The sequence below is a fragment of the Microthrixaceae bacterium genome (assembly GCA_016702505.1).
Lineage (GTDB): Bacteria > Actinomycetota > Acidimicrobiia > Acidimicrobiales > Iamiaceae > Aquihabitans.
Genome location: JADJDU010000030.1, coordinates 114054 through 344739 on the forward strand (window position 1 = coordinate 114054; position 230686 = coordinate 344739).

Below are 230686 nucleotides of genomic sequence, written 5' to 3' on the forward strand. Positions count from 1 at the left end.
GAGCCACCTCCCGGCTCAGGTAGGTGGCTCTCGGGTCCAACATCAACAACGGTCCCGTGGAGCGCAGCGGACGGACATCGCGGTCATGCCACAGCCAGGCCGGCGGATGCCCGGCCGACGCATAGCGCATGGTTTCGGCCTCGGTGTCGAACACGACCACGCACAACGAGATCATCTCCTCGCTGCGTCCCTGCGCCGACATGATCGCGTTCAGTTCCTCGAGGGCTTGAGCCGGATCTCGGTACTGCAACAAGAAGACCCTTAGCAGGTACTTCGCCTGGAACGCCGTGATCGACGGTTCGATCCCGTGCCCGGTCACGTCTCCGATCACTGCGGCGATCCGTGTCGGCGCCAACTGGAACACGTCGTAGAAGTCGCCGGCCATAAGACCGGTTCCGGCTTGATAGAGCCGACCGACCTCGAACCCGGCTACGTCGGGAAGCACCTCAGGTGCAAGCCGCTCGGCCCAGCGACGAGGGGCCAGATCCTCTTGGGACAACACTTCTTCGGCCCGGCGTTCGAGGCTGAGTCGGCTCTCAGCCAGCCGCGAGTCTCGGACGAAATCTCTGCTGAACACGATGGAGACCGCCACCGGGACCAAGACCACGGCGAACAACCAGCGAGCGTCCTGCTCCAAGACCGATCCGGCGCCGACAGCGACGGCCAGAACCGCGTACAGGACCGCCGAGTGCACGTCCTTGCGGAATGCGGAGCGGGCAACGGTGGCCGCATCTGAGGTACGGCCGAACTCTCGCTCGGTTCGTCCGGCCACGATCTGGAGACGTCGAGCCGACCTGGCCCACACACCCGCGGCAATGGCGCAGGCCGCCGCAACCAGAAGCAGCAGGGGGTACCGCATGGTTGGGTGAGCCTATCGTCGGTGTGTCGGGCGCAACCGCGGACCCTGGACCGACGGCATCCAAACTCCGCCGGAAGGCTCTGCCTTTCGGTGGATCCAGGCTTATCGGCAGTAGGGACCTAGGCCCCCTCACCCCGCTGTGCTCGCCGGCCTATCAACTCCACCGCACAAGCACCGCCCGCGCCGATGGCGAGGGCCTGAGGAAGCAGGGGCAGCGGAACATCGAGCTCGAAAAGCTCCCGGACCGGTGGAACCGCCACCGCTGCCGCCGCGATGCCCGCCATGGTGGCGACCAGCGCCGCCTTCCACGCCCGAACCGGCCGGGCCAGGACGGCCAGGATCCACAAGGCGACGACCAATGCGGCTATTGCCGCCGCGGTTCGGCGCTCGTCGGTCGTGGCGTTCTCGACGGTGGCTAGCAGGTAGGCCGAGAACACAGACAGTGCCACCACCGCTCCGGAGGGCACGGCGAAGGCCAGAACGCGGCGAAGAAACCCTGGCCGGTAACGGGCCTGATTGGGTCCCAGGGCCAAGAAGAACGCCGGTATCCCGATGCTCACCGAGCTGATCAAGGTCAGGTGGCGAGGGAGGAACGGGTACGGCAGGCCAACAATCGAAACCAGGATCACCAGGAGGAACGAATAGGTGTTCTTGGACACGAAAAGGCTGGCAACTCGCTCGATGTTGCCGATGACACGGCGCCCCTCGGCCAGCACCTTCGGCATCCGGGAGAACTCACCGTCGAGCAAGACCAACTGGGCTGCGGCTTTGGTCGCCGGTGCGGCGTTGCCCATCGCCACACCGATGTCTGCATCCTTGAGGGCCATGGCATCGTTGACGCCGTCACCGGTCATCGCCACTACATGACCCTGTGACTGCAGTGCCCGCACCATCGACCGCTTCTGGTGGGGACTGACCCGACCGAACACGGTGTGGTCGGCAACGGCGTCGGCCAGATCCTCAGGCTCCTCCCCCAGCTTTCGGGCATCCACCGGATCTCCGACGTCGAGGCCCAGTTCGGTGGCGATGGCAGCCACCGTCGAGGGGTTGTCGCCCGATATCACCCGGATCGAGACGCCCTGATCGCGGAAGAACCGCAATGTGTCGGCAGCGTCAGGCCGCACCTTCTCGGCCAAGGTGACCAGGGCCTCACTGGTCCTGTCCGATGGCAGTTCGGGCCCGTCAAGGGGTGAGGGCGACCACTGGACCAGCAGAACCCTTCGGCCTTGGGCAGCTAGGGCGGTCACATCCCTTCGCTCCGGTGCATCGGTGTCCAACATCACGTCGGGGGCACCGAGGTACCACGAGCCTCTTTCGGCGAAGGATGCTGCGCTCCACTTCCGAGCCGACGAGAAGGGCACCGAACCATCCTGGAGCCAGTCATCGGGTGCGGGGCATGCCGCCCGAATGGCGGCCAGGCTGGCGTTGGCGTCAGCCGCACCCGCCATGGCCCCCAACCCGGCGCGCACCATCGCCTCCCCCTGCCCGCTGCGAAGGGGAAGAAGCTGATCGAACTCGATGTCACCCACGGTGAGGGTCCCGGTCTTGTCCAGGCACACCACATCCACTCGGGCCAGACCCTCCACCGCTGGTAGTTCTTGTACGAGCACCCGGCGTCGAGTCAGGTCGAGCGCGGCCAAGAAGAATGAGATGCTGGTCAACAGCACAAGACCTTCGGGCACCATTCCCACCAAGGCGGCCACGGTGCCCGTGACGGGTTCCCGCCAGTCCCCGGTGTCATCGTTGCGGAACTGCGACCAGATCAAAAGCGGTGTCACCGCGGTGATGATCCAGGTGATGTAGCGGAGCAGGGTGTCGATCCCCTCCTGGAGTTCGGATCGGGCTCGGGTGAACACCTTCACCTCGGCTGCCAGCCGGCGGGCGTAGGAGTCGTGACCGACAGCGGTGGCCTGGTAGCGGCCGGTGCCGGCCAGGACCACGGTGCCCGACAACAAGGCGTCGCCGTCTGCCTTCGAGACCGGATCGGACTCACCGGTTAGAGCCGACTCGTCCACTTCCAGACCAGAGACCTCCACCACGATCCCATCCGCGGGCACCTGGTCTCCGCCACGCAACTCGACCAGATCGTCAAGGACCACCCTGGCGATCGGCAACTCGACGAGCTCCCCTTGGCGCACGACCCGAGCCGTAGGGGCGTGCAACACAGCTAGCCGATCCAGCGTGCGTTTGGCCCGGACCTCCTGGATGATCCCGATGAGAGCGTTCAGAACCACGATCACCGCGAACATGGCGTCGCCGAGTCGACCGGTGGCCAATACCGCCACGGCCAGGACAGAGAGAATGGCGTTGAATCGGGTGAAGACGTTGGCTCGAACGATCTCGCCGACCGTCCGCGATGTGGTTTCCTCGACCTCGTTGGTCTGACCGGCTCGTTCGCGGCCGTCGACCTCGTCCGCGTTCAGTCCTGAAGGCCCGGTCCGGACCTTCAGGGGTGGGACATCGGTGGCGGACACGGTTCAGTTGGAACGCTGACGCACACGAAGCTTGATCGGCGTCGCCCCCAGGTCGAAGGCCTCTCGCAACTTGCGCTCGATGTAGCGCAGGTAGGTTGCTGGGAGTTCCTTGTTGGCGAACAACGTGAAGGTGGGCGGGTCGGTCGCGCCTTGGGTGGCGTAGAGGATCCGGGCTCCGTGGGGGGCGGGTTGAGCCGATTGGGCCAAGGACACGACTTCGTTCACCCGACGGGTTGGCACCCGGCGGTGGTAGGCGGTGATGGCCTCGGCCAGGGCGGGCAACAAGCGGTGCACGTTCTTGCCGGTGAGCGCCGAGATGCGGATCACCTCACTCTCGCCCAGGAAGGCCAGCTTCTGGCCGACCTCGTAGGTGACTCCGGCTCGCGAATCGGTGTCGAGTAGTTCCCACTTGTTGAGGAGCACCACGATCGGGCAACCAGCCGCGTCGATCCTCTCGGCCAGGCGTTGATCCTGGTGGGTCACCCCCTCGGTGGCGTCGATCACGAGCAACGCCACATCGGAGGAGTCGACGGCCTTGAGAGCCCGAACGAAGGAGTAGTACTCGGTGCCCTCTTCGATCCTCGCCTTGCGGCGCATTCCGGCGGTGTCGACGAAGCGGATGGGACCATCGGGGGTGTCGACGATGGTGTCCACCGCGTCTCGGGTGGTGCCAGGCATGTCGTGGACCACCGACCGATCCTCTCCGATGAGCCGGTTGAACAGCGTCGACTTACCCACGTTGGGACGACCGACGAGAGCGACCGAGAAAACCCGATCGCCGTCCCCGCCTGGTCCCGTCACCGGGATCGGCTCGGCTGGCTCCGGGGCCGGTTCGGGAAGGGCATCGACCAGGGCTTCCAACAGGTCACCAGTTCCGAGACCGTGTAGCGCCGTCACCGGCCACGGCGATCCCAGCCCCAGCGACAAGAACTCCCACATCAGGGCCTCGTGGGAGGCGTCGTCGACTTTGTTGGCCACGACGAACACCGGAGCTTCCGACACCCGAAGCAGCTCGGCGACCCGAGCATCCTCCTCGGTGACACCGGTGGTCACATCTACCACCATGAGAACGGCGTCGGCCTCGGAGATGGCTCGCTCGCTCTGGCGACTCACCTTCTCGTCGAGCGCGTCGCCACCAGGCATCCACCCGCCGGTGTCGACCAGGCGAAAGGCTCTCCCCTGCCACTCAGCCAGCACCTCCTTGCGATCCCGGGTGACGCCTGGCTTCTCCTCCACGATGGCCTCACGTCGGCCGACGATTCGGTTCAAAAGGGTGGACTTGCCCACGTTGGGGCGCCCGACGATGGCCACCATCGGCAGGTCGAGGTTCTGTTTATCGGTCATGACGAGGTGTGCTCCAAGGCTCGGCGCAAGGCCGCGCCGTCGGTGGGTATGACCTCGACGATGCGAGGCAGCTCGGCTGGGGTGACGCCGTCGAGGAAACGCCCGCCGGAAAGGCAGACATCGGGAAGAAGGTAGCGGTGGGTCTCGGGTTCGGCCGCGAGGACCCGGATCAGGTCGGCTCCGACCATCAATCCCGTCACCGAGGTGGTACCTCCGAAATACTGGTTGGCAACCGGCAGGACACGCACATCAGAACGTCCAAGCTCAGAGATCAGTGGGCCGATGATGGCGGCGCCGGCCTCGCCGGTGAGGATCCCGATCGGGGCGTCACCACGGGGCTGCAACTTCATCGCCGGAGCGACGACCGTGTCCGGCGATCGATCGAAGGCGCCATGTTCGATGCCCGAAGTGTGCTCTGGTGACGGTGACGACGAGACCGACGCCGAGGCGGATGACAGCGATGGCCTCGCTGAGATCTCGACCGTGGTTACCGATGGCGTCGCCAGCGGCGTGACCGAGGCATCCCGATTCGGGCTCTCCCCGATCGAGGGTGCGGTCCTGATGGCGCGGTAGCCCTCTGGGGGTGCGCCGTAGTCGCCAGCGGCTTCATAGCGGTGTCCGGCCGGCGCCGGAGGGACGGACCCGTCGGCCCAAGCGAAGAAGCCTGAGCGGGGACGGACGACGTCGTCGGCCCGACCGGTGAACTCGGCTTCGAAGGTTCGGGCCATGCCTATGCCGTCCTCGTACATGGCGAAGCCCTCGTATGCCTCTGCTGGAGGGAACGGTCGCTCGGCCAGCAGGTAGTACTCGTCGGCTGCGAACACCAGTCGATGGCCCAGAACGTCCAGGAACGTGTCCTGCCACCTTTCGACGCAGTCGACGACCGCGGCGGCCTCCGCTCGGGTGGTGGCGCGCATCCGCTGTTCGCGGTTGTACCGGCTGATCCCGAGAGGGACCACGCAAAGGCTCGCCAGTTCGGGGAACCGGTCGAGCACCCCGGCCATGGTCTGATCCAAAGTGTCTCCGTCGTTGAGGCCAGGACAGCACACGATCTGTCCGTGTACCTCCACGTCGTGGTCGAGCAGGGCCCGCAACCATCGAAGGGATGGTCCGCCGCGCCGATTGCGCAGGAGGTCGTTGCGGGTGGATGCGTCCGTGGCGTGGATGCTGACATTCAGGGGCGAAAGGCCTTCGGTCACGACCCGCTCCAGGTCGGCCTCGGTGAAACGGGTGAGGGTGGTGAAGTTCCCGTACAAGAAGCTGAGGCGGTAGTCGTCATCCTTCAGGTAGAGGCTCTGACGCAGCCCGGGAGGAAGTTGGTAGATGAAGCAGAACTCGCAGTGGTTGTCACAGGTCCGCAACTGATCGAAGAGCGCAGAGTGGACGTCGATTCCCAGCTTCTCTCCCGCCTGCTTTCGGACAGGCACGGTTAGCTCGAGACCGCCACGCCTGATCTCCAGCGTCGGGTCCGCTTCGTCGGTCAACCACGTCCAGCGAATGATGTCCCGGGGCGCTTCGCCATCTATCGACAGCACCTCGTCGCCCACCTCGACCCCTGCCTCTGCGGCTGGCGACCCCGGAGCAATCGAAAGCACTCTCGGGGCAGACATAGTCCTCAGCTTCCTGGCGGATTGGTGCGGTCGTCGTCGTGGTGAGGTTGATCAGACCGAGGCGCTGCCTCGGCTCAAATCAATCCGAGGCGCTGCCTTGGTTCAACCATGCAGTGTTCATGGGTTGGTTCGCCTCTTGGCTCAATACTGCGGATTGTAAGGGGTGGGCGTCGCGTTCTATGGGGTGCGGCGCTGAAGCTCGACTTTGAGAACGTCGAGACCGCGCAGACCTCCGCTCTGAAAGAACTCGCGCTCCACGATCCTCGGGGCATGAAATCTGTGGGTCAGTGCCTTCAGCGCCTCCTGGAGTTGAAGGCGAGCCAGGGAGGCGCCGAGGCAGTAGTGCGCACCGACCCCGAAGGCGAGGTGGCTGGCCCCATTCGCCTCCGGATCCATCTGTTGAGGATGTCGATAGCGGAGAGGATCGTGGTTGGCGTCGTCGATGCTCACGAACACCAACTCATGATCCTTCAGCGACGTTTCGCCAAAATCGAACGACAGCGTCGCTTCCCGGGTGGTGCCCATGTTCGTTCCCTGATGACGCAGAACCTCCTCCAGGACCGGAACCAGGTGCGCCTCGTCGTCGGCGACCGAATCCCACAGGTGGTGGTTCTCGGCGAGGACGTTCACCATCAGGCAGAGCTGGTTGGTAACGGGCTCGTGGCCCGCGCTTAGGAGGGCGGACACCTGGGCGGCAGCTACTGCGAGGGACGTCTCGCCGTTCTCTACCGCGTTGGCGAACTGGCCGATCACGTTGTGGCCGGGATCGGGTCGACGACGGTCGACCACCGACTCGGCAAGGTCCAGTAGCTCGTTGGCCGTTGCCGTGAACTCCTCGAGACTCGACGGCAGGTTCCGCGCGCAGTGGGCGAAACGAAGCACCAGGTCGTGGATGGACTCGGTTTCGGTGGGATCGAACCCGAAGAAGTGACACGCACCGGTAGTGGTGTAGGGGTTGGCGAAATCCGACACGAAGTCGACCGGCCCCCTGTCTCCTAGGGCATCGGCCAGGTTCTCGGCCTCGACGCGGTGGAGCATCCGAACCCGCTCGACCGCTCTGGGGGTGAACAGGGCCGAGACCAGGCTCCGCGCCTGGACGTGGTCGGGCCCGTTGAGGCTGAGCAGCCCGGATCTTGCGGCCTCCCACAACCGCCCTTCGGTAATGCCAGCGCCCTCGATGTAGCGGGCGAAGTTCGATTGCATTCGAGGATCTGTGAGCACGTCGACGGCCTCGGAATAGCCACGACAGACCAGGAACAAGCCGTCTCGTTCAAGACGCGGCCGAGTTCCGTCGACGGGACAGGACTCGCTCATGGTCGCCAACACTAGAGCTCCTCGCCGCTCTGACCGGGGAGGTCGGAGAGGAGGCGCCAACCGAATCTCCTAGGGTGAACCCGATGGCTGTCGACCGTGTCCTACTCGCTGCCCCCAGGGGGTTCTGTGCCGGGGTTGAGATGGCCATCAAGGCCCTGGCTTGGATGGTGAAGGCATTCGAGCCGCCGGTCTACTGCTACCACGAGATCGTCCACAACCAGTCTGTGGTCATGCGATTCGAAGAGCAGGGGTCGTGTTCGTCGATGACATCGAGACGGTCCCTTCAGGGGCACCTCTGATGTTGTCGGCCCACGGCTCGGCCCCCGAGGTGGTAGCCGCAGCCCGAGCCAAGGGTGGCTATGTGGTCGATGCCGTCTGCCCGCTGGTGACCAAAGTTCACCATGAGGTCAAGGTGCGGGCGGGAAAGGGATACCAGATCGTCTACGTCGGCCATGAGGGCCACGAGGAGGCGGTGGGCACCATGGCCGTTGCCCCTGACTCCATTCACCGGGTCGAGAGCGTCGAGGAGGTCACAGCCCTTCCGGATCTGGAGGGCCCGGTGGCCATGCTGGCCCAGACCACCCTCAGCCATCGCGACTGGCGAGGAGTAATGGAGTCAGCCAGGGACCGCTGGCCCGACCTGTGGACACCCGGCCGTTCCGACCTCTGCTTCGCTACCACCAATCGCCAGGGGGCGTTGGCCGAGATCGCACCTCGCTGTGATGCGGTTGTGGTGATCGGGTCGGCCAACTCCTCCAACACGGTCGCATTGGAGAAGCTCGCCCGTCAGGCTGGCACTCCCAGAGTCCTGCGGGTAAACGCCGCCAGTGAGCTTCCCGCCGATCTGAGCGGGGTGGTCGGGGTCACCGCCGGTGCGTCGGCTCCGGATTCTCTCGTCGAAGAGGTTCTGGCCACCTTGGCTCCGGTCAACGGGGTGGAAGAAGTACGCATTACCGACGAGGACGAGTACTTCCCGCCGCCGCGCAATCTGCGGGACCTCCTCAACGCCATCGACGCCGCCGCCACATTCAGCCTCGGTGGTCCCGTCGACAGCAGACCGGCCGTCAACGAACGAGGTGTACGGGCCGCTGAGGTGTTGTCCTCGCTTTGAAGCCTGGCTGGACGGGTCCACACCGTTCGAGATGGGTCATGCGAGCTGGCCTTCCTTTCAGTCCGCCTCCTTGGGTCCTCACAGGTTGGTTGCCGCGCCACCACGCCGCCCGCAGTGGCGTGGTGGGCGCGGTTTGAGGGTGGAACACCGGTTGTGGTGGGCTGCCCGACGTGGTTCCCTTCGACATCCAGCTGATCCGAATCTTTCTGCACGTTCTGGCTGCAACGATCTGGGTTGGTGGCCAGTTCACTCTGGCGGGCCTGGTGCCGACGCTGAAGCGCTTTGGCCCCGAGGTGACCACGGCCGCGGCTCGCGCCTTCAACCGGCTGGCCTGGCCTGCCTACGCAGTGCTCATCCTCACCGGCGTGTGGAACCTGCTCGAGGTCCAGGTCGGGGACCGACCCACCAGCTACCACATGGTCCTGGGCATCAAGCTGCTGCTGGTCGCCGGTTCGGGTCTCGGGGCTGCTGCCCACGTTGCTTCCCGTTCGAAGGTGGTCCTCGCCGTCGGCGGATCGCTGGCCGCGCTCGGAGCGCTTGGCTCACTGTTGCTGGGGGTCTGGCTTCGCGGCTGAGTTGCGTGCCCGCCAGGCGAGCCAGATCATCGCGGTGCGGACTTCAAATTCCGCGCCGAACGGCAGGATCCAGTGCCGAGCCTATCGAGGCGTGTGCGTCCGCTAGACCTCGTTGTTGGGGGTACCGGCATCGATCTGAGCCTGGTCGAAAAGCTGTTGGACCACGTCGTGGAGCTCTGCCGTCCGGTTGCGAACTGCAGCCCGACGAGCCTTTGAACCCTCGGCATCGGGAGCAATCAGAGGCGCCCCAACCACCAGCCGAACCGTCCGAGGCTTGATGAACTTCGCACCCTTGGGCATAGCCGCCTCGGAACCTCCGATTCCGACCGGCACGATGGGAACCCCGGTGCGGCTCTGTACGTAGGCCGGTCCGTCGAACAGCGGCTGGACGACCGGACCGTGCTGGCGGGTGCCTTCGGGGAACATCACCAGGGGCTCACCGGCCTCGATCACCTCGATGCAGGTCCTCAGAGCCTCCCGATCAGCCGAACCGCGCGCTACCGGGATACCACCGAGCACCGTGAAAATGCGACCCCAAACTCCCTTCCACAACGTGTCCTTGGCCAGGAAGCGCATCCGTCGACTCGTCACCACCAGAACCAACAGGAAGTCGAGGTTCGATCGGTGGACCGGAGCCAGGATGAACGACCCGGTGTCGGGCACGTTGCTGGCACCCCGGAGCTTTACCCGGAAGAACACCTTGGCAAAGGTGACCAATACGGCACGGACCACGCCGTACAAGATCAACTCGCAGCGGGTGCCGGGTCGGGCGTGACCGTGGCGACCCGGATCGCCGCCTCGGGTGAGTACCTGGTCATCGGGTCGTGGGCGGGTCGTAGACCGCTCGGCCGGGACGTGCTCTCGCTCACGTCGACTCTGGGCTGGCTCATCGGTCGCGGCCAGGCGACCGGCCAGATCCTCGACGATCTCCTCTACCGACATGGCGCTGGTATCGACCACGGTGGCGTCGGCTGCCTGCGTGAGGGGGCTGGCTGCTCGGCCTTGATCTAGAGCGTCGCGTCGGGCGATGTCGGCGGCGACGGTCTTCAGGTCGAGGTCGGTGACCTCCTTGGATCGACGTGCGGCCCGGACTTCCGGCGACGCCGTCAGGTAGATCTTGAGCGCGGCGTCGGGGAACACCACGGTCCCGATATCTCGACCTTCGAGCACACCTCCACCGCGTTCGCGAGCCCACTCACGTTGACGGCGGACCATCTCCGAGCGGACCTCGGCGTTGGCGGCCACGATGCTCACCGCGGGTCACCTCGGGGCCGCGGATGTCTACCGTGGCATCGACCCCATCGACCACCAGCGTGTCAGAACCGACCTCGATGTCGATGTCGCGGGCCAAGGAGGCCCCCGTGTCGGCGTCGGCGGGATCCAGGCCGCGCCGAAGCACTGCGAAGGTGACACCTCTGTACATGGCACCGGTGTCGAGGTACTCCAGACCCAACCGTCGAGCCAGCGCCTTTCCCACCGTCGACTTGCCGGACCCGGCCGGTCCGTCGATGGCGATGACCTTCGGCGGCGCAGTAGGGCTTGGTTCGACCACATCCTCAGACACGGGCCGAAACCCTACCTAGCAGCTCCCAATAGCCAGGGAAGGTCTTGGCCACACATGCCGGATCGGCGATCGAGATCCCAGGTGTCACCAAGCCCAACAGGGCAAAGCTCATGGCCATCCGGTGATCCTGGTAGGTCTGGATCACCGCCCCGTGAGGACGACCTGGTTTGATGGTCCAACCGTCGGGATTGACGGTGACATCCACGCCGCACCGTGCGAGCTCGGTGGCCACCGCGGCGACCCGATCAGTCTCCTTGTGGCGGATGAAACCGATTCCGGTGACCTCGACCTCGCTCTGGGCGAAGGGGGCAGCCACCGCCAGGGTCTGGGCGGTGTCGGAGATGTGGGTCAGGTCGTGGACACCACCGCCAAGGTTCCCTCTCTCGCAACGGATCGTCATTCCGTTGTCGTCGACATCTACCTGTGCCCCCATGGCAGCCAGAACATCGACGAAGGCAACATCTCCCTGGATCGAACCCCTGGTGAGACCCTCAACCCGAACGGTGCCTCCGCAGATGGCGGCCGCGGCCAACGGATAGGACGCTGCGCTGGCATCGAGCTCGACCTGATACCGGGTGAGACGGTATCCGCCGGGTAGCACTGCAAATGTCTGGGGGTCGGGTCGTTCGACAACAGCGCCAAAGGCCTTCATCACTGCGACGGTGAGCTCGACGTAGGGCTGTGACACCAGAGCAGATGTCACCTCTACGACCAGTCCGTCGGGCAGGCATGGACCGATCATCAACATCCCCGACAGGAACTGGCTCGACGCGTCTCCGCGAACCCGAACCGCCCCAGAACGGAGACCTCCCCCTCTGATGGTGGCGGGTAGGTGACCGGCGTCACCGATGGGCTCGAAGCCTCCACCGAGCGTCTCCAGCGCCGAGAACGTGGTGTCCATTGGTCGGGCTTGCATCTGCGGGTGGGCGGTGACCCGGTACGAACCTCTACCGAGGGCCAGCATCGGTATCACGAAGCGGGCAGTCGTGCCCGACTGGCGAACGTCGATGGTGGCATCGCATGGTGGTGGACTTCCGCCGCACCCCACCACGGTCAGCACGGTTCCGTCCTGCTCAGCGGCCACATCCAAACCCAATGCCGCGAGCACGCCCACCATGGCGTGAGTGTCATCGGCGGACAGGGCACCACTCAGAACCGATGTTCCATCAGCCAGGGCAGCACAAATCAGTGCCCGGTTCGTGATCGACTTCGACCCGGGAACGGTCACCACCGCATCCAGAGGTCCTTCCACCGGCTCGACGGGGAACGGGTCAGCCAGCTTGGAGAGGTCGGACAGGTCGGACATGGCGCTACTCAAGGGTGTTCAGTGACGGTCGGTACCCCCGGTCCAGGAGGGCGGATCGGTAAGTGGCGGCCCGGGATCGGTCCACCAGAATGATCAGGACACCACGGTCGCCTTCGCTGGAATGGGCGATCTCGAAGTCGACGATGTTGATCCCCAGGTCGCTAGCCATGGTGGCCACCTCGGCGATGACCCCATCGCGGTCGGGTACGGGTATCCGCAGTTCGGCCAGCGAGTCGGGTTGTACGACCCGACTGGGAAGGTTGCGACGAGCGACGTGAGAACGTTGCAATGCGGCCAACAGACCAGGCCGATCGCCGGTTGCTACCAGGTCGCGGACTCGGGACAGCTCCTCGGTTAGACGATCGATCACCTCGACGATGGCATCGCGGTTCTCGGCACAGATGTCGGGCCAGATGGAGGGACTCCCGGCCGCGATGCGCGTCATGTCGCGAAACCCGCCGGCGGCGAGGCGCAACAGGGCGGCATGCTCCTCGGCCCGCTCGTCGGCGATGGCCATCAGCGAGGCCGCCGTCAGGTGGGGAACGTGGGACACCACCGCCACCAGCGCGTCGTGGCGGAACGGGTCTAGGGCGACAACATCTGCTCCCAGGCTACGAACGACACCATCGACGGTGGCGAAGTGATCGGCGTCGGTACCCGACACCGGGGTGAGGACCCAGACCGCACCTTCGAAAAGATCGGGAGTTGCGCCGTCCACACCGAGCTGTTCGGACCCAGCCATCGGGTGACCCCCGACGAAACGGGGATCGTCCACCTCGGTGACCACTGGCGCCTTGACCGACCCCACGTCGGTGACCGCACCACGGGTATCGGCCAGGGCGCGCCGTACCTCGACCGCAATCGACGAGACCGGCGAGGCCACGAAAGTGATCTCGGCGGCTGGATCCAGGCCGATGGCATCGATGGCCCCCAGCTCCACGGCTCGCCGGGCTGAAGCCTCAGACGAATCCACCCCGGTGACGTGCCAGCCCTGAGCGCGCAGCGCCAGACCCACCGATCCGCCGATAAGTCCGGTTCCGATTATCGACGCTCGTCGGGTACCCGAGTCCCCCATCGCTCAGCCTGGGAGGTCGTCGCGCAGCCCGGCGGCGTCGTGGAGGTAGACGTGGCGCATCTCGTTGCGGGGTCTGTCGGTGGTGAGATGAGCCATCACCCGGATGCAACGGGCTGTGCTTCCAGGAACCGGGATCTCGGTTGCGCACAGCAGCGGAACGTCACTCAGGCCGATGGTCCGCGCCGACGCCGCCGGGAAGGCCGACACCAGGTCTGCGGTCACGGTGAACCAGATGCTGATCAGGTCGTCGTGATCGACATCGTTTCGCTCGAACATGACCTCGAGCAGCTCAACGGTGCGGGAGCCGATCTCCTCGGGGGTGTCGGCATCAACCGTGGTGGCCCCGCGGAGGGCTCGGACTGCAGTGGACATCCCGGCGATGCTACCGACCGCGGTCAGATCCCTAGGACCCGAGCGGACCAATCCGCTCGCCTTTCTTAGCTTGCGATTAAACCCTGGTGAGGGGGTTAGGCGGCTTTCTTGATGGCGGGGTGGCGTTGGCGGGGGCCGGTTTTGGTGCCTTTGGGGCGGCCGGGTCCGGCTCGGGAGGGTTTTGGCGGGTTGGCGGGGGTGCCGAGGTGGGCGCGAAGTCGTCGAAACCCTCTGCGGGCTCGGGTGGGGGTGAGTTGCTCGGCGGGTCGGGGGCGTTCCCAGGGGAGGCGGAGGTCGTCGATGTGGGTGCGGGCGAGGCGGAGTTGGGTGTAGGCGGCGATGGTGAGCCAGGTCCATCGGTCGGCTTGGTCGGGCGTGGCGACTGATGGGGTGGTCCAGCCGAGGGTGTTCTTGGCGAAGCGGAAGGTGTGTTCGATGTCGAAGCGGCGCAGGTAGGCGCGCCAGGCCACGTCGAGATCGGGTGGGTGGGGGCCGGAGTGCCAGAGCCACAGGGTCTTGTTGGTGCGGGCGGTGGGTTTGGGGAGGTGTTCGACCTCGACGCGGATGACGGTGCCTTCCACGATCGGTGGTGGGCCTGGGTGGTCGTGCCAGTGGCTGCTGGGGTGGCTGAGGCGGGGGTGCAGGTTGGACCAGGCTGTGACGGTGACGGTGCCGTAGCGGGTCTCGGTGGCGGTGTGGGTGGCGGTCGGTTCGAGCCAGGTGTCGGGCTGTGAGCACTTCATGCGGTGACCGTGGCGGGGCGGTCGGCCACCGGTTGAGAGTGGCCGGTTGGGTCGCGGGGGTGGTGGGGCGTAGAAGACGCGGTCCTCGCGGATGCGAGTGAGGGTTTGGGCGCGGGTATCGCGTAGTTCCCAGCCGATGGCGATCGGGTCGTATCCGGCGTCGAAGACGAACAGCGGGGTGTCGGCGTCGTCGGGGAGTAGGTCGACGAGGCGGCGGAGCTGGTCGATGGTGGTCCTGGTCGCGTTCGCGGTGGGTGCGATGCGCCCGACATCGACCGGTGCGGTCCAGCTGTCGGGCGCCCAGTTGAGCTGGGTTATCCACTGGTAGGACCAGCCCGCCACGATCGGCTGACCGGCGGAGTGCTTGGACGCCGAGTAGTAGAAGCCGCGCTCGGGGCTGCACTCGGCGTCGCATCGGTCCCAGGTGGAGGCGTCGACAGCGAACACCAGCGGCCAGCCGTCGGGTCGATGGGCGATCAACAGCGAACGAAGCCGGTCGATGTCGATGCCGCCATCGGCGAGAGCCTTGTAGAGGCTGCCGTGGGAACGACGGAACTCCGGTTCCAGGCTCAACGCAGGGGCCGAGTGGATCGGGCCCGGGGTGCACAGCTGCGCGTCGCAGAGCTCGAACAGGGCGTCACCCCAACGGGTCAGACATCCGTAGAGGCCAGACCGGAACGATTGGAGCGTCTCATGGCCCATAGCAGACAGTATGGCTACTGTCTGCTCTTGGATCGGGGATAGTCTGTGGGTTCGGAGGAACTCATGGCCCGTACCCACCAGCAACGTCTCGCCGCCTACGACGACCGCTACCGCGCCCTCGCCGCCCAACTGGCCGAGATCGGCCCCATCTCGGCTGGCACACTGACACGCCGCTTTACGCGCTGCGCCTCACCAGGCTGTAAGTGTCGTGCCGACCCACCACGGCCCCACGGCCCCTACTGGCAGCTCACCCGCAAGATCGACGGCAAGACCGTCACCCGCCGCCTGACCCCCGCCCAAGCCAAGCTCTACCGCCAGTGGATCGCCAACGACCGCCGCCTCCGTCGCACCATCGACCAAATGCGCACCGTGGCCGCCAAAGCCAACGAGATCCGACTCACCCACCCCGAGGTTTAATCGCAAGCTTAGGAACGATCTTGGGTGTCGGGGAGGGCAACGTTGGTCTCCAACGCACGAACCTCATCGGTGGTCAACATCCGCCACTCCCCCGGTCCCAGGCGGCGATCCGACAACGGGCCGATCCTGGTACGGATGAGGCGCACGATCGGATGGCCGACGGTGTCGAGCATCCGGCGTACCTGGCGGTTGCGGCCTTCGTGGATGGTGATCCTCACCAGTGTCGGAGCGACCAATGCCACACGGGCCGGAGCAGTCGGCCCGTCATCCAGTTCGACGCCTTCTCGCAGACGACGCAGCGCCGAACGCGACGGCGTCGACTCGACCTCGGCCAGGTATTCCTTTTCCACGCCATGGGATGGATGGGTGATTCGGTTGGCTAGGTCTCCGTCATTGGTGAGCAGGAGCAGCCCCTCGGTATCCATGTCGAGGCGACCGACTGGAAACACCCTGGGCTCGTCGGGGACAAGGTCGATCACAGTGGGCCGGCCATGGGTATCAGATGCCGTGGTCACCACGCCGATCGGCTTGTTCAACAGGTAGTGGATCAGGTCGGGCCGGATCCCCACCGGGACACCGTCGACTTCGACTTTGTCGCTCTCGGGATCCACCCTTCGCCCCAGGTCCGCGACGTCTCCATTCACGGTGACGACGCCGTCGGAAATCAGTTCTTCGCACATCCTGCGACTGCCGAAGCCAGCCCGGGCCAGCACCTTTTGCAGACGAAGCCCGCTCGCCAAATGTGAGGCCTCATCCCCGTGTCGGCTGTCTTCGTGTGGGTCCTGGTCAGATGGCGGCATCGTGGCCACCGACAGTGTCGCTGCCGGCGTTGGGGCCGGAGTCCGCGTCCCGGTCGCCGTCACTTCGAGCCGTCTCGTCGTCGCCAGAGCCAGCGCCAGTGGGGTCGGATGGGGGGTCCTCGAACCAGGCCGGGAGCTCGATTTCCCCTGGCTCTTCGGGAGCGGCGACCGCGTCTGACCCCGCGGAGGTCGAGGTTTGTGCCGTGGGAATGGACGCCGATGGTTGGGGCCCCTCGCCGTCAGGCTCGACTGCTGTGGTGGCCGGCTCCGGGACGTCTTCGGCCGGTTCTGGAGGGTCGGCCTGAGCGTCGGGCCCGGGTGCACCCTCGGTGGGGTTCGCAGGCAGGTGGGGGGTCGGGTCTCAGCCCCATCTCCAACGCCTCCAGAACGTCGGCGCTGGGAAGTAGGTCTGCGATGGGAGGAAGGTCGGACAGCGAATCCAGGCCCAGCCGTTCCAGGAACTCCCTGGTGGTCCCGAACAGGGTGACCTGACCTGGACCGGGATCCCGTCCCACCTCGTCTATGTATCCCCGCTGGTGGAGCGTGCGCATCACGCCGTCGACGTTCACACCGCGGATCGCAGCCACCTGCGCCCGCGATATCGACTGCTTGTAGGCCACTATCGCGAGCGTCTCCAGCGCTGCCGCTGACAGGCGGGCGCTTTGACCCTCGAGCACGAAACGCTCGACATAGGGGGCCATGTCGGCATGGCTCTGGAAGCGATACCCCCCCGCCACCTTCACCAACACGAAACCGCGGTCGTCGTTTGAGTAGGCGGCCTGGAGCTCGTCGCACAGCTCGGTTACCCGAGCGGGAGCGACCTCCAACAGCTGGGCCAGCAGGTGCGGATCGACCGGCTCCTGCGCGACCATGAGGATCGCCTCGATGGCCTTGGCGGCCTCACTAGCCATTGGAGTCTCTCAGCCTTCGTAGACGTCGATTCGACCCACCAGATCAGCGAAGACGGAACGCTCGTCGTCGTCGACCTCACCCCCGAGCCACGAAATCGTGAGGTCACCGAAGGTGGTGGGTTGGTCGAGGTCGATCATGCCTTGCTTGTAGAGCTCGAGGACAGCCAGGAACCGCACGACCACGTCCAAGCGCTCCACGAAGGCGTCGGTCAACGCCCGGAAGGTGGTGCGGCCGATGCGTGGCAGCTCGTCGACCAGTTCGGCCACGGCCTCGGTGACGCTGAGGCGTGAAGGCGCCACATGATCGAGGTGGACCTTCGGTACCGGTTTGGGGGTCAGGGCCCGAACCATGGCGTCTCGGAGGTCTATGGCCGTAATCCCGGCCAGGAGGTCCGGGGCCAGATCGGCGAAGCGCTCGTCTAGGCCGGCGGTACGAGGGAAAGACCGACCGGCCTCGTCGGCCATGGCCGACAGCAACAGGGCCGCATCCTTGAATGTCTTGCACTCCACCAAGCGGGCCAGCAGAAGGTCGCGCTCCTCCCACATGGAGAACTCCTCATCGAGCTCCAAGTCGGGATCCCCCGGCAGCAGGCGACGGGCCTTGAGCTCAACCAGCGTCGCCGCTATGAGCAGGAACTCGGTGGCGACCTCGAGGTCCAAGCCTTCCATGCGCTCGAGTTCGGCCAGGTAGGCGTCGACGATCCGGCTGAGTGAGACCTCGTAGAGATCGACCTGTTCGTTCAGGATCAGGTGAAGGAGCAGGTCGAAGGGACCCTCGAACACCGTGGTCTGCACCTCGTAGGCCATGGCAAGAGGATAGTTACATCGATGTGGTTTCGTAAAGGAGCATTGCCAGGACCCGGAATCGGTTCGGATGATCAACCGCCTCACCATAGGATCGCCCGTCATGACTCGCGTGTTCTCGGGTATCAAGCCCACCGGCAACGTCCACCTCGGAAACCTGTTCGGTGCGCTGGTCCGCTGGGTCGACGATCAACACCGAGCCGACAGCATCTATTGCGTCGTGGATCTTCACGCCCTCACGGTCCCCCAGGACCCCAGAGAGCTTCGGGCCACCACCATGGGCCTGGCCCAGATCCTGCTGGCGGTTGGAATCGACCCGCAGGTGAGCACCCTGTTCGTGCAGAGCCACGTTGCCGAGCACACCGAACTGGCATGGATGATGGAGTGCACGGCTGCCTTCGGGGAGCTGAGGAGGATGACCCAGTTCAAGGACAAGTCCGACAAGGCCGACTTCGTTTCTGGCGGCTTGTTCACCTACCCGGCCCTCATGGCCGCCGACATCTTGCTGTACGACACAGACGAGGTGCCCGTCGGTGACGACCAACGCCAGCACGTCGAGTTGGCCAGAGACCTGGCAGAACGGTTCAACAGCCGTTACGGCAAGACCTTCACAGTTCCGCAAGCGACATTTCCGACCGCTGGCGCCCGGATCATGGATCTCCAAGATCCCAGCTCGAAGATGTCCAAGTCAGAGGATGGAGCCCCGGGAACGATCTTGTTCCTGGATGCCCCGGCGGTCATCGAGAAGAAGATCAAGCGTGCGGTCACCGATACCGAGGCCGAGGTTCGCTTCGATGTAGCCGCCAAACCGGGGGTGTCGAACCTTCTGTCGATCCTGGCCGCGGCCACCGGTCGCACCCCGAGGATTGCGCCGTTGGCTACACCCAATACGGCCCGCTGAAGACCGACACCGCCGCCGCGGTGATCGAGCGCCTGGCCCCCATGCAGGCCCGCTACGCCGAGCTGGCCGCCGACCCGGCCGAGACCGCGAGACTGCTGTCGCGAGGCGCTACCAAGGCTCGGTCTACTGCGACCGCGACCATCGATCGGGCACGAGACCACATCGGACTTCTCCCCCAAACCTGACCGGATCGCCTTGACCAACCTCGCAGCGACGACGACTGGACCTGCCCGCTCGGGTCCTAAGCGTCGGATCACCTGACGGCTTGCCGACTCAGTCGTCGTCGGCAGCCTTGAGGGCGTCGCCGACCGCAGCCGGCACGGTCCACTGATCTGGGGGTAGGTGGTGCTCGGCGGTCCACGCCACGGTCAGCGGCGCCGAGCCGGCTAGACCGAGGAGGTCGGCACCGAGCTCGGGATGGAGCACGTACAGACCGACACGACGGGTGAAACCTCGGGTCTCACGCCAGGCCAGGGCCTGTTCGGTTCCGGCCAGCTTGACCGACAGCGTCGCTATCACCCGTCCATAGGTACCGAGACCTGACACGGTCTTGCCGCAGTCGTGAAGTAGGGCGGCGGCCAACACCGGCCGCGTTGCTTCGTTGCCTAGCGCCCGTTCGACGCGTCGGGCCACGCCAGCGGCGTGGCGACGGTCCTGGCGTGACATGGTTCGCCACACCTGCTGTTCCCCGTCGGTCAGGTTGTCGGCGATCCATTGACGATCGGCGCGCGGCTCACCGGCGGGTACGAGAGACCCGAAGAATCGGCTCACCAGGTGCAGGGCCCCGGGCACGTGAGAGGTTCAGGCGTGGGTGATGCAGAACGGCGTCGCTGGCATGGCCTCCAGCCGAGCTTGGCTGATGGCCTCGCCGCACACCTGGCAGTTTCCGTAGGTGCCGTTGCTCAAGCGTGTGAGGGCTCCCTCGACGTCATTGAGTTGCTCGCGCAGGGCTGCGGCCAGCGTCAGGTTCTCGCCGAGCTCGGCCGCCACCTGGGCGCTGTCGGCGAAGTTCTCGTCGAAATCCGGGGATGCGGACCCATCGATGGTTAGCTCGTCGAGGCGGCGAAGGAGGTCGTCGCGCTCGATCTCGAGGTCGCTACGGACCGAATCGTTGACGGCACTGCTGGTCATGGACCCAGGCTACAGCCTCTCCGTGGCCAACAACCGGGACATAAGTCCCAAGGACCCGAGTCGATAGGTCCGGTCGTCGTCGTCGCTGCTGCGACTCGTCAGACAGCTGAACACCAACGGTCGGCGGGCCTCGGCTAGGTATCGGAGCGGGCCCGGGGGTGTGCCTGGCGATAGACCGACCACAGTCGTTCGGTCGAGACCATCGTGTACACCTGGGTAGTGCTGATGCTGGCGTGACCCAGAAGTTCCTGGACGGTACGAATGTCGGCCCCGTGGTCGACCATGTGCGTGGCACAGGAGTGGCGCAGAACGTGGGGTGACAGCCGATGACCGAGCCCAACCTTGTCTCCGGCCCGCTTCACCACCATCCATGCCCCCTGCCGAGACAAGCGACCGCCCCTGCGATTCAAGAACACCGCATCGGAATCGCTGCGGCGGGCCCATTGGTCCGGGATCAGCTCGGCTCTCCCCGACGCTCCGAGCCAATCGACCAGGGCGACCACGCAATAGCGCCCGAGAGGTACGACCCGCTCCTTGGAACCTTTGCCGAAGGCCCGAAGGAGTCCGGCGTCGATATCGATGTCGGACAACGAGACGCCGACCAACTCGGAGATGCGCAGGCCGGTTCCGTACAACAGCTCCAAGATGGCCCGATCCCGTCGTGCCACCGCATCGGTGCCGTCCACCGAAGCGAGGAGAGACTCCACTTCCGCCTCGGTCAGGGCTTTGGGTAGACCCCTGGGCACGCGAGGCACCTCCACTTCGGCAGCAGGGTCAGGCCGACCCTCGTGTTCCTCGGCCAAGAAGCGGTGAAGGCTGCGAACGGCGACCAGCGCCCGCTTCTGGGAAGAGGGCGCCCGCCCCGACTCCCGCAGGTACCCGATGTAGGCGTTCACGTCGGGTTCGCTCACATCGGCGATCGACACAGATCGTTGCCTCAGCCATTGGACATAGGCGATGAGGTCTCTCCGATAGGCAGCGAGGGTGTTGGCTGAACGGCCCCGTTCGACTCGTAGCCAGGTGAGGAGATCCAACACCTCGAGAGGAAGCTGCGGTTCCCCGGTCACCGAGTCCGGGCCCGGTGGTCCCGAGCCAACAACAGACCGATGATGGTCTTCGAATCACGGATGGTGCCGTCGGCTATCAGTCGGTCGACATCGTCCAGGGACACCCGTTCTTCGGTCATGTGCTGTTCCTCGACCCCCTCGCGAGCCGGTGTGCCCCGGGTTAGTCCGGTGGCCAGGAACAACCTGACGTACTGGTCGGAGAAGCCGGCCACGGGCCAGTACTCGGTGACCAACTCGAGTCGATCGGCGTGCAGACCTAGCTCCTCGTGGAGCTCACGGGCAGCGGTGGCCTCGGGCGCTTCACCTTCCACGTCGCAAAGCCCAGCGGGGATCTCCAACAGGTGGGCGTCGACCGGTCCCCGGTACTGGCGAACGAGGCTGACCGTTCCATCCTCGTGGATGGGCACCATGGCTACCACGGCCATGTTGCGGATCACGTCTCGTTCGAAGGTCGAGCCGTCGGGAGCCTCGAAGGTGGCCTTGACCACTCGTAGACGAGCCAGGCAGACAACTTCCTCATCGCTCAGATGTCTGAACTCACCCACCGTCAAGCCTTCGTGGCCGACACCGGTGACGGTGCCTCGAACAGGTGCGGTGCCCTTCCTTCGGCCCGTTGCAGCGCGGCACCGATGAACTCCCGGAACAGCGGTGCGGGCTTGGTGGGTCGGCTCTTGAACTCGGGGTGGGCCTGGGTGGCCACCCAGAACGGGTGGTCGCGTAGCTCGATGAACTCGACTAGACGGTGGTCGGGTGACGAACCCGACAACCACAGATCCGACGCCTCGAACTGGCTGCGATAGCGCGGATTGAACTCGTAGCGGTGGCGGTGACGTTCTGAGACCACGGTGTGTCCGTAGGCTTCGGCCACCTTGGATCCCAGCTCGAGCTCGGCGACGTAGGCACCGAGGCGCATCGTGCCGCCCATGTCGGTGACCGATCGCTGGGCATCCATCAGGTCGATCACCGGATGCGGAGTGTGCGGGTCGAACTCAGCAGAGTTGGCCCGGTCCAGACCCAGGACGCTCCGAGCGAAGTCGATGGTCATCACCTGCATACCCAGACAGAGACCCAGACAAGGGATCTGGTTCTCCCGGGCGTAACCGGCTGCCGCGATCTTGCCCTCGACCCCGCGCTCACCGAAGCCGCCCGGAATGATGATGCCATCGAGGTCTCGGAGACGACCGGCGGCGAGGAGGCCTTCGACCTCTTCGGCTTGGATCCACTCGATCTCGACCTTGGCCCCGTGGTGGAACCCACCATGCTTGGCTGCTTCCACCACTGACAGGTAGGCGTCGATGAGGGTTACGTACTTGCCGATGATCCCGATGCGCACCGGCTCGGTGGCAGCTTCGACCTTCTCGACCAGCACCTCCCACTCCGACAGATCGGGAACTAGGTCATCGAGACGAAGGATCCGGCAGACCTCGGCATCGAGACCCTCCTCGTGCATGACCAGCGGGATCTCATAGATGTTGCCAGCATCCGCGGCATTTACCACCGCGGTCGGCGGAACATCGCACAGGTTCGAGATCTTGCGCTTCAGATCGGGCGAGAGCGCCTCTTCGCTGCGGCACACGATGGCATCGGGCTGGATGCCGCGGCTGCGCAGCTCGGTCACTGAGTGCTGGGTGGGTTTGGTCTTCTGCTCTCCCGACGGGCCGATAAACGGCACGAGGGTGACGTGGACATAGCAGACGTTGTCGCGTCCGACATCGAGACGGAATTGGCGGATCGCTTCCAGGAACGGGAGGATCTCGATGTCTCCCACGGTTCCGCCCACCTCGGTGATGACCACGTCCACGTCGCTGTCGGCCAGGCGGGTGATGCGTCGCTTGATCTCGTCGGTGATGTGGGGAATGACCTGGACCGTCTTACCCAGGTAGTCACCCCGACGTTCAGCGGCGAGGACCGCTGAGTAGATCGAGCCGGTGGTGGCGTTCGAGTCCCTAGAGAGGCTCTCGTCGATGAACCTCTCGTAGTGCCCCAGATCCAGGTCGGTTTCTCCGCCGTCGTCGGTGACGAACACCTCCCCGTGCTCGAAAGGGTTCATGGTGCCCGGGTCGACGTTGATGTAGGGGTCGAGCTTCTGCATGGTGACCCGAAGGCCACGTGCTTTCAGCAATCTCCCCAGGGACGAGGCGGTCAGGCCCTTCCCCAGGCTGCTCGCCACCCCACCCGTCACAAAGATGTGTTTCGTCACGGAGCCACACCCTACCTAGCCGGCGGCATCCACGAGTAGGTAGCGGTCAGATCGTTACGCCACAACGCATCACGGGCGTCGGCCGAGGCGGTCCAGCTTGCGGAGGAGCGGAGTGGAGTCGATCAGGCGGCTGTAGGAAACCTTCTCGCTGGCCCCGTTGAGCAGGATCAACGCGGCCAGGACCAGGTTGCGAATCGAAGGTGCTGAGGTGAGTACGACACCGATGCCGAGCGCGGCACCCACGACGTTGGCGCCAGCGTCGCCCAGCATCACCTTCTCGCCCAGGTCTGCCGGCAACAAGGCCACTGCTGCCCCGACCACCAGAGCCACTCCGATCAGATCCGGGTCGGCCGCGGCGGTGGCGCACAAGATGACGAACGCCAGGACCGTCACCTTTAGGCATCGTCCTGGAGCCCGGTCCATGAGGTTGCCGAGGTTGGCGGCCAGGGCCACCAGAGCCCCGTCGGCGATGATCCTTCCCACCGACCCAGGCTGGACCGAGGCCATCACCGCCAAAGCCAAAGCGGCCCCACCGAACAGCTTGATTCCGCCCGATGTGAGGCGGCCGTGGACCAGGGCACCGAGGTGGCCGCTGAACCCCCCGCTCTCGCCGGCTCCGAGGAGGTCGTCGAGGAAGCCGAGAAGGCCGAACCCTACGGTGGCCAGTACCACCAGACGACGACCGATGGTGCCACCCACCGGGTCCATGCCACCGGCTTCTACAAGACCAAGAGCCGCTTCCACCGCCAGTACGGCCAGGACCACGACCAGACCGGCCGCGGTGATGATGGGGGCGCCACGGTGATTCATTCGTTGGAGCACAGGGGTGTTCAGAGTGCCCAGCACCAACCGGAGGGTGAGGCTGCTTGCTGTCAGACCGAGCACCAGACCGATGGCTACGTTCACACCGTCACCGCCACCGACGGGCTTCCCGCAAGATGAAGTGTCGCTGAGGAGCGTTCACCGCCGCTCGACAGCAGGTGTATCAGGGGAGGCAGATGGGCCAGGAACAAGGCGATGACTATCGGTCCCGAGTCGTTGGAAAGGAATCCGAGAGCGGTGGCGGCGAGGATGGACCAAAAGGTGGTGGCCAGCGGACTACCAGGCGGAAGTAGTTCACGACGCCGCCGCTGCCAGATCAACGGCACCGCTAGGAACAGCGCTGCGACCGGGACCATCTTGGCCCACTGAGAGGACTGGGCCAGGCGAGCGTTCGCCTCCTGCTTGCGCATCAAGGTATCTACGAAAGCCGAAGGCCCGTCCTCGGATACCTGTTCGGCGAAACGCCCCAGATGACTTCGCTGGTCTGGCGGGCGGGCTAGGTCCAAGGCGGTGGCGGCACCCACCAGTGCCAGCATCGCCACGCCAGCCAGGGCCACGTTGCGCAGCCGCACCTTTCGTCCGCTCATGGCCAGGAGGGTCACGCCGAACACCGGACCCAGGGTGATCAACGAGCCGACGTCTGCCCCCAACATGGGAAGACCCGCCGACACGACCACTAGGAGGAACAGGCACGCCACCTTCACGATCGCCTCGCGACGGCGCTCACCATGATGGACGATGAGCCCTGCCGTAAGGATCGTGCACGCGCCGAGAACAGCAAACGTCGTGTTGGGGATGCCGTAGAACCGTCCGGCGTTGTGAAGTGAGTAGCCGAGCCAACTCGACAGGTGCAACGTGGTCCCCGTCCACGAGTCGACCAGGATCACCGCAACGGTCAGGCCTGACACCCATCCGAGCGGTGATATCGCAGACCGCCGACCGCGGCCGGCAACTGCCCCGATGCCTCCGGCAAGGGTGGCGGCCGCAATGGCCTGGGCCCATGTCGAGGTGGCGTTGAGGATCCCGAAAAGGCGAACGATGAAGGTCGACACCGGAAACGCGGCCAAGGCCAACACCAGCCACCGGACCAGACCCCCGAACCGACCGAGGCCGCGACGCCCCGCAACGGCGATGACCAGGGCCAGGTACAGCAAGGTGAACACCTGGATGTAGCGAGCAGAAACCGGACCGTAGGTCTTCTCGCGGATCATCGTGTCGGTGTCTAAGGACTTCAGCCGGTCGAGGTCCACCGGGCCCGGCTCGTAGCGCACCGCGCTCCCCGGCATCTCCACCGGGACCTCGGCACCCAGGGCAGCCAGGATCGTCGGTGCCAGATCGGTGATGGCGCTGACCCCGGATTGGCGCGTGGACGGTGAGGTGATGAGACCATGTGGGACGCCCGGCCCCCATGCCACCAACGGCGACGGTCGATACGGATAGGTGCTGGGAACGACCGAGACCACCAGCACCATGGTGTCGTCGTCGACCTCGTCCATCAGTCGACCCAGAATGGCGTCGGTTCTGGTCAGCTGCCGTTCCCACATGGCGTCGGACGCAGTCGACACCGCCGCCTTCCCGAAGCGGGTCGCCCGAGCCAGGTCGCCGGGGTCGACGACTACCACCGCCGCTCGTTCCAGTTCGTCCAAGGTGCCATCGACGATTGCGTCGGCGTTGGACTGAACCCCGAACGGCCCTTCTTGCGACGACTCCAGCATCTCCTCAGGACTGATGTGACCCGACGAAACCGCCATGTCCGAGGTCATGACCATCAGCGCTGCTGGCCGGCTGACATAGCCCGGGCTGGTGTAGGTGGCGGGCTGATCTCCGTTACCGACCACCGCGCCTCGGAGACCGGCCGCCTCCAACGCATCCCCCAGAGCTCCGGGGGCCGAGGAGCCTTCGGAGCGCTCTGTGCGTCGCAGGAGGCTGGGCCCACCCATGACCACGTACTCCCCTGCCGGTTCCATGCCTGTCAGCGAGGCGACGTACTGACCGGCCGTAACCCCGCCCACATCCTCACCGACGGGCAGGACGGTCTCGACCAGACCTCCACCGACCAAGCGGGACCCGGCCCCGATAGACAGGTACCCCTCCCCATCGGTGGGTGTACGGGCCACGGTACGCACCGAGAGGGCACCGACGGCTCCTTCATCCATGAGCTGTTGCAGGTTGGGGGTTACCCCACGGCTCAGGTCATCGAACGACAAGGGTTGCATGCCGAAGACCACGACCCGTCGCGGTCGAGCACCGAGCGGTGAAGTCGAGGGCACCCGCGAGATGCCGAGCAGCGGGGCCAGGAGACACAGCACCACCGTGGTCCCGATCACAGCTCCGGTTCGCAGGCGCGGTGACGTGATCCGAGGCCACAACGACCTGGCGATGTCGTGACCCTGACGGCCGCGGTGAGCAAACCCGGCCAAGGAGCGACCGGTGTGGCGGTGATCCATTGGAACATCCACCTCGACGACCCGACCACCACGTCGCACCACGTCGATGGTCATGGCCACTTCCAACCCGAAACGCTCGGCCGAATCCAAGCCCCTGACCAGTTCGGCGCGCACCGCTCGCTGTCCACTCAGCGGGGCACGGACCTTCAAGCCGCAGGCTCGTTCGATTCCCCGGGCCGACATGTCGCGGACGAGTCCGAACCCACCTTTGCCGCCCGCCGATGGCAGGACGCCAACCACCAGGTCGGCTTCGTCACGGAGCACTGGACCTAGGAGGACGTCGGCCGCCGCCGCGGTGGCGGCCAGGTCGGCATCTATGAGGAGGTAGATGTCGGCCTCGGGTGTGGCCGCTACACCGGCGAGAACGGCGCCGCCTTTGCCTCGGTTCGTCGGCAGTACCAGCACGTCTGCACCCGCTGCCCGGGCCGTGTCGGCGGTGTCGTCGGTCGATCCGTCGTCTATCACCAGGACCCGTGATACGAGCGGCAGCGCCGACAACGCAGCGACGGTATCCCCCACCGAGTCACCACGGTCCTTCGCCGGTACCAGGGCCACGACGAGTGGTCCTGGTACCGGCTGATCTCCTGAGGGGATCAGCCGGTAATCGAGATTCCCGGGGTCCTGGTCGCCAACCGGTTCCGTCGCGTCCGCTTCAGCATCTGGAGTTTCGTCGGCCATGGGTGTCCCAACGCTACCGGCCTCGGTCTGGTGGTCTTGGTCATGTGTGTTGGTGGCTTGGACCAGGAGGAGGATGTAGGGGCCGAGGAACACAGAGGCAAGGGCTAGGACCACAACGCCCGAGTCGTTGAGGATCCAGCCCACGAACCCCATGGCGAGCGTGGCGGTAACACCAGTGCGCTCGGGACTTCCCAGCGGCAGCACCCTCCGCCAGGCTCTACCGCTGGCGACCGCGACGAAGGCGACCCCGGCGACGAGAGGCACGACCCAAGCCAACGGGGATCGGCGCAGTACCGCGGTGTTGGCAGCCCACTTACGAGCCAGGGTGTCCTGGACCATGGTGCCGTCTCCCGTGGACAAGAAGAATCGGCCGATGTGGGTTCGTTGGCCGGGGTCACGCAACGACTCGATGGCCACCGCAGATCCCAGTACCGCGGCCGCAACCAGAGCAGCGAGACCGATCGTGTACCACCGGACCCGACGGCCCGACAGCGACCAGAACATCAGGCAGAGCACCGGAACCAGGGTGAGGATGCCGCCCACGTCGGCTCCCATCCACGGGGCACCATCGGCCAGGACGACGATGCTCGCAACCGCTCCGCCACACCACAGGGCCTGGGTGCGGTTGGCCGACCGGGCCACGAGCGAGGTGCAAATGGTGACCGTGGCTCCGCCCAACAAGGCGAAGGAGGCATTCCCGATTCCGGTGAAGCGGGGTGCTGTGGTCGGGGCGTACCCGAAGAAGCTGCCGTACTGGAGGTGGGCACCGGTGGCCAGATCGGCGACGAGGGTTGTGGCTGTCAATGCGCACAACGCCAGCACTGGGTCCAGCGCATGCCGCTGCAGTCGACTGACAGCGAAGGCCACAGCTCCTGCCACCAGCCAGCCCAGCAAGAAGGTCCCGGCCCCATAGGAGTACAGAGATGGTGCGACGCGCAGCACGAACGTGGCCAGCGGCCACGCCGCACAAGTGAGCACAGCCAAGAGGAGAGCCTGGTCGAACCACGAGGGTCGGCATGGGTTGGTCAGGAGCACGGCCACGGCCAGCAGGTAGACCACCGTCTGAACCGCGATGAACCCCACCGCCATAGCCCTATCTATCGGGGCTCGCTTCTCCAGCAGGGAGTCGAGGGCCAGCGCTCCGTCCCAGTTCGCCTCACCCGGGCGGTAGGCCAGGGGATGTCCGATCATGGCCGACGGGATGTCCGCCCCTAGAGCGTCGAGGACCGTCGGGCCCAGGTCGGTGAGGGTTACCAGGTCTGGGCGGTGCGTCGATGACGAGTGCAGGTAGCCGGCCGGCGTTCCAGCCCCATGCACCACCATCGGGGTCAGGGCCCACCGATCACCTGGGGGCGTCACGCCGACGACGATCAGGAGCGTGTCTGGCCCAAGGGTTCGCTCCACCATGGCCAGGACCTGGTCTGTCGAACCGAGCGCCGCCTTCCGGCCCATTTCCGAAACCGTCGGGTCCCCGCTGACGGCATCCGTGTCTCTATTCGCCGCCCATCGGAGGGTGTCGCCCGTATCGACGAACACGACCTCGGCCACCTCGAGGGCGCGGTCGACAGCGGATGCAAAGGCAGCGGGGTCAGACACGACCTCGTCTCCACCGGGACGGAGTCGCAGCAGTGATGCATCGACCGATCCGGCGTCCACCAGGCCCTCAGGATCGGACGCGGCGACCGCGGCGGGAGCCGGGACCAGCGCTGAGGCTTGAGAGCCGAGGTCGGTTCCGGCGTTGGTCACCACCGCAGCGGCAAGGTTCGCCGCTCTCAGCGCGGTGGCCAGAGATCCGGGTTGTCCTCCTTCGTCTGACCCTGCGTCGGCCAGGGTGACGAGCCGGCCCATGTCGCGAACACCGATCCGATCGGCGCCACTGTCGGGCTGGCCCAGTTCGGCAGAGGTGACCCGCCGGGCCTCCACGACCACCGGGTCGTCTTCATCGATCGAGCCAGAGGCCTCGCCGTCATCAACAGGCGCGGATGTAGCGGAGAGGTCTGCTCCTGGTACTTGGGGGGCGCTCTGCCCGATTGCGACGCGGTTGCCGGCACCCAGCGTTGCGTAGGCATCGACCACCTCGGGGGTGCTTCCCTTGGAGCGCACGTTCGTGGCCCCGATGGCACCGGTCCCGGCCAGCCTGGTCAGGGTGGGCATGGCCGTAGTGTCGACGTCGTCGATCCCCAGGTACGGAACTGTGAAGACAACCACGTTGCGAACCGGTCCCGGCGCTGGCTCCGACTCGACTCGAACCTCCCTCGAGAATGCAAACGAGAGAACGGCAAAGAGCAGGACGCCACCGACCAAGGCGAGCCGTGACCAGCGTTCCCGACTCACCGGAGTCGTCCTCGCACCCGTCTCAAGATGCCCAAGACCGGCTCCACATCATCGGTCCCGACGACGGAGATCGCCACGGCGATACCGACCGATCCCGCACCGGCTCCGCCCAGCAGAGCCAGGACAGCCGACCCTGAGTCCGCCCAACCCACGAGCCCGACAATGACGAGCGCCGCGCTGCCCCCAACTGCGGCGACCACCAGCGACCCGACGGCGGACCGCAGTACCGGTACGGGCCTACCGATCAGCGATGTGACGTGGTGGTGGAGGATCACGGCGGCCGCAGTGGTCGTGACTGCCGTGATCATTCCGAAGGCCACCAGCAGCGCTCTTCCTTCGAAGGTGGACGACGCCGCGGTCATTGCCGCTACCGCTACGATGGTGGCCCACAGGTTCACCGTGGTGGGGCGCCGGGCATCGTCGAGGGCATAGGAAGCTCGGGTTAGAAGAAAAGTCGCCGAATAAGCGGCAAGGCCGGCGAGGTACGCAGCCAATGTGGATGCGACCAGCGACACCCCGTTGGAATCGAAAGAACCCACTCGCACCAGCGACAGCGCCGGCCCTCCCAGCACCGCCAACAACGATGACGCTGGCAGCACCAGTGCCGTCATGGTTCGCAGACCACGACCCAGGTCATCGCTGAAGGCTTCCATGTCCTTGCGGTCCGCACCCGCCGCCGACAGCCGGGGATAGAGCGAGGTGAAGATCGGATGGGCCAACAGCGCGTGAGGCAGCAAGAAGAATGTGAACGCTGTCTGATAAGCGATCACTCCCCCCTCGATCCTCCCGGCCAACACCACGGTGGACATGACCAGCACCTGGTTCAGGCCTACGTGCCCGGTGGCCCAGGCGCCGCGTCGGATCAACGGCGCCAGTTCATCTCCTGGCACATGCCAGGCCGGGCGGAGGGGAAACCCCGCTCGGGCCGCGGCCACCAACGGCACCAGAGCCAGAACCGCTGTAGCAGCCAGGGTGCCGCCTCCGAGCAGGACCTTCTCTCCTCCCGTCAGCGTCAGGCCTCTGTCGACGTCATGGGTGAAGGCGAAAGCGACCATGGTGGCAGTCACCACCAGGCTGCTCGCGGCCGGCGCCACCGAGACGGCCACGAAGCGGCTGTCGGCTTGGAGCAGCGCGCTCGCCACCGCGCCCAGGCCGTAGAAGAAAAGTTGCGGCAACACGAACCACAGGAGGAACACACCCAGATCCACCTGTGCGTCGCGGCTGGTATCACTCACCCCTGAAGACAGCGCTCTCACGATCGGCTCAGCGAAGGCGAGCCCCACGATGACGACAACGGTCAACGCCGCCACCGCCCGGGTAGCAACCGCACCCGCCAGTCGACCAGCGTCGGCCCGGCTGTTCGACGCAAGGTGGGAGACGAACGTCGGGACCAGGACGGCGAACAGCATCCCTCCGGCCAGCAGCTCGAACAACAGGTTCGACACCTGGTTGGTGCGCTGATATGTGTCGCCCAGTGCGGCGATACCAAGCGCTCCCGCGGTGGCCAGGACCCGGACGAACCCGAGGATCCGTGAGATGAGGTTCCAGAAGGTGATCGTGGCGGCCGCTGACCCGAGACCCTTGACGGGACGGGCGCGGGTCTCGGTCACGTTCCCGTGGGGATGGCCGCGGCCGCTCCACGACCCTCGCCGTAGTGACCCCTCGCCCCCCGACCGATCTCCTCGAGCCCGAGGACGGTCGACACCAGTCCGTTGAACCAGTCGAGGTTGTCGACGGTGCTGACCAGACGGTTCAGCTCCGGATCCTCTCTTACAACCGTGACCGCCGTATCCAACCCGTCTTCAGACGGCGTCGTGGAAGCCACCAGGGCCGGCACCGGCCCGCTCTCGGCCATCCTCCGCAATACCGGGATCAGGAACGATGTAGCGGGGATCGACGGTGAGCTGCCGGCCAGGAACACGTAGCGATAGGACGAACCGCTAAGAAGCGGCCCAGTTGCTGGATTCTCCACCGGGGCCTCGAAGGACAGGAGGCCAGCCTGGATCAGGGCAGAGACGACCTCTGGCTCTGTCGGAGGATCTGGCACTGGCACCGTGGTGGTGGTGGCCGTCCCGTCGGTGGGACCAGTCGTCGTCGTCTCGGATCCTGGAGCGGCCCCTTCGGGCGTGGTCGTCGCCGGTATCGAGTCGGTGGGAACCGTGGTCGACGGGGCCGGATCGAGCGCCGGCGGCTGACCGGCCGCTACCAGTGCCGCGCCGAACCGGTCGACGAGTTCGGCCACGACGGCATCGGTTTCATCAGTCCTCAGATCCAGCGACCTGGCCAGATCTCGAGCCTGCTCATCGGAGAGGGAAACACGACCGGTGACGGTCAGCGTGCCACGGAATTCGGCTCCACTGGTATTGAGCGACTGCACCAAGTTGCGACGGGCGGTCTCATCGGCGCCCTCGGCGGCGATGATCAGGACTGGTACGTCGGTGAGGTTGTCGGCGAAGAGGGAGTTGGTACCTCCGCCGATCAAGGCTTGGTTGCGGGCCTCGGCATCGGAGACGTTGCCGCGAAGCCGGTCGTTTTCGGCCCTGGTCTCTCGGATCTGGCGTTCGGCGTTGGAGATGCTCTGATCGAGCTGATCCACCGTGTACTTGTCCAGGTACGTCCCACCCAGAAGTACACCGATGGCTAGGGCCAAGAACACCGCAGTGAGGCTCACGATGTGATAGCGCAGGTTGATCATCGATGGTCTCCCCGGATCACCGGAAGGAAAGAGTGAGGCCCCTGAGGACCAGGCGGACGGGATCGCTGACCAAGGTGATCACGATCATCGCGATCATCGCGGCCAGCACGAGGAACAACAGGTCACGCTTTCGGACCCTGCTGTCATAGAGGCGGTTCACGCCTTTGGCATCCACCAGGATCGGTCCGACCTTCATGCGCACCAGGAACGTGGACGCCATGCCAGCGCGACCCTTGTCCAAGAAGTCGACCATCGAGTTGTGCGTGCCCACCGCCACGATCAGGGTGGCGCCGCGTTCGAAGGCGATGAGCATGGCGATGTCCTCAGAAGTGCCAGTCGAAGCGAAGACCACGTGGTCGACGCCCATCTCCTCGAGTCGCTCGGCTCCGGGGGCTCGTCCATCGGCGTAGCCGTGGACGACCATCGCTGCCCCGCAGCGAAGTGCCTTCTCCGAGACCGAATCCATGTCTCCGATGATCACATCGGGCACCTTGCCCATTGCCAACAGCGCGTCGGCCCCGCCGTCGACGCCGATCAACAAAGGCTTCTGCTCGCGTATGTAGCCGCTGCGCTCGAGGAGTTCCAGGTCCTTCTTGTAGTCGACACCGCGGACGACCACGAGCACGTGTCGACCAGCGAAGTCGACGGGAATGTCGGGGATGTCGGGGTTATCGACCAGCAGGTGGCCCTCACGGCGGAGGTACTCCAAGGTGTTGGATGCGAACCTCTCCAACTCGTCACCCATCGACTGTCGGGACTCTTCGAGCGTTGCGGTGAGGGTGTCCATGTTCTGGATCGCCCCCTCGGCGACAACGATGTCGTCTTGAATCAGGTGAGATCCGCGGATGGTGATGATGGACCCGTCGGCGACCTGGTCCATCACCTCGCTCCCGACGTGGTCGATCATCGGGATCCCCGCTGCAGGAAGCAGCAGCGGACCGACGTTGGGATAGCGACCAGAGATACTGGCGCTGGCGTTCACCACCGCGGCCGCTCCCGCCTCGATCAGGCTTTCGGTGGCGACGGTGTCCAGATCCTGGTGATCAATGACGGCGATCTCACCTGGCTTGATCCGCTTGGCCAGGTCTTTGGTACGACGGTCGACCCGTGCCACACCGGTAACGTCGATGACAGGGGAATCGGGCCTGCGGTCTGGGCTGTCGACGCTCACCGGCGTTCTCCGGCGCCGGCGGCGAGCAACTCGCGTGCCGCCGAATGCATCGACGACCCCCCAGCGGTACCAGCCAGCATCCGAGCGATCTCGTCTACTCGACCTTCGTCGCCGAGCACTTGGGCCTGAACAGCAGCGACCGCGGAGTCGTGGTCCTTTCGGAGGGACACCTGCTGGTCGGCACAGGCCGCCACCTGGGGCAGATGGGTCACGACGAGGACCTGGTGGTCACGGCCGAGGGCTGCCAGCGCCCGCCCGACCGATACGGCGGCGTCGCCCCCGATCCCGGCGTCGACCTCATCGAACACGAGGATAGGCGGTGCCCCGGTGACGACCAATCGCAGGGCGAGCATCACTCGGGCCAGCTCACCGCCCGACGCCACCTTGGACAGGGGTCCCGGCGGTAGGCCGGGGTTGGCTGCCAGCATGAATCCGACGTCGTCTCCCGGATCGGCGTGGGGAACGTGGACCCCGAACCTGGCCCGGCCCATGGCCAGCTCCTTCAGGTGCGCCTCGACCTCTCGGGCCAACACCGGCGCATGCTGTCGACGCTGGGCCCCAATCCTTCCGGCCTCGGCCTGCTCGGCCCTCTTGACCTCGGCCAAGTCCTGTTCCAACGCCGCCGCTCGGACGTCGTGGGCTTCGAGGTCGGCGATGCGGCGGGCGCAGTCGTCTCGATAGATGATGACGTCGGCCAGGGACCCGGACCCCGTCGTGCCGTCGGAGCGAACAGCGGTGGCGTACTTGCGACGGAGATCGACGAGGAGCTGGCGACGCTGACGAAGTTCGGTTAGACGTTTGGGATTGTGCTCGAGCGACTCCCCGATGGCACGGACCTCAGCGACCAGGTCAGCGGCCTCAGCCGACAGCGATTGGATCCGCTGGGAAACGGAGCTGAACGGAACGCGCCCTGCTGTGATCGAGGTCAGCTCGCCTAGTAGATCCACCACCGCGCCGTCAGCGCCGAGCAGTTCGGATGCCCGGCTCGCGGCCTCCTGGTGCGCCACCACATTGGCCAGGATCGACTCTTGACGATCAAGGTACGAGTCCTCGTCTGGGTCGGTGACCCCAGCCCCGTCGATCTCACCGACCTGGTGACGCAGCAGGTCGAGCTGGCGTTCTCGGGCTCCGGCGTCACCTCCCAAACCGGCCAGTTCAGAGCCGATGCGTCTCACTTCGGACCTCAGCGCTTGGAGCTGGCTGGTATCCACCGACCCGAAGGTGTCGAGTGCCATTCGCTGGGTGACGGGGTCTAGGAGAGATTGATGGGCATGCTGGCCGTGAAGGTCGACGATCGGGCCGGTCAGTTCGGCCAGGGCCGTCGCGGTGACCATACGACCGTCGACGTAGGCACGCGACCGACCCTCAGACGCTATGACGCGGCTCAGCACCACCTCTGTGCCCTCCAGATCGAAGCGACCTTCTATCAAGGCTTCGTCTGAGCCTGGCCGCACGACAGATGAATCGGCCCGGCCTCCGAGTAGCAGCTCGATGGCCCCGACCAACATCGTCTTACCAGCACCGGTCTCCCCGGTTAGAGCGGTCATCCCGTCGTCTAACACCAATCGCAACGACTCGATGATGCCGAGGTTCGTGACGGCCAACTCGATCAGACGGGTCGGGCCCGCGTGCTCTGTCATCGGTCGTTGAGCCCGAACTTCGACTTGAGGATCTGGTGGAAGTCTCGTCCACCGAACGTGACGAAACGGGCCGGGGTCGGGGCGGCTCGAACCAGAAGCCGATGCCCGGGGTCGAGCGCGCCCTGCTGGGTGCCATCGACTGACACGGCAGCCGCCCGCTCCCCCAGAACCTTGATCTCGACGGTGCTGGCAGGGTCGAGGACGAGGGCACGGTCGAACAGGGAATGAGGAGAAACGGGCGTCAGGAGAATCGCCCGATGAGAAGGGTCCACGATGGGGCCACGAGCCGAAAGCGAGTAGGCCGTTGACCCGGTTGGTGTGGCGAGGATGATCCCGTCGGCCACGTAACTGGTGAAGAACCGTCCGTCGATGCTCACTCCGAGGCGAATGGTCCGCCCGATCGCCTGTTTCTCCACGACCACCTCGTTGAGGCCCAGGGGAAGGCTCCCGAAACCCGATGGAGGTGAAGCGACATCCGAGATGGTTCCGTCCCCGGTTATCGACTCCGTCGTTGCGGAGCCGGAGTTGGCAGGTCGGATCTCGGCGGAGACCATCATCCGGGGGGCAATTGAGTGCGTACCTGCGAGGTAGCTCGCAAGGGCGTCGGCCCACCCGCTCGGCTCCACCTCGGCCAGGTATCCGAGTTGGCCCAGGTTCACCCCTATCAGGTCGGCGTCGGCGGCCACCGCCCACCGGGTGGCTCGCAGCACGGTGCCGTCACCTCCGATCGCCACGACGAGCCCGATGTTGGCCGCGGGAAGACCGGTCGGGTTGGTTGACGCGATCGGAACGCCGAGAAGTTCTGCTTCCCCATCGAAGGCAACCGGCTCGAGGCCGTGGGCGCGCAACCATTCAGCGACTTCTCGTCCGGTGGCTATGGCTTCTGGACGTCCGCTGTGCACGAACATCGCCACGACGTTCACCGGGACGTCACCTCATCGAGGACCGAGTCGATCAGAACTGCGAGCGGCTGCGACTCAGGGTGCCGGCCACCGGGGGCGCGTCCGTGCAGGAGAAACTCGACGTTCCCATCGGCTCCTCGGATCGGTGAAGGCATGAACTCCATGATGGTCGCTCCCAGTGACTGAATCGCGGCGCCCACCTCTTCGAGGACCCTTCGCCACACCTCGGGGTCACCTATTACCCCCGAACCTCGGGCCGCCTCGGACCGGCCTGCTTCGAACTGCGGCTTTACCAGCCAGATCAGCTCGGCCCCCGGAGCGGCCAGGTTCAAGAGGGCAGGAGCCACGGTCCGTAGGGATATGAAACTGAGATCGGCCACGACGACGTCTGGCCGTGGTCCGAAGTCGCCGGGCTGACTGTGTCTGATGTTGGTGCGTTCATGCACCTCGACGCGCGGATCGGTACGCAACCGTTGGTGGAGTTGACCTCGCCCGACGTCGACGGCAACTACCGATGACGCTCCGAGCTGAAGGGCGCAGTCGGTGAACCCCCCGGTGCTGGCTCCGGCATCGAGGACACGGCAACCGTTCAGATCGACCGCGAAGCGGTCGATTGCGCCAGCCAGCTTCTCGCCGCCGCGACCTACAAATCGTGGCGGTGGTGATCCAACCGAGATCGCCTCGTCGGGGGCAACCAGGCGCGAGGCCTTGGCCGCCGGAGCACCGTTGACCGTGACGGTGCCCGACCCGATTACCTCCCGAGCCCGTTCGCGGCTGGTTACCAGCCCTCGGCGAACCAGTTCGGCATCGAGGCGTCGGCGCACCGCCTCGGAGGGTTCAGCCCGCGGCCTTCTTGGCGGGCGCCTTCTTGGCGACAGCCTTCTTCGCGGGCGCCTTCTTTGCTGGGGCCTTCTTGGCAGCAGCCTTCTTGGCGGGCGCCTTCTTGGCAGCAGCCTTCTTCGCTGGGGCCTTCTTGGCGGCGGCCTTCGCTGCGGGTGCCTTTTCAGCAGCTGCTGACTTCTTCACAGGAACGACCGACTGGATCAACTTCTCGATCCGATCCAGGTCGGCGAGCGTCGCCAAGCCCCAGGCGTCGGCCGAGGCGATGATCTCACCTCGAACCTGCTCGACGAGGGCCTCGGTGTTCTTGCGGCTGCGTTCGACCAAGTCGATCACGAGGGCCTGGGCCTGCTCGGTCTGAACCTCACCCGCCTTCACCAATTCCTTCACCAGCGCCTCGGCCTTGGCCTGGGTCATCTCGGTGAACGACACCCCAGCTTCGAGAAACCGCTTGAGAACCTTGTTCTGTGCCATCTTGTCAGCGTATGCCTGCAAACTGGTGCTAGCAAAAGTTCGCAGTCGGGCGAGGACCCATTAGAGGCTTCCGATGCTGCCGGGCGGCCAGATCTTCAGGAATGCCCTCCCGACGATCAGATCCTCGTCCACGGGGCCGAAGCACCGACCATCGCCGGAGTTCACCCGGTTGTCGCCGAGGACGAAGACATGTCCCTCGGGTACGAGGTATCCCTCGGCGGTGAACAGCGCCTGCATCTCGCCGGTGCTGCACCCTTGATCCACCGTCTGAAGCCCGTGGGTGTAGGGCTCATCGAGGGCAACTCCATCGATGCGGACCGAGCCGTCGATTATCGAGACCCGTTCACCTTCGAGGCCGATCACCCTCTTGATCAGGTCGTTGATGTTGCTGGACGCCGTGTACTCCGATGGTGGGCGATGGAACACCACGATGTCGCCGCGCCGAGGGTCATGAAGGCGATATGAGAGCTTGTTGACGACCACTCGGTCGTTCTTCACCAAGGTGGTGGCCATGGAAGGCGATGGGATCCAGAAGGTCTGGAACAAGAAGGAACGAATGAGAACGGCAACCAGAACAGCACCACCGACCACCACCACCCACTCGATGATGTTGCGCAGAGCCGAACGCTTGGCTTTGGTCTTGGACCCATACCGAACAGAGTCGTCGGTTGGATCAGATCCCGGACTCGAGCTCTCCCCCATCTGGGTCCGAGCCGGTTCGGCATTGGGTGATGACACGGGGACCGACGCTAGCGCGCTCCCCTCCGACGCAGAACGCGCCGTCGCCGTCGCCAACTACTGGTAGCGAGCCAAGACCCTAAGGGCGGCCTGCGCGGCCAGGTCCGGCCCGCCCAGTCGCTCGTCGATCGAGACGATGCGAGCGTCGGGGCCTACACGTAGGAGGAGTCGCTCGAGCCAGCTCGAACCCGTCACCGCCAGCGTGACCTCGAGACGTTCTCCGTTCCATTGATGCGCACGTATCGGATAGGCCTCCACAACCCACGAGGCGCTCGATGGCAGGTCGAGCACGACCTCGGGCAGCCCGACATCGAGATCTAGCGTGGCCGGGATCCGACGGGGAGGAGGCTCTGCCCCCGTCTCGGTCACGACTAGGTCGGTGATGCGGTCAAGGCGGAAGTTGCGTGATTCCCCCTTGTTCACGTCTACTCCAACCAGATACCACTCGTCGTTCTCGTGGAACACCCGCCAGGGCTCCACCTCACGGGCTGATCTCTCGTCGCGGCCGTAGTTCCAGTAGGTAAAGGTGATCCGGCGTCGATCCGCGATGGCCTGGTCGATCGCCCGGGCCATTGGTCCGCCGTCATGGTCTACCGCGACCTCGAACGTCTCCCCGAGGGCGATGCCCAGTTGATCGGCCAGCTTGGCCAATGCACGGGCCAGCGGGGCGGTCGAATCGCCGTCGAGGTCCACCAAGGCTCCGGCGGCGGTCAACAGTGCAATCTGTTCGGCCCTCGTCATCCTCAACGGCTTGCGGAAGGCCAGGAGGCACACCTCCACCCTCGACTCTTCGATGATCACGAGGAAGGGCATGTCATCGAAGTTCGAAGAACCGTCGCCGATCATCGAGGCCATCTGGAGCTCGCCGAGGAGATCGGCCCGACTCATGGCAAAGCGGGCGCAGGCCTCGTCGATCGCCACACCTTCGGGGTGGGATGCGATCCATTGAAGCATCGCCAATAGTCGCTGGATCCGGGTGGCAACGGTGATCCGGCTCATGCTGGTCCCCCGTCCCTCGGCGCCAGATCGTCATGAGCGCTCGAGACCACCGAGGTCAGCCACTCGTACATCTGCTTCCTCTGTTCGGGGGGTGACAGCACCTCGGCCCGATCCAGGAAGGTCAACAGCCAGGATCGGAAACCATCGGTGTTGTGCACCTCGAGGCGAAGGACGAGACCAGCCTCATCATCGGATACGACCTCGACGTCTGGCACGGAGCCACGGACCGCAATTGCGGCCACGCTGTCGAACCAGACGTCGGCGTAGAACGGGGGATTCTCACCAGGAAGGGCCCACGGGTCGAGGGTGAGTTCCTCGGCGGGCCTGTGAGCCGTTGACGCCGACCCGGGAGAATCCAACTCGAGCGGGGCTTCCATTCGGCCGACGCGGAACCACCGCTGAGCGTCGCGATCGTGGTCATGACCGTTGAGGTACCACCGACCTCGGGCGAACTCGATTCGCACCGGATCGATCTCTCGTCTCTCCCCCCGATAGCCGAACCGCAGGCGACATCGATCCACGACCGCTGAGAATGCCGAAACCAGGTTCGGGTCGTCGGTGACCTCGATGCGTTGGGCGACGCGGGCAGCGGCACCACCGAGCTTGAACACCGCCCGCTGCCCGAGTCCTCCGGTGAAGCCGACCATGGCGGCGGCCAGGTTCAGTGCCTCCAGCTCGTCCTCGTCGAGGTTGGCCGCAGGCTGATCCAAACCTTGTCGATCGAGGCGATACCCCATTGTCGGAGGGTCAGATGCTGGCACCGGCTCCATCAGGAGGGGGAGGTTCATCTCGCGCAATTCGTCCTTGTCCCGCTCGAACTGGCGATGGAACGACGCCGCACTCTCGGGATAGCCCGGTACCCGGGAGTGGATCTCGGCTGCCGACAGAGGACGTGGCGTGTCTTGAAGGAGGTTGATGAGCGAAAGGATTCGCCCGACTCGGCTCGACGACATTGAAGGTGGATCCTAAGAGGCTGGATGACAGCCTTGACCGTATGCCCTTGCCAATACGAGGCTCGACCCGTCTGAAGCTTGGCCTCGCCGGATGTGCCTGACTCGGGGCCTTCTTGCCTCCAGGGGTCTTCGGAGGATGGCGAGGTGTGTCAGGTGAGGTGTGTCAGGTGAGGTGTCGTGTCGCCGGCGCTATCGAATCGACTGGGCGGCCCAACGACCGGCGCTGGCGGCAGCGTCGAAGAAGGCTCGATCCTCATTGATGCCTCTGCCCATCGTCTTCACCACGAGTCCGGCATCGCTCAGATCGGCGTCGATGTGACCAGGATCGATCTCGTGCCACTGGTGCCGATCAAGGTGTGCTGGGTGACCCGTTCCGGGCGGAACCGGAACGTCGACCACCGACCGCACCGCTTCGAGCGCGGTCAGCGTGTGATGGCTGATCCCCTGGTGACGGGGCCGGCCGTCACCCGAGGAGACCCGTACGCAGGCGATGGCCCTCCCGCCCAACCAATCCACGGCATCTAGTGCGGGGGCCACCTCGAGCCCGGTGAAGCCGAGCCTGGAGCCGGTTCCGGCGACGCCGGGCCCCATGGCCACCACGATCACCTCGGCACCGAGTACGTGGCGAGCCGCGGCCAGCGCACTCGGCACGTTCAGGCACTCCAGGTCTCCTCCGAACGCGTGCCCCGCGGTCACGGTACCAACCAGGAGGTTACGGTCGCTCAACTCGGCGACCATTTCGCTGAGCGCCAACGGCAAGGCCCCACCATCGGTCATGACGTAGGCAATCCGAACCTCGGGCCGGGCCGCTGTCATGGCAGCAACTAGGACCGGTAGATGGCTGTGCAGGCCGGCGACCACCACTGGCGTACCGTCCAGATCGGTCGCCATGTCGGGCTGGTCCTCCTCGACCGCGCCGGCATCGATCTGGATGCTGGTGTAGCGGAGCTTCATCAGATGCCCAGGTCCGGGATCTGACCACGGGCCACGGGTCAGGTTCCAGTGCACGACGTGCCATCCCCCCGTCCCCAGGCCCAGGCCTACCGCGGTCGTGTTGACCACGACGCGGTCTCCAATGGCCACCGGCCCAGTGGTCTGGGTGACGGAGTAGGCCCGATCACCAGTATCCAACCGAACTCGGGTGATCCCCGATCGTTTCCCGATCACCTCAACCACGGTGGCCTCGCTGAACGCTGGCATCACGCGACCTCGTGGCTGGGGGTGAGACCGATCACAGCGAGGCGATCAGCTTCTCGACCCGGTCGTCGTGAGACTTGAATGGGTCCTTGCACAGGACGGTCCGCTGGGCCTGGTCGTTCAGCTTCAGGTGGACCCAGTCCACCGTGTAGTCCCGCTTGCGCTCTTTGGCCTTGCGGATGAACTCACCTCGGAGCCGAGCCCGGGTGGTCTGAGGCGGCTGGTCGGTGGCCAGCTCTATCTCGGCATCGTCACAAACCCGGTCGACCAGGCCCCGGGCCTGCATCCGGTAGAACAGGCCGCGATCTCGGCTGATGTCGTGGTATTGGAGATCCACGAGGGCGACCTGGGGATCCGAGAGGCTGAGGCCGTGGCGTTCCCGGTAGGACTCGATCAGGTTGTGCTTGATGACCCAGTCGCAGCCGGTGTCCAACGCCAGCGGATCGCGCTCGATGGTGGTGACGGCATGCTCCCAGGCTTCGAGGGCCATCTTCTCTTCGGGGTTCAGGCCACGAGTCTCGGCGTAGCGCAGCGCCCGCTGGAGGTACTCGCTCTGGATGTCCAGTGCCGATACCTCTCGACCGTTGGCCAGTCTCACCTTGCGGGTGCAGGTGATGTCGTGGCTGATCTCGCGGATGGCCCGGATCGGGTTCTCCAGGGTCATGTCCCGAAGGACGACGTTGGGTTCCTCCAACATGCGCAGCAGCAGGCTGGTGGCCCCGACCTTGAGGAAGGTGGCGTGTTCGCTCATGTTCGAGTCGCCCACGATCACGTGCAGCCGTCGGTAGCGCTCAGCATCGGCGTGGGGTTCGTCTCGGGTGTTGATGATCGGCCTCGACCTGGTCGTTGCACTGGACACCCCCTCCCAGATGTGCTCGGCCCGCTGACTGATCGAGAACATCGCTCCCCGTGCGGTCTGAAGCACCTTGCCCGCTCCGGCATAGATCTGGCGGCTGACCAGGAACGGGATGAGCACCTCGGCGTAGTGGCCGAAGTCGTCGCGCCGACTGGTGAGGTAGTTCTCGTGACAGCCATAGGAGTTACCGGCCGAGTCGGTGTTGTTCTTGAACAGGTACACCGTGCCCCGGATGCCTTCCTCGTGAAGACGTTGTTCAGCGCTGACCACGAGCTGTTCGAGGATGCGCTCACCCGCCTTGTCGTGGATGACGACGTCACGCACCGAATCGCACTCCGGGGTTGCGTACTCGGGGTGGCTCCCGACGTCGAGGTACAGGCGGGCACCATTCACCAAGAACACGTTGCTGCTGCGTCCCCAAGAGACCACTCGCCTGAACAGGTAGCGGGCCACCTCGTCGGGGCTCAGTCGACGTTGACCTCGCGACGTACACGTGACGCCGTACTCGTTCTCGAGGCCCACGATTCGACGCTCCACGCCTTCACCGTACCGGCGCGAGGCAACATCGAGATGACATCGTGGGCTGTCCTGAGGATCGGGTGGATTCGCCACCCAGCTCGGTCAGCCGAACGAGCACGCTGAGTTGATCGATTCCTTCAGTTCGGGGTCTGGAAATCTCTCGTCCAACGTCCCGAACGCCTCGGTCATGGTCTCGATCTGACGTTGGAAGGCCCCGACCAGTTCGGTCACCTCGGACTGAAACGAGGCGGGGTCCGCGATGTCGGCCTTCCGGGCCTGGTCTCCTGCGGTGTCGAAGGCCCCTCGCACGTCTTCGAACATGGCGGCCATCTCGCGCACCAGGCGCTCACCTCCGTCGACGTCGGGGACCGGGCTGTCCTCGAGCTGTTCGACCAGGACGGTCGTGCGATCGGCCACGTCGTGGAACAGTTCGGCGATAGCGGTTCGAGCCGCGGCAAGATCGCCGGGAACGATGGTGGCGTTCAGCCCTTCACTGGCGGTGGCCACCGCATCCAGCCATGTCTGGAAGGCCCGGCAGAAGCCACCGGCCCATACTGCGGCCGACACGGAGGCTGGAGCTCGCGACACCGAATCCTGGGGCGAGGAGCCGTCACGGACCGATCCATCGGATCCGCGTACCGACGTCGTGGTCGTGGGAGCGTCAACCGACTGCCCGCCGTCACCAGTGGTACAGGCCCCGCACACCAGCACGGCCGCCATGACCAGGCCCGCGAGCCGGGTCGGGAGCCTTTCCGTCCACCAGCCGGGTTGGAATCGGATCGGCCCGAGACGCCTCGAATGGGAGGAGCCCACCCGGTCCGAACTGGGGGCACAAACTGGCGGCCTTCCCTCAGATCGATTCATGATCACCCAAGGTGGCGGTCAGGTAGGCGACAACAGGGCCGAGACCTCGTCGTCATCGAGGCGTCGAAAGCAGCGCCTGACACCGTTGCGATCCAGGAGGGCAACCTCGAGGTCGCCCGAAGCCAGCTCCCGGTCAGGCCCGGCCAGCGCAGTGATGGCCGCCGATAGGGCTCCAGCCAGGTTCGGAATGGGCTGATCCCCCAAGGCGCTGGTCAACCTCTCGGCGACCGCCTCGGCGTCTCCTCCCAGGGTCGCATTGATGTCCTCGTCTATGACCGTGCCGTCGTAGAGGAGGTGGAAGAGTTGGTCTCGCCCGGGCTCGGGGGCCACTTCGGCCACCAGGATCTCCACTTCGAGGGGCTTCATCTCGTGGGTGAAGACCTGTCCCAGGATCTGCGCGTACTGGTTGGCCAGACTCCTGGCGTCGACGTCCTCGCGGCTGAACGAGTAGCCCTTCAGATCGGCGGCACGAACACCGGCGATTCGAAGCTGATCGAACTCGTTGTACTTTCCAACCCCGGCGAACGCGATCCGGTCGTAGATCTCAGACACCTTGCGCAACGTGCTCGACGGGTTCTCGGCGACGATGAGGATCCCCTCGGTGCAGACGACTGCAACCAGGCTGCGACCTCGGGCGATGCCCTTGCGTGCATAGTCGGCCCGGTCCTTCATGACCTGCTCGGGAGCGACGTAGAACGGCATGCTCATCGGTCCGAACCTCCGGCGTCCAAGAGGCGCTGATACGCCTCGGCAAGCTCTGCATCAGGCACCCGGGTGAACCCTTCTGAGTCGATGGTGGCGACCACCGGCCAGATGTTGCGCCTCAGGTCGGGTCCCCCGGTGGCGGAGTCCTCGTCGGCCGCGGTCACGAGGGCCTGGAGGGCCAGGTCCATGCAGTCCTGGCGGGTAAGCCCGTCACGGAAGCCGAGCTTCACGACGGTTGCAGCGTGCAGACCACCAGAACCAGACGTGGCGTAGTCGTTCTCCTCGTATCGCCCACCGGTTATGTCGTATTGGAACAGTCGTCCGACGTTGCGTCGGGTGTCGAAGCCAGCGAACAGTGGAACCACGGCCAAGCCTTGCATCGCCGCCGGGAGGTGGTTGCGGACCATCCCAGAGAGCTGGTTGGCCTTGCCCTCCAGCGAAAGGGGCCAGCCTTCAACCTTCTCGTAGTGCTCAAGTTGCAACTGGAACAGCTTCACCATGTCCATGGCCGGGCCAGCCGCTCCGGCGATGGCAACCCCAGACCACCGGTCTGCTGGGAACACCTTCTCTATCGAGCGGTGGCTGATCAAGTGTCCCGACGTGGCCCTCCGGTCGCCGGCCATGACCACACCGTCGGCGTAGCGGATGGCAACAACGGTTGTGCCATGGGTCACCGGACCAGCCGAGGTTACCGGCGCGGCTGGGGCTTGGGGCATGAGGCCCTGGCGCCGCAGCAGGGCTGCGAAGTCGGGTCCGGGATCGTCGCCCGGCGAGAACGTCGGAATCTGCACGTTCGGGAGGGTAGCCGTCTACGACCGATTGCTACTCGCCGCCCTTTTGCACGTAGGAACGCACGAAATCCTCGGCGTTGGATTCGAGGACCTCGTCGATCTCGTCCAGAAGATCGTCTATGTCGGCCTTCAGCTTCTCACCCGTCTCGGTGGGTGCTGGCGCGTCCGATACCTGGTCGGCGTCCCGGGCTGGGGCCGGCTTTCGCTTCTGCTCTCGTTCAGCCACCTCGGACCTCCTTCATCCGGCACCCTTCATCCGGCACCGCTCAACCTAGTCAGCAGGTCGGCCGGATCCACGCTCTGTTCGATCAGGTCGCCGACATGGGCACGGGTACCCCTAAGCGGCTCCATCATGGGAACCCGTCGCAGGACGTCGCCACCGGTGTCGAATATCAACGAATCCCAGTTGGCGGCCACCACGGCATCGCCCCAACGCTGAAGGCACCGCCCTCGGAAGTACGCACGGGTGTCGTCGGGTGGGTCGGTGACCGACCGTTCCACGTCGGCGACGTCGACGATCTGGCGCAGTCCAGCCCGGGCTGCCAGCGACCGTTCGGGGCGAAGGTCGTGGTATTGGAGAGCCAGTGCCGCTAGTCGCGGGTCGGACCACTGCAATCGGTGACGGTCCTGGTAACCAGTGAGGATCCGGTGCTTGGCCACCCAGTCCAGCCTGTCAGCCAAGGTGGCCGGATCCCGTTCCAACGCGGTGAGTACCTCCTCCCACTGGTCGAGAACCAGGTCACCTACAGCCCCACCGACCGCATCCAGACCCGACCGGTCCGCCCATCGCCGGGCCGCGGCGAGCAGGTCCCACTGGATCTCCAGTGCAGTGACCTTCGACCCGTCCGCCAGCTCGTTCGGCAAGCGAAGGCTCAGGTCGTAGGACACGCGACGCATGGCCTGTACCGGAGATCGGAAGACGGCCAGGTCGTCGAGGGCATCGTCCTCGACCATGGCCAGCACGAACGCCGTCGTGCCCAGCTTGAGAAGCGTCGCGGTCTCCGAGCAGTTGGCGTCCCCGGTGATCACATGGAGACGCCGGTATTTCTGGGCGTCGGCGTGAGGTTCGTCTCGGGTGTTGACGATCGGGCGTTTGAGGGTGGTCTCCAGTCCGACCTCGGCCTCGAAGAAGTCCGCCCTCTGGGTGATCTGGTACGGGACATCGGTCATCCCCATGCCGGGAGCCTCGGTACCGACCTTGCCGCTGCCGGTGAAGATCTGCCGGGTGACGAAGTGGGCGGTGGCGGCGGCCACGATCCGGGCGAAGGGAACCGACCGAGCCATCAGGTAGTTCTCGTGGCAGCCGTAGGAGTTGCCCTTGCCGTCGGAGTTGTTCTTGTAGACCACCAGTTCGGAGTCCGCGGGTAGGAAGCGGCTGGCTGCGGCCATCGACCGCTGGAGTATCACGTCGGCGGCCCGGTCGTACCGCACAACTGCTAGCGGGTCGGCACACTCCGGCGACGACATCTCGGGATGGGCATGATCGACGTAGTAGCGGGCCCCGTTGGTCAACACCGCGTTCACGAGGTGGGTCTCGACCTCAGGCGGTTGGGCCGGGCCGGATGCTCCCCTGGCGTCGTTGCCTGGAGTCTCGTCCTCGAAATCCCACTCGACCTTCGCCGCTCCGGCTTGGCGGTCGAGGTCCGAGAGATAGGCATTGATGAGCAGCGAAGATGCCGTGACCGGGTTTGATTCACCGGGTCCGCGGTGGACGATTCCGTACTCGGTCTCAATGCCCAGGACCTTCGGGAGTGCCATCGCGGCACGATACCGGCCGTCGACCGTCGGTCTGGTCAACCTGGTAGCGACGACGATCGGACCGATCCGCTCATGTCCTTTGGACACGACCATTGTCGGGTGTGCAACGCTTCAGGTTCCGAACCTCTACCCTTAGGAACGCCGTGATCCTCCTCGCCATCCTGCTCTGGGGCATGCTCTCGGGCTGGCTCGCCAACATGATCCTCGGCGGCAGTTCCCGTCCCGATGATTGGGGACCGCTGCTGGTGGCCGGGCTGTCAGGTTCCTTCGTCGGGGGAATGGCCTTGAACCTTCTGACAGGCGAAGGGTTCGCCTTGGCGCCGAGCGGCCTCATCGGAACCGTGCTCGGCGCCGTCATCGTGTTGGCGGGCTGGAACTTCGTTTCCACCCGCCGCTCATGAAGGTCGAGTCATCGAAGCCGACCGGACTCGACCGCCAGGTTCCCTAGGAGGCGAGCCAGCAGGCGAGCCGACCAATAGACACCGCATGGCTAGAGGTATTGGCCGGTTGCCACCCGCTCGATCGAGCGACCACCGGCAGGCTCGGCGTCTTCGCTCTTCTTGATGAGGGTACGGATGTAGACGATCCGCTCGCCTTTCTTGCCCGAGATCTTGGCCCAGTCGTCGGGGTTGGTGGTGTTCGGCAGGTCCTCGTGCTCCTTGTACTCCTGGTGGATCGACGCCACCAGGTCTTCGGAGCGAATTCCCACCGAACCCCCAGCGATCTGGCGTTTGATGGCCAACTTCTTGGCTCGCCGCACGATGTTCTCGATCATGGCTCCGGACGCGAAGTCCTTGAAGTACATGATCTCCTTGTCTCCGTTTTGATAGGTGACCTCGAGGAACTGGTTCTCCTCGTCGTCCCGGTACATCTCTTCGACAGTGGACTCGATGATGGCCTGGACGCACTTGTCGGGATCTCCCCCGCCCAAGTCTGTGACCTGGTCGGGATCGAGCGGAAGCGTTGAGGTCAGGTAGCGGGAGAAGATCTGGGTTGCCGCCGTCTCGTCTGGTCGCTCGATCTTGATCTTCACGTCCAGGCGTCCGGGCCGGAGGATGGCCGGATCGATAAGGTCCTCCCGGTTGGAGGCCCCAATGACGATCACGTTCTTCAGCGTCTCGACCCCGTCGATCTCGGCCAGGAGTTGGGGGACGATGGTGGACTCCATGTCGGAGCTGATTCCTGAGCCCCGGGTACGGAACATCGAATCCATCTCGTCGAAGAAGACAATGACCGGCCACCCCTCCTCCGACTTCTCCCGAGCTCGCTGGAACACCAAGCGGATCTGACGTTCGGTCTCCCCTACGTACTTGTTGAGCAGTTCGGGACCCTTGATGTTGAGGAAGTAGCTCCGGGCGTGCTCGTCGCCGGACACCTCGGCCACTTTCTTGGCCAACGAGTTGGCGACCGCCTTGGCGATGAGGGTCTTGCCGCACCCCGGAGGGCCGTAGAGGAGAATCCCTTTGGGCGCCGGAAGCTGGTAGGTACCGAACAGCTCGGCGTGCACGAAGGGAAGTTCGACGGCATCGGCGATCTGTTCGATCTGGCTGTCAAGTCCCCCCACGTCCTCATAGGAGACGTCGGGCACCTCCTCCAGGACCAGTTCCTCGACCTCGGGTCGGGCCAGTTTTTCGAGTATCAAGCCCGAGCGGCTGTCCATCAAGACGGTGTCGCCCGCTCGCACCATGGCGGCCAGATCCTCGCCGGTGAACTCGCACACCCGCTCCTCATCGGCACGGCCCACCACCAACGCCCGGCCCGAGCCCATGTTGTCTTTTACGGTCACTACCTCGCCGGTGAGGTCATGGCCACGAGAGAGAATCACGCTGAAGGACTCGTTCAGAGCAACCTCATCGCCACGGGTGAGCGAGTCGGCCACGTCGGGCATGGCTGCCACTCGCATCTTGCGTCCGCCGGAGAACACGTCGACGGTGCCATCGTCGTTGGTGCCGAGAACGGTGCCGTAGGCCGCCGGCGGTTGGGTGAGCTTGTCCACCTCCTCACGTAGGGCTGCGATGTGGTCGCGAGCCTCACGCAACGTGTAGGTGAGCTTCTCGTTCTGGCTGACAGCTTGTTGAAGTTGCCCCTTGGTCTCCAGCAACCGCTCCTCGAGGGTGCGAACCCGCTTGGGAGCCTCCTGGAGGCGCCTCCGAAGGGTCGTCACCTCTTCCTCGAGGGATGCCGCTTGCTCTCGGAGGTCGTTCAGTTCGGCGTCGCCGCTCGGGTTCCGGATCGTTTCGTCATCGCTCACGACAAACCCTCCCTGCATCTGTTCCGTTGTGGGTCACCCCACTGGGACGCTACTCCCGGTTCGGATCGATTCGGCGCACCCCTAGGCCTGACTTTTGCTCCTGAAGGTGACCACCACACCACCCTCACTCTCCGCATCACTTCGAATCGGAGCGTGTGACCCAAGACCGGTATGTCACGGTCGAGCGACGTCGGCCAGGTTCGGTTTCGCCTCACGGTTCCGCTACGCTCCGCGGCACGGCATCCGCCCTGTCGTCCAAAGAGGACGACGCCACCCACGAGAGAGGCAACCGCAACCATGAAGGTCTGGATCGACCAGGATCTCTGCACCGGCGACGGGCTCTGCGAGGAGATCGCTCCCGACGTCTTCACACTTCTCGACGATGGCCTCGCCTATGTGAAGGAAGGCTCCAAGGTCTACTCCGATCCGGGTGGACCCGAGGGCTTGGCCAACGTGCCAGCCGGCCAGGAAGAAGCTGTGATCGAGTCCGCCGAGGAATGCCCCGGCGAATGCATCTTCATCGAAGTCTGATCAATCGTCCCCGATTCTGGGGAACGATCTAAGGGAATGGCGAGGTGGCGGGGTCTTCGGACCCCGCCACCGTCGCGTCATCCCGAGGGAAGCAGCCGGGCGTGGGTCAAGAAACCGGTGTGGGCCACCATGCGGTGGTCGGGTCGAACCGAGGTGCCGTCAATGTTCCACCCCCGATTGAGGACTTCGATTGTCTCGGCCAGTTCGAAGGAGCTGTCCACCAGCCTCTCGCGGAACTGAACGGCCTGGATGATGGTCGGCGTGTACGCCAAGATGATCCCGCCCGGGTGCAGCGCCTTCTCGGCGTGGCCGACCACTTGCCAAGGTTCGGGAAGATCCAGGACCACCCGATCGAGGTTCTCCTCGTCGATCCCCTCGTAGCAGTCCCGATTCTCGACTCGATATCGATCCGTGAGCTCTGAGCCACCGAAGGTCGTCACGTTCTTGAGGGCTCGGGAGGCGAAGTCCTCCCGCAGTTCGTAGCCCGTGACCACAGCCCCGGCTCGGAGCATGGTCATGGACAGCGCTCCGGACCCGACCCCGGACTCCAGCACCCGTGCCCCGGGGAAGATGTCGGCCAGCATCAGGATCGGGCCGAGATCCTTTGGGTAGATCACCTGTGCGCCTCGAGGCATCTTCAACACGAAATCGCTGAGTGTCGGCCGGAAGGTGGTGAAGGTGGCCCCGCGGGATGAACGCACCACCGCCCCCTCGGGCTGGCCGATGATCTCGCTGTGGGGAATGAAGCCAGAATGGGTGTGGAACTCGGCACCGTCCTCCAACGCCACGAGATATCGGCGCTTCTTACGATCCATGAGGAGGATCTCCTCCCCGACTCTGAACGAACGATCGGAAGCGTTATCGCTCACAGCGGACGGCCTTTCCTGGTGAGGGTGACGGGCTGAGCTCCGGCTGAGCGTTCGATCAGACGACAGAACGCGCAGACCTCCGAGGTGCTCGGTGAGCCGCACCGATCGCAACGGCCGAGTGCGCCATCATGATCGCCCTCGCCGAGAGGAGAGCCCTGCTCCAACGGCGCTGGCGCAGCGTCAGCGAAGCGGCCCGAGGCGCGAGCCAAGAACCCGAAGTAGAAGTCGTGTTTGGAGCCAGGTGACCGGGCCTCGATGTCGTTGAGGGCTTCCTTGTACCCGAGGTGCTTGTTGCCTTCGGCCATCGGGCATTCCTCGACGATGTAGTCGATGCCACGCAGAACGCAGTACGCCGCCATCTCCCGCTCACCGAGCCGGATGAGCGGCTTCACCTTCTTGGGGAAACCAGCCCGAGCTTCCAGGACCGGCATCTGTCGGGCCAGGTACTCGGTCTGCCACCGCAGTGTGTTGCCGAACAACACCGCCGCCTCGTCGTCCAGGTTGTGGCCGGTGGCCACGGCGTCGAACCCACCGTCCACGGCTGCCCGGTCGAAGAGATGACGTTTGGACAACCCGCACGCCGAACAGGGGACTCGACGGGTCGCCTTGGCTGCGGTCGGCACATCGGTGCCGTACTCCTCGCGGAGATCGATCTGGTGCAAGGTCAGACCACGGTCATGGGCGAAAGATCGCACCATCTCCCCTGACCGGTCGCTGTAGCCACCGATCCCGAGCCCGATGTAGAGGCCATGGGCTTCGTAGCCGAGTTCGCGAAGCAGATCCCAGAGGGCGAGGCTGTCTTTCCCGCCCGAGACGGCCACCAGAACCCGGTCTCCCGGGTTGAGCATGTCGAAATCCTCGATGGCCTTGGCCGTCTGATCTCGGCACAAGCGCAGGAAGTGATCGACACAGAAGTTGGCGTTGTGCCTTCGGATGTCGATCACTGCCGGTTCCCGACAGACTCGACACTTCATTCGGCGCCACCGGAGATGACCGGTCGGATCTCCACCTCGTCATCATCGGCCAACATGGCATCTCCGGGAACGAGGGTCCCGCCCCGGATCACGAGGACAGATTCTCGGTTGAGGTCGAGGTGCCGTAGGAGGGCAACGATGCTCGTCGGACCGGCGATCTCGACGATGCGGTTCGGATTTCGCAGGTGCACCTTCACCGCTCCATCCTGCCTCCCACCACGGGCCACACCCAAAGGCCGTGGTCGAACCGGTGCGCCCCGAGGTCCGACCCGATCAGCGGCGAGCTGCACCCTTCACGTCAGCGTGGGTGAGGACCGCCCGCTTGGAGGCCCGACGGCGGCGACGCGACTTCGGGGTGGCTTCGAGCTTTCGTCTCGCCTTCCTCCCCTTACGGGAGAGCTGGGCAGCATCCACCGGAACCGACTCTATGGTGGCAACCCCATTGGCCACCGTTATCCGATCACCGGGCCGGATCACCTCGCGGAGAAGGATCTCGGGCTGGCGACGGGCCAGTGTCCGTACCTTGCGAACGGTCCACAAACCTGTCCCAAGGTAGAACCACCCGCGGCTTCCTCCCATCAACCCCCGGTTGATGCCCAGGCGTTCCAGGTTTCGGAGCATTCCACCGGACCGGACCGGCACAGGTCGGAGCCGGGCCATCAGTAACGCCGAACCTCGATGACGGTGGTCTTGCGACGGCCGCGGCTACGCCCGAGGAGGAACACCCCGATCACAACGGCCGCTGCCACTACCGCACCCACGGCGACAGCCGTACCCTTGGCAGCGTCGGCGCGGTCGTCGACATCGGCGGTCAATTGGCGGAACTTGGCTTCGAGATCTTCTCGGGTGATCTTGTCCTGCTCGGGCATAGCCCCAGCTCCAGTGTGAGTCGCGGTCATCGGATCTCCCCGGCGTCCTTGAACGGTCGTTTGATCAGAGCAGCCGAGATGCCGGCGCCCACCACAGCGAACACGAATGCAGCCAGATGGGGCACGTAGTCCCAACTCCCGGTCAGGTGGGCATCGGTCTCGGTCTGGAGTCCGCGCAGGATCGCCAGAGAACCGAACAGCAGCCCGAGCGTGAGCATTATCGCCCCCGGTATGCCCCACATGAGGAAGCGACCAATTGACTTGAGCGGGTCGATCGTCTCCTGTTTGGCATAGTCCTTGATCAGGGTCCACAGATCGTTGAGGATCTCGCCGGTGCCCTTCTGTTGAGACTGGTTCGCACCGAGTGGTGCCACGATTCCTCCGGGTTTGGATCTGGTCTGCGACGGTGGGTTGCTAACGGCCGCGAGCGATGGGTCGCCACTTACTATCGGGCGGCCCGACGTGGTGCAAGGACCGGCGTCGTCAACGCGGACGCGACGCAGGCACCACGCTGGACAACAGCACCAACTCGAACCCTTCGGCCCGAGCGGTACAGGCGCTAACGGCGGACTCTGGTTGAGCCTCGAAGGCGGCCAAGGATGCGGTCACGATCGGCTCCCAGGCCAACGCCGCGGTCGCAGCCGAGGTCATGCCTGCCGAGATCAAATAGGCGTTCACCGGAGCCACCACCGGCAATACCTCCTCGTCGACACAGGTCTCCTCGTACTGCCCCAACAGCACGCCGAGAAAGTCCTGGCCCCGACGTGGGTCCTCGGCCTGTTCTCCATTTGCGATGTAGGCGAAGGTCGCGGTCCGGCCATCAGGCAGCGTCACGAACCCCGCCAGGGCAGTGACTGCGTTAAGCGTCCCAGTCTTGGCCCTGAGCCGACCTTGGGCCGCGGTGCCCAGGAATCGGTCGCGCAGCGTGCCGCTCCTCCCGGCGACGGGCAGGCGCGAGCCGATCGCTCCATCTGGCCCTCCGGTACCGGAAAGGGAATTGACGAGATCATCACACGTCGATCGGTTGCCGCGATCTAGGCCCGAGCCGTCGGCCATAGACGTTCCCGGCGATGCCTGGGTCAGCTCCCCCAACCGGGTCATGATCGCCCGGGTACCGGACTCGGTGCTCCCACCGGTGCCCGCTCGGGTTCCGATCTCCTTGGTGAGGATCTCCGCGGTGGTGTTGTCGCTCTCCTCGAGCATCTGACGAACCACCTCGCCCAGCGGCGCCGAGTCGATTCCGGCCAGTTCACCGACTCCCACACCCGCCGTCCCCCGCGCCACACCACCGGCCACCGACACGCCACGGGTCACCAACAACGAGTTCAGCTGTTCGGCGGCGTGCACCGCTGGGTCATCGACGCGTCGGCGAATCGTCTCCCCGGAGCCTCCCGGCACAGGGAGTTCGAGGCGGAACCCATCATCGACCATCAGCGCCCCTAGGGGACCTACCTGGCCCTGCGACACGTATCTCTCCGGCCAACTGGGAACGGTCCGGAGTGCATCGAACCGAGAGTCATCGGCCAACAGCTTCCCCGTGACCGAGCGGACTCCGGCGGAAACAAGGGCGTCGGCAAGTCCGTCGAGGAACGTGAGAGGCTGATCAGCGGTACGGCGGGTGAAGGCGTAGGCAGCGGTGCTCAAAAGCGGATCTCCCCCACCCACAAGGGTCAGGTCTCCATGCACTACCCCGTCAACAGGCGTGGGCCCGACCAGACTGGTGTGGAACCGGTGTTCGTGCCCCAAGCGATCGAGCGCCACCTGCCCGACGAAGATCTTCTGGGTCGACGCGGGTATGAGCGGCAGCTCGGCTTGATGTCGAAAGACGGTGGCCCTAGAGATATCGACCCGAAGGCAGGTCTGCGGCGGTGACAGGGCGACCACCCCGTCGAGCCCGGTGATCAACGCCTGATCCACCGAGGTCGGTGGGGTGGCCTGTCGTGGAGCCGGCAGTGTTACCCAAGCTCCACCATTGCTGAGGCTGAGGCTGAGGCTCTGCTCTGAACCCGCAGCCGGTGTCGAGTTCGATGGCACGACCGCGACCATCAACAGGGAGACGGCGAGCGCGACGAGTCGGGCCGAGGTAGTCACAGACCTGAGCATCGAAAGGACGAGCTGAACGATGGTGTCATCGGACGGGAAGACCCCGGGCTTGGCGCCAGCGGCTGTAGGTCCAGGCGTGAGCCAGAGCGGTAACGGCCCGGTTGGCCGACGGATAGCAGAGCCGACCGGTAGCCCTGACCGCGACCGGTCCGGCGTTGGTGGGATCGGTTACCGCCAACTCGGTGGCCACCAGCACCGGTTTGGCGGTGGCATCTGACACGTCGGCGGCAGCAGTGGCATAACGGGCGTCCTGGCGTTCATGGAACTCGACGATCCGCTCCAAACCGTGTTCGGGGTAGAAGGGGCCCTGGCGCATGAGCCGCGCCTGGTTGGACTGGATGCCCAGACCGAGCATGATCACGGCATCGACCGCGTCGTGGCGCGCCACCAGATCCAGAACCTCGGGGATGGTGTCACGGGTCTCACCGCCCGCCATGTCCACGGGGTTGTTTCGACTCCATCGGGGTGGAAGCTTGGCATCGATCTCGGCCAGCAGATCCTCGGGCAAGGCCAAGAGCTCCAGGTCCGTACCCGATAGCGCATCGGCTGCCACCACCCCCCATCCTCCAACGGTCGTGAGAATCACCACGCGAGGCCCGCGTGGCAAGGGTTGGGTGGCAAAGGTGGCAGCAGCCTCGAACGCCTCCTCGACGGTGGCGGCCCGGGTAATGCCGGCCTGGCGAGCGGCACCGGCGAAGACCCGGTCATCGGTGGCCAGCGAGCCGGTGTGGCTCGCTGCTGCACGCTGGCCGACGGCGGTGGTCCCTCCCTTGACCAAGACGAGCGGCTTGTGTTCGGTCACCGATCTCATGGCATCGAGGAAGGCTCGACCGTCACCAACTCCTTCTACGTAGGCGAGACCAACTCGGGTGACGGGGTCGCTTCCGTAGAAGGCGAGGTAGTCGGCCACAGTTGTGGCTGCGGCGTTGCCGGCGCTGACCGCGCGGCTGATCCCCACACCGGTCTGTACCGCGTAGTTCTGGAACGACGAGACAAAGTTGCCGGATTGGCTCGCCACGCCGATGTGACCAGCCGGCGGGTACGGGGCCACGATCTGGGCGCACAACCGCGATGGGGTGGACACCACCCCCTGGCCGTTCGGACCGGCCAGCAGAAGACCCAACGATCGGGCTTGGGTGACGAGGTCCTCTTGGGCCCGACGTCCGTCCTCATCGGCTTCGCCATAACCCGCTGACGTGACGAAGACCGCCTTCACGCCCTTGGATGCAGCGGCCTCGATGATCGCTGGGTTCGCGCCGGCCGGGGTGCAACAGACAAGAAGCTCGGCGGAGCCGTCGTCCATGTCGGCGATGTCCGCCACCGTCTCGATACCCAGCACGGTCGCACGGTCTCGATTTGTCGCTTGGACCTTTCCCGTGAACCCGGCAGCCAGCAGGTTGTGCAGGGTGACGAAGCCGAACTTGCCGGGGTGAGTCGAAGCTCCGGCCACCACCACCCCGCTTGGGTCGAACAGGGCTCGGAACCCGTCGTCGCTCGGCCCGGTCACCGGCGCCTCAACTGGACCTGAGACAACGGGGGTATCGGTGACCTCCACCAGTGCATCCACGGCGATCGGTGTTCCGTCCACCACGATGAGGGGGTTCAGGTCCACCGAGACGATTCTGGGATCGGCCGCTGCCGCCGCCGATAGCGCCAGGATCACCTCGATGAGCGCTTGCCGGTCCACGGCCGGCTCACCTCGAAACGCCTCCAACAGGGAGCGGGTCGACAGATCATCGATCATTTCACTGGCATCGGTCGCCGTAACTGGGACTGGCCTGATCGCCACATCGGCAATGGCCTCGGCCAGAACTCCGCCCACACCGATCATCACGGTCATCCCGAACTGGGGGTCATGGGCCAGGCCTGCGATCAGCTCTCGGTTGCCCTGGAGCATCGGGGCCACCAGGAGCGACACCGGACCGTCCTCGGGCCGTGCTTGGCTCAGAAGTTCGGCTCCGGCTGCCCGGACCGAATCGGCATCAGGCAGGCGTAGACGCACCAGGCCTCGCTCGGTCTTGTGGGCGATGGCGTCGCCGTTGAGCTTGACAACCGCCGGAAAGCCGATCTCGTCGGCTGCGGCTGCCGCATCGTCGGGCGAGGTGACGATTCTCTCGGCCGCGAATCGAACGCCGAAGGAAGCCAGCAACGATTTCGAGTCTGCTTCGCTGAGGGTCCTCGATTCGGGCGACGTCGGCTGGGTTGCTGGGGAGGTCGACATGGGCGACGAGGGTAGGCCAGAGCACACCGCTGAGGTCAGACACCAGCATCGTCCGCGCTGTCAGTGGTCGAAGCCGAGGCCCGAGCGGCGGCCTCTTTGCACACGAGCTTGCACCGGACGAGCACGGCAAACATGGAAGGGACTGCGGACGCTCTCTATGCCCCTCTGGTCTGCCCGAGGCGGGCACTCAGATCGGCGAGACCTCTCTCGACCACTACCTCGAGCGGTACGGGCCTGCTGATGAGGTACCCCTGGGCGGCACCGATGCCGAGGGATCCCACCACCTCCAACTCGGCCAAGCTCTCGACTCCCTCGGCCACCAAATGGAGACCGAGCCGAGTCGCCATGGTCACCATTGCCTCGGTGATGATCCGGGTGTCGGGGTCGGTGAGAAGTGCCTGGGTGTAGCTGTTGTCCAGCTTCAGGCCATCGATCGGATATCGACGCAGATGACCCAACGAGGAGTAGCCACTGCCAAAGTCGTCGAGCGCCAATGCCACGCCGGCGTCGCGCAGTTGGCGCAGGGCACGGTCCACCTCTTCGCGGGGATCGATGAACACCGATTCGGTCAGTTCCAAGATGACGTCGGAGGGGGTGACGCCGCTGGCCTCGATGATCGCGAGGGTCCTATCGGCATAGGTTCGGTCGAGCAGTTGTCGGCCCGAAACGTTGACGGACATGCGCACGTCGCCGTCGTCTTCGTGGATGCGGGTCAAGGCCGACAGCGCGTACTCGAGAACCCGGTCTCCAAGGCGCAGGATCAGGCCGGATTCTTCGGCGGTTGGGATGAACTCGGCTGGACTGGTCAATCCCCACCGAGAGAGCGCCTCGAAGCTCACGACCCTGCCCGACTCGATATCCACGATGGGTTGGAGCCAGACCTCCATGTCGCCATCGGCTATCGCTTTGCGCAACGAGGTCTCGACGGTGAAGCGGCGATGCGTACGTTGCCGTAGGTCACTGTCGAACAGCGCCGCCCCGCCCCGACCGCGCCGTTTCGCTTCATACATGGCCGCGTCGGCATCGCGCAGCAGCCCCTCGGGATCGAGTCGGCCCGGCTCACCGAAGGCAATGCCGACGCTGGCCGTCAGGTGGGTGCCTATGTCGGCTACCCGGGTCATCTCGATCGTCTTCAGAAGGTGCTCGGCGCGAGACGTGACCCGTTCACGATTGCAGCCGGTGGTGACGACCACGAACTCGTCACCACCGAAGCGGGCAAGGAGGTCCTCGCCCGAGGAGGACCGAAGTGCCTCGGCTACGGCGACCAGGAGACGGTCGCCGGCGCCGTGCCCCAACCCGTCGTTGACGATCTTCAGATTGTCGATGTCCACGAACAGGGCAGCGACCAGATCCCGGGGATTCCTTCAACGCTTCGAGGTGCTCCAACAAGGCGAGCCGATTCGGAAGTCCCGTCAACGGATCCCGACGGGCCTGTTCGGCCAGAAGGCGGGCGTGATGGCGATCGGCGGTCACGTCGCGCATGATGATCCCGAAGTACACCTCTCCTGGAGAATCGCTGGCCACCGGGGTGACGGTCGTGGCCAGCACGTGCTTCTCGCCGTCGGCCAGGCGAAGCTCCAGGTCCCCCGTCCACCTCCGCATTGCCCTCAAGCTCGGTTCGATCTCCTCGTTCCCGAGCGCAGCGAGCGCCCCACCCGAGAAGGTGGCGAGGGGTACGCCGAGCTCGATGCGCGGAACGAGGGTGGCCGCCGCCTCGTTGGTGTAGATCAACCCCCCGCCCAATCGGCCGACCATGACCAAGTCGTCGAGGTCATCGAGCACCTGGAGCAGACGCTCATGGGCGTGACCGGTGGTGCGAGCGGCCTCGTCGGTGGCTTCCAGATGTTCGTCGTGCCGTAGCTGGTCGACCACGGCCTCGGCCACCGCTGATGACATCTGGCCACCGTCGGCTACCCCGGCAGTGAACGACACCTCCGATGCTGGCTGTTCACCCTGATCGCCAGCAGTCATGGATCGACGCGGACGAGCAGTGGGTAGAGGCGACCTACGCGGTGGTTGAAGGTGTGGAAGGACACGGGCACCCGAACGACATCTGAGGCTGGAGTCGGCGCGCAAGTTAGCCGGATCCACCCACCGTCGAACGGAAAAGACGCGACCGTCAGCTCAGGGAGCCGTCGGGCTGAGTGCTACGTGGAAGAGGTTGCGGAGGTGCTGCAATCTCGCCTCGAGCGCGTCGGCGGCGAGGGGATCGCTGTCGAGCAGTCCCTCCAGGAACGGAATGTCGCTGAAATAGCTGAACATCACGCTGTAGCCGGTGAGGAGGAGCTGTTCAGTGTCAACCCGCCGGAATCGTCCGGCATTCATCTCTCGATCGAACCAACCCATGGCCCGAAGGAGGAAGGGGCGTAGCGCCTGACCCAGGTCTATGCCCAGATGAGCCCCACCATCGAGCGCCTCCCGCCGAACCATCCGGACGAAATCGGGGTTCTCTTGGAAGAATCGGAAGCCGGTGGTGATGACGAGATCGACCTGTTTCCAGCCTTCCATCTGTTCGGCGATCGCCCCTTCGACCCGGGCACCCCACTCCTCCAATGTGATGCGGAAGACCTCGGCATAGATCGCTTCCTTGGACGGGAAGTGGTGCAGGAGGCTAGGACGCCGTAGGCCGACGGCGGCGGCGATGTCGTTCAGAGAGGTGCCGTCATAGCCATGGTCGGCAAAACATCGACGGGCCTCGAAGATGATCGCGTCACGGGTTGAAAGCGCTGGTTCGTTGCCAGACATTCGGGTCACCATAGGCCGGGTACGGTCATGGCAATGGAGATCGTCGCCGCCCTGTTCATAGAGAACATCGAACTTCGCCCTGCACCTGGTCCCTCCACCCGGATCGATCTGACCGGCGTTCACTTCTCGCTTGCTGCGCCCGGACCCGTTCCGGTCACGGTCGAGCCACATCTTGTGGTGCTGGTTAGGTGCGCCCTCGACGAGGTGGGGACAGGAGCTCTCGAGACCGTCTATCGCCGGCAAGGCGAGCAGGTCGCACGAAACGTGCAGCCCCTTCAGGTCGAGCCGGGCAAGTTCGCCTACCGATTGGTTCGAGCCGAGCTGAGCTTCGACGACTATGACACGGTCGAGGCCGAGGTGAGGGTGGATCTCGGGCCGACGGTCACCGTTCCCTTCACCTTGCTCCCCCCACCCGACAGCCAGGTCTGATGCCGTTCGGGGCGGCCGTCTCCCAGCACCCACTCGCCACCCACGCGGTGGGAGAGGTGGTCGGGGGGGTCCTGGAACAGGTGGGACCCTCCCCCGACATGGCCGTGCTGTTCGCGACTGGTGGCTACGTCGGGGCCATGGAGGACCTCGCCAGCACCGTTCGATCCACCCTTGCCCCCAGCATCTTCATCGGTTGCACCGCCGTATCGGTGCTGGCTGGGGCCGACGAGGTGGAGGACCGCGCCGCGGTGGCCTTGTTCGCCGCGGACTGGCAGGGTCGGCTTCGGCTCGGTCCACGGGGGGCCCGGGCCGTACGGTTCGATGCCCAACGAGACGGTGACGGTTGGCGCCTGAGCGGAACCGACGACGTAGCCGTCGATGACGCAACGCTCGTCCTGATCGCCGACCCCTTCACGTTCCCGGTGGATGGCTTCCTGGCCCGCCTGCACCACCAAGCCCCCGGCTTGTCAGTGGTGGGAGGAATGGCTTCCGCTGCTCGAGGCCCGGGTGGAAATCGCTTGGTGGCCGACCATGTGATCTCGGACCACGGCGCTGTCGGCGTCTTTCTCCCGCCAGGCGTTCCTGTCCGCCCGGTTCAATCCCAAGGCTGTCGTCCCATCGGTGAGCCCCTGGTCGTGACCGCCGGTCGTGGCAATCTGGTCGAACGGATCGCGGGACGTCCTGCCCTAGACCTGATCAACGACCTGATCGAGTCTGCCGACCATCGCGACAAGTCATTGATGGGCCTTGGACTCCACCTGGGCTTGGTGGCCAATGAGAGGCTGGAAACGTTCGAGGCTGGCGACTTCCTGATCAGGAAGGTCCTGGGCATGGAGCGGGCATCGCGCTCGGTAGCAGTCGACTGTGAGGTCCCACTGGGAACCACCGTGCAGTTCCACGTTCGAGACCCCCAAACCGCCGATGAGCACCTTCGCTCGTCACTGTCGGGACATCAAGGTTCGGCGGCCTTGGTGTTCACCGGGCAGGACCGTGGTGAGGGGCTCTTCGGAGCACCACACCACGACGCCGAGGTGATCAGCGAACACGTCAACCGAGGCGCCACCGCTGGGATGTTCTGCTCCGGCGAGATTGGGCCCGTCGAGGCGCAGTCGTTCCTTCACTCCATGTCGACGTCGGTGTTGGTGTTCGATTGACGGTCGGTCCTTCGGCTCGCCTCCTTAGCCCGCCGGGTCGAGGCTGATCGACTTCTTTTGGAGATAGGCGTCGACGCCCTCGGGTCCGAGCTCGCGCCCGAGCCCTGAGTCCTTGTAACCCCCGAAGGGTGCACCGAAGGCCATGCCGAAGTGGTTGACGGTCACGGTTCCGGTGTCGATGCGACGGGCCACATCGGCGGCGTGGGCGCCGTCGACACCCCAGACCGAACCGGACAGGCCATACGGCGAGTCATTGGCAATGGCAACAGCCTCGTCGACACCGTCGTAGGCGATCACCGACAGGACCGGACCGAAGATCTCCTCGCGGGCGATGACCATGTCGTTGGTGACATCGGCAAACACGGTCGGGTCCACGAAGTAGCCGGTCTCGAACGCAGGGCGTCCACCACCAGTTGTGACCCTGGCTCCCTCGTTTTTCCCCTGGTCGATCAGGCCCAATACCCGATCTCGCTGTCGATCTGCGACCAACGGGCCGATCTGTGTGGCCGGGTCCATCGGGTCGCCGACGACCTGGGCGGCCACGGCCTCGGTGAGCGCGTCGACGACCTCGTCATAGCGTGAGCGCGATGCCAGGATCCGCGTCTGGGCCACACATGCTTGCCCGTTGTTGAGGATTCCGCCGTCGATGATGCCTTGAACTGTCTGGGTGAGGTCGGCGTCATCGAGGACGATGGCTGCAGATTTGCCGCCGAGCTCCAACGTGCACGGGCGAAGCCTCTCCCCGCACAAGGTGGCGATACGGCGGCCGGCCGCGGTGGAGCCGGTGAAGCCGACCTTGTCGATGCCGGGGTGGGTGACCAGGTGCTCCCCCACCTCGCGACCGGCAGCCACGATGTTGAGCACTCCCGGGGGCAGACCGGCCTCGGCGAACACCTCGTGAAGGTCATACGCGCTCAACGGGGTCTCGGGTGCAGGCTTCAGCACCACCGTGCAGCCCGCCAAGAACGCGGGGGCCAGCTTCAAGATGGCCACAAAGAGCGGGACGTTCCACGGGACGACGGCCGCGGCCACTCCGAGGGGTTCCTTGCGCACCACGACCTCGCCGAACATGCCGGGCCTGGTTTCCTCCAGCTCGAAGGACCGCCCCAGCTCGGTGTAGTAGTCGAGCACCATGCTGGGTGCCAACACCTGTCCGAACATGCACCACGAGTAGGGGCTGCCCATCTCGGTGGTGATGAGCCGGGTCAGGTCGTCCATCCGGGCCTGGATGCCCTGTGAGGCCCGACCCAGGATCTCCGCCCTTTCTGCCACGGGGATCTGGGACCAGTCCGAGTCGAAGGCGGTACGGGCCGCGGCGACCGCCCGGTCGACGTCGGAGGTCGTCCCGTCGGGCACGCGACCGGCCACCTCCTCGGTAAACGGGTTGATCACATCGATCGTGTCCGAACCCGATGGTTCTACGAGTTCGCCACCGATGTAGAGACGGTCCTGGATGATCAATGCAGTGCACCCCTCGTGCGGATCTGGTTGTGGCGTCACCATAACCGAACCTTCTGACGCCCCGTCAGATCAATGGGGTGGCCCTTGGGAGCGGGTCCGCCGCGGCCGGTAGCGTTGGGGTCGACCACCCACCGAGACGAGTCCAAGACGATGACCACCCCCGACCTCGACACGCGCGCCATCAACACCATCCGGTCGCTGGCCATGGATCTCCCCGAGCAGGCCAGAAGCGGGCATCAGGGCACGGCGATGGCCCTCGCGCCGCTGGCCCACGTTCTGTGGACCCGGATCATGGACTACGACGCTGCGGCACCCGAGTGGTTCGACCGGGATCGCTTCGTGCTCTCGGCCGGGCACGCCTCTGTGCTGCTCTACTCGATGCTCCACCTGACCGGCTACGACGTGTCTCTCGACGACCTGAAGCAGTTCCGTCAGTGGGGTTCGCGCACGCCAGGCCACCCTGAGCGAGGCCACACCCCCGGCGTCGAGGTGACCACCGGCCCGCTCGGCCAAGGCATCGCCAACGGTGTGGGCCTGGCCATGGCCGAAGCCCACCTCCGAGCTCGCTTCTCGTCTGATGTCTGTGATCACAACACATTCGTCATCTGCGGGGACGGAGACCTGTCCGAGGGGGTCAGCCACGAGGCGGCGTCACTGGCCGGTCACCTCGGCCTGGGCCGACTGATCTGCATCTACGACGACAACCACATCACCATCGACGGACCCACCGAGATCGCACTCACCGATGATGCTCCCGCGCGATTCCGAGCCTATGGCTGGCACGTCGTCGAGCTGGGTGAGGCCGCCGAGGACCTCGACGCTCTTGAGGCTGGTATCCGGGAGGCCATGGCGGTCACCGACCGTCCCTCTCTGGTGGTGGTCCGCTCCCACATCGGCTTCCCATCACCCAAGTTCACCGACAGCCCCAAGGCCCACGGCAACCCCTTCGACGCCGAGGAGATCGCCGCCACCAAGGCCATCATGGGTCTCGATCCCGGGATGACGTTCCAGATCTCCGACGATGTAGCAGCGCTCTACCGAGCCGCGGGGAGCCGTGGTACGGCCCACCGCCAGGCCTGGGAGGCGCGCCTGTCGGCATGGGACGGCGATCGGGCTGCATTCGAAGCCGCCCTGGATGCTTCCGGGCTGGAGGGCTGGGAGAAGGCGCTTCCCACGTGGAAACCAGGGGAATCAGTCGCCACCCGGGTGGCTTCGGGTGCCTGCTTCGCCGCGCTCACCGAGACCATCCCCGGACTCCTGGGGGGCGGGGCCGACCTTTCGTCCAACACCGGCACGTTCCTTCCCGGGGCCAGTGCCTTCAGCGCTGCCGACCCGTCGGGACGACAGCTGTTCTTCGGCGTTCGCGAACATGCGATGGGGTCGATCCTCAATGGCCTGTCAGCGCACGGGGGAACCCTGCCCGTGGGAGGAACGTTCTTCGTCTTCAGCGACTACATGCGTCCGGCGGTCCGCATTGCTGCCTTGGCCGGTCACAAGGTCGTCTACAGCTTCACCCACGACTCGGTCGGTGTCGGCGAAGACGGCCCCACACACCAGCCTGTCGAGCACCTGGCTTCGTTGCGGGCCATGCCTGGGTTGCGTGTGGTGCGGCCCGCCGACGCCAACGAAACTGCGGCGGCGTGGAGGCGGGCCATCGAACTCGACGGGCCCACGGCTCTCGTCCTCAGCCGCCAGAACCTTCCGGTTTTGGCGGGCACGGCCGATGCCCCGGTCGACAAGGGCGCATATGTCGTTCATCAGGCAAGCATCACCGATGGAGATCTGCCCGATCTGGTGCTGTTGGCCACCGGCTCGGAGGTGTCGATCTGCGTGGTCGCAGCCGATGAGCTGGCAGCGGAGGGAGTGGGTGTCCGGGTGGTGTCCATGCCGTGCTGGGAGGATTTCGACCTCCAAGAAGAGGAGTACCAGGCCGAGGTGCTTCCTGCGGCGGTGCCCACGCTCGCGGTCGAGGCCGGGGCCACCTTCGGATGGGACCGTTGGGCTGACGAGACGATCGGCATAGACCGGTTCGGGGCGTCGGCGCCCGGAGGTGTTGCCCTGGCCCAGTTGGGGATCTCCCCGGCCAACGTGGCCGAGACTGCCCGCCGCCTACTCGACGCGGTGGCACCGGAATGACCCGACTTCACGATCTCTATACCCAGGGCGCTCAGAGCCCATGGCTGGATAACCTCCGCCGCGACTGGATCGACAACGGCGAGCTGGCTGGATGGATTGACAAGGGGGTCAGGGGCGTTACCTCCAATCCCGCCATCTTCCAGAAGGCCTTCACCGTCACCGATGCCTACGACAGCCAGTTCTCAGAACTGCTGGCCAGCGGCCGGACCGTGGAGGATGCCTACTGGGATCTCGTCGTAGATGACATCAAGGCCGCCGCCGACCTGTTGGCGACCGTGCATTCGGCCGCTGGAGGCGAGGACGGCCACGTATCGGTCGAGGTGGCACCTGGACTGGCCCGAGATGCCACATCCACCTTGGCAGCGGCCCGTGACCTGCACTCGAGGGTCAGCCGACCCAACCTGTACGTGAAGATCCCGGGAACGGTCGAGGGCCTCGACGCTATTCGAGACGCGATCACCGACGGCATCAACGTAAACGTCACCCTCCTGTTCAGCCTCGAGCGCTACGACAAGGTGATAGATGCCTACATGAGCGGCCTCGAAGCCATCGATGGACCCCTGGACGGTCACTCGGGTGTGGCTTCGTTCTTCGTCAGCAGGGTGGACAACGAGGTCGACCGTCTCCTCGAGGAGATCGGTACTGAGGAGGCCCGGTCGCTACGAGGACGGGCTGCGGTGGCCAACGCGCAACTGGCCTACGGGCTGTTCTGTGAACGCTTCGATACCGAACGGTGGTCCGCTCTGTCCCAGCGTGGCGCCCGAGCCCAGCGGCCGCTGTGGGCTTCGACATCGACGAAGAACCCCAGCTACCCGACCACGATCTACGTGGACACCCTGATCGCTCCCCGTACCGTCAACACCATGCCGGAGGCGACCCTGACGGCGTTCGAGGATGGCGGTACCGTCGCACGAACCGCAGACGCCGACCTCGACGGTGCCCGTCGAGTGCTCGATGACCTCGCCAGAGTCGGCGTCGATCTCGACGACGTCACCGCCAGGCTGGAGCGCGAGGGCATCGACGCCTTCGTACACGCCTTCAACGACTTACTGTCCACGCTTTCAGATCGATCCTCGACGCTGTCGGTGGCTGATGCCTGACGTGGCTGGTCTCCAGGGTGAGGTTGTGATCACCCCAGATGTGACCGGTGCCTTCGCGCAAGAGGTGGTTGCCGCCTTTGCCCGCCGCGAACAAGACACCTTCTCCCTGGCGCTCACCGGATCCGACGATGCCCGCGCCTGTTACCTGCGCCTAGCGGCCGACGCCGAAGACCTCATCGACTGGTGGAAGGTCGACATCTACTGGGCTGACGAGCGGTGCATCCCCCACGACCACGAGGATTCGAACTACCGCATGGCCCGTGAGTCGCTCTTGGACCGGGTCGGCGCCGCCAACGCCACCCACCTGATGCGTTGCGCTGAAGGCCCCGACTCATACCAGTTGAGGCTGGGGGACCTGGGCCGGCTGGATCTTGTCCACCTCGGCCTTGGAGCAGACGGACATCTGGCGGCCCTGTTCGCGGGTTCTGAAGCCCTGGACACCGATCCGGGTCGCCTGGTGTCCATGAGCGAGGACCCGTCCGGCTCGGCTCCCTACCAGCGCATGACGCTCACACCCGGGGGGCTGGCCCGTTCGAGGACCATTCTGATCACCGTCCCCGACGGAAGCCGGGCCGAGGCCCTAGCCGCCGTGGCCAGCGGGGCGGATGTGCCGGCCAGTCGCATTGACGCCGCTCACGTCCGCTGGATCGTTCACCCCGACGCCGCCGCTGGCATTCAGGCCTAGGACCCGAGCGGATAGGTCCGGTCGTCGTCGCGACCAGGTTGATCAGATCGAGGCTTCGCCTCGGTTTAGCCATGCCGTGCTTATGGGTCGGTCTGCCTATCGGCCCACCTCCTTCGGCCCGAGCTGATAGGTGAGCCGGGCCGTGAGTACGGCTAGCAGGTTGATCAGAACCGGGCGAAGTAGCGCTGGTCGATCAGCAGGGCTAGGGCGGCGTCGTCGAGCCCCTCACCGGAGGCTCGCGAAGCCTTCCAGTCGGCGATCTCATCGGCGGTAGGCAACGACAGGAACAAGCCCAGGTGGAGCACGGTCGCCTCCACCATGGCCGAGGTCCCGGCCTTGTTCTCGGACGACTCGCTGAACCACAGCACCACACCGGTGCGCGAGATGGACCCGCTGTTCAGGCGGCCCACCCAGTACCGCTGTCCGGCTTCGTCGGCCTCTCGGCCGAGGACGTTTCGGTAGAGGAGGTCCACGAACGCCCCATCGGTAGGGGCACCGAAGCGCTCCTGGAACTCGCGAGATCCCATCACCTGGGCCGCCAAGGATGCCAACGGCGCCCCCGCCTTCCGCCGCCCGGTCCAGTAGACGAGCCCACCTCGGTCGGGAGCCCGACCCAACGTCGCCAGGTACAGCCTGGTAACCGGCTGGACGGTGGAGGCACCCTCGCCGCCGAACAGTTCAGCCACCATCACCTCAGGAGTGACGGCGGAGGTCTTCAGGGCTGTCTCCCACAGAGCGATCTCCCCAGCGGTCCCCTCCCGAAAGAGCACATCACGGAACGCTTGGCGAGCGAATGGGCCAGGCCCGGCGAAGGGAGCGAAGCGAGCGGTGCCATAGCGCCGACCCCACTGCATTATCTGCTGGCGGATGCGCATCACCTTGCCGGCGTAGTCTGGGTCCGAGGCCCACACTCCAGCACCGAACTGCTCCCACGTCGGCGCCTTCCCCTTCACCTTCACCAGGTGAAACCTGGTGTCCACCAAGGGGTGAGCCAGACGGTCCTCGGTAACGGTGGGATCGGCGTACGCCCGCAGATGTTGGATCTGAGCTCGCACACCGGTGCGTGCATCTGGGAATGCCTCGGCCGTGTTGCCCCGTCGACGGCTCCCAAACCCGAGAAGTTGTTGAGCTCGGGGGGTACCCGCGCCGAGAAGGCGAAGTAGCCGGTCTCGACTATCGACTGGGCGAAGGCCACGTCGCCGGTAACCCCCTCTGCCGCGCCTTCCTCCACGTAGTACCGGGCCAACTCGTCGATTGACACCGTGGCCCGGCTGACCTTTTCCAGTGGAGCGGAACCAACCGGCCAGGTCGGACGCGGACACCACGCTTCGTCCCATCACCGGTGTTGCGGCGGCCGCCGTGGCTGGAGTCGAGAGAGGACCCAACACCGATACCAGGCCAAACCCCAGGCACAGGAGCAGGCCAGACGCGGTCAGACGGAGGCTTCGACGGCGAGAATGCATCCCACCATTGTCGGCACGAAACGCTCCGAGTCCAGTCACCGGTAACCTGCCGCCCATGTCGAAAGCTCCGGGGGCCCTGCTGAACCAGCCGCTCGCCGACCTGATGGCGCAAGCCCGCTCGATCCGGGATGCAACCTACGGGACCAGGGTCACCTTCTCACCAAAGGTGTTCATACCGTTGACGATGCTGTGCCGGGACCGCTGCGGATACTGCACCTTCGCTCAACCGCCGGCCCGACTCGACGCCCCGTTCCTGAGTCCAGAACAGATCCTGCTCATCGCCCGCCGGGGCGCGGCTGCCGGGTGCCACGAAGCCCTCTTCACCCTGGGAGAGCGGCCGGAGTTGCGCTACCCGGCGGCGGCTGAGTGGCTCGAGAAGCACGGATACGAGTCCACCGTCGACTATCTCACCGCCATGGCCCGACTGGTGGTAACCGAGACCGGGCTGCTCCCCCACGCCAACGCCGGAGCCATGTACCCACACGAGCTTCAGGCCCTCCGGTCGGTCGCCCCATCCCAGGGCATGATGCTCGAATCGCTACGAAACGACCTCGATGCCCACCGGAACTGCCCGGACAAGGAACCGGATCGTCGGTTGGCCACGATGGATGCCGCGGGCGAGCTATCGATCCCCTGTACCACCGGCATCTTGGTCGGCATCGGCGAGGACCGTACCGACCGCGTGGAAGCGCTCCAAGCCATCGCCGAGAGCCACGCCCGCTGGGGCCACATCCAGGAGGTGATCGTCCAGAACTTCCTGCCCAAGCCCGGTACGGCCATGCACCAAGCCCCGCCTTGCCCATCCGAGGATTACCTCGAGGCCATCGCCCTAGCCCGCGTCCTTTTGCCGCCCGAGATCCACCTCCAGGCCCCTCCCAACCTGTCCGACGATTTCGGGGTCCTGCTCGATGCCGGTATCGACGATTTCGGTGGTGTCTCGCCGGTTACGGCTGACCACGTCAATCCGGAACGGCCATGGCCTGCCCGGGACCGTCTGGCCGAGGTGACAGCGTCCCATGGACTCGAGCTGGCCCCTCGCCTCACCATCCATCCCCACTACGCCACCAACCTGGACCGGTGGGTAGATCCCGACCTGCACTTTGCGGTGCTCGACCGTTCCGACGCCGAGGGTTCTGGGTCGGGATGATCCCGGTGCCGTGCACCCTCAGACCATCGGCGAAGTCCGCAACGTAGGTGACGGGGCAGAGGTGGTGCTGGTTGGTCGCCGCTCCACACAGTGGTACGTGGGACTCGACACGGACCCTCCGCACCTCGTCCCCGGCGAGGCTCGGGCCTCGGGCTCGGTCGGCGAGGTGCTCGACGGGGTGAGGCAGGGTCAGTCCCCCGGCGAGGATGAAATCACCGCGCTGTTCTCGGCCCGAGGTCGGGAGGTCGCTGCGGTGGCGCAGCTCGCCGACGAGCTCAGAGCGTCCACCGTGGGAGACACCGTCACATGGGTGTCAAACCGGAACATCAACTACACCAACGTCTGCACCTTCAAGTGCCGGTTCTGCGGCTTCTCCAAGGGTCCCCGGTCGCTCAACCTCCGCGGTACCCCGTATCTGCTCACGCTCGACGACATCGCCCAGCGAACCCGCGAGGCGGTGGAGATGGGCGCCACCGAGGTATGCCTTCAGGGTGGGATCCATCCTGATTTCGACGGTGACTACTACCTGGACGTAACCCGGTCGGTCCGAGACGCTGCGCCTGACATCCACATCCACGGGTTCACCGCTCTCGAGGTCTCCGAGGGGGCTCGCCGGTCGGGCGAGGCGCTCGAGCAGTACCTGACCCGTCTGAAAGATGCCGGTTTGGCCACCCTTCCCGGGACCGCGGCTGAGATACTCGACGATTCAGTTCGTGAGGTGCTCTGTCCCGACAAGGTCAACACCAAGGAGTGGCTGGAGGTCCATCGGACTGCCCACCGTGTAGGCCTCCGCTCGAACGTAACGATCATGTTCGGATCGGTGGAGCACCCGCGCTCGTGGGCCCGTCACCTGGTGCGGACCAGGGACCTTCAGGCTGAGACCGGGGGCTTCACCGAGTTCGTGCCACTGCCGTTCGTCCACATGGCCTCCCCCATCTATCTCCAGCGCAAGGCCCGTAGAGGCCCGACCTGGCGTGAGGTCGTACTGATGCACGCCGTTGGTCGGATCGCCTATCACCGCAGCATCCCCAACATCCAGGCGTCTTGGGTGAAGCTCGGACAGGCTGGCGTTCGACAACTCCTCCAAGCCGGAGTGAACGACCTCGGCGGCACCCTGATCGACGAGAACATCTCGCGTGCCGCCGGTGCTAGCCACGGGCAGGGAATGGACTCCAGAGCGTTCGAGGAGCTCGTTGCGCCGTTGGGTCGCACGCTCGAACAGCGCTCGACCCTGTACTCACCGGTAGCGGTGGCCGCTTCTCTATGACTGGTAACGAACCAGCGTCCCCCACCGGCCCCGATCACCGCATCGACCAGGAAATAGCAGAACTCCTTCGGGTGAGCGGCACCACCTCCGACGCCGACGTCATCGAGGACATCGTGCATACCGCCGTCGAGATGGGCGGCGATCACCTACCTCGTCTCGACCTCAAGATGACCCGGGCCGTCCTGGCCGAGATGCGATCGGCATTCGCCATTCTCGCCCCCTTCGCCGACAAGCCGAAGGTCACCATCTTCGGATCGGCACGGGTGACCCAAGACGATCCGCTCTGGTCTCTCACCCGTGACCTGGCCCAGGCCCTCGCCGGGGAGGGGTGGATGGTCGTCACCGGCGCCGGCGGTGGGATCATGCACGCCGGTATGGAAGGGGCCGGTGCCGCCCTGTCCATCGGGATCAAGATCCGGCTTCCCTTCGAGGATCAGCCCAACTCGATCATCGCCCACGATCCGAAGCTCGTTTCGATGCGCTACTTCTTCACTCGCAAGGTGATGCTGGTGAAGGAGTCCTTTGCATTCGTATGCATGCCCGGCGGATTCGGCACCCTCGACGAGACCGTCGAGCTGCTCACTCTCCAACAGACCGGCAAGGCCGAGCCCACCCCGATCGTGCTCCTCGACGTCCCGGGCGGCACCTACTGGCATTCCTTCACCCGGTTCATCCGAGACGAGGTGATGAGCAGGAGGATGGTCGACTCAGATGACCTGGAGCGGGTGCTCGTAACCGACTCCGTCGAGGCCGCCCGAGCCGAGATCCTCCATTTCTGGCGCAACTACCACTCGCTGCGCTGGGTAGGAGACACCCTGGTTCTGAGGCTGAAATTCGAACCCACCTACGACGAAGTGAAGGAACTCAACTCCCGCTTCTCCTCCATGGTTGCCCAAGGTCGCATCGAACGAACCGGTCCCCTGGGTCCTGAGCGGGACTCCGCGGACGAGCTGGGTCGTCCACGAATCAAGCTCAAACTCGAGCAACGACAGGTCGGCGACCTCCACAAGCTGATTCGCGCGCTCAGCGACCTGCCTAGCGCCAACGCAGCGACCTGAGTCTGGTCGTCCCTTCGTTGTCGACCCAGGCTGACAGAATCACACCCATGTCGGGAGAGTTCGAGGAAATAAGGGGACGGCTCGAGGCGATCGCCGAGGAACTGGCCGACCTGGCCATCGTCCGGCTGCGGGAGTCGATCGATGCTGGCGGCCACGAACTACCCGTGGACGAAAAGCGTCTCACCAGGGCCCGTCGGGCCGTAGAGAAGGCGATCGTGTTGTTGAGTGAACCCGACGACGACCGGGCCTATCCGCTCGGGTCCTAATCCTGGATCCACCGATCGACCTTGGGTCGTGTTCGATTGTCCCTGGTCACCCGGGCGAATCCGGCTCTATGTGCGCCCACCATTGGTGCTCGACTGTCTGACGAGCTGAAGTCACAGGACTGGGCGGGGGTTCGGGGGCGGTTAGGTAGGGCCAAGGATGTGAGTGAGCCGAAGGCCTCCGGGAGACCGGTATTGTCCGAAGGTGACATCAACTCCGGGCGATCTTCACGAGTGGGTGTCCTTCGAGGACCCTGACGAGGACCGAACCTGGCTGTTCGATGTCACGTTTCTCACCAGCAACTGGTCGTGCATATTCGGCCGAGGTTGCAAGGGGGTACTCACCGAGGATTACAGCGAAGCGATCCAGGGCTGCTGCTCCTATGGGGCTCACTTCACCGGACCCGACGACATCGCTCACACCGAGGCCATGGCCGAGCGGCTCACCGCATCTCAGTGGCAGTTCCGTAGCGAGGGCCTGGCCCGTGGCATCACCGAGGTGAACGATGACGGCGATACGACCACCCTGCTGGTCGAGGATGCCTGCGTATTCCTCAACCGTCCGGGGTTCGATGGAGACGGACTTGGTTGTGCCTTCCACCACGCCGCGCTCGCGGCTGGGGAACGCCACCTCGACTGGATGCCCGAGGTCTGCTGGCAGCTACCGCTCCGACGGGTAGACGAGACCGACGAGCTGGGCCACGTCACATCGACGGTGCGGGAATGGAAGAGGCGAGACTGGGGCGAAGGAGGCCATGAGTTCCACTGGTGGTGCACCGAGGGGCCCGAAGCGTTCTCGGGCGCTGTGCCCGTTTTCGAGGCACTCTCAGATGAGCTGCGCGAGATGGTGGGAGACGTCGCCCACCAGGCCATCACCGAACACCTGAGGAGTAGAGCCTCGGTCCGGACAGGTGAGGTGTACCTGCCCCATCCCGCCATTCGCCGCTAGGCGCTCATGGCGAGAGGGCTTTTCGCTCAACGCTTCAGGCGTCGGCGATCCTGCTCCTTGAGTATCCGCTTGCGGATGCGGATGTTGGACGGCGTCACCTCGACAAGCTCATCCTCGGCGATGAACTCGATGGCAGACTCCAAGGTGTGCACCTTGGGCGGGACGAGCTTGATGGCATCGTCGGCGGCGTGGGTCCTGATGTTGGTCTTCTGCTTCTCGCGGACGCAGTTGACGATCATCTCATCGGGCCGGCTGTTCTCACCGATCACCATGCCTTCATAGACGGTGACGCCCGGTCCGACGAACAGCTCTCCTCGGGTCTGGAGGTTGTCGAGGGCATAGGCGGTGGTGGCCCCAGTCCGGTCGGCGAGCATCGCACCGCCTTGTCGGTGAGGAAGCTCCCCCACCCATGGGGTCCACCCGGCGTGGTGGGTGTGCAGCAGTGCCGTGCCCCGCGTAGCCGTCAGCAGTAGACCGCGGAACCCGATCAGACCGCGCGCCGGAGCCTCAAAGGTGACCACGGTGCGGCCGGTGTCTCCGGGACGAAGGTCGGTGACCCGTCCCTTACGAGGGGCCAGCGCCTGGGTGACCGTTCCTACGTGGTCTTCGGGGACGTCACATACCCCGCGCTCGAGCGGTTCGTGACGCTTGCCGTCGATGTCTTTGACGATCACCTCGGGTCGGCTGGCCTGCAGCTCGTAGCCCTCACGCCGCATCGTCTCGATCAGCACCGCCAGCTGGAGCTCGCCACGACCGGCCACCTCGAGCACGTCGGGCGAATCGGTGTCCTCCAAACGAATCGATACGTTGCCGAGAACCTCCCGCTCGAGACGCTCACGGAGATGGCGGGAGGTGAGGTACTTGCCCTCCTTGCCCGCCAATGGAGAGGTGTTCACGCCGAAGGTCATCCGAAGGACGGGCTCGTCGACGCTGAGTCGCTCGAGCGGCTCGGGTGTGGCCGGATCGGCGAGAGTGTCGCCGATCTCCACCTCGGGGAAACCGGCCACCACGAACAGGTCGCCGGCAACCAGCTCCTCCACATCTTCCCGGCCGATGCCCGAGAAGCCCATTAGCCCGGCCAGCTTGCGTTCGACCGGGCGGGACCCTTCGAGCACCTCTTCGTCGAGCAGGGCCACCCGCTCGCCCTTGCGCAACTTGCCGCGTACCACCCGACCGATGGCCAGGCGCCCCAGGTAGTCAGAGGCGTCGATGTTGGTCACGATTGCTTGAAGAGGACCCTCGGCATCCACGGTCGGGGCCGGGACATGATCGACGATGCACTGGAGAAGGGGGGTCAGGTCGGCATCGTCTCCAGGCATTCCCACACCGACGACGGCCTTGGAGTCTCGTGCGATCGCCGAGATGATCGGGAACTCGATGTCCTCGTCGGTGGCCCCCAGATCCATGAACAGCTCGTAGACCTCGTCGAGAACCTCCTCAGGTCTGGCGTCGGAGCGGTCTACCTTGTTGATGACCAAGATCGCCGGAAGGCCAGCGGCCAACGCCTTGGACAACACGTAGCGGGTCTGTGGAAGTGGCCCTTCGGCGGCATCGACCAGAAGTACCACGCCGTCCACCAGCGCCAGTGAACGTTCCACCTCACCACCGAAGTCGGCGTGACCAGGCGTGTCGACGAGGTTGATCTTGATGTCACCCCACTGAACCGATGCCGCCTTGGCCAGGATCGTGATCCCTCGTTCCCGTTCCTGATCGTTCGAGTCCATGACCCGGTCGACCACCGCTTGGTGGGCGCCGAAGACGCCGGTGGACCGAAGCAACGCATCGACCAGGGTGGTCTTGCCATGATCGACGTGAGCAACCAGGGCGACGTTACGTAACGCAGCGAACGACACTGTGGGGAACCTTTCGGCGGGAGAGCAACACCCCGCCGATGGAGGGGTTCTACGTGATGGCGGGGTCGTCAGCCCCAGGCGTCGGATTCTGACGGCGACGAGTCGACCAGGCACCAGGACGCGTGGTCATGGCCAGGGTCAGCGCCGCACTCAGGGCACGACTGCTCGTCGGCTCGGTCGAGGATGTCGTTGAACGACGGCTCCGACGACCGCTTCAGAGCGCGTGCTTCTTCAAATCGGCGATGACGACCCTTTTTCACTGGGCCACACTCCCGAGAGACGATCCAATCCGGCTGCCAAGTGTAGCCGGGCGACACCACTGCAATGCACGTTGGGCTCCAACCGTTGACCACCAACGGTCCCCGGTCAGTCCGACGGGCCCCGATCCTCCAAGATCAGGTTCCCGTGACCGTCGAAGGCAAGCGCGGCCCGACCTTCGACGAGGCTACGAATGCGGTCACCCACCAGATCGGCGCGCCAGCCCGACCGGAGTCTGCAGGCCGGGTCACCGGCCAGGAGAGTCTCGATGTCGTTGCGGGTGGCGATCAGGGACGTCTCGATCTCCATCTCTCTCGACAACTGCGACACCCACGCCGAAACCAGGCCTACTGCGGGCCTCAGGTGGCGATCGAGGTCGTGGCGAACATGGGGCTCTCGGGCAACGGGCTTCCCGGTGCCCTCGGCTACCGCGGCGAGGATCGCCTCACCAATGCGGCCTCGCGCCAGCTTCTCGTCTACCCCACGCACTCGGGCCAGGTCCTCTGCGGTTCGGGGCTTGCGCTGGGCGATCCCCATCACGGCCATGTCCGACAGAACGAAGCGGACCGGTTGGTCGACCTCCATCGCTCGCCGTTCTCGCCATGCCGCAACGGAACGGGCGACCGCGGCCTGTTCACCTCGAAGGGTCCGGGCGTCCTTGATCCGACGCCAGGCATCGTTCGGCTCCCGAACGATTCTGCCGCGGGCCCGCAGCAGCTCGCACTCACCCTCGTACCACTCACTTCTGCCCTTGGCGTCCAGATCCGCGACGAGCAAGCCGCGCAACTCCAGGAGGTGATCCACATCGGACACGGCATAGGTGCATTGGTCGGTGCCCAGCGGGCGACGCAGCCAGTCGGTCAGGCGATCACCCTTGGGCAGGTGAACTCCGAGCAGTCGTTCGACCAAAGAGGACAGGGACGGCAGGGAATGACTCAAGAACCCAGCCGCCAACTGGGTGTCGAAAAGGCTCGTCGGTATTACGCCACAAGCCAGGTCGAGTACTTCCAAGTCTTGGGTGGCCGCGTGCATCACGACCACGGCCGGTCCGGTCAGAGCCCGGGCGAACGGCATCATGTCGACGGCCAAGGGGTCTATGAGCACCCGCTGATCGGCCCACGCCACCTGCACCAGGGCAAGCTGAGGGAAGTAGGTCTTCTCCCGATGGAACTCGGTGTCCACCGCGAACGCATCGACTTGGACCAACTGGTCCACCAACTCGTCGAGCAAGTCCCCGTCGTCAACCCAGCGCACCCCCGGCGGTAGGCCGGTCCGACCTGCCGCCCCTCCGTCTGATCGCGACAGGCCCACGATCAGAGGCCAGGATCTTCGCCGACCACCACCGGGTGACCAGCTTCGATCCACGCCATGGTGCCGCCGGCCACATTCACGGCGTCGATCCCCAGCGTTCGCAGGTGCTCGGCCGCCTTGTGGCTTCGACCCCCCGAACGGCAGATGATCAGTACCTGACCCGTGGCGGACACCTCGTCGGAGCGCTCCACCACCTCACCCAACGGGATGAGCACTGCACCGGGCACATGGGCCTCGACATACTCGTGGACTTCGCGGACGTCGATCACCGGGCAGCCCTCAGCCCGGCGCCGGGCGGCTTCGACAACATCGATCTCGGGAACGGTCACTGGCTCTCCATGGTCGGCGACCCGGCGGGTCGATGGGTCCACTCTAGGAACGGCGGCAGGACAAGGCGGGGTTCGGGGGCCGAGCCCCTCTGTGGCGGAGTCCAGGCTCAGCTATCGCGGTATCGCTCCAGATCCTCGGGCGTGTCGAGGTCGGTCAGTTCCGCACCGGGACGCTCCACGGCGATCGTCTTCAAGGTCAATGCGTCGAAGGCTCGCCTACGTCCCGAATCGACAAGTGCGACCAGCGCCGGCCCTGCCGAGGACAGCCAGGCCGAGGGAAACGGGTTCACTTCGCCACCCTCAGAGACGACTGCGGCTCCCAACGCGGCTTCGTGCGCCGCAGCAGCCCGAAGAGCCGCCACTAGGCCCTTGATCGTCGCCGGCGTCACCGCGGGCTGGTCGCAGGCGGCCACCACGACGATCTCGACCCCGGCCGAGGAGGCCCCCCATGCCACCGCCGACGCAAGACCACCCAGAGGTCCTTCTCCGGGCCATCGATCAGGCACCACTTCGAGGCCGAGCTGTGTACCCACCTCGGGGTCACCGCCGACCAGAATCACCGGTTCCAACCCCGCTCGGGTCAGGACTCCGGCAACCACGCCAGCCATCGGGTCGGCTCGGGGTTGGGGGGTGAGAGGCACAAGTGCCTTGTTGGTGCCCATCCTCTGGCTCCGACCACCGGCCAAGATGGCACCGATCACCGACCCGGACCCCCCAGCCGATGTGACCCCGGGAACGGTCAAACCACTCCGCCGTAGCTGGGTGCAATTCCGCGACTCTCTCCGTGGTCGTCAACCGCGTCGGCTAGATCGCTGAGGAACTCCTCGACCACCGTCGCGTGGTAAGGCGAAACCATCAGGTGCAACCCTCCCTGTTGCCGATCCAGGTTCCACCCTCGGTCGTCCATCACATCCCCGATGGCTCCGATGTCGAGCTTGTCCGAACCGAACTCGAACAACGACATGTCAGGGGCATGGGTGATCCGCATGCCTTCGATGGCGGCGATCCCCGTCCGGAAGCGGGCCGTCGTATCCCTGACGGTCTCGGCCAGCCGCATGTAGCCGTCGACTCCCAAGTGGTTGATAGCGGCCCAAGCACCCGCAATGGGGGCCGCCGACCGTGTACCCGCCGAAGTGCCCGACGCATAGAGCCCTCCGGGCCAATCGTCGTACCAGAAGAACTGATGGGACAGCAGGTCTCGGGAGCGGTAGAGCACCACCGACGCACCCTTGAACGTGTAGCCGTACTTGTGGACGTCGGCCGATATCGACGTGACGCCCGGCACTCTGAAGTCCCACGGGGGCACCGGCTCGCCCAGCCGCTCCCACCATGGCAGCAACCATCCTCCGAGGCATGCGTCGGTGTGGAAGAGGATTCCGCGCCCCGCCGCCAGCGATGCCAGTTGCTCGATGGGATCGATGACCCCGAACGGATAGCACGGGGCCGAGCCGACAACCAGTCCTGTCCGTTCTGTCATCGCATCGGCCATGGCAACGGGGTCCGCCCTTCCCCCGGGGTCGACTGGCACCCTCACGTGCTCGATGTCGAGGTACTTCGCCGCCTTGGCGAATGCGGGATGTGCGGTGGCAGGAGTGAGGAGCTGTGGTTCGGCGATGCCCCGTACCGCGCGAGCATGATCCCGAGCGGTCTGCACCGCCAAGAAGATGCTCTCGGTGCCGCCAGAGGTCATCGAGCCGGCATCTGGTGAGGTGCCCATGAGATCGGCAGCCATGGCGATCACGTCGAGCTCCATCTGCAAGACGCTCGGGTACTTGAACGGGTTGAGGGCGTTGTCGTGCAGGTAGCGCAGACCGACCTGTTCGATCAGGTGCTCATGCTCATGATCGCCAACGTTGTAGACGAGGCTGAACGCCCGGCCTCCCCGCCAGTCGATGTCCTCGGAATGACGCGCCTCGATGTCACCAAGTAGTTCGGCGGCATCGCGTCCACGTTCGGGGATACGGGCGTGCTCGTTCATGGCGGCAAGCTATCCGCCCAGCCGGTTCCGATCTTCGAACACCGCCACCGCGCCCCTCGACCTATCAGAGCTGTTCGAAGTTGCGGCGAAGCTCCCAGTCCGTCACGGCACGATTGAAGGCAGCCCATTCCTGCTCTGCCGTGTTCAACAGGTGATGGTGCACCTCCTCGCCGAAGGCCCACCGAGCCACCTCGGAGTTGGCGAACAGTTCGATCGCCTCCACCAGCGTCGACGGAATGTGCTCGACGTTGGGATCGGTGTAGGCGTTGCCCACGAATGCATCGCCAGGATCCAGCTTGTTCTCCAGACCCCACAAACCGGCAGCGATGACTCCGGCGAAGGCGATGTAGCTGTTCACATCGGCCCCAGGGATGCGGGACTCGACCCGATAGGCAGGGCCATGACCGACCAACCGCAAACCACAGGTGCGGTTGTCGAGACCCCACGCCACCGCGGTCGGTGCCCAGGAGTCGGGCTGGAACCGCTTGTAGGAGTTGACGGTCGGGGCGAACAGGAGGCTCAACTCTCGCGATGCATGGACGAGACCTCCGAGCCAGTGACGGAATGTTTCCGACATGTGGTGAGGGCCCGACTCATCCCACATGAGGCTGTTGGCGTTGTCTGCGTCCCAGACGCTGGAGTGGATATGGCATGAGGATCCGACCTCGGCCATGTCGTACTTCGCCATGAAGGTGATGGATCGACCGTTCTGGTCGGCGATCTCCTTGGCCGCGTTCTTGTAGACAGTGTTGCGGTCGGCCATCTCCGTTGCCGTGGCATAGGCGAGGTTGATCTCATGCTGACCCTTGCCTGCCTCTCCCTTGGAGAACTCGACGGGAACCCCTGCCCCCTCGAGTCCGTTACGGATCTGGCGGATCAGGTATTCGTCTCTGGTGGTCTGGAGGATGTGGTAGTCCTCGACCACGTCTGAGTGCGGGATCAGGCCCTTGAATCCCTTGGCCGCGGCTTCGGCGTAGGTGTCCTTGAACAAAAAGAACTCCAACTCTGCGCCGATGTTGACGGTGAGCCCGCGACTGGCCGCCATCTCCTCCATGCGTTGGAGGATGCGTCGAGGCGAGACCTCGATCGGTTGGCGGCTGCCCTCATCGACCAGGTCGCACAGGACCAGTGCCGTCTTCTCCAGCCACGGCACCATACGGATGGTGGAGAGGTCGGGCACCGCCGAGAAGTCGCCATAGCCCTGTTCCCAGTTGAAGGCCCGGTAGCCCGGGAGCGGGTTCATCTCGACGTCGACAGCCAGCAGGTAGTTGCAGGCCTCTACCGAGCCCTCGGCCACCCGCTCCAAGAAGAAGGTCCCCGTGACCCGCTTGCCGACCAGTCGGCCTTGAAGGTCGGGGAACACGACGAGAACGGTGTCCACCGTGCCATTGGCGATCGAGGCTCGAAGGTCCTCGAGGGTCACTCTCACCCGTTCCAACGCATCTCTCCCTGTTTGGCGACCACGTGACACTACGACCCCAGCCGCATCGGCGAGACCAACGGTGTGGGTCGGCTCGTCTATCGGCACGCCTCCTGAGGTGGATCCTCACTATCTACCGGCGATGACCGACAGGTTCATCCGATGTCCGACTCGTCCCAAGCCAGCGAGCGGCCCTGCATCGACAACAATTCAACCCCGGAAAGCACCGGCACGGCCCCGGCGCCGCGCAACCGCAAGCTCTCCCCCAGCGACCGGCCGTACGTCTTGGTAGCGCTGGCCGCCACCGCGGTCGCCCTTTTCCTTGCTCCTACCGCATGGCGGCCGTTCTCGTTCGAACCCCTTGCTCGTTCGGCCCTGCTTACCGCAGTCGCCCTCCCGGCAGTGCTGAGGGTGATGCGGCCGGGTCGGTGGATCGTGGTCGCGGCCATCTTGCTGGTGTCGGTACCCGTGGCCCGGGAGGTACACCAGAACTTCACCAATGACACGAAGTTGCCGTGGACGCGCACCCACGACGGTGGAGTAATCGCCACCCGGGCTGCGGCGCGGGAGGTGATGGCGGGACGTAACCCCTACGCCGCCGACTATCGGGAGGAGCTGCCCGAGTGGTGGCGCACCCTGGGGGTGGACGACAAACCCAGCGTGAACCCCCTGGTACGTCATTACCCCTACTTGCCTGGCTCGTTCCTGGTCCAAATCCCTGCCCTGGCTCTGGCCGATCTGGCCGGGTGGACGTGGGATCCCAGACTTTTCGGGCTGACCCTGCTGGCAGCGACGATGGCCTTCTACGCCCGCCGCCCCGAGGCTCCATGGGCCAGGGCTTCCGCAATCTTGACTATGGGGTGTTCGTTCACGGTCTTGTTCGCGTCCTGGGGACGGAATGACGCCATACCCTCAACCCTCTTCGTGCTCGCGTGCTTCTCCGCCATCAGCCGGCCCCGTCTGGCAGGCCTGATGCTCGGCCTGGCCATTTCGTTCAAGTTCTTGTTCCTCGTCGCCCTCCTGCCGTTGGGCTGGTGGGTCAGAGACCGTGCCGGATCTGCTGGGCTGAAACGGCTCTGGACCATGCCTGCCTTCCTGGCCGTGACGATCCTGCCGTTCTTCGTCGTCGACCCATCGGCATTTGTCGAGGACACACTGCTGTTCAATCTCGGCCTGACCGATCTGGTCTATCCCGCCAGCGGAATCGGCCTACCCGTTCTGGCCCCCGGAGTCTTCCATGGGCCGGTTCTGGCAGGATCCAGCCTGCTGATCGAGGCGGCTGCGTTCACCATCCCGGTACTCATCGCCCGACGGGCAGGTCGCCTGACCGCAGTTCCGGTGGCTGCCTCCGTTGGCCTGTTCCTACTCGTCCTCCCATCGCGCACGTTCCAGCACGACTACTTCGGCTTCCTGGTGGTCCTGGCCTCGACCCTTTGGCTGTACCTGGACCACCACGACCCCGACCCCGACCTTCCAGCCCCTCAATGGGAAGCGAGCGGATAGTCGAGCTGCCCGCACTCACATGGCATGGCAGAGCCGAGACAGAGCCTCGGTCTGACCAACTTGTAGGCCGACGAGCAAGACCCGACGCTGTCTCACCTCCCGAGTCTGGCTGCAGGCTCGGGAGGTGAGACACGTGTAGCTGTCGCCGATTGCTCCCATCGGACAGTCTCGGCGACCGTCGCCCGGAGCTGGTCAGTGACGTCCAGCCGTCACTCGGGCGTGGTGTAGGCGGCGGTGATGCCACCATCGATCAGCAACGACTGACCCGTCATGTAGCTGGAGTCATCCGACGCGAGGAACAGCGCCCCGTTGACCATCTCCTCGGCCTCTCCGAACCGCCCCATCGGGATGTGGACCAGCCGTCGGTTCCTGCGCTCATCGGTGTTGAGGTACTGCGCCAAGAGCGGGGTGAGCACCGGCCCTGGGCACAGCGCGTTTGCCCGAATTCCCTGACGGGCGTAGATGACCGCGATCTCCCGGGTCATGGACAGAACTGCGCCTTTCGAGGTCGTGTAGGCGAGTTGTGGAGTTGCCGCCCCGAGGTGGGCGACAAAGGAGGCCACGTTGATGATCGACCCGCCACCGCTGTCCAACATCGCCGGGATCCCGGCTTTGCAGCACAGCCACAGCCCCTTGACGTTCACGTCCATCGTGAGCTCCCAGGTGGACTCTGGCGTCGAGACGGCATCGTCGTCGTCGCCCAGGCTGACGCCAGCGTTGTTGTAGAGGACGTTCAGGGCGCCGAACGCTGACATGGTTCGGTCCACTGCGTGGTGGACGGCATCGCTGTCGCGAACGTCGGCCGCCACCGCGATCGCCTCGCCCCCCGCGGCGCGGATCGCCTCGACGACATCCTGTTTCTCCTCGGTGTCGACGACGGCCACCCTTGCCCCTTCTGCCGCGAACTTCTCAGCGGCGACGCGGCCCATCCCTCCCCCGGCTCCGGTGATCAGCGCGACTTTGCCCGAAAGGCGATCCATTGTTCCTCCGATGAGTGGGTCTCACTGACCCGGCTAGCTCCGGACAGACGCCGGAGCGGACTCCGTATGATGCCCTCTCGGCCGGGTTCCCGGTCACCTCAGGCAACCAGACCGTGGAGCAACCACCAATGACCGAACACCTGATCATCTCCGGCGAGCGGGTCCCGGCCCAATCAGGCGAGACGTTCAACGTGACCGAACCGGCCACCGGCCAGGTCCTCGCCGAGGTGGCCAAGGCTGGGCAGGCCGATGTCGACCTTGCCCTGGCCGCCGCGCACCAGGCTTTCGCCGACGGCCGGGGAACCTGGGCACGAACGAGCGCTACCGAGCGCGGACGGGTCCTCCAGCGGGTCGCGGCGCTGATTCGCGAGCGTGAAGACCTACTGGCCATCGCCGAGACCCGCGGGGCTGGTCATCCGATCGGTGACGCCCGCTGGGAGGTAGGTGCAGCCGCAGCGACCTTCGAGTACTACGCCGGCGCTGCCAACAAGCACATGGGTTCAGTGGTCCCCGTCCAAGATGCCGGACTCGACGTCGTACTCCGCGAGCCTGTAGGGCCGGTGGCGCTCATCGTTCCCTGGAACTTCCCGCTCCTCATCGCCTGCTGGAAGATGGCACCAGCTCTGGCGTGCGGCAATCCGGTTGTGCTCAAGCCGGCGTCGCTCACCCCCCTGACCGCACTGTTGCTCGGTGATGTTCTGGTCGACGCTGGTGTCCCGCCTGAGCAGGTGCACGTCCTGCCCGGCCCAGGCCGGATCATCGGTGATGCCCTGGTCGGAGACTCCCGGACGGCCAAGGTGTCCTTCACCGGTGAGACCTCCACGGGGGCTTCGATCCTCAAGACCTCGGCCGACCACATAGCGAGGGTCTCGTTGGAGTTGGGCGGCAAGTCGGCGGCAATCGTGTTCGCCGATGCCGATGTGGACGCAGCCGCCGCTGACCTGCCCATGTCGGTCTTCGGCAATTCCGGTCAGGACTGCTGTGCCCGTAGCCGGATCCTGGTTGAGCGTGCCGTCTACGACCGCTTCGTTGATGCCTTCTGCCAGCGGACCTCCAGCATTACGGTCGGAGACCCACTCGACCCGGCCACGGAGATGGGCCCTCTCATCTCTGATGGCCAGAGGCAGGTCGCGCTCGACTACATAGGCGTAGGCACCGGTGAAGGCGCCCGCCTGGTGCAGGGAGGTGAGTCGCTCGCCGTCGATGGATACTTCTTGACCCCAGCGGTGGTGGCCGACGTCGACAACTCGATGCGGATCGCACGCGAGGAGATCTTCGGCCCGGTAGCGTCGATAATCCCCTTCGATGGCGAGGACGAGGCGGTTTCCGTCGCCAATGACAGCGATTACGGACTATCTGGATCGCTGTGGACCGGATCCGCGACCAGGGCTATCCGGGTGGCCAAATCGCTACGGACGGGCACGCTGTCGGTCAACTCCAACCGGTCGGTTCGAGTCGAGGCCCCCTTCGGCGGGTTCAAGCGATCCGGGCTCGGACGCGAACTGGGAATGCACGCCATGGACGCCTACACCGAGGTCAAGAACGTCTTCTTCGCCGAGTAGCACGAGATGGGGGTGACCCAACTCGGGCTACCTCCGACTTTGGTCCCCAACGAATGTCGAAAAGCACAGAGGGGCCGGGTCCAAAGGACCCGGCCCCTCTGACTACTTTCCCATCGGGATCAGATCAGTTGCTGGCGCCCGAGATGGAGCTGCCCACGGTGTTGAAGTTCGAGGAAGCCTTGCGACCCAAGAACGACACGGCCACGATGCAGACCACGGCGATGAGGGCAACGAGAAGGGCGTACTCCACGAGGGAGGCGCCACGCTCGTCGTCACCGAAGCGGGCACGGACGTAAGAAGCGAGGAACTCGTAGCTGCTGAGCATTGGGGATTTCCTTTGGTGTTGGGGGGAGCGACCAGAGGATCCACGCTGAACCTCCGGACTGGTTGTGCGCTATTTCTCGGACGAAGCGCCCAACACCTTGAGCGGAAAAGCACAGAACGGCCGGGCCCCGAAGGACCCGGCCGTTCAGATCAGTTCCCCGAAGGGATCAGATCAGTTGCTGGCGCCCGAGATGGAGCTGCCCACGGTGTTGAAGTTCGAGGAAGCCTTGCGGCCCAAGAACGACACGGCCACGATGCAGACCACGGCGATGAGGGCAACGAGAAGGGCGTACTCCACGAGGGAGGCGCCACGCTCGTCGTCACCGAAGCGGGCACGGAGGTAAGAAGCGAGGAACTCGTAGCTGCTGAGCATTGGGGTGTTCTCCCTGTTAGAAACGGATGTCGCCTCCCCTGGTGGGGCGGCTGCTTGCTGTCCCTAGATGTTTCGGCGCATGCCCACGAACATGAATAGGTCATTCGGCCCCTTCTGGGACCTTCGTCACTTTCTGTGGAACCGAGCCACCACGAAATTGCCCGTAAGGACCCGAGCCGAACTCTCGACGGCTTCACTCCTTGCTGCATCGAATGTTCGGAGCAGGGATAACGTCGCACTGTGCCCTCCAGTAGCTGGTCCTTCCTCGATCACCCTGGCCCCCTCGCTTTTGCCCACCGGGGTGGGGCAAGTCGCTGGCCCGAGAACACCATGCCAGCTTTCGAAGGTGCTGTCGCTCTCGGGTACAGGTACCTGGAGACCGATGCCCACGTGACCTCTGACGGGGTATGCCTGGCCTTCCACGATGACCACCTGGATCGGGTGACGGACAGAACCGGGACGATCGCCGAACTGCCCTACAGATTGGTGCGGGAGGCAAGGGTGGACGGCCGTGAGCCGATCCCGCTGCTCGAGGATCTGATCGCGTCGTTCCCCGACACCCGGGTGAACATAGACCCCAAGCACGATGCTGCGGTCGAGGCAGTGGCTGCCGTCATCAGGCGAACGGGTTCCACCGGTCGGGTATGCCTGGGCTCGTTCTCAGACGATCGCCTTGCTCGCCTACGCGCCATGCTCGGCCCGGGGCTGTGCACCTCACTGGGCCCACGGGGCGTGGCTCGCCTGCGCGCCGGGTCGTTCGGTCTTCCGATCGGTGACCTCGCGGGGGCCTGCGTCCAGGTCCCTCATCGGGTTAAGGGTGTCCGCCTCGTCGACGACCGATTCGTGTCCCGCGCCCATGCCGCGGGCCTTCAGGTCCACGTTTGGACTATCGACGACGAGAACGAGATCAACGAGCTCCTGGACCGGGGTGTAGACGGGATCATGACCGACCAGCCCTCGGTGCTGAAGGCGGTTCTCGAGTCGCGCGGCTCTTGGTACTGAGCGCGTCGCCGTATCCCTGGCTGAACAGAGCCGGTAGCGGGCGAGCCCAGACCACTAGCACACCCCAGCCTGTGCCTCTTTTCACTCGGTTGTCGCCGTAGGTCGTAAGGCCCGACTAGCTCAAGCGGATGGACACCCCGCCGATGGCACCCGTATACAACACACGGGTCAAGTACCTCCGGGAGGCAAGACCACATGGCGAATCGCAGGGTCCTTCACGTCGCTCTTGCCACGATCCTCATCCTCGGTGCTGCCTGCTCGGAGGAGGAATCGACCACCCCGGCGCTCGACCTGGGCGCAAAACCGGTGGAGAGCGGAAACGTCTCGGCGGCGCCCGTCCGTGGTGGCCAACTGGTCTACGCCCTCGAAGCCGACAACCTCAACTACTGCCTTCCTGAAGCCCAGATGGCGATCGCGGGCATGCAGGTCAGTAGAGCGATCTACGACCCGCTCGTGGTTCCCAATGCCAAAGGTGGCTACTCGCCCTACTTGGCCAAGTCGGTCGAACACAACGACGACTACACCGAATGGACGATCACTCTGCGCTCGGGCGTCACCTTCCACAACGGCGAGAAGCTCGACGCCAAGCTGGTGCGCGACAACCTCGATGCCTACCGGGGGGCAAAGGAGTACGGAGACGATGGCGGACCCAACCCGCGGCGGGCCCTTCTGCTCTCCTTCTTCTTCGAAGACATCGACGACGTAGTCGCCACCGACGACATGACAGTAACGGTGACCACCAAACGTCCATGGGTCGCCTTCCCTGCATCCCTGTATGCCAGCGGGCGCGTGTCGATCCTGGCCCGTGAGCAACTCGAGGCCGACAAGCAAGGCTGCGAGCAGTCGCCGATCGGATCTGGCCCCTTCAAGTTCACCTCGTGGGACATCGGTAGCAGCCTCCAACTGTCGAGAAACGACAACTACTGGCAGAAGGCCGAGGACGGCAAGCCCTACCCCTATGTGAACGCCATCGAGTTCCGCCCGATGCCGAACGACGACGAACGCATCGCCGCCCTTCAGCGAGGCGACATCAACATCATGCACTCGAGCACCGCCTCCGACATCGGCGGCAACCTGGCCGGACTGCAACACGCTGGCGCCATCAACCTGCTCGTCAGCGAGGAGAGAACCGAAACGGCCTACATGCTCATCAACTCAAAGAGCGAGCCGTTCGACACCGCGGCTGGTCGCATCGCTGCGGCTCAGGCCATCGACCGGGTCAAGCTGAACGAGATGGCCAACCGCGGACTCCCAACCATCGCCACCGGACCCTTTCCCCCGGGGGTCATGGGCTCGCTGAAGGACAACGACGCTCCCCAGTACGACCTCGCCGCGGCCAAGGCTGCCGTACAGAAGCTGAAGGCCGCGGGCAAGAACACCTCGATACGCCTCATGTGCACCACAAATCCGTCCTCCATTCGCCAGTGGAGCCTCGTGAAGGAGATGCTCCAGGCGGCCGGGTTCACGGTGACCCTCGAGGTGGCGGTCCAGACCGACCTGATCTCCCGAGTGATCAACGGCCAGTACGACCTGGCTGCCTTCCGGAGCCAACAGGGAGATGATCCCGATGCCAACGCCATCTGGTGGTATGGCCGTGGAAACATGGTCAACTTCGGCAGATTCGACGATGAGGTGATCAACGACAACCTCGACGTGGGTCGCACCAACCCCGACGAGAAGGCCCGCACGAAGGCATATGAGACCGTAAACCGCCAGCTCGGATCACAGGCCTACAACGTGTGGCTCTTCCTACAGCCATGGGCCGTGGCCATGGCTCCCAACGTCCACGGTGTGGTCGGGCCCAAGCTGCCCAACGGAGACGAACCCGGCGCCCGGATCGTCAACGGTCACTCGCTACTGGGCCTCTGGGTCGAGAACTCTGTAGAGGAATCCACGGCATCCTGAAGCCCGAAGAGCCGGCTCAGACGGACATCAGCGGCTCTTGCCGGAGTGTCGCCCGAGGTGATGACCGAAGGCCAGATGGTCACAGTGAGGGACTTGGACACCAGCGCGGATTTCCGATCCGCGCGCGAACGCTATGGTCTCGGTCACATTGCCGGGAGCTCGGCTCCGCTGGTGTCTGCTCCGGTTCATCTCATCGACGCACCAACGACAACAAGGGGAACTGAATGTCACTCCGAGCGTCTCGATCTCGCCGTACCAGGGCTGGAGCGCTGGTACTGGCCGCCAGCCTCCTCGCGGTCAGCTGCGGCGGATCGAAATCCAACGACCCCGAAGCCGGACCCGACTCCGAGAGCGCCGGGCTCAATGCCCAAGCCGGCGAGAGCGGTCTGACTGACGCCGGCGAACCTCAGCGAGGCGGGACCCTTCTCTACGGGGTCGAGGCCGAGTCGACCGCTGGTTTCTGCCTGGCCGAGGCACAGCTCGCCATCTCGGGCATGCTGGCCGTGAGGGCGTTCTACGACACGCTGACCGTGCCCAACGCCGAGGGTGGCTACGTCCCCTACCTCGCCAAGTCTGTCGAGCCCAACGCCGACAGCACCGAGTGGACAATCACCCTGCGCGACGGCATCAAGTTCCACGACGGCACCGATCTAGATGCCACAGTCGTGAAGAACAACCTCGATGCGTACCGAGGGAAGTACGCGGGGCGCAACTCCCTCCTCTTCAGCTTCATCCTCCAAGACATCGCCGACGTGACCGTGGCTGACCCGCTCACCGTGAAGGTCACCACCAAACGGTCCTGGGTGTCGTTCCCTGCGTTCCTTTTCGCCTCATCGCGGCTGGGCATCATGGCCCAGGCTCAGCTCGACGCTCCGGGCGAGGCCTGTGCCAACAAGCCGATCGGCACCGGCCCGTTCAAGTTCGTGAGCTGGAACCCCAACCAGAAGTTCGTGGCCGAGCGCAACGAGGACTACTGGCAGATCGCGCCGGACGGCAAGCCCTACCCCTACGTAGATGGGATCGAGTTCCGGCCCAGCCCTTACAGCACGGTTCGGTCGCAGTCGATCGAGAGTGGCGTCCTGAACATCATCCACACCACCGACGGGGAAAAGATCTCAGCCCTGTTCCGTGAGCTCCGGGACGACGGCAAGGCCAACATGTTGGTGTCCGAAGACTCGGCCGAGGTGTCCTTCATCCAGCTCAACCACACCGTTCCTCCGTTCAACGACGTGCGGATGCGCCGTGCGCTCGCTCTGGCATCGGACCGAGACGATGTGAACCGGCGGGTGAACGCGGGCTTGCCCACCGTCGCCGAGGGCCCGTTCGGTCCGGGATCAATCGGATTCCTGGAGGACACCGGATTCCCGCAGTACGACATCGAGGCGGCCAAGGCCCTCCTCGCTGAGTACCAGGCCGAGAACCCCGGAGCCGAAACCGGATTCACCATCAGCTCCACCACCGATCCCGCGGTCAAGCGCATCGCCGAGCTGATTCAGCAGCGGGCCAGCGAGGTGGGAATCAAGATCAAGATCGACGTGGTCGAACAAGCTGCCCTGATCGACCGGGCCATCTCGAAGAACTACCAGGCCATGGTCTTCCGCAACTATCCCGGTGGCGATCCCGACCTCAACTACGTCTGGTGGTACGGCAAGGGCAACCCCGTCAACTTCGGCGGCTGGGACGACCCCGAGCTCGACAAGCTCCTCGACGCCGGGCGGTCCGAGACGGATCCGGCCAAGCGCAAGGAGATCTACCAGGACGTGAACCGCCGCATGGCGACCGAGGTGCACGGCATGTGGGCATGGTTCACCCCGTGGGCCGTCGTGACCGCTCCCGAGGTTCACAACATCCTGGGACCCCCGCTTCCCGGGGCGGACCCCTCCCAAGCAGGCGAAGCCACGACCGACGATCCCGCACAGCAGCCCAGCACCGGCTTGGCGACGGGGCACTCGCTCCTCGGCCTCTGGATCGAGCAGTAGCAGCAACCATCGACCTGGTCGCCCGCGTCGACCCCCACTGGTGGGGCGGCGCGGGCGACCCTTGAGAGGACGACATGCGAGGAATCGCTCAGCGACTTGCCCAACTGTTGGCGGTGTTCGTGGTGGTCACCTTCTTCACCGCGGGCTTGATCAGCCTCGTGCCCGGCCGGCCTGAACTGATCGTGATCCCCTTCGATCAGACCGGTGAACAACAACAGGCATTCCGAGAGGCCAACAACCTCGACGAACCGCTTCCGGTGAGGTGGTTCGAATGGGTGAAGGACTTCGTCGGCGGCGACATGGGGAACTTCTACAGCGCCACTGGAGGCGAGCCGGTCTCCAACCGCTTCGGCGAGTCGTGGCCGGTGTCGCTGGCCCTGATCCTCTACACACAGGTCGTTGCGTTGGCCATCGCGGTGCCGCTGGCCATCTGGGCTGCGTACCGCTCGGGCGGCTGGGTGGACAAGGCCATCAACACCACAGCATTCGCGCTCATCTCCCTACCAGGCTTTGCCGTCGCGCTCCTGCTCACGTATTTCCTCGGCGTGAAGATGAGGTGGCTCCCGACCCAGGGCTACGAACGGCTCAGCGAAGATCCGGTTCAGCACTTCAAGACCGTGGCCATCCCGGTGCTCTCCTTGGCCGCCGGGCAGATAGCGGTCTACATGCGCCTCCTCCGTTCGGACCTCGTGGCCACCCTCCAGGAGGATTTCATCCTCATGGCCAAAGCCAAGGGCATCTCCAATGGACGGGTGCTATGGCGCCACGCTCTTCGACCCTCCAGCCTCACCCTGCTGACCGTCACCGGTCTCAGCATGGGCAACCTCATCGGTGGGACAATCGTCGTCGAGTACCTCCTATCCATCCCGGGACTCGGGCTGATGCTCGGCGAGGCCGTTGGTTACCGGCAGTACGAGGCCCTTCAAAGCCTGGTCGCCGTCATCGCCATTGCGTTCGTGCTCATCAACTTCGCGGTAGACGCGCTCTACACCGTGCTCGACCCCCGGATTCGGGAACGTTCCGCATGAATCAGAACTCGGCACTCTCCGACACCACCCAGGACTCGCAATCGTTGGAAGCACGGCAGCCTTCTGAGCCATCGGAACCCAAGAAGCGACTACCGCTTGGCGCCTACCTCGCCATCGGCTGGCTGGTCCTGATTGTCGGCTCGGCCATCCTGGCCGACTTCCTTCCGCTCCACGACCCCGCAGCTGAGGTGGCGTCCCTCCCGAGGCTTGCCCCCGGCCAGGAGGGGTTGATCCTCGGTGCAGACAACGGGTCCAGAGACATGCTGTCGCGCACCATCTACGGTGCCCGCTCCTCGCTGTTGATCGCCGTGGGTGCAGTCGGGATCGGGTTCGTGGTCGGAGGCCTGCTGGGCCTGCTTGGCGGCTACTTCCGAAACTGGATCGGCAAGGTTCTCACCAGCCTCTTCGACATCCTGCTCGCCATCCCAGCGTTGGTGTTGGCCCTCTCCCTGGTGTCGGTGCTCAAAGGGGGTGGCGTGCAGGATCAGGACTCGTTCCGCCTTCCTCCCATCTGGATCCTGATCATCTCCTTGGGGGTGGTTTCGATTCCGCTTCTGGCGCGCATTACCAGAGGCAACACCATGGCATGGTCACAACGCGAGTTCGTCACCGCGGCCCAGGCTCAGGGTGCGACCCACGGCAGGATCCTCTTCCGAGAGATACTGCCCAACGTCCTGCCCGCCATGGTGTACATCGCCATCCTCGGAATCGCCATCGCCATCGTCGCCGAGGGCGGCCTCGCCATTCTTGGTGCCAGTCTCGATCCGCCGACTCCGAGCTGGGGGGTGATGATCAACGACGGGCGGTCCTACATGCGAGATGCCCCCTTCATCATGTTCGTACCCATCACCGCTACGTTCTTCACGGTCATGTCGCTCAACTACCTCGGTGACCTCATCCGGGAGCGCTACGACGTTCGGGAGAGCGCCCTGTGAGCACCGACATGCACGCCAACGAGAACCCGACCACGACCGTGCTCGAGGTGAGCGACCTGGTCACCAGGTTCAGCAGCGAGCGCGGCACCGTCAACGCTGTTCGTGGAGTCTCTCTGTCGCTTGAGCGGGGTCGAACCCTGGGTGTCGTCGGCGAGTCGGGCTCAGGAAAGTCGGTCCTATCCCGTTCGATCATGGGGCTGGTTCCACCTAACGCCTCACGAACCGGAAGCGTTCGCTTCGAGGGCCAGGAGATCCTCAACCTGCCGTCTAACGAGATGCGCCACTTCTGGGGCGAGAAGATGTCGATGGTCTTCCAGGACCCGATGACCGCACTGAACCCGGTGCTGCGCGTCGAACGCCAGATCACCGAGTCCCTCCACGAGCACATCGACATGACCAAGGCCCAGGCCCGCGAGACGGCCCTGGCGCTTCTCACGTCGGTCGGAATTCCCGAACCGGCCCGACGCCTCCGCCAGTATCCCCACGAGATGTCGGGGGGTATGCGTCAACGCATCATGATCGCCATCGCCTTGGCCTGTGGACCTCGGATGCTCTTCGCCGACGAGCCGACCACCGCGCTTGACGTAACTGTGCAGGCCCAGATCCTCGATCTGTTGCAGGAACTCCAAGCGGACCGTCAGATGGCCATGATCCTTGTGACCCACGACCTTGGGGTGGTGGCGGGCCGGGCTCACGACATTGCGGTCATGTACGCCGGACGCATCGTGGAGATGGCTCCCGCAGCTCGACTCTTCGCTTCGGTACGCCACCCGTACACCGAAGCTCTCCTGCGATCCATCCCCAAGCTGGAGATGGCCAAGCACACTCGTCTCGATGCCATCGAGGGACGGCCCCCGGACCTCGTGCGCCCCCCGCAGGGCTGTGCCTTCGCCGCTCGCTGCTCCTACGCACAGGAGCGGTGCATGACCGATGACCCAATCCTCCAGGTGGATTCGAGCGATCCCAGCCACTCCTTTGCCTGCCACTTTCCGGTGGGCACGGATGGATCTTCAGACACCCTGGCCACTACGACGTCGACGCCGATACCGTCCCCCGGCATCAAGGTGGATGGACGCCCTCCGAGACTGACCGGCGATACCCCCTCGGAAGATCTCGGCTCCAACGATCCTCAGACCAAGGGGAGTGAGGACTGATGGCCGGCATCGGCAAGGCCCACCTTCGAGCTTCCGACCAGGCCCTGCTCCGGGTGGAAGACCTGGTGGTCGAGTTTCCGGCTGGACGCGGACAGCGTGTCCATGCCGTGACCGACGTGAACCTGGATGTGCTGAGGGGAGAGACGCTAGGCCTGGTGGGCGAGTCAGGTTGTGGCAAGTCGACAACGGGCAAGGCCATCATGCAGCTGCCCGCCCCGACCTCGGGATCGGTGGTCTTCGACGGAACCGACCTGACCGGGCTGGAGGGAACCGCTCTACGGGAGGTACGTACCCGACTCCAGATGATCTTCCAGGATCCGATCTCATCGCTCAATCCCCGACGTCGAATCGAAGACATCGTGGCCGAGGGCATCGACATCTGGAAGAAGGCCTCGGGCGCAGACCGGGATCGTCAAGTCGACGACATGCTCCTGACCGTCGGCATGGACCCAAGGGTGGTCCGGGGACGTCGCCCCCACCAGTTCTCAGGTGGTCAGTGCCAGCGGATCTCGATCGCTCGCGCCGTAATCACCGAGCCACAGCTCATCGTTTGCGATGAACCCGTCTCCGCTCTCGACGTGTCGGTGCAGGCTCAGATCCTGAACCTCCTCGAGGACATGAAGGCCCAGTACGGCCTCACCCTCATCTTCATCGCCCACGATCTCGCCGTGGTCAAGAACATCAGCGACCGGGTGGCGGTCATGTACCTGGGGCGATTGTGCGAAGTCGGTGATCCAGACGTGCTCTACCAAGCACCCGCACACCCCTATACCGCGGCCCTCCTCAGCGCGATCCCGGTTCCCGACCCCTCGGTCCGGCCCGATCAACGCCAGACCCTCGGCGGTGAGATCCCCTCCCCTCTGTCTCCTCCGTCAGGGTGCCGCTTCCGGACGCGCTGCCCTCGGGCCGACGAGCAATGCGTCGACGAGGTGCCAGAGATGGTCCAGATCGGCGATGACCACTTCGTGGCTTGCCACCATCCGCTCGAGCCCGGCGAGGCCGAGACAATGGTGACCGTCTCAGGGGGGATTTCCTGACGCGGGCTTCGCGTCTGACGCCTGACCTTCGTCGGGCCCTGATCCTCGACGCGGCCGAATTGCTCCTCGCCGAACAGGATCCTTTGACAGTCCCGATGGAGGGCGTGGCCAAAGCCGCTGGGACTTCGCGTCCGCTGGTACACAGCTACTTCACCGACCGACGAGGCCTCCTCGACGCGATCCACATCCGGATAATCCGACGTCTGGATGACTGGGTGTTCCATGGCCTCGAGCGTGCCGACACCACCCACGCCCGGATCGCGGCGCTCGTCAACGGTGTCATGTCGTTCATTGACCAGGAATCCCAAGCCTGGGGGATTCTGTCCACCAGCGGGGGGTACGACCATCCCGCCTTTCACCGGCTTCGCGCCCGTTGGGTCGATTCCCTCGTCGATGGCAACCCAGATCGGATGATTCCGGCCCAGGTCGTCGTCTCCGCCCTGGTTCTCACCGGCGGCAGCTGGGTGACAGCCGGCACCGAACCTGTGGCCGTGGTTCGGGTCTTGGCCCCGCTGGTCACCACCGACACCGCACCCACTGGGTGAGGTGTCGGGGGTCACCACCTGACAGGATGAGCAGATGGCCAAGCCCCCCGCGATGGAAATCGATCTCAACACCATCTACACCGTCACCCTAGGCACCCCCAAGGGAACGATCGTGATGGACCTCGACCCGAGACTGGCGCCCAACACCGTCAACCACTTCGTCGTCCTGGCCCGCCAGGGCTTCTACACCGGGCTCACCTTCCACCGGGTCGTGCCCGGGTTCGTAATCCAGGGCGGTGACCCCGAGGGAAGCGGTCGCGGTGGTCCCGGCTACCGGTGGAACGACGAACCGGTGAAGGCCGAGTACACGTTGGGAGCGCTGGCCATGGCCAACGCCGGCCCCAACACCAACGGAAGCCAGTTCTTCATCTGCATCGATGACTGCACCACCAAGTTGGACAAGCTCTACAACCTGTTCGGGTACGTCACCGAGGGCATCGAGGTCGCTCAGGCCATCTCCGTCGGCGACACCATGGACTCGGTCGAGGTAGCCGAACGCCCTGCGTCCTGACGCGCGGTCTCGGTGTACCTCAACCTGGCCGCTCTGCACGAACTGATCGGTGAGCATCGTCAGGATGATCCCTGCCTGATCTGGCGCGACCGCGTCTGGACGTGGTCGGAGGTGACCGAACGGACTCGTCGGCTGGCCAACTTCCTGGTGGACCGCGGGCTGGGACGTCACGGCCCCCTGTCCGACCGGGCTTGGTGGGAGTCTCCTCACGACCATGTGGCCATCTATGCCACCAATGGAAACGCCTACCTGGAGGTGATGGTCGGCGCCGCCAAGGCCGGAGCAGCATCGGTCAACGTCAACTACCGCTACGGTCCCGCGGAGCTGGCCTATGTCCTCAATGATTCGGGCGCGTCCGCGGTCCTATACCAGCGATCCTTTTCCCCGACCCTCGTCCAGGCGCTCCCGCTGTTGGAGCGGTCGCCACTGCTCGTGTGCATCGACGACGGCACCGACGTCCCTCACCTCGATGGCGCCATCGACTACGAAGAAGCAATCCGGTCATCGCCGAGTGACAGACCTGAGGTGTCGTGGCTACCCGACGACCTCTACATCCTCTACACCGGCGGAACGACTGGAAAGCCCAAAGGTGTGTTGTGGAGGCAGGCAGACTTCCTGGTGGCGGCGCTGGGTCTTGTTCCTACCGGCATGGACGAAGTCGATGGTGCGAGATTGGTCGATGCGGCCATGTCACGACACCTCAGAGCTCTTCCCGCTCCTCCGTTCATGCATGGAGCCGCTCACTGGAACGCTCTCAGCTGCTGGCTCAACGGTGGCACCGTCGTCGTTCAGGACCGTACCGACACCTTCGTTGCCGCTGATGTGCTCGATACCTGTGAGCGACGCAGGGTCACGTCATTGCAGATCGTGGGCGATGCCTTCGCCCGACCGCTGGTCGATGAGCTCCGACGACAAACGCGAGATCTGTCAGCCCTTAGGCACCTTCTGACCGGTGGCGCGATCCTGTCACCTGCCATCCAACACGATCTCCTCGAACTCCTACCCGGGCTGAAGATCGTCGATGTGCTCGGGTCTTCCGAGACCGGGCGCCAGGCGGTGGCCAACACCTCCGGCGATCAACCCGACGGTGCCGGGAGGTTCGCACCCGCGGCCACGACCGCTGTGATCAGAGAGGACCGCCAGAGCGTGCTCCCAGCCGACGACCTCAGCATCGGCTGGCTGGGGCAGGGAGGCCGGATGCCTCGTGGCTACCTCGGCGACGAGGCCCGAACCACAGCCACGTTCCCGACGATTTCAGGAGTGCGCTGGGCCGTCGCCGGAGACCGGGCCCGCCATCGCGGTGACGGGACCATCGAGTTGCTGGGCCGCGAATCGGTCACCATCAACACCGGTGGGGAGAAGGTGTTCGCCGAGGAGGTTGAACAGGCGTTGAAGGCTCACCCCGCGGTCTACGACGTGCTTGTGGTGGGTCGACCCAGCGACCGGTGGGGTCAAGAGGTCACCGCAGTCGTGGCCTTCAGGTCCGGTCGATCAGCCACAGTCGAGGAGCTCCGGTCCGAATGTGGCCAGCATCTCGCCCGGTACAAGCTCCCCCGACACCTGGTGACGGTCGATTCGATCCAGCGCAGCCCCAGCGGCAAACCCGACTACGCCTGGGCGCTCCAGGTGACCGAGCAAGAGCAATGAGCACTTCTGGAGGCGGTGCCCAGCGGACGCTCCACCTCACCTCACCTCTCGACCTCGTGCTCACCACGGCACCGCTCAGGCACGGACCCGACGATCCTTCCTGCCGTGTGTTCGGCGGCGCAGTGTGGCGCGCGTGGCGCTCCCCCGCCGGTCCAACAACGGTCCGCTTCACACCAGTTCCGAGCGGCATCGAGGTGACGGCCTGGGGGGAAGGGGCCGAAGCGGCGTTGGATGCTGCCCCCAACGTGGTTGGCGCCACCGACGAGAGCGGCGATTTCGATCCCGGACCAGGACCGGTCCGGATGCTGTGGGATCGGTTCGGTGGGCTTCGCATCCCGAGGACCGGCGCGGTGACCGCCGACCTGATCGCCCACGTCATGAAGAGGGATGTCACGACCTTCGAAGCCCACCGCGCCCACCGCCAGACGGCGGAGAGGTGGGGTGATCCAGCCCCAGGACCAACCAACCTGCTCCTCCCACCTGACCCGCAACGGCTGTCGGGAGCGAGCCACTACGACCTCCACTTGGCTGGCATCGACCAGGAGCATGCCGATCTCATCAAGCGGTTGGCCGCTAGCTCCCGTCGTCTGGACGCACTGGCGCTACTTCCTCCCGCCGATGCGCATGAGAGGCTGGCGTCCGTTGCCGGCGTCGGCGCGCTCACCGCCGCCCTCGTGGCTACCACCGCGCTTGGAGATGCTGATGCCGTACCTCTGGGCGACGTCAGGGTCGCGGCATTGGTGACCTCTACCCTCACCGGCCACGTCCGCCCAGACGACGAATCCCTGCTCGAGTGTCTCGAACCTTGGCGCGGCCATCGTGCACGGGTGATCCGTCTGATCGAGGCCGCCGGTGCAACCACACACGGACCCGACCACCCCTAACCACCCGATTCCTGATCCGCTCGCGTCCTTAGCCTGGATCCACCGAAAGGCAGAGCCTTCCGGCGGAGTTCGGTAGCTGGCCTGACGGCCGACGTCTTCGCTGCTGCGACCGGCAAAGCCGATCTCCGCAGGTCAGGGGCTCCGCCACAAAGGGCTCTGCCCCCGAACCCCCGCCCAGTCCTGTGACTTCAGCTCGTCAGACAGCCGAGCACTAACGGTGGCCGCACAGAGAACCCCGTTTCGCCTGGGTGACCATTGACAGTGACCATGGAGAATCGAGCACAACCCAAGATCGATCGGTGGATCGAGGCTTAGAGTCCTAGCGGATAGGTCCAGTCGTCGTCGCGACCATGTTGATCAGACCGAGGCTCCGCCTCGGTTTAGCCATGCCGTGCTTCATGGGTCGGTCCGCCTATCGGCGCACCGCCTTATCGGCAGCCTGTGGACAGACCACGAAATCCACAGGGTTTGACCTCTCGTTTCCCACATCGAGCCTGCCTTATGTTGGACGCAAGCGGCGACGACGAGCGGACCAGTCCGCTAGGACCCCAAGGACCGACAGGAGGATCTGGCGTGTCGACATTCCAACTAACCCTCAAGGACCGCACCACCGAGGTGGTCGACGGAGCCGACGCCTACCAACAAGAAGGGCAGATGACGACCTTCTTCCGGACGGGCTCGGAGCGTACGGTCGTCGACACCTGGAGCGTACGGGTGGCCAGTTTCCGCACCAGTGAACTGATCGCGGTACGGCGTGTGGAGGTCGGTGTGGGACCCAGCGTGGATCTCGACGGCATGAGTGCCGACGTGTCGCCGTTGGGTGTCGACGATCCCCCACGCCCCGTTCTGGGCGCGCGATCCTGAGCCCATGTCCGAGACGAGCCCCCACCCCACCGGCACGGCCTTCACATGTCCCCGCTGCGGTTCTGAGACCACCGACGAGTATTACGGGCCTTGCACCGACTGCCGCCAGATCCTGAGGGCCGAACAGGGTGGCGAAGCTCGTTCGGTGACCACCGCCGACTACGAACCCAAGATGAACGTGACGCCAAACGCAGTGGCAACCAAGGACTAGGCACCCACGCCCACCATTAGGAGGCGAGCCGACCCATTGGCACGGCATGGCCAGACCGAGGCAGCGCCTCGGTCTGAAAAGACTCGGGGCAACGACCGGACCTACCCGCTAGGACCTAGGCGTGGGTGTTCGTCATTGACCTGCCGGAGCGAATCGCACCACGCCAGAGGGCTCGAAGGCTTGGCTGGCTGTGGCGATCACCTCGGCGGGCCTGGCCCGACCTAGCTCTTCGGCCACGGCAGGGCATATCTCCCGATGGGAATGCACCGCCACGGAGTAGACCAAGAAGATCGATCGCCCCTCGGCTCGCTCCAGCAGATCCCGTGTGAACCTCTGTGGCGTGACCGACGTCGACCGGTCCAGGTAATCGACCCAGTCAACGAACTGTGGTGAAGCGAAGGTCGGGAAGGTCACCTGCTCCCATCGATTCCCCAACTCATGGGCCGTAGCTGGTGCGGTCTGGTCCGGGCAGTAGACGATGATGTCGGCAGGGCTCGCAACCCGAGCGATCGCTTCTGCGTTCCGCCTGGCATCGGATCGATCGACCGTCACGTTTCGGACTATCCCAACGCCACCTAGTGCGGTCATGACGGACAAAACCGTCACCACCAAGGCCCGAGGCTGAAGGTGGGCACAGGTGGCTCCGGCGAGGAGGACCATGAAGGGAAACACCACGGCGGCGTAACGGGACGAGTAGGCCGTCCCGAACACCAGCGAGGCGCCGACTCCGATGATCACCGTTCCACCAACCAAGGCGGCTAGGACCAGGTGCTGTTCTGAGTTTGGTCGACGGAGGTCGACAGACAGCTCCCAGTTCCGCTGGCTGTACGCCCAAGCTCCGATCGCGACCAGCACCAAGAACAGCCAGCCCAACAGCTCCGCCTCCCCGGTAACCCCACCCCCGAAATCAGATGCCGAGGTGGAGATCACCTCGGCGGGCCTAGATGCCCTGGCCCAGGGGGTGGCGGTGTGTCGGGCTTGGAACACGAGGGTTGGCACCCATGGCAAGAACGAGACCGCTCCAACCGTCAGTGCCGCCATCACCCCCAACGCCGCGGCCTTCGTCTCGGTACCGCCGGCGCGCCACGAGGAGAAGGCGATGACGGCCACGATGACGCAGGCCGAAAGGACCAGCCATATGACCCAGTAGTGGGTCCAGAGCAAGAGCGACGTGCACACCGCCAACCCGATGAGCGGTGCGGGGCGACGCCGCTTCCATGACGCCTCGGCAAACAACCATGCCGCCAGTGCCAGGGTCGACACCATGGCGTACATGCGGGCTTCGGTCGCATACCTGATGGCGAACGGGGACACCGCTAGCAACACGACCGACGTAAGGGCGACCCTCCGTCCTCCCAACCTGCGGCCAGCCACGTACATGAGGACAAGCAACGCCACGCTCCACAAGCCGGACAATGCACGGGTGACGTGGTCGGCAGAACCGAATAGGCGAATCCATCCGTGCAGCAGGAGGTAGTAGAGGGGCGGATGGCCGTCGTGGCGCAGGGCGTCGGGAATCTGCCCCGCCGGAAGACCGGCGATGTTGACCGAGAGGGCCTCGTCCATCCACAACGGAGATCGGGTGACGAAGCGCGCAACTACACCGAGACCCACGACCACGACCAGAACGACGACAAACGTCCACCACTGCCAGGTCCTTCGCGGTTCACCCACGGCGCGTCACCCCATCGAAGATGGCCTTCCACCGTTGAAGCGGCCTTTCCACCAGATACCAGCTTGTGGCTGCCGCCATGAGTGCGATCACAAAGGTTCCGACAAGGAGTGAGACGAACGAGGGCTCGACCCCTAGGTCGGACAACCAACCTGGCCACCCTGGATCGGTGGGAGTGCGAGATCCGGCAGGTCGCTCGACCAGACGCTCCATCACACCGACGTGCCACAGGTAAAGCCCATAGGACACCGTGCCCACCCACGCCACCGGCCCCCATCGCCACAGGCGCCTTAGCCAGCCGTCGCCCTGATCGCCGAACACGGCCGGGATCAACAACAGGACCGCACAGAGCGTGAAGGCGAACTGACGGAGCTGCCAGGACCAACCCTGATATCCAACTGCGAAGTCGACGCCACCGACGCCATAGGCGTAGGCCACGAACAACAGGGCTGCGCCGCTCCACCACGGCCACGCCTTGCGGGTAAAGGTGGCGACGCGCAGGCCGACCTCAGCGCGGAGCCCAGCCCACACCGAACCGACGGCCAACAGCATTCCCGCCGCGAACAGATCCAGGTTCGTGGGAAGCCACTGAAACGAAAGGGCCCGGTTCTCACCGGCCCACCAAGGAGCCGTAGCTCGGGCGATGGGTCCCAGCGAGCCGACGGCTACGAGCACAATCATCAGACCCAAAGTTCTGGCCGGAACTGATGGACCAGCAGGCGTCGATCGGGCATCGATGATTCGATGGGCGGTCCAAGCCAGGGGAGGAACGATCAGGTAGAAGCAGACCTCGGTACTCAGGCTCCAGGCCGCCACCAAACCAACCAGTGCCGTGTAGCGATCGAAGGGCTGCAACAACAGGTAGTGCCGCCACCACATGTCGCCCAGAAAGACGTTGCCCGTGGCCCACAGAACGCTCAGCGCGATCCAGTACGCGGGGACGATCCTCAGTATCCGCCGCCACCAGAACCCCCAGACCCGAGGGCGATCGTGACCGCCGATGATCGCAGCGGCGAACGGTCTGAAGATGAGGAATCCGGACAGAACGAAGAACACCGCCACACCAGAGTCCATCACCTCGGCCGGAGTGGCGATCATGCCAGCAGTGGCTCCCGCCGCTGAGGACACGTGGTGTACTACGACCATCGAGGCCGCCAATGCCCGGATCGCCTCCAGCCCTGGGAAATGCACAGGCGCGGTACCAGATTGGCTAGCGTCGAGCGGGCTGCGCCGGGCCGCCCGGGGCGTCACCGGCCACCCCAGGCCCACCTGGGATCAGCTGGTCGCAAAACGCCGGGGTCAGCCACATCGCTGATTCTGTCACGCCTTCGAGAGGACTATCTCACACCATGACGTCGCCCGAACCGGTCAGCCCCTCGATCGATCCCTCAACCCACCAAGTTGTGATCATCGGTGCCGGTCCGGCCGGGCTCACGGCCGCATTCCAGTTCCACAAGGCGGGGGTTTCCAGCACCATCCTCGAGGCCGATACCCAGGTTGGCGGCATTTCCCGAACTGCCCAGCGCGACGGATGGCGGTTCGACATCGGCGGCCACCGCTTCTTCACCAAGGTCCAACCGGTGGAAGACCTCTGGCACGAGATCCTGCCCGACGAGGACTTCTTGATGCGGCCTCGAAAGAGCCGCATCTTCTACGAGGGCAAGTACTACGACTACCCGATCAAGGCTTCCAACGCGCTTCGAAACCTTGGTCCTGTCGAGGCCGTGCGCTGCGTCGCCTCCTATGCCGCTGCTCAGGTCAAGCCGCCCAAGGATCAGACCAACTACGAGGGATGGCTGGTCGCCCGGTTCGGCTGGCGTCTCTACCGCACCTTCTTCAAGACCTATACCGAGAAGCTGTGGGGCGTACCGGTCAGCGAGATGCCCGCAGACTGGGCGGCCCAGAGGGTCAAGGGTCTCTCGTTGGGCAACGCCATCGTCAACGCCCTGATGCCGAAGCGAAACCAGAAGGAGATCACCTCCCTCATCGAGGAGTTCCAGTACCCCAAGTACGGCCCAGGGATGATGTGGGAGGTGTGCCGGGACAAGGTTCTAGCTGCTGGAAGTACTGTCGAGACCGAGACGGTCGTGACCAAGGTCCGCCACCACGATGGTCGGGCAACCGCCGTCGGGGCTATCGGCTCGGACGGCGCCGAGACCGAGTACCCGTGTAGCGACGTCATCTCGTCCATGCCCATCTCGGACCTGCTCGAAGCCATGGATCCGCCGCCCCCCGCCGAGGTGAAGTCAGCGGCCGCTGACCTGCGCTACCGCGACTACCTCATCGTGGCTCTGGTACTACCCGAGTCTCTCGTCGACTTCGATGACAACTGGATCTACATCCACGACCCTCGAGTGCGCACAATGCGCATCCAGAACTTCGGGTCCTGGTCTCCCTACATGGTGAAGCCTGGGTTCAACACTCTCGGTTTGGAGTACACGGTCTGGGAGGGTGACGACGAGTGGACGTCCCCAGACGAGGTGCTGATCGAGCGGGCCAAGCAGGAACTCGAGCATCTGGGCTTGGCCAAGGCTGGCGAGATCCAAGACGGCTACGTGGTCCGCCAAGCCAAGGCCTACCCCATCTACGACGACCGCTACCGCGCCAACGTAGATGTCCTCAGGAAGTGGCTCGCCTCCAACGCCGCCAACGTCCACCCTGTTGGTCGAAATGGGATGTTCCGCTACAACAACCAGGACCACTCGATGTTCACGGCGATGCTCACCGTGGAGAACATCCTCACCGGCTCGACCCACGACGTGTGGGAGGTGAACGTCGAGGAGGAGTACCACGAGGAGAAGGGCACCTCACCCCTCCCCGCCGACCGGCCCGCCGGAAGCCATGGCACGGGTCGTGATGCTCCCGTCATCGACCGCGAGACCATCGACAAGCACTACCCGCCTGCTGGCTGAGCGACCTCGTCGAGTTGGTCGGCGCTCGTCGCTTTCATCAGCGAGCTGTCTGGGTCATGACCGAGCGCGCATGCCTTCTTGGAGTCGAGGGACTGGGTCACCTCTGATTCAGGCTCACGATTAGCGGCCAGTGTGGCCGCCGCGATTATCAGGAGCGGAATCACGGGGACCTTGAATCTGCTGTCACCGAAGAATGCCAGGGGCACCACCGCGGTCATTACTGCGGACCCAACCAGCAGCACGTCCTCGGGACGACGTCTACGGGCCATCCCGACCAGTCCGATCACTCCCGTCACTCCGACCAGCCAGTAGGACAGGTCGGCCGCTCGGGCCAGACGAGCTTCGGTCGGACCGACCAGGAATGGGTCCAAGCGGTAGGACTGAACCGCGATGACGCCGTCGTGGTCACCGTCGCGTATCCACATGAACCAGAACCGGCGCCAGATCAGCCATGGTTCCCGGCCCGGGTGCTCGATGATCTCGTCTATTGCCCGCGCCGCCTTCTCCCGGTCTGCACCCACCTCGGCCGACGGACCGTCCAAGAAGCGATGGTCCGTAGCACACCACGGTTCGGCCGAGAACGCTCCGGTCGCATCGGGTGCGTGACCGATGCACAGGTTGTCTCCCGTGTTCGTCGACAACAGGACCAGATCGTTCATCCGGATGTAGTTCCGAACCGTCCACGGAACGATGCACAGAGCCACCCCCGAGCTCAGAAAAACCGCCAGCCTCATCGCCCGTCGCAAGTCGGCCACCGACATCCACCAGGCGATCACGACTATGGGCAGTACCGCTAGTGAGATGGGTCGGACCATGATCGCCAGACCGAGCACCACGCCAGCAACAAGGCCACGCACCGGACTCAGATCCTCGGGCCACGATCGTCCTAGGGCCATGACCAGAAAGGCCAGGAACAGCGAGATGTAGAGCGTCTCACCGAGGATCGCACCGCTGTGGAACACCAGGTTCGGATACAGCGCCATCCCGAAGGCCGCCACGACACCACCACGAGAACCGGCCAGGCGCCTCGCGACCTGTGCCGCCAGGACCACCGACACCGCCCCGAGCACGGCCTGCACCATGGCGATCAGCACGGGAAGGTCGTCGGTGAACGGCTGGCCGACCCAGGTGATCACACCCAAGAACCACGGGTAGCCCGGCGGGTAGTACGCGGTCGGAAACCCGGACCAGGGCTCGATGAAGCCGCTCCCATCGGCGATGGCCCTGGCATAGCCGAGGTAGCGGGCAGGGTCGACCAGCCCCTGAGGGGTTCGGGCGACCTTCAGCCCCCACGCCACTCGGACCACCAGCGCCAGCAGGGCGGCGCTGAGGACCAAGAAATCGAAACGACGACCAGATGCCCCCTTCGATCGGCGATGGTGCGCCTCGGTCATGATCGACTCGACCGGGCTCTCCACCGTCGGACCCGTTCCTTGACGCCCCACGCCGTCACCAGGGTCAGGGACTCCACCATGATCGTGACCGACATCTTGGATGTGCCATAGGCCCGATCAAGGAACGTGATCGGCACCTCTGCCACCTCATGGCCCCCGTTTGCCAAACGTCGAGCTAGCTCGCTCATGAAGGCGTAGCCGTTCGACCGGGTGGTCTCGGGGTGGATCTCAGCCAGGGACACCGCACGGTAGGCCCGAAAGCCTGATGTCACGTCATGGATGCCTAGGCCTAACACCGCGGCGGTGTACCGGTTGCCCCAACGGCTCAGCAGGCGGCGGTGGAAAGGCGAGTTGGGGGTGGCTCCCCCCGGGACATATCGGCTCCCCACAACGCACTGCACCGGCGCGGGCACATCCAGACGGTCGATCAACGCCGGGATGGATGCCGGATCGTGGGAGAGGTCGCAGTCCATCTGGATCACGACGTCGAATCCCTGGCCGAGGGCCCAGCTGAACCCCTCGCGGTAGGCCGCTCCCAGACCTTCTTTGGCGGTCCGGTGCAGGACCGTCACCTGACCGAGCTCGGCCCCGATCTCCTCGGCCATGCGCCCGGTCCCATCTGGGCTGGCATCATCGAGCACGACCACGTGAGCCGATGGAATGGCTTCACGGACGCCTCGGAGCAGGGGGCCGATGTTCTCCGCCTCCTGATAGGTGGGGACAACTACCACGGGACGCACCGAACCAACGATACCGGCCCCTTCGCAGGGGACTGGACCACGTAGAGGGTGCGCTACCAGGTCCATGAGGTCACCGATCAGCTCCCTACACTCGGCCCGTGTCCACCACCCGTAGACATCTGACCTGGGTCGCTCTGTTGCTCATCTGCGTCGCTCCCGTGTTCAGCAGCCTTCTTTCCTCCATGGGATCCGATCACTACCCCGAAAGCGATGACGCGACGATCATGCTTCTGGCGGGTGACTCGATCAGTCGGAAACCGCCGCTGGTCGGAATGATCTCTACCGGCGGTCAACACCTCGAGGACCCCGAAATGCATCACCCCGGCCCCGTCGAGCTCTACCTACTTGCTCCAGCGGTTCGATTGGCAGGCCCGATGACCGGCTCGACGCTAACCGCGGCTCTTGTCTCCGTAGTATCGATCGCAGTGACCGTCTGGGCTCTGCTCCGACTTGGCGGGCCGGGGTTCGGGGCTGTTGGTCTGGTCACGACGAGCCTGATCTTGTGGGGGGTTGGTAGCCACGTTCCCGTGTCCATCTGGAACCCCGACATAGTCGTTCTGCCTTTCACCGCCTTCTTGACCTGCGCGCTGTTGGCGGCGGCTGGCCAGGCCAAGGTTCTTCCGGCGCTCGTGATCTCCGGCAGTTTCGTAGCTCAGACACACCTGAGCTACGTAGGACTGGTGGGGATGATCGGTGCATGGGCTGCCGTCGTCACCGTGGTGTCCATCAAGAGATCCCGGCCGCCTTCATTAGTGCCGCACATCGCGGCTGGCATCGCCGCTCTGGTGCTGTGGATCCCTCCTCTGATCGATCAGGTTCGAGGTGAGCCTGGGAACCTCGGCCAGATTGCCAGGGCTCTGACCACCGGTGGTGGCGGCGAGTCGGTCGGCATCTCCGGGATTGGCCAGATGGGACGTGTGGTCGGGCTTCCCGCAATCGGAGTTCGTCCAGATGGCGACCTGGTCGACGTCATCGCGTCATCTGACGTCACCGGAGTGTTGCTGATGGCGATCCCCGTAGCGGTGTTGGCCGTACTGTTCGTGTTGGCCCGATCTCGCCGCCCTGACCTCAGCCCGGTGCTTACCACCGTGGCGGTTGCCCTCGTCGCCGGCCTCCTGACCGCGGCCCGCATGCCCCTGAGCGATGGCGTCTTCTACCGCTACTACGCCATGTGGATGGTGCCGTTGGGAGCAATCTGCTGGGCGGTGATGGCCAGCGTCGGTTGGCAGATGAGCTCATCGTCGCAGCACTTCGCCCACCGGCGCACTCCGACGCCGCTCCGTGGCGCGCCGGTGGGACTGGTGATCCTGATGGCGGTTCTCCTGGGCGTGTCCCTGCTCCCCCGGCCTGGCCGATGGGTGCCATGGGTCGTTCAAGAACGAATCGCCGGCGATCTTGCCTCCGCCATCGAGGATGCAGGTGGGCCAGGCACGGCCGTGGTCCGGTTTCGAGGACCGACTCCATACCTGTCCACGGGCTCGGCCGCGGTGCTGGCGCTCTCACGTCACGGCGGTGACGTCCTGGTAGACCCCGGTGCTCCCACGCCGGTGTTCCCGTGGCGTGAGTTCCGTCGCTACCGTGGCCAGGGTGGGGTGAACGAACTGTGGGTCGTCAGTGGCTCGGGCCAGGTGGCTCCTCCCGGTGGTCAGGTCGTGGCCCGAACCACCTCGCTCACACCCGAGGAACGACGAGATCTGGATCGACGTCGAGCCGGGATCCAGGCAATCGTCGCTAGGGCCGGAGCTCACATCGGGCCCCGATCGCCATCCGATGCGGACACCGCTGGCGCCGTCTCGGCCGTGCTCGAGGACCCGGGTGCGGCGCTGGCCGACGGCTCACTGACTGACCTGGCAATCCGTGGTTTGGTCACCATTCCCGGCCTGTCCGCCGATGACCTCTACACCTTCTCGCGTCTGACCGTTCTGGAAGCCGAGGAGGAGATAGTCGTCTACCTCGTGAAGGCCGACGGTTCTCGCTGATCACCCCGGTATAGCCCGCTCTCCGTGTGGCCATCGATGGTATTCGGCTGTCCGACGATTTGGAGCGGGATGACAGGGCGGGGGTTCGGGGGCAGAGCCCCTGGTGGCGAAGCCCCCGACCTGCGGAGATCGGCTTTTCCGGTCAACGGTCGATCTTGTTGCACGGTCGGTAGAGCTCGAACCACGGTTCACCATCGCGGTCGCCGTACTCGCCCACCAGGCAGAACCGGTCTCTCACCACCTCGTTGGGAGCGTTCGAGCCCGGGTCCCGCGACGTGTTGGGCTCATCCCAGTTGCTCCAGACATTGGAAAGGATCAACCAGTCGGCCGATGCCACCTCGTCTGCCAGCCCCGAGTCCGCCGCGTTGGCTATTCCGGGATCCATCTCTATGTAGCGCGTGGCCGGAACCAGATCGGGGAAGAGGAAGTAGAAGAACGCATCCGAGTACGGAGTGAACCGGAAATCCACCGGACCCACCAACAACCGCTCGCCCGGCGCGGACCATTCGCCAAGGTCAACCACCAAGTCGTTGGCCGCAGCGGCCGCGTCAGGTGAGCCGTAGTAGAAGTTCCGGCCCCGATGGTTCACGGGATATCCGAACACGTTGCGACCGAAGCTCTGTCCGGTCAGGTCCACGTAGGTGCGCACCGTGTAGTGGGGTATGAGTCCCACGATCACCACCACAACAGGCATGGTGGTAGCCGCCAATCGCCTCATCGCTCCCGGACCCCACGTCCGGGGAAGGAGTTGGTGGACCGCGACCGGTACGAGCGCCAACGGCACGCAACTGACCCAGGCGAAGTGTGCGGTGTCTGGTCGCTGCATCGCCTGGGTCAACATCCCCAGCCCGAGGAAACCCACCGCCCGTAGTAGGTGGCTGCGCGGGTCCTCTGGCTGGTTGCGACAGGACCACACGCCAACCCCAGCCACGAAGATGGTGCTGATCGGCACCAGGAAGAACCAGAGGGCAACCTGTTGAGCCGACGTCGGCGCCGGTAGCGACCAGCCCAGCGTGCGCAGCCCGGCCGCCTTCTGCAAGAAGCCGTCGAGCTCGTTCCACGATGGTGGAACCGGCAGTGATCGACCTGGGCGGAGTCGAAACACCGGCTCGATGAACATCCCCTCGAAGGCCGCACCGGGGCCAGCGGTGGCCAGGTGGAACAGGATCGGCGAGACCCCGACGACCGCGCCGGTCAGCAACGGTCGGAGTTTGGTGACGGTGGGCCGCCACAATGCCGCACCCAGACCCAAGCTCAACGCCATCACCAGGTCGGGCCGGTACAACAGGGCGAAGCCGCCGAGGAGGCCAGCCAACACCAACCGTCGTGGTGTTTGCTGGCCAGGCCTGGCAGCGATGAACACCGACCACACCGCTAGCGCCACTCCCCCGTTCCAGGCCAGCGCCGTGAGGCCGATGGGGGGTACCACGATGACCAAGGATGCGAGGGCACAGATCGTCGCCGTCCGGCGTCCCCAGTATCGAGCCACCGCCCACACTCCGAAAACGATCCCCATGTGCTGGAGCAGGCCGAACCACCGCTCGGTGGCCAAAGAGGTCCCGAAAACCTTGAACGTCCCGGCCAGCACCCACAGGCTGCCAGGCCCGTACAGGTGCAAGAAGTCGGCGTTGGGTACCGATCCGCGCAGCACCTCCTGGGGGAAGGCCAACATGAAGCCCTCCTCCATCGGCGGCCCCTGGTAGCGCAGGAGACCACGCAACGGCAGAGCGAAGCCCACCAACACGATCAGGACGGCAACCACGTCGAGCGGGTGCGGTCGCCATCGGCGGACCGACGCGGGGTGCCCATCTTCGCCCCCGTCCTGGGTCTGTCTCAGGTCGTCATCATTCAACCCAACCGAGGTAGCGATGGTCATGTCGCAACCTCCGGTTGCGCCCTCAGCCGGGCAACGGCCATCTCGATGGTCACCGCGGCCAGGACCAGCACGGCCACGTCCAAAGGCGTACGGAAGCGGTTTCCGCCATAGGCGTACAACGAACTGATGGTGACGGTGGCCGCCAAGCCCACGAAGGGAATCACCGTGATGCCCCGGCGACGGAGAAGCAGCAGTCCGGGGATCGACAGGCTCAACGCCGCCCACCAGGCCCACACACCGGCCACGCTCACCCGCTCGGACTTGCCGTCGATCTTGTCGAATGCCGCGTTCTGAAACGGTGCGTACAGGTTCCAGGCTCGGCCGACCCTGGCCGCGAGGACCACGGGTAGGCGATCGCGGTGAGCACGGGCATAGGCGCGGCCCTCATCGCCCCAGTATCGGGCCCTCTGTGACGCGTCACCCGGGGGCTCACCGCCTCGCTCCGCCCTCAGCTGGTCCTGCCAGGGATAGAACCAGAACCCCAAGAACCGCCCACCGTCGACGGTGCCGTAGGCGTAGGGATTGTTGGCATAGACGAGCACCTCGTCACTGTTGGTGGACAAGGGGACGAACTCCTCGAACTGGGTTGCATTGCGAATTGCCCAGGGCGCCAGAACCAGCGCACACGCAGCCCCGGCTGCCAGGAGGTGTCCCAGGTTCCGGGTCCAGCGACGATCTCGCAAGATCACCACGGGGGTGACCAGCACCACCGACATGATGATCGCCTCACCCCGGGTCAACGCTGAGAGCCCGAGGAACACACCAGTGGCAACCGCCCAGCCGATCGTCGGCGTTCGCCACGTTCGCAGCGAGCACCAAGCGGTGAGGGCGACCATCAGGGTGAACAGCCCTTCGGGCCAGAGCTGGCCGTCGATGGACCACAACGGCGGATAGATGGCGGCCAGTCCCGCAGCCACCAATCCGACCCTCGCACCCACCACGCCGCGACCACCCGCTTCTCGGCCGAGGACGCCGATGGCGAACACAGCAAGGGCTCCAGCGATGCACGACATCACCTTGTGGGCCAGGAACCCCTTGAAACCGAGCGCCGAGGACAGGGCCAGCCACATCGTGAACAACGGCGGATGGATGGCAACCGGCTCGAATCGTCCGGTCTCCAACCACAGGAATGGATCCGAGAAGCCGTGTCCCTCCACCAAGAAGTTGGCTTGCAGGTGGTAGAAGAGCGGATCTCCGCCGTCGGGATTTCGGGCCGCGATGGATCCGAGCAGCGTCAGTCGGAAGCAAAGTGCCGCCAGGCTGATCGCCGTGAGCCGGCCCACGAACCTCCGTGCGGTCCGGTCCAACGACCTGACCCGAACGAGCGTGACCATCACAGCCCTCCCAGGTCCTGGTCGGATACGAACACGGCGGTGGCTTGGCCGATCACCAACATCCGGGCCAGCTTGTCGAACGGGGCTCCGACCACGCGCGGATCGTTCAGCCCTATCCAGATGCTGGTGGGGATTCCGTCGGCCACCTCCGACAGTCCGGCAGCTCGCAGGTCTGCCATTACCTGAGCCTGGAGGTCGAGGTACTCCCGACGTTCCTGTTCTGAGCGATGGTCGTCGTAGGCGATCTCGATGGCTCCTGGCACCTGACGGGCGGCCTCGATTTTCTGGTCCCCGCTGACCACCGTTATCACCTCGTCGAACTGACCCGGGAGAAGGACGCGGTGAGGTTCCACCGGCGCCGATCGCGCCGGACCGGCCCCGACCCTGAATCCCAGCCGTTCCAGTTCGAGCAGCATCCCGAACCCGTTGCCGCCGAGAGCATCGGGGTCTATCCACGTCATCAGGTATGTCAGCTCCGGATCGAGCGCCGCCGCCGTCTGAGGGGCCAACGCCCCGATCGTCCTCGAATAGCGCATGTCTGGAGGTTCGACCCCAGTCGCCGTCCACACGAAGGAGGTTGTGCTCACCATCAAGGCCACAGCCAACGTGGACACCGACATGGTTACCGCCTGCCGCGATACCGCGACATTGGAGCCTTCCCCAGATGGATGTCGGTGGGCTAGCTCTATGCAAGCGGCCCACATGACCGCAACCACCACCAGAGCGGTCAGCACCCAGAACCACTCGACGAGGTACAAGAAGCGTGTCGAATCGAGTCGAACCGCCCAGTACCAGCCACAGGGCAGCAGCGATCCCAGCAACACGTCAAGACGGATCAGCGCGCCAACTCGCCGCCTCCAAGCCAGTGCGAACGAGATCGCCCATGCTCCAAGCAGAACCAGACCCGGGACCACCGACGAGGAGATCCGGCGGGTGCCGAACAGCCAGTTCCCCACCGGATCAAGCTGCGTCAGCCAGATTCTGGTGCCAGCCCGGATTCCGATCACCTGATCGGTTTGATCGCGGAAGGTCTGTAAGAGGATCGAGATGTTTCCGGGCTCGTGTCTGACCTGATCGATGACCGGGGGAATCCACATCACCAACCCAACCAGCACCGAGGCGCCGACCCAGCCGAGGACGCGGGACCAGCCGCGACGTGAGGGTTCATTTGCCGGACCGTCCACGGTCACCAGCGCGGCGTCCAGAGGCGCGCCGTCTGCCCCCAAATCGGTCACATCACCCAACCATCGGGTCGGGGTCAGGGCCATCGCCATCGAGACCACGAGTCCAGCCGCCACAGCGGGGGCGTATCCCACGTGGCATTGCACGCAGAACGATCCAGCACCGACCGCGACAGCCAGGTTGGACCAACGGCGACAAGTGACCGCCCAACACGAAACCACGAACACCAGGAACGGTAGGAGCGGAACATATGGGTTCCACGGTTGGGTGAGTGCCACCGCGCCATAGGACCTCATCAGGATCGCGCCTACCACCGCAACGACCGCGGCACCGAGCCACCCCGCCAAGCGGCGGGTGACCGCCACAGCAACGCCGTAGGACGACATCACCAGCGCCGCCACGCTGGCCTGGTAGGCCCACGAGCTTCGGCCCAGCAGCCACCAGAGCGGCCAGGTGAACCAGAACATCGCCGGTCCCGGGTGGTTTCCTTGACGCTCGAAGGTTCCGATGCGACCGGCCGGACCGACTAGCGGCGGGTCATGCCAGAAGCTCAACTGGCGAAGTGTGGCCTGAGCCAAGTCCCCGATTGGATACCAGGTGACTCGCCCCAGCGCCACCACGGCGATCATCATCGGCGCCGCACCGACCGCGACTGCTAACACCAGGGACCCGCGTCGATGACCGTCTATCCAGCCGACCAGTCGGTCTGGAATGGTCACGTGACCGTCATCCGGGGCCCGATGAGGAGCCTCACCGGTGGTGGGGTCGACCATCGCTGGCTGGCGTCGCAAGCGAGACTCGACCAGACGGTAGGAGACTTCGGTAGCAACCGCGGTGACGACCAGCCCGCACACCACTCGGAGGATCACCGGCTGATCTCCTAGGCGTCGGGCCACGGTCAAGAACACCGGAACGTGCCACAGGTAGAGGCTGTAGCTACGGTCCCCCAGCCGGGCCAGGGGCGGCCAACCCGACACCCTTCCGACGGGCCCAGTCGGATCGAGGAGGGCCGAGGCCACTATTGCCGCCGCTCCGAGAGCTACGACGGTGAGGCCGAAGCGTTCGTACATCCTGTTGTCACCGGTCTCGGACAGGAAGCTGGCGCCTAGAAGCACTCCGACACCACCCACGGCCGGCAGGCGCAGCCAGCGCGCTGATCGCCACCAGCCCCAATGGACAGTCATGCCGACCACACATCCCACGAGGATCACGTCGATGCGGGTGTCGGTACGGAGGTACAGCGGTAGGTAGTGGTCCTGGTCTGTCCACATGATCGCCCGGTGCACACCAACCGCGCCGATCACGGCCGTCAACAGCCCGATTTGGGATCGACGGGAAAGTCCCAGTGCCCGAAAGCCGATCAGGACCAGCGGCCAGACCAGGTAGAACTGGGCCTCGATTGCCAACGACCAGGTGTGTGACAGCTCGCCCGGGTACGGCCACCCCCATGCCTGCACCACGTTGGATACGTACGCCAGCGTGGCCGCCACCGCCACGGCCATCTCGGCGGCCGACAGTTGTCCCTCCCCTGGACCGACCCGGTCGGTGGCTGTCAGCAACCACACCACCGCGGCCACGGTGACCACCAGCGCCGGGTACAGGCGACGCAAGCGCCGGTCCATGAACACGCCGTAGGCCAGCCGCCCGGTGGACTCCTGTTCTTCGAGCAGGAGTCGGGTAATCAGCAGCCCGCTCAGGACGAAGAAGAGGTCGACCCCGACGAAACCACCCGGCAGCAGCCGAGGGCCCCATCCAGCGGTGAGGTAGCTGGCGTGGTACACGACCACCAGCACTACGGCGACGCCGCGGATCCCGTCGAGGTGACGGATCCGCGCCCGGGGTTCCACCCGTCTCAGCGTCCCCGCAGCCGGATGCGCGCCAAGATCCAGAGCGCTGCCACCCCGTCTGTCCACTGGATCTTCTTGCCTTCCTCCCTACCGCGGGCCCGGTAGGAGATCGGCACCTCGAATACCCGCTCTCGACGAGACAACAGCTTGCCGGTCAGCTCGGCTTCGATCCCGAAACCGTTGGATTGAAGGTCGAGCGCTCGCCAGGTCGTGGTGGGAGCGACCTTGAGACATGTCTCGATGTCTGTCAGCCACGCGTCGAAGAGGAACGACGCCCATAGCGCCAACATCTTGTTTCCCAGCACGAACCAAAACGAATAGGCGGCGTGACCGCCATAGGAGCGAGCCCCGTAGACCACGCGCGCGTCGCCGTCGAGGATGGGCCTCAGCAACGCCGGGAAGTCTGCAGGGTCGTACTCCAGGTCTGCATCCAACACGGTGAGAAGACCGTTGGATGCCTCCGCGATCCCCCTCCTCAGGGCCTTGCCCTTGCCCTGGTTGGGGTTCTGGACCAGCAGTCGGACCCGCCCCGAGTCCACAAGGTCAGAAATCGTCTCGGTGCAACCGTCCGAAGATCCGTCGTCGACCACCAGGATCTCGGTTGGAACCGGCATCGTTACGGCCAACAACCGGTCGAGCGCCGTCCGAAGCGTTTCGCGTTCGTTGTAGACCGGCATCACGATCGTGAGGCTCATGTCGGTTTCGGGGGTTACCGATGCCACGGTGTTCTCCTCAGTAGGGCCAGGTGCGCGGGTCGTGACCCAGATACCGGGTAAGTCCGCCCAGGCGAGCCACGATGAGAACCTTGATCAGAACGTTGCGGGCAAACCACGGAAGCTGCGCCAACTGTGCGCCGACGTTCTTGACCCGGATCCGACCGGCAACTGGCTCGCGTCGATAGTGTGTCATCGACTCCGACCGGCCGAGATAGCGAAACTCCGAAGACCAGACCAGGGAGCGGAACAATGCCGCGGTAACCCCGACCGAGGAGAAGGAGTCGTGGATGAGAAGGTCTCCCCCGGATTTCACGCGTTCGCCCCACGATCGAATGTCGTCGAGTGCTGGAGCCATCCGGTGAGCGCCATCGATGTACAGGAGATCGATCGGGCCGTCCACGTCGCCGTGAGCTTCGTTCGAGAATTTACGGACGTGACGGACCCGATCGGCCACACCAGCGGCCGCGAGGTTGGCGTTGAAAACCTCGTTGTCGGTGGCGGCCTCGACCTCGAAGCCGCTGATTTCCTGCGGGCCTCGATCGTTGCCAGCGTGCGGGTCGATCGCCACCAGGGTCACCCCTGGGGCTGCGGCCGACGCCAGCACCACCATGGAGCGCCCTCGGAACGAACCGATCTCCACCACAGTGCCACCGGTGGGGACCGAGCGGGCACAATCCCACAGGCGTCGGGCCTGCCCGGGGGTCATCCAACCCTCGACGTCGGCGACGACGGCCTGTACCTCTTCGAAGCTGGTGGCGGGGGCGGGGGGCATGAGGTGGGCTCGGTTGCCTTTCACGGAGCTGGATGGTGACGCCGGTGCAATGACTTCGGGACTGCCACCACTAGGGTTCTCATGGCTCTGATCTCGGACCATGGCCGGTCGTGCAGAGTACCTCACACCCTTCGGTCAGCCGCGAACCCCGACAGCATCAAGGTCCGCTGTGACACCGAACTGACCCGAAGCTACAAACGACCGTGACCCCCAACTCCGAAGCTGTCCAAAAGATCGGCGACCTGGCCGCCAGCGCCGGAATCAGAAGGGTCCACATGCTGGCGTGGCGCGACCTCGACGACGTCGAAGCCGGCGGGTCCGAGGTCCACGCCGCCGAGGTTGCCCGCCATTGGGCCGAAGCCGGCCTAGAGGTCTCGATGAGAACCTCCTATGCCCAAGGCCACCCGCCCAAGGTTCGCCGCGACGGCTACGAGGTGCTGCGAAAGGCCGGCCGCTACCTGGTGTTCCCGCGGGCAGCCATGGCCGAGGCCACCCACCGTCAAGGCCGGAGGGATGCCCTGGTCGAGATCTGGAACGGTATGCCCTTCTTCTCACCGTTGTGGGCTCGAGGACCTCGACTCGTCTTTTTGCACCACGTCCACGCCGAGATGTGGAAGATGGTCCTCCCCCCCAACCTGGCCCGGGTTGGCAACCTTCTCGAGAGCCGGATCGCGCCACCGATTTACGGTCGTTCGCGAATGGTGACGCTCTCCCCTTCCTCGAAGGCAGAGATGCTCGATATCGGCTTTCGTGATGAAAGGGTCGAGGTGGTCCCGCCCGGCCTCGACCGCCGTTACACCCCTGGTGGCGAGAGATCGGCTGCACCGATGGTGCTGGGTGTCGGGCGTCTGATGCCGGTCAAGCGCTTCGACCGTCTGATCAGGGCAGTGGCCCAGGCCCGTGCCTCGGTGCCCGATCTGACGCTCACCCTCGTCGGAACCGGTGCCGAGCGAGAGGCTTTGGATGCGCTGGTCCAAGAGTTGGGAGCAGACGACTTCGTCACGTTCGCGGGCCGACTCGACGACGAGGACCTCGTGGCCCTCTACCGCTCCGCGTGGGTAGTCGCGTCGACCTCGGTCCGAGAAGGATGGGGTATGACCCTGACCGAAGCTGCCGCCTGCGGAACACCGGTGGTCGCCACCAGGATCGCTGGCCATGTGGACGCCGTCGACGAGGGGGTGAGCGGTCTCCTCGCCGATGACGACGCTGAGGTGGCCCGACTGTTGGCCAGAGTGTGCACCGACGCGTCGCTTCGGGACCGACTTCAAACTGGAGCACTGGAGCACGCCGCCCGCTTCAGCTGGGCCGCGACTTCCACACGCCTCATGACGATCCTCGCCGACGAGGCGCTACGTCACAACGGTCACCGAACAGCCAGGTAGTGACCTGAGCTGAACTGATCTGATCTGGGCGGGTCACCGGTCGGTGACCTCAAAAATCCCACATCGATGCCGACGGGAATACAGACCGTAGGCACGCGGGCTAGCTCGCGCCGTCTCCTGAGCGAACGCGACCAGCAGGTACGTCGATGTCCTTCCCGACAGCGATAGCGGCAGTCGGCATCGAAACGGGCATCGTCGCGGCTGTAACAGGAGCGGTAGCCATCGGGGCTTCGATGGTGGCGATCCGAGCCCGCCACGCCGCCACTTCGGTCCAAGAACAGCTAGATCGGCTCGGTCAGTACGACGCGGTCAGCGACCTGCCCAACCGACAAGGCCTTCGGAACTGGCTAGAGATCGATCTGGCTGCCGCTGAAGGCCAGACCACCGACATCGGTGTGATGATCGTCGACCTCGATCGTCTCAAGCACGTGAACGACATGTTCGGACGCGAGGTCGGAGACAAGTTGATCCGAGCTGTGGCCGATCGAATCCGCTCGGTGCTGGAGCCCGGTGACCGTCTCGCCCGTTTCGGCGGAGACGAGTTCGTGCTTGTCAGCAACGGAATAACCGGCACCAACGGTTTGTCCGGCTACGCGGCGCGACTCATCCGGCTCATCGAGCAGCCCTATGCGATCGGCGGCCAGACGCTACGGATCACAGCCAACGTCGGAGCAGTGCTCGTCACCGGGCCAGGTCCGTCGGCCGATGAGATCATCAGGCAAGCCGATGTGGCCCGGTATCAGGCCAACGCGCGCGGCTCTGGTCAGGTGGTCATCTTCGAGCCAGCGATGTCGAGCGCGCTCAGCCCCACCAACGCCGAAGGGCTCGTCCGCGAGGCTCTGGAGAAGGGTGCCTTCCGGCTCGTATACCAACCGGTAGTCGACTTGTCCACGGGCTATGTGATCGGGGCGGAAGCCCTCCTTCGATGGGTGTCGACCGATCGCGGCACCCTGTCCCCCGATGAGTTCATCCCGGTACTGGAGGAGACCGGTCTGATCGTCAAGGTGGGCACATGGGTCCTACAGGAAGCCTGTGCGCAAGCTGCACGCCTGCGGACTCTTCTACCCGACCACTCCCCGCCAACGATAACGATCAACGTTTCGGCCCGACAGCTCGCCCAAGACAGTTTCGCCGAGACCGTGGCCGCCGCGTTGCGAACCACCGGCGCCTCCGAGCACCAGATCCATCTCGAGATCACCGAAGGGGCCCTCATGCACGACGTGAGCTCGGCTTGGGCGGTACTCCGGCAGGCCAAGGCCCTCGGAGTCAAGCTCGCCCTCGATGATTTCGGAACCGGCTACTCATCACTTTCCTACGTCAGACGCTTCAGTCTCGACATGTTGAAGATCGACAAGAGCTTCATAGACGGGCTGGATTCAAGCCCGGAAGATCGCGCCATCGTCGAGCACGTGATCGGACTGGCCGAGGCCTTGGGCATGACCACCGTCGCCGAGGGAGTAGAGCGACCCGAGCAGTTGGCCTGGCTCCGCCAACTCGGTTGCAGAATGGCCCAGGGCTACGCCTTGTCTCGCCCTCTGGCACCTGAGGACCTCGAAGCACTGCTCCTTCGACGGGCCAGCGAACCGTTCCAGTTCGCAACCACGATCGGCGAACCGCCGACGGTCGGGACCGGCAATCCTCGCCTGGGCACGCCCAAGCGCTCCATGAGCTCAGGCTGGTCGAATCCGTTTCCGTATCCAGATCCTCGAACACCGGGCACGAGCTCCCCGACACGTGCGAGCGATGCCGGTCGGCCACCCAAGCCGGGGGCCGAGCGCCGTCCCAGCTCCCATCAGGGCGACGGGAGTGGAGGTTCCGACACCAGTGACTCCAAGCCCGCAGCCGGACCTCCCATGATCTTCACCGACCCAGCCCAGCCGGCCTCGCCCCCTCCCGCTCCAAGAGTCGAGCCCCCCGAGGACCTCTTGACGTCACCTGGGACGGGGGCAAGCCGGGTGAGCCTCCCCCGGTTCCGCGAGTTCAGACCAACCCAGCCCGATCAGCCGGACGGGTCCTAAGCCTGGATCCGCCGAAAGGCAGAGCCTTCCGGCGGAGTTTGGTAGCCGGCCTGACGGCCGACGACTTCGCTGCTGCAACCGGCAAAGCCGATCTCCGCAGGTCGGGGGCTCCGCCACAAGGGGCTCTGCCCCCGAACCCCCGCCCAGCCCTCGCGTTCGGGATCATCAGACAGCCGAACACCAGCGGTGGCCGTCCAGAGAACCGGCTTTGCCGGAGTGGCCATGGAGAATCGAGCACAAGCCAAGTCCAATCGGTGGATCGAGGCTAAGGTGGCGAGCGGATAGGTCGAGTCGTCGTCGCTGCGATGTTGATCAGACCGAGGCTCTCAGCTGGTGGCGCGGAGGAGAGCGTGCTGCACCAACTCGAGTAGCGCCGACTTGGTCGACTCGCGCTCGCGGGCGTCGACCAGGAACACCGGAGTGTCAGGGGACACGGCAAGCGCCTCGCGAACATCCTCGGGCGAGTGGGTCACCTGACCGTCGAAGCAGTTCATGCCCACCACGAATGGGATCCGATGCTCTTCGAAGTAGTCGACCGCAGGGAAACAATCCTCGAGCCTTCGGGTGTCGATCAGCACCACCGCTCCGATGGCTCCACGCACCAGGTCGTCCCACATGAACCAGAACCGATCCTGACCGGGCGTTCCGAACAGGTAGAGGATGAGGTCAGACCCAAGGGTGATGCGGCCGAAGTCCATGGCTACCGTCGTGGATGTCTTTGTCGACACCTTGGACGTGTCGTCCACCCCTTCGCTCACCTTGGTCAGAGCGGCCTCGGTGGTTAGCGGTTCGATCTCGGAGATGGAACCTACGAAGGTGGTCTTACCCACCGCGAATCCGCCGGCTACCACGATCTTGACCGGCATCGGCGCCGGACCCGCAGGGGCTTCGGCTGCGCCAGTGGCCATGTCAGAGGGCTTGGAGACCATCGAGGACCCTTTCGAGGAGTCGGAGATCGGGTCGACCGGAGGCCGACCTGGAGTTGACGGCGACGTACCCCTCATCGATGAGGTCGCCGAGGACCACCCGGGTGACCCCGAGCTGTAGGTGCAGCCGTGCGGAGATCTCCGCCGTTGACTGCGGTGAGTTGAGCAGGCCCATGATCTGGCCCCGTTCGAGTGGAAGGCCCGACCCGGTCTGCTCGCCTTTCGGTGTGCGGTAGACGATCGCTTCGATGTCGACCTCGGTACGGGCGCGTGTGCGTCCGCCCGTAATGGCGTACGGCCGGACCCGGAGGCCTCCTGCGTCGCCAAAGGTGCTCATCGGGGAAGCGCCCCCTGGAGCTCGGCCCGGAGCTCAGGAGTGAGCACCGCGCCCGCCCGTTCGACCAGGACGGCCATTTCATAGCCGACCAGGCCAACGTCGCATGCCCCGTCGGCCACCACCGCGAGGCAGGATCCGTCACTGATGCCGGTGACGAACAGGAACGCGTTCTCCATCTCGATGATGATCTGGGTCACGGCGCCCCCGTTGAAACGGGTGGCCGTACCGTATGCCAGCCCGATGAACCCGGAGGCCACGGCGGCAAACCGGTCGGCCGCATCCCGGTCGAGACCCCGGGAAACCGCCATGGGCAGGCCGTCGGCTGAAACCACCACGGTCTCCCGTACACCGGGTACCCGGTCGACGAAGTTCTCGACCAGCCAGTTGACGTTGCGCGCTGCGGCGCTCAGATCACTCATTCGGTTCCTTCTCCGTCAGGGACGTCGGCCGGGGCCGGGTCCTCGGTGCGGGCTCGCTGCTGACCGGCACGGAAGCCCGACAGCAAGTTTCGAACCTCATCAGGCGAGCGCTTGGTGGCGGCAACGCCCCGTTCTCCGTCTGCGCCTGGAATGGCACGGGTTGCACCGGCCTGGCGCGGCGTACGCCGCTTGAGACCAGCGTTGGTGGTGACCTCCGCCGGGGCTTCTGCCTCGATTGGAGTCGCCGCCGCCGTCGCCGCTGGTGCAACCGGCTCGGTAACGCCAGCATCAGGTGCCGACGGTACAAGAGGAGCTGGCTCGGGAACCGCCTTGGGCTCGGGAGCCGGGGCCTTCGCCGCAGGGGCGACCGGTCCCGATGCTTCCTCTGAGTCGGTGCGACCGAACAGTCGAGGCGGGGGTGCATCCTCGGCGAAGAAGGGCTTGGTCTCCTCCGCCGGCGGTTCCGCTGGAGGCGCCTTGCGGGCTCGGGGCGGCAGAGCGGGACCGGTTCGCTCCTTGTCTCCAACCGGGGCCCCCGGGACTGGAGCAGGTGCGCTGTCGCCATCCCCGGCGGGGCCTTGCTCGACGGGTACGGCGTCTGAAGCACCGGCATCGGGTGCTGCGGCAGGCTCTGCGTCGCCACGCCTGGCCGGCAGTCCATCGTCTGCTCCTGCCTTGGCCCTGCGGTTGGGCAAACCCGTACCCGGGTCGGTATCGGGCACCGACGAGGAACGACGAGCGACAGGACCAGTGGGTGCATGCTCGGCCGGGGCTGCAGCCGGAGGCTCGGGTTCGGCCTTCCGGGCCGCAGGCGCCGGGGCAGGTGCCGACGGGGGCGTGTCACTCGGGGCGAAGGCCAGGGGCGCGGCAGCCGACACCTCCTCGAACGGCGGCGGACCGGGTCGAGCAGATTGTGCCGGCGATTCGGCGACCGGAGCGGCAACGGCAGGTCGCTGTGGCTGGGCTGGGACCGCGTTGGGTGCGTCGGGAACTCCACCAGGAGTATCGGTCACCAGGGCGGGAGGCACGGTCACCACCGCGGTGACACCTCCCGATGGCGACGCCATCATGCGGACGCTGATCCCGTGGCGAACAGCCAGACGTCCGACCACGATGAAGCCCAGCGAGCGGGACAATGCCAGACCCACCAGCGGGGGCTTGGCCAGCGAATCGTTTGCCTTCCGGATCTGATCCGCTGACATACCGATTCCGTGATCGGTGACCGAGATGACGTATCCGTCGGCCTTGGTCCGATGGCCGACCACCTCGACTCGGGTCTCTGGCGGCGAGAAGTTGGTGGCGTTCTCCATTAGTTCCGAAAGGAGGTGCGCCAAGTCGGCCGCCACGTTCGAGGCAACCAGGATCTCGTCGAAGCTGAGCAGATCGATTCGGGCGAAATCCTCGACCTCGGCCAGCGCGGCTCGAACCACGTTGGCCAGCGGTGCCGGTCGCCCACGACGACGTGGAGGTTCAGCACCGGCCAGCACCAGCAGCGATTCAGCGTTGCGGCGCATACGGGTGGCCAGGTGGTCCAGGCGGTACAGGTTCTCGAGCTGGTCGGGGTCTTCCTCGCCCCGCTCGAGTTCATCGATGAAGTCGATCTGACGGTCGAGGAGGGCCTGGTTGCGTCTAGCCAGGTTCACGAACATCTCGCCGATGCCCTTGCGCAGCAGGGCGGCCTGTTCGGTGGCCACCTCACCTGCCACCCTCTGGACGTCGTTGAACGAACGGGCCAGCTTGCCGATTTCGTCGTTCGAATCGATGTTGATGGATGCCAGAGCATCCATCTCGAAGGCCAGCTCGTCGTCTGAGGGATTCCTGAGCCACTCGACCAGCCGAGGCATCTGCTCGGTCGAGAGTCGGTCGGCCGACTCGGTCAGACGTTCCAGAGGTCGAGTGATCCGACGGGCCATCAAGACCGCAGCCAGCATGGCGATCAGCAGGGCGATGACACCACCCAGAACGAAGCGGTTGGCTGCCGACTCAGCATCACTTCGGGCCGCCTTCGAACGAGAGATGACGTCGTCGTATAGGTCGAGCTCGACGGCGTGGAGATCTTCGAGCTGCCCGATGGTGGCGTCGATCGCGGTCTTGGTGTCGAGGCCGAGATCGGCTTCGTCGATCGTGCCGTTGACCATGGATACGAAGGAGTCGTCGATGGTTCCGCGGATGTTGTCGAAAGCGATGCGTGAGGGAGTGGTCAACGCATTTCGAACCTCTCCCTTCCGGTCAGGCTCGGCGATCGTATAGAGCAGGGTTTTCGCAGCCTCCTCGGCCTCCCGGTTCTCCCGCAGCGCCTCGTAAAGGTCACGCACGTCGATCGCTTCCTCGTCCGCGCTGTCGAGCACGCTTTCGACGCCAACCTCACTGGCACCGGCCAGGAGCGATCCCTGCAGCGCGATCGTCGCCTTGAACGACGCCAAGGCCGACGCGGTACGAAGGTCGTTGGCCACCTGAGGGTCCGACAGGGTCGACGAGATCGAATCGTTGACCTCGAGGAAGGTGGATTGAAGGGCGTCGTAGGCCGTTGCTACCTGGTCCCAGCTATAGCCCTGATCCACGGCATTGCGGATGAACCGGAGCTTGTCGGCCGCGTCGGTGGCCAACGTGGTGGCCGAGCGGAAGGCAGCGGAGGTCCCCGTGAGCGAGGACTGACGGTCCAACACGTCTTTCATCACCACGTCGGTGTTCTTCCGTGCGGCGACCACTTCCTTCTGGAAGGACTTCCGGTCGGACCCGACTCGTGCCGTGCTGTAGAGCGCCTCGCGCTGGAGCGCGTCCACGACGTCTGAGTTCGCCTTGGCCAAGGCGGTCAGCTTCTCTACGTTTCTGCTCGCACTGGCGGTGTCCATACGAGACCGGGCGCCGAGCGCGGCGAGCAGCACGATGATGACCAGTGGCACCGCCACCAAGACCATCAGCTTGCTTCGGATCTTCAGGTTGTCGAACAAGGCCTACCTCGACGTAGGTGGGACACGCTGGGCACACACATGGCCTGCCGGTTGTACAGATCGGCCGCACCCCGCCCTTCTTGAGTGTGCGACGGCGCACCCCGACACCTTTTGGTCCGAACGACCTACCGCGCCACAGGGTACGCTGCCCAAGTCCATATGGCCGGGCAATGACCGGGCCAAAAAAGCAGAGCGGGAGAACCCCAGAACATGAGTGACTTCTCACAGGGACCAGGCTGGTGGCAAGCCTCAGACGGCAAGTGGTACCCACCGGAACAGACCCCGGGAGGCACCCCGGCCGCGGCCCCCACCGTCGGGGCTGGAGCCTTCGCCAACGCTGCGCCCGCGGGTGGAGCACCACTGGCAGAATGGGTCCAGCGAGTGGTTGCCTGGCTGATCGACGGAGCGATCATCTTCGCCTTGTACATCGTCATCTGGATTCTGGCCCTGGTGTTCGGTGCGATCTCCGATGCGCTGGCCGTGCTCGTCCTATTCCTCGGCTACGCCGTGGCCGTCGCCTACAGCTTCTGGATCTACTACCTGAACGGGGCCACCGGTCAGTCGCCGGGCAAAGCCCTCACCGGGTTGAAGGTCGTCAGCGAGGCCGACGGATCATTGATCGGTGGAGGCATGGGCATCGTGCGAGGTCTGGCCCACTTCCTCGACTCGCTGGTGTGCGGAATCGGCTACTTCCTGCCCCTCTTCGACGCCAAGAAGCAGACGATCTCCGACAAGGTCATGAAGACCGTGGTCCTGGCCAACCAGGAGAAGAAGTCGTTCGGGCCTGACATCTTCAAGCCCTGACCGTCACAGCTCAACGAGTTCGAAATGCCGAGAGGCCCCGGGAGATCCCGGGGCCTCTCTCGCGTTCAGAGCCCAGGTCACGGACCAGGCCGGGGTTGGATCTGTCAGCGCAACCCGACAGCGGTGGGCTCGACCGGGCTGGGTAGATCCGTGGAACCCATCAGGTAGCGGTCCACCGACGCCGCTGCGGCCCGACCTTCGGCGATGGCCCACACGATCAGGCTCTGACCTCTACCCATGTCTCCGGCCACGAACACCCCATCGACATTGGTGGCGTAGTCGTGGTTGCGGGCCACGTTGGAACGGGCATCCAGTTCCACACCGAACTGGGTGGTGATCCAGTCCGACTCAGGACCGGTGAAGCCCATGGACAGGAAGACGAAGTCAGCCTCTAGCTCGAAGTCGCTCCCCTCCACCTTCTCGAAGCGGCCGTCGATCATCTGCACCTCATGGGCAAGGAGAGCTCGAACATGGCCGTTTCCATCGTCTAGGAACCGCTCCGTGTTCACCGAGAACACTCGGTCGCCACCCTCCTCGTGAGCTGAGGCGGTTCGGAACATCAACGGCCACGTCGGCCACGGCGTCGATTCGGCGCGCTGGTCCGGAGGCCGCGGCATGATCTCGAACTGGTGGATCGACTCGGCTCCTTGGCGGTGAGCCGTGCCCAAGCAGTCGGCGCCGGTGTCACCCCCGCCGATGATCACCACCTTGCGGCCGGCGACATCGATCGGAGAGCTGAGCAGGTCTCCTTCCTGGACCCGGTTGGCCAGCGGGAGGTACTCCATCGCCTGGTGGATGCCTGCCAGTTCCCGTCCGGGAATGGGAAGGTCTCGGGCGTGGGTGGCACCGCCGGCCAGGACGATCGCATCGAACTCGGAACGGAGCTCGTCACCGGTCACATCGACTCCGACGTCGACCCCAGTGCGAAACTCGGTACCCTCCGCGGTCATCTGGTCGAGCCGGCGATCCAGGAACCGCTTCTCCATCTTGAACTCTGGGATCCCGTAGCGCAGCAGCCCACCGATCCGATCGGCGCGTTCGAAGACCACCACGTTGTGTCCCGCCCTGGTCAGTTGCTGGGCCGCGGCCAGACCGGCGGGGCCCGAGCCGATGACGGCCACCTTCTTGCCGGTGCGCTCGGTTGGGACAACCGGCTTGACCCATCCCTCGGCCCATGCCGTCTCCACGATGGTGACCTCGACCTGCTTGATCGTGACGGGGTCCTGGTTGATTCCGAGGACGCAGGCCGACTCGCATGGCGCAGGGCACAGCCGCCCGGTGAACTCGGGGAAGTTGTTGGTGGCGTGGAGGCGGTCCATCGCTTCCTGCCAACGATCCCGGTACACGAGGTCGTTCCAGTCGGGAATCAGGTTGCCCAACGGGCAGCCCTGGTTGCAGAACGGAATGCCACAGTCCATGCAGCGGCTGGCCTGGGTCTGGAGCGTCTCGGAGGGGAACTCCTCGTACACCTCGCGCCAGTCCTTGATCCGCACCGGCACAGGGCGCCGAACCGGCACCTCTCGACCGTGCTTGAGAAAACCTTGATAGTCACCCATGTCTCGTCCCTCAACCCTTGGCCGCGGCCATGATGGCCTCGTCGATGTCGGCGCCGGCTTCCTCGGCCACCCTGATGGCGTTCAGGACCCGCTTGTAGTCCCTGGGCATCACCTTCACGAACTGGCGGACGGCGTACTGCCAATCGCTGAGGATCCGTCCCGCCACCTCCGATCCGGTCTCGGCCTGATGCCGGAACACTGCGGTCACCAACCATGACGTGTCGAGGTCATCGAGAGGGTCGATGTCGACCATCTCCCGGTTGACCAACCCTTCGAACACCTCCTCTGGATCCCAGACGTAGGCGATGCCACCGGACATGCCGGCCCCGAAGTTTCGTCCGGTGGACCCCAAGATGACCACCCGGCCGCCGGTCATGTACTCACAGCCGTGGTCACCCACGCCTTCGACCACGGCTGTAGCTCCGGAGTTGCGGACGCAGAACCGCTCTCCCACTCGTCCTCGCAGGAACGCTTCTCCTCCGGTGGCGCCGTACAGCAAGACGTTGCCGGCGATGATGTTGTCTTCGGCCACGAAGTCCGACGCGGAATCCAGCGCAGGACGGACCACCAGACGCCCACCTGACAGGCCCTTTCCGGCGTAGTCGTTGACGTCGCCATGGACCCGCAGCGTCACACCCCGGGGAACGAAGGCACCGAAGCTCTGGCCCGCAGATCCCGTGAACGTTATGTCGATGGTCCCATCGTCGAGGCCGGCGCCTCCATGTCTCTTGGTGACCTCGTGGCCGAGCATGGTGCCGACTGTCCGGTTCACGTTGCGAACGGGGAAGTCGAGCTTCACCGGGCTACCCGTGTCTATCGCTGAGCGGGCCGCCGAGATGAGTTGCACGTCCAGGGCGCGGTCCAAGCCGTGGTCCTGTCCACGAGTGTTGTAGAGAGCGTCACCATAGGGACGCTCGGGGACGTGCAGGATCGGGGTCAGGTCCAGCCCGGACGCCTTCCAATGGTCGACGGCCTGGCGGACGTCGATCGCCTCGGTACGACCGATCGCCTCCTCGATCGAGCGGAATCCGAGCTCGGCCAGAAGTTCTCGAACCTCTTCAGCGATGAACTCGAAGAAGTGCTCCACGAACTCCGGCTTGCCCGAGAACCGGGCCCGCAGGGTCGGGTTCTGGGTGGCGACACCAACCGGGCAGGTATCCAGGTGACAGACGCGCATCATGATGCATCCCGACACGACCAACGGCGCCGTGGCGAAGCCGAACTCTTCGGCCCCGAGCAGAGCCGCGATGACCACGTCTCGTCCGGTCTTCAACTGGCCGTCGGCCTGAACCACGATCCGGTCGCGAAGACCGTTCAGCAGCAGGGTCTGTTGGGTCTCGGCCAAGCCCAGCTCCCACGGCCCCCCGGCATGCTTGAGCGACGTCAGCGGGCTGGCACCGGTTCCACCGTCGTGCCCGGAGATCAACACCACATCGGCGTGAGCCTTCGACACACCAGCGGCGACGGTTCCGACCCCCACCTCGGCCACCAGCTTCACGTGTATGCGCGCCGCGGGGTTGGCGTTCTTGAGGTCGTGGATCAGCTGGGCCAGATCCTCGATCGAGTAGATGTCGTGATGGGGCGGAGGACTGATGAGCCCCACGCCCGGGGTCGAGTGCCGGGTCTTGGCCACCCAGGGGTAAACCTTGTGGCCGGGGAGCTGACCGCCCTCACCAGGCTTGGCCCCCTGGGCCATCTTGATCTGGATGTCGTCAGCGTTGGTCAGGTACTCGCTCGTAACGCCGAAACGCCCCGACGCAACCTGCTTTATCGAGCTGCGTCGCTGCGGATCGTAGAGGCGCTCGGGATCCTCGCCACCTTCTCCGGTGTTCGACTTGCCGCCGAGGCGGTTCATGGCGATGGCCAGGGTCTCGTGGGCTTCAGCAGAGATCGAGCCGTAGCTCATCGCCCCCGTCGAGAACCGTTTGACGATCTCAGAGACCGGCTCGACCTCTTCGAGCGGGACCGGCGTGCGGTCGCCCGCCGTCAGCTCGAACAGACCACGCAGGGTGGCCAGCTTCTTGGACTGGTCGTCGACGAGGCGCGTGTACTCCTTGAAGATGTCATAGCGCCCGGTCCTGGTGGCGTGCTGGAGCTTGTAGACCGTCTCCGGGTTGAAGAGGTGGTACTCGCCCTCACGCCTCCACTGGTACTCCCCGCCCACCTCGAGCTCCCGATGGGCCCGCAAGGTGGGACGCTCTGCGTAGGCCTGGGCGTGACGGGCGGCCACCTCGGCCGCGACCTCGGCCAACCCGATGCCGCCGAGCTTGGAGGTGGTACCGGTGAAGTAGCGGTCGATGAGGCCCTGGCCTAGCCCGACCGCCTCGAACACCTGGGCACCGCAGTAGGAGGCAACCGTGGAGATGCCCATCTTGGACATCACCTTGAGCACGCCCTTTCCGGCAGCCTTGATGTAGTTGCGGACCGCCTTGTCCAAAGCGACGTCTGTCAGGGCTCCGCGGGCGATCATGTCTTCGATGGTCTCGAAGGCCAGGTACGGGTTGATGGCTGCTGCGCCGTATCCGAGCAGTAGCGCCATGTGATGGACCTCGCGGGCATCACCTGCCTCCACGACCAGCCCAACCGACGTGCGGGACTTCTCCCGCACCAGGTGGTGGTGCACTGCTGCTGTGAGCAACAGGGACGGAATCGGGGCCATGTCCTTGGACGACTTGCGGTCCGACAGGATGATCACGTTGACCCCAGACGCCACCGCTTCGCTCGCCTGACGGCAGATGTCGTCGAGGGCAGCCTCCAGCCCAGGACCTCCGTCAGCCACCGGGTACAGGCCCCGGATGGCGACAGCGCGGAAGCCGTCGACTGCCTCTGAGACGTGGAGCAACTTTGCCAGCTGGTCGTTGTCGAGGATGGGGAACGAGATCTGGATCTGACGACACGACTCAGGACCCGGATCCAACAGGTTGCGTTCGGGCCCGATGGTGCCGCCCAAGCTTGTGACAAGTTCCTCCCGGATCGCATCCAGCGGAGGGTTGGTGACCTGGGCGAAAAGCTGCGCGAAGTAGTCGAACAGGAGCCGTGGCCGATCCGACAGGACCGCGATCGGCGTGTCGGTGCCCATCGATCCAAGCGCCTCACCACCGGTCTGGGCCATGGGGGCCATGAGGATCTTCTGATCCTCGGTGGTGTAGCCGAAGGTGAGCTGACGCCTGACCACATCTCCGTGGGGGTAGCGCACGTGTGGTCGGTCCGGGAGGTCGTCGAGCTTCACGATCCCAGCGTCGAGCCACTCATGGTAGGGATGTTGCGCCGCCAGCGCCGACTTGATCTCGTCGTCTTCGATGATGCGGCCGGCCGCGGTGTCGACGAGGAACATCTTGCCGGGCTGGAGTCGCCCCTTGCGCACGATCTTGTCGGCTGGGATGTCGAGCACACCGGCTTCGGATCCGAGCACCACCAACCCGTCGGAGGTGACCCAGAACCGCCCCGGGCGAAGACCGTTGCGGTCGAGCACTGCGCCGATCACGGTGCCGTCGGTGAAACAGACGTTGGCGGGGCCATCCCACGGTTCCATCAGCGAGGCGTGGAACCGGTAGAACGCCTGCTTGGCCGGATCCATCAGGTCGTGGTTCTCCCACGCCTCGGGGATCATCATCAGCACGGCATGATGGATCGGTCGCCCGCCCAGGTGGAGCAGCTCCAGGACCTCGTCGAAGCTGGCGGTGTCGCTCCCTCCGGGAGTGCAGATCGGGAAGATGCGGCTGAGGTCGCCGGCGAAGTCAGGGCTGGCCAGAAGCGCTTCGCGTGCCCTCATCCAGTTGCGGTTGCCCTGGACGGTGTTGATCTCACCGTTGTGGGCCAGATACCGGTACGGGTGGGCCAACGGCCATGACGGGAACGTGTTGGTGGAGAACCGGGAGTGGACCAACGCGATGGCGCTGTCGACTCGCGGATCGGAAAGATCGGGGTAGAAGCCCTTTAGCTGAGGGGTGGTCAGCATGCCCTTGTAGACGAAGGTGCGGCTCGAAAGGCTGGGGAAGTACGGACGCCGGCCGTCGGCGCCAGCTTCGTTCTCGGTGCGCTTGCGGACGACGTAGGCCAGGCGATCGAGGTCGAGGCCTTCCAGATCTCGTCCCGAGGCAGACAGGAAGATCTGTTTGAAGGTGGGAAGCGTGCCCAATGCCCCCTGGCCGAGCCCGTCGGTGACGACCGGCACGTCGCGCCAGCCGAGGACCTCGAGCCCCTCGTCGACAGCGATCTTCTCGATGGTGGCGACCATGTCGTCCACGTCGGCAGGCGAGCCGGGGATGAAGGCGATTCCGGTGGCATAGCGACCGGAATCCGGCAACTCGAAGCCGACCACAGACCGGAAGAAGGCATCGGGGACTTGAATGAGGATTCCGGCACCATCACCGGTGTTCACCTCTGCTCCGGACGCGCCTCGATGATCGAGGTTGACCAGAGCGGTGACACCTTGTTGCACCAGTTCGTGGCTCCGCCGACCGTGCTGATCGACCACGAAGGCAACGCCACAGGCGTCGTGTTCGAAGGCAGGATCGTACAGGCCCTGGGCGGGCGGAAGGCCCGGAGTTGCGGGCGCAGGACTGGACATCGGCGTAGGACTTCCTTGGAACGGTGTCATCGGGGGCGCTGCTCGCCCGGGACTCCGTTGGCCCGAATCGCAGGACCCCGATCGTAGCGGTCCCTCCTGGGCCATCCCCAACCGATTTGCGGTCGGCCTAACCTGGTCCGGGGGGCCTTTCCCACCGAAGTCCGACGGGCATTCTCATCCCCCTGAGCCGCGGCTGACAGAGCCTGACAGTCGCACGACACAGCATCTGATCGGAGTGACAACGGGTGAAGCATCCGTCCGGGTCCACGGAGGACCTTCTCGCCTTCTTGAGGGCCGCCCCGTCTCCATACCATGCCGTGGATTCGGTGGCGGATCGTCTCAGCGCCATCGGTTTCGAAGAGGTCACGCTCGATGACGGGTGGACCGGCGGTGGCAACCGTTTCGTCCGCCGTGACGGAGCACTCGTCGCCTGGGCCACATCGGGACAGGACCCGGCCACGCCGTTTCGGATCGTCGGGGCCCACACCGATTCGCCAAACCTGCGACTCAAGCCGAAACCCGATTGCGGTTTTGCTGGCTGGCGCCAACTCGGGGTCGAGGTCTACGGCGGGGCGCTTTGGAACTCGTGGCTCGACCGCGACCTGGGCCTGTCGGGCAGGGTGGTGATTCGGGGGATCGATGGTCACCACACGCAACTGGTGTCGTGTGACCGACCCTTGGCCCGCGTGCCTCAGCTCGCGATCCACTTGGACCGGGATGTGAACGGTCAGGGTCTCCGGCTCAACCCCCAGGCCCACCTGACCCCGGTGTGGGGAACCGGACCTTGGGCCGAGGGTGATCTGGCTCGCTTCGTGGCGGCAGAGCTAGGCGTGGATGCCAGCGATGTCGTGGCATGGGATCTGATGTTCCACGACCTGACGCCGCCGACCCGTCTGGGATGCAACCAAGAACTGGTGGCGTCGGCGCGTTTGGACAACCTGCTGTCGTGCTGGGCCGGGACCACCGCCATCTCGGCTGTGGCCAGGACCCGATCCATCCTGGCCAGCACCCCGGTCCTTTGCCTCTACGACCACGAGGAGGTTGGATCTGCGTCGGCAACCGGCGCCGACAGCGTGTTGTTGCCCCACTTGCTCGAGCGGATCGTCGCTGGCCGTGGTGGAGATCGCCAGGATTTCCTGCGAGCGTTGGCCGGCTCTGTGTGCGCCTCGGTCGACATGGCCCATGCCACCCACCCCAACCACCCTGAGCGCCACGACCCAGCTCATCACGTGGCGGTCAACGCTGGGCCGGTCATGAAGATCAACGCCAACCAGCGCTACGCCACCAGTGCCACCAGCCATGCCGTGCTGATCCGGGCGTGTGAAGTAGCTGGGGTGCCCCACCAGGTGTTCGTGAGCCGCAACGATCAACCGTGTGGATCGACCATCGGCCCCGTGACCGCGGCCCGGCTCGGCATCGATACGGTGGACGTCGGCGTGGCTCAGCTGTCGATGCATTCGGCTCGGGAGCTGTGCGGGGCCGAGGACCCGCCGCTGCTGGTCGCCATGCTCGACGCGTTCCTACGGGGCTGAGCATGAACCCGGTCGAGGCTCGACGAATCCTGGGGGTTCAAGTCGATGCTGCTTGGGGAGACGTCCGCCGGGCCTACCGAGAGCAGATCCGTCGCCATCATCCCGATCGAATCGGTGGCCAGACCAGCAGTGACGCGGTTCTCATCATCGAGGCATTCCGAGTGCTTGACCAGGAGCGGGCCTCACCGGCGCAGAATGCAGTTGGGACAACGCAGAGCCATGACCGGGTCTCGGGATCCCGCGCCGGGCAGACGTTCGACTCCGGATCCTCAGAGAGATCAGATCACGGCTATACCCGTCCTGGTCCGACCGAAGCACCGGGATCGGCATGGTCGATCCCTCTGAACCGAGCTCGCCCCCCAACCTTCGAGCGTGTCGACTCGGACACGATTCGGATACATGCTCCCGCTGATGAATCCCTCCGGTGGCTCCTCGAGGCGGCGCACGATCTCGGCGTCATCACCTACTTGGACGGCTCGGCTCCGTTGTTCGAAGTGTTGTGCCGATTCGTGGATGAGCCTGCTACGTCGTTGCTCGTCACGCTTCAGGGCCGGGCCGACGGCACCGACGCGCTGTGCTCGGCCGAGTCGATCGAGGCCCGGCCCGGTCCTCCGACGGTAGCGGTGGTCGACGTGTTCGAGAACGCGCTGGGAGCCTTGGTGACCTAGCCGATAGGTCCAGACCTTCGACACGGCGCCCGGTGATGCTCGGATGAGGCTCGACGGTGGTGGAGGCCTCAGTTTCGGCCGTAGTCGACCGCGGCCTCGAAGTCGATGATCCCCTCGGGGTTCACGGGCATGCCCTTGACCCTGGTCTCGAGGTGTAGGTGCGGTCCCGTGGACAAACCGGTGGAGCCGACCCAGCCGATGACGTCCCCCCGCTTGACCAGATCACCGGCGCCTACGGCCAAAGCACTCTGGTGGGCGTAGAGCGTGGCGAGCGAGTCGCCGTGATCGATCACGACGGTCAAGCCATATCCGCCCCTCTCGGAGGCGACGACCACCCTCCCGTCGGCGGCGGCGTGGATCGGGGTCCCCGAGGGTGCACCCATGTCTCCGCCAGCATGCAGACGCTCGATGTTGAGGATCGGATGGAAGCGCATTCCGAAGGCAGATCCGATGCGGTACCCGGGTAGCGGGTTGGTGATCGGGTAACGGCCTGGCATCCAGTCGGGCTGTGACCTCTGTAGATCTCCGAGTAGGAGAGCCACCCCATCGGAGGATGCGCTCATGACGTTGATGCGACCCTCGACGAGGGCCCGCCGACCCTGGACCTCCATTAGGGCCTGGGATTCCAGCATCACCTGGACGTTTATCTCATCGACCAGGCGGGCCTGGTTGTCTCGGGCAGCGGCGATGAATCGTCGAGCGGCGTCGACGTCGTCTCTCCGGGACTTGGCACGCGCCGAGTTGGCCTTGGCCACCCCATCTGCCTTACGGGCCTCGGCCCGGGCCCGCTCGAGGTTCTCGACCAGCACCTCGGTATCGCCGACCACAGCCTTGGAGTAGGTCAGCGCCTGGCCCATCTCCTCCCCGCTGCGAGCCTTGAGGAGTGCCTCGAGAACAGAGGCATCTGCCCCTCCGTTCACATAGGTGGCCACGATTTGGCGCCGGAGCCTCTCGGAGGCGACCTCGACCTTCTGACGGGCGTCGACCACTGCTTGGGCATAGATCATGGCTAGGAACTCGGCGTCGTCGAGCTCGGCTTGGGCGACGAGGAGCTCGACGTTTCGGGCTTGTAGATCGGCTTCGAGGCGATCTAGTTCTGACGTCAGCCGGGCTCGCTCGGCTTGTGCAGATTGAACCCGAGCAATGAGGGCCGCCTCCTCACCGAGGATTTCGTCGTACTCGTCTTGAAGCGACTCGTCGCCTTGCCCGACAACGATTCCCGCCGCCGGACGGGCCACAGCCCCCTGGAGGATGGGCGATTCACCCTTGTCGGGCCCGACAAACCCGGGAACCGCCATGGGTGTCACGACACCGAGCAAGATCGCAGCGGTGACGAGACCCCGTCGGTGGGCGAGTCGGGCGAATGCGGGAAAGAAGTGAGACATGGTGGGGGGGCAGGCGCCAGCAGTCGGACAAACCTAGTCCTGCTAACCAGATCGGCTCCGGACACCAAAACCTGAGCCGACCATTGAGCCGCCAACAGGGATGACGACACGGCCAGATCCCATCGACAGACCGTCGCAACCGCTGATCCGCCTCAAACGAACTCCGCCGGACGGCTTCGCCTTTCGGCGGATCCAGACCTAGCCCGGAGGCCACACCTCGGCTTCGGCCAAGAGCTCGTCGCGGAAGTCGGGATGGGCCACCGCAGCCAGGGCCCTGGCTCTCTCCCTGGTGGTACGGCCCCTGAGCTCGGCCACACCGAACTCGGTGACCACGACATCGAGCTGATGGCGGGGCGTGGTGATGATGGCGCCGGCGGGGAACTTGCCGTTGATCCTGGAGGTGAGCACGCCGTCCACGGTGGTGGTGGAACGAAGGCAGATCAGCGATCGATCCTCCAGTTCGAGGCCAGAGGAGGCCACGAAGTCCTCGTGCCCACCGATACCGCTGAACTGAGCTCCGTGGATGGTGTCGGCGATGGCCTGGCCGGCGAGATCCACGGCAATGGCCCCGTTGATCGACACCATCTTGGGGTTGCGAGAGATCACGTCGGGTGAGTTCACGGTGCCGACCGGCAAGAACGCGACCTCGGGATTCTCGTCGAGCCAGTCGTAGAGCTCCCGAGTTCCAGCGGCAAAGGTCGTCACCGACACGCCGTCGTACATTCCCTTACGGTTGCTCACCTTCCCGGCCTGATGGAGGTGCATGAGGCCGGTGGTGAACATCTCGGAATGGATTCCGAAACCACCAGCGTCACCTTCGGCCAGAAGGCGCGCCACCCGAGACGGAATGCCACCGATCCCGGTCTGGATGGTCGACCCTTCGGTGATGAAGGAGGCGACGTGCTCGGCGATGGCTCGATCTGCCTCGCTGGCCTCGGCGTCGGCCAACACGAATGGCTCCCGATCGCTGTGAACCAAGACGTCGATCTCGTCGATGTGGATGCGGTGCCCGTAGTCGGCGTGGCCGAACGTTCGGGGGAATCGTGGGCTGACCTCGACCACCAGCACTCGGGCTGGATCGGCGGCCACTCGCATGATCTCCCCGACCGTGGCCCCGGCGTGTAGGGAAAGACTGCAAAACCCATCACCGTCGGGTGGGGCCGCCGCGGTTGCGAAAACCCGTGGGGCCACCTGCTCGAGCGTGGGTCCGAACCGCCGGAAATCGGCGGGGACGAACTCGATCGCCCCACCTTGGTCGCGCAACAGCCGTTCCAGCGGCCCGTAGAAGCCCGACAGGAACCGGACGTTGGACCGACTGAACAGCTCGTAGAAATCGGTGATGAGGGCACCCCCCACCAACAGGTCGGTCCAGTCGTCACGAGCACCCAAGGCGTGGAGGAAATCACCAGGCTGACCCGGCCCGAGCGGGATACCCAGCGAGTCGGTTGGCCGCAGAAGGGCGGCTGCTTCGGTGGCGGTCATGACCTGCATGGACCGAAAACGTAGGCCGTCTGACGATCTACGGTGAGCCAGGTGATCGAGTCAGCCAGTTCTTCGGGTCGAGATGCCAGACCACTCGACATCGACGTCGAGGGAGGTTGCGCTCTTCCCGAGGCTGGCGGGTCGTTGGTGGTCGACGAGCGACGGGCGTGGAGTCCGGCCGAGGTGTGGGACCTCACCCACCGTGTCGCCCACCTGGCCAGGGGCATGTGCCCCGACGGCCGACGGATGGCGGTCTTCGGGGAGAACTGTGCCGAAGCGGTGATCGCCCACCTCGGCGGCCTCCGAGCCGGTGTTTCGGTGGTGGCGGCCAGCGCCCATCTCAACGGTCCCGACGTCGCCTACCTGTTGGAGGTTGGCGACGTGAGCCTGGTGCTGGCCGGTCCCCGTACGGCGGCGGCAGCCCGCGAGGCCGCCAACCTGGCCGAGATCACCACCGGTCGTGCCACGGCGGTCTTCGTGTGGAACACCGAGGAGTGGCGTGATTGGCTGGCGACGGCACCCGAAGGACCACCACCTGATGATCGCTCGATCCGGCCCAATCTGTTGTTCACGTCGGGTACCACCGGCAGACCCAAGGCCACCGAGCTCCCACCCAACGTGTTTCCCCGTCGACGGTCCTGGGCCGAGTTCCTCGAGGCGACGAACGCCAACCGATTCGTGGGCCTGGGACGACACTTGGTCGTCGCTCCGATCCACCACACCGGGCCGCTGAACGCAGTGCGGGCCCTGGCGGTAGGCACGCCGATCGGAGTACTCGACCGGTTCGATCCGGCCACCACTCTGGCTGCCATCGAGAAGTGGCAGGTGGGGTCTACCACCCTGGTTCCCACCCACATGTCTCGACTGCTCGCGCTTGCGCAGCCAATCAGGTCGACGGCCGACACGTCCAGCCTTCGCCTCGTTTTCCAGACTGGATCGGCATGTCCGGTCGAGGTCAAGCGGGCGATGATCGAATGGTGGGGGCCGGTCTTCCTCGAGGCCTACGGAGGTACCGAGGTCGGGGTGACCTGTGCCATCTCCAGTGAGGATTGGCTTGACCACCCCGGTTCGGTGGGGCGGGCTGTGTCGCCCTACGAGGCAGTCGTGGTGGACGACGACGGGCATGAGCTCGATCCTGGAACCGAAGGACGGCTCTACTTCCGAGACATGACCGGTCGAGGCATCCGCTACCACGGCGACCAAGAGCGATCGGCGGCCGCCCACCTGGCCCCGGGCCTGTTCACGTTGGGGGAGATCGGACGGGTTGATCCCGACGGCTGGGTGTATGTCACCGACCGGGCATCAGACATGGTGGTCACCGGCGGTGTCAACGTCTATCCGGCCGAGGCCGAGCAGGTGTTGATCGGCCACGCGGCTGTGGCCGATGTTGCCGGGGTCGGAATACCCGACCCTGACCTAGGAGAGGTCCTCGTCGCCTTGGTCGTCGCCACCGACCCGGACCATCCTCCGTCGGCCACCGACCTGTTGGACTGGTGCCACCGTCGCCTGTCGGTCTACAAGTGCCCGCGCCGAGTGGTGTTCATCGAGTCGTTGAACCGCAATGCCCTCGGCAAGCTCGACAAGCGGACCCTGCGGGCGGTTGCCATCGGCCGGTGAACGGTTGGGCGCCCGCTCTCCATCGAGACAGGCCAGCAGGCGAGCCAAGCTGTCAACACGATCGGTCAAGCCCTGCCCAGGCAATTCCCTACCAACCTTGACCACGACTAGCTGCGAGCTATCGGCTTGGGCCTATGCCGGATGGGCTCTCGGAGGGCTTCAGGCGCCGCAGCGGTGGCAACGTCGGTGGTGGTTGTCGTCTTGGTGGCAGGGTTCCGAGCAGGTCGTGGGTGACCCTGGTGATCTCGGCCACGGCCAGCTCGAAGGCCTCCTCAGTTGCCGCCGAAGTCTTCTGCACGCCGCTCACCTTGCGGACGTACTGTCGGGCTGCGGCCTCGATCTCCTGTGGCGTCGCCACCGGGTCCAGACCCCTGAGGGTGGTGATGTTCCGACACATGCCCACGACGCTAGAGCGCCTACGCCTAGGTCACATCTCATCGAGATAAGAGCGCTCTGCCCCTGACCCCCGCCCAGTCCTCCCGTTCCAGCTCGTCAGACAGCCGAAACACCGTTAGTGGCCGCGCGTGTACACGGATACGCCTAGGAGACCAGGCAGAACCGGGTACGACCCGCCTTCGATGGCGGTCGCGGTCGGTCCCAGGTGGCTCAAAATGGCACCTGGGACCGACCGTGGCGAGTTGTCAGCCGTAGTTGACCTGGTAACCCTTGAGGGCGTTGAGCCAACCGGACCGCAACCGAGCCGGTTCAGCCAGTTGGGTGATGTCGGGGAGGTGGTCGGCGATGGCGTTGAACATGATGTTGATCTCGACCTTGGCCAGGTTGGCGCCGACGCAGTAGTGGGCACCTCCCCCACCGAACCCCACGTGGGGGTTGGGGTCACGGGTGATGTCGAACCGGTGAGGATCTTCGAAAACGGTCTCGTCGAAGTTGGCCGAGGAGTAGACCAACCCGACCCGCTGGCCGGCCTTGACCTCTTGGCCGCCCACGTTGTGGTCGGTGGTAGCGGTCCGCTGGAACATCACCACCGGCGTAGCCCAGCGCACGATCTCATCAGCGGTGGTCGCTGGTCTCTCGGCCTTGTACAGCTCCCACTGGTCCGGGTTCTGCATGAAGGCGTGCATGCCGTGGCTGATGGCGTTGCGGGTGGTCTCGTTGCCGGCCACGGCCAGGACCAATATGAACCAGGCGAACTCCTCTGAGGACAGCGTCTCGTCGGAGCTGGCCGCTACCAGCTTGGTGATGATGTCGTCGGCGGGGTTGGCCCGACGTTCCTCGCCGATGGTGGCGGCGTAGCCGAGGATCTCCGCGGCGGCCACCGCAGGATCCACGTCGAAGTCAGGATCGTCGTAGGCCATCATCTGGTTGGACCAGTCGAAGATCTTCCGACGATCCTCCTGGGGGAAACCCATGAGGTCGGCGAGGGCCTGAAGGGGCAGCTCGCAGGCCACGTCGTCGACGAAGTTGCCTTCACCTCTGGCCTTGGCTTCTGTCACGATGCGAGTGGCTCGCTCGCGCAGGGAGTCCTCGATCTTGGCCACCCCACGAGGGGTGAACACCCCTCGGGCCACGATTCCCCGAACCTTGGAGTGGTGCGGGTCATCCATGTTGATCAGCATGTTGCGCTGGATGTCTCGTTCTTCCTTGCCCAAGTGGCCTTCGAACTTGACGATGGCTGTGTTCTCCTCGCTCGACCAACCGTCGCGGGCCGAGGAGATCTCCTTGACATCCTCCCAGCGGGTGGCCAGCCACAGGCCACCGTCTTCGAAGCTGGAATCGGCCTGGGTCTGGGGGTTCCAGTACATCGGCTTGTTCTGACGGAGCCAGGCGAACTCCGGCAAGGGCACGGCCCGCTGGACGAGGTCCGGATCGGTGAAGTCGGTACCGTGCGCCACCGGGCAGCGCGCAACATCGGTCGGGTTGGGGACGGTGTCTGTCATGGTCAGGCCTCCACGTCGACGTTCATGAGCGTGTGCAGGCGCTCGGTTGATTCGATGCACTCTTCGACGAGGTCGAAGACCACGTCTTTCGCTGGACGCGACTTGGTCATGCGTCCGACGATCTGTCCCACCGGGTTGAACTGGACGTCCTTGGCCTGTTCGGGGTAACGGTGCCCACGCTGCACCGCGTTGGATGTGACCATGAACTGCATGGGCATTCCCAGTGGCTTGGGATTGCCCTCTTCCTCCCAGGCTTCTGTCCACTCGTTGCGGAGCATGCGGCAGGGCTTGCCCGTCCAGGACCGGGACCGGAGGGTGTCCTTGCTGGTTGCCTCGAAGAGGCTCTGCATCTGGGCGGGCGGCACATCGGCTTCGTCGACGGTGAGCCACAGCGATCCGGTCCACACCCCCTGCGCCCCCATGGCCAACGCTGCCGCCATCTGGCGACCCGATCCGATGCCGCCAGCGGCCAGCATCGGGGTGTCGCCGAGCACGTCGAGCACCTCGGGCCACAGCACCATGGAGCCGATCTCGCCGGTGTGACCGCCGCCCTCGGTGCCCTGGGCGATGATGATGTCGACGCCCGCCGCCTTGTGCCGGGCGGCCTGGGCGGCCGAGCCGCACAGGGCGGCGATGACCTTGCCTCGCTCGTGGACCTTTTCGATCACATCGGGTGGAGGCGTCCCAAGGGCGTTGGCCAGGAGCACGCACTTGTCTCGGGCCAGGGCGATCTCGGCCTGAGGCCCGGCGATGGCGGTTCCGAAGCCGATCAGCTCTTGCATCTTCTCGTCTTCGGGAATCTCGGGCACACCGTGGTCGCGGAGAAGCTTCTGCACGAAGTCCCGGTGCTCTTGGGGGATGAGGGCCTTAAGGTCTTCTTGGAGTTTGTCTGCGTCGGTTGCGCCCATGCCCTCGTACTTGCCGGGGATGACGATGTCGACTCCGTATGGGTGGTCGCCGATGTGTTCGTCGATCCAATCGAGCTCGGTCTCGAGCTGTTCGGGGGTGAACCCGACGGCGCCCAGCACCCCAAGGCCGCCGGCCTTGCTGACAGCGACCACCACGTCACGACAGTGGGTGAAAGCGAATATCGGAAACTCGAGTCCCAGTCTGCGAGCCAGTTCGGTCTGCATTAGTTCGTGTTCTGCTTTCGTCAGGTTGGTTTGGTCGGGCTCGGGCCGAGGCCCAAGATGTTTCGGAGGCCGTCAACCACCACGTGCTCGGGTAGCGCCGCGGGGTCGAGACGGTGTTGGAACGAAGCTCCGAGCAGGATTGCGATCACCAGGCTGGCCACGTCGGCGGGAGGGGCTGGCAGCGTGAAGTCGAACTCCCGGCTCCATTCGGCCAGCCCGCCGGCCAGGCCCTGGCGCATGGTCTCGAACCGTTCGGCACCGACGATGCCCAACTCCGTGTCGCGGGCTGCATGTAGCCACAGCTCGAACTCCAGCAGAACCCAGGCGTCGCCGGTCTCGACATCGCGGCGCACCAGCTCCTGCCACAGCGCACTCAACCGCCGATCCAGGTCGCTCTCCACGGCGAGGGCGGCCGAGACGTCGACGATCGCTTGTTCCACCCAGCGTTGCAACAGGGCGACGAGAAGGCCCTCCTTGCCGCCGAAGTGGTCATAGAGGGCACCGGTGGTACGCCCCGCTGCAGCCGCGACTGCCTCGGCCGAGGTGGCATGGAAGCCCTTGTGGGCGAACAGATCAGCGGCCGCGTCGATGAGGAGTGCCCTGGTCTCGGCCCTTCGTTCCTCCTGTGTACGTGCCACGGCGGGAGAACATACATCTGACAGCCGATGTATGTCGACCATCCGATGTATCTGTTGGGAAGGACCATCACCGATGCTGGCCGTGCTGGTGTCACTACGTTGAGTGATAGGTCGCGATACGGTGACTCTGATCAATCGTCGGATCGGGCAACGGCATCCGGACCGACATTCCCGTCATGGCTGCTACCACCGACCGGCAACGGACCCCGATCTTCGACTACGCGGCATCGATAGATCCCGCTATGTCCGCCTTCGGCTGGCACTTCATCGTCCTCAGCTACCTGGCCGTGCTGATCCCTCTGTTGGGGGTACCGCTACCTCGGGACGTGGAGACCCAGTGGAGCATCGTGGCCATGGTGATGGTGGTCGCTCTTGCCACCATCGCTCTCAACCTCGTCTACCTACGCCGTATGGTCGCCTCCGATGGTTGGGAGGAACCACCAGGCATCGTCGTGCTGACCCAAGCCGTCCTGGTCACCGTCGCAACTGGTTGGCTGAATGTGGCCCTGAGCAGTGCCGCCGGCTTCTACCGTCCGATAATCCTGGTTCCCACCGTTCTGGTTGCGGTGATCGGCAACCGCGCCATGCTCGTGACCACCGGTGTCACCGCCTTCGGGACCCTCGCTCTAACCACCTGGGCTCAGGGCATCGAGACGGCACACCTCCCCGCCCTTCTGGTCTCCTACGGCGCAACGTGGGGTCTCCTCATCGTCATGATCAGGCTCCTGGCGGGCCGCGCCCTCCAGTCGACCACCCTCACCCAGGGCATCGCCGACGCCGCAGCCATCGCGGCGCAGAGCGACCGCTTCGACACCGGCCTGGAACGTCTACTTCCCGTCATCGGCACCTGGGTGCTCGCCGACCGGGTTACGGCCTTCGAATCCGCCGGAGAGACCTTCCTACCGATCGAGACCTGGCCTCAAGACATCGAGGCCTGTTCCGAGCCCCGACCTGAACTTGTGGCCCGGGCCAGAGCCGAGCACGGCGCTGCCATCGACGGTGCCCGGGGTTTGATGGTGGCCACCGACGACCCACACGCCGACTTGTCCGACGCCAGCGTGGTGGTGGTGATCGAAGGCGCCACCAGAGCAAAGCTCGACTCGCTGACCTACCACTTCCAGTTGACGCGGATGGCCGACCAGATCCAGACGCTGTTGAGACGTAGCCGTCACATCGAACACCTGGAGTCGCTGGGTCGCACCGACAGCCTCACCGGTCTTCCGAACCGCCGAGCCCTCGAGGAGCGCCTCGACGAAATCGGTGGAGCATGCCGCCACCCCGATGGTCCGGCAAGCCTGGCCATGATCGATATCGACAACTTCAAGCGTTACAACGACACCCACGGCCATCCGGCCGGTGATGCGTTGCTTCGGGCCTTCGCCTCGATCCTCCGCTCCGGTGTCAGGTCCAACGATTTCGTGGCTCGTTACGGGGGCGAAGAGTTCTGTCTCCTCCTTCCCGCGACCTCCATCGAGGGAGCGACCCAACTGATCGAGCAGCTCCGTCGGAAGGTGGGCAGCGCCCCCGCCACAGCCGATGCGGCGTTCTCGGCCGGCGTGGCCAGCTGGGCCGAAGCCGAAAGCGTGGAGGATCTCATGAGTCGAGCCGACGCTGCGATGTACGAAGCCAAGCGCTCGGGCAAAGCCCGGACCGTGTCTGTTTGACCGATCGGTCTCCTAGTCACCCAGGAAATTCGGGTCTCTATCTGGCTACCCACCCATCGGGTACAGGACAACCTTGCCGAGTTTGCCCGGAGCGGCCAGCTGCTCGTAGGCCGAATCGACTTCGTTGAGCCCGACAGTGGCCGACACCGGGACTCGAACTCGTCCGCTACCGAGAAGGGGAAGGACGTGTCGGCCCGCTGCCTGCACCGCCGCCGATCGCGCCTCGATTGGTCTGGCTCTGAGGGTCGATCCCAAGAGCCTTCCTCGTGCGCCCATCAACGCTAGGAGGTCGATTTCGGCCCGTGCTCCCCGGCTCACCCCGATCACCACGATCCGGCCACCCACGGCCAGCGACGCCACATCGGCACCCAGGTTCTCGCCGCCCAAAAGTTCGAGCACGACATCGAAGGGACCGTGGTCGACGAAATTCTCGGGGAGCACGACCGAGTCGGCCCCGAGAGCCGCCACCGCGTCATGACGTGCCGGATCCCGCACCGTGGCCACCACCGTTGCCCCGGCCGCGTGGGCTAGCTGGACCGCAGCACTACCCACCCCGCCGGCGGCCCCATGAATGCAGACCCGCTCACCCAGGGCGAGACCGGCTTGGGTGAACAGGGCGTCGTGCGCAGTCACGAAGACCTCGCAGAACCCACCGGCCTCAGCCCAGCCAACACCATCGGGAACGGCCAGCGCACTCGACTCGTGCACGCTCAGCAACTCGGCCTGGCCACCACCGCCCACCAGGGCCATGACCCGATCTCCTACCGCGAATCGCCATGTTCCCGACCCGACGGCTATGACCTCTCCAGCCGCCTCTAGTCCCGGAATGTCGGCTGGGGAGCCCGGAGGTGCCGGGTAGAGGCCCCTCACCTGCAGAGCGTCGGCCGGATTCAGACCTGCGGCTCGGACCGATATCAAGATCTCGCCAGGCCCGGCCACCGGGTCCGGGTGATCGGCGATGTGTAGAGCCCGAGAATCGATGGTCACTGCTCTCATACCCCATTTCTAGGAGATGGGAGCAGGCCACCGATACGCCCGGTTCAGCGTCGTCGTTTGATTTTGTGCAATTCGGTGGGATCGACCCCGGCCGCGAGAAGCGCCTCACGTTTGGCCTTGCGCCGAGATGCCCCGCTGGCCCGAACCTTGCGCGAACCGTCGAGCACGACGTCGAGCTGATCACCGCCGCCCGATCGACCCGCCGGACCAACCGGTTCACTCCTAGGCCTATTGCGCCGCTCTCCTCGACCATCGACGCCACCCTGACTGCCTTTGGTGCCCTTGTCGCGTGGAGCGCCTGATCGGCTCGACGAACGCTCCAACGGGGCAGAACCAGAGCGCTGTGGTCGCGACTCGCCCGAGTGCTTGGCGACGCCCGCCCCTCGCTTGGGCGAGGTCGTCGACCTCTTGGCCGAAGCCTTGGGCGACCTGTTGGGCTCGGTACGGCTCGGGTTCGCACCCCGTTGGGATCGGCCATCGGATGCACGCTTGTCCCGATCCTCCGATCGAGCCTCGGACCCGACCCCGGGCTCGTTGCGACGCTCGAACCGTCGGCCGTCGTGACCGCGGGGCTGGCGTTCGGGACGCGCCGACCGGTTGGGGTCGACCTTGGTCCGCTTCGGCGCCGCCGGGGATCGATCCCGGCTGCCCCGTCCCGAGGGCCGACCCTGTTTGTCGGCCCGGTGAGCGAACGCGCCGTAGCCGGGGGGAAGGGTGGCCACATCGGGATCGGCCACCTCCACCTCCACTCCGGCCTGACGGGCCAGCTTCTGAGCATCCTTCCGTTGCGATGCACCGAGGAGGGCCACGACGGTGCCGTCGGCTCCGGCTCGACCGGTGCGGCCCGAACGATGCACGTAGTCCTTGTGATCGGCGGGGAGGTCGAAGTGGACCACGCAGGTCACGCCCTCGACGTGGATGCCTCGGGCAGCCACATCGGTGGCCACCAGGGCTTTGACTCGACGGTCGTGGAAGTCGTTGAGTGCACGCTCTCGCTGTCCCTGGCTGCGGTTGCCGTGGATTGCCGCGGCACTCACGCCCGCGGCCTGGAGCTGGCGGGCGATCCGATCGGCGCCGTGGCGAGTGCGTGAGAAGACGACGGTGGGGCCGACTCGTTCGACTATCTCCGCGGTGACCTGAACCCGTTCGGGGCGCTCGACCTTCCAGAAGTGGTGGGTGATCTCCCCTTGGGGCTCCTCGGGCAGTTCATGGACCACAGGGTCGTGCTGATATGCCTCGACAAGGGTCTGCACGGCACCGTCGAGCGTGGCCGAGAACAGAAGGGTCTGCCGCTCGGTAGAGGTCATGTCCAAGAGGCGTCGTACGTCAGGCAGGAAGCCCATGTCGGCCATCCGGTCGGCTTCGTCCACCACGACCAGGCTCACATCCCGCAGGTCGCAGGCCTTGCGGTCGATGATGTCGAGGAGGCGCCCGGGACAGGCCACCACGATGTCGACACCGGAACGCAGGGCCTTGATCTGAGGCTCGATTCCGGCACCGCCGTAGATGGCGTGAACCCGCAGGTCTCCACTGATGGCCTTCAACTCGCCGGCTACTTGGAGGGCGAGCTCACGGGTCGGCGCCAGCACCAGCCCCTTGGGGCGTTTGGGAGATGACCGCTTGACTCGGCACACCATCGGAATTCCGAAGGCCAACGTCTTCCCCGAGCCGGTGTGAGCCTTTCCGCACAGATCCCGACCCTTGATCGCATCTGGAATCGTGGCGATCTGGATCGGGAACGGATCGAAAATGCCAGTCGAGGCCAGGGTCGCGACGATGGAGGGAGGTACGCCGAGATCGGCGAAGGAGGTGGACATGGCTCACCCCGCGTTCTGGGCGAACCAGCGGCGAACCGCATCGCTCCAGCGAGTCCGCTGGTCGGTGCTCAGCACTGCCGCGTTGGCGTCGGTAAGTACGAATCCGCACTCCCGCACCGCGTAGACCTGCGACGGGTGGAATCCCGCACGTTCCATGGCGTCGGTGAGGCTACGCGAGACCTCGACTGGTCCGGTCTTCGGCTCCTCCTCGAACATGACGATCAGGTTACGACATAGAGCCGAGATCGTCACCATCGGTTCTTGAGGCAAGGAGGTGAGCGGATTGCATAGGGCGGATCCAGGCTCGGACCCATGACCAAGGTAGGTTCCCGGTCCATGACCGACCCCAGCACCGGCCCCTCCGTCTCGGAGATCTTCGACCCGACGGCATGGGCGGTGGTGCCAGGTTTCGAAGACCTAACCGACATCACATACCACCGGGCGGTAGACCTCGGGGCGGTACGGATCGCCTTCAACCGGCCCGAGGTTCGAAACGCCTTCAGGCCCGCCACCGTCGACGAGTTGTACCGGGCGCTCGATCACGCCCGCCAGTCCTCAGACGTCGGTTGCGTGCTGCTGACCGGAAACGGACCATCCCCGCGAGACGGAGGCTGGGCGTTCTGTTCGGGTGGTGACCAACGGATTCGAGGCCGCGACGGCTACCGCTACGCGGACGGTGACACCGCCGACACCATCGACTCGGCCCGGTCAGGACGGCTCCACATACTCGAGGTCCAACGCCTGATCCGCACCATGCCCAAGGTGGTGATCTGCCTCGTCTCGGGGTGGGCCGCCGGTGGTGGCCACAGCCTCCACGTGGTCTGCGACCTGACGTTGGCCAGCCGCGAGCACGCCCGGTTCCGTCAGACCGATGCCGACGTGGCCAGCTTCGACGGTGGATTCGGCTCGGCCTATCTGGCCCGCCAGGTTGGCCAGAAGTTCGCCCGCGAGATCTTCTTCCTAGGCGATACCTACAGCGCCGAAGACGCCCACCGAATGGGGATGGTCAACGCGGTGGTCGACCACGCCGAGTTGGAAGCTGTAGGTCTGCAATGGGCCCGAAAAGTGATGGGCAAGAGCCCTACCGCCCAACGAATGCTGAAGTTCTCGTTCAACCTCATCGACGATGGCCTGGTGGGACAGCAGGTGTTCGCGGGCGAAGCAACCCGGCTGGCCTACATGACCGACGAGGCAGCCGAAGGTCGCGACTCGTTCCTGGAGAAGCGCGACCCGGACTGGTCGCCCTTCCCCTGGCACTACTGACCGCTCGCCGCCCGATGACCCCCGAGACGCAACGGCGCACTCACAGTGGGAGCACGGCAGGTCCCTGGACGCCAGCCTCCTCGGCTCGAGTCAGGTGCCCGGCCTGGACGCGCACCGCCTCGAGGAACCGGTCGACGGCATCGAGGGTGAACAGGGTTCGGGGCGAGTCGAACAGCTCATAGGCGTGTTGAGCACCGGGCAGCTCGACGTAGACGACCGGCTCCTTGGACTCGCCTCGGAGCATGGCGGCGAAGGACCGGGCCTGCTCGACGGGGACCAGGGTGTCGTTGGCGCCGTGGATGATCATGAACGGCGGAGCATCGGGGCGCACCCAGGTCATCGTCGACGCGAACTCCCACACGTCGCGGGCATCGGCGAGGCGGTTCTTGAGGACGAAGCGGGCCAACATCGGCTCCATGTCGGCCCGGCCGGTTCCGTCCCGGTTGGTCCAGTCGTAGACCCCGTAGAACGGCACGGCTGCGACCACCGATGTATCGGCTTCTTCGAAGCCGGGCTGGAACTCCGGCTCGTTGGGCGACAGCGCAGCCAGGGAGCAGAGATGGCCGCCCGCTGACCCGCCCGTTATCGCCACGAAGTCGGGGTCGCCCCCGTGTTCGGCGATGTTGGCCTTGACCCATGCCAACGCCCGCTTCACGTCGATGATGTGATCGGGCCAGGTGGCTCGCGGGCTGAGGCGGTAGTTGATCGAAACGCCGACCCATCCACGTTCGGCCAGGTGCGCCAAAAGGGGCATGGCCTGTTGTTGCTTGTTGCCGATGACCCAGGCCCCACCGTGGACCTGCACGATGACCGGAGCACGGCCGTCGCTGGGCAGATCTGAGCGGCGCCATATGTCGAGCTGGTTGCGGGCACCGGCTGGCCCGTAGCTGATGTTGGTCTCGTTGGGAGCCACGTAGCGGGCCCGAGTCTCGGCCAGACCCGCCGGACCTCGAACCAGACGACGGCGGACCGTCGGAGCCTTGAAATTGGGCGGCATCGGGTGGTGGGCCTGGTCCAACTCACCACCAAGACCGTCTCGGAGGGCCTCCTCCATGAGCTGGCCGGCATTCAACGACTCACGCCACATCCGCACCAAGGTCATCCACGAGATCACCGATAGGCCGAGACCGGCCATGCCCGCCCCGCTCCTCAGGGCACCGCGACGAGCAAACCCTGCGGTGGCCAAGACCTGCCAACCCAACGCGTGCAGAGGCAGCTCCGATGTCGGGTAGCCGGTGGCAAAGGCCAGTACTCCCGCGCCTCCCTTTCGAGCCAATGGCTTTTGGGCGTTTGCCGTGTTGAGAGCGCCGAGTGCAGCGGATGCGAGAAATGCCTTGCCCACGGTTCGATCGTCGGCGTTGGCAGATGAGCGGAGCGACATTGCCCCATTGAACCATGCCTCTGAGGACCAGAGCGGAGAGTTCCAGTCGTCGTCGCTGCGAGGGAAATCAGACCGAGGCTTCGCCTCGGTTCAACCATGCCGTGCTTCTGGGTCGATGGAGCCCCTGACGCCTGTGGAGATCGGCGATGCCGGTCGTGGCAGCGAAGATGTCGGCAGTCGGGCCGGCGACCGAACTCCCCCGGAAGGCGTTGCCCTTCGGCGGATGCGGCCTCAGCCGCGCAGATGCAGGCCTCCGGGCCCGATGGATGGCTCTGGGCGGCTCAGCTCGACTACGAACTCGGTTCGATGGGCCGGGAACACGTACTGACCGACGAGGACCGGCTTGCCGGTGTGATCTCGGGTGGTGCGCTTGCACACGAGTACCGGGGAACCCGGTGGAATGAGCAGCAATCGAGCGTCCTCCTCGCTGGCCGCATCGGCCCCGATCACCTGAGTGGCGCCAGCGAACTGGACTGGCAGGAGCTCGTAGAAGGACCGCTGCTTCAGCTGGGCCAAGGTCAGGTGGGCCCCGAGCTCCTCGGGACACCACACCGTGACCCGGGCGAAGGGCTCCCCGTCGGCCAGGTTCAACCGGTTGACAACCAACACCCGGTCGACGTCGAGCACCGATCGGACTTCCGGTGGTGTTCGTTCGAAGGAGAGGTCCAGTATCCGCCTTTCGGACACCCTGCCCTCGGCCTCCAGTTGAGACTCGATGGTGACAAGACCTCCGAGGGGCTGGCGTACGGCTTCGCCGGCGACGAACCAACCGAAGCCCTGGCGGGAATCGACCAACCCGTCGCCTCTGAGCTCCTCGAGGGCCTTGCGGATGGTCACCCGGGACACGCTGTACTCTGCCGAGAGAACAGCTTCGGAGGGAAGCAGCCGGCCCACCGTGAACTCCCCGGCTGCAATCCGGGTCCCGAGGTCGCCGGCGATCTCCCGGTAGCGGATGGTGCGCACTTGTCTCATAGTTGTATGCTTTGAGTCGTGGTGCAAGGCGCAACCGGGTCCAACCGGGGCGTGGCCACACCTGACTTTCGAGAAGCATGAGGTGACCCCATGGCCGTGACCGAATCCACCCCCGTCGAGCTGGTCGAAGCCGTCTACGCCCGCCTACCCGAGCGGGTTACCCGCGGACGCGAGCGCCTGGGCCGAGCCCTCACCCTCACCGAGAAGGTCCTGGTCAACCATCTACGAGATGCAGACACCGGTGGACTCGATCGCGGCGTCAGCTACACCGACTTCGATCCCGACCGCATAGCCATGCAGGACGCCACCGCCCAGATGGCACTGCTCCAGTTCATGACCGCCGGCCTACCCCGTGTGGCCGCCCCATCCACGGTCCACTGTGACCATCTGATCCAGGCCAAGGTCGGCGCCCAGGTCGACCTGGGCGTGGCCATCGACACCAACAGGGAGGTCTACGACTTCCTGGAAAGCGTCTCGGCCAAGTACGGCATCGGGTTCTGGGGTCCCGGATCGGGGATCATCCACCAGGTGGTGCTGGAGCAGTACGCCTTCCCCGGCGGAATGATGATCGGCACCGATAGCCACACCCCCAACGCTGGCGGGCTGGGCATGATCGCTATCGGCGTGGGTGGCGCCGATGCCGTAGACGTGATGACCGGGTTTCCGTTCAACGTGCGTTTCCCGAAGGTCATCGGCGTCCACCTCACCGGCACGTTGTCGGGTTGGAGCTCCCCCAAGGATGTGATCCTCGAAGTCGCCCGTGTCCTCACCGTCAAGGGCGGAACCGGCGCGGTGGTCGAATACTTCGGGCCCGGCGCCGAGTCGATCTCGGCCACCGGCAAGGCGACCATCTGCAACATGGGGGCCGAGATCGGTGCGACCACCTCCATCTTCGCCTACGACGCCACCCTCGACGCATACCTGCGGGCCACCCGCCGGGCCGACATCGCCGATGCCGCTGCCGTCGTCGCCGACAACCTCCGACCCGACCCCGAGGTTTACGCCAACCCCGCCGACTACTACGACCAGGTCATCGAGATCGACCTCTCGACGCTGGCACCCCTCATCAACGGCCCCCACTCCCCCGACTACGCCCACAAGGTGTCCGAGGTCGGTGCCACCGCCGCCGAGAAGGGCTGGCCGGTGGAGATCTCGGCTGCCCTCATCGGGTCGTGCACCAACTCGTCATATGAGGACATCACCAGGGCCGCCTCGATCGCCCGTCAGGCATCGGCCAAGGGCCTCAAGGCCCGTACCAAGTTGTTGATCACCCCCGGCTCCGAGCAGGTCCGAGCCACGATCGAGCGCGATGGCCTGCTGGCCGATCTAGAGGCCATCGGCGGCGAAGTCCTAGCCAACGCCTGCGGTCCTTGCATCGGCCAGTGGGCCCGGCCCGACATGGACCCGGCCACGCCCAACACGATCGTCAACTCCTACAACCGGAACTTCCCCAAGCGCAACGACGGCTCGGCCAACACCCTCAGCTTCGTCACGTCGCCCGACACCGTCATCGCCCTCGCCCTCGCCGGAAGGCTCGACTTCAATCCGGCCACCGACACGCTCGTCACCGACAGCGGCGAGTCGGTCCGCCTCGACGAGCCGGTCGGGGTCACGCTGCCACCCGCGGGATTCGACCCCGGGCAGAACACGTTCACCGCTCCCCCCGAGGACGGATCCGGCGTCGAGGTCAAGGTCTCCCCCACCAGCGACCGCCTCCAACTGCTGGCCCCGTTCGATGCCTGGGACGGAAAGGACTTCGTTGGCCTAGCCCTGCTCCTCAAGGCCCAGGGCAAGTGCACCACCGACCACATCTCCATGGCCGGCCCGTGGCTCAAGTACAGGGGCCACCTCGAGAACATCTCAGGCAACCTCTTCGCCGGGGTTATCAACGCCTTCACCGGTGCGGACGGGACGGGCAAGGATCCGATCGACGGCGAAACCCGCACCTTCCCCGACATCGCCAAGCACCTGCACGAGGCTGGCATCGCGTGGGTGGCGGTGGGCGACGAGAACTACGGCGAAGGCTCGTCTCGCGAGCATGCGGCCATGGAGCCTCGCTTCCGGGGGGCCAAGGTCATCTTGGTTCGCAGCTTCGCCCGAATCCATGAGACCAACCTGAAGAAGCAGGGTGTGCTGCCGCTGACATTCGCCGATCCCGCCGTCTACGACCAGATCGACGAGGACGACAAGCTTTCGTTCCTGGGGTTGGCTGATCTGGCACCGGGCCAGCCGGTTCGGGCGGAGATCGTCAAACCCGATGGATCGACTGTCGAGTTCACCGCCAACCACACCATGAACGACGAACAGATCGCCTGGTTCCGCGCCGGGGGGGCCCTGAACATCATCCGTCAGAAGATGGAGGACCGGTGACCTCGGGGGACAACTCCCCCGACCCCAACCTCGCCCTGTTCGCCGATTGGGTGAGGAGCGAGGAACGCCGCGAAATCGCTGCACGCAGAAAGGCCCGCGACGCCAAGCGATTGGAGGAGTCGGCCCGAGCGTTGACCATGGCCAAGGATGACGCCGCCGCCGAGGTGAAGCGCCTTCGAAGTTCACCCACGGCTACGGCAGAGGAGCGCGCCGCCGCCGACGCCGCCTATCGATCGGCGTTGGCCGCGGTTGTGGCCTCCGAGACTGGGACCACCCCGGGGTGGGCTCCATCACACGCCGACGCTGACGCTGACCAGACTGAGTCCGATGACTCTCGCTCCGATGCCGACTTACCCGCTGATCAGGCACCGCCCGCCGATGCCGTCGGGGACGAGGGCTGACGGTCCTCGACCTCAGCCCCGCTGGTCAGCGGGCCACACCCCACAAGGCCAGGCACTTCTCCGCACCCTCCATCGACACCGGACGGAACACCTGGAACTTCTCCCGCCACACCGACACCGGCTGGTTGAGCAGCGGATCGTCACCGGCGCGAGCGGTTTCAGTCACGCGGCCCTGGTGGCGGTAGGTGATCGCCACATCGGGATGGTCAGCCACGTAGCTGCGTAGCTGGGTACGGGTGATGGCCAGGCCTTGAAGCGCGTATTGCTCCAAGCCCGGGTCACTGGAGCCCATGATCTCGACCAGATCTCGGTGTTCCTCGGTCAACGGGAGACCCCACCTAATCACGAAGTGGTTCGAGTTTCCGTCGACCACCGACAGGTTGGCGTACATGTTCCAGCTTCCAGCGGTGCGCACCTCCAAATAGGGAAGGGTCCCGTTCGCAAAGGCCAAGATCGGGATCACCATCAGCCAAGCCGGCGGTCTACCCAACGGGGTTGCAGATCCGTCAGGTTGACGGTGGACGTATCGCGCCACCACCACGATCACCGCCACGATGGTCGGTTGCCACAGCCACCACAGGAGGGAACGAGACGAATCGAAGCGGGGTACCGACAGTTCTGCGGCCAAGCCGGTCACGGCCACGAAGGCGACGACCCCACCGCGGATGGTCTGGGTGCGGAGGTTGAGCCGTTCGGCCGCTGATTCCGTCAGGCTCTTCCCCCTGTCGAGCACGCGGGTGAAGAAGCCGACGGGGAGGAAGCTCAGGTAGATGACCGTGAGCAACGACGAGAAGTCGACGATCTGGTGGGACTTGTCGATCGACAGCACGGCGTGGAACGCGATGGCCAGCACGACACCCCACACACGGGTGCGACGGAGCATGAGCAACCACGGGATGATCAGCTCCACGATGGTGGTGCCGAAGATGACAGCCCACTGCACGAACGACTGATCCGCCACCCCGAGGGAACCCACCCCGATCGAGGTGAGCGATTCGTCGAGGAACACAACCGCGCAGCTCACCGCCGGGTCGAAGAAGCTGCTGTTCAGCTTGTCGAACGATGCCCACAGGTAGAAGGCCAAGAAGGTCCACCTGACGGTGGGGATGAACCAGCGCGCCAGACCAACCTGAACGAGGTCGAGCCGCTCGGCCGCGCCGCCGTCGGTTCGCCACGCCACGAACATCGCCGACGCCAGGACCACCAGCAAGGAGACGGCGAACATCGCGGTCAGGGTCCAGTGGTTGGATAGCTGCGGAGCCTCGTCCCACGCCGTTGCCAACACACCGACGCCCAGCACCGTCAGGCCGAGCGGTCGAGCAGGCCGAGCCAGGGCCATGACCGCTCCCCCGAGGAGCAACAGGTGTGCCGGATCCGGGTCACCTCTGGTGTTACCCATCAGGTGTGTCCATGCCGCCAGGGCCAGCCCTGCGGTGAACACCACCAGAAGGCTGTGTTCATCCCGGGTGAGGCGTCCCTCCTGTGCCATCGCCTGGGAACCTAGGCGACAGGTCCGGAGTGGGGGAAGGATCTACGATTCAGTCGTGACCCATTACACACAGACCACCGAGCAGCACCACAGCACCAGCCGTGCAGTTTCTTGGCTGGGCCTGGTTGTCGGACTGATCCTTTTCGCATCGGCATGTGGGGTCACGGCCGGCGAACAGGTCAGCGCCGGTCGGGAGGCCGATGGCGACGGAGCGGTCACGACCACCACCGAATCGCCAGCAGAGGAGCCGACCGACACGACAGACGGGGGCGAGGACGACCCTGGATCGGAGACCGAAGACACCACCGGTTCCACCCAGGACAGCACCACGACCACCACTGAGGGCTCCGGGTTCGAGGTTCAACCGGGTGACCAGATGATGCGCGATGCCCTCATCCAAGGGTTCACCATGATGGGCTTGACCCAGGAGCAGGCCGAGTGCTTGGCCGATGGCTACATGGAGGCCGGGATCACCGACCCCAACGCCAACGTCGATGTCACCCAGTTGATGGACGTGTTCACCCAGTGCGGCGTGTCCATGGAAGACCTGGGCAACCTCGGAGCGGGAGCCTGAGGCGGGCTGCCTCAGTCAGATCCTGGCCTTCGCACGTCCTCCCAATCAGGGTCACCCCGGTAGCTGGCCGGTAGCGCCCGGGCCAGTTCCTCGGGGGTGGGTTCGCGCGACACCCGTGCCTCTGCGGGGAGGAGGTCTGAGATCGCGGCCATGATCCGCTTGGTGTCGGCGTCGAGGCTCCTTCCTGCGAGCTTCACCGGCTCCCCCACCCGGATGCGCACGGTGGGCGGATGCCCGATCGCCAATACGTTCGGGGTCCGTGAGTTGCGAGGCCAGACCCGTTCTGTACCCCACAGGCCGATCGGCACCACCGGTGCGCCGCTGAGCCGGGCCAGCTTGGCTGCCCCCCACCGACCCTTCAGCTCGGGGTCGAACAGTGCCCGACCTCGTGGGATCGTGCCCTGCGGCATGATCACCACGGCTTCTCCCGCGGCGAGGGCCTCGGCTGCCGCGGCCAGCGGCTCATCTGATCCCGAGCCCCGGTCTACCCGTATGCCACCGAATGCGGCCACCATCTGTCCCACGAGCGGGGCGTCGAACACCTCTTTCTTGCCCAGGAACCGAGCCGGGCGGTTCACCCGCCCCATGGTGTACCCGATGGCCAGCGGGTCGAAGTAGGAGCGGTGGTTGCCCACGATGATCGCCGGACCGGTGCGTGGCAGGTTGTCAATTCCGTCGACGTCGAAACGGACCCATGGGAACAGTTCGGGCTGGGCGAGCATCTGAAGCGCCCGTTGTGGTTCCACCCCGGCGACCTTGGGCACAGACGCCGGAACGTCGAAGTGCTTGACCGGCCAACGGCGCAGCATGGCGACCACCTGCAGCCGGGGATCGGGGTTGACAGCGGTGGGATGGGCGACGGCGCTGAGCAGGGGTAGGTCATAGACCGAGTCCGAGTAGGCGTGGCTGGCCGAGACGTCGACCCCGTTGCTTCCAGCCCAGTCCCGCACCGCGGCCAGCTTGCCGGGCCCCCAGACGAAGTGGCCGTCGATCGATCCGTCGTAGCGACCGTCCACCTCGCCGTACCTGGTGGCGATCACGGCGTCCATGCCCAACGCTCTGGCCAGAGGTTCGACAAGATCGAAGGGCGAGGTGGTGGCCATGACCACCTGGCGTCCCTCCGAGCGGTGGCGCTCGATCTCTTGGCGGGCGAACCCGGGCACCGCGGCCAGCAAGGGGGCAACCGAGGCCTCGCCAGCCGCTTTCACCTTGGACCGTTCCCAACCCGAGGCAGCCCTGGCCATCTGCCGGGTGGCAACCATGCTCGGGATCGTCTCACCGATCACGTCGAAGAGCTTGAACACCAAGGACTCGCCCGGGATCGACCGATCAGGTAGCAGCCCCTCCCGCTTGAGGCTCGTGCTGAACTCAGGGCCGCTGGCCCCTCGCAGGAGGGTGCGGTCTAGGTCGAAGAACGCTGCCGTGCTCACAGCGGCATCCTAAGGGCTTGGCCCTGATCCCATATCCGGAGCGGCGGCGCCGCCGAACCCCGTCACCTCCGAGTTGTGAGGTCAGGTGAGGGCGAGGGCGGCGGGGAACAGAACGTTGTTCTCCTTGTGGATGTGGGTGAAGGTGTCCTTCTCCACCCGTTCGAGGCCCTCAAAGGTGGCGACGTAGGAGCCGCAGGCATCAGCGGGGACAGTGAAGTCGTCGGTCAGCGCCCTGATCCGACCCAGGATCTCGCCGGTCATCTCGTGTTCACGCATCATCTGGGCGATGGGATGCTGAGCGGATCCGCAGTGGGCGATGCCATCGGAGTCGTCGGCTCCGGTGTCGAGTGAGCGAATCAGAGGGAAGAGGATCATCTCCTCCTTGGCCATGTGGGGCTCCATGTCGTCGTGAAGCTCGACCACGGTCTGAGCCAAGGCGTGGAGCTCGGGGTGGCGGTCGCCGTGGACGGCGGCGATCTTGGCCGACAGCTCCACGAGCCGGGGCAGTTCAGCGTGAAGGTAGGCGTGGTGGGTGGCGACGATGTGTTCGGTCAGTTCCGTGGGTGACAGGAGTCGCAGATCTTCACCCGGCCTGGCCGAGTCGTCGATGGTCGCGGCCGAGCTGAGGATCTCCTCGAGAACCTCGTCTGGGTCGACCCCCGCCGCGGTCGCCGCCTCCACCAGGGAACGACGACCGTGGCAGCAGTAGTCGATTCCCAACCGCTGGAACACCGCTGCGGCTCCGGGATGAGCGGTCACCAGATCTCCCAGCGTGTGGGCCGAGTCGATGGTGGTCATGTCATTGCTCCTTGGTGATTGTTCGGGATGCGGCTCCATTGGATGCCGCTGCGATGGCGACCCCTCGGGTCGCCAGGTCTAAGACCGTGGTGGACGCCAGGGTTGAGGTGAGGAGGTGGCGAGCCTGAGCCCAGGCGTCGTGCACCGCGCATGGACTGGCGGAATCGCAGGGCCGATCGACCACGACGCATCGTCCGGTGTCGGTTGGCCCGTCGGCGGCCTCGATGACGTCGAGCAGCGAAACCGTCGCCAGATCCACACCGAGGGCGTAGCCACCGGTTGGCCCGGGCTCAGATCTCACCCATCCAGCGCGAACCAAGGGACCGACCACTTGGGGAACGAAGCCATTGGTGGTTCCGAGCTCCTCGGCGAGGTCGCCAGCCTTGAGCCGGTCCCGCCCCGCCAACACCACCAGCGTGCGGGCCGCTAGGTCGGCCTTCCTGGTCAGCTCCAGTCTCATAGTCTCATAGTAGGAGACTATGAGACTACGGGCAACGACACCTGCCCCATGTCACACCACGCCGAGGAATGGCGAGCACAGGAAGGACCGGTCTCGGACCCTGCTATCTCCGGGCTTATCTCCGGGCTATCTCCGGACCCGGGGGTGATGCCGTGGCTCTCCAGCGACTAGCAGGTGCCGCCGGTGCCGAAGTCCTGGGTCCAGTAGACGGTTCCGTTAGCGGCAACGGCACGACCGAGCCCGATGTGGGTGAAAGCCGGGTTGAGGATGTTGGGCCGGTGGTTGGGCGAAGCCAACCATCCCGCCATGGCCGTCGCCGGCGTCGGGTAGCCGTTGGCCACGTTCTCGGCCCACAGAGCAGCCCTCAGGTAGCCAGACCGGTTCAGCCGCGTCTCGAGCGAGGCACCGTCGGAACCGACGTGGCTGAGTCGGTTGTAGGCAGCCTGGTCGGCGGCGTGGGCCTGCGCCGCCCTGGTGAGAGCCGGGCAGGAGGTCAAGGCAGGTAGTCCGGCTCGGGCCCGCTCGCCGTTGACCAGCGCCATCAACTCGGCGCTCCAACTCACAGCGGGCGGGGCTGGGGGAACGGTGCCGGTCTTGCGCTGGAACTCATCTGACTCCGAGAATCCGACCATGACCATGCCGCGGGTCTCACCGGCTGACAGACGGCCAACCCAATGGGATCGACCAGAGCCATCGGGGCTGCGACCGAGCACGTTTCGGTAGACCAAGTCGATGAACTCGGCATCGGAAAGCGAGCCGTAGCGCTTCTTGAACTCGTCGGAACGTGAGAAGAACTCCGAGATCTGGATCAACGACATCCGACCACTGGCCAGAGTGTTGGACCAGTAGTCCCAGCCCGCTGGCTCTGGGTCTCGCAGGAAGTAGGCGCGGTACAACCGGTACACCGAGTGTCGATGAGCGGTTGTGGCCGCCTTTTGGACCGACCCCACCTCGGTCTTCACCGACGCCTGGGCCAGCCCAGCACCCCCAAGGAGCGAGGCCGACAGAGCCAATCCCACCGCTAGCGCCATCGCCCGGACCGGGCGCTGCGTCGTATGTGTTCTGAAGTCTCCCATGGTCGCCTCTCCCCCGGGGTGAATGTTCAGTTCCTCGGACCGTAGCACGATCCGTAGCGCCAGAACCACTCATCGCAGCCCCCACGACCGCGTGCATTGAGACGTGACACGCCAACGGGCTCGCCGACCGTCCGAAGGCTCCTGTGTGCGACCATGGCGTTAGCCGGATGAACGGTTCGGCCACGCCGTTCGACCGAGCCTTCGCTTAGGAGGCGAGCCATCAGGCGGACCGACCCATTGGCACGGCATGGCCAGACCGAGGCGAAGCCTCGGTCTGGTCAACCTGGTAGCGACGACGACCGGACCTATCCGCTAGGCCCCTTAGAACAGGAAGCGACCGGCCAAGGGGGAGGCCGGTCGCTTCTACGGTCTGAGCGGCAGGGGAACCGCTCGACCCGTCGCTCGAGGCCGGGAGGGGGACCCGTTGCCTCGGCGGTCTTGGTAAGCAAAGTATCGCCTTTTGCAAGCAATCTGTCCAACAGTTCTTCCAGATACTCGCTATCATATTTGCCGATGGACCTTCGCCAGCTTGCCGCCCTCACCGCCGTTGCCGACCACCGCAGCTTCTCGGCCGCGGCTCGGGCCCTTCACACGGTGCAGTCGAACATCTCCACCCACGTGGCCCGGTTGGAACGGGAGCTGGGCACCAGCCTCGTCGACCGCTCCACTGGGCACCTGACCGAGGCCGGTGAAGTCGTGGTGGCCCGAGCACGCCAGATCCACCTCGAACTGGCTGCCATCAGCGCCGATGTCACGTCGACATTGGGCGAGGTGGCGGGAAATGTTCGGCTCGGAGTCATCGGTACGACCGGCCGGTGGTTGCTGCCTGCCCTGCTCAACTCGCTCACGGTCGCCTATCCCCGCGTCCGCCTGGTAACGGTGGATGCCACCACGACCTCGCTACTCCCCCAGTTGGCCGCTGGTCGCTTGGACCTGGCGGTGGTCAATCTGCCGGCCAGTGATCCCGACGTAGACGTGGAGCCACTGTTCGACGAAGACCACGTCGTCCTCGCCCCGCTCAGTCACCCCCTGGCGGAGCACAAGAGTCTCGACCTAGCCGATCTCGCCAAGGTTCCACTTCTGCTGGAACCGGCAGGAACCGGGTTCCGGGATCATCTCGACGCCGATGCACAGAGGGCGGGCGTCGTTCTTTGCGCCCAAGCCGAGATCGACGGAATGCGCCTGCTGGCCTCGCTGGCCTACCAGGGGTTCGGTGCCGCGGTGCTGCCCGCCAGCGCCGTGGTGGACCGGGGTGACGGAACCTGGAAAGCCATCCCGCTGAGCGGCACGACCAGGCGCGGCGTGGGTCTGGCCCTGCCCCGACGTGGACGCCAGACCGCTCCCGCCCGAGCCACCGTCGAGGTTCTTCGAGACGTCGTCCAACAGCAGGTTCCCAACCTTTCGGGGCTCCATCTCCTGTCCTGATCACCCGCTTGTCCGGCGAGGGCCGTGGGACCGGTACCATCCAGGTGACGGGTCGCCGGTCGATCTCCGGTGACGGCACGGCGTCTCGTCGCACCTACGAAGCATGAGGCAGGAGCGAAACGTGACCGAGAGCGTGACCATCACCGACAACCGCACGGGTGAGTCCATCGAGATCCCCATCGTCGACGGTGGCATCGACGCCGGCAGCTGGAAGAAGCTGCTTGGAAACATCTGGTTCGCCGACCCCGGCTTCACCCAGACCGCCGCCACCGAGTCGGCCATCACCGAACTCGACGGAGATGCCGGCATCCTTCGCTACCGCGGCTACCCGATCGAGCAGCTCGCCGAGCACTCCACCTACCTCGAGGTGGCCTATCTCCTCATCTACGGCGAGCTACCCACCGCCGACCAGTACGAGCAGTGGACCCACGACATCACGTACCACACGTTCATTCACGAGAACGTCCGCAAGCGGACCCTCGAAGGTTTCCACCACGACGCCCACCCCATGGGAATGCTGGTGTCGACCGTCGCAGCGTTGTCGACCTTCTATCCCGAAGCCAAAGAGATCCACGACGACTACATCCGCAACAAGCAGATCGTTCGGGCCATCGCCAAGATGCCCACCCTGGCCGCTGGTGCCCACCGGTCCAGCGTCGGAATGCCCTTCGTCTATCCCGACAACACCTTGGACTTCACCTCCAACTTCTTGTCGATGATGTGGAAGATCGCCGAGCCCCACTACCAAGCCGATCCGGTGCTGGCCCGGGCGCTCGACGTGTTGTTCATCCTTCACGCCGACCACGAGCAGAACTGCGGCACCACGGCCATGCGAGTGATTGGTTCGTCCCACGCCGATCCGTACTCTGCGCTGGCCGGAGCCACCGCAGCTCTCTACGGACCTCGACACGGGGGAGCCAACGAGGCCGTCATCAAGATGCTCACCGAGATCGGCAGCATCGACAACGTGGCCGACTACGTGAAGTCGGTCAAGGAAGGCAAGGGTCGACTTCAGGGCTTCGGCCACCGGGTGTACAAGAACTACGACCCGAGGGCCACGATCATCAAGAAGACCGCAGACGAGGTCTTCGAGGTGACCGGCAAGAACCCACTGCTAGACATCGCTCTCAAGCTGGAAGAGGTGGCGCTCGCAGACGACTACTTCGTTAGCCGCAAGCTCTACCCCAACGTCGACTTCTACTCGGGCCTCATCTACCAGGCCATGCGGTTCCCGATCGAGATGTTCACCGTGCTGTTCGCCATTCCGCGCACCGCGGGTTGGCTGGCTCACTGGCGTGAGCTCGTCCTTCAGGACCAAAAGATCGCTCGGCCCCGTCAGCTCTACACCGGCTCCGGCCCCCGTGACTACGTAGCCATGGATGCCCGCTGACATTCCTGTCTTGGGGGCCTAGCGGATAGGTCCGGTCGTCGTCGCTGCGAGGTTGATCAGACCGAGGCTCCGCCTCGGTTTAGCCATGCCGTATTCATGGGTCGGTCCGCCTATCGGCGCACCTCCTTAGCCTGGATCCGCCGAAAGGCAGAGCCTTCCGGCGGAATTCGATCGCCGGCCTGACGTCCGACGTCTTCACTGCTGCAACCGGCAAAGCCGATCTCCGCAGGCCGGGAGCTCCGCCACAAAGGGCTCTGCCCCCGAACCCCCGCCCAGCCCTCGCGTTCCGGGTGGTCAGACAGCCGAACACCCGCGGTGGCCACCCCATAGAGCCAGCTTTGCCGGGGTGACCAGGGAGAATCGAGCACAAGCCAAGTCCGATCGGTGGATCCAGGCTGAGGAGGCGAGCCACCAAGGCGGCCGACCGTGCGCTGTGGACTACGCGTCGGCCCGCCTAGCGCTACCTGTTCCCTTCAGGGCTGGGCCCCGGTCTCCAGCCTCCGCACTGGCGGCCGGAGGTCTGGCTCGTAGGTCTGGATCAACACCCGGGCATCGGTGATCGCCGCCACGTCGGGAGCCACCATCACCGGGTTGAGGCGTAGACGGGTGATCTCGGGCACCGCATCGGCCAATGCCGCCACCCGTACCAGCAGTTCGACCATGGCGCTTCGGGCTCGGTCTCCTTGCGCGTCGAAGACCGGGCCAAGTCCTGAACGGTCGATCAACCGATCAGCGTCGGCGTCTGTCAGGGGGAGGATCTGCATGGCCCGCTCGGCTAGGTGCTCGACCGCGGCTCCACCGGGACCGAGCGTCAATACATCTCCCAACATGGCGTGCCGATATACACCGACTCGGCACTCGGCTCCCTCCGCGGCCATGGCCTGCACCACCGCCGGAACCATGGCATCGCCCAAAACCGACACCATGCGTTCGTAAGCTCCGCGCACCTCGTCGTCACCGTGGACATCTAGGGCCACTCCCCCGGCTTCGGTCTTGGACAGCCGGTCCAATCCGGAGGCCTTCAAAGCCACGGGATAGCCGATCTCTCCGGCGGCATCGACCGCGGCGTCGACGGTGGTCACCAGCCTCTGGTTGACCATGGCCAGCGAAGCACCTTCCAGCAGATGTTCGGCATCTAGCGGGTCGAGCCAACACCGCCCCGTCCCACCCGCCAGCCGGTCCCGCACCAACTCTCGGGCGCGACTCAGCGCGCCGGGATCTAAGTCGATGAGCGATCCCACCGGTTGACCCCGCCATGCCGAGTAGTTCCGAACCCGGCCGAGAACCGCAGCCGCTTCCTCTGGGAACGGAAAGTTCGGCACCCTCGTCCCATGCACGGTGAGCACGCCACGGGGTGGGTCTCCCAACAGGCAGGCCACTGTCGTCACCGCGTCTGGTGACGACGATGCCCGGGCCAGAGCGCTGCCATATGCGTCATAGCGAGGACTGGTGGCGGGGGCGTAGATCACCAGAACTGCATCAACCCGTCCGCTTTGGTACAAGTGGACGAGAGCGTCGGCGAAGGCGTCGGGGTCGGTGTCGTTCTCCAGGGTGATGGGAGCGATCGGCTCCAGACCGGCAGCTCTAAGAGCATCTACCGCCAACCACGCCGGACCCCATGCGTTGGTCAGGACCGCCACCCGGTCACCTGCTGGGTGGGGTTGGGATGCGAGCACGTCGGCGGTGTGGATCATCTGGGTCAGGTTGTCGACCCGAATTACCCCCGTCTGTTCCAAAAGCGCGGTGGCGGTGGCATCGGCGGGCCACGCATCGGGCTCGTCCCAGTGATCTGCGGGAACCCCGCCCACCTTCACTGCCAACACCGGCTTGTGCTGTGACAGGGCCCGAGCTGTTCGGGCGAACTTGTGGGGGTTGCCGAAGGATTCCAGGTACAGCATGACCACCGAGGTGGCCGGGTCGTCCTGCCAGTACCGCAACATGTCGTTGCTGGACACGTCGGCCCGGTTGCCCACCGCCACGAACGAGGAGATCCCCACCCCGGCCCGCCGGGCGGCGTCGGCCACCGCCGCCCCGATCACACCGGACTGGGCTGCCAGACCGACGCGGCCGGCTTCGACATCGACGGGGACGAATGTGGCGTGCATACTCACCGATGGGTCGGTGTTGATCAGGCCCAAGGTGTTGGGGCCGAGAAGTCGCATCCCGTGTCGCCGGGCGTACGCGACCAACTCGGCCTCCAGTTCCTCGCCCGCCGTGTCCTGATCGGCGAAACCAGAGCTGAGCACCACCAGGGCCTGCACCCGCTTGACCGCACATTCCTCGACGACCCGCAGCACCTCGGCCGCGGGCACACAGACGACGGCCAGGTCGACCTCTCCGGGCAGATCCACTACCGAACGCCAGGCCCGGACGCTGGCCACGAACGACGCCTCCCGGTTGACCGGGTAGACGGGCCCGTTGAAGCGGTGACGGATCAACTGCCTAAGGACCTGGTGACCCAACGATTCCGGATCTCGGGATGCGCCAACCACCGCGATGGATGTGGGCTTGAGAACCCTCTCCACCGATCGGGCCTCGGCCACCGATGCTCGCTCCTCGATGGCGGCGAGTGCTTCAGGCGTGGGCTCGATACCCAACTCCACCTCGATCACGCCGTCTTCGTAGCGACTCGAGGACGTGAAACCCGCCTGCGTGAACACCCCGAGCATCTTGCGGTTCTGGGGCAGGACCGAAGCGGTGAAGCCCGAGATCCCCACCTCTCGCGCCGCAGCGGCCAGGTATTCGAGCAGGACGGTGGCCATGCCCCGACCGTGGTGTTCGTCGTCGATGAAGAAGGCGACCTCGGCATCGCTGCGGCCCCGGTGGCGGTCGTAGCGGGCCACGCCCACCAACTCGTCGCCCAACAGCCCGACGAAGGCCATCCGGTCCACGTAGTCGACCTGGGTGAAACGATCGAGATCTCGCTGGGACAGCCGAGGGCGAGGGGAGAAGAACCGGAAGTAGATGCTCTCGGGTGACTGACGGTCGTGAAACCGCAAGATCAGCTCGGCGTCGTCGGGACGGATCGGTCGAACCGACATGGTGCCCCCGTCGGCTAGGACCACATCTGCTTCCCATCGGCTCGGATAGCCGTTCTCCGCAGTTCCCGCGACCATGGATCGGAGGATACGGGACCCGCGCCATCGGTCCTCGTTGGAGGCGGCATTATCCTTCCCGGGTGCTTCCAGTACTGGTTTTCGTGTCATGTGCCGGGGTCGGGTTCGCCCTCTCCCGACTGACCCGCAGACCACAGGGCCGAGCCCAGGCCGCCGCCACCGCCCGGGCCGTTGCCGGCCCTATGGCCGCCCGTCGCGGTCTCGATGCGCCTGAGCTTCAGCGGGCGTGCTTCTCAGAGATGGTCCGTCACGTGCGGGTCAACCGCGACGGACTCACCTATGCCCCGGCCCGGTACCGCCTTCTGCTCAACCCCACCGACCTGGCGGTGGTCCACGAATCCGAACGGTGGTTCGTCGATGGCCTGGCCAGCGCTCTGGCCGATGCCGCATCCGACTACGGGTGGGCCCTCGAAGGCCCGGCTTCGATCGTGTTCGCGTCGGATCCAAGCCGACGTCCAGGTGTCCCGTTGGCGCAGGTCGGTTTGGAAGGGTCGGCCATCGATCAACCAGCCGTCAACAAGGGTGCTCCCAAAGTCAAGGGCGCCAAGCCGCTGGCCGGACGTCAACAGCCGGGTCTCCTGACCTTGACCCTCGTTCGCGCCGACACCGGTGAGTCGATCGTGTTGGACGGCCCGACTTTGACCATCGGACGCTCGCCGGACAACTCGGTCGTGGTAGCCGACGAGCGGGTCAGCCGCACCCATGCCCGACTAGAGCCCACCGCCAGCGGCTGGGTGGTGTCTGACCTGAACTCCTCGAACGGCACCCGATTGGACGGAACCCGCATCAACCCTGGCGTGCCAGCGGCCATCGGTCCAGGATCGGTGATCGCCGTCGGTCCACTCGAGCTCAAGGTGATCAGCGCCGGCGCGCAGGGTGGATCCCGAGCCCTGGCCGATTCGGACCGCACCCGCATCTCGGCCGAGGTGTTGGGGCGCTCCTCCCACCAGCGATGAGGACCTCCCGATGATGCTCATCCTCGTCGCTGCGGCCGGCCTCATCAGCGGCGTCGCCGTGGAACGGTTGGTCACCTCGCTACGCGACCGACCCGCTTCCCCAGCCTCTGGCTACGCCGAGGTCGCCACATCGAGGCGCCCTCCTCGACGAGGCCGATTGGCGTTACGGCTGACCGCGGTCGCCCTCGCCGCGATCCTGGTCGCTGTCGTGGGCGGGCTCATATGGGCCAACGTGATCTTCAACCGGATCGAGAAGGTGGAGGTGTCCGATGCACTGTCGTCGTCATCGGGGACCAACTGGCTTCTCGTCGGGGCCGACAACGCTCTAGGTGACGGACCGGGACGTGAGGGGGTCGACGGGGTTCGGGCCGACACCGTCATGGTGCTTCGCATCCAGGACGGAAACGCGTCGATGCTCTCACTGAACCGGGACCTGTGGGTCCGAAACCCGGCCACCGGCGACGAAGGGCGCCTCAACGCCACCTACAACCAGGGACCGGGCAATCTGATCCGGGCCGTTACCGAGAACTTCGGCATCCCAATCGAGCGCTACATGGAGATCGACTTCGACTCCTTCAGCGGTCTGGTCGACTCGCTGGGCGGCATCGAGGTGAACTTCGCAAACCCCGCCTTCGACCTGGCCTCAGGACTGGACGTGAAGACGGCCGGAGTGGTCCACCTAGATGGAGCCCAAGCCTTGGCCTACGTCCGCTCCCGCCACTTCACCGAGGTGATCAACGGCCAGCCGGTGCCCGAAGGCGGGCTCCCCGACGTCAACCGGACCATGCGCCAGCAGACCTTCTTGCGTGAGGTCATGCGCAAGGCGTCCACGAAGCGCAACCCGTTCGCGTTGATGTCAGCCGCCAGTTCCATGACCGCCGGGCTGCGCATAGACGACGCCATGACCATGTTCGACCCGCTCCGGCTGGCACTGGCCATGCGCAACCTCGACCCCCGACCGACGGCGCTTCCGGTCACTCCTCGGACCACCAGTGGCGGTGCCCAGGTTCTGGAGTTGGGCGAGGGAGCCGAAGAGGTCCTGGCTGGCTTCCGCTGATCAGGCGGTCGGTCGCTGGCTTGGCCGACGTCGAGCCCGGGCCGGGCGGGTGATCGTGCGGGGGACGCGCGATGTGGTGGTTACCCGTGACCGCGTCGGGTAACTACCGTCACCGCCCATGACCATTCTTCGTGACGGCCTGATCGCACCATCGTTCATCGCTGATGGACGGACCCAAGGTGCGGAGGCCGGGCGATGAGCGGGCCCAGCACCGCCTCTGAACCGGCCGGCCCCTACGAGGGTTTCGGCGGCAAGGTCGGACGAACCTTCGCCGGTTCGGAGGGTTGGTGGCCGCCGCGGCCCGAGCCCGGGCCTGATGCACCCAACGTGGTGGTGATTCTGGTCGACGACCTCGGGTTCGCCGACCTGGGCTGCTACGGCTCGGAGATCCCCACCCCCAACCTCGACCGCCTCGCCGCCGACGGCGTCCAGTTCACCAACTTCCACGTCACCCCGATGTGCTCTCCGACCCGGGCCGCCCTGCTCACCGGGGTGAACCCCCACCGGGCCGGGGCCGGCCACGTGGCCAACTCCGATCCGGGTTTCCCCGGTTACGCCGCCGAGTTGGCCGACGACGTGGCCACCGCCGCCGAACTGTTCCGGGATGCGGGCTACCACACCATCGCCATCGGTAAGTGGCACCTCACCAAGGATGCCGACCTGTCCGAGGCCGGCCCTCGCCACGCCTGGCCGTGCCAGCGAGGGTTCGACCGCTACTACGGCGTCCTCGATGCGTTCACCAACCTCCACCATCCCCACCGCCTGGTCGAGGACAACCACACCGTTCCCGTCGACCGCTACCCCGACGGCTACTACGTCACCGACGATCTGACCGACCGGGCCATCGACTACATACGCCACGCCCGTACCTCGAACCCGACCCAGCCCTTCTTCTGCTACTTCGCCCACATCGCCGTACACGCTCCGTTGCAGTGCAAGCCCGAAGACCACGACCGCCACCGGGGCCGCTACGACGAGGGATGGGATGCCCTACGCCAGGCCCGCCACCTACGCCAGGTGGAGTTGGGGTTGCTGCCACCCGGCACTCCCCTCCCACCACCCAACCACGAGCCGGGTGACGAGGTGAGCGCCTGGGCCGACCTAGATCCCGCGGATCAACGGCTGTACTCCCGCTACATGGAGGTCTACGCCGCCATGGTCGACAGCGTGGACCAGTCGGTGGGACGACTGCTGGCCGCGCTCGAGGATCTCGGCGTGGCCGACAACACCATCGTCTGCTTCTTGTCCGACAACGGGGCGTCGCGGGAAGGTGAAACCGCCGGGACCACCGCCTACTTCCGGACGCTCGTGTCCAAGAACGTCACCGACATCGAAGACGTCGACTTCGACCGAGACCGCATAGACGACGCTGGCACCCCCCGGGCCCTCGTCCACTACCCCCGGGGTTGGGCCATGGCCTCCAACACCCCATTCCGGCTCTACAAGATCAACACCCACGCTGGCGGTCACTCCGTCCCGTTCATCGTGGATTGGCCCGCGGGCCGAGCCGGACTGGACAAGCTGGTCCCCGGCCGACGAGACCAGTGGACCCACGTCACCGATGTGTTGCCCACGCTGTGCGAGCTAGCCGGGGTGTCTCGGCCCGAACAGCGTGCCGGTGTTCGGCTTCAGCCTCTCAACGGGGTGTCGATGGCGCCGGTGTTCCTCGACCATGAGGCCAAGCACGACCATGGCTCCCAGTACACCGAGATGTCAGGGCATCGTGGCTTCTATGACGGCGAGGGGTGGGAGATCGTGACCCGACACTCTGCGCTGACCGAGTTCGGAGACCACGAGTGGGAGTTGTACGACCTGAACAACGACCGTACCCAGACCGAGAACCTGGCCGCCGAGCATCCAGAAGTGGTGGCCCGTCTGGCCGATGGCTGGGAGCAGGCCGCCCGCCAGAACCAGGTGTACCCATTGGACGAAGGGTCACGTCTGCGCTTCATAACCCGACCTCCATACGAGGATCACATGGAGCAACCGGTGCGCATCCCTGCTGGTACGCACACTCTGGAGCGCTACCGGTCCCAGCTCCTCATCCAGTGGCGCTCCTTCACCGTCGACGTCGACGTCGATCACAGCGCAGCCGATCGTGGGGTCTTCTTCGCCCATGGCGACCAGGGCGGCGGATACGCCCTCTACGTCGTGGACTCGACGAGCTCACTGCTAGCCGACCACCCCGCGCCGGCCCGAGCAGCCGACCCCGACCCCGTTGCCGCCCCCGACCCCGACCCCGATGAGGACACCGGGGAACTGGTCTTCGTCCACAACGGATACGGAAAGGTCTCAGTGATCAGGTGCGGCCCCATGCCCGTCGGTGACGGTCCGCTTCGTCTCGAGATGACTGCCCCGGGAGGTTGGGTTTGGAATGCCCGGGTCGTGGTGGGAGATGAAGAGCGAGGCGGAGCCGATGGGTTGTTGATGTTGGCCGCCATGGCCCCCTTCGAAGGGATCGACGTAGGCGTGGATCGACGTTCCCCGGTGTGGTGGGACGTGTATGCCCAACACGGTCCGTTCCCGTACTCAGGCCGGCTGAGAGCAGTCTCCTACGTCCCTGGGGAGAGGGCGCCCGACTCGGGGACACGCTTCTTGGACCTGTTGCGCGAGATCGGGATGCGCTACGAGTGATGTCTGACAACGACACCAGCACCCGCTTGGCCCTCTGGGTGAGGCGACCGTAGGGTCAGGCGACCATGACCGAGCAACACCCCAACTCTGCGTCGGAGATCGCCCGAGTTGGCCTCATCCAATGCGGCCATGTGCGAGAAGACGTGGCCACCGACCATGGCGACTATCCCGAGTTGTTCGCCACGTTGCTGGCCGACGCACCCCTCGATCTCGTCACCTACCCCGTCGAGGACGGCGACCTACCCACCGGTCCGAGGGACTGTGACGCATGGCTGGTGTCGGGATCGGCATCGTCGGTCTATGACAGCCACCGCTGGATCGCCGACACGGGCGCCTTCTTGGCCCGGGTCGTCGAGGCCGAGGTGCCGCTGGTGACGGTGTGCTTCGGCCACCAGCTCCTAGCCCAGGCCATGGGCGGCAAGGTTGAACGTTCAGGGCGAGGGTGGGGCGTCGGGATCCAGGACTACCGGGTCGTATCTGCCGCCCCGGGTTGGCCCACGGCCGAGATCCCAACCACGCTGTCGCTCCTGGCCAGCCACCAAGACCAGGTCACCGAGCTTCCCGACGGAGCGACTGTCATCGCGGCCTCAGACCACTGCCCGGTGGCGGCCTACTCGCTCAACACTCGGACGGTGGCCGTCCAGGCCCATCCTGAGTTCACACCGGCCCTTACCCGAGATCTGATCACCGTGCGCCGGGACCTGATCGGCCCGGAGTCGGCCGACGCGGCCCTGCACCGCCTGGAAGATCACGCCGCGGTCGCAGGCCTCGACGACCGAGCCGTGGCCCGCTGGTTCACCGCAATCCTCTGTGGAGATGTCCGATGATCGTTCACGACACGCCGCAACAGCGGGCTACCCCCCGGCCGATTGCAGTCCGGTCCGGGGCGGTGCTGGTTTCGGTGGTGCTGCTCGTCGTCACCCTGATCGTCGGAGGCCCGACCCCCGGCCCGGCCAGCGCCACGACCAACGGCGCCTGTTCTCGTGACACGGCAGCCGACCTGCGCTGGGTCTCGTGGCTGCACCTGACCATGGCCGGCAACGAGCCGACCCTTCCCGCGTCGGCCCCGTGGCTGGCAAAGCTGGTTGACGGCGCCACCTACCTCGAGGTCGCGTCTGGCATCGGGAACGCCGAAGCATCGGCCCGCAGGCGGGTGGCCGATCTGTACGAGCTGATCCTCCAGCGTTCGGCATCGGCCAGCGACCTGTCCAACTGGGCGCCGACGGCGCGGACCCGGGGTTCTGCCTTCGTGGCTGGTGAGCTGGCCGCTTCGGGCGAGGCTTGGACCCGGGCCGGTTCCAACAACGCCGGCTGGCTGGAACGCACCTATCAGGTGATGTTGGGACGCGGCGTCGACCCGGCTGGACTCGACTACTGGAGCGGACGCCTGAACTCGGGTGCCACCCGACAGTCGGTGGCCGCCGCGCTGTGGGCCACCCCGGCCAGCATCCGCAGGCGGACCGACGCCGCCTACCGGCAGGTGCTCGGCCGCCCGGGAGACGAGGGTGGCATCACCCACTGGTCCGCCACCACCGCGGCCTACGGCGATGAAGGCGTGATCGCGGCCCTGGCGGCCACGTCGGCTGGTTGGTCCCGAGCCCAGAATCACTACGGCTCGACCGGTGGCACCCTCCCCCCGTTGTGCCCCCGTTTCCTCCAGTGGATGCCACCGCCCGGCTCGATCGTACGAACCCTTCAGCCGGTTGCCTCCTTCGGAGCGAACCTGGCCACCCTCACCTTCGATGACGGCCCCAATCCGACCTGGACCCCCCAGGTTCTCGACGTCTTGGCCCGCTACCGGATCCGGGCCACCTTCTTCGTGGTGGGCAACGCGGCACGCCGCCACCCCGACCTGGTGCGCCGCATGATCGCCGAAGGCCACCACGTAGCGGTCCACACCATGACCCACCCCAACCTGCTGACCCTGGGTCGATCCGGCCAGTACCAGGAGATCGCCGGGTCGCTCGACGTGGTCAACTCGATAGCTGGACCCGGTACCGTGCGATGCTTCCGCCCGCCCTACGGCAACCGCAACGCCACCACCGACGCCATCGCCGCCGAACTGGGCCTGGCCACCATCATGTGGAGCCGCGACGGCCGGGACTGGGCTTCGCCCGGTGTCGATGCCATCGTCAACGGCAACCTGAGCACCCGCTACGACGGAGGTCGAGCCGTGCTGCTGCTCCATGACGGTGGCATCGACCGCACCCAAACGGTGGCGGCCCTTCCCCGTCTCATCGATGCGCTTTCGGCCCGGGGCTACCGGTTCGTCCAGATCTGCTAGCCCTCTGGTGTGACCCATCACCCCGACCTCGACCAGGCACGGCCCCATCGGCCGGTACCGGTGCGGCGGGTGCGCTTCGAGTGGCCCGAGGACCTGGACCCGATCTGGAACCGGCGGGAACCAGACCTGGCCATCGCCGCCAACGCCGTGTCGTTGTTGATGCCCCACGCCGAGCCCTATGTGGTGGCGTCGGTGCGCAGCCAGCTTCCGACGATTCGCGATACAGATGCCGACCTGGCCGAGCGGGCCACCGCCTACGCCGCCCAGGAGGCCCAGCACCACGGCCAGCACCGCCGGTTCAACGACCTGCTCCTGGCGCGGTACCCGAGGCTGTCCATGGTGGAGCGGATGACGGCCTGGCTGTTCGGCCGCCTCCGCCGCCGTTCGACCCTGTTCGGCCTGGCCTTCGCCGCCGGGTTCGAGTGCATCGCCTTCACCGCGGCCCGGTGGGTGGACAAGCGCACCCGTCTACTGCGAGGCGGTGACCCGACCGCCACCACGTTGTTCCTTTGGCACCTGGCCGAGGAAGTGGAGCACAAGTCGGTGGCATGGGAGGTCTACCAAACCGCCGTGGGCCCCGACGGCGGCGGTCGTCTGCGATATGCGTGGGCCACATGGGTGTCGGGCCTGGTCTTGGCCTGGTGTGCGCTGGTCGGCACTTGGGTGATGTTGTGGCACGAGCGACGGTTCTGGCGGCCCGACGCCCACATCCGCCTGCTGGTGTGGTCGGTCAGCTTCATCTTCGTCGCGTTGCCGGCGATGATCGTCTCGGCCCTGCCCGGTCACCGACCCGACGAGCTGGCCGACCCGGCCGGTTTGGCCCACTGGCTCGACAACTTCGACCCCGAGACCGGAACCGTCCCGGAGTGGGCGCAGCCCTAGCTCCGGACCGCCCGAAGGCAAACTCCCCGCGACGACGACCGGACCTATCCGCTAGGACCCTAAGCAGGGTGAAATGAGAGAGTGGAGACATGCAGGAACGTGACCTCTCCTTCGTCGACTCCGCTCCGGTTCGCATCGAGGCGGCCGTGACCGTCATCGCTACCCGTGCCAGGCCTGGGCCGCCAGCTGACCATCGGGGCTGGCCTCCAACTGGCTTGGGCCGTCACTGACCTCCTGGGAACCGACCTCTGAGACTGAGCAAGGTGTCGTCGGCTCAACTCGACGGGTGACCCTCCGAGGGGGCACCACCGTTGACGAGCGGTTCATCGCCTGGGATTGAACCCGAGGTCTGGTCGTTCACCGGCACGGCCATGAAGCCCGCACTGTTCCGAGAACTAGTCGAATGGGTGGTGCTGGCCCCTCATTGGTGATGACTGGACCGCGTCACCTACACCATGGCGTCACGCCGGCCCCTGCCCCGCGCCCGTTCGTGCCCTTGCTGCCAGCAGGGGTTAGCCGTTCGCTGCGAGGCGCTCTGGAGGAGCTGGGTCGCACCGCAGCATCCCAACCCTGATACCTGACGGCTGAAACCACGGAGAACAGGTGACCTATACGCCGGCGATGGGGCTCAGATGAGACCGAGGGCGCACATCGCTTCGGCGACCTTCACGAAGCCGGCGATGTTGGCTCCCAGCACGTAATCACCCGGGCGACCGTAGGCCTCAGCCGTGGCGGCACACTGCTCGTGGATCGACGACATGATCTCGGCCAACTTGGTCTCGGTATGGGCGAAGGTCCACGAGTCACGAGCCGCGTTCTGCTGCATCTCGAGCGCTGAGGTGGCCACGCCGCCGGCGTTGGCTGCCTTGCCCGGACCGAACAGCACACCGCCGGCTCGCAGCACCTCGAGACCGTCGGGGGTGGTGGGCATGTTGGCGCCTTCGGCCACGGCCAGACAGCCGTTGGCCACCAACAGGCGGGCATCAGCGGCGGAGAGCTCGTTCTGGGTGGCACAAGGTAGAGCTACCTCGGTGGGAACCTCCCAGATGTTCCCCCGCCGGTTGTAGACGGCCCCCGGCCGGTATTCGACGTACTTGGTGAGACGCTCCCGTTCCACCTCCTTCACCTGGCGGAGGGTGGCCAGGTCGATACCTTCGGGGTCATATACGTAGCCCTGGGAGTCCGAGCAGGCCAGTACCCGCCCACCGAGCTGTTGGAGCTTCTCGATGGCGTGAATGGCGACGTTTCCGGCACCGGAGACCACACAGGTCCGGCCTTCCACCTCTCTGCCTTGAACCTTGAGCATCTCTTGAAGGAAGAACACGGCGCCGTAGCCGGTGGCTTCGGGCCGTACCAAGGCACCGCCCCACGACAGGCCTTTGCCGGTGAGGGTGCCCGACTCGTAGCGGTTGGTGATGCGCTTGTACTGCCCGAACATCCAGCCGATCTCACGGGTGCCCACGCCGATGTCGCCGGCGGGGACGTCGGTGTACTCGCCGATGTGGCGGTACAGCTCGGTCATGAAGCTCTGGCAGAACCGCATCACCTCGTTGTCGCTCCGACCCTTCGGATCGAAGTCGGCCCCACCTTTCCCGCCACCGATGGGCATCCGGTGAGAGCGTTCTTGAAGATCTGTCGAAGCCAAGAACTTCACCGTCCCCAACGACACCGATGGATGGAAACGGAACCCCCTTTGAAGGGGCCGAGGGCCGAGTTGAACTCGACCCGGTAGCCGCGGTTGATGTGGACGTCGCCGTTGTCGTCCTGCCACGGCACCCGGAAGATGACCTGGCGTTCCGGTTCGCAGATCCGCTGGATGATCTTCTGGGCTGTGTATTGGGGGAACTTGGTCAGCACTGGGCCCACCGAGGCCAGCACCTCGCGCACGGCCTGATGGAACTCCGGCTCGGCCGGGTTCCGTCGCAGGACCTCGTCGTAGATCTCGTCGAGCTTCTCGTCGAGCACGTCTGCCTCCGCATCGTCGTTGACGCTGATCGCCGAGAACCGTTGCAGCCGGAACTTGCTGACGCAAGAACAGCCCGATCCGCGGACCTCAAGACGCTCCGGGATTCACCGACACCGACCGAGATTCGCCACCCCTCGCGGGGACCGACCGCTCAGGCCGACGCTGATCTCCCCGCACTCGCCAGGTGCCGCGACCTCTCGCTTGGCCAGGTAGAGGGCAGCATCGGCATCGGCGACCACCTGGTCTGGGGACGCATGGCCGATCGCAACCCCCACGCTCGCACCGACATCGTGAGCCACATCTTCGACCTGCACTCCGGCGGTGAAGGCCTCGACGACCGAGGCCGCGACCGCGGCCGCTACGTTCGAATCGGCCGATGGAATTACGACGGCGAACTCGTCTCCCCCGAGGCGGGCCACCATGTGTTCTGGGCCCGACGCTGCCACCAGCATCGCGGCAACCTGCTCGAGCACAGCATCTCCAACGTGGTGACCGTGGGTGTCGTTCACCTCCTTGAACCGGTCGAGATCGACGTAGCAGACGCCATAGCCGCCCGACGTCTCGTGGAGCTGGCTCAACTGATCGAAGAACTGGGCTCGGTTGGCCAGGCCGGTCAGAGGGTCGTGGTGGGCAAGGAAGCGCAACTGCGCCAGGGAGTGCCGACGCTCCAAGCCGATCGCCATCGCTTGTTTCGGACGCCGGGCCAAGGCCTCGGCGTGGATCTCCCCCATGGCCTCTTCGACCGGGCACTGGACGATGAGGGCGGGCAGTTCGTGAGCGGGTCCGGCACCGGCACCACGACCACTACGCCTGCCCGGATGCGCCTCAGCGATCGTGCGCTGCGGCTCGGGTAAGACGCCAGGCACGGCCCATGCCGGTTTGCCGGTGATGATCGCCCGAGTCCACGGGTCGGCCTGGAGCATCGCTTCAGCCACACCCAACCCGGGATCTGGTATCGAGGTCGTCTCATGTCCTGGGTTGGAGCCCATGACCGGGAACCGATGCAGTTCGTCGCCCCAGGGCCAGACGAGCTCCGCGGTCAGAGGCCCCACAATCTGGCGGGATCCGTCGACCCCGAACGTGACGCCCATCGCCCCGTCGGTGCTGCTCGAGAGCCCCCGGGCGAACCCATCCACCGCCTTTGGGAAGTCGGATCCCGACGCCAACTCGGCCAAGAACCGCCAGTGGGTGTCTTCCATCTGGTGGTCCCTGATCGTCACCGCCAGCACCGAGCCTGGGCCTTCGGGAGGGTCGGGCAGGTCCATCTGGCGGGGGTTCAGCTCCATGGGTCGCCACTCGCCGGCCGCGGTGCGGATTCGCATGAGGCCAGGGTCGGGCCGAGCTCCCGCGGCCACACCGGTCACGTTGGCGCCGGCCCGTGACAGGTCGTCGGGATGAACGAAGTCCAGGGCGCCCATGCCCGCCAACTCTGGCCAGGTGTACCCCAGCAGGTCTATGGCGGCATCGTTGGCGTAGGAGATGGTCAGATCCGAATCGAAGACGACCGTCGCCTCGATTCCCTGCTCGACGAGGGCGTCCAACCATGCGGGAACGGGCCGCGCCATGCTGTCACCGACCTCCTCCATGCGCGAAAGGTTAGAGCCGGTGCGGCGGGTGAGCCACCAATCAGCGGGCGGGCATGCGCTCTGATGTGTGGCCCGTGGCCCGGAGGGCGCTGGTTCCAGGCCGCTCTCCCGCCGAGCCACCTCGGGCGTTGCGCGGGCCCTGGAAGGCCCTTGGTGAGGTCGGTCCAGCCTTGAAAGGCGCGCCGGAAGCTGCTGGAGTCCGAGTAGCCCAGACGCCGAGCAACCTGTTCGATCGACAGGGAGGTGCTGGTGAGCAGCCTGATGGCCTCGGCCCGCCAGCCGAGTCACAAGCTGATGGAAGCTGGTGCCGCGTTCGGCCAGGCGGCGCTTGAGCGTTCGGCTCGACAGGTGAAGCTGGTCGGCCACCTCGGCCAGGTTCGGGTAGCCCTGGTCGGTCCGGAGCGCAGCCCGCACCTGGCCCACGACGTTATCTGGAGATCCCCAGCCTCGTCTACTTCACGGCGAATCTGTTCTTCCACCATCTTGGCGTTGGCGGGATCGGCCGTCTCGGGGCGACGGTCCAACAGAGCGGCGTCGAAGTGAACTTCGTTGGCTCCCTGGTCGAAGCGGACCGGCGGAAGGCGGTCCTGAACCGCTGGTAGTAGGACGGTTCGGGGTAGTCGAACCACAGCTCCACGTCGTCGAGGCCCAAGCGGTACTGGGTGACCGCCCCGCCGATGCGAGCCACCTTCACCAGAAAGAGATCGAACAGGATCTGTCGCAGCTCGCCAACGGGACCGTTTCGACCACCGATACCACCGCCACGTCGTCGACCACCCGCAGCTCGGCGGACAGCACGGGGACCCGCAGCTGGAGATATTCGGTACCCAACCGGATCGCGTCGGAAATGTCGGGAGATGTGAGCATGCCGAACCCCATGAGCCCGTGGACATGAGGCTGCTGCTGAGACCGATCTCACGCCGAGACGGCTCACCGGTGAGGCCATCGCCGGATCCAACATGACGGCGATGTCTATGACTGAAACGCGGCGCTTGGGATCGTTGAGCCGGTTGGCCTCGATGCCAGCCGCAGCCAGGATCTGATCGGCCTTCACGCCGTGGGCCGCGGCCGCATCCAGCAGCATCGCCGCGTAGCTAGCGGGCACCATCGGGCGATCCAGATCCTCGGTTCGCATCGCCTTGACGCCTCAGTCCTTTGCTGGCCCCTGATGACCCCGACGTTGGCCCCCTGCGCACTAGCAGCGAGCCGCCCCTGAACAGATAGTTAGCACACCAGCCCGTCGCGTGACCTGCGACACGTGCACTCCAGAAGGGGATGACCTTGACCAAGCACCAGGTGCCGGCACCGAGGACGGAAGCGACCGTCGAGCTTTCCTACGAGCCGTCGAGGAGCCGCTGCGGTGGCGTTCTCGGTGGGCGGGAGCCTGGCGTTGGGGGCTGCCCCCGCAGCGGCGGCCTCCAACGGGTTCGGTCTGACCATCACCGATCACGCCGTGTTCGGTGGACGGATGAACTACTACCGCTTCGCCACCAACCAGATCGGCTGGCAGCCGGCCGTGAACGTGCTGCTCCCCGACGACTACTACTCGACGAGCTGGCGCCGGTACCCGGTGATGTACCTGTTCCACGGCGGTCTCGGCGACTTCCGTTCCTTCGACATGAACGACGACATCCGCGGCCTCACCGCCGGCAAGCGCCTGATCGTGGTAATGCCCGATGGCGGTAAGGCCGGCTGGTACTCGAACCCGGTCCTCTCCTTGGCTGGCCCCCGCAACTGGGAGTCCTTCCACATCAACCAGCTCATCCCCTGGATCGACGCCAACTTCCGCACCTACGCCGAGTACAACGGGCGCGCCGTATCTGGGTTCTCGATGGGCGGTTTCGGGGCCCTCAAGTACGCCGCCAAGTACTACGGCCACTTCGCGTCGGTGAGCAGCCATTCAGGACCGGCCAGCCTGCGCCGCGACGGCGGGGTGGTGGTCCACTGGGCCAACACCAGCTCGGCTGCAGTGGAGCTGGCCGGAGGCACGATGTATGGAGCGCCGTTCTGGAACCAGGCCCGGGTCACCGCCGACAACCCCTCCCAACGGGTACCGAGCTACCACAACAAGCGGGTGTTCATGGTCTGCGGGCTCGGTGAGGACGTGAACGAGACACCGGTGCGGGCTGGCCAGCGCGAGTTCCGGGGTCTGCTCCACCAGGCCGGCATACCTCACGAGTGGCATGAGCTCCCGGGAACGCACTTCGTGCGCCGCGAGATGCTCCAGCGAGATATCGACGGAGTGATCGCCCGCCTACGGAAGGCTTGAGCTCACCAGGGTCGAACTTGGGTGCGGGCCCCGTACCGACGGACGCTCCGTTGTGCCGATCGAGCTACTGGCGGGCGCGGAGCAGGTCGCGGATCTCGGTCAACAGCACCGCTTCTGGGGTCGGTTCGTCGGCTTCGACCTCTCCCTTGGCCCGACGGGCAGCCAACACCTGCATCGGCTTCACGATCAGGAAAAACACCACCGCGGAGATCAGAACGAAGCTGATCACCGCATCGATCACGATGCCGTAGCTGAAGGTGCTGCCGTTCAGGGTGAAGGTCATGTCGCTGAAGTCGGTGCCCACGATCATGCCGACCAGCGGCGTCAAGATGCCCTTGGACAGGGCCGTGACGATGGCCGTGAACGCACCGCCGATGACCACCGCCACTGCCAGATCCACGACGTTGCCCCGCAGCAAGAACTCTTTGAATTCCTTGATCACAATGGACACCTTCCAATCAGAAAAATTCGCCCCTGAGCGTCGATGGGACCGTGGCTACGCCACGCTCAGATCGCACAGGTAAGACCGAGCATAGGGCTGACCGCCCGCCGACGAAGATTGGATGTCTCTCGGCATCGGTTCAGCCGGCAGGGTAACGGGGTCTCGGTACCATGGCTCGAAGTTGGGTCGCTGGATGTGAGGGGAGGTTGATCTGGTGGATGCGAGCTCGCCTCGGTGGCACCGGGTCACGCCGTCCACGTTCTGGTGGGAGGACGAGGCCATCGACTTCCTGCGTGGTCGCATCGCGGATGCCGATCCCAACCGGGGGTGGTCGACACACACATCATGGTGTATCGTGGTGCACGTGACCCGGACGAACATCGAGCTCGATGATGAGCTGGTCGAGTTGGCGATGCGCCGCTACCGCTTGGACTCCAAGCGAGCAGCCGTCCAACTGGCGCTGGAGAAGCTGGTGGGTGAGCCCATGACGCGGTCGGAGGTGCTCGCCATGCAAGGCACCGGGTTCGATCTGACCAACGACGAAGTCGAAGCCCTCAGCGATGCCGATCCGGCCCACGCCGGGTGAGCGGCCGGTCATCTCGGGTGGTCGAGGTGGTTGACGAGGCCGTGGTGGTGGATACCTCGGCGTGGATCGAGTTCCTCCAGTCCACCGGCTCGGCCGTGCATCGCCGCCTGGTAGAGGCAGTCGATTCCGAGACCACCATCGTCGTGCCCGAGGTGGTGCGCATGGAGTTGTTGATCGGCGGCACCTCCGAGGACTGGGCCGTTCGCCGTCGCCGAATGCTCGACACCTTCGACGTCGAACCGGCGGTTCCGCTGGTGGACTCCGAAGCGGCCGCCTCCATCCACCGGGCATGTCGTCGCGGCGGCGAGACGGTGCGCAACCTGCTCGATTGCCAGGTCGCCGCCACCGCCATTCGCATGGACCTCCCCGTCCTTCACCGAGACCGAGATTTCGATGTCATCGCCCGCCACACCCGGCTTCGGGTACTGGCCGTCTCCTAGAGCCCAGCAGGACTCGCCCGCCGGCTCAGGCTTGGGTTCGGGCTCGGTTGTGGGGGCCGCAGAGGCGTTGGAGGTTGGCGACGATGGTGGGGCCGCCTTGGGCGTAAGGCTGGATGTGGTCGTATTGGAGGAAGGTCCGGGCCCGACAACCGGGATGACCGCACTCTGGGTTGGTTTCGTCGACGACCCGTTTCTGGCGCCGGGTCGGGGCACGGCGGCGGGGGCTGGCATCGATTGGTTGGCGGTTGGTGTCGACCAGCAGCAACGACACGAACGCCTGAGGCAACAACTGGGCTACGACGTGGTCGTTGATGGGGGTGCCGTCGGCCAGGGTGGTGGCGTCTCCTCGAACGTGGATCACCACCTCGACGTCGACGTTGCTGCCGCCGTTGGTGGCGATCTCGGCCAGTGCGTCGGCGCGTTGTTAGGGGCAGTGAGCGCCGCGGCGCGGCGGACCGGGTGACGTGGGCGTCTATCACCGCCACACGGCTCCGGCGGTTGCGGGGGCGAGACGGGCGGTGATGGTCACCATCCCGTCGGGTTCGGTACGCCAGGACACGCTTCGTTCTTCGTGCTGACGGCGGGCGATCGTCTCGGGGTCTTCGTTGCGTTGGGACCACGCCGCGATCGCAGCCCCGAGCCGCCCAGCCGGGTTGGTGACCGCCAGATGCAACAAGACGTCAACGTTGGATTCGGCGAGGTGAGGGACCAGCACCCTGGCTTTGGCGTAAGAGACATCACCATTAGCCATCGCCTCAGCCAACGCCGGGTAGGTGCGTAGGGCTCGGGCCACCCGGACCTGGGTGCGGGCCGTGCACACCTCGATGTCACACACCTCGGCCAGCCACGCCGCACACGACAAGGCACCCCAACGGGCCCACAACCCTCGGGCATCGAGCTCACCCACCAACACCAACAGTTCGAAGGTGCCCGCCGACAACCGCCCAGCCAGATCGATGAGATCGGCCTCCAACCGCTCTGCTGGCACATCGGCCAGCTCGGTGGTGAACCGGTTGGTCGTGTTGTTCTCCGCCGTGGCCATCGCCATGCCTCCTCGGTCGAGCTCCGCTCGACCAGCGTAAGAAGGCGGAGTGACAACGAAGCCACGAGCGAACCCGGAAACGAAGCTGACAGCGAAGCCGGCTCGAACCCCTGGCCGAGCCACCTCCGCGCCTCCGCCCACGCTGGCGCTTCCGCGGGCGCGCCAGCGTTCAGGTCCGCCAATATCGGTGACGAAGGGGCGCCGACGCCGGACTCGGTGCGGGCTACCGCGGTGACCGATTCCGGGGTGGGGCTGCATCGTGCCGACATCCTCGACGACTTCCGGTACTGCAGTCTCGAGCCCTACCCGGCTGCCCAGGGGTTGGTGATGGAATTGATCAACGTCGGAACCGGCACCGCCCGGGCGTGGCGGGACGCCCGGGAGCGACCTCGCATCGCCCCTGAGGTGCTCGACCACTGGGATGACCTGGTCGAACTGGTGGGTCTACGACCGCGTCATCTAGACGTCGGCTTGGACGTTGCGGGGTTGAAGGGTGACCGAGCGGGTCGTGGATCGCCCATCTGAACTGTGAGCGGTGAGCGTGAAGGTGTGGGCACTCGAGCAATTGAAGGGCAGGGATGCCTCGCCGATGGCCGAGTACTCGTTGTAGACCCCGGGTCCGTCGATGGAGATCGTGACCCCTTCACGGTGTTCTGTGTGGTCCACGCGGCCGTGAACTCCTGGAAGTCTCCATTGTGACAGTCGATCGAATCCGGTGTGGTGAAGCTGGTGATCACCGGCGCAGGAGCCGCGACGGTGGTCGGCGACTGAGCGGCACCCGAACCACCGTCGGTGCTGCCTGATCCGCCGCCGGTGGTGTCCGTCGACACCTGGGCCTGGCCCCCATCGACTGAACCGACCTGTGGTGCAGCGACAGAGGCCTCTCCCCTGTCGGCCCCGACCATTGCACCCAGCGATGCGACAACGGTCGAGCTGGGCGCCGTCACCACGGCCGAAGCAGGGCACCTTTGCCGCAGCCACCTTCGCCTGGTCGCCACCGGTCGAACACGCGATGAGCACGATCGGAACTCCGAGGGCCGGCCGAGGGCACACAAGCGACGAGAGGACCGGGGATCTACCGGCCATGTCTGCACGGGAGGTACGGGAGGTGAGATCTGGGGTGGTGGTGCTGGCCATGGTGTCACTCCTTGGACGGCGGGCTTGACGGCGTCTGCCCGTTCGTTGGGCGTCCTGACCGGCCAGGTCGGATTTCCTTAGGAGGTGCGCCGGCAGGCGGACCGACCCACAAGTACGGCATGGCCAAACGCCGACGCGAAGCCTGGTCTGATCACCCCTCACAGCGACGACGACTGGACCTATCCGCCGCTGCCTCCACCGAGCTCAATTTTCGGCCGGCCGGACCGCTCAGCTGTGGCGCTCGTACAGCGCGGCCAGAGCGATGGCGGCCGCGGTTGCGACGTTGACCGAATCGGTGCCCTCGGTCATCGGGATCCGGATCCGATGCGTGGCGGCGGTCATCGCCGCCACGCTCAATCCTGGGCCCTCGGCCCCGACCAGCACCGCAAATCCCTGTCGACCGAGCGCGAAGGGCACACGCAGCACGTGGCCCAAGGAGACTCGAGTGCTTCGACGGTAGAGCGGGTCTGCCGTGGTCGGGTCGAGGATCACGGCATCGACCCCGAAGGCCGACGCGTTGCGGAACAGAGCCCCTAGGTTCTCGTAGTCGTTCACCCCTTCGACGATCAGGACCCGCCGTGCGTCGGCCACCACCTCCTCCACCGTCGCCGGCGTGGGTCGCGGGGCCACGCCCACCACACCCCGATGGAAATGCACCCCGGTCACGTACTCCCAGAGCCGACTCGGCGATGGCATAGACGGGGACGTCCTGGCCCACGATGGAAACGGCCCGGTCCGCGCTGTGCCGCCACCAGCGCGGGACCGGATGAGATAAGGCGACTCGGCGAGGGCCTCCAGCGACAGCCAACCCTCCACCGTGAAGATCCCGGCGTTTCGTTCAACGCGCGCCCGCACGTTCGGTTCGCAGGTGCCGATAGTCGGCCAACCTCGGGTCGTCCAGATCGTCCACCATCACCACAGCCATCACGCCGAGCCTTCCAGGCCCGACAGTGCCGAGCAGAACCCGGTTCCAGACCCAACCGTTCTGGCTGTCATTCTGATCGGATGGCCGACGACGATCTGACCCTGCGCTTGCGCGATGCGACGGCGTTGCTCGAGTCAGTCGCCGGGGATCGCACCATGCTCGACGTCCTCACCGCCGAGGAACGGGCCCGCCTGGTGAACGCAGCCGGCGACGTGTTCTGCCCAGACGTGGAACAGCGTCGGACGTGGGCCAAGGCCCGACGGCGCCAGGCTCGGGCCGACAAGGTTGACCGCGAGGAGGAAGTGCTGTCCCAGACCGGGATCAGAGCTCTGCGGGCCAAGCCGGTCTTCACCACCCCCAATGTGTTCCCGCCCGAGAATGTGATCACAACCGGTGATGGCGACCCCGATGAAGCACCTGGACATCTCGGGATCAGTTCCGGTGGTCCCCGCCGATCAGGTGGCACCGCCGAGCGTCACTGCTATGTGTGCAAGACCCACTACAGCCAGATCCACCACTTCTACGATCAGTTGTGCCCGAGCTGCGGAGTTCAATGAGTTCAAGCGGACCGAGTCCGCCGACCTGTCGGGTCGGGTGGCTCTGCTCACCGGCGGAAGGGTGAAGATCGGCTACCAGGCGGGTATCAAGCTCCTGCGCGCCGGGGCCGAGGTGGTGGTGACCACTCGCTTCCCACGTGATGCGCGCCTCCGTTACGCAGCCGAATCGGACTTCGACCAGTGGGGAGACCGCCTCACGATCCACGGACTCGACCTTCGTCATACCCCCAGCGTGGAGGCGTTGTGCCACCACCTGACCACCACCCACGGGCGGCTCGACTACCTCGTCAACAACGCCTGCCAGACGGTCCGCCGACCACCGGAGTTCTATCGCCACATGATGGAACTGGAGTCCGGTCCCCTGTCGAACATCCCGGCCCGGCTCGTGGCCTTCTCGGCAGCTTCGATGGGGTTCGCCGGCCCGAGATGCTCACCGTTGCGAGCGTCGGACCCGCCGCGGTCGAACGTCTCGATGAGGCGATCATGACCGCGGCGGAGATGAGCTCAGGCCGTCCTCCTGGCTGAGGACGCCGAGCCAATGCCTCATCTCTTTCCCGACGGCCGACTGGATCAGGACCGCCAGCAGGTCGACCTTCGGGGGGCGGAACTCGTGGCGTCTTACCTGGCCGAAGTGTCGTCGGTTGAGCTACCGAGACTCAACTGGTGAACGCAGGCTCCGTTCGTCCTCAACGCTCGTCTCAAGGCGCTGATGTTGCGAACGCCGGAGCGGGACAAACACATCGTGAACGTGTCGGCGGTGGAGGGGCAGTTCTACCGACGCATGAAGACGACCCGGCACCCCCACACCAACATGGCCAAGGCGGCGCTCAACATGATGACCCGAACCTCGGCCGCTGACTACCAGGCCGATGGCATCCACATGAACAGTGTGGACACTGGCTGGGTGAGCGATGAGGATCCCGCCGACATCGCCGAACGGAAGACCTCCGAGCACCGGTTCCACCCACCTCTGGACATCGTCGACGGGGCGGCACGAATCGTCGATCCGATCATCGACGGAGCCAACACCGGCGTTCACGTCTGGGGTCAGTTCCTGAAGGATTACGCACCCACCGACTGGTGATCCGCCAAGGTCACCCCGATCGACAACGTTGGGAGGTTCGGCCAAAGAGAGGCCTTGGGAGAATCGTCGCCCGGCCGCACAGCGAGCCATCTACGCTTTGGTCCATGTCTGTGACGGCAACCGAGGCACGTGACCGTCTCATCGAAGCGGCCGAACAGGGCCACCTCGGACGACGAACTCGCCGCACTGGGAGTCGACCTACTGGGAATCTTCGGCAGCACCGCTGCTCGCGAGTCTGCACAGGTGCCAGACACCGAACCTCACGACCTCGACGTCGCCGCCCGATTCAACGGCCCGGTCCGACTTCTCGAACTGATCGACCTGCTCGTTCGCACCACCGGATTCGATCGGGTCGACGTCGCTGTCGTCGACGGCAACCACCCCGTCCTCGACGCCGAAGCACCCGTAGCATCCTGCTCTACGAACACGCCCCGGGGCGTTCGCCGAAGCCCAGATGGCGGCGTTGTGACACCGTCGCACACCGCCTTCGGCGACGACTGACTTGAAGCCTCGGCCGGGTGACACCCGCTCACTTCGACCACGACACGGTCCAACGCCGGCTCCGGCTACTGCGCGACTCACCGATCGGCTCACCTCCTCAGAGCACACCAGAGCGCAAGACCTCGACGTCGACCCTGCTGCGAGCCGCAGCGGAGCGCCTCTCCAGGTGATCGTTGACTTCGCCGTCGACGTCAACGGGCACGTCGCCGTGGCCTTGAGGGGAAGGCCCTTGAGACCGGACGAAGCTCCTTCACCGACCTGGCTGACTGCGGGGTCGTCCCTGGCGAATTGCCGAGAGGCTCGCTCCTTCAGCTGGCATGCGCAACGCTGGTGCACCAATCGCGACATCCGTACCGATCTGGTTGCCAGGCGGTCGGCCTGGCCCCACAGACCTACCCGGCCTTACGTCGAGGCGGGTTGCCACCTACCCGTCCACCCATCGCTGACCACCGGTGACCTACGTGCGGGCCACATCCGCAGGCTGCTGCCTCGTTTCGAGTGTCCTTGTGGACGTGGTGCGGACCTGGACGACGTCCGTCGAGGTCACCAGTTCGGCCGAGCGGGCTTGACCAGCCGGGCCGCCGCCGTCCTTGTGGCAATGGGCTATTCCCTATATTGTCCTAGGGTATGTCGACTGCATCGACCTCCGCTCTTTTGGCGTCCCTGCCGTCGAGACCGGGTGACCTCATCCGCGAGCGCCGCATGGAGCTCGGTCTGACGCAGGCGGAGCTGAGCGAGCTGGCTGGGATCGCGCAGGGCGACATCAGCAAGATCGAGAACGGCCACCTCGACGCACGCTGGTCCACGGTCAAACGGCTGTCAGATGCGCTGGAGTCGGTTCGGGAGCCCAAGGCGAGCTTGGCTAACGGCGGCTACCGGCGCACCAAGCAAACGTCGGCTGGCGATCGTTGGCAGCCAAGCGGCAAGGCGAAGCACACGGTCACGCGTTCCAAGTGATCCTCCGGCAGGCGCGAGCCGAGGACTCGCCAGCGTTCGAGGCGTTCGACCTCGGTGACACCTCCGAACCATTTCTTGGCGAGGTCGCTGAGATCGTGGACGGCCTGTGGGGCTGGGTCAGCGATCCGACCGCATCCGAGCATGATCGGGTCGTCCTTGTCGCCGAGGAAGAAGGCGAGCTCGTCGGTGTCATCGCCCACCACCTGCTCGTAGACGAGATCGGCGACGTGATCGACGGCCACCGCTACCTCTCATGGTCACGGCAATCCAACGCCGGTACCAGCGCAGCGGGTACGCCACGGCGGTTGTAGAGGCTGTGCTCGACGACCTCCGCGGCAGCGGCGTGCGAACCGTGGATTGGCTCGTCCACCCGAGGAACTAGGCCTCGATCGCGTTCAGCTTCCGCACGTTCCCGATGGCCGACGAGTCCAGTCCTCCAGAGGACCAGCCTTACGTGCGCTTCCTGCTGTCCCTGGTAGCGCAGAGGGCCTGGCGGCCCGGGCGTACCATCGCCCAGGTAGTCCTTAGGTCGAAGGGGAGAGGGTGTCTGTCAGCCAGAGAGGGGCCGAAGACCTCAAGCTCAACTACTACGGGCGAGAACTCTACCAACAACCCACGACGAACGCTCCGGCCCAGCCTCGTGAAGTCCTGACCCCTGTCAGCCGAGGGACTCAATCGACGTGTGTGCCCTTGGAACAACCCTGCTTGGCCAGACGCCAGCCTCAAAGGGCTGAGACCTGTCACGTAGCCGGAAGCCCTACGCCTCCGCCCTACACGTGTGTCATTTCTCGGATTTTGTCCGCGCCAATGTGGACGTAGCGTGGACAACGGCAAGGCGAAAAAGCCGTCAGCCGCCCCGGTGGAGCGGCTGACCTGCACGTTCTGTGGTGGGCGTAACAGGATTCGAACCTGTGACCTCTGCCGTGTGAAGGCAGCGCTCTAACCAACTGAGCCATACGCCCCGGGTGGGATGGAGGACGTTACCGCCCCACTCGCCCGAGGTGCCAACCATGTATGGCCTCGTCCCGACATCTGAGTGCTGGGGCCACACCGTTGCGACAAGAATCGCAACCGTGATCCAGCGTGAGGTCGACCTGGCCGCCCCCGACGGAGTGATGAAGACGTTCATCTTCCACCCCGAACACGGCGGCCCGCACCCGGTGGTGCTGTACCTGATGGATGCCCCCAGCATCCGGCCCGCGCTGCGGGACATGGCGTCTCGCCTGGCCACGGCCGGGTACTACGTGATGCTCCCCTACCTGTTCTACCGGGGCGGGCCTTTCCGCGAGTTCGGCCTGTCCGACGAGGACATGCACACCCGCCAAGAGCTGATGGGCACCGTCACCCCCACCAACATCGTGGGCGATGCCGATGCGCTGTTGGCCCACGCAGACACCGACCCGGCCGCCAGCCCGGGACCGGCCGGAGCGGTGGGGTTCTGCATGAGCGGAGGCCTGGTGGTCTCACTGGCCCGAGCCCGGCCTGAACGGATCAAGGCCGGTGCTTCCATCCACGGCGCATGGATGGTTCGGGACACATCGGACTCACCACACCTCGGCCTGGAGACAGTTGAGGCCGAACTGCACTTCGCGTGGTGTCAGGACGACCCGCTGGCCCCGGGGGAACACCGAGACCTGTTCACCGGAGCTCTCGACGAGGCGGGGGTGACCTACACGCTCGACCTCATGACCAAGGCGGTCCACGGATTCGCCCCGGCCGGTCCGCGCTATGACCGCTACGCCTCCGAACTGCATTGGGAACGAGTCCACACCCTGTTCCGCCGCAACCTCTGACTCACTGGGCAGCGCCCCATTCACCCTCCCGTGGACCGTCGCCGGCAGGTCAGTAGCCGAGGTCCGGTCTGATCACGCCGACGAGGTCACGGCCGGCGATCCGGTTGGCCACGTTGGTCGAGATGCGCTCCGACAGCAGAGGGCGGGCCATCTCGGGGGTGTTCGCCGTGTGCGGGGTGATGATCACGTTGCCCCGTCCCCACAACCGATGACCTGTAGGCAACGGTTCGGGATCGGTCACATCCAACGCCGCCCCACCGAGATGACCGGAGTCGAGAGCAGCCACCAGGGCATCGGTGTCGATGTGTTCCCCGCGGGCCACGTTCACCAGCCAGGCACCTGGTGCCAGTCGGGCCAGTTCTTCGGCACCGATCATCCCTCTGGTCTCTGCCAGCAAGGGCAGGGCCAACACCACGGCCTCGGCGCCATCCAAGGCGTCGGCCAGCTGATCCGTCGACACCTCCCGCACCCTTCCGCGGGACCGAAGCGCTGGCCCACCACCGGTCTCGTCCAACTCCCCCGACTCCCCCGAATTCCAACCGCTTCCCGCTCCCGCTGAGTCCACCGGCACTCCAGGAGAGCGGCGGACCACGGTGATCTGGCACCGGAACGGGGCCAGCAGGTCGACGAGGACGCGGGCAATACCCCCGCCACCGACGATGGTGACGCGAGCTCCGAACAGGTTGCGACCTTCCGGTCGTCCCCATTCGGTAGCCCGGGCGTAGCCACCGAGGTGGCGGAACCCGGCCAGCAGAAGAGCCAGGGCGTGCTCGGCGACCGGATCTGAGTAGACGCCCTTGGCACAGGTCCACACCAGCTCGTTCCGGCGCCGGATCAGCTCGACGTAGGGGTCTATCCCCGCCCACGGCAGCTGCACCCAGTCAATGCTCTCAGCATTCCGGAGGACCGCTTCCAGCTCGTCGGGTTGGTCGGGTGCCGTCCACACCAGTGCCGATGCGGCATCGAGCGGAGCCAGGCGGGCACCGGCCGACGTGACAGCGCCATCGATCCACGGCGCCGAGCGGGGAGCCACGGCCACCGCCAGCCCGGCCGGGTCCGGCCTACCGGTCGACAGGTTCCAGTCATCAGACGTTGCGGTGCCCGGGACCGGCTCAGGCCGGGCGCCGTCGACGGGATCGGGATCGGGATCGGGACCAGGCTGACGCGGTTCGGTTGCCACCACCCTGACCGTACCGCCGACCTCCATAACTCATCGCCGCTGCCACCGATACTCGACGGCACTGAGAGGTCCGACATCGCTCACCCGTTCGACTTGGATCAAGCGATCGAGGTCGGGGGTTCGGGGTTCGGGGTAAGGGTGTCGGCGAAGTGTCCCGAGAACGTGGGAACAGATGTCGCCGCCCACAGGGTTCGGCCGTACGCTCGGCAGGTGCCCGGACCCGATGTGATCGCTCCATCTGAGAGCGGGCGTCGTGGCCCGGTGCCGGGCACAGCGAGATCGGCGTTCTCCCACCGGACGTTTCGCACCATCTACCTGGGGGCGTTCGCCTCCAACATCGGAACCTGGATGCAGAACGTGGTCTTGGGGGCACTGGCCTATGACCTGACCCGCTCGGCGGTGTTCGTGGGCATCATGACCGCCGCTCAACTGGGACCACTACTGGTGTTCTCGATGGTGGGCGGCATGCTGGCCGACGCCTTCGACCGCAAGAAGGTGCTGCTAACCCTCAGCATCCAACAGGCGATCTTCTCGGTTCTGCTGGCGTTGGTCGCCGTGCCCGACCAGCCCAACAAGGCGCTGCTGGTCTTGGTGGTGTTGTGCATCGGGATCGGCAACGCCCTCTATGCCCCGGTGTTCAGCGCCGTGGTCCCGGTGTTGGTACCCAGAGAGGACCTGTCTGGCGCCATCTCGCTCAACTCGGTGCAGATGAACGCCTCTCGCATCGTCGGGCCCGCCATCGGGTCGGTGATCTTCGTCCGCTTCGGCGCCTCGTGGGTGTTCCTGGTCAACGCCGCCAGCTTCGCCGCCATCGTGGCGACGATCTTGCGGGTACCACTTCCCGAACCGCCATCCACGGGGGCCCAAGGCCTACACCGGCTCCTCGAAGGCGTGCGGGTGGCCCGCACCGACCGGGTGGTGGGCCAGTGCTTGGCGACGATCTTCACGTTCTCGTTCCTGAGCCTTCCCTTCATCACCCAGATGCCCGAGATCGCCGCGGTGAACTTGGGCATCGAAGCCCGCAGCGGCAGTTACGGCGCGCTCTACGCCTGCTTCGGCCTGGGTGCCGTGGTGGGTGCACTGTCCATCGGAACTGTGTTTGCCGGTTCGTCGATGGCTCGGGTTACCCGCTTTGGCCTCATCGGCTTCGCCGTGATGTTGGTGACGTTCGGATCCCTGCGCAGTCCGGCTCCAGCGTTCGCGGTGATCCTTCTGCTCGGTGGCGTCTACTTCGCGGTCATCACCTCCCTGTCCACCGTCCTCCAACAGGACCTCGACGACGCGGTTCGAGGCAAGGTGATGGCGTTGTGGATCATGGGCTTTGGCGGCACCGTTCCCTTTGGTGGCCTGCTGGGCGGATGGTTCCTCGAACGCACCAGCATCATGGCCATGATCGCGGTCGGAGCCGCGGTGGCCGTGGCCCTGGCCGCCACCATGGACTATCAGCCTCACCCCGCTGAGGGTCCTAGCGGATAGGTCCGGCCGTCGTCGCTGCGAGGTTGATCAGACCGTGGCTCCGCCTCGGTCTAGCCACGCCGTGTTCATAGGTCGGCTCGTCTGTCCGCTCGCCTCCTGAGGCCGGGTCAGTGCTCCAGCAGTAGGGCCACCACCCGCTCCAGGCCGGCCGAACGACTGGCCTTCACCAACACCGCGGTGTCTGGCCCCGTCGGCCCGTGGGATCGGACCGCCGCGGCCGCACCAGCCACGTCGGGCGCGGCGACCTCCACGTTCGCGTAGCGGGGCTCGGCCACCGAGATCACCTCCAGACCCAACTCCTGGGCCAGCGCTGCCGTTGCCTCGTGATCGGCTTCAGCGACCGACCCCAGTTCGGCCATGGTGCCCAACACCGCCACCCGACGTTGGGCTGGGAGCGCGGCCAGTGCCCGAAGGGCGGCTGCCATCGACGTGGGGTTGGCGTTGTAGGAGTCGTCGAGCACCCGGGTTCCGTCAGGGGCGGTGCGCAGGTGCATTCGCCCTCCGGACAAGACAGCCCGAGCCAGTCCCTCGGCCACCGCTTCGGGTTCTGCTCCCAGGCCCAACGCTGCCGCGGCCGCCCCGAGGGCGTTGGTGATCTGGTGCTCCCCGGCCACAGCCATCTGCACCGTGGCGTCGCCCCAAGGGCTGGCGAGGTGGAATCTGGCTCGCAGGTCGTCGCCCAGCCTCACCCGTTCGGCGCGCACCTCACCACGGATACGCCCGAAAGTGAGCACCCGGGCCTGACTGCGTGCCGCCATCGCCGCCACCAACTCGTCATCGGCGTTGAGCACGGCGAGACCAGATTCCGGGATCGCCTCGACCAACTCGCCCTTGGCCATGGCCACCGCGGCCAAGGAACCGAACTGCTCCATGTGGGCCCCGGCCACCACGGTCACGACTCCGACGGTGGGCCTGGCCACGGTGCAGAGGTCGGCGATGTGGCCGATGCCTCGTGCCCCCATCTCCACCACCGTCACCTCGGTGCCGTCGGGGGAACCGAGCAAGGTGAGGGGAACGCCCATCTCGTTGTTGAACGATCCGATTCCGGCGTGGGTGGACCAGGTAGTTCCCGCCACCGACCGGAGCAGGTCCTTGAGCGAGGTCTTGCCCACGCTTCCGGTAACGCCGATCACCTCACCCGCCAGCCGGGTTCGTGCCAGGCGCCCCAGCGCGGTGAGCGCCTGCGACGTGTCTTCGCAGCGCACCGCGGTGGCTGCTTCGATCGGGCCGTTGGTCAGGTAGGCCGCGGCGCCGCCGGCGAGAGCAGCACCGATGAAGTCGTGACCGTCACGGTCGGCCACGATCGGTACGAACAGTTGACCGTCTCCGATGGTCCGGCTGTCGATGCTCGCCCCGTCCACGGACGTCTCCCGACCGAACACCTCGCCGTCGAGTGCCGCAGCGATGTCGGAGGTGGTCAGTCGCACCGATCAGACGCTACCGGGCCAATCCCACCCGTCTCAGCCTCGACGTCCCGGCGAAGCGCAGGGAGGATCGTCAGGCTCCTTACAATCGGCGCCCATGGCTGTAGCTCCTGTCCGGCTCGTGGTGCTCTACGGCGGCCAGTCCGCCGAGCACGAGATCTCATGTATCTCCGCCGCCCATGTGCTGGCGGCGCTGGACCCTGATCGGTACGAGATCGATGCGGTGGCCATCACCCGTGACGGGCGGTGGATGCGGTCGCGGTCGCTGGAACGGGCGCTACGTTCCGACGAACGGGTGCTACCGGCCTCGCTGCCCGCTTCTCTCGGCGACCCCATCAGCGCCGACGACAACGATGACGACGGCGATGGGGTCGAGCTCGATCCCAGGCCAGTGCTGACCGAGACCGACGGCCGCCCTGTCGTCGTCCTGCCGGTCCTTCACGGACCGAGAGGAGAGGACGGCACCGTTCAGGGCCTGCTCGAACTGCTCGACGTCGCCTATGTCGGATCTGGGGTGCTCGGTTCGGCCCTCAACATGGACAAGGCCATGGCCAAGACGGTGGCGGCCGCGGCCGGACTGCCGATCGTGGCCCATCTGGCCGTGCGAGACATCGAGGTGTCGCCCGAGTCCAGCGGGTTCGACGAGTTGGTCCAACGAGTGGGTGCCGAGTTGGGGTGGCCGGTTTTCGTGAAGCCCGCCAACATGGGCTCCTCGGTCGGGGTTTCCCGAGCCACCGACCCCGCTGAGCTGGCAGCGGCCGTGCAGACGGCGACCTCCCTCGATGAGTGGGTGGTGATCGAAGCGGCGGTATCGGCCCGTGAGGTCGAAGTAGGCGTGATCGGCAACCACGAGCCGAAGGCGTCGGTCGTGGGGGAGATCGTTCCCACCCACGATTTCTACGACTACGAGGACAAGTACCTCGACGGCGCCGCCGAGATGGTGGTCCCCGCCGATCTGCCCGTCGAGGTCGCCGAGGAGGCCCGCCGACTGGCGGTGGAGGCCTACAAGGCATTGCGATGTGACGGCCTGGCCCGCGTCGACTTCTTCTACGAAGAGCAGCGCGGCGACGGCAGGCCGGGCCGCGGGCTGTTGTTCAACGAGATCAACACCATGCCCGGGTTCACGCCGTACTCCATGTTCCCTTCGCTGTGGGCTGCGGCCGGGTTGAACTACGGGGCCCTGTTGGACAAGTTGATCGACCTGGCCTTGGCCCGCCACCAACACCGAACCCGCCACCGCCTACCCCACTGACCCGACACAGGGGAACGGTCACCTCGCAGCGACGACGACCGGACCTATCCGCGGGGACCCTAGAGCGGCGGTGACCTCGGAGATCAGCGCGCTTCGCCGGTTGCGCAGCCACACCAGATCGGGAGGCAGACCCACCGCGGCCCGGATCTCGGCCTCGGTCGCCAGCCCCACGACCCGCGATCCGGCCGCCAGCAGCGCGCGACGTGCCTGTTCGTCGCTTGCCCTACCACCACCCTGAGCGCCACCGATCGAGTGGACCGCGGTGTCGAGCAAAGGATCCAAGGCCTGGCGGAGGTAGCCGAGTGCGGTCGGCCCGACCCTGGCCACCTCTCGCAGCAGCGCCAGCAGCTCGGGCCGGGAACGACCCAGGCGGAAGGTGGCGTCCACGGCGGCGGCCACCCGCCGTTCGAAGGAGCCCGGTTCGGCCGCTACCGCCTCGGAGAGGTAGGTGCCCAACTCGTCCACGGCGTGGTCGATGACCGATTCCAACAGCCGGTCCTTGGACGGGAACCAGTAGAGGATCGTCTGTTTGCGCACCCCGATGTCGGCCGCCAGGGAATCCAGAGACGTCGCTTCCACTCCGCGCTCGGCAAAACGAGACAGTGCGGCGGCCAAGATCCGCTCGGAGGTGTCCGATCGAGGGCGCTCACCGGACCCGTCGGCCACCCGAAGCGCGCTGTTGCGTCGCGCCGGGCCAGAGCGAGGCCCTGACGACCCGGCATCCTCGACCGCCTCGTCGGTCCGGGTCCGGTCCACCACCCCACAATGCTCGCACATCTCTCTACCATTTGGTAGACAATGGGGGTGATCGCCGACGACCTCGCCGGAAAACGCATCGCCGTCACCGGATCCACCGGCTTCCTCGGGACCGCGCTGGTCGAACGACTCCTGCGCTCGGTGCCCGACTGCGAACTGGTCCTGTTGATCCGGGCCGGACGCATGCGCAACGTGGAACAGCGCGCCGCCCGCGAGATCTTCAAGAACAACTGCTTCGACCGGATCCGCACCGAACTGGGCGGCAAGGATGCCTTCGACGCCGAGGTAGCCCGGCGGGTTCAGGTCATCGAAGGCGACGTCGGCACCGACGGCCTGGGCCTGACCGATGCCGGGCGGGCCGTGCTAGCCACCTGTGACATCGTCATCCACTCGGCGGCCACCGTCAGCTTCGACTCGCCACTGGACCTGGCCGTCGAGGTCAACCTCATGGGTCCGACCCGCATCGCCCGAACCCTCGGCGACCTCGGGGTCACCCCCCACCTGGTGGCCGTGTCCACCTGCTACGTGGCTGGCAACCGTCGTGGCGCCGCCCCCGAGATCCCCGTGGACGACAGCCCGTTCTGGATCTCCGACATCAACTGGCAGCGAGAGGTCGACGGCGCCCGGCGGCTGCGCGCCGACGCCGAAGCGGCCAGTCGCCGTCCCGAACAGCTGGCCCGGTTCATGGACCAGGCCCGCAACGAGTTGGGCGGCGCCGGCACTCCCCTGCTGGCCGCCAAGTCCGAACAGCACCGGGCCGACTGGGTGAAGGCCCAACTGGTCGACGCCGGCCGGGCCCGGGCCGCATCGCTGGGGTGGCCCGACGCCTACGCCATGACCAAGGCGCTCGGCGAGCAGGCCCTGGGCCAGAACCGGGGTGCGGTGCCGGTTTCGGTGGTCCGCCCCGCCATCATCGAATCGGCGTGGGCCGAGCCGGTGCCGGGCTGGATCCGCGGCTTCCGTATGGCCGAGCCGGTGATCATCTCCTACGCCCGGGGTCTGCTCAAGGAGTTCCCCGGCGTGCCCGAGGGCACTGTGGACGTGATCCCTGTCGACCTTGTGGTCGGGGCCATCATCGGGGTGGCGGCCCGGGGCCCGGCCAACGCCGACGGCTCCCCCGACATCACCCAGGTGGCATCGGGTTCGGCCAACCCCCTCAAGTACGAGCGCCTCGTCGACCTGGTGCAGAGCTGGTTCGCCGAACACCCGCTGTATGACGCCGAGGGCCAGCCCATCGCCGTGCCCGACTGGGGTTACACCACACGCAACAAGGTTCAGGGTCAGCTGGAACGGGCCAAGTCCGCCTTGGACCGGACCGAGAAGCTGATCGGGGCGCTGCCCCTGCGAGGCAAGCAGGCCGAATGGTCGGCCAAGGTCGAAGAGCAGCGAGACACGGTGTCGCGTGCGCTCACCTACGTCGAGCTCTACGGCGCCTACACCTCGTGTGAAGCCATCTACGGGGTGGACCGACTACTGGCCCTTCAGGGATCGCTCGCTGGAACCGACGCCGACACCTTCTGCATGGATCCCCGGGTGGTCGACTGGGATCATTACGTCCACCAGATCCACCTGCCCTCGGTGGTCGAACACGCCCGGGTCCGCACTGACGGCCGCAAGGGTCGAGGCGAGTCACGCTCGGACCGATTGCGCCGTCAGGTCCTTTCCCCGGACCGCCAGCTCGCCGCCTTCGACCTGGAGAACACCCTCATCGCCTCCAACGTGGTCACCAGCTACGCCTGGCTGGCCAGCCGCCGACTCGACCGGGACGACAAGCTCCGCCTCACCGCCAAGCTGCTCGGCGAAGCCCCCGGCCTGTTGCGCATGGACCGGGCCGACCGCAGCGACTTCCTCCGCCAGTTCTACCGGCGCTACGAGGGCGCTCCCGTGGAACAGATCCGCGAAGACTCCGCCGAGATGCTGTCCCAGCTCATCTTGACCAAGAGCTTCCCCGCCGCCATCCGCCGAGTCCGCGAGCACCGGGCCCTCGGACATCGCACCGTGCTCATCACCGGCGCTCTCGACTTCGTCGTTGAACCCCTACGTCCCCTCTTCGACGACATCGTCTCGGCGTCACTCGCCGTCGGCGACGACGGTCGCTACCTCGGGCAGATGGTCGACGTGCCCCCCACCGGTGAGAGCCGGGCTTCGGCCTTGTTCGACTACGCCAAACTCCACGACCTGAACCTGGACGAAGCCGTGGCCTACGCCGACTCGTCCAACGACCTGCCCATGCTCGAAGTCGTCGGCTTCCCGGTGGCGGTCAACCCCGAGACCCGCCTTGCCAGCCTGGCCCGCAAGCGAGGCTGGCTGATCGAACAGTGGTCCAAGGCCCCCGGCTTTCGACCCAACCCCGTTCCGCTGGCGCCGCGCCGCACCGTGAACCGGCCCGCTCCCCGATGAAGGTCACCCGATGAAGGCGATCCGCTTCCACCGCAAACCTGCCCGCTACGCCGCGGCGGCCGTGGCCGGTCGGCTCCGGGCCGGTTCGGGCGCATCGATCGGTCCGCTCAGCCTGCGCGACGTGAACGAGCCCGACCTGCCCACGCCGGAGTGGGTACGCCTGCGTCCCCGCCTGGCCGGCATCTGCGGCTCGGACCTGGCCACCATCGACGGCCATTCCAGTCGCTACTTCGAACCCATCGTGTCTTTCCCGTTCACTCCCGGCCACGAGGTGGTCGGCGACCTGGACGACGGCACCCGGGCGGTGCTGATCCCGGTGCTGTCCTGTGTCACCCGCGGCATCGATCCCCCGTGCCGGGCCTGTGCCCAGGGTCGGACCAACCACTGTGGACGCTTGGCCTTCGGCCACCTCGAACCGGGTCTGCAAAGCGGGTTCTGCGAATCGACCGGCGGCGGTTGGTCAGCGGAGATGGTCGCCCACCCCAGCCAGATCCTGCCCATCCCCGATCACATGGCCGATGAGGCCGCAGTGATGGTGGAGCCCACGGCCTGCGCCGTGCACGCCGCCCGGCGGGTGGGTGCCCTCGGACCGCTCGGCACCGTGGCCGTCATCGGCACCGGCACCCTGGGCCTGCTCACCATCGCCGCCCTGCGCCACCCCACCAGCGGTGCCTCGGTCGAGCGCATCGTGGCCACCGGCAAGTACCCCCACCAAAAGGACCTGGCCGCCAGCCTCGGTGCCGATCTGGTCGTCGCCCCGGGCGAGCTGGGACGGGTGGTCCGTTCGCTCACCGGTCCTGGGTGATCGGTGAGGCTGACGGCGCCACCGGGCGAGGGCCAGCTCACCGATGGTGTCGACCTGGTGGTCGACTGCGTCGGCACCGACGCGAGCCTCGCCCAAGCCCTACAGGTGGTAGCCCCCGGCGGCGAGGTACTGGTGGTGGGCATGCCCGGCCATACCAGCCTCGACCTCACCACCCTTTGGCACCGTGAGACCGCCATCCGAGGCTGCTACGCCTACACGCGAGCCGATTTCGAAGCAGCGTTGGCCGTGGTGGTCGACGCTGATCTCACTCGCCTGGTCAGCGCCGCCTATCCCTGGCCCGCTACCGCGAGGCCATCGACCACGCCGCCACCGCCGGCCCACGAGGTGCGGTCAAGGTGGCGTTCGACCTTCGACAGGCCCCCCCGCGGGCGGGGCCCCCCCCCCCCCCCCCCCCCCCCACCCCGCCCGCACCAAGGACCATCGCTGATGCCCCGCCCCGGTTTCGTCCTCGACGTAGACAAGTCGACCCCGCCGATCCTGTTCCACCACGGCGAGGGCTTCCGCCTCGAGAAGTTGCCCGCCGGCCGCAGCCGGGTGATCTACCCCGGTGAGCCCCTGGCGCGCTCGACGACGTGGAAGCCGAGATCCACCACGCCCTCCACAACCCCCTCGACATGGAGCCGCTACCGGCCCTGCTCAAGGCGGGCATGAAGCTCACCATCGCCTTCGACGACATCTCACTGCCGCTGCCGCCCATGAAGCGGCCCGACATCCGCCAGCGGGTCATCGAACAGGTCCTCGACCTGGCCGCCTCGGCCGGAGTCGACGACGTCCACCTCATCGCCGCGCTGGCGCTGCACCGGCGCATGACCGAGGCCGAGCTGCGCGAAGCGGTCGGTGACCGGGTGTACGACGCCTTCGCCCCGTCGGGAGCCCTGTACAACCACGACGCCGAGGACCCCGACAACCTGGCGTTCCTGGGCACCACCAAGCACGGCGAAGAGGTCGAGATCAACAAGCGGGCCGCCGAGTCGGACCTGTTGATCTACGTGAACATCAACATCGTGTCCATGGACGGCGGCCACAAGTCCACTGCCACCGGCCTGGCCAGCTACCGCTCCATCAAGCACCACCACAACGTGCACACCATGCAGCACTCCCGCAGCTTCATGGACCGCCACAACTCCGAACTCCACCACTCCAACTGGCGGATGGGCGCTGTCATCGCCGACGCCGGGGTGAAGGTGTTCCAGATCGAGACCACCATCAACACCGACACCTTCGGCCAGGACGGCCCCATGTCGGTGCTGGCCAAGCGGGAGTGGGAATGGACCACCCGGGACCGGGTGAGCTTCATCGGCATGCAGCAGGGTCTCAAGCGGCTGTCCAGCCCGACCCGTCGCAAGATCTTCCAGAACCACCGCGCCCCCTACGGTGTCACCTCGGTGACCGCCGGTGCCATCGAGCCCGTGCACGAGCGCACCCTCACCCACTGCTTCGACCAGCACCTCGTCGAGGTCGAAGGCCAGACCGACATCTTGACCATGGGCCTCCCCTACATCTGCCCGTACAACGTCAACTCGATCATGAACCCGATCCTGGTGATGTGCCTCGGGCTCGGCTACTTCTTCAACATGTACCGGGGCAAGCCGCTGGTCCGTGAGGGCGGCGTGCTGATCATGACCCACCCCACGCCGTGGGAGTTCCACCCGGTTCACCACCCCAGCTACATCGACTTCTTCGAGCAGGTGCTGGCCGAGACCACCGACCCCAAGCTGATCGAGGAGCGCTGGGAGAAGCAGTTCGCCGAGGACGAGTGGTACCGCCACCTGTACCGGACCAGCTACGCCTACCACGGCGTCCACCCGTTCTACATGTGGTACTGGGGCAGCCACGCCCTTCAACACCTGGGTCGGGTGATCGTGGTCGGTGGCGACACCCGGGCGGTCAAGCGCCTTGGTTTCAAGGCCGCCTCCACCCTCCAAGATGCCCTGGAGATGGCCGAGGACGTGGTCGGGCCGGGAGCTTCCATCACCCACTACAAGAACCCGCCACTGGTAATGGCGGACGTCAAGTAGGGACCAGACGATGGCCGACCGCAAGGGTCTGGAGAAGCTGGCCGCCGCCTACGAAGACACGGTTCGGAAGGTGCCTCGGCCCCGCGACCTGGTGTCAAAGGCGTCGTTCCCATATGCGCCCCCGACCGTTCCCCTCACCGTTGAACCGCGACGGGACCCGAAGAACCTCGGCGCCCACTACGACTCGGACTGGGCCCGCCGGATGCCGGCCCGCTACGGCCGGTACTTGCTCACCGAAGGCGTCCTGCGTGCCGTGGTCGCCGGTCTCGCCCAGCCTGAGCGTCGCGGGCTCGACCGCCTGGCCGACCTGGACGGACCGGTCATCTTCGCGGCCAACCACCACAGCCACCTCGACGCTGGCCTGCTGATCACCTCGCTTCCCGAGCCCCACCGCCACCAGGTCTTCGCGGCCGCGGCGGCGGACTACTTCTTCGATTCGAAGATCAAGGCCACGGCCTCGGCCCTGGTGCTGAACGCCATCCCCATCGAGCGCACCAAGGTCAACCGCCGATCCGCTGAACAGGCCGCCGAGCTGATCGACCGGGGCTGGTCCATGGTGATCTTCCCCGAGGGCGGACGCTCCCCCGACGGCTGGGGCCAACCCTTTAGAGGTGGCGCCGCCTACCTGTCGATCCGCTGCGGCGTCCCGATCGTGCCCGTACACCTGGCCGGCACCGGCAGGATCCCGCCCAAGGGCAAGAACCGGCCGAAGCCGGGCCGCACCGTCGTCACCTTCGGCAAACCGTTGATCCCCGGTGAGGGCGAGCGGTCCCAGACGCTGGCCGACCGCCTGGAGCGGGCGGTGGCGGCCTTGGCCGACGAGGCGACCACCGACTGGTACTCAGCTAGGCGCCGAGCCGCCGCCGGTGAGACCCCGGTGCTGGGTGCACCCACCGAGGGCGCTTGGCGCAAGGCGTGGGCCTTGTCCGCTCAACGCAAGCGGCCCCGAACCACCACCAAGGCTTGGCCCGAGCTCTGACCAACCCGCCGATCAGTCGGCGGAGGAGTCACCGGGTGCCATCGGCGAGCCCACTCCCGGTGTCACCAGCAGGCGTAGGAGAAGTGGTGCCGGATCGTGTCGTCTCGGGTGACTAGACGCGCTCCGGCCGCTACCGCCTGAGCGACGATCAGCCGGTCAAAGGGGTCACGAGTCCAGGAAAGACCGCGGGCGATCGAGGCGACGTTCCCGAACGGCTCGTCACACTCACGCAGGTCGATGGACCTGCGTAGCTCCGACAGGATCTCAGCAGGATCGATCTCGAGCCGCCCAACCTCGCACAGGTAGGTGAGCTCGAGCCCGACCATAGGAGAGACCTCCAAGCAGTCCTCTTCAATCATGTCCCTGGCACTCTCGGAAAGCCTTGCGTGCTCACCGGTGACGAGCCACACCACGACATGTGTGTCCAGGTGGGTCAGGGTCGCCACGCGTCCGACCAGTCGCTGTGGACGAGGTCGTCGGGGTCCCCGATGATGACCCCGAGCGCCCTAATCCGGTCGAGCCGTGACGTGGGTTCCTCATCGGGCACGATCCGCAGCGTTCGTCCGCCACGAATGATCTCCACCGGCTGCCCCGTGGCCAGTACCTCATCGAGGATCCGGTACACGTTCGCACGCAGCTTGGAGGCGGTTATGGCCATAGGTACGAGAATAGCACGTACGTGCGATAGCAGCGCGTACGTACGCCTCCTGGTGTGTTCGGGTGTGGATTATGGAAGGCATGCCAAGAAGTCGGCCGAGGAGGTCGACGGGGGATGGCTTGGCCTCATCCCCGGGCGCGGCGAGGTCGCACTGCACCGTCAACACGAATGTGTTCCCGACGAAATCACCAGAGCGGACACCGTCGGAGCTTTGGCTACTGGGTGGTGGTCGACGTCGAATCCGAGATGTCTGACCCTGTGGGTGCCGTAGTCGAAGACCTCGGTGCCGACGACGTAATGGTGGTGGTGGTGGTGCGGTCCTGTTCCTGGCACTTGGTCAGAGCGGCGCGGGTCAGGTCGTAGGGGTCGTCGTCTCGGTCGGGGTCGTCACGAGGTCCCGACCCCTGGCCGCCCTCGACCAGACGTATCAGGTCCTCGTCGGGCAGGTTCTTCAACAGCGCATCGCTGACACAACGCGACAGATCAGGCGACAGGCCCGAGTCCTCGAACGCCTGGACCAGTTCGCCACGACCGGGTACGTCGGCCCCACACCCGGTCAGCCCCAGCACGGCGGGGATCAGCCCCGCAGCCACCAGCAGCCCTCCGAGGAAACGCCCACGCCTGAACATCTCGGCGACAATACCGGGCACCAACCAGCTCTCCGTCGTCGCCGTAGTCGGACCCCCCGGAGCACCACCCGCCTAGGCCGACTCAGCGATGCCCGGATTCATGACATCTGCCAAACGATGGCAATCGCGGTGGACTGCTGACCGCAGCTACCGAGCAAGACGTCGGCGCAGTTCCACGTGGACCTCGGGGCCGAGGATTCGTTCCAGGGCGGGAGCCAACGAGTCGATCACCGGCTCATCGCCCACATAGGCCAACTCCCCTTCGGTACAACACCAGTGCATGGGGTCGCCGTCGTCACCCCAGTCGGCCCGAGACCAAGCCCGCACGGTGGCCTGCTCTCGACCATCGGGCCGGTCGACCCAGTCGACCTTAACGGGCAGTTGCCAACACACCGACGGCTTCCAATCCAAGGGTGACTCGCCGTCGTCGACGGCCGCGATGTGCAGGGCACAGCCCTCACCACCGGTGAAGCCCGGCCGGTTGAGGAACACACAGGCCCCGTCCACCACCCGGGTGAAGGTCCTGGTCTCATCGGCGAAGACCCCACCCTCGGCGGCGGTCCGATGGAACTGGAATCGGGCCGGATCAAGGGTGGCGGCCAGACCCGAAACCGTCGCCGCCTCCTCCTCTCCGTCGAGATGTGCACCCACCGAACAGCATCCCTGGTTCAGCTCCGGTGCCGGTTCGGCCAATATTCCCAGACATCCCCGACCCCAGATGCAGGCCCAGTTGGAGGTCACGAACTCTCGGTCGATCAACCAGACCGTATCGCCGGTCTCGATCTGCTCATATCGGTGCAGATCGCGGTTGTGGGTGCCGACCTCGGCCCCGGAAGGATCAGAGCTGGGGTCAGCGGTCACCGGTCGAGGTTAGGTCGACACGCCGACCACGTCCGTCGTCCGGGCCCCACGAGGCGACCTCAAACGGTCAGGCCCTGATCAGGATCGGCTGGGTTAGATCGATGTACTCGTCGACGGTCTGGAGCCTGGTCCACTCCTCGAACTGGCGGGCCAGAGAGTCGGGCATGGCGTCCTTCTCTCGCCGCCGCGCCTCGTTCTCGCTGGAGAAGTAGGCCACCGCGGCATAGGCACCGTCGGAGAAGTAGGCGGTGGTGGTACCGAGCAGGTCCGGCCGGAGCTCGGGCAGCAGATCTTCCATCTCGTGCTCCAACGCCACGGCGCGGTCACGGTCGGTGACGTGGCCTTCCATCACCTGCACGAAGCCCGCCTTCTGGGCGTCGCCGTTGCGCATTTCGACCACGTCGTCGGTCTCGTGGAAGGTGACATTGCCGTCGAGGCACGCTTCCATCTCCGTCCACCAAGCCGACTGCTCGGGCCGGGCGGCGTTGGCCTGTGCCGCATCTCGATCCACGAACCGAGCCATGACCACGAACCGACCATCGCTGGCGACGCCACCGGTCGAGCCGATGTAACCGTGCGCCCCTGGCCGCAGGTCGCGCTCCCAACGATCTACAAGCGCTGCCACCCGGTCGGGCTGGTCGGTATGGCTTTCGATCACCTGAACGAACATCTCAACACCCCTGAATGGTCCGGCCCCCCCGTAGTCACGGTGCGCCCGAGACCTCTTACCGTCAACCCCGGACCGGCTGCCCGCACCGCGCCCTACCATCGGAGCGCTGTGGTCGTGAACGGTGAGTCGATGAACCTGGGAGACCGGCTGGGCGACAAGCCCGGAGTAGACGCCGCCGTCGACCTCTTCTTGGAGTGGGCCGCAGATCTGAACCTCGAGCTTTACCCCCACCAGGAGGAAGCACTTCTGGCCGTGGCGTCTGGTGATCACGTGATCGTGAACACCCCCACCGGCTCGGGCAAGAGCCTGATCGCCGCCGCCGCCCACACCGTCGCCATGGCCCGGGGTGAGCGCAGCTTCTACACCGCCCCCATCAAGGCCCTGGTGTCGGAGAAGTTCTTCGAACTGTCCCGCACCTTCGGCCCGGCCCGGGTCGGGATGCTCACCGGCGACGCGGCCGTGAACCACGAGGCCCCAATCATCTGCTGTACCGCCGAGGTCCTGGCCAACATGGCCCTGCGGGAAGGCAATCGGGCCGACGTCGGTCAGGTGGTGATGGACGAGTTCCACTTCATCGCCGACCCCGACCGGGGCTGGGCCTGGCAAGTTCCCCTGCTGGAGCTCAACCGGGCCCAGCAGATCCTGCTGTCGGCCACCCTGGGCGACACCACCCGCTTCGAGGTCGACCTGTTCCGCCGAAGTGCACGACCGGTGACGGTGGTCAGGTCGGCGACCAGACCGGTGCCCCTACACCACGAGTTCAGGATGGACCCGCTACCCGAGGTCCTCGACGAGTTGCTGGCCACCGACCAGGCCCCCATCTACCTCGTTCACTTCACCCAGGCAGGGGCCATCGACCAAGCCCAATCGTTGATGAGCCTGAAGCTCGCCACCCGCGAGGAGAAGGAGGCGATCGCCGCTGAGATCGGAGCGTTCCGCTTCTCGGCCGGGTTCGGGAAGGTTCTCAGCCGATTCGTCCGCAACGGAATCGGCGTCCACCACGCCGGGATGCTCCCCCGTTACCGGCGCCTCGTCGAACGTCTGGCCCAGGCTGGGTTGCTCAAGGTGATCTGTGGCACCGACACCCTTGGCGTCGGCATCAACGTGCCGATCCGCACCGTGGTGCTCACCTCGCTTTCGAAGTTCGACGGAACCCAGGTGCGGCTCCTCAGCGCCCGGGAGTTCCACCAGATCAGCGGCCGGGCCGGCCGAGCCGGGTTCGACACCTCGGGGCGGGTCGTGGTCATGGCCCCCCAACACGTGATCGACAACGCCCGCTCCGCGGCCAAGGCGCTGGCCAAAGCCGGCGGTGATCCAACCAAGGTCCGTCGTCAACCCAAGAAGAAGCCACCGGAGGGCACGGTGAGCTGGGCCGAACCCACCTTCACCCGCCTGGTCGGCGCCGCCCCCGAACCCCTCGGTGCGCCGCTGACCGTGACCCACTCGATGGTTCTAAACGTGCTGGACCGGCCCGGTGACGGTCGAGGAGCGCTCCACCAACTGCTGTCGGACAACCACGACACCGAAACCAACCGGGCTCGACATCTGGTTCGGGCGGCCGAGATCGAGCAGGCCCTTGTCGATGGCGGAATCGTGGAGGAGCTGGCTGATCCCGACGACCGGGGTCGGACGGTGCGGGTGACGATCGACCTCCAGGCCGACTTCGCCCTCAACCAGCCACTGGCCCCCTTCGCCCTGGCCGCTCTCGATCTGCTCGATCCCGAGTCCCCGACCTGGGCCCTCGACGTGGTGTCGGTGATCGAAGCAGTCCTGGAAGATCCGCGACCGGTCATCTCCTCGCAGGTGTCGAAGGCCCGGGGCGAGGCGGTGAGCCGGATGAAGGCCGATGGACTCGACTACGACCAGCGCATGGCCGAGCTGGAGTCGGTCACCCATCCCCGACCCCTGGCCGAGCTGCTGGAGCCGATGTTCGAGGTCTACCGAGGCCGCCACCCCTGGGTGGCGGAGTCTCCGCTGTCACCCAAAGCCGTGGTGCGGGAGATGTGGGAGCGGGCCATGGGCTTCGCTGACTACGTGCGCTTCCACCAGATCGCCCGGGCCGAGGGCGCACTTCTGCGCTATTTGACCGACGCCTACCGCACCCTGGTCAAGACCGTGCCCGAGGACACCAAGACCGACGAGTTGGTGGACCTGACCGAGTGGCTGGGAGAGCTGGTCCGCCAGGTCGACTCCAGCCTCCTCGACGAGTGGGAGGCGCTGAGCCATCCACCAGATGGGGTCGAGCTGACACCTCCGGTGGACCACGTGCCGCCGCCGCTCACGGCCAACCGCCGAGCTTTCGCGGTTCTGGTCCGCAACGCCATGTTCCAACGGGTGGAGCTGGCCGCACTCAGGCGTTGGGATGCCCTTGGCGACCTCGACGGCGACGAGGGCTGGACACCCCAGCGCTGGTCCGAAGCGCTGGCGCCGTTCTCGGCCGAGCACTCTTCGATCGGCATCGACGCCGACGCCCGCAACCCCGTCCACCTCGCCATCACCGAGCAGCCCGGGATCTGGTTGCTACGTCAGACGCTGTGCGACCCGGACGGCGACCACGACTGGGCTCTGGTGGCCACCGTCGACCTGGCTCGCTCCGACGAGGAAGGCGAAGCCGTCATCGCCATGGTGTCGGTCGACAGACTGACCGACTGACCGCCTGACCGCCTGACCGACATGCCAGAGGACCAGAGCTATTGGCGGTAGCTGGACAGGAAGTTGCCCAGGCGTTCTATGGCCACCTTCAGGTCTCGGGCCCAGGGCAGGGTGACGATGCGCAGGTGGTCGGGCTCGGGCCAGTTGAAGCCGGTGCCTTGGACCACCAGGATCTTCTCCTGCAACAACAGATCGAGGACCATCTGGGAGTCGTCGTGGATCTCGTGGACCTCGGGGTCGAGGCGGGGGAAGACGTACAGCGCCCCCTTGGGGACCACACAGCTGACACCGGGGATCTCAGACAGGGCCTCGACAGCAGTGTCACGCTGCTCGAGCAGTCGGCCGGCCGGACCGATGAGACCCTCGATGGACTGCTGGCCGCCTAGGGCAGCCTGAATGGCGTGCTGCGCAGGGGCGTTGGGGCACAACCTCGATGACGCCAACAGGTCGATGCCGTCGAGGAATCCCTGGGCATGGTTCTTGGGTCCGGTGATGGCCATCCACCCCGACCGGTATCCCGCCACCCGGTAGGTCTTGGACAGCCCGTTGTATGTGATGCACAGCTGGTCTGGAGCCAGCGAGGCCACCGATGTGTGGGAAGCTCCGTCATAGAGGATCCGGTCGTAGATCTCATCGGCCAGCAGCAAAAGCTCGTGCTCGCGAGCCAGCTCAGCCACACCAGCCAATACCTCCGGGCTGTAGACGGCACCGGTCGGGTTGTTGGGGTTGATGACCAGGACGGCCTTGGTGCGAGCGCTGACCTTGGCGGCCATGTCGGCCAGGTCGGGGTTCCAGCCGTCGTTCTCGTCGCAGCGATAGTGGACCGGAGTGCCACCGGCCAGGCTCACGGCCGCGGTCCACAGCGGATAGTCGGGCGCGGGGATCAAGACCTCGTCACCGTCGTCGAGGAGGGCCTGCATGGTGAGCATGATCAGCTCGGACACGCCGTTGCCCAGGTAGACGTCGTCCACATCCAGGTCGGGGAAGCCAGGTACCAGATCATATCGGCTCACCACTGCTCGGCGGGCCGACACGATGCCCCGTGACTCCGTGTAGCCCGACGCCTCGGGCAGCGCGGCCAACACGTCTCGCAGGATCGCTTCGGGGGCCTCGAAGCCGTACACGGCTGGGTTACCGATGTTCAGCTTGATGATCTGGTGGCCCTCGGCCTCGAGCCGGGCGGCCTGGGCGTTGGCCGGCCCCCGGATCTCATAGACGACGCCCTGAAGCTTGCTGGCCTGGGTTAGTTCACGCACTAGGCCATGTTGGTCCACGGCGGTCCAGACCGTGGCACCGGTTCTCTGCACTCACCGCAGAGACGAGGGAGTGGAGGCTCAGCGCCGACCCTGGGCCAGCTCGGCCAAGAACTCTTCTTTGGTCATCTTGGGCTTGTCTGATGCGGTGTCGATGCTGGCGATGGAGTCGCGCATGCGAGACAGCAGATCGGTGCCGCCGCTGGGAGCCGAGGCCCAGTGCTGGTCGAGCGCCCTGCTGAACTGTTCGGTGGTGAGATCCTCGGGGTGTTCCATCGCTTCGCCTCCCTAAGTGCCAACGGTGTGACCCGAGTGGGCCGTGAGTGCACCGATCGTAGTGCACGCGTCGCAGGAATCCATGGATGTTCTGTTCAAGTTCTGTGACGATCAGGCCGATACTGCGCCCGTAGCGCTCCGTCCGGGACCGGGAGGTCCGGCAAAGGCCTGGATGATGTCCAGCCACCGCCGCGCATCGGGGCCGGTGGCGGTCACCACGACGTCATTGCGGTGACGACGCCGGGTGGCGAGCAGGCAGAAGTCCAGGGCTGGCCCTTCGATCCGCTGGAGGGCCGACGGGTCACCCCACACCCACTGCTGCCCATCGGGTCCGTGAAGAATCACCGTGATGTCCTCGTCGGGAGCCACCTCGCCGTGTACCGAGTAGGCGAAACCTCGGGCCCGCACCGCGATGTGGGCCACATGACGGAGTCGATCAGTGGCTTGGCGGGTGACAGCGAAGGTGTCGGCGATGTCTTGGCCGTGGGCCCAGGTCTCCATGAGCCGGGCCGTGGCCATGGACGCAGCACCCATCGGGGGCCCAAACCAGGGCAGCCGCCCACCGGGTGCGACCTGCCCCAGCGCATCGATGAGCTCACCACGACCCGCTCGCCAGGTCTCGATCAGGGCATCGACACCGCCTTGGTCGGCCAGGGCCGGAGCCGCCCAGGCCTCGGCTTCAGCGTCCACAAATCCATCGGGGTCGTGCATGGCTCGATCCAGGAGGGCCCCGAAGTCGGCGGGGTCGGTAGCGGCCAGCACCGCGGCCCGGTCCGTCCAGGCCAGGTGGGCTATCTGATGGGCCACGGTCCAGCCTGGCGCTGGGGTCGGTCGGTCCCACGCGTCGAGTCGTTCGGCGACGAGCGCGTCGAGGGCATCGCTCTCGGCAACCAGATCGTCCAGCAGTCGGTCGAGGTCCATGACCGGAACTCTCCCACAGGGGTTACGCTCCGGCGATGGCCACCGACACCATCACCGTGGAGCGACAGATCGCTGCTCCGCCCGAAGCAATCTTCGCCCTCGTCGCCGATGCCAGCCGGCACCGTGACATCGACGGTTCCGGCACGGTCCGAGACGCGAAAGGTGCGGCCAACGTGCTCAAGGCCGGATCCACCTTCGGCATGGCCATGAAGTGGGGCGTGCCCTACTCGATGGTGAACACGGTCATCGAGTTCGAGCAGGATCGGCGCATCGCCTGGCAGACCCGGGGTCCGGGTCCGCTCGGCAAGGTCATGGGCGGACGGATCTGGCGCTACGAGTTGGAGCCGAGCGAAGGTGGGACCCTGGTCAAGGAGACTTGGGACATCTCCCAGGAATCGGCGCTGGGCAAGCCCGGGGTCCGACGGTTGGCCGACATGACCCGCAAGAACATGGAGAAGACGCTGGCCCGCATAGAGGCCCTCGTCACCGCCTGAACCAAGTGTCGATAGCGCGCGGCTATCGACGACATAGCCACAATCGATCGACTTTGGCAATTGAACCTCGGATTTCCGATCTATAGTTCCTATCGGAAAGTTCCCTACAAGTTCCTGAGGTACACGAGCCATGACCCTGGTCAACTCCGAGATCAAGCCCTTCTCCACCACCGCCTTCCACAACGGTGCCTTCGTCGATGTGACCGACGCCGACGTGCGCGGCAAGTGGGCGGTGTTCTTCTTCTACCCGGCCGACTTCACCTTCGTTTGCCCCACCGAACTGGGCGACATGGCCGACCACTACGCCGAGCTCCAAGGCCTGGGCGTCGAGGTCTACTCGGTGTCCACCGACACCCACTTCGTGCACAAGGCCTGGCACGAGGCCTCCGAGACCATCGCCAAGATCACCTACCCGATGCTCGGCGACCCCAGCGGTGACATCTCCCGCAACTTCGGGGTCATGCGCGGCCAGCAGTTCGATGACGGCGACCCGGTCGGCAACGGCATCGGCCTCGCCGACCGCGGCACCTTCCTGGTCGACCCCGACGGCGTGATCCAGTTTGAAGAGGTCACCGCCGAGGGCATCGGCCGCAACGCCGCCGAACTTCTCCGCAAGATCAAGGCCGCGCAGTACGTGCGCAGCCACCCGGGCGAGGTCTGCCCCGCCAAGTGGGAAGAGGGCGAAGCCACCCTGGCTCCCTCCCTCGACCTCGTAGGCAAGATCTGACCTAACCCCCCCCGAGATCCGTCGGGTGTGGGGGTTCCCGCCACCCCACACCCGACACCTCGGCCACGAAGGGCTCTGCCCCCGAGCCCCCGGTGGGATGCCGCTCCTCTCGGTGCGGCTCTGCGCTGCTTCACATCTCCTCACGCTTCACGGAGTGATCACCATGCTCGACGCCAATCTCGCTGCCCAGCTCAAGACCCACTTGGAGAAGGTCACCCACCCCGTCGAGCTGATCGCCGCCCTCGACGATGGGGCCAAGTCCACCGAGTTGTGGAACCTGCTCGAACAGATCGCGTCGCTGTCGCCCAGCCTCAGAGCCCGACGTCTGGAAGAGGTCCCACCAGGGACCCGGCTCCCGTCGTTCACCATCGAACGGACCGGAACCGATACCTCGGTGCGATTCGCGGGGATTCCGCTAGGGCACGAGTTCACCTCGCTGGTGCTGGCCCTGCTCCAGGTGGGAGGCCACCCCTCCACCGCTGACCCCGCCGTGCTCCAACAGGTTCGGGACCTACCCGGCGACTACCACTTCGAGACCTTCTTCTCGCTCACCTGCCAGAACTGCCCCGACGTGGTCCAGGCCCTGAACCTGATGAGCGTCATCAACCCCCGCATCCGCCACGAGTCGATCGACGGTGCCTTGTTCCAAGATGAGGTCGAGGCCCGCAAGGTGATGGCCGTGCCCTCGGTGTTCCTCAACGGCGAGCCCTTCGACCAGGGTCGCATGAGCCTCGAACAGATCGTGGCCCGCCTAGACACCGGAGCCGCCGAACGCCAGGCTGCTGCCATCGCCGACAAGGACCCCTTCGACGTGTTGGTGGTGGGCGGTGGTCCCGCCGGCGCGGCCGCTGCCGTATACGCCGCCCGCAAGGGCATCAACACCGGGGTGGCCGCCGATCGCTTCGGCGGCCAGGTGCTCGACACGATGGCCATCGAGAACTTCATCTCGGTGCCCTACACCGAAGGCCCCAAGCTGGCCACCGCGCTCGAACAACACGTCCGCGAGTACGACGTCGATGTGATGAACCTCCAAGAGGCCACCCGCCTGGTGCCCGCCGGCGACGACGGGCTGACCACCATCGAGTTGGCCAACGGTGCCAGCCTCAAGGCCCGCGCCGTGGTTATCTCCACCGGGGCTCGCTGGCGCACCATGGGTGTCCCCGGCGAAGCCGAGTACCGCAACAAGGGCGTTGCCTACTGCCCCCACTGTGACGGACCGCTGTTCAAGGGCAAGCGGGTGGCGGTGATCGGCGGAGGCAACTCCGGCGTCGAGGCGGCCATCGACCTGGCCGGGATCGTCGCCCACGTCACCCTCATCGAGTTCGATTCCCAGCTTCGGGCCGACGACGTGCTCCAGCGCAAGCTGCACAGCCTGCCCAACGTGGACGTCGTGGTGAGCGCCCTGTCCACCGAGGTGCTGGGCGACGGCGAACAGGTGACCGGAATCGTCTACACCGACCGCACCACCGATGAGAGCCACACCGTCGACCTGGATGGGATCTTCGTGCAGATCGGTCTCTTGCCCAACACCGAATGGCTGAAGGGGACCGTCGGGCTGTCACCGCGAGGCGAGGTCGAGATCGACGACCGAGGCCAGACGTCGGTGCCGGGCGTGTTCGCCGCCGGGGACTGCACCACCGTTCCCTACAAGCAGATCGTGATCGCCATGGGAGCTGGGGCCACTGCGGCGCTCAGCGCCTTCGACCACCTGATCCGCACATCGGCTCCAGCCGAGCCGGCCCTGGCCTCGGTCTGAGCCCAGCCGACGACCGGAGGAACCACGGTGAACCTTCGGGATCTGTCCTACCTGGTGGCGGTGGCTGACCACCGCCACTTCGGTAGGGCGGCACAAGCCTGCTACATCAGCCAGCCCACCCTGTCGACCCAGATCAAGAAGCTGGAGCGAGAGCTCGGGGTTGCTCTGGTGGAGCGCAGCTCTCGACGGATCCTGCTCACCCCCGCCGGCGAGCAGGTGGTGGCCCGGGCCCGCGGCGTTCTCAGCCAGGTCGACGACATCCATCGGGTAGCCGCTCAAGCCCGCGATCCCGAGGCCGGCAGCATCCGCCTTGGACTGTTCCCCACCCTGGCCCCGTACCTCTTGCCCCACGTCGTGCCCGGCATCCACACCCGGTTCCCACACCTCGAACTCCTTCTGGTCGAGGAGAAGACCGAGGTGATCCTGACCCAGCTCCGCTCCGGTCAGCTCGACGCCGGGGTCCTGGCCCTACCGGTCAACCACGACGGGCTGTGCCTGCAGCCGTTGTTCACCGAGGATTTCGTCCTCGCCGTTCCCGCCACCCATCCGCTGGCCGCCGTACCCGGACAGATCGATCGCACCGTCCTGGCCGGGCTGGATCTCTTGTTGCTCGAGGAGGGCCACTGCCTACGTGATCAGGCGCTCGAGGTGTGCAGCCTGGCGGGCGGAACCGAACGCCGTGGCTTTCGGGCCACCAGCCTCGAGACCCTCCGCCAGATGGTGGCGGCCGGGGTGGGTGTCACGCTGCTTCCCGAGCTGGCGATCCAGGCTCCCGTCGCTCCGTCGGAGGACATCGTGCTCCTGCGGTTCAACGACCCCGCCCCCAGCCGTCAGATCGCCCTTCTGTGGCGAGAGACCAGTACCTACCAGGACCTGCTTCCCGAGCTCGCCGCCAAGCTGGCCGAGTTGCCCGCAGGACTGGTCGGCTCGACCTGATCGGCGCATAGACATCCCGAGCGATAGGTCCGGTCACACCGCAGGACCGGGGCGCGACGCGTCTGGCCTGAACGCCGGGGTCCAGCCCGCCAGTTCCAGGAGGATTCCGTCGGGACCGAAGAAGTACACCGACCGGACGAAGACGTCTTCGGTGACCGTCGGTGACAGGCCGAACTCGGAATCGTCGTGGTTCCACACCTCGGTGCACTCGATGCCAGCGTCGATGAGTCGGGCCCGGTAGTCCTCGATGAGATCGGGGTCCACAGCGAAGGCAAGGTGGTTCATGGATCCCACCGCGCTGGGGATCTCGCCCCGATCGGGCAGGCACGGCGCTGACGCCACACCAGGGGCGACGGGCGGAGCCTCAGGGAACCAGAAGAAGGCGAGGTGGTCGTCCCCGCCGATGTCGAAGAAGAAGTGCTGGCCCATCCCGGCGGGCAGGTCGATGGTCTTCACCAGAGGAAAGCCGAGCAGCCCCTGGTAGAAGTCGACGGTGCGCGCCATGTCCGAGCACACCAGGGCCACATGGTTGACGCCGTTGGTCTTGATCCCCAGGTCGGTCATGGCGCCAGCCAATCACGTCTGACCCGAGCGCGCTCAGCCCCGGAGCGGGGCGAAGGCCTCGATCAGGGCGTCGAGCCGGTCCGCCCGTTGAGAACCGGTGCCCAAGGCGAAGTCGGGCACGATCAACTCGTTCACCCCGACCTCGTCGTAGGCCGCGACCTGCTCGGCGATCCGGGTCGGAGTACCCACCAGCACCGGTCGAGGTGCCAGACCGTCGGCAATGGCCTTTTCCTGGTCGAGGGAGTCGGTGTCGGTGACGATGACCACGGCCTGGGTGGAACGGATGATCTCACCGGGCTCACGCCCCAGCGCCTCGCAGTGACGCTGCACCACCGCGAACCGTTCGACGTTGTGGGCGGGCGTGGACCACATGTTCCACTCGGTGGCGTAGCGAGCCACGATCCCCAACATGCGGTCACCCTTCCCGCCGATCAGTAGGGGCACCGGAGCCTGGACCGGCTTGGGCTCACAGATGGCATCGGTCACGGTGTAATGGGATCCGGTGACCGAGGTGCGAGGACGGCTCAGGAGCCCGCTGATGATCTCCACCCCCTCGGCGAAGCGGTCGATCCTCTGACGCAGCGAGCCCAAGGCGATGCCGTACTGGTCGTGTTCGTTCTCCTGCCACCCGGCCCCAACCCCCAACAGGAGCCGGCCGCCCGACGCGTGGTCGACGGTGGCCGCCCAGTTGGCCAGCACCGCTGGATGGCGGTACGTCATAGCCAGGACCAAGGTGGCGAGCCTGAGCCGCGACGTCTCCCCTGCCAGCGCCGCCACCGTGGCCGTCGCCTCCAGCAGCGGGTCGGTGACGGCACCGAAGCCGCCGCCGTCATCGGCCATGAAGTGGTCAGCGACGTACACACCGTCCCAACCGGTGGCCTCGACGTGGGCCACGAGATCGGAGAGTTCGTTCCAGCTCTTGGACAGCCACGGCCACACGGAGAAGCGCATGGTCGGGGACCTTACCGGGGGCCTCGGATCAGCCGGCCCGGCATTTCACCCGTCAGCTCGTCTCGGTCGACGGTCTGCACGCCGGCCACGAAGGTGGCGACGTAGCCGCGCCCCCGCTGCACCAGGCGGCGACCGCCAGCTGGAAGGTCGAACACCATGCGGGGCACCTCGAAGCCGAGCCGGTCGAGGTCGATCACGTTGATGTCGGCCTTCATTCCCGGGGCGATGATCCCCCGGTCGCACAGCCCGTACAGCGATGCGGTCTCGGCGGTCTGACCGCGGACCACCGACTCCAGGGTGAGGAGCGGCCCGCGGGTGCGGTCCCTGACCCAGTGGGTGAGCATGAACGTCGGCATCCCGCCGTCGCAGATGGCGCCGCAGTGGGCACCGGCGTCGGACAGCCCCAGCCTGGTGCGGGGATGGACCAAGGCGTCGTGGGTCATGGACAGGTCGCCGTAGCTGTAGTTGAAGAACGGGGCGTAGATCATGCCGTTGCCCTCGGCCGAGGTGAGCTGATCGACCAGGATCTCCATGGCGTCGACGCCCCGCGAACGGGCCTGGGCCGCGATGGAGCGCTCGGCCGGGGGCTCGTAATCGATGGCCTCGCCGTCGACCACCCACAGACGTTCGAGCTTGTCCAGCACCACCCGCTGGAACAGGCCCCATCGTCAGGTACCTCGTGGATCAAGCGGCGCCGCCGCTCCGGTTCGGCCAGAGCCACCAACCGCTCCGGCATGGGCAGGTGGGCCACCTCGCCGTAGGCCGGGTGGAACAGGAGGGGATGGACGCTGCCGTGAAGGCAGTAGAGGATGCCGATGGACCGACCCGCCACCTGGGCCACGATGGGCAGGTTCTCCGCCGCGGCCTCGTCCAACAGGCCGAGCACCTCCCGCCACACGTCGGGGGCACTGTCGGGCTGGTTGACGTTGATGCTGATGGTGACGCCGGTCCGGCGGGCCAGTTCGACCATCCACGGCCACTCCCGCTCCGGTACCAGCGCGTGGTCGGGCGCGAACTGGAACACCCCGTGCCCGACCCTGGCCATGGCCTCACCGATGGCGATCAGCTCATCGGAGTCCGCGTCGGTACCCGGCACCAGTTCGCCGGACTTGGACCGATGGAGCGGGGTTCGACTGGTGGAGAACCCCAGCGCCCCCGCCCGTAGCGCCTCCTCGACCAGCTTGGCCATCGACTCGCGGTCCTCGGCGGTGGCCAGCTCGTTGTCGGCACCGCGGTCACCCATCACGTAGGCCCGCAGGGGCCCGTGGGCGATCTGGGTACCGATGTCGAGAACTCGGTCTCGAGACTCCAGCACGTCCAGGTACTCGGGGAACGACGTCCATCCCCAGGTGATCCCCTCGTCGAGCGCCGACCCCGGAATGTCCTCGACACCTTCCATGAGATTGATCAGCCACTGGTGACGATCGGGTGCCGCCGGAGCGAACCCCACCCCGCAGTTGCCCATGACCACGGTGGTGACACCGTGCCAGGAACTGGGAGTCATCTCCGGTTCCCACGTTGCCTGGGCGTCGTAGTGGGTGTGGATGTCCACGAAACCGGGGGTGACGACGAGCCCCTCAGCGTCGAACGTCCTGGCCGCACCCGCGGTGGAAAGCGTCCCCGCGTCCTGCACGGCCACGATCCGACCATGTTCCACCGCGATGTCGGCGGGGCGTCGCGGTACCCCTGAGCCATCCACCAGATCGGCGTTGGTGATCACGAGGTCGACCATGACCCGAACCTACAACGGTGACTGTCGCGGTGACACCGGTCCTACCGCGCGCCCAACCGAGCCCGGGAACGCTCGAGGACCTTCTCGGACCGGGCGGGACTGGCTGATCGTCCGTCCCCTAGCACTTGGACGAACAGGGCCGGAGGTCACAGCGGGCCGGTCAAGGTTCTCCCGACCACGGGGTGCGTTCGGGCCCGTGGATTCGTACCGTGCAAGGGGTGAGCATCACCGTCGCCGACCCCTTCACCGTGCCCACTCGGTATTGGCACGCCTTGGATGACGGTCGGGTCCAATGCGACGTGTGCCCTCGGGCCTGCAAGCTTCGTGACGGCCAGCAGGGGGTGTGCTTCGTGCGCGGCCGCAGCGCCGCCAACGTCGACCTGAAGGCGTTCACCCAGGACTTCTACCGCCACACCTGCGGCGGGGACCTCGGGGCCGTCCTTGATTCGCTCGTGTACCTGCGCTCCACCGATGTCTGGTTCGAGGTGACCACCCTGTTGATCCCGGGCCACAACGACAGCGACGACGAGATCGACCAGATGACGAAGTGGGTGGTGGCGAACTTGGGACCCGACGTACCGATGCACTTCACGGCCTTCCACCCCGACTACCGGATGCTGGACGCGCCCCCCACTCCGCTCGCCACCTTGAGCCGAGCCCGAGAGATGGCGCTGGCCAACGGGGTTCACCACGCCTACACCGGGAACGTGCACGATCAGGGCGGTCAGTCCACCACCTGCACCGGCTGCGGTTCGGTGGTGATCGAGCGGGACTGGTACCGCCTCGGCGCCTACCGCCTCGACGATCAGAGCGGCTGCACCATGTGCGGAACCGTCCTGGCCGGGGTGTTCGATGGGGGGCCCGGAGACTGGGGGCCCCGTCGCCGACCGGTGTCGATCCATCGTCGAGATCGCCAGGTACGGACATGAGCACGACCGGCGGCGGTCGCGTCCGGCCGGCCGCGGTGGCCGGCACCTTCTACCCGGCTGACCCCGAGGAGCTGCGGCAACTGGTCCGGTCCTGCTTCGATGCCGCCACCCACGCCCCTCCACCACCGAGCCCAGACCGCTACCACGACCCGACCTGGCCTCTGCCCCGGGCCTTGGTGGTGCCCCACGCCGGGCTGATCTACTCGGGACCGGTTGCGGCCAGCGCCTACCGTCGGCTCCTACCCCACACCGTCGCCGTCCGGCGCGTCGTGCTGCTCGGCCCCAGCCACCGCGTGGCGTTCCGGGGTGTGGCCGCCACCACCGCTGATGCCTGGGCCAGCCCGCTGGGAACGGTCGCCATAGACACCGACCTGGTGCAGCGGGTGGTTGGGGCCGGGGCCGCCTTCTTCTCAGACGCGGCCCATGCGGGGGAGCACTCGCTGGAGGTACAGCTCCCCTTCCTCCAAGAGGTCGTTCCCGACGCCCTTCTGGCCCCCTTCGTGGTGGGAGATGCCAATGCCAGCCAGGTAGGGGCACTGCTGGACCTGGTGTGGGATCAGCCCGGCACGGTCGTGATCATCAGCAGTGACCTGTCCCACTACCATCGCTACGACGATGCCGTCCGTCTGGACCGCCACACCGCCGGTGAGATCCTGGCCCGTCACGCCGAGGGCGTCTCCGACACCGATGCGTGTGGGAACCGGCCACTACGGGGGCTGTTGCGGGTGGCCGAACAACGTGACCTGACGGTGGAGGTGCTCGATCTGAGGAACTCCGGCGACACCGCCGGCGACCGGAAGCGGGTGGTTGGCTATGGCGCCTTCGCTCTCACCTGAGCCGAGTGGGGCGGGAACACAGGTCGCCGCCGAACCCTCCGACTCCGAGGCCCGACTCCCGCCCGAGACCGGCGACGCGCTGCTCACCATCGCCCGCCAGTCGATCGTTGACGCCTTCGACGGCAAACCCCCTCGTTTCTCGTCTTCCGCTGCCCCCGGTTCGAATGACAAGCGTGGGGTGTTCGTGACCCTCCACGTCGACGGTGACCTGAACGGGTGCATCGGCGATGTGTCGGGGGACAAGCCGCTGGCTCACGAGGTTGCCCGCCTGGCCCGGGCCGCCGCCTTCGACGACCCCCGGCTGCCGGCCCTGCGACGACGCCAGCTACCCCGTCTAACCATCGAGGTGTCGGTGATGTCGCCGCAAGAGCCGATCCCGGCCACCTCACCTGAACTGCTGCGATCCCATCTCACCCCGGGCGTTCACGGTCTCATGATCTCGAGCGGCAGACACCGGGCCCTGTTCCTTCCCGACGTGTGGCAACAGCTCCCCGAGTTCGCCGACTTCATCGGCCGACTGTTCGCCAAGGCCGGTATGGACCCCCGGCGCTGGCCCGACCACCTAACGGCTTGGCGCTTCACCACCCAAGCCTTCACCAGCCACGCCCAGCGACCAGCCCCACATTGACCACGACGCTGCGGGCCGGACCGGTGGCACGATGACGACATGAGCACCACCGGCGACACCAGCGACACCAGCGACACCAGCGACATGGTCGAGACGGGCGAGACAGGTGGGCTGTCCATCGACACCACCCTGACCGACGGGGTCGTGACCCTACGACCGATCTCGAAAGGTGACATAGATCAGATCACCTTGGCCTGCCAGGACCTCGAACTACAGCGGTACATACCGGTCCCCCGCCCGTACCATCGCTCCGACGCCGAGGCCTACGTGGCCCTGTCCCATGACCTGTGGCCCTCGGGACGCAAGTACGTGTTCACCGTGGTCGCCGCCGATGACCCCCAAGTACTGCTCGGTGTGATCAGCCTCACCGTGGCCGGTCGATGCGGCAACGCCGCCTACTGGTTGACCCCGGCGGCTCGGGGCCGCCACACCGCCAGCCGCTCGCTTCGGTTGCTGGCGGGGTGGGCGTTCAAGACGCTGCTGTTGGCCGTGATCCTGTTGGAGATCCACGACACCAACGAAGCCTCCAAGAGGGTGTCGGTGACGTCGGGATTCCACCACTCCGGAGACATCGAAGTGGCCACCGACGAGGGCCCCAAGGCCGCGCTGTTGTACGTCCGACTGGCCTCGGATCGGCCACCGCACCCTCGACCGTCCTGAGAGACCTCGACCGGATCCAACCCTTTCCACCTGGAATCGTGTCGGGATCGGTGTCGGGCGAGGCCTACCGCGGCGGGACCGACAGACCCCGACTACCTCCGACCGGGTTCAGGCGCCGCACCGCTCGCCGCCACCGTGGGGGCTTGGGTTCGGGCGACAGCAAGGTGAGGACGTGTTGACCGTTCACCTGCCGATCAGCCAACTGATCGGTGTGGGCCATACGCCACCACCACCGGACCCGTCCGAGATCCTCGATGGCCATCGGGTCTGACACCAACGGCCTTTCACGGTCGGCCAGAACCATCGAGAAGTCGAAGCCGTCACGAAGCAGTCGTCGGACCAGAACCTGCTGCCGACCGATACGGGCCAGGTCGCTCCCCGGCGTGGATGGGTCCCTGACGTGCCGGGCCCCGATCCATTGGTGGACTCGTTCCCCCCTCAGTCGCTCACGAGGCGGCATGAAGTCGACCGGCTTTCGGCCCTCCTGGATCCGTTCCGTGGGCGACATCGGGTACCAGAACTGAAGCGGTTGGTGCACCGGGACAGTCACGTCGATCGAGGCCAGGGCCCGCTCGACGGTGGAGCGAGACAAGCAGACGCTGTGATCGACCTCGATCCCCAACTGCTGTAGGTCTTCCACCAACCGTTGGTGGGATCCCCTCTTGAACGACGCGTTGATCCGCTCGGCCCGTGGTTCACACCAGACGTCTCGCGGTACCCACAGCAACCGATGTCGCCCGGGTTGCACCACCACGATGTTGTCGGTGCAGTTGTCGAACCCGTCGCGATCCATGACCGTCACCACCGTGGACACGCGCCACCCTCTCTGCTGTGGGTGCAGTCGAAACCGCCCGCGTCCCCTTGCCTCATCCGTGGTCCCCTCCTCGCCTGCACCCGTTTCACCGACCAACCTTCTCACCATCTCGGTCAGCGGCGATGACCCGCCTCGCAGGCCACCGGGTAGCACCTTCTACGATCGGGGTCGTGACCGGCACAGATCACCGAGTGGACGTGATCATCCCCACCAGAAATCGACCCGACCTGACCATCCAGGCCGTGGACGCGATCCGAGGCCAAACATATGTGGATTGGCACCTGTGGGTGGTCGACGATGCCAGCACCGACCACACCGCAGCGCAGGTCGAAAAGCACGTCGCTGGCGACCCGCGGGTCACCGTCTTACGACGCGAAACTCACTGCGGCGCCAACCCCGCCCGCCAAACCGCTCTCGACGCCTCGCGGGCACCCCTGGTTGCCACCTGCGACAGCGACGACTGGTGGGAGCCGACCAAGCTCACCCGCCAGGTTGCGGCCTATGACCTGCAACGTCGCCGTACCGGCAAGGTCGGCCCGATCCTGTGCTGGCACGACACCGTCGGCCAAGACGGCCACCGAAAGGGCCACGTGATGCGGCCCCGCCTGAGCCGGAGCTGGCACCCGTTCCTCCAGTTCAACACCAGCACTCCCTTGCTGGAGCGGTCGCTACTGGAGTCGGTGGGAGGATTCGCCACCCCGGCCCCCTACCCGTGGACCACCACCGACCATCTCGACTTGTTCCTCCGTCTGACCACCCGCCGGTCGGTGGTGGTCGTGCCCGACGTCTTGGTGCACTGCTGTCACCACCACGGACACCGCAACAGCGACCACGAACGCACCCGGGATGCGGCCGATGAAGCGGCCCGCCTGGCCCACGAGCTGGAGCCTCAGCTTCGTGATCGCCCAGCCACCCGCACTTGGATGGCCGCCGCGGTAGCCGGAAGGTACCTCCAGATCGGTGACCGCAGAACGGCAGCCCGAACGATCGCCGCCGGGGTGACCGCCGGAGGCTCGATCGGCTTTGCCACCATGGCGGCCATCGCCGCGCACTACGTGCCGTGGGCTGCCCGACGTGAGGTGCAGGGATGGCTGAGCCAGTCTCGGAGCTGAGCAGTCGTCCAGATATCACCGTGGTGGTGATGGGGTTCCGCAACGAGGCCACCATCGTCTCGGCGGTGGAATCCGTTCTCGGGCAGCGACGGTCCGCCAAGACCCAGGTGGAGGTGGTCGTGGTCACCTCCGGGGGAGATTCCAGCGCTGAGCTGGTACGACGGGCCCATCCCGACATCACCGTGATCGAATCGCAGCGTCGGCTGATGCCCGGAGGTGCCCGCAACGCGGGGATGACCGCGGCCCGAGGTCAGGTGGTTGCCTTCTTGGCCGCCGACTGCCTCGCCGAGCCGAACTGGGTCGAGGCTCGCCTGGCCGCCCATCGCGCCGGGAACAGCGTGGTGGCCGGTGCCATCACCTCGGCACCCCCCGAACGACCGGCGTCGTGGGCGTCCCACCTCACGCTCTACCGCGGCCGCCTCAGTGGTCGTGACGCGGGTCCGGTCTCCTTTCCGGATCCGGCCGCCCACGGCTCGTCCTACACGGTCGAAACTCTGAACCGCCTCGGAGCCTTCGAACCCGACATCCGCATCGGCGAGGACACCGATGCCGCCCGACGCCTCGGCGACCTCGGCACAACGATCTGGTTCTCGCCCGACGTCCGCACAGCCCACCGCAATCCCCGAACCACGGTGGAGATGATCCGCGACCATCACCGGCGCGGTCGTCGCGTCGTGACCGCATCGCTGTCCACCGGTCAGCCGATCCCACCGAGCACCCCGTTGCGGGCCGCGGTGGGGCTGCCGATTCAGACCGTGGGCTCCGTGGCCGACGTGGTGGCCGCGGTCTGGCGCAATGGAGGCCGCTACGACCGGATCCGCCTGATCCTGGCCCTGCCCTGGGTGGTGCTGGCCGTGACCGCCGGGCTGGCCGGCCGGTATCGGGAACGCTTCGCACTCGCAAAGACCCACGGCTAGACCTGGGTCTGTCGACACCTCACGTGGTCCGGCGACCACCGGCTCGGGGTGACCACCACCGGGCCGATCCGGGCCGGGCCTTGACCATCGGGGGGCATCCCGCGGATCGCAATAGCTCGATCCCGCAAGCCCCCCACGCCGATGTGGCACCCAGGGCGATCCAGGGCAACGAACGTCGATACTGACCCCGCACGTCAGAACCCCACCGTCGTACTTCCATGTGCGTCCAGCGCATCCGCCCTGGGAACCAGCGGAGCGCCGTACCCACCATGTGGCGGGTGGTGATCTCACCTCTGGCCCGGGCATCGAGCAGAATCCGGGCCCGGGCCCGACCCCGTTTGGCGTGGTGACGCGCCAGGATCGCGGCGGTGGAACACGGCGAGTGGTGGACGGTGACACACGTGTCTTCCCGCCAGGCGCCGTAACCCCGGTCGAACAGCTCCTCGTTGACCACGGTGTCCTCCCCGGCCCGCATGTCCTCGGGGAACCCTCCTACCTCGTCGAGCAGGTCCCGGTGGTAGGAGCACCGCGGTGGGGCCGACTCGAACGCGAACGACGGCCGTCCGGGCAATAGGCCGGCGTTGTCGAGGAACCACGACGCCCATCCAGCTCTCGTGTCGGTGCCGTTGAGCATGGTCTCGGTGACCATAGGCCAGCCCCATCGATGGGCGGCCAGACGGGCGGCCAGGCTGCCGGGACGTAGCTCCACATGAGAACCAGGGAAGGTGATCCAACGGCCCCGGGCGGAGCGCCATCCGGCGTTGCGAGCTTCGCCCGGTAGCACCGGGCGATCCAGAGCGATGACCGTCACCTCCGGATGGTTGGCGGCCACCAGGTCCGCCGTGCGGTCCGACCCGCTGGTGACGACGATCACCTCGAAGGGATCGTCGAGGTCTTGAGCGAGTGCCGCCGCTACCGCCCGTTCGATGATGGCCTCCTCGTCTCGGGAGATGATCACCACCGACATCACCGGCTGGCCCGCGGGAACCTCGACTTCGTCGATCACCGGCTGATGGGCAACCACCGGCAGAAGGCGGGAGCGAGGTGTCCACGTCCGGACCAGGCCGGGCTCGTCGAGCAGGTGGTCATAGGACCTCTGCCACCGGTGGTCTGGATCTGCCTCGCGGTACTTGGCCAGGCGGGCCTGGCGACGGGGACCGTTGAGAGAGCCCAGGTGCTGGATCCGCAGCGTGGTCTTCACCCATCGGTCACGGGTGATCGCGGTCGGTATCGGCACGAAGTGCAGATGATCTGACGCGAATCGATGCCCGGGTCGAGGGGCGAACAGCCTTCCCACCCACAACGGCGACCCGGCGTGGTGGCCTAGGTCGTCCATCATCTTCAGGACCCGGAACAGGTAGGCGGATTCTGGGTCCGCCTCTCCGGCGAGGAACCCTCGGAGGGCTTCGGCGTCGTCGGCCGGAATCAGCTCGTCGGCATCGAGGGACATGGCCCACGACGGCTTCAACTCCAGGGCGGCATCGAGAAGACGGTTCCGGTTCTCCGAATCGTTCCAGCCCCGGTAGCTGTCCCGTCGGGGGTTGGTGAGCACCGTGTGAACCAACGGATGGGCCTCGAGGATGGCCCTGGTGTCGTCGGTGCTCCCATCGTCGAGAGCGACCACGGCGTCGGCGAACCGACCCACCGACTCCAGGTGCCCGGACAGATCGATGGCGCCGTTTCGCACCGGCAGCATGGAGACCACTGGACCGGGCACGGCGGTCGATCGTACTGCCGACACGGTTGGGACCCGGCGACATGTGGCGAGGTCGATCCGGCGCGACCACAATCACCCGGTGACCCAGCCCGGGGTGTCGCTCACCGATCGCATCAGACCATCGGCGGACCAGCGCAAAGCGAAACGCCTGCCCGCGTTGGTCGTGCGCGCCGTGGCCATGGTCCGCCGAGCCGGTGGCCGGGTGTTCTGGGCCTCGGTGGCCGTGCAGGTCATGGCTGGCTTCGCCGTCACCGCCCAGGTTCTGGCCGCCCGGTTCGTGCTGGACCGGGCGATCGAGGCCGACCGGGCCGGAGACGGGCTCGGCACCGTTATCCCGGCCTTGTCGGTCCTGGTCGGCTTGACCGCGTTGATCGGTCTGACCACCGCCGCCGCCCGTGAACTTTCGACGCTGTTGACCGAACTGGTCGGCCGCGACGCCACCGGACGCATCCTCGACGTCGCCAGCACCGTCGACCTGGAGGCCTACGAGGACCCGGGCTTCCACGACCGCCTGGAGCGGGCGCGCTTCAACGCCAACAACCGGCCGGTGATGGTGGTGAACGGCCTGGTCGGAATGCTCAACGGTCTGGTGGCAGCGCTGGGCGTTTCGGCGGGGCTGGTGGTCCTGAACCCGATGCTCGTCCCTGTCACCCTCCTGGCATTGGTGCCGCTGTGGCTGGCCGAGAGCCGCAACGGGATGGCCTGGTACCGCTTCGCGGTGGCGATGACGCCGGTGGACCGTGAGCGGACGTATCTGGCCAACACCTTGGCCAGCAAGCCTCTCGCCAAAGAAGTGCGATCCTTTGCCATAGCCCCGTTCCTGCGCGAGCGATTCGACGTCCTCTACGCCCGCCGGATCGACGCGCTACGTGCCCTCGTCGGCTCCCGGTTGCGCACGGCATTGGTGGGAAGCCTCCTGGCTTCCGTCGGCACCGCGACCACCATGTCCGTGTTGTTCTGGCTGCTCCTGTCCGACCGCCTCGATCTGGCCTCGGCCGGGGCCGCCGTTCTCGCCATCACCTACCTGGGACAGCGGCTGCGAACGCTGGCCAACGCCGCCGGCTCGCTGTATGAGGCCACCTTGTTCATCGAGGACTACTACCTGTTCTTGGACCTGGCTCCGGTCTCGTCCCCGACTGAGCCCGCGGCATCGGATTCGCCACCGCTGACACCGGTCCCGCCGGGTCATACCCAGCCAGGCTCCGCAGGTGCGGGAACGAGCTCGGGCGGTTCGATACCCAAGTTCGAGACCATCTCGCTCGATGACGTGAGCTTCACCTACCCGGGTTCGGCGGAACCGGCGTTGCATCACGTGAGCATCGACATCGCGGCGGGCGAGGTGGTGGCGCTGGTGGGGGCCAACGGTTCAGGGAAGACCACCCTGGCCAAGGTGCTGGGTCTCCTGTACCGACCCACCTCTGGACAGGTCCTGTGGGATGGTGTCCCGGCCGGTCCCGACGACACCGAACTACGCCGGGGCGTGGCCACCGTGTTCCAGGATTTCGGTCAGTACTGGCTCAGCGCATCGGACAACATCGCCGTCGGAGACATAGGCCGACGACACGACGGCGACGCGGTGCGCGGGGCCGCCATCCGGGCTGGAGCCGAGGAGTTCTTGGCTCGTCTGCCCCAGGGATATGACACGGTTCTGACTCGATTCGTCGAGGGCGGGGTGGATCTGTCGGTCGGGCAGTGGCAGCGGGTGGCTCTGGCCCGTGCCCTGTTCCGCGACGCCCCGCTGGTCATCATGGACGAGCCGACTGCGGCGTTGGATCCGCCAGCCGAAGCTCAACTCTTCGGCCACATCAAGGAGATGGCCGCCGATCGTTCGGTGCTGTTGATCTCACACCGGTTCTCCAGCGTCCGATCGGCAGATCGCATTCACGTTCTCCATCACGGCGAAGTGGTCGAGTCCGGCTCGCACGATGAGTTGATGGCGACCGGCGGCCGGTACGCCACGATGTTCGAACTTCAGGCATCGGCCTACCTGGACCCCGACCCAGCTCTCTATGTTGAGGGTTCGACATGATCATCCTGGAGGCAGCCGACTGAGGCCGAGTGATGGTCCCAGGGCCACACCGTCCACGCTGTCAGCGGGGGTCGGTATGTTCGTCGCATGCTTAATGTCGGGGTGGTTGACCGAGCCACCGATCTTGTCGACGCCGTGGTCGACCTGTTGGCCGCGCCTTTGGCCGACCCGTTCCAGAGTGAGTGGGTGTCGGTTCCTTCGCTCGGATTCCGGAGCTGGTTGCGTTTCGAGCTCGCTCGTCACCTGGGCGCCGCTGGCGATGGAGGCAGCGGAGACGGCGTGGTGGCCAACATCGACATGCCGTTTCCCGGCTCGCTGCGCTGGCGGATATTGCGGGCCCACGGAGCCCGAGCCGGCCGCCCGGAAGGAGTCGATCCGTGGGAGGTCGACCGGCTGGTGTGGGCCGTGCTCGACGTCATGTCGGACCCCGACGCCGAGATCGATGAACGGCTGCGGCGCAGCACGCTTCCCCCCGGGGTGACGCTGGCCAGTCGGGCCGGGCCCATCGCCGACCTGTTCGACCGCTACGGCGTCCACCGACCCCAGATGGTCAACGCCTGGGCCGACGGACACGACGTCGATGCCGAGGGTCAACCTCTCCCCCAAGATCGCCGTTGGCAGCCGCGGCTCTACCGGGCCGTACGGGGCCGACTGATCGCCGACGGCGGGGTGACCCCTCCGGCCGAACGGCTGGTAGAGGCTCTGGAGCAGATCCGTAGCGGCGACCTTGACCTGTCGGTGCCGTTGAGCTCAACAGAACGGGGCCTTCCTCCCCGACTGGCGGTGGTCGGCCAGTCGATCTTGACCGCAGAGCTAGGCCCGGTACTGAGCGCCGTGGCCCGCCAAGCCGAGGTCACGGTGATGCTGCTGTCGCCCTCTGCTCAGGCTTCGGTGGCGGCGGCACAGTCGGTGGCACAGTCCTCGGTTGGGCCCGGTGGAGCGTCGTCGTGGGCGTTTCGGCGCAAGGACCGGCCGCTCGACCGCGCGACACCAGGCCAGTCGGGACATCCTCTGGTCAACGGTTGGGGTAGACGTCCCCTGGAGTCCGCGCTGCTACTCGGGGCCGGGGGCGTCGTGCCCACGCTTCTCCGCCGACCGGGCCGGGCCCTCGCAGAGACCACCCCGCTCCTACCGGCCGAGGTCCACACGCCCGTCACCCTCCTAGGGCGGATCCAGGCCGATGTTCGCGCCGACGCCCCGCCGGCCGGTGACCACCCTGGCCCCGTTCCCGACCCGTCACTTCAGATCCATGCCGCACCAGGACGCACCCGTCAGGTCGAGGTTCTGCGCGACGTCGTGCTCGGGCTTCTGCGGGACAACCCTGATCTCGCTGAGGACGAGATAGCAGTGCTGTGCCCCCAACTAGAGGAGTTCGCGCCGGTGATCACCGCCGTGCTCGGCCCAACCGCCCGGCGGGGCGAGCAACCCGACGGGGTTCCGACACTGCGCTACACGCTGGTCGACCGGGACGCCCGGTCGTTCAACCCGGTGCTGGCCGCCATGCAGACCATGTTGGACGTCATGCCGGGCCGCTTCGACACGGGCAGCGTCCGTGACCTCCTGCACTCCCCGGCGGTACGGGCCCGGTTCGACCTCGACGAGAACGACCTAGGCCTCCTGTCGGAATGGATAGACGACGCCGGTGTGCGCTGGGGCCTCGATGGCGACCAACGCCGGCCGTGGGGCATCGACCCGGCGCATCGGGCCAACTCGTGGGCCGCCGCCGTCGACCAGATCATGGTCGGGGTGACTCTCGGCGATCCGCTACGAACGGTAGCCCCGCGCCCTCTCCCCCACGATGTCATCGGCCCCAACGCCTCGCCACACGCGTTGGCGGTGGGGTCGATCGTCCCTCTCGAGGTTGGCGAAGGCGACATCGCCTCGGCCGGTCGCGTGGCGGCTGCCATCCGATCCATGGCCGCGGTACACGCCCTCCTGGTCGGCGACCGGGCCAGCGGCACCGGCCCTGATTCCATGCGTCGCTCCGTCTCCCAGTGGCGGGACCTGCTCACCGCGGCAGCCGACCTCATGCTGGCCCCGTCCCGGTTCGAGGACTGGCAACGGGCCGCCCTCGACGATGCGCTGGCCAACCTGGTGCTCGCATCGGCCGACGCGTCAGGACAGCCGAGCACCACCGAGTTGACCTTCGGTGACATCAAGCGACTGCTGGCCCCATCGTTGGAGGGCCAGCGAGCCCGAGCCGACCTGGGCTACGGATCGATGGTCATCGCCCGCCCCTCCCTGCTGACCGGGGTGCCATTCCGGGTGGTGTGCATCCTGGGCCTCGACGACGAGGCGATGCCATCGGCGCCACCCGGCGGCGACGACCTCTTGGCGACTGCTCCCCACGTCGGCGATCGAGACCCTCGGTCCGAGGCCCGGGCCGAGCTGCTGGCCGCTGTGCTGGCCGCGCGGGATCACGTGATCATCACCTGCACCTCACGTGATGTCCGCACCAATGCCGAGGTTCCCCGGGCAGTGGTGCTCGACGAACTGATCGACGTCATCGCCGCCACCGTTTCGCCTGATAGCCCTGACACCCCCGACACCCCCGACACCCCCGACACCCTCGAGGCCGCCACAGCCAACGGGGCCAAGACAGCCAACAACGGCAAGTTGGAGGACCGCCTGGTCCGCTCCCACCCCCGTCAGGCCTTCGACCCCTCCAACTTCGCAACTGCCCCACACGGGTTGCCGTTCAGCTTCGACCCTACGGCCCGCGCCGGCGCAGCCGCGATCCTGAACCGGTTGGCATCGCCCGCTCGATCGAGCGGGCTCGAATTGCTGATCACCGAGCCACTGCCCGAACCACCAGGGCAGACCGATCATGTGGACCTGGGAGACCTCCGGTCCTTCTATGACCACCCGGTCAGGCATTTCGTGCGGCGTCGCCTGAGCATCACCCTGCCCGAGGAAGCAACCCAGGGCGATGACCAGCTCCCCACCTCGCTAGACAAGTTGACGGCGTCGGGAATCGGCGGGGACCTGCTGGAGGCCGGCATAGCCCTGGATGATCCCGAGTCGGTCATCATCCCCGTCGATGACTCGCTCCCACCTCTTCCCGAGGAGGTAGCAGCGGTGCTGCGCTACCACCGGGCACGGGGGATCTTGCCGCCCCCCTCGGTGGCCGATCCAGATCTGGCCGCCATGTCCTCAGAGGTGGCGGACATCCTCAAGACCGCCTCGGGCTTCGATGCCTTGGGGGCTGCCGACCAGAGCCACAGCCTCGAAGTTCTCCTTCCCGATGGCACCAGGGTTACGGGCACGGTGAGTCGTTGCGGCGGGGGTACCGATCCAGGTCCGTTGCGTCTTCAGTACAGCCGGTTCAAACCCAAATACCTTGCCTCTGCGGCCATCGATCTCCTCCTCCTCACCGCAGCCCAGCCCCAAGTGGCGTGGCGTGGCGTGGTCATCACCCGGGGCGAGTCCAAGAACCTGGCACCAAAGGTCTGGGTCCGGACGGTCAGCGGCAATGACGCGTCAGCCCGCCGGGCCACGGCGCTCAGGGCGCTGGAAGTTCTCGTGACCCAGTACCGCGACGGCGCCTGCTATCCGCTCCCTCTGTTCAACGCCACGTCCTACGCCCTCATCAACGGGGCCACCAAGACGTCGACCAGCCGGAGTGCAGCCCGGAATGCATGGGGCGACCTGGTGAAGAACGACTTCTCCTGGTCAAAGGAATGCTTCGACCTGTACCACCAGCTGGTCTTCGGTCCGATCCCTTTCGATGATCTAGAGGCGGCGGTGCTCGGTGGTCACACCCTCCAGGGCGAAGCGGACCGGCTGTGGGGCACCCTCGACGCCGCTCTGGTCGAAGTCCTTCCCGAAGACACCACCCCACCCCAAGGAGACCGCCGCTGATGGGCGCCGACCCGGAGACCAAGTCCGCTCTCACCGACGGCCACACTGCACCTTTCGAGGTCGACGGCCCCATCGCCTTCGGGGCGACCACCCTCATCGAGGCCAGCGCCGGTACCGGCAAGACCTACGCCCTGACCGCCATCTGCGTGAGGTTGGTGGCCGAGCACGGCATCCCCATCGAGCGGATCCTGCTGGTCACCTTCACCAGGGCGGCCACCGCCGAACTGCGTGACCGAGTTCGGAAGCGCCTGGTCGAGGCGCTCCGCCACCTGAGCGTCGCGACCGACCCCGCCACCAGCGACGATCCCGTTCTGGCCGCGCTCGGCCGCAGTCCTGATGGGAGCCCCTGCGGAACAGACGAGTTGGAACAGCGTCGCTCCCGCCTAGCTCAGGCCATCAGCGACTTCGACGCTGCCACCATCAGCACGATCCATGGGTTCTGCTCCCAGGTTCGGGCCTCGATCGGCGTTCTTTCCGAACAGTCCACCGAGGCGGTGCCGACCCAGTCCGAGACCGACCTGATCACCCAGGTGTGCGCCGACCTGTTCTTCGAGGAGCTGTCGACCCACTCCGTCAGCCCGTTCGGGACCCGCAACCTGGACCAACTGGTCAAGCTGGTCGCCACCGCCCGCACCCTCACCGAGGCCGAGGTCCTGGCCAACTCAGCCATGGCTTCAGACCTGGCCGCGGTGGAGTTGGTCAACCGGGCCGTGGGCGAGGTGGACCGCCGGCTGGAACGCCAGGGAGGTCAGTCCTTCGATTCTTTGCTGGTCGGCGTCCGCAATGCCTTGCGGGGCGATCCTCGACTGGTCGGTGCCTTACGCGAGCAGTTCCCGGTGGCGTTGATCGACGAGTTCCAAGACACAGATCCGGTGCAATGGGAGATCTTCCGCACCGTGTTCGCCGAGGGGGTGTCCCAAGGCGGGCCGACACCTCGGGCGTTGTTCCTGGTCGGTGACCCCAAGCAGGCCATCTATGCCTTCCGAGGCGGTGACATCTACACCTACCTCAAGGCCAAAGACACCGCCGATGTGCGAGTGCTGGTCACCAACCAACGCTCGGACCCCACGGTCATCGACGCCATGAATCGCATGGCCAAGGACCACCAATACGGCGACGCCGGCATCGTGTACCAGCAGGTCCTCGCATCCCCCCGCCACACCGGCCGACGCGCCGTCGACTCCCGCAGCACCGAGACGATGCCAGGAATGGCGATCCGTACCCTCGAACTGCAGAAGACCTCGGGTATCGAGAACACCGCTGAGCCAGCGAGGCGAGCCATTGCCGCAGATCTGGCCAAGGTGGTCATCGACCTCTTGACCCACGCCGAGACCGAAGGAGGAACGGGCGAGGACGCTGGGACCAAGCGGGTGCGGCCCAGCGACATCGCGGTGTTGGTCTCGTCGGCCTCCCACGCTCAACCGGTAGCCCACGCCCTTCGGGCTGCCGGTGTCCCGGTGGTGTTGCGCCTGCGTGACGACGTCGCTGACTCCGACGCTCGTCACCAGTGGCGGACCTTGCTTCACGCCTTGGACCGTCCCGGTTCGATCCGCCAGGCTGCCGCGGCCGCGCTCACCTGGTTCTTCGGGTGGGAGCCCGGCGAGGTGATCGAGGCGGTGGAGACCGAATCCGACCAGGACGAAGCCCGCCACAAGCTGCTGGCGTTGCAGCAGACTCTGGTCGAGTGGGCCAAGGTGCTGGTCGAGGAGGGAATCGCCTCGCTCTACGGCCGAGCTCGCCGCAGCCAGGGCTTGGCGGCGCGCCTGTTGGCCACCGAGTCGGGGGAACGCAACCTCACCGACCTGGAACACCTAGCCGAGCTGATCCACTCAGAGGCCCGCGCCGACGGGAGGGACATGTCGGCGGGTACCGCCCTGGAGATCCTCGACGCCTTGGGAGGAACGCCCGATGACGAGGTGGCGGCCGACGCCGCCCAGCGCCGTGTCGACTCGGACTCGGACTCGGTGCAGATCATGACCGTCCACGCCTCCAAGGGTCTCGAGTTCCCCTTCGTGCTGTTGCCGTACCTGTACGCCGGTGGCAACCGGGTCGCGGCAGGTCGGCCCTATGTGTTCTTCGATGCCAGCGACGGCAGCGAAGCCGGCGAGGAGAACGGTCACCAGCGAGCCGGACACCGGGTGATCGACATCAGTTCGGCCACAGACCCCGAGACCGGTAACAGTCGTCGCAAGCTGCCTCCTGCCGAAGATCGGGCCAAGGCCGAGGCGAAGCGTCAGAACTGCGGTGACCAGCACCGCCTCACCTACGTGGCGTTGACCCGAGCCGAGCACCAAAGCGTTGTGTGGTGGTCCAATGTCGGCAGCGGCTTCAAAGCCAGCGGGGTGACCCGGATGTTGTTGGGCCAGCCCGACACACCAGCCTCCGAGGAGGTCAAGGTCGGCCAGGATGGCTTCTTCGCCGCGGTCACCAAACGAGTCGCGGACCAGGGCGCCGAGGCCTCGGTTCACGTCGAAGCCCTCGACGCGGACACCGCGGTCGACCCGTCCAGTCTCGGAGACCCTCCGGCTCCCGCCTTGGCGGTCACCGACCCCGATGCCCTTCAGGCTGGGGAGCTCGGCCGGGACCTGGACCGCCTGCGCAAGATGTGGTCGTTCTCCTCCATTGCCCGCGACCTCCACGTCGCTCTGCCCGAAGACCTCGAGGGCGGAGACGTGACCGTCGAGGCCGGCGACGATGTCAAGGCCCACGACGAACCCCCTGGACAGACCTCACCAGACACAGATACAGACTTTGCAACAGGCACACTCACAGGCACGGACGAGGGCACCCCGGTCGATGCGCCATCGCTCCTCGACTGGGACCAGCCGTCTCCCTTCACCGGTCTGGGCGGGGGGAAGGACTTCGGGAACCTCATCCACCACGTGTTCGAGGTCCTCGACTTCACCGGCCCCGACCTTCCCGGCGCGGTGGCCGAGATCTTGGCCCGCCCCATCGGGCACCGCATCAGCCCCGAACAGCGCAGCCAGCTGCCCGAGGTACTGGCCGATGTGTTGCGCACGCCGTTGGGGTCTCCCTTCGCAGACCTTCGCCTCGCCGACCTGGGCGCAGGTGACCGGCTCAACGAGTTGACCTTCCACTTCGCTCTGTCACCCGAGCAGGTGTTGCCGGCCGGGCACATCGGGGCCTTGATCGCCGATCACCTGGACGCCACCGACCCGCTGCACGCCTGGGCCCTGGGCCTGAAGCGCGGCCTGTCCTCAACGTCTCTCCAAGGGTTCCTCAACGGCAGCATCGACTTGACCCTGCGCCAGAACGTCAACGGCACAACCCGCTACAGCGTGGTCGACTACAAGACCAACAACCTGGCCCCCGGCATGGCCGAACCGACCTTGCACAGCTACCGGCCCCGCAACCTCACTCGGGCCATGGCCGACAACCAGTACGCCCTCCAGGCCCTGGTGTATTCGGTGGCGTTGCACCGCTACCTACGTTGGCGCCTTCCCGACTACGACCCAGCCGCACACCTGGGACCGGTCGGCTACCTCTTCGTGCGAGCCATGGTGGGCGACAACACCCCCAGCACCTCAGGGGGGAGCGAGACCCTGCGGGCCGGGGTGTTCGCCTGGCAGGTACCTCACAGCCTGATCACGGCCCTGTCCGACCTGTTCGCCGGACAGGTCACTCCCGGAGGAACCCGATGAGGTCGCCACATCTGATCCCGAGCGAGGTCGCCTGGATCGAGCCGTTCGTGACAGCCGGGGTGCTCGGTCTCACCGAGATCCACCTGGCCGCCACCCTCGCCCTCATCGATCCCGCCTCCCCCACCGAGGTCATCTTGGGTGCCGCCCTGGCCGCCCGCGCCCCCCAGCACGGCTCGGTGTGCGTGGAGATCAACTCGATCCGTCACACCGTGATCTCTGCCGCCACCGAACCGAACGACTTGGTGAGCGTCGATGCCGACACCACGATGGCTCTCGACACCTTCGGCGGCGGTCGAGACGACGACGACCCCGACTACCTGGAACCGATCGATACCGCGGCAGCGATATCGATCGACGACCTCGAGTGGCCCAGCCCAGCCCGGTGGTTGGCCGAGCTGAGCAGGTCACGCCTGGTGAGGGTCGCCTCCGAGAACCCTGGGGGTGACCTCCGACCCCTGGTCCTCGACGGTGGACGCCTGTACCTGGCGCGGCACTGGTACCTAGAACGTCACGTTGCGGCCGACCTGGCCGCCCGGGCGACCACGGTCACCTTTGACGCCGACGCCACCTCGGCTGCGCCCAACATCGCACCCGTCGTGGAGGCCCACATCGCCGATCTGTTCGAGATGGCGGCCCGGGCCACAGGAGCTTCACCTGACCCAGATCAGGTGGCGGCGGCCCAGGCGGTGGCCACCAGCAACCTGGTGGTGATCGCCGGCGGTCCCGGCACCGGCAAGAC

189 protein-coding genes, 1 tRNA gene and 10 pseudogenes (2 of these 200 only partly in view) are annotated in these 230686 nt (G+C 65.8%); 81 read left to right on the forward strand and 119 right to left on the reverse strand.

The window, feature by feature from the left end; genetic code table 11:
- From IPG97_17740 to IPG97_17760, 5 genes are all read right to left on the reverse strand, one after another.
- Positions 1–859 carry the 5' portion of a serine/threonine-protein phosphatase gene (locus IPG97_17740; GenBank protein ID MBK6858335.1) on the reverse strand. Its footprint begins 218 nt before the window's first position, so the window shows 859 of its 1077 coding nt (coding positions 1–859); its start codon is at positions 857–859; its stop codon lies off the left edge, out of view.
- 119 nt (positions 860–978) lie between these two features.
- Positions 979–3333, reverse strand: a complete 2355-nt coding sequence (locus tag IPG97_17745) for an HAD-IC family P-type ATPase (GenBank protein ID MBK6858336.1) — start codon at positions 3331–3333, stop codon at positions 979–981.
- A gap of 3 nt (positions 3334–3336) precedes the next feature.
- Positions 3337–4677, reverse strand: a complete 1341-nt coding sequence (gene der / locus IPG97_17750; GenBank protein MBK6858337.1) for a ribosome biogenesis GTPase Der — start codon at positions 4675–4677, stop codon at positions 3337–3339.
- On the reverse strand, positions 4674–6287 hold the full coding sequence (locus IPG97_17755) for a DUF512 domain-containing protein (protein ID MBK6858338.1): 1614 nt from the start codon (positions 6285–6287) through the stop codon (positions 4674–4676). Before IPG97_17755 ends, der begins: the two co-directional genes overlap by 4 nt.
- 177 nt (positions 6288–6464) lie before the next feature.
- The gene (locus tag IPG97_17760) at positions 6465–7601 is read right to left on the reverse strand and encodes a cytochrome P450 (protein MBK6858339.1); all 1137 of its coding nucleotides are present in this window, start codon (positions 7599–7601) and stop codon (positions 6465–6467) included.
- An 83-nt stretch (positions 7602–7684) separates the two neighbouring features.
- Between IPG97_17760 and ispH the strand changes: the two are divergent.
- Together ispH and IPG97_17770 are read left to right on the forward strand one after the other, a co-directional pair.
- A pseudogene (ispH, locus tag IPG97_17765) lies at positions 7685–8712 on the forward strand (4-hydroxy-3-methylbut-2-enyl diphosphate reductase).
- Between the two features lie 170 nt (positions 8713–8882).
- Positions 8883–9287 (forward strand): hypothetical protein, encoded by a 405-nt coding sequence (locus tag IPG97_17770; protein MBK6858340.1) that lies wholly within the window; start codon positions 8883–8885, stop codon positions 9285–9287.
- 102 nt (positions 9288–9389) lie between these two features.
- Here the strand turns inward: IPG97_17770 and IPG97_17775 are convergent, their stop codons facing one another.
- The 6 genes and pseudogenes from IPG97_17775 to IPG97_17800 all read right to left on the reverse strand — a co-directional run bounded on the left by IPG97_17775 (position 9390) and on the right by IPG97_17800 (position 15049).
- Positions 9390–10229: a 1-acyl-sn-glycerol-3-phosphate acyltransferase gene (locus tag IPG97_17775; protein MBK6858341.1), complete on the reverse strand. Its 840-nt coding sequence runs from the start codon at positions 10227–10229 to the stop codon at positions 9390–9392.
- A pseudogene (locus IPG97_17780) lies at positions 10209–10839 on the reverse strand ((d)CMP kinase). The gene IPG97_17775 and the pseudogene IPG97_17780 overlap by 21 nt, the downstream one beginning before the upstream one ends.
- 4 nt (positions 10840–10843) lie before the next feature.
- A complete protein-coding gene (gene aroA / locus IPG97_17785) occupies positions 10844–12157 on the reverse strand; it encodes a 3-phosphoshikimate 1-carboxyvinyltransferase (protein MBK6858342.1) in 1314 nt (437 codons plus the stop codon).
- Positions 12158–12161: 4 nt separating this feature from the next.
- The gene (locus IPG97_17790) at positions 12162–13232 is read right to left on the reverse strand and encodes a prephenate dehydrogenase (GenBank protein ID MBK6858343.1); all 1071 of its coding nucleotides are present in this window, start codon (positions 13230–13232) and stop codon (positions 12162–12164) included.
- Between the two features lie 3 nt (positions 13233–13235).
- The gene (gene aroH, locus IPG97_17795) at positions 13236–13604 is read right to left on the reverse strand and encodes a chorismate mutase (protein ID MBK6858344.1); all 369 of its coding nucleotides are present in this window, start codon (positions 13602–13604) and stop codon (positions 13236–13238) included.
- Positions 13605–13699: 95 nt separating this feature from the next.
- Positions 13700–15049: a transposase gene (locus tag IPG97_17800; protein ID MBK6858345.1), complete on the reverse strand. Its 1350-nt coding sequence runs from the start codon at positions 15047–15049 to the stop codon at positions 13700–13702.
- 45 nt (positions 15050–15094) lie between these two features.
- Between IPG97_17800 and IPG97_17805 the strand changes: the two genes are divergently transcribed.
- Positions 15095–15466, forward strand: coding sequence for a hypothetical protein (locus IPG97_17805; protein ID MBK6858346.1), 372 nt, complete (start codon positions 15095–15097; stop codon positions 15464–15466).
- Between the two features lie 8 nt (positions 15467–15474).
- Here the strand turns inward: IPG97_17805 and IPG97_17810 are convergent, their stop codons facing one another.
- The 3 genes from IPG97_17810 to IPG97_17820 form a co-directional block, all read right to left on the reverse strand.
- Entirely contained in the window at positions 15475–16266 is a 792-nt protein-coding gene (locus tag IPG97_17810; GenBank protein ID MBK6858347.1) for an rRNA pseudouridine synthase, read from the reverse strand.
- Between the two features lie 239 nt (positions 16267–16505).
- A complete protein-coding gene (gene scpB / locus IPG97_17815; protein ID MBK6858348.1) occupies positions 16506–17177 on the reverse strand; it encodes an SMC-Scp complex subunit ScpB in 672 nt (223 codons plus the stop codon).
- Positions 17178–17186: 9 nt separating this feature from the next.
- Positions 17187–17984, reverse strand: a complete 798-nt coding sequence (locus IPG97_17820; GenBank protein MBK6858349.1) for a segregation/condensation protein A — start codon at positions 17982–17984, stop codon at positions 17187–17189.
- A 100-nt stretch (positions 17985–18084) separates the two neighbouring features.
- On the opposite strand from IPG97_17820, the pseudogene trpS reads away from it, so the two are divergent.
- Positions 18085–19067 (forward strand): annotated as a pseudogene (gene trpS, locus IPG97_17825) (tryptophan--tRNA ligase).
- A gap of 88 nt (positions 19068–19155) precedes the next feature.
- On the opposite strand, the gene IPG97_17830 reads toward trpS, so the two are convergent.
- The 24 genes from IPG97_17830 to IPG97_17945 all read right to left on the reverse strand — a co-directional run bounded on the left by IPG97_17830 (position 19156) and on the right by IPG97_17945 (position 46663).
- Positions 19156–19653: a hypothetical protein gene (locus tag IPG97_17830; GenBank protein ID MBK6858350.1), complete on the reverse strand. Its 498-nt coding sequence runs from the start codon at positions 19651–19653 to the stop codon at positions 19156–19158.
- 30 nt (positions 19654–19683) lie between these two features.
- Positions 19684–20013: a TraR/DksA C4-type zinc finger protein gene (locus IPG97_17835; protein ID MBK6858351.1), complete on the reverse strand. Its 330-nt coding sequence runs from the start codon at positions 20011–20013 to the stop codon at positions 19684–19686.
- Between the two features lie 134 nt (positions 20014–20147).
- Positions 20148–21080, reverse strand: coding sequence for a site-specific tyrosine recombinase XerD (xerD, locus tag IPG97_17840; GenBank protein ID MBK6858352.1), 933 nt, complete (start codon positions 21078–21080; stop codon positions 20148–20150).
- Complete coding sequence (locus tag IPG97_17845; GenBank protein MBK6858353.1) at positions 21077–21625, reverse strand: NUDIX hydrolase; 549 nt, start codon at positions 21623–21625, stop codon at positions 21077–21079. Before IPG97_17845 ends, xerD begins: the two co-directional genes overlap by 4 nt.
- A 2-nt stretch (positions 21626–21627) precedes the next feature.
- Entirely contained in the window at positions 21628–23280 is a 1653-nt protein-coding gene (locus IPG97_17850) for a CTP synthase (protein MBK6858354.1), read from the reverse strand.
- A gap of 69 nt (positions 23281–23349) precedes the next feature.
- Positions 23350–24186 carry a hypothetical protein gene (locus IPG97_17855; GenBank protein MBK6858355.1) on the reverse strand — a complete coding sequence of 279 codons (837 nt, stop codon included), beginning with the start codon at positions 24184–24186 and terminating at the stop codon, positions 23350–23352.
- On the reverse strand, positions 24183–27227 hold the full coding sequence (locus tag IPG97_17860; GenBank protein ID MBK6858356.1) for a glycosyltransferase: 3045 nt from the start codon (positions 27225–27227) through the stop codon (positions 24183–24185). The genes IPG97_17855 and IPG97_17860 overlap by 4 nt, the downstream gene beginning before the upstream one ends.
- A gap of 2330 nt (positions 27228–29557) precedes the next feature.
- The gene (locus IPG97_17865) at positions 29558–31171 is read right to left on the reverse strand and encodes a hypothetical protein (GenBank protein ID MBK6858357.1); all 1614 of its coding nucleotides are present in this window, start codon (positions 31169–31171) and stop codon (positions 29558–29560) included.
- Positions 31168–32256: a copper transporter gene (locus IPG97_17870; GenBank protein MBK6858358.1), complete on the reverse strand. Its 1089-nt coding sequence runs from the start codon at positions 32254–32256 to the stop codon at positions 31168–31170. Before IPG97_17870 ends, IPG97_17865 begins: the two co-directional genes overlap by 4 nt.
- Positions 32257–32272: 16 nt before the next feature.
- Positions 32273–33427 carry a hypothetical protein gene (locus IPG97_17875; GenBank protein ID MBK6858359.1) on the reverse strand — a complete coding sequence of 385 codons (1155 nt, stop codon included), beginning with the start codon at positions 33425–33427 and terminating at the stop codon, positions 32273–32275.
- Positions 33424–35067: a DNA repair protein RecN gene (locus tag IPG97_17880; protein ID MBK6858360.1), complete on the reverse strand. Its 1644-nt coding sequence runs from the start codon at positions 35065–35067 to the stop codon at positions 33424–33426. Before IPG97_17880 ends, IPG97_17875 begins: the two co-directional genes overlap by 4 nt.
- Positions 35064–35990: an NAD(+)/NADH kinase gene (locus IPG97_17885; protein MBK6858361.1), complete on the reverse strand. Its 927-nt coding sequence runs from the start codon at positions 35988–35990 to the stop codon at positions 35064–35066. Before IPG97_17885 ends, IPG97_17880 begins: the two co-directional genes overlap by 4 nt.
- The gene (locus IPG97_17890) at positions 35987–36847 is read right to left on the reverse strand and encodes a TlyA family RNA methyltransferase (GenBank protein ID MBK6858362.1); all 861 of its coding nucleotides are present in this window, start codon (positions 36845–36847) and stop codon (positions 35987–35989) included. The genes IPG97_17885 and IPG97_17890 overlap by 4 nt, the downstream gene beginning before the upstream one ends.
- Entirely contained in the window at positions 36807–37283 is a 477-nt protein-coding gene (locus IPG97_17895) for a hypothetical protein (GenBank protein ID MBK6858363.1), read from the reverse strand. Before IPG97_17895 ends, IPG97_17890 begins: the two co-directional genes overlap by 41 nt.
- Positions 37284–37343: 60 nt before the next feature.
- Complete coding sequence (gene lepB / locus IPG97_17900; GenBank protein MBK6858364.1) at positions 37344–38021, reverse strand: signal peptidase I; 678 nt, start codon at positions 38019–38021, stop codon at positions 37344–37346.
- 57 nt (positions 38022–38078) lie between these two features.
- Positions 38079–39020: a WYL domain-containing protein gene (locus IPG97_17905; GenBank protein MBK6858365.1), complete on the reverse strand. Its 942-nt coding sequence runs from the start codon at positions 39018–39020 to the stop codon at positions 38079–38081.
- Positions 39017–39973, reverse strand: a complete 957-nt coding sequence (locus tag IPG97_17910; GenBank protein ID MBK6858366.1) for a WYL domain-containing protein — start codon at positions 39971–39973, stop codon at positions 39017–39019. Before IPG97_17910 ends, IPG97_17905 begins: the two co-directional genes overlap by 4 nt.
- 189 nt (positions 39974–40162) lie before the next feature.
- A complete protein-coding gene (locus IPG97_17915; GenBank protein MBK6858367.1) occupies positions 40163–41173 on the reverse strand; it encodes a DUF3866 family protein in 1011 nt (336 codons plus the stop codon).
- Positions 41174–41204: 31 nt separating this feature from the next.
- Positions 41205–42563: a Pup--protein ligase gene (gene pafA / locus IPG97_17920; GenBank protein ID MBK6858368.1), complete on the reverse strand. Its 1359-nt coding sequence runs from the start codon at positions 42561–42563 to the stop codon at positions 41205–41207.
- Positions 42564–42647: 84 nt separating this feature from the next.
- Positions 42648–43133: a hypothetical protein gene (locus IPG97_17925; protein ID MBK6858369.1), complete on the reverse strand. Its 486-nt coding sequence runs from the start codon at positions 43131–43133 to the stop codon at positions 42648–42650.
- 294 nt (positions 43134–43427) lie between these two features.
- Positions 43428–44117 (reverse strand): proteasome subunit alpha, encoded by a 690-nt coding sequence (gene prcA / locus IPG97_17930; GenBank protein ID MBK6858370.1) that lies wholly within the window; start codon positions 44115–44117, stop codon positions 43428–43430.
- A complete protein-coding gene (prcB, locus tag IPG97_17935; GenBank protein MBK6858371.1) occupies positions 44114–44905 on the reverse strand; it encodes a proteasome subunit beta in 792 nt (263 codons plus the stop codon). The genes prcA and prcB overlap by 4 nt, the downstream gene beginning before the upstream one ends.
- A gap of 31 nt (positions 44906–44936) precedes the next feature.
- The gene (locus IPG97_17940; GenBank protein MBK6858372.1) at positions 44937–45131 is read right to left on the reverse strand and encodes a ubiquitin-like protein Pup; all 195 of its coding nucleotides are present in this window, start codon (positions 45129–45131) and stop codon (positions 44937–44939) included.
- A gap of 26 nt (positions 45132–45157) precedes the next feature.
- Entirely contained in the window at positions 45158–46663 is a 1506-nt protein-coding gene (locus IPG97_17945) for a proteasome accessory factor PafA2 (GenBank protein ID MBK6858373.1), read from the reverse strand.
- A gap of 143 nt (positions 46664–46806) precedes the next feature.
- Here IPG97_17945 and IPG97_17950 point away from each other — a divergent pair, with 143 nt between their 5' ends.
- Positions 46807–47064, forward strand: a complete 258-nt coding sequence (locus IPG97_17950) for a hypothetical protein (protein MBK6858374.1) — start codon at positions 46807–46809, stop codon at positions 47062–47064.
- A gap of 89 nt (positions 47065–47153) precedes the next feature.
- Here IPG97_17950 and arc read toward each other — a convergent pair whose 3' ends face one another.
- Entirely contained in the window at positions 47154–48932 is a 1779-nt protein-coding gene (gene arc / locus IPG97_17955; GenBank protein MBK6858375.1) for a proteasome ATPase, read from the reverse strand.
- 279 nt (positions 48933–49211) lie between these two features.
- Here arc and IPG97_17960 point away from each other — a divergent pair, with 279 nt between their 5' ends.
- Positions 49212–49445 (forward strand): ferredoxin, encoded by a 234-nt coding sequence (locus IPG97_17960; GenBank protein MBK6858376.1) that lies wholly within the window; start codon positions 49212–49214, stop codon positions 49443–49445.
- A 77-nt stretch (positions 49446–49522) separates the two neighbouring features.
- On the opposite strand, the gene IPG97_17965 is transcribed toward IPG97_17960, so the two are convergent.
- The 10 genes from IPG97_17965 to IPG97_18010 all read right to left on the reverse strand — a co-directional run bounded on the left by IPG97_17965 (position 49523) and on the right by IPG97_18010 (position 59226).
- On the reverse strand, positions 49523–50260 hold the full coding sequence (locus tag IPG97_17965; GenBank protein MBK6858377.1) for a tRNA (adenine-N1)-methyltransferase: 738 nt from the start codon (positions 50258–50260) through the stop codon (positions 49523–49525).
- Positions 50261–50310: 50 nt separating this feature from the next.
- Entirely contained in the window at positions 50311–51288 is a 978-nt protein-coding gene (locus IPG97_17970; protein ID MBK6858378.1) for an adenine nucleotide alpha hydrolase family protein, read from the reverse strand.
- A complete protein-coding gene (locus IPG97_17975; GenBank protein ID MBK6858379.1) occupies positions 51285–51485 on the reverse strand; it encodes a MoaD/ThiS family protein in 201 nt (66 codons plus the stop codon). The genes IPG97_17970 and IPG97_17975 overlap by 4 nt, the downstream gene beginning before the upstream one ends.
- A gap of 76 nt (positions 51486–51561) precedes the next feature.
- Complete coding sequence (locus IPG97_17980; protein ID MBK6858380.1) at positions 51562–51948, reverse strand: hypothetical protein; 387 nt, start codon at positions 51946–51948, stop codon at positions 51562–51564.
- Complete coding sequence (locus IPG97_17985) at positions 51948–52187, reverse strand: hypothetical protein (protein MBK6858381.1); 240 nt, start codon at positions 52185–52187, stop codon at positions 51948–51950. The genes IPG97_17980 and IPG97_17985 overlap by 1 nt, the downstream gene beginning before the upstream one ends.
- Positions 52184–52531, reverse strand: a complete 348-nt coding sequence (locus IPG97_17990; GenBank protein MBK6858382.1) for a hypothetical protein — start codon at positions 52529–52531, stop codon at positions 52184–52186. The genes IPG97_17985 and IPG97_17990 overlap by 4 nt, the downstream gene beginning before the upstream one ends.
- 109 nt (positions 52532–52640) lie before the next feature.
- On the reverse strand, positions 52641–54248 hold the full coding sequence (dacB, locus tag IPG97_17995) for a D-alanyl-D-alanine carboxypeptidase/D-alanyl-D-alanine-endopeptidase (GenBank protein ID MBK6858383.1): 1608 nt from the start codon (positions 54246–54248) through the stop codon (positions 52641–52643).
- Positions 54249–54285: 37 nt separating this feature from the next.
- Positions 54286–56481, reverse strand: a complete 2196-nt coding sequence (locus IPG97_18000; GenBank protein MBK6858384.1) for an acetate--CoA ligase family protein — start codon at positions 56479–56481, stop codon at positions 54286–54288.
- A gap of 155 nt (positions 56482–56636) precedes the next feature.
- Positions 56637–57812: a bifunctional diguanylate cyclase/phosphodiesterase gene (locus IPG97_18005; protein MBK6858385.1), complete on the reverse strand. Its 1176-nt coding sequence runs from the start codon at positions 57810–57812 to the stop codon at positions 56637–56639.
- Between the two features lie 793 nt (positions 57813–58605).
- Positions 58606–59226, reverse strand: a complete 621-nt coding sequence (locus IPG97_18010) for a TetR/AcrR family transcriptional regulator (protein MBK6858386.1) — start codon at positions 59224–59226, stop codon at positions 58606–58608.
- 33 nt (positions 59227–59259) lie between these two features.
- On the opposite strand from IPG97_18010, the gene IPG97_18015 reads away from it, so the two are divergent.
- Together IPG97_18015 and IPG97_18020 are read left to right on the forward strand one after the other, a co-directional pair.
- Positions 59260–59655 carry a hypothetical protein gene (locus IPG97_18015; protein ID MBK6858387.1) on the forward strand — a complete coding sequence of 132 codons (396 nt, stop codon included), beginning with the start codon at positions 59260–59262 and terminating at the stop codon, positions 59653–59655.
- A complete protein-coding gene (locus IPG97_18020) occupies positions 59655–60809 on the forward strand; it encodes an FIST C-terminal domain-containing protein (protein ID MBK6858388.1) in 1155 nt (384 codons plus the stop codon). The genes IPG97_18015 and IPG97_18020 overlap by 1 nt, the downstream gene beginning before the upstream one ends.
- 24 nt (positions 60810–60833) lie before the next feature.
- Here IPG97_18020 and IPG97_18025 read toward each other — a convergent pair whose 3' ends face one another.
- Positions 60834–62312, reverse strand: a complete 1479-nt coding sequence (locus IPG97_18025; GenBank protein ID MBK6858389.1) for an aldehyde dehydrogenase — start codon at positions 62310–62312, stop codon at positions 60834–60836.
- A gap of 108 nt (positions 62313–62420) precedes the next feature.
- On the opposite strand from IPG97_18025, the gene tkt reads away from it, so the two are divergent.
- From tkt to IPG97_18040, 3 genes are read left to right on the forward strand one after another with little or no spacing between them, the layout of a single operon-like run.
- The gene (gene tkt / locus IPG97_18030; GenBank protein MBK6858390.1) at positions 62421–64406 is read left to right on the forward strand and encodes a transketolase; all 1986 of its coding nucleotides are present in this window, start codon (positions 62421–62423) and stop codon (positions 64404–64406) included.
- A complete protein-coding gene (gene tal / locus IPG97_18035) occupies positions 64403–65506 on the forward strand; it encodes a transaldolase (protein MBK6858391.1) in 1104 nt (367 codons plus the stop codon). The genes tkt and tal overlap by 4 nt, the downstream gene beginning before the upstream one ends.
- Positions 65499–66191, forward strand: a complete 693-nt coding sequence (locus IPG97_18040; GenBank protein MBK6858392.1) for a 6-phosphogluconolactonase — start codon at positions 65499–65501, stop codon at positions 66189–66191. Before tal ends, IPG97_18040 begins: the two co-directional genes overlap by 8 nt.
- A gap of 164 nt (positions 66192–66355) precedes the next feature.
- On the opposite strand, the gene IPG97_18045 is transcribed toward IPG97_18040, so the two are convergent.
- Both IPG97_18045 and IPG97_18050 read right to left on the reverse strand, forming a co-directional pair.
- Positions 66356–67150: a DUF4214 domain-containing protein gene (locus IPG97_18045; GenBank protein ID MBK6858393.1), complete on the reverse strand. Its 795-nt coding sequence runs from the start codon at positions 67148–67150 to the stop codon at positions 66356–66358.
- The gene (locus tag IPG97_18050) at positions 67147–67452 is read right to left on the reverse strand and encodes a glucosaminidase domain-containing protein (GenBank protein ID MBK6858394.1); all 306 of its coding nucleotides are present in this window, start codon (positions 67450–67452) and stop codon (positions 67147–67149) included. Before IPG97_18050 ends, IPG97_18045 begins: the two co-directional genes overlap by 4 nt.
- Before the next feature lie 305 nt (positions 67453–67757).
- Here IPG97_18050 and cofH point away from each other — a divergent pair.
- The 4 genes and pseudogenes from cofH (at position 67758) to IPG97_18070 (ending at position 72338) form a co-directional block, all read left to right on the forward strand.
- A pseudogene (gene cofH, locus IPG97_18055) lies at positions 67758–70068 on the forward strand (5-amino-6-(D-ribitylamino)uracil--L-tyrosine 4-hydroxyphenyl transferase CofH).
- Entirely contained in the window at positions 70065–71126 is a 1062-nt protein-coding gene (locus IPG97_18060) for a TIGR00730 family Rossman fold protein (GenBank protein MBK6858395.1), read from the forward strand. The pseudogene cofH and the gene IPG97_18060 overlap by 4 nt, the downstream one beginning before the upstream one ends.
- A 47-nt stretch (positions 71127–71173) precedes the next feature.
- On the forward strand, positions 71174–71392 hold the full coding sequence (locus IPG97_18065) for a hypothetical protein (protein ID MBK6858396.1): 219 nt from the start codon (positions 71174–71176) through the stop codon (positions 71390–71392).
- A 202-nt stretch (positions 71393–71594) separates the two neighbouring features.
- Complete coding sequence (locus IPG97_18070; GenBank protein MBK6858397.1) at positions 71595–72338, forward strand: hypothetical protein; 744 nt, start codon at positions 71595–71597, stop codon at positions 72336–72338.
- A 26-nt stretch (positions 72339–72364) separates the two neighbouring features.
- Here IPG97_18070 and typA read toward each other — a convergent pair whose 3' ends face one another.
- From typA to IPG97_18100, 6 genes are all read right to left on the reverse strand, one after another.
- The gene (gene typA, locus IPG97_18075) at positions 72365–74191 is read right to left on the reverse strand and encodes a translational GTPase TypA (GenBank protein MBK6858398.1); all 1827 of its coding nucleotides are present in this window, start codon (positions 74189–74191) and stop codon (positions 72365–72367) included.
- Between the two features lie 366 nt (positions 74192–74557).
- Positions 74558–75703 carry an HRDC domain-containing protein gene (locus tag IPG97_18080; GenBank protein MBK6858399.1) on the reverse strand — a complete coding sequence of 382 codons (1146 nt, stop codon included), beginning with the start codon at positions 75701–75703 and terminating at the stop codon, positions 74558–74560.
- Positions 75704–75762: 59 nt separating this feature from the next.
- Positions 75763–76074 carry a rhodanese-like domain-containing protein gene (locus IPG97_18085; protein ID MBK6858400.1) on the reverse strand — a complete coding sequence of 104 codons (312 nt, stop codon included), beginning with the start codon at positions 76072–76074 and terminating at the stop codon, positions 75763–75765.
- A 122-nt stretch (positions 76075–76196) separates the two neighbouring features.
- Positions 76197–76751, reverse strand: a complete 555-nt coding sequence (locus IPG97_18090; GenBank protein MBK6858401.1) for an NTP transferase domain-containing protein — start codon at positions 76749–76751, stop codon at positions 76197–76199.
- Between the two features lie 77 nt (positions 76752–76828).
- A complete protein-coding gene (locus tag IPG97_18095) occupies positions 76829–78067 on the reverse strand; it encodes an aspartate aminotransferase family protein (GenBank protein ID MBK6858402.1) in 1239 nt (412 codons plus the stop codon).
- Between the two features lie 64 nt (positions 78068–78131).
- On the reverse strand, positions 78132–79505 hold the full coding sequence (locus IPG97_18100; protein MBK6858403.1) for a glutamine synthetase: 1374 nt from the start codon (positions 79503–79505) through the stop codon (positions 78132–78134).
- Positions 79506–79649: 144 nt separating this feature from the next.
- On the opposite strand from IPG97_18100, the gene IPG97_18105 reads away from it, so the two are divergent.
- Positions 79650–80990, forward strand: coding sequence for a hypothetical protein (locus IPG97_18105; GenBank protein MBK6858404.1), 1341 nt, complete (start codon positions 79650–79652; stop codon positions 80988–80990).
- A gap of 209 nt (positions 80991–81199) precedes the next feature.
- On the opposite strand, the gene IPG97_18110 is transcribed toward IPG97_18105, so the two are convergent.
- Positions 81200–81970: a glucose 1-dehydrogenase gene (locus IPG97_18110; GenBank protein MBK6858405.1), complete on the reverse strand. Its 771-nt coding sequence runs from the start codon at positions 81968–81970 to the stop codon at positions 81200–81202.
- Between the two features lie 128 nt (positions 81971–82098).
- Between IPG97_18110 and IPG97_18115 the strand changes: the two genes are divergently transcribed.
- Complete coding sequence (locus IPG97_18115; GenBank protein MBK6858406.1) at positions 82099–83532, forward strand: aldehyde dehydrogenase; 1434 nt, start codon at positions 82099–82101, stop codon at positions 83530–83532.
- 124 nt (positions 83533–83656) lie between these two features.
- Here IPG97_18115 and IPG97_18120 read toward each other — a convergent pair whose 3' ends face one another.
- Both IPG97_18120 and IPG97_18125 read right to left on the reverse strand, forming a co-directional pair.
- Positions 83657–83857 carry a Flp family type IVb pilin gene (locus tag IPG97_18120; GenBank protein ID MBK6858407.1) on the reverse strand — a complete coding sequence of 67 codons (201 nt, stop codon included), beginning with the start codon at positions 83855–83857 and terminating at the stop codon, positions 83657–83659.
- 171 nt (positions 83858–84028) lie between these two features.
- Entirely contained in the window at positions 84029–84229 is a 201-nt protein-coding gene (locus IPG97_18125; GenBank protein ID MBK6858408.1) for a Flp family type IVb pilin, read from the reverse strand.
- A gap of 240 nt (positions 84230–84469) precedes the next feature.
- On the opposite strand from IPG97_18125, the gene IPG97_18130 reads away from it, so the two are divergent.
- The 13 genes from IPG97_18130 (at position 84470) to IPG97_18190 (ending at position 97931) form a co-directional block, all read left to right on the forward strand.
- Positions 84470–85231 (forward strand): glycerophosphodiester phosphodiesterase, encoded by a 762-nt coding sequence (locus IPG97_18130; GenBank protein ID MBK6858409.1) that lies wholly within the window; start codon positions 84470–84472, stop codon positions 85229–85231.
- Between the two features lie 195 nt (positions 85232–85426).
- Complete coding sequence (locus IPG97_18135) at positions 85427–87136, forward strand: ABC transporter substrate-binding protein (protein ID MBK6858410.1); 1710 nt, start codon at positions 85427–85429, stop codon at positions 87134–87136.
- A gap of 224 nt (positions 87137–87360) precedes the next feature.
- Positions 87361–89115: an ABC transporter substrate-binding protein gene (locus IPG97_18140; GenBank protein ID MBK6858411.1), complete on the forward strand. Its 1755-nt coding sequence runs from the start codon at positions 87361–87363 to the stop codon at positions 89113–89115.
- Between the two features lie 74 nt (positions 89116–89189).
- Positions 89190–90143, forward strand: a complete 954-nt coding sequence (locus tag IPG97_18145; GenBank protein MBK6858412.1) for an ABC transporter permease — start codon at positions 89190–89192, stop codon at positions 90141–90143.
- Entirely contained in the window at positions 90140–91078 is a 939-nt protein-coding gene (locus tag IPG97_18150) for an ABC transporter permease (GenBank protein ID MBK6858413.1), read from the forward strand. Before IPG97_18145 ends, IPG97_18150 begins: the two co-directional genes overlap by 4 nt.
- A gap of 8 nt (positions 91079–91086) precedes the next feature.
- Entirely contained in the window at positions 91087–92232 is a 1146-nt protein-coding gene (locus IPG97_18155) for an ABC transporter ATP-binding protein (GenBank protein MBK6858414.1), read from the forward strand.
- Entirely contained in the window at positions 92232–93269 is a 1038-nt protein-coding gene (locus IPG97_18160) for an ATP-binding cassette domain-containing protein (GenBank protein ID MBK6858415.1), read from the forward strand. The genes IPG97_18155 and IPG97_18160 overlap by 1 nt, the downstream gene beginning before the upstream one ends.
- 59 nt (positions 93270–93328) lie before the next feature.
- On the forward strand, positions 93329–93814 hold the full coding sequence (locus IPG97_18165) for a TetR/AcrR family transcriptional regulator (protein MBK6858416.1): 486 nt from the start codon (positions 93329–93331) through the stop codon (positions 93812–93814).
- A gap of 34 nt (positions 93815–93848) precedes the next feature.
- Positions 93849–94325 carry a peptidylprolyl isomerase gene (locus IPG97_18170; GenBank protein ID MBK6858417.1) on the forward strand — a complete coding sequence of 159 codons (477 nt, stop codon included), beginning with the start codon at positions 93849–93851 and terminating at the stop codon, positions 94323–94325.
- A gap of 12 nt (positions 94326–94337) precedes the next feature.
- Positions 94338–95972 (forward strand): AMP-binding protein, encoded by a 1635-nt coding sequence (locus IPG97_18175; GenBank protein ID MBK6858418.1) that lies wholly within the window; start codon positions 94338–94340, stop codon positions 95970–95972.
- The gene (locus IPG97_18180; GenBank protein MBK6858419.1) at positions 95969–96856 is read left to right on the forward strand and encodes a DNA-3-methyladenine glycosylase 2 family protein; all 888 of its coding nucleotides are present in this window, start codon (positions 95969–95971) and stop codon (positions 96854–96856) included. Before IPG97_18175 ends, IPG97_18180 begins: the two co-directional genes overlap by 4 nt.
- Positions 96857–97429: 573 nt before the next feature.
- A complete protein-coding gene (locus IPG97_18185) occupies positions 97430–97720 on the forward strand; it encodes a hypothetical protein (GenBank protein MBK6858420.1) in 291 nt (96 codons plus the stop codon).
- 4 nt (positions 97721–97724) lie between these two features.
- Entirely contained in the window at positions 97725–97931 is a 207-nt protein-coding gene (locus IPG97_18190) for a hypothetical protein (GenBank protein ID MBK6858421.1), read from the forward strand.
- A gap of 132 nt (positions 97932–98063) precedes the next feature.
- Here the strand turns inward: IPG97_18190 and IPG97_18195 are convergent, their stop codons facing one another.
- Complete coding sequence (locus IPG97_18195; protein MBK6858422.1) at positions 98064–99605, reverse strand: glycosyltransferase family 39 protein; 1542 nt, start codon at positions 99603–99605, stop codon at positions 98064–98066.
- A complete protein-coding gene (locus IPG97_18200; GenBank protein ID MBK6858423.1) occupies positions 99598–100749 on the reverse strand; it encodes an acyltransferase in 1152 nt (383 codons plus the stop codon). The genes IPG97_18195 and IPG97_18200 overlap by 8 nt, the downstream gene beginning before the upstream one ends.
- Positions 100750–100952: 203 nt before the next feature.
- On the opposite strand from IPG97_18200, the gene IPG97_18205 reads away from it, so the two are divergent.
- Positions 100953–102515 (forward strand): NAD(P)/FAD-dependent oxidoreductase, encoded by a 1563-nt coding sequence (locus IPG97_18205; GenBank protein ID MBK6858424.1) that lies wholly within the window; start codon positions 100953–100955, stop codon positions 102513–102515.
- Here IPG97_18205 and IPG97_18210 read toward each other — a convergent pair.
- A complete protein-coding gene (locus IPG97_18210) occupies positions 102497–103933 on the reverse strand; it encodes a glycosyltransferase family 39 protein (GenBank protein ID MBK6858425.1) in 1437 nt (478 codons plus the stop codon). The two genes, IPG97_18205 and IPG97_18210, sit on opposite strands and share 19 nt — an antisense overlap.
- Entirely contained in the window at positions 103906–104715 is an 810-nt protein-coding gene (locus IPG97_18215) for a polyprenol monophosphomannose synthase (protein ID MBK6858426.1), read from the reverse strand. Before IPG97_18215 ends, IPG97_18210 begins: the two co-directional genes overlap by 28 nt.
- Positions 104716–104747: 32 nt before the next feature.
- On the opposite strand from IPG97_18215, the gene IPG97_18220 reads away from it, so the two are divergent.
- Positions 104748–106628 carry a hypothetical protein gene (locus IPG97_18220; protein ID MBK6858427.1) on the forward strand — a complete coding sequence of 627 codons (1881 nt, stop codon included), beginning with the start codon at positions 104748–104750 and terminating at the stop codon, positions 106626–106628.
- Positions 106629–106770: 142 nt separating this feature from the next.
- On the opposite strand, the gene IPG97_18225 is transcribed toward IPG97_18220, so the two are convergent.
- From IPG97_18225 to IPG97_18245, 5 genes are read right to left on the reverse strand one after another with little or no spacing between them, the layout of a single operon-like run.
- Positions 106771–108504 (reverse strand): hypothetical protein, encoded by a 1734-nt coding sequence (locus tag IPG97_18225; GenBank protein ID MBK6858428.1) that lies wholly within the window; start codon positions 108502–108504, stop codon positions 106771–106773.
- Positions 108501–109838, reverse strand: coding sequence for a glycosyltransferase family 39 protein (locus IPG97_18230; protein MBK6858429.1), 1338 nt, complete (start codon positions 109836–109838; stop codon positions 108501–108503). Before IPG97_18230 ends, IPG97_18225 begins: the two co-directional genes overlap by 4 nt.
- Complete coding sequence (locus tag IPG97_18235) at positions 109838–112867, reverse strand: acyltransferase (GenBank protein ID MBK6858430.1); 3030 nt, start codon at positions 112865–112867, stop codon at positions 109838–109840. Before IPG97_18235 ends, IPG97_18230 begins: the two co-directional genes overlap by 1 nt.
- 5 nt (positions 112868–112872) lie before the next feature.
- The gene (locus IPG97_18240; GenBank protein ID MBK6858431.1) at positions 112873–113562 is read right to left on the reverse strand and encodes a glycosyltransferase family 2 protein; all 690 of its coding nucleotides are present in this window, start codon (positions 113560–113562) and stop codon (positions 112873–112875) included.
- A gap of 37 nt (positions 113563–113599) precedes the next feature.
- Positions 113600–114355: a class I SAM-dependent methyltransferase gene (locus tag IPG97_18245; protein ID MBK6858432.1), complete on the reverse strand. Its 756-nt coding sequence runs from the start codon at positions 114353–114355 to the stop codon at positions 113600–113602.
- Positions 114356–114630: 275 nt separating this feature from the next.
- On the opposite strand from IPG97_18245, the gene IPG97_18250 reads away from it, so the two are divergent.
- Positions 114631–115737 carry a glycosyltransferase family 4 protein gene (locus IPG97_18250; GenBank protein MBK6858433.1) on the forward strand — a complete coding sequence of 369 codons (1107 nt, stop codon included), beginning with the start codon at positions 114631–114633 and terminating at the stop codon, positions 115735–115737.
- 146 nt (positions 115738–115883) lie between these two features.
- Positions 115884–117755 carry an EAL domain-containing protein gene (locus IPG97_18255; protein ID MBK6858434.1) on the forward strand — a complete coding sequence of 624 codons (1872 nt, stop codon included), beginning with the start codon at positions 115884–115886 and terminating at the stop codon, positions 117753–117755.
- A 326-nt stretch (positions 117756–118081) separates the two neighbouring features.
- Here the strand turns inward: IPG97_18255 and IPG97_18260 are convergent, their stop codons facing one another.
- Genes IPG97_18260 through IPG97_18275 form a run of 4 tightly spaced genes read right to left on the reverse strand, consistent with a single transcriptional unit; the run spans position 118082 to position 122388 of the window.
- Positions 118082–118684, reverse strand: coding sequence for an ATP/GTP-binding protein (locus IPG97_18260; protein ID MBK6858435.1), 603 nt, complete (start codon positions 118682–118684; stop codon positions 118082–118084).
- Positions 118665–119018: a DUF742 domain-containing protein gene (locus IPG97_18265; GenBank protein MBK6858436.1), complete on the reverse strand. Its 354-nt coding sequence runs from the start codon at positions 119016–119018 to the stop codon at positions 118665–118667. Before IPG97_18265 ends, IPG97_18260 begins: the two co-directional genes overlap by 20 nt.
- The gene (locus IPG97_18270) at positions 119015–119437 is read right to left on the reverse strand and encodes a roadblock/LC7 domain-containing protein (GenBank protein ID MBK6858437.1); all 423 of its coding nucleotides are present in this window, start codon (positions 119435–119437) and stop codon (positions 119015–119017) included. Before IPG97_18270 ends, IPG97_18265 begins: the two co-directional genes overlap by 4 nt.
- On the reverse strand, positions 119434–122388 hold the full coding sequence (locus IPG97_18275; GenBank protein MBK6858438.1) for a nitrate- and nitrite sensing domain-containing protein: 2955 nt from the start codon (positions 122386–122388) through the stop codon (positions 119434–119436). The genes IPG97_18270 and IPG97_18275 overlap by 4 nt, the downstream gene beginning before the upstream one ends.
- A gap of 210 nt (positions 122389–122598) precedes the next feature.
- On the opposite strand from IPG97_18275, the gene IPG97_18280 reads away from it, so the two are divergent.
- A complete protein-coding gene (locus IPG97_18280; protein MBK6858439.1) occupies positions 122599–123192 on the forward strand; it encodes an RDD family protein in 594 nt (197 codons plus the stop codon).
- 104 nt (positions 123193–123296) lie between these two features.
- Here IPG97_18280 and IPG97_18285 read toward each other — a convergent pair whose 3' ends face one another.
- Both IPG97_18285 and gltB read right to left on the reverse strand, forming a co-directional pair.
- Positions 123297–124748 carry a glutamate synthase subunit beta gene (locus IPG97_18285; GenBank protein ID MBK6858440.1) on the reverse strand — a complete coding sequence of 484 codons (1452 nt, stop codon included), beginning with the start codon at positions 124746–124748 and terminating at the stop codon, positions 123297–123299.
- Between the two features lie 10 nt (positions 124749–124758).
- Positions 124759–129318, reverse strand: a complete 4560-nt coding sequence (gene gltB, locus IPG97_18290) for a glutamate synthase large subunit (protein ID MBK6858441.1) — start codon at positions 129316–129318, stop codon at positions 124759–124761.
- 245 nt (positions 129319–129563) lie between these two features.
- On the opposite strand from gltB, the gene IPG97_18295 reads away from it, so the two are divergent.
- Together IPG97_18295 and IPG97_18300 are read left to right on the forward strand one after the other, a co-directional pair.
- Complete coding sequence (locus IPG97_18295; protein ID MBK6858442.1) at positions 129564–130850, forward strand: M18 family aminopeptidase; 1287 nt, start codon at positions 129564–129566, stop codon at positions 130848–130850.
- 2 nt (positions 130851–130852) lie between these two features.
- On the forward strand, positions 130853–131518 hold the full coding sequence (locus tag IPG97_18300) for a J domain-containing protein (protein MBK6858443.1): 666 nt from the start codon (positions 130853–130855) through the stop codon (positions 131516–131518).
- Between the two features lie 68 nt (positions 131519–131586).
- Here the strand turns inward: IPG97_18300 and IPG97_18305 are convergent, their stop codons facing one another.
- Both IPG97_18305 and IPG97_18310 read right to left on the reverse strand, forming a co-directional pair.
- Entirely contained in the window at positions 131587–132903 is a 1317-nt protein-coding gene (locus tag IPG97_18305; GenBank protein MBK6858444.1) for a peptidoglycan DD-metalloendopeptidase family protein, read from the reverse strand.
- A gap of 198 nt (positions 132904–133101) precedes the next feature.
- On the reverse strand, positions 133102–134394 hold the full coding sequence (locus tag IPG97_18310; GenBank protein MBK6858445.1) for a 4-hydroxybutyrate CoA-transferase: 1293 nt from the start codon (positions 134392–134394) through the stop codon (positions 133102–133104).
- Positions 134395–134436: 42 nt separating this feature from the next.
- On the opposite strand from IPG97_18310, the gene IPG97_18315 reads away from it, so the two are divergent.
- A complete protein-coding gene (locus tag IPG97_18315; protein ID MBK6858446.1) occupies positions 134437–136002 on the forward strand; it encodes an AMP-binding protein in 1566 nt (521 codons plus the stop codon).
- Between the two features lie 118 nt (positions 136003–136120).
- Here IPG97_18315 and IPG97_18320 read toward each other — a convergent pair whose 3' ends face one another.
- The 4 genes from IPG97_18320 to IPG97_18335 all read right to left on the reverse strand — a co-directional run bounded on the left by IPG97_18320 (position 136121) and on the right by IPG97_18335 (position 139671).
- Positions 136121–136399, reverse strand: coding sequence for a DUF2277 domain-containing protein (locus tag IPG97_18320; GenBank protein MBK6858447.1), 279 nt, complete (start codon positions 136397–136399; stop codon positions 136121–136123).
- Between the two features lie 244 nt (positions 136400–136643).
- A complete protein-coding gene (locus tag IPG97_18325; protein MBK6858448.1) occupies positions 136644–137900 on the reverse strand; it encodes a cytochrome P450 in 1257 nt (418 codons plus the stop codon).
- Between the two features lie 2 nt (positions 137901–137902).
- Positions 137903–139033: a nitronate monooxygenase gene (locus IPG97_18330; protein ID MBK6858449.1), complete on the reverse strand. Its 1131-nt coding sequence runs from the start codon at positions 139031–139033 to the stop codon at positions 137903–137905.
- Between the two features lie 20 nt (positions 139034–139053).
- Positions 139054–139671 (reverse strand): TetR/AcrR family transcriptional regulator, encoded by a 618-nt coding sequence (locus tag IPG97_18335; GenBank protein ID MBK6858450.1) that lies wholly within the window; start codon positions 139669–139671, stop codon positions 139054–139056.
- Positions 139672–139847: 176 nt separating this feature from the next.
- Between IPG97_18335 and IPG97_18340 the strand changes: the two genes are divergently transcribed.
- Positions 139848–141335, forward strand: coding sequence for a GGDEF domain-containing protein (locus tag IPG97_18340; GenBank protein MBK6858451.1), 1488 nt, complete (start codon positions 139848–139850; stop codon positions 141333–141335).
- A 45-nt stretch (positions 141336–141380) separates the two neighbouring features.
- On the opposite strand, the gene IPG97_18345 is transcribed toward IPG97_18340, so the two are convergent.
- Genes IPG97_18345 through IPG97_18355 form a run of 3 tightly spaced genes read right to left on the reverse strand, consistent with a single transcriptional unit; the run spans position 141381 to position 144364 of the window.
- Complete coding sequence (locus IPG97_18345; GenBank protein ID MBK6858452.1) at positions 141381–142331, reverse strand: zinc-binding dehydrogenase; 951 nt, start codon at positions 142329–142331, stop codon at positions 141381–141383.
- A gap of 44 nt (positions 142332–142375) precedes the next feature.
- Positions 142376–144148, reverse strand: coding sequence for a DEAD/DEAH box helicase (locus tag IPG97_18350; GenBank protein ID MBK6858453.1), 1773 nt, complete (start codon positions 144146–144148; stop codon positions 142376–142378).
- A gap of 3 nt (positions 144149–144151) precedes the next feature.
- Positions 144152–144364: a hypothetical protein gene (locus IPG97_18355; protein ID MBK6858454.1), complete on the reverse strand. Its 213-nt coding sequence runs from the start codon at positions 144362–144364 to the stop codon at positions 144152–144154.
- 120 nt (positions 144365–144484) lie between these two features.
- Between IPG97_18355 and IPG97_18360 the strand changes: the two genes are divergently transcribed.
- On the forward strand, positions 144485–145411 hold the full coding sequence (locus tag IPG97_18360; protein MBK6858455.1) for a 1,4-dihydroxy-2-naphthoyl-CoA synthase: 927 nt from the start codon (positions 144485–144487) through the stop codon (positions 145409–145411).
- Positions 145412–145451: 40 nt separating this feature from the next.
- Here the strand turns inward: IPG97_18360 and IPG97_18365 are convergent, their stop codons facing one another.
- Complete coding sequence (locus IPG97_18365) at positions 145452–146792, reverse strand: alpha/beta hydrolase (GenBank protein ID MBK6858456.1); 1341 nt, start codon at positions 146790–146792, stop codon at positions 145452–145454.
- A 231-nt stretch (positions 146793–147023) separates the two neighbouring features.
- Positions 147024–147755 carry a GntR family transcriptional regulator gene (locus tag IPG97_18370; GenBank protein MBK6858457.1) on the reverse strand — a complete coding sequence of 244 codons (732 nt, stop codon included), beginning with the start codon at positions 147753–147755 and terminating at the stop codon, positions 147024–147026.
- Positions 147756–147854: 99 nt separating this feature from the next.
- Between IPG97_18370 and IPG97_18375 the strand changes: the two genes are divergently transcribed.
- On the forward strand, positions 147855–150134 hold the full coding sequence (locus IPG97_18375; protein ID MBK6858458.1) for an aconitate hydratase: 2280 nt from the start codon (positions 147855–147857) through the stop codon (positions 150132–150134).
- Positions 150131–150535: a hypothetical protein gene (locus tag IPG97_18380; protein MBK6858459.1), complete on the forward strand. Its 405-nt coding sequence runs from the start codon at positions 150131–150133 to the stop codon at positions 150533–150535. Before IPG97_18375 ends, IPG97_18380 begins: the two co-directional genes overlap by 4 nt.
- A 25-nt stretch (positions 150536–150560) precedes the next feature.
- On the opposite strand, the gene IPG97_18385 is transcribed toward IPG97_18380, so the two are convergent.
- Complete coding sequence (locus IPG97_18385; GenBank protein MBK6858460.1) at positions 150561–152024, reverse strand: HTTM domain-containing protein; 1464 nt, start codon at positions 152022–152024, stop codon at positions 150561–150563.
- 55 nt (positions 152025–152079) lie between these two features.
- On the opposite strand from IPG97_18385, the gene IPG97_18390 reads away from it, so the two are divergent.
- The gene (locus IPG97_18390; protein ID MBK6858461.1) at positions 152080–152598 is read left to right on the forward strand and encodes a hypothetical protein; all 519 of its coding nucleotides are present in this window, start codon (positions 152080–152082) and stop codon (positions 152596–152598) included.
- 11 nt (positions 152599–152609) lie between these two features.
- Here the strand turns inward: IPG97_18390 and IPG97_18395 are convergent, their stop codons facing one another.
- The 4 genes from IPG97_18395 to IPG97_18410 all read right to left on the reverse strand — a co-directional run bounded on the left by IPG97_18395 (position 152610) and on the right by IPG97_18410 (position 156317).
- The gene (locus tag IPG97_18395) at positions 152610–154028 is read right to left on the reverse strand and encodes an HAD-IB family hydrolase (protein MBK6858462.1); all 1419 of its coding nucleotides are present in this window, start codon (positions 154026–154028) and stop codon (positions 152610–152612) included.
- A gap of 81 nt (positions 154029–154109) precedes the next feature.
- Entirely contained in the window at positions 154110–154826 is a 717-nt protein-coding gene (ric, locus tag IPG97_18400) for an iron-sulfur cluster repair di-iron protein (GenBank protein ID MBK6858463.1), read from the reverse strand.
- Between the two features lies 1 nt (position 154827).
- Positions 154828–155286 (reverse strand): Rrf2 family transcriptional regulator, encoded by a 459-nt coding sequence (locus IPG97_18405; protein MBK6858464.1) that lies wholly within the window; start codon positions 155284–155286, stop codon positions 154828–154830.
- Between the two features lie 167 nt (positions 155287–155453).
- Positions 155454–156317 (reverse strand): DUF4214 domain-containing protein, encoded by an 864-nt coding sequence (locus tag IPG97_18410; GenBank protein ID MBK6858465.1) that lies wholly within the window; start codon positions 156315–156317, stop codon positions 155454–155456.
- A 558-nt stretch (positions 156318–156875) separates the two neighbouring features.
- Between IPG97_18410 and IPG97_18415 the strand changes: the two genes are divergently transcribed.
- The gene (locus IPG97_18415; GenBank protein ID MBK6858466.1) at positions 156876–157787 is read left to right on the forward strand and encodes a LysR family transcriptional regulator; all 912 of its coding nucleotides are present in this window, start codon (positions 156876–156878) and stop codon (positions 157785–157787) included.
- Between the two features lie 121 nt (positions 157788–157908).
- Positions 157909–159177, forward strand: a complete 1269-nt coding sequence (locus IPG97_18420; protein ID MBK6858467.1) for a citrate synthase — start codon at positions 157909–157911, stop codon at positions 159175–159177.
- A 473-nt stretch (positions 159178–159650) separates the two neighbouring features.
- Here the strand turns inward: IPG97_18420 and IPG97_18425 are convergent, their stop codons facing one another.
- Positions 159651–162293: a GNAT family N-acetyltransferase gene (locus IPG97_18425; GenBank protein ID MBK6858468.1), complete on the reverse strand. Its 2643-nt coding sequence runs from the start codon at positions 162291–162293 to the stop codon at positions 159651–159653.
- Positions 162294–162355: 62 nt separating this feature from the next.
- Between IPG97_18425 and IPG97_18430 the strand changes: the two genes are divergently transcribed.
- The 6 genes from IPG97_18430 to IPG97_18455 all read left to right on the forward strand — a co-directional run bounded on the left by IPG97_18430 (position 162356) and on the right by IPG97_18455 (position 170106).
- Complete coding sequence (locus tag IPG97_18430) at positions 162356–163249, forward strand: DUF3662 domain-containing protein (protein ID MBK6858469.1); 894 nt, start codon at positions 162356–162358, stop codon at positions 163247–163249.
- A 10-nt stretch (positions 163250–163259) separates the two neighbouring features.
- A complete protein-coding gene (locus IPG97_18435; protein ID MBK6858470.1) occupies positions 163260–164306 on the forward strand; it encodes an LCP family protein in 1047 nt (348 codons plus the stop codon).
- Positions 164307–164501: 195 nt separating this feature from the next.
- Complete coding sequence (locus tag IPG97_18440) at positions 164502–166940, forward strand: arylsulfatase (GenBank protein ID MBK6858471.1); 2439 nt, start codon at positions 164502–164504, stop codon at positions 166938–166940.
- A gap of 65 nt (positions 166941–167005) precedes the next feature.
- On the forward strand, positions 167006–167767 hold the full coding sequence (locus tag IPG97_18445; protein ID MBK6858472.1) for a gamma-glutamyl-gamma-aminobutyrate hydrolase family protein: 762 nt from the start codon (positions 167006–167008) through the stop codon (positions 167765–167767).
- On the forward strand, positions 167764–169224 hold the full coding sequence (locus tag IPG97_18450; protein MBK6858473.1) for a polysaccharide deacetylase family protein: 1461 nt from the start codon (positions 167764–167766) through the stop codon (positions 169222–169224). The genes IPG97_18445 and IPG97_18450 overlap by 4 nt, the downstream gene beginning before the upstream one ends.
- Before the next feature lie 9 nt (positions 169225–169233).
- Positions 169234–170106 carry a metal-dependent hydrolase gene (locus IPG97_18455; protein ID MBK6858474.1) on the forward strand — a complete coding sequence of 291 codons (873 nt, stop codon included), beginning with the start codon at positions 169234–169236 and terminating at the stop codon, positions 170104–170106.
- 628 nt (positions 170107–170734) lie between these two features.
- On the opposite strand, the pseudogene gdhA reads toward IPG97_18455, so the two are convergent.
- From gdhA to IPG97_18480, 5 genes and pseudogenes are all read right to left on the reverse strand, one after another.
- Positions 170735–172071 (reverse strand): annotated as a pseudogene (gdhA, locus tag IPG97_18460) (NADP-specific glutamate dehydrogenase).
- Between the two features lie 105 nt (positions 172072–172176).
- Positions 172177–173658 (reverse strand): GGDEF domain-containing protein, encoded by a 1482-nt coding sequence (locus IPG97_18465; GenBank protein MBK6858475.1) that lies wholly within the window; start codon positions 173656–173658, stop codon positions 172177–172179.
- Positions 173556–173921, reverse strand: a complete 366-nt coding sequence (locus IPG97_18470; protein MBK6858476.1) for an AraC family transcriptional regulator — start codon at positions 173919–173921, stop codon at positions 173556–173558. The genes IPG97_18465 and IPG97_18470 overlap by 103 nt, the downstream gene beginning before the upstream one ends.
- Before the next feature lie 188 nt (positions 173922–174109).
- The gene (locus IPG97_18475; GenBank protein ID MBK6858477.1) at positions 174110–174352 is read right to left on the reverse strand and encodes a hypothetical protein; all 243 of its coding nucleotides are present in this window, start codon (positions 174350–174352) and stop codon (positions 174110–174112) included.
- Entirely contained in the window at positions 174349–174525 is a 177-nt protein-coding gene (locus tag IPG97_18480) for a hypothetical protein (protein MBK6858478.1), read from the reverse strand. The genes IPG97_18475 and IPG97_18480 overlap by 4 nt, the downstream gene beginning before the upstream one ends.
- A 601-nt stretch (positions 174526–175126) precedes the next feature.
- Here IPG97_18480 and IPG97_18485 point away from each other — a divergent pair.
- Positions 175127–175927, forward strand: coding sequence for an esterase family protein (locus tag IPG97_18485; GenBank protein MBK6858479.1), 801 nt, complete (start codon positions 175127–175129; stop codon positions 175925–175927).
- Positions 175928–175991: 64 nt separating this feature from the next.
- Here IPG97_18485 and mscL read toward each other — a convergent pair whose 3' ends face one another.
- Positions 175992–176366, reverse strand: a complete 375-nt coding sequence (gene mscL, locus IPG97_18490) for a large conductance mechanosensitive channel protein MscL (protein ID MBK6858480.1) — start codon at positions 176364–176366, stop codon at positions 175992–175994.
- Between the two features lie 367 nt (positions 176367–176733).
- Here mscL and IPG97_18495 point away from each other — a divergent pair, with 367 nt between their 5' ends.
- Both IPG97_18495 and IPG97_18500 read left to right on the forward strand, forming a co-directional pair.
- Positions 176734–176955: a type II toxin-antitoxin system VapB family antitoxin gene (locus IPG97_18495; GenBank protein ID MBK6858481.1), complete on the forward strand. Its 222-nt coding sequence runs from the start codon at positions 176734–176736 to the stop codon at positions 176953–176955.
- Between the two features lie 41 nt (positions 176956–176996).
- Entirely contained in the window at positions 176997–177395 is a 399-nt protein-coding gene (locus IPG97_18500) for a PIN domain nuclease (GenBank protein MBK6858482.1), read from the forward strand.
- A gap of 25 nt (positions 177396–177420) precedes the next feature.
- On the opposite strand, the gene IPG97_18505 is transcribed toward IPG97_18500, so the two are convergent.
- Positions 177421–177804: an HNH endonuclease gene (locus IPG97_18505; protein ID MBK6858483.1), complete on the reverse strand. Its 384-nt coding sequence runs from the start codon at positions 177802–177804 to the stop codon at positions 177421–177423.
- A gap of 66 nt (positions 177805–177870) precedes the next feature.
- Positions 177871–178437 carry a DUF222 domain-containing protein gene (locus tag IPG97_18510; GenBank protein ID MBK6858484.1) on the reverse strand — a complete coding sequence of 189 codons (567 nt, stop codon included), beginning with the start codon at positions 178435–178437 and terminating at the stop codon, positions 177871–177873.
- Positions 178438–178668: 231 nt separating this feature from the next.
- Here IPG97_18510 and IPG97_18515 point away from each other — a divergent pair, with 231 nt between their 5' ends.
- Positions 178669–178962 carry a hypothetical protein gene (locus IPG97_18515; GenBank protein MBK6858485.1) on the forward strand — a complete coding sequence of 98 codons (294 nt, stop codon included), beginning with the start codon at positions 178669–178671 and terminating at the stop codon, positions 178960–178962.
- Positions 178963–179802: 840 nt separating this feature from the next.
- On the opposite strand, the pseudogene IPG97_18520 reads toward IPG97_18515, so the two are convergent.
- Positions 179803–180499, reverse strand: a pseudogene (locus IPG97_18520) (RNA methyltransferase).
- A gap of 80 nt (positions 180500–180579) precedes the next feature.
- On the opposite strand from IPG97_18520, the pseudogene IPG97_18525 reads away from it, so the two are divergent.
- From IPG97_18525 to IPG97_18540, 4 genes and pseudogenes are all read left to right on the forward strand, one after another.
- A pseudogene (locus tag IPG97_18525) lies at positions 180580–182140 on the forward strand (SDR family oxidoreductase).
- Between the two features lie 129 nt (positions 182141–182269).
- The gene (locus tag IPG97_18530; GenBank protein ID MBK6858486.1) at positions 182270–182641 is read left to right on the forward strand and encodes a hypothetical protein; all 372 of its coding nucleotides are present in this window, start codon (positions 182270–182272) and stop codon (positions 182639–182641) included.
- A 627-nt stretch (positions 182642–183268) separates the two neighbouring features.
- Positions 183269–183598: a helix-turn-helix domain-containing protein gene (locus IPG97_18535; protein MBK6858487.1), complete on the forward strand. Its 330-nt coding sequence runs from the start codon at positions 183269–183271 to the stop codon at positions 183596–183598.
- Entirely contained in the window at positions 183595–183909 is a 315-nt protein-coding gene (locus IPG97_18540; GenBank protein MBK6858488.1) for a hypothetical protein, read from the forward strand. The genes IPG97_18535 and IPG97_18540 overlap by 4 nt, the downstream gene beginning before the upstream one ends.
- Positions 183910–184483: 574 nt before the next feature.
- On the opposite strand, the gene IPG97_18545 is transcribed toward IPG97_18540, so the two are convergent.
- Positions 184484–184560, reverse strand: a tRNA-Val gene (locus IPG97_18545).
- 111 nt (positions 184561–184671) lie between these two features.
- On the opposite strand from IPG97_18545, the gene IPG97_18550 reads away from it, so the two are divergent.
- On the forward strand, positions 184672–185391 hold the full coding sequence (locus IPG97_18550) for a dienelactone hydrolase family protein (GenBank protein MBK6858489.1): 720 nt from the start codon (positions 184672–184674) through the stop codon (positions 185389–185391).
- 49 nt (positions 185392–185440) lie between these two features.
- On the opposite strand, the gene IPG97_18555 is transcribed toward IPG97_18550, so the two are convergent.
- Positions 185441–186571 (reverse strand): hydroxyacid dehydrogenase, encoded by a 1131-nt coding sequence (locus IPG97_18555; protein ID MBK6858490.1) that lies wholly within the window; start codon positions 186569–186571, stop codon positions 185441–185443.
- A 210-nt stretch (positions 186572–186781) separates the two neighbouring features.
- Between IPG97_18555 and IPG97_18560 the strand changes: the two genes are divergently transcribed.
- Positions 186782–188047, forward strand: a complete 1266-nt coding sequence (locus IPG97_18560) for an MFS transporter (protein MBK6858491.1) — start codon at positions 186782–186784, stop codon at positions 188045–188047.
- Positions 188048–188154: 107 nt separating this feature from the next.
- Here IPG97_18560 and IPG97_18565 read toward each other — a convergent pair whose 3' ends face one another.
- The gene (locus tag IPG97_18565) at positions 188155–189474 is read right to left on the reverse strand and encodes a UDP-N-acetylmuramoyl-tripeptide--D-alanyl-D-alanine ligase (protein MBK6858492.1); all 1320 of its coding nucleotides are present in this window, start codon (positions 189472–189474) and stop codon (positions 188155–188157) included.
- A 94-nt stretch (positions 189475–189568) separates the two neighbouring features.
- On the opposite strand from IPG97_18565, the gene IPG97_18570 reads away from it, so the two are divergent.
- Complete coding sequence (locus IPG97_18570) at positions 189569–190723, forward strand: D-alanine--D-alanine ligase (GenBank protein MBK6858493.1); 1155 nt, start codon at positions 189569–189571, stop codon at positions 190721–190723.
- Between the two features lie 18 nt (positions 190724–190741).
- Here the strand turns inward: IPG97_18570 and IPG97_18575 are convergent, their stop codons facing one another.
- Positions 190742–191500: a TetR/AcrR family transcriptional regulator gene (locus IPG97_18575; GenBank protein ID MBK6858494.1), complete on the reverse strand. Its 759-nt coding sequence runs from the start codon at positions 191498–191500 to the stop codon at positions 190742–190744.
- Between the two features lie 21 nt (positions 191501–191521).
- Between IPG97_18575 and IPG97_18580 the strand changes: the two genes are divergently transcribed.
- From IPG97_18580 to IPG97_18595, 4 genes and pseudogenes are all read left to right on the forward strand, one after another.
- Complete coding sequence (locus IPG97_18580) at positions 191522–193879, forward strand: HAD-IB family hydrolase (GenBank protein ID MBK6858495.1); 2358 nt, start codon at positions 191522–191524, stop codon at positions 193877–193879.
- A gap of 10 nt (positions 193880–193889) precedes the next feature.
- Positions 193890–195052, forward strand: a pseudogene (locus tag IPG97_18585) (zinc-binding dehydrogenase).
- Between the two features lie 79 nt (positions 195053–195131).
- Positions 195132–196723: pseudogene (locus tag IPG97_18590) on the forward strand (DUF2088 domain-containing protein).
- 10 nt (positions 196724–196733) lie between these two features.
- Complete coding sequence (locus tag IPG97_18595; GenBank protein ID MBK6858496.1) at positions 196734–197702, forward strand: 1-acyl-sn-glycerol-3-phosphate acyltransferase; 969 nt, start codon at positions 196734–196736, stop codon at positions 197700–197702.
- Positions 197703–197764: 62 nt separating this feature from the next.
- On the opposite strand, the gene IPG97_18600 is transcribed toward IPG97_18595, so the two are convergent.
- From IPG97_18600 to IPG97_18620, 5 genes are all read right to left on the reverse strand, one after another.
- Entirely contained in the window at positions 197765–198148 is a 384-nt protein-coding gene (locus tag IPG97_18600; GenBank protein ID MBK6858497.1) for a type II toxin-antitoxin system VapC family toxin, read from the reverse strand.
- Complete coding sequence (locus IPG97_18605; GenBank protein ID MBK6858498.1) at positions 198136–198360, reverse strand: type II toxin-antitoxin system Phd/YefM family antitoxin; 225 nt, start codon at positions 198358–198360, stop codon at positions 198136–198138. Before IPG97_18605 ends, IPG97_18600 begins: the two co-directional genes overlap by 13 nt.
- A 215-nt stretch (positions 198361–198575) precedes the next feature.
- Positions 198576–198989, reverse strand: coding sequence for a hypothetical protein (locus tag IPG97_18610; protein ID MBK6858499.1), 414 nt, complete (start codon positions 198987–198989; stop codon positions 198576–198578).
- A 147-nt stretch (positions 198990–199136) separates the two neighbouring features.
- Entirely contained in the window at positions 199137–199850 is a 714-nt protein-coding gene (locus IPG97_18615; GenBank protein MBK6858500.1) for a hypothetical protein, read from the reverse strand.
- Positions 199851–199917: 67 nt separating this feature from the next.
- Positions 199918–200520: a hypothetical protein gene (locus IPG97_18620; protein ID MBK6858501.1), complete on the reverse strand. Its 603-nt coding sequence runs from the start codon at positions 200518–200520 to the stop codon at positions 199918–199920.
- 129 nt (positions 200521–200649) lie between these two features.
- On the opposite strand from IPG97_18620, the gene IPG97_18625 reads away from it, so the two are divergent.
- Positions 200650–203172, forward strand: a complete 2523-nt coding sequence (locus tag IPG97_18625) for a DUF3516 domain-containing protein (GenBank protein MBK6858502.1) — start codon at positions 200650–200652, stop codon at positions 203170–203172.
- A gap of 38 nt (positions 203173–203210) precedes the next feature.
- On the opposite strand, the gene IPG97_18630 is transcribed toward IPG97_18625, so the two are convergent.
- From IPG97_18630 to IPG97_18640, 3 genes are all read right to left on the reverse strand, one after another.
- A complete protein-coding gene (locus IPG97_18630; protein MBK6858503.1) occupies positions 203211–204428 on the reverse strand; it encodes a pyridoxal phosphate-dependent aminotransferase in 1218 nt (405 codons plus the stop codon).
- A gap of 78 nt (positions 204429–204506) precedes the next feature.
- Positions 204507–204701, reverse strand: a complete 195-nt coding sequence (locus IPG97_18635; GenBank protein ID MBK6858504.1) for a hypothetical protein — start codon at positions 204699–204701, stop codon at positions 204507–204509.
- Positions 204702–204812: 111 nt separating this feature from the next.
- Positions 204813–205622, reverse strand: a complete 810-nt coding sequence (locus tag IPG97_18640; GenBank protein MBK6858505.1) for a TIGR03084 family protein — start codon at positions 205620–205622, stop codon at positions 204813–204815.
- Positions 205623–205657: 35 nt separating this feature from the next.
- Here IPG97_18640 and IPG97_18645 point away from each other — a divergent pair, with 35 nt between their 5' ends.
- From IPG97_18645 to IPG97_18660, 4 genes are all read left to right on the forward strand, one after another.
- On the forward strand, positions 205658–206116 hold the full coding sequence (locus IPG97_18645; protein ID MBK6858506.1) for an SRPBCC family protein: 459 nt from the start codon (positions 205658–205660) through the stop codon (positions 206114–206116).
- 130 nt (positions 206117–206246) lie between these two features.
- Entirely contained in the window at positions 206247–206843 is a 597-nt protein-coding gene (ahpC, locus tag IPG97_18650; GenBank protein MBK6858507.1) for a peroxiredoxin, read from the forward strand.
- Positions 206844–207006: 163 nt separating this feature from the next.
- Complete coding sequence (gene ahpF, locus IPG97_18655; GenBank protein MBK6858508.1) at positions 207007–208599, forward strand: alkyl hydroperoxide reductase subunit F; 1593 nt, start codon at positions 207007–207009, stop codon at positions 208597–208599.
- A 27-nt stretch (positions 208600–208626) separates the two neighbouring features.
- Positions 208627–209535, forward strand: coding sequence for a LysR family transcriptional regulator (locus IPG97_18660; GenBank protein MBK6858509.1), 909 nt, complete (start codon positions 208627–208629; stop codon positions 209533–209535).
- 33 nt (positions 209536–209568) lie between these two features.
- On the opposite strand, the gene IPG97_18665 is transcribed toward IPG97_18660, so the two are convergent.
- The 3 genes and pseudogenes from IPG97_18665 to IPG97_18675 all read right to left on the reverse strand — a co-directional run bounded on the left by IPG97_18665 (position 209569) and on the right by IPG97_18675 (position 212782).
- Complete coding sequence (locus tag IPG97_18665) at positions 209569–210099, reverse strand: VOC family protein (GenBank protein MBK6858510.1); 531 nt, start codon at positions 210097–210099, stop codon at positions 209569–209571.
- A gap of 33 nt (positions 210100–210132) precedes the next feature.
- Complete coding sequence (locus tag IPG97_18670; GenBank protein ID MBK6858511.1) at positions 210133–211050, reverse strand: LLM class flavin-dependent oxidoreductase; 918 nt, start codon at positions 211048–211050, stop codon at positions 210133–210135.
- A gap of 11 nt (positions 211051–211061) precedes the next feature.
- Positions 211062–212782 (reverse strand): annotated as a pseudogene (locus IPG97_18675) (amidohydrolase family protein).
- A 218-nt stretch (positions 212783–213000) separates the two neighbouring features.
- Between IPG97_18675 and amrS the strand changes: the two are divergent.
- From amrS to IPG97_18695, 4 genes are read left to right on the forward strand one after another with little or no spacing between them, the layout of a single operon-like run.
- Positions 213001–213711 carry an AmmeMemoRadiSam system radical SAM enzyme gene (gene amrS / locus IPG97_18680; GenBank protein MBK6858512.1) on the forward strand — a complete coding sequence of 237 codons (711 nt, stop codon included), beginning with the start codon at positions 213001–213003 and terminating at the stop codon, positions 213709–213711.
- Complete coding sequence (gene amrB, locus IPG97_18685) at positions 213708–214547, forward strand: AmmeMemoRadiSam system protein B (protein MBK6858513.1); 840 nt, start codon at positions 213708–213710, stop codon at positions 214545–214547. The genes amrS and amrB overlap by 4 nt, the downstream gene beginning before the upstream one ends.
- Positions 214525–215175, forward strand: a complete 651-nt coding sequence (gene amrA, locus IPG97_18690) for an AmmeMemoRadiSam system protein A (GenBank protein ID MBK6858514.1) — start codon at positions 214525–214527, stop codon at positions 215173–215175. Before amrB ends, amrA begins: the two co-directional genes overlap by 23 nt.
- Positions 215176–215214: 39 nt before the next feature.
- Positions 215215–215835 (forward strand): GNAT family N-acetyltransferase, encoded by a 621-nt coding sequence (locus tag IPG97_18695; protein MBK6858515.1) that lies wholly within the window; start codon positions 215215–215217, stop codon positions 215833–215835.
- 64 nt (positions 215836–215899) lie between these two features.
- Here the strand turns inward: IPG97_18695 and IPG97_18700 are convergent, their stop codons facing one another.
- Positions 215900–216649, reverse strand: coding sequence for an LCP family protein (locus IPG97_18700; GenBank protein MBK6858516.1), 750 nt, complete (start codon positions 216647–216649; stop codon positions 215900–215902).
- Between the two features lie 170 nt (positions 216650–216819).
- Between IPG97_18700 and IPG97_18705 the strand changes: the two genes are divergently transcribed.
- Both IPG97_18705 and IPG97_18710 read left to right on the forward strand, forming a co-directional pair.
- Positions 216820–217761, forward strand: a complete 942-nt coding sequence (locus IPG97_18705) for a glycosyltransferase family 2 protein (protein MBK6858517.1) — start codon at positions 216820–216822, stop codon at positions 217759–217761.
- On the forward strand, positions 217737–218678 hold the full coding sequence (locus IPG97_18710; GenBank protein MBK6858518.1) for a glycosyltransferase: 942 nt from the start codon (positions 217737–217739) through the stop codon (positions 218676–218678). The genes IPG97_18705 and IPG97_18710 overlap by 25 nt, the downstream gene beginning before the upstream one ends.
- A gap of 19 nt (positions 218679–218697) precedes the next feature.
- On the opposite strand, the gene IPG97_18715 is transcribed toward IPG97_18710, so the two are convergent.
- Positions 218698–220395, reverse strand: coding sequence for a glycosyltransferase (locus IPG97_18715; protein MBK6858519.1), 1698 nt, complete (start codon positions 220393–220395; stop codon positions 218698–218700).
- Positions 220396–220474: 79 nt separating this feature from the next.
- Here IPG97_18715 and IPG97_18720 point away from each other — a divergent pair, with 79 nt between their 5' ends.
- From IPG97_18720 to recD, 4 genes are all read left to right on the forward strand, one after another.
- Entirely contained in the window at positions 220475–222424 is a 1950-nt protein-coding gene (locus IPG97_18720; protein MBK6858520.1) for an ABC transporter ATP-binding protein, read from the forward strand.
- A gap of 87 nt (positions 222425–222511) precedes the next feature.
- A complete protein-coding gene (locus IPG97_18725) occupies positions 222512–226285 on the forward strand; it encodes an exodeoxyribonuclease V subunit gamma (GenBank protein ID MBK6858521.1) in 3774 nt (1257 codons plus the stop codon).
- Entirely contained in the window at positions 226285–229947 is a 3663-nt protein-coding gene (locus IPG97_18730; GenBank protein MBK6858522.1) for a UvrD-helicase domain-containing protein, read from the forward strand. Before IPG97_18725 ends, IPG97_18730 begins: the two co-directional genes overlap by 1 nt.
- Positions 229944–230686 carry the beginning of an exodeoxyribonuclease V subunit alpha gene (gene recD / locus IPG97_18735; protein MBK6858523.1) on the forward strand. 1414 nt of this gene lie beyond the right edge of the window, so 743 of the gene's 2157 nt are visible here — the first part of the coding sequence; its start codon is at positions 229944–229946; its stop codon lies off the right edge, out of view. The genes IPG97_18730 and recD overlap by 4 nt, the downstream gene beginning before the upstream one ends.

Coding starts and splice junctions, on each gene's coding strand:
- der (MBK6858337.1), bottom strand. CDS start 4,677: ATGACCGATAAACAGAACCTCGACCTGCCGATGGTGGCCATCGTCGGG.
- IPG97_17755 (MBK6858338.1), bottom strand. CDS start 6,287: ATGTCTGCCCCGAGAGTGCTTTCGATTGCTCCGGGGTCGCCAGCCGCA.
- IPG97_17760 (MBK6858339.1), bottom strand. CDS start 7,601: ATGAGCGAGTCCTGTCCCGTCGACGGAACTCGGCCGCGTCTTGAACGA.
- IPG97_17775 (MBK6858341.1), bottom strand. CDS start 10,229: ATGTCGGTAGAGGAGATCGTCGAGGATCTGGCCGGTCGCCTGGCCGCG.
- aroA (MBK6858342.1), bottom strand. CDS start 12,157: ATGTCCGACCTGTCCGACCTCTCCAAGCTGGCTGACCCGTTCCCCGTC.
- IPG97_17790 (MBK6858343.1), bottom strand. CDS start 13,232: ATGGGGGACTCGGGTACCCGACGAGCGTCGATAATCGGAACCGGACTT.
- aroH (MBK6858344.1), bottom strand. CDS start 13,604: ATGTCCACTGCAGTCCGAGCCCTCCGCGGGGCCACCACGGTTGATGCC.
- IPG97_17800 (MBK6858345.1), bottom strand. CDS start 15,049: ATGGGCCATGAGACGCTCCAATCGTTCCGGTCTGGCCTCTACGGATGT.
- IPG97_17810 (MBK6858347.1), bottom strand. CDS start 16,266: ATGCCGCCATCTGACCAGGACCCACACGAAGACAGCCGACACGGGGAT.
- scpB (MBK6858348.1), bottom strand. CDS start 17,177: ATGGCTAGTGAGGCCGCCAAGGCCATCGAGGCGATCCTCATGGTCGCG.
- IPG97_17820 (MBK6858349.1), bottom strand. CDS start 17,984: ATGGCCTACGAGGTGCAGACCACGGTGTTCGAGGGTCCCTTCGACCTG.
- IPG97_17835 (MBK6858351.1), bottom strand. CDS start 20,013: ATGACCAGCAGTGCCGTCAACGATTCGGTCCGTAGCGACCTCGAGATC.
- IPG97_17860 (MBK6858356.1), bottom strand. CDS start 27,227: ATGGCCGACGAAACTCCAGATGCTGAAGCGGACGCGACGGAACCGGTT.
- IPG97_17870 (MBK6858358.1), bottom strand. CDS start 32,256: ATGATCAACCTGCGCTATCACATCGTGAGCCTCACTGCGGTGTTCTTG.
- IPG97_17880 (MBK6858360.1), bottom strand. CDS start 35,067: ATGACAGAGCACGCGGGCCCGACCCGTCTGATCGAGTTGGCCGTCACG.
- IPG97_17895 (MBK6858363.1), bottom strand. CDS start 37,283: ATGGCACAGAACAAGGTTCTCAAGCGGTTTCTCGAAGCTGGGGTGTCG.
- IPG97_17905 (MBK6858365.1), bottom strand. CDS start 39,020: ATGAGCCGGATCACCGTTGCCACCCGGATCCAGCGACTATTGGCGATG.
- IPG97_17910 (MBK6858366.1), bottom strand. CDS start 39,973: ATGTCGTCGAGCCGAGTCGGGCGAATCCTTTCGCTCATCAACCTCCTT.
- IPG97_17915 (MBK6858367.1), bottom strand. CDS start 41,173: ATGCCAGCGTTCAGCGAGGCCACCGTGGTTGAGGTGATCGGGAAACGA.
- prcA (MBK6858370.1), bottom strand. CDS start 44,117: ATGAGCATGCCGTTCTACGTCGCTCCCGAGCAGGTCATGAAGGACCGG.
- IPG97_17945 (MBK6858373.1), bottom strand. CDS start 46,663: ATGGCACTCCCGAAGGTCCTGGGCATTGAGACCGAGTACGGAATCGTC.
- arc (MBK6858375.1), bottom strand. CDS start 48,932: ATGCAGGGAGGGTTTGTCGTGAGCGATGACGAAACGATCCGGAACCCG.
- IPG97_17960 (MBK6858376.1), top strand. CDS start 49,212: ATGAAGGTCTGGATCGACCAGGATCTCTGCACCGGCGACGGGCTCTGC.
- IPG97_17965 (MBK6858377.1), bottom strand. CDS start 50,260: ATGGATCGTAAGAAGCGCCGATATCTCGTGGCGTTGGAGGACGGTGCC.
- IPG97_17970 (MBK6858378.1), bottom strand. CDS start 51,288: ATGAAGTGTCGAGTCTGTCGGGAACCGGCAGTGATCGACATCCGAAGG.
- IPG97_17980 (MBK6858380.1), bottom strand. CDS start 51,948: ATGGCCCGGCTCCGACCTGTGCCGGTCCGGTCCGGTGGAATGCTCCGA.
- IPG97_17985 (MBK6858381.1), bottom strand. CDS start 52,187: ATGACCGCGACTCACACTGGAGCTGGGGCTATGCCCGAGCAGGACAAG.
- IPG97_18000 (MBK6858384.1), bottom strand. CDS start 56,481: ATGTCGACCTCCCCAGCAACCCAGCCGACGTCGCCCGAATCGAGGACC.
- IPG97_18010 (MBK6858386.1), bottom strand. CDS start 59,226: ATGTCTGGCAACGAACCAGCGCTTTCAACCCGTGACGCGATCATCTTC.
- IPG97_18015 (MBK6858387.1), top strand. CDS start 59,260: ATGGAGATCGTCGCCGCCCTGTTCATAGAGAACATCGAACTTCGCCCT.
- IPG97_18020 (MBK6858388.1), top strand. CDS start 59,655: ATGCCGTTCGGGGCGGCCGTCTCCCAGCACCCACTCGCCACCCACGCG.
- IPG97_18025 (MBK6858389.1), bottom strand. CDS start 62,312: ATGGTGACGCCACAACCAGATCCGCACGAGGGGTGCACTGCATTGATC.
- tkt (MBK6858390.1), top strand. CDS start 62,421: ATGACCACCCCCGACCTCGACACGCGCGCCATCAACACCATCCGGTCG.
- tal (MBK6858391.1), top strand. CDS start 64,403: ATGACCCGACTTCACGATCTCTATACCCAGGGCGCTCAGAGCCCATGG.
- IPG97_18040 (MBK6858392.1), top strand. CDS start 65,499: ATGCCTGACGTGGCTGGTCTCCAGGGTGAGGTTGTGATCACCCCAGAT.
- IPG97_18060 (MBK6858395.1), top strand. CDS start 70,065: ATGACTGGTAACGAACCAGCGTCCCCCACCGGCCCCGATCACCGCATC.
- IPG97_18065 (MBK6858396.1), top strand. CDS start 71,174: ATGTCGGGAGAGTTCGAGGAAATAAGGGGACGGCTCGAGGCGATCGCC.
- IPG97_18090 (MBK6858401.1), bottom strand. CDS start 76,751: ATGGGCACCAACAAGGCACTTGTGCCTCTCACCCCCCAACCCCGAGCC.
- IPG97_18095 (MBK6858402.1), bottom strand. CDS start 78,067: ATGAACGAGCACGCCCGTATCCCCGAACGTGGACGCGATGCCGCCGAA.
- IPG97_18105 (MBK6858404.1), top strand. CDS start 79,650: ATGTCCGACTCGTCCCAAGCCAGCGAGCGGCCCTGCATCGACAACAAT.
- IPG97_18110 (MBK6858405.1), bottom strand. CDS start 81,970: ATGGATCGCCTTTCGGGCAAAGTCGCGCTGATCACCGGAGCCGGGGGA.
- IPG97_18115 (MBK6858406.1), top strand. CDS start 82,099: ATGACCGAACACCTGATCATCTCCGGCGAGCGGGTCCCGGCCCAATCA.
- IPG97_18120 (MBK6858407.1), bottom strand. CDS start 83,857: ATGCTCAGCAGCTACGAGTTCCTCGCTTCTTACGTCCGTGCCCGCTTC.
- IPG97_18125 (MBK6858408.1), bottom strand. CDS start 84,229: ATGCTCAGCAGCTACGAGTTCCTCGCTTCTTACCTCCGTGCCCGCTTC.
- IPG97_18135 (MBK6858410.1), top strand. CDS start 85,427: ATGGCGAATCGCAGGGTCCTTCACGTCGCTCTTGCCACGATCCTCATC.
- IPG97_18140 (MBK6858411.1), top strand. CDS start 87,361: ATGTCACTCCGAGCGTCTCGATCTCGCCGTACCAGGGCTGGAGCGCTG.
- IPG97_18145 (MBK6858412.1), top strand. CDS start 89,190: ATGCGAGGAATCGCTCAGCGACTTGCCCAACTGTTGGCGGTGTTCGTG.
- IPG97_18150 (MBK6858413.1), top strand. CDS start 90,140: ATGAATCAGAACTCGGCACTCTCCGACACCACCCAGGACTCGCAATCG.
- IPG97_18155 (MBK6858414.1), top strand. CDS start 91,087: ATGCACGCCAACGAGAACCCGACCACGACCGTGCTCGAGGTGAGCGAC.
- IPG97_18160 (MBK6858415.1), top strand. CDS start 92,232: ATGGCCGGCATCGGCAAGGCCCACCTTCGAGCTTCCGACCAGGCCCTG.
- IPG97_18170 (MBK6858417.1), top strand. CDS start 93,849: ATGGCCAAGCCCCCCGCGATGGAAATCGATCTCAACACCATCTACACC.
- IPG97_18180 (MBK6858419.1), top strand. CDS start 95,969: ATGAGCACTTCTGGAGGCGGTGCCCAGCGGACGCTCCACCTCACCTCA.
- IPG97_18190 (MBK6858421.1), top strand. CDS start 97,725: ATGTCCGAGACGAGCCCCCACCCCACCGGCACGGCCTTCACATGTCCC.
- IPG97_18200 (MBK6858423.1), bottom strand. CDS start 100,749: ATGGTCGTAGTACACCACGTGTCCTCAGCGGCGGGAGCCACTGCTGGC.
- IPG97_18205 (MBK6858424.1), top strand. CDS start 100,953: ATGACGTCGCCCGAACCGGTCAGCCCCTCGATCGATCCCTCAACCCAC.
- IPG97_18215 (MBK6858426.1), bottom strand. CDS start 104,715: ATGGACCTGGTAGCGCACCCTCTACGTGGTCCAGTCCCCTGCGAAGGG.
- IPG97_18225 (MBK6858428.1), bottom strand. CDS start 108,504: ATGACCATCGCTACCTCGGTTGGGTTGAATGATGACGACCTGAGACAG.
- IPG97_18230 (MBK6858429.1), bottom strand. CDS start 109,838: ATGGTCACGCTCGTTCGGGTCAGGTCGTTGGACCGGACCGCACGGAGG.
- IPG97_18240 (MBK6858431.1), bottom strand. CDS start 113,562: ATGAGCCTCACGATCGTGATGCCGGTCTACAACGAACGCGAAACGCTT.
- IPG97_18245 (MBK6858432.1), bottom strand. CDS start 114,355: ATGCCCCCCGCCCCCGCCACCAGCTTCGAAGAGGTACAGGCCGTCGTC.
- IPG97_18250 (MBK6858433.1), top strand. CDS start 114,631: ATGCTGGCGTGGCGCGACCTCGACGACGTCGAAGCCGGCGGGTCCGAG.
- IPG97_18255 (MBK6858434.1), top strand. CDS start 115,884: ATGTCCTTCCCGACAGCGATAGCGGCAGTCGGCATCGAAACGGGCATC.
- IPG97_18260 (MBK6858435.1), bottom strand. CDS start 118,684: ATGGTCTCCAAGCCCTCTGACATGGCCACTGGCGCAGCCGAAGCCCCT.
- IPG97_18265 (MBK6858436.1), bottom strand. CDS start 119,018: ATGAGCACCTTTGGCGACGCAGGAGGCCTCCGGGTCCGGCCGTACGCC.
- IPG97_18270 (MBK6858437.1), bottom strand. CDS start 119,437: ATGAGTGATCTGAGCGCCGCAGCGCGCAACGTCAACTGGCTGGTCGAG.
- IPG97_18280 (MBK6858439.1), top strand. CDS start 122,599: ATGAGTGACTTCTCACAGGGACCAGGCTGGTGGCAAGCCTCAGACGGC.
- IPG97_18285 (MBK6858440.1), bottom strand. CDS start 124,748: ATGGGTGACTATCAAGGTTTTCTCAAGCACGGTCGAGAGGTGCCGGTT.
- gltB (MBK6858441.1), bottom strand. CDS start 129,318: ATGTCCAGTCCTGCGCCCGCAACTCCGGGCCTTCCGCCCGCCCAGGGC.
- IPG97_18300 (MBK6858443.1), top strand. CDS start 130,853: ATGAACCCGGTCGAGGCTCGACGAATCCTGGGGGTTCAAGTCGATGCT.
- IPG97_18305 (MBK6858444.1), bottom strand. CDS start 132,903: ATGTCTCACTTCTTTCCCGCATTCGCCCGACTCGCCCACCGACGGGGT.
- IPG97_18310 (MBK6858445.1), bottom strand. CDS start 134,394: ATGCAGGTCATGACCGCCACCGAAGCAGCCGCCCTTCTGCGGCCAACC.
- IPG97_18320 (MBK6858447.1), bottom strand. CDS start 136,399: ATGTGTCGGAACATCACCACCCTCAGGGGTCTGGACCCGGTGGCGACG.
- IPG97_18325 (MBK6858448.1), bottom strand. CDS start 137,900: ATGACAGACACCGTCCCCAACCCGACCGATGTTGCGCGCTGCCCGGTG.
- IPG97_18330 (MBK6858449.1), bottom strand. CDS start 139,033: ATGCAGACCGAACTGGCTCGCAGACTGGGACTCGAGTTTCCGATATTC.
- IPG97_18340 (MBK6858451.1), top strand. CDS start 139,848: ATGGCTGCTACCACCGACCGGCAACGGACCCCGATCTTCGACTACGCG.
- IPG97_18345 (MBK6858452.1), bottom strand. CDS start 142,331: ATGAGAGCAGTGACCATCGATTCTCGGGCTCTACACATCGCCGATCAC.
- IPG97_18350 (MBK6858453.1), bottom strand. CDS start 144,148: ATGTCCACCTCCTTCGCCGATCTCGGCGTACCTCCCTCCATCGTCGCG.
- IPG97_18355 (MBK6858454.1), bottom strand. CDS start 144,364: ATGTTCGAGGAGGAGCCGAAGACCGGACCAGTCGAGGTCTCGCGTAGC.
- IPG97_18360 (MBK6858455.1), top strand. CDS start 144,485: ATGACCGACCCCAGCACCGGCCCCTCCGTCTCGGAGATCTTCGACCCG.
- IPG97_18365 (MBK6858456.1), bottom strand. CDS start 146,792: ATGTCGCTCCGCTCATCTGCCAACGCCGACGATCGAACCGTGGGCAAG.
- IPG97_18375 (MBK6858458.1), top strand. CDS start 147,855: ATGGCCGTGACCGAATCCACCCCCGTCGAGCTGGTCGAAGCCGTCTAC.
- IPG97_18385 (MBK6858460.1), bottom strand. CDS start 152,024: ATGGCACAGGAGGGACGCCTCACCCGGGATGAACACAGCCTTCTGGTG.
- ric (MBK6858463.1), bottom strand. CDS start 154,826: ATGACCACCATCGACTCGGCCCACACGCTGGGAGATCTGGTGACCGCT.
- IPG97_18405 (MBK6858464.1), bottom strand. CDS start 155,286: ATGAGACTGGAGCTGACCAGGAAGGCCGACCTAGCGGCCCGCACGCTG.
- IPG97_18410 (MBK6858465.1), bottom strand. CDS start 156,317: ATGGCGCTAGCGGTGGGATTGGCTCTGTCGGCCTCGCTCCTTGGGGGT.
- IPG97_18415 (MBK6858466.1), top strand. CDS start 156,876: ATGGACCTTCGCCAGCTTGCCGCCCTCACCGCCGTTGCCGACCACCGC.
- IPG97_18425 (MBK6858468.1), bottom strand. CDS start 162,293: ATGGTCGCGGGAACTGCGGAGAACGGCTATCCGAGCCGATGGGAAGCA.
- IPG97_18435 (MBK6858470.1), top strand. CDS start 163,260: ATGATGCTCATCCTCGTCGCTGCGGCCGGCCTCATCAGCGGCGTCGCC.
- IPG97_18440 (MBK6858471.1), top strand. CDS start 164,502: ATGAGCGGGCCCAGCACCGCCTCTGAACCGGCCGGCCCCTACGAGGGT.
- IPG97_18445 (MBK6858472.1), top strand. CDS start 167,006: ATGACCGAGCAACACCCCAACTCTGCGTCGGAGATCGCCCGAGTTGGC.
- IPG97_18450 (MBK6858473.1), top strand. CDS start 167,764: ATGATCGTTCACGACACGCCGCAACAGCGGGCTACCCCCCGGCCGATT.
- IPG97_18465 (MBK6858475.1), bottom strand. CDS start 173,658: ATGGAGGAGGTCGGTGACAGCATGGCGCGGCCCGTTCCCGCATGGTTG.
- IPG97_18480 (MBK6858478.1), bottom strand. CDS start 174,525: ATGCTCACATCTCCCGACATTTCCGACGCGATCCGGTTGGGTACCGAA.
- IPG97_18485 (MBK6858479.1), top strand. CDS start 175,127: ATGAACTACTACCGCTTCGCCACCAACCAGATCGGCTGGCAGCCGGCC.
- IPG97_18510 (MBK6858484.1), bottom strand. CDS start 178,437: ATGGCCACGGCGGAGAACAACACGACCAACCGGTTCACCACCGAGCTG.
- IPG97_18535 (MBK6858487.1), top strand. CDS start 183,269: ATGTCGACTGCATCGACCTCCGCTCTTTTGGCGTCCCTGCCGTCGAGA.
- IPG97_18570 (MBK6858493.1), top strand. CDS start 189,569: ATGGCTGTAGCTCCTGTCCGGCTCGTGGTGCTCTACGGCGGCCAGTCC.
- IPG97_18575 (MBK6858494.1), bottom strand. CDS start 191,500: ATGTGCGAGCATTGTGGGGTGGTGGACCGGACCCGGACCGACGAGGCG.
- IPG97_18580 (MBK6858495.1), top strand. CDS start 191,522: ATGGGGGTGATCGCCGACGACCTCGCCGGAAAACGCATCGCCGTCACC.
- IPG97_18595 (MBK6858496.1), top strand. CDS start 196,734: ATGGCCGACCGCAAGGGTCTGGAGAAGCTGGCCGCCGCCTACGAAGAC.
- IPG97_18605 (MBK6858498.1), bottom strand. CDS start 198,360: ATGGCCATAACCGCCTCCAAGCTGCGTGCGAACGTGTACCGGATCCTC.
- IPG97_18610 (MBK6858499.1), bottom strand. CDS start 198,989: ATGTTCAGGCGTGGGCGTTTCCTCGGAGGGCTGCTGGTGGCTGCGGGG.
- IPG97_18620 (MBK6858501.1), bottom strand. CDS start 200,520: ATGTTCGTTCAGGTGATCGAAAGCCATACCGACCAGCCCGACCGGGTG.
- IPG97_18625 (MBK6858502.1), top strand. CDS start 200,650: ATGAACCTGGGAGACCGGCTGGGCGACAAGCCCGGAGTAGACGCCGCC.
- IPG97_18635 (MBK6858504.1), bottom strand. CDS start 204,701: ATGGAACACCCCGAGGATCTCACCACCGAACAGTTCAGCAGGGCGCTC.
- IPG97_18640 (MBK6858505.1), bottom strand. CDS start 205,622: ATGGACCTCGACCGACTGCTGGACGATCTGGTTGCCGAGAGCGATGCC.
- IPG97_18645 (MBK6858506.1), top strand. CDS start 205,658: ATGGCCACCGACACCATCACCGTGGAGCGACAGATCGCTGCTCCGCCC.
- ahpC (MBK6858507.1), top strand. CDS start 206,247: ATGACCCTGGTCAACTCCGAGATCAAGCCCTTCTCCACCACCGCCTTC.
- ahpF (MBK6858508.1), top strand. CDS start 207,007: ATGCTCGACGCCAATCTCGCTGCCCAGCTCAAGACCCACTTGGAGAAG.
- IPG97_18665 (MBK6858510.1), bottom strand. CDS start 210,099: ATGACCGACCTGGGGATCAAGACCAACGGCGTCAACCATGTGGCCCTG.
- IPG97_18670 (MBK6858511.1), bottom strand. CDS start 211,050: ATGCGCTTCTCCGTGTGGCCGTGGCTGTCCAAGAGCTGGAACGAACTC.
- amrB (MBK6858513.1), top strand. CDS start 213,708: ATGAGCACGACCGGCGGCGGTCGCGTCCGGCCGGCCGCGGTGGCCGGC.
- amrA (MBK6858514.1), top strand. CDS start 214,525: ATGGCGCCTTCGCTCTCACCTGAGCCGAGTGGGGCGGGAACACAGGTC.
- IPG97_18695 (MBK6858515.1), top strand. CDS start 215,215: ATGAGCACCACCGGCGACACCAGCGACACCAGCGACACCAGCGACATG.
- IPG97_18710 (MBK6858518.1), top strand. CDS start 217,737: ATGGCTGAGCCAGTCTCGGAGCTGAGCAGTCGTCCAGATATCACCGTG.
- IPG97_18725 (MBK6858521.1), top strand. CDS start 222,512: ATGCTTAATGTCGGGGTGGTTGACCGAGCCACCGATCTTGTCGACGCC.
- IPG97_18730 (MBK6858522.1), top strand. CDS start 226,285: ATGGGCGCCGACCCGGAGACCAAGTCCGCTCTCACCGACGGCCACACT.